Source organism: Cupriavidus sp. GW821-FHT07C08 (assembly GCF_059419025.1).
In genome coordinates, this window is sequence record NZ_JBWKQZ010000002.1 from 113,817 (window position 1) to 344,502 (window position 230,686).

201 protein-coding genes, 1 tRNA gene and 10 pseudogenes (2 of these 212 only partly in view) are annotated in these 230,686 nt (G+C 61.1%); 100 read left to right on the plus strand and 112 right to left on the minus strand.

The features are described from left to right. The 4 genes from AC07UK_RS03700 to AC07UK_RS03715 form a co-directional block, all read left to right on the plus strand. Positions 1-153, plus strand: the 3' portion of a protein-coding gene (locus AC07UK_RS03700; protein ID WP_058697570.1) for a LysR family transcriptional regulator. Its footprint begins 777 nt before the window's first position; only the last 153 of its 930 coding nucleotides appear in the window; its start codon lies beyond the left edge, outside the window; it ends in the stop codon at positions 151-153. Positions 154-306: 153 nt separating this feature from the next. Next, positions 307-1,329 carry an LLM class oxidoreductase gene (locus AC07UK_RS03705; protein ID WP_058697569.1) on the plus strand — a complete coding sequence of 341 codons (1,023 nt, stop codon included), beginning with the start codon at positions 307-309 and terminating at the stop codon, positions 1,327-1,329. Between the two features lie 50 nt (positions 1,330-1,379). Then, positions 1,380-2,513, plus strand: a complete 1,134-nt coding sequence (locus AC07UK_RS03710) for an alkene reductase (RefSeq protein ID WP_058697568.1) — start codon at positions 1,380-1,382, stop codon at positions 2,511-2,513. A gap of 96 nt (positions 2,514-2,609) precedes the next feature. Continuing rightward, positions 2,610-3,596, plus strand: coding sequence for an LLM class flavin-dependent oxidoreductase (locus AC07UK_RS03715; RefSeq protein ID WP_058697567.1), 987 nt, complete (start codon positions 2,610-2,612; stop codon positions 3,594-3,596). 367 nt (positions 3,597-3,963) lie between these two features. Here AC07UK_RS03715 and AC07UK_RS03720 read toward each other — a convergent pair whose 3' ends face one another. Together AC07UK_RS03720 and AC07UK_RS03725 are read right to left on the minus strand one after the other, a co-directional pair. Further along, a complete protein-coding gene (locus tag AC07UK_RS03720; protein ID WP_199414554.1) occupies positions 3,964-4,449 on the minus strand; it encodes an ankyrin repeat domain-containing protein in 486 nt (161 codons plus the stop codon). A 95-nt stretch (positions 4,450-4,544) separates the two neighbouring features. Further along, on the minus strand, positions 4,545-5,993 hold the full coding sequence (locus AC07UK_RS03725; protein ID WP_058697566.1) for a catalase: 1,449 nt from the start codon (positions 5,991-5,993) through the stop codon (positions 4,545-4,547). 799 nt (positions 5,994-6,792) lie between these two features. Here AC07UK_RS03725 and AC07UK_RS03730 point away from each other — a divergent pair. Next, positions 6,793-7,866 (plus strand): zinc-binding dehydrogenase, encoded by a 1,074-nt coding sequence (locus tag AC07UK_RS03730; RefSeq protein WP_058697565.1) that lies wholly within the window; start codon positions 6,793-6,795, stop codon positions 7,864-7,866. Between the two features lie 92 nt (positions 7,867-7,958). Here AC07UK_RS03730 and AC07UK_RS03735 read toward each other — a convergent pair whose 3' ends face one another. The 6 genes from AC07UK_RS03735 to AC07UK_RS03760 form a co-directional block, all read right to left on the minus strand. Beyond that, positions 7,959-8,336, minus strand: coding sequence for a cupin domain-containing protein (locus tag AC07UK_RS03735; RefSeq protein WP_058697564.1), 378 nt, complete (start codon positions 8,334-8,336; stop codon positions 7,959-7,961). Positions 8,337-8,380: 44 nt separating this feature from the next. Then, positions 8,381-9,508, minus strand: coding sequence for an alkene reductase (locus AC07UK_RS03740; RefSeq protein ID WP_058697563.1), 1,128 nt, complete (start codon positions 9,506-9,508; stop codon positions 8,381-8,383). Positions 9,509-9,893: 385 nt separating this feature from the next. Beyond that, positions 9,894-11,348 (minus strand): MFS transporter, encoded by a 1,455-nt coding sequence (locus AC07UK_RS03745; RefSeq protein WP_070940824.1) that lies wholly within the window; start codon positions 11,346-11,348, stop codon positions 9,894-9,896. Between the two features lie 154 nt (positions 11,349-11,502). Beyond that, positions 11,503-12,297: a class II aldolase/adducin family protein gene (locus AC07UK_RS03750; RefSeq protein ID WP_256333795.1), complete on the minus strand. Its 795-nt coding sequence runs from the start codon at positions 12,295-12,297 to the stop codon at positions 11,503-11,505. 411 nt (positions 12,298-12,708) lie between these two features. Next, complete coding sequence (locus AC07UK_RS03755) at positions 12,709-13,632, minus strand: LysR family transcriptional regulator (protein WP_058697561.1); 924 nt, start codon at positions 13,630-13,632, stop codon at positions 12,709-12,711. A 27-nt stretch (positions 13,633-13,659) separates the two neighbouring features. Further along, positions 13,660-14,241, minus strand: a complete 582-nt coding sequence (locus AC07UK_RS03760) for a TetR/AcrR family transcriptional regulator (protein WP_058697560.1) — start codon at positions 14,239-14,241, stop codon at positions 13,660-13,662. Positions 14,242-14,686: 445 nt separating this feature from the next. Between AC07UK_RS03760 and AC07UK_RS03765 the strand changes: the two genes are divergently transcribed. After that, positions 14,687-15,454 (plus strand): AzlC family ABC transporter permease, encoded by a 768-nt coding sequence (locus AC07UK_RS03765; RefSeq protein ID WP_058697559.1) that lies wholly within the window; start codon positions 14,687-14,689, stop codon positions 15,452-15,454. After that, a complete protein-coding gene (locus tag AC07UK_RS03770; RefSeq protein WP_256333794.1) occupies positions 15,451-15,747 on the plus strand; it encodes an AzlD family protein in 297 nt (98 codons plus the stop codon). The genes AC07UK_RS03765 and AC07UK_RS03770 overlap by 4 nt, the downstream gene beginning before the upstream one ends. Positions 15,748-15,774: 27 nt before the next feature. Here AC07UK_RS03770 and AC07UK_RS03775 read toward each other — a convergent pair whose 3' ends face one another. The 6 genes from AC07UK_RS03775 to AC07UK_RS03800 form a co-directional block, all read right to left on the minus strand. Further along, positions 15,775-17,046 carry an NAD(P)/FAD-dependent oxidoreductase gene (locus tag AC07UK_RS03775; RefSeq protein ID WP_058697558.1) on the minus strand — a complete coding sequence of 424 codons (1,272 nt, stop codon included), beginning with the start codon at positions 17,044-17,046 and terminating at the stop codon, positions 15,775-15,777. A 28-nt stretch (positions 17,047-17,074) separates the two neighbouring features. Then, positions 17,075-17,779, minus strand: a complete 705-nt coding sequence (locus AC07UK_RS03780) for an ABC transporter ATP-binding protein (RefSeq protein ID WP_058697557.1) — start codon at positions 17,777-17,779, stop codon at positions 17,075-17,077. A 9-nt stretch (positions 17,780-17,788) separates the two neighbouring features. Then, positions 17,789-18,541, minus strand: a complete 753-nt coding sequence (locus AC07UK_RS03785) for an ABC transporter ATP-binding protein (protein ID WP_058697556.1) — start codon at positions 18,539-18,541, stop codon at positions 17,789-17,791. Further along, positions 18,531-19,535: a branched-chain amino acid ABC transporter permease gene (locus AC07UK_RS03790; RefSeq protein WP_058697555.1), complete on the minus strand. Its 1,005-nt coding sequence runs from the start codon at positions 19,533-19,535 to the stop codon at positions 18,531-18,533. The genes AC07UK_RS03785 and AC07UK_RS03790 overlap by 11 nt, the downstream gene beginning before the upstream one ends. Further along, the gene (locus tag AC07UK_RS03795; protein ID WP_058697554.1) at positions 19,532-20,413 is read right to left on the minus strand and encodes a branched-chain amino acid ABC transporter permease; all 882 of its coding nucleotides are present in this window, start codon (positions 20,411-20,413) and stop codon (positions 19,532-19,534) included. Before AC07UK_RS03795 ends, AC07UK_RS03790 begins: the two co-directional genes overlap by 4 nt. Positions 20,414-20,569: 156 nt before the next feature. Further along, entirely contained in the window at positions 20,570-21,790 is a 1,221-nt protein-coding gene (locus AC07UK_RS03800; RefSeq protein ID WP_233528042.1) for an ABC transporter substrate-binding protein, read from the minus strand. A 407-nt stretch (positions 21,791-22,197) separates the two neighbouring features. Between AC07UK_RS03800 and AC07UK_RS03805 the strand changes: the two genes are divergently transcribed. From AC07UK_RS03805 to AC07UK_RS03825, 5 genes are all read left to right on the plus strand, one after another. Further along, complete coding sequence (locus AC07UK_RS03805) at positions 22,198-22,677, plus strand: VOC family protein (protein ID WP_058697552.1); 480 nt, start codon at positions 22,198-22,200, stop codon at positions 22,675-22,677. Beyond that, the gene (locus AC07UK_RS03810; protein ID WP_058697551.1) at positions 22,674-23,897 is read left to right on the plus strand and encodes an FAD binding domain-containing protein; all 1,224 of its coding nucleotides are present in this window, start codon (positions 22,674-22,676) and stop codon (positions 23,895-23,897) included. Before AC07UK_RS03805 ends, AC07UK_RS03810 begins: the two co-directional genes overlap by 4 nt. A 36-nt stretch (positions 23,898-23,933) precedes the next feature. Next, a complete protein-coding gene (locus AC07UK_RS03815) occupies positions 23,934-24,293 on the plus strand; it encodes a DUF485 domain-containing protein (RefSeq protein ID WP_058697550.1) in 360 nt (119 codons plus the stop codon). Then, positions 24,290-25,933: a cation acetate symporter gene (locus AC07UK_RS03820; protein ID WP_058697549.1), complete on the plus strand. Its 1,644-nt coding sequence runs from the start codon at positions 24,290-24,292 to the stop codon at positions 25,931-25,933. The genes AC07UK_RS03815 and AC07UK_RS03820 overlap by 4 nt, the downstream gene beginning before the upstream one ends. 110 nt (positions 25,934-26,043) lie before the next feature. Next, positions 26,044-26,718: a TetR/AcrR family transcriptional regulator gene (locus AC07UK_RS03825; RefSeq protein ID WP_081050226.1), complete on the plus strand. Its 675-nt coding sequence runs from the start codon at positions 26,044-26,046 to the stop codon at positions 26,716-26,718. Positions 26,719-26,836: 118 nt separating this feature from the next. Here AC07UK_RS03825 and AC07UK_RS03830 read toward each other — a convergent pair whose 3' ends face one another. Further along, a complete protein-coding gene (locus tag AC07UK_RS03830; protein ID WP_058697548.1) occupies positions 26,837-27,295 on the minus strand; it encodes an Lrp/AsnC family transcriptional regulator in 459 nt (152 codons plus the stop codon). 337 nt (positions 27,296-27,632) lie between these two features. On the opposite strand from AC07UK_RS03830, the gene AC07UK_RS03835 reads away from it, so the two are divergent. The 6 genes from AC07UK_RS03835 to AC07UK_RS03860 all read left to right on the plus strand — a co-directional run bounded on the left by AC07UK_RS03835 (position 27,633) and on the right by AC07UK_RS03860 (position 33,167). Then, positions 27,633-28,655 carry an aldo/keto reductase gene (locus AC07UK_RS03835; RefSeq protein ID WP_058697547.1) on the plus strand — a complete coding sequence of 341 codons (1,023 nt, stop codon included), beginning with the start codon at positions 27,633-27,635 and terminating at the stop codon, positions 28,653-28,655. 298 nt (positions 28,656-28,953) lie between these two features. After that, complete coding sequence (locus AC07UK_RS03840; protein ID WP_081050225.1) at positions 28,954-30,312, plus strand: MFS transporter; 1,359 nt, start codon at positions 28,954-28,956, stop codon at positions 30,310-30,312. Beyond that, complete coding sequence (locus AC07UK_RS03845) at positions 30,309-30,941, plus strand: DUF4286 family protein (protein ID WP_058697545.1); 633 nt, start codon at positions 30,309-30,311, stop codon at positions 30,939-30,941. Before AC07UK_RS03840 ends, AC07UK_RS03845 begins: the two co-directional genes overlap by 4 nt. Beyond that, positions 30,941-31,384 (plus strand): type II 3-dehydroquinate dehydratase, encoded by a 444-nt coding sequence (locus AC07UK_RS03850; RefSeq protein WP_058697544.1) that lies wholly within the window; start codon positions 30,941-30,943, stop codon positions 31,382-31,384. The genes AC07UK_RS03845 and AC07UK_RS03850 overlap by 1 nt, the downstream gene beginning before the upstream one ends. Next, positions 31,377-32,093: an SDR family NAD(P)-dependent oxidoreductase gene (locus AC07UK_RS03855; RefSeq protein ID WP_058697543.1), complete on the plus strand. Its 717-nt coding sequence runs from the start codon at positions 31,377-31,379 to the stop codon at positions 32,091-32,093. Before AC07UK_RS03850 ends, AC07UK_RS03855 begins: the two co-directional genes overlap by 8 nt. A gap of 15 nt (positions 32,094-32,108) precedes the next feature. Then, positions 32,109-33,167 carry an SDR family oxidoreductase gene (locus tag AC07UK_RS03860; protein WP_058697542.1) on the plus strand — a complete coding sequence of 353 codons (1,059 nt, stop codon included), beginning with the start codon at positions 32,109-32,111 and terminating at the stop codon, positions 33,165-33,167. 42 nt (positions 33,168-33,209) lie between these two features. On the opposite strand, the gene AC07UK_RS03865 is transcribed toward AC07UK_RS03860, so the two are convergent. After that, positions 33,210-34,892: a sigma-54 interaction domain-containing protein gene (locus AC07UK_RS03865; protein WP_058697541.1), complete on the minus strand. Its 1,683-nt coding sequence runs from the start codon at positions 34,890-34,892 to the stop codon at positions 33,210-33,212. 268 nt (positions 34,893-35,160) lie between these two features. On the opposite strand from AC07UK_RS03865, the gene AC07UK_RS03870 reads away from it, so the two are divergent. The 12 genes from AC07UK_RS03870 to AC07UK_RS03925 all read left to right on the plus strand — a co-directional run bounded on the left by AC07UK_RS03870 (position 35,161) and on the right by AC07UK_RS03925 (position 47,728). Further along, entirely contained in the window at positions 35,161-36,390 is a 1,230-nt protein-coding gene (locus AC07UK_RS03870) for a CaiB/BaiF CoA transferase family protein (protein WP_058697540.1), read from the plus strand. Between the two features lie 12 nt (positions 36,391-36,402). Beyond that, positions 36,403-37,182 (plus strand): enoyl-CoA hydratase-related protein, encoded by a 780-nt coding sequence (locus tag AC07UK_RS03875; protein WP_058697539.1) that lies wholly within the window; start codon positions 36,403-36,405, stop codon positions 37,180-37,182. A 16-nt stretch (positions 37,183-37,198) separates the two neighbouring features. Further along, entirely contained in the window at positions 37,199-38,881 is a 1,683-nt protein-coding gene (locus tag AC07UK_RS03880) for a class I adenylate-forming enzyme family protein (protein WP_058697671.1), read from the plus strand. 2 nt (positions 38,882-38,883) lie between these two features. Next, on the plus strand, positions 38,884-39,654 hold the full coding sequence (locus AC07UK_RS03885) for an enoyl-CoA hydratase/isomerase family protein (RefSeq protein ID WP_058697538.1): 771 nt from the start codon (positions 38,884-38,886) through the stop codon (positions 39,652-39,654). Then, positions 39,647-40,402, plus strand: coding sequence for an SDR family NAD(P)-dependent oxidoreductase (locus tag AC07UK_RS03890; protein ID WP_058697537.1), 756 nt, complete (start codon positions 39,647-39,649; stop codon positions 40,400-40,402). Before AC07UK_RS03885 ends, AC07UK_RS03890 begins: the two co-directional genes overlap by 8 nt. Before the next feature lie 202 nt (positions 40,403-40,604). After that, entirely contained in the window at positions 40,605-41,771 is a 1,167-nt protein-coding gene (locus tag AC07UK_RS03895; RefSeq protein ID WP_058697536.1) for an acyl-CoA dehydrogenase family protein, read from the plus strand. Between the two features lie 9 nt (positions 41,772-41,780). After that, positions 41,781-42,656 (plus strand): 3-hydroxyacyl-CoA dehydrogenase family protein, encoded by an 876-nt coding sequence (locus AC07UK_RS03900; RefSeq protein WP_081050224.1) that lies wholly within the window; start codon positions 41,781-41,783, stop codon positions 42,654-42,656. A 1-nt stretch (position 42,657) separates the two neighbouring features. Continuing rightward, positions 42,658-43,323, plus strand: coding sequence for a 3-hydroxyacyl-CoA dehydrogenase family protein (locus AC07UK_RS03905; RefSeq protein WP_058697535.1), 666 nt, complete (start codon positions 42,658-42,660; stop codon positions 43,321-43,323). 5 nt (positions 43,324-43,328) lie between these two features. Next, on the plus strand, positions 43,329-44,441 hold the full coding sequence (locus AC07UK_RS03910) for a CaiB/BaiF CoA transferase family protein (protein WP_058697669.1): 1,113 nt from the start codon (positions 43,329-43,331) through the stop codon (positions 44,439-44,441). A 12-nt stretch (positions 44,442-44,453) separates the two neighbouring features. After that, entirely contained in the window at positions 44,454-45,443 is a 990-nt protein-coding gene (locus AC07UK_RS03915; RefSeq protein ID WP_058697534.1) for an NADPH:quinone oxidoreductase family protein, read from the plus strand. Positions 45,444-45,554: 111 nt separating this feature from the next. Continuing rightward, on the plus strand, positions 45,555-47,099 hold the full coding sequence (locus AC07UK_RS03920; protein ID WP_058697533.1) for a 3-hydroxyacyl-CoA dehydrogenase: 1,545 nt from the start codon (positions 45,555-45,557) through the stop codon (positions 47,097-47,099). Next, positions 47,096-47,728, plus strand: a complete 633-nt coding sequence (locus AC07UK_RS03925; RefSeq protein WP_143010700.1) for a hypothetical protein — start codon at positions 47,096-47,098, stop codon at positions 47,726-47,728. Before AC07UK_RS03920 ends, AC07UK_RS03925 begins: the two co-directional genes overlap by 4 nt. A gap of 82 nt (positions 47,729-47,810) precedes the next feature. Here the strand turns inward: AC07UK_RS03925 and AC07UK_RS03930 are convergent, their stop codons facing one another. From AC07UK_RS03930 to AC07UK_RS03955, 6 genes and pseudogenes are all read right to left on the minus strand, one after another. Continuing rightward, positions 47,811-48,845 (minus strand): branched-chain amino acid ABC transporter permease, encoded by a 1,035-nt coding sequence (locus tag AC07UK_RS03930; RefSeq protein ID WP_081050223.1) that lies wholly within the window; start codon positions 48,843-48,845, stop codon positions 47,811-47,813. Continuing rightward, positions 48,845-49,732: a branched-chain amino acid ABC transporter permease gene (locus AC07UK_RS03935; RefSeq protein WP_058697531.1), complete on the minus strand. Its 888-nt coding sequence runs from the start codon at positions 49,730-49,732 to the stop codon at positions 48,845-48,847. Before AC07UK_RS03935 ends, AC07UK_RS03930 begins: the two co-directional genes overlap by 1 nt. Before the next feature lie 14 nt (positions 49,733-49,746). Then, complete coding sequence (locus AC07UK_RS03940; RefSeq protein WP_058697530.1) at positions 49,747-50,472, minus strand: ABC transporter ATP-binding protein; 726 nt, start codon at positions 50,470-50,472, stop codon at positions 49,747-49,749. A 13-nt stretch (positions 50,473-50,485) separates the two neighbouring features. Next, positions 50,486-51,256: an ABC transporter ATP-binding protein gene (locus AC07UK_RS03945; RefSeq protein WP_058697529.1), complete on the minus strand. Its 771-nt coding sequence runs from the start codon at positions 51,254-51,256 to the stop codon at positions 50,486-50,488. A gap of 136 nt (positions 51,257-51,392) precedes the next feature. After that, positions 51,393-52,592 carry an ABC transporter substrate-binding protein gene (locus AC07UK_RS03950; protein ID WP_058697528.1) on the minus strand — a complete coding sequence of 400 codons (1,200 nt, stop codon included), beginning with the start codon at positions 52,590-52,592 and terminating at the stop codon, positions 51,393-51,395. Between the two features lie 288 nt (positions 52,593-52,880). Further along, positions 52,881-53,061 (minus strand): annotated as a pseudogene (locus AC07UK_RS03955) (electron transfer flavoprotein-ubiquinone oxidoreductase); the annotation flags it as partial. Here AC07UK_RS03955 and AC07UK_RS03960 point away from each other — a divergent pair. After that, positions 53,055-53,474 (plus strand): tripartite tricarboxylate transporter substrate-binding protein, encoded by a 420-nt coding sequence (locus AC07UK_RS03960; RefSeq protein ID WP_412459398.1) that lies wholly within the window; start codon positions 53,055-53,057, stop codon positions 53,472-53,474. The pseudogene AC07UK_RS03955 and the gene AC07UK_RS03960 overlap by 7 nt on opposite strands. A 297-nt stretch (positions 53,475-53,771) precedes the next feature. Here AC07UK_RS03960 and AC07UK_RS03965 read toward each other — a convergent pair whose 3' ends face one another. From AC07UK_RS03965 to AC07UK_RS03975, 3 genes are all read right to left on the minus strand, one after another. Beyond that, positions 53,772-55,433, minus strand: a complete 1,662-nt coding sequence (locus AC07UK_RS03965; RefSeq protein ID WP_143010699.1) for a thiamine pyrophosphate-binding protein — start codon at positions 55,431-55,433, stop codon at positions 53,772-53,774. Between the two features lie 388 nt (positions 55,434-55,821). Continuing rightward, on the minus strand, positions 55,822-56,940 hold the full coding sequence (locus AC07UK_RS03970) for a branched-chain amino acid ABC transporter substrate-binding protein (protein WP_058697525.1): 1,119 nt from the start codon (positions 56,938-56,940) through the stop codon (positions 55,822-55,824). 236 nt (positions 56,941-57,176) lie between these two features. After that, positions 57,177-58,415, minus strand: coding sequence for an aminotransferase-like domain-containing protein (locus AC07UK_RS03975; RefSeq protein WP_058697524.1), 1,239 nt, complete (start codon positions 58,413-58,415; stop codon positions 57,177-57,179). Between the two features lie 687 nt (positions 58,416-59,102). Here AC07UK_RS03975 and AC07UK_RS03980 point away from each other — a divergent pair. Beyond that, the gene (locus tag AC07UK_RS03980) at positions 59,103-60,002 is read left to right on the plus strand and encodes a helix-turn-helix domain-containing protein (RefSeq protein ID WP_058697523.1); all 900 of its coding nucleotides are present in this window, start codon (positions 59,103-59,105) and stop codon (positions 60,000-60,002) included. A gap of 118 nt (positions 60,003-60,120) precedes the next feature. On the opposite strand, the gene pntB is transcribed toward AC07UK_RS03980, so the two are convergent. The 11 genes from pntB to AC07UK_RS04035 all read right to left on the minus strand — a co-directional run bounded on the left by pntB (position 60,121) and on the right by AC07UK_RS04035 (position 75,153). Further along, positions 60,121-61,578 (minus strand): Re/Si-specific NAD(P)(+) transhydrogenase subunit beta, encoded by a 1,458-nt coding sequence (gene pntB, locus AC07UK_RS03985; protein WP_058697522.1) that lies wholly within the window; start codon positions 61,576-61,578, stop codon positions 60,121-60,123. A 24-nt stretch (positions 61,579-61,602) separates the two neighbouring features. Further along, positions 61,603-63,225, minus strand: a complete 1,623-nt coding sequence (locus AC07UK_RS03990; protein WP_058697521.1) for a Re/Si-specific NAD(P)(+) transhydrogenase subunit alpha — start codon at positions 63,223-63,225, stop codon at positions 61,603-61,605. Between the two features lie 434 nt (positions 63,226-63,659). Continuing rightward, complete coding sequence (locus AC07UK_RS03995) at positions 63,660-65,453, minus strand: acyl-CoA dehydrogenase (RefSeq protein WP_058697520.1); 1,794 nt, start codon at positions 65,451-65,453, stop codon at positions 63,660-63,662. Positions 65,454-65,600: 147 nt separating this feature from the next. Continuing rightward, the gene (locus AC07UK_RS04000) at positions 65,601-66,395 is read right to left on the minus strand and encodes an enoyl-CoA hydratase-related protein (RefSeq protein WP_058697519.1); all 795 of its coding nucleotides are present in this window, start codon (positions 66,393-66,395) and stop codon (positions 65,601-65,603) included. 29 nt (positions 66,396-66,424) lie between these two features. Next, on the minus strand, positions 66,425-67,300 hold the full coding sequence (locus AC07UK_RS04005; protein WP_058697518.1) for a DMT family transporter: 876 nt from the start codon (positions 67,298-67,300) through the stop codon (positions 66,425-66,427). Positions 67,301-67,380: 80 nt separating this feature from the next. Next, positions 67,381-68,154: an enoyl-CoA hydratase/isomerase family protein gene (locus AC07UK_RS04010; RefSeq protein WP_058697517.1), complete on the minus strand. Its 774-nt coding sequence runs from the start codon at positions 68,152-68,154 to the stop codon at positions 67,381-67,383. Further along, positions 68,151-68,951 (minus strand): 2-ketocyclohexanecarboxyl-CoA hydrolase, encoded by an 801-nt coding sequence (gene badI, locus AC07UK_RS04015; RefSeq protein ID WP_058697516.1) that lies wholly within the window; start codon positions 68,949-68,951, stop codon positions 68,151-68,153. Before badI ends, AC07UK_RS04010 begins: the two co-directional genes overlap by 4 nt. Positions 68,952-68,969: 18 nt before the next feature. Further along, positions 68,970-69,737 (minus strand): glucose 1-dehydrogenase, encoded by a 768-nt coding sequence (locus AC07UK_RS04020; RefSeq protein ID WP_058697515.1) that lies wholly within the window; start codon positions 69,735-69,737, stop codon positions 68,970-68,972. A gap of 27 nt (positions 69,738-69,764) precedes the next feature. Then, entirely contained in the window at positions 69,765-71,414 is a 1,650-nt protein-coding gene (locus AC07UK_RS04025) for an AMP-binding protein (protein ID WP_058697514.1), read from the minus strand. Between the two features lie 28 nt (positions 71,415-71,442). Beyond that, positions 71,443-73,473: an NADPH-dependent 2,4-dienoyl-CoA reductase gene (locus AC07UK_RS04030; RefSeq protein WP_058697513.1), complete on the minus strand. Its 2,031-nt coding sequence runs from the start codon at positions 73,471-73,473 to the stop codon at positions 71,443-71,445. 339 nt (positions 73,474-73,812) lie between these two features. Further along, complete coding sequence (locus AC07UK_RS04035; RefSeq protein WP_058697512.1) at positions 73,813-75,153, minus strand: MFS transporter; 1,341 nt, start codon at positions 75,151-75,153, stop codon at positions 73,813-73,815. A gap of 345 nt (positions 75,154-75,498) precedes the next feature. Here AC07UK_RS04035 and AC07UK_RS04040 point away from each other — a divergent pair, with 345 nt between their 5' ends. The 3 genes from AC07UK_RS04040 (at position 75,499) to AC07UK_RS04050 (ending at position 78,111) form a co-directional block, all read left to right on the plus strand. Next, positions 75,499-76,491 (plus strand): NADPH:quinone oxidoreductase family protein, encoded by a 993-nt coding sequence (locus AC07UK_RS04040; RefSeq protein WP_058697511.1) that lies wholly within the window; start codon positions 75,499-75,501, stop codon positions 76,489-76,491. Positions 76,492-76,569: 78 nt separating this feature from the next. Beyond that, on the plus strand, positions 76,570-76,980 hold the full coding sequence (locus AC07UK_RS04045; RefSeq protein WP_058697510.1) for an HIT family protein: 411 nt from the start codon (positions 76,570-76,572) through the stop codon (positions 76,978-76,980). Positions 76,981-77,187: 207 nt separating this feature from the next. Then, a complete protein-coding gene (locus AC07UK_RS04050) occupies positions 77,188-78,111 on the plus strand; it encodes a LysR family transcriptional regulator (RefSeq protein WP_058697509.1) in 924 nt (307 codons plus the stop codon). 59 nt (positions 78,112-78,170) lie between these two features. Here AC07UK_RS04050 and AC07UK_RS04055 read toward each other — a convergent pair whose 3' ends face one another. From AC07UK_RS04055 to AC07UK_RS04095, 9 genes are all read right to left on the minus strand, one after another. Beyond that, on the minus strand, positions 78,171-79,268 hold the full coding sequence (locus AC07UK_RS04055; protein WP_058697508.1) for a branched-chain amino acid aminotransferase: 1,098 nt from the start codon (positions 79,266-79,268) through the stop codon (positions 78,171-78,173). A 172-nt stretch (positions 79,269-79,440) separates the two neighbouring features. Further along, complete coding sequence (locus AC07UK_RS04060) at positions 79,441-80,142, minus strand: ABC transporter ATP-binding protein (RefSeq protein ID WP_058697507.1); 702 nt, start codon at positions 80,140-80,142, stop codon at positions 79,441-79,443. Continuing rightward, on the minus strand, positions 80,142-80,921 hold the full coding sequence (livG, locus tag AC07UK_RS04065; RefSeq protein WP_058697506.1) for a high-affinity branched-chain amino acid ABC transporter ATP-binding protein LivG: 780 nt from the start codon (positions 80,919-80,921) through the stop codon (positions 80,142-80,144). Before livG ends, AC07UK_RS04060 begins: the two co-directional genes overlap by 1 nt. Beyond that, on the minus strand, positions 80,918-82,177 hold the full coding sequence (locus AC07UK_RS04070) for a high-affinity branched-chain amino acid ABC transporter permease LivM (protein WP_058697505.1): 1,260 nt from the start codon (positions 82,175-82,177) through the stop codon (positions 80,918-80,920). The genes livG and AC07UK_RS04070 overlap by 4 nt, the downstream gene beginning before the upstream one ends. 7 nt (positions 82,178-82,184) lie before the next feature. Continuing rightward, positions 82,185-83,111, minus strand: coding sequence for a high-affinity branched-chain amino acid ABC transporter permease LivH (gene livH / locus AC07UK_RS04075; RefSeq protein WP_058697504.1), 927 nt, complete (start codon positions 83,109-83,111; stop codon positions 82,185-82,187). Positions 83,112-83,196: 85 nt separating this feature from the next. Beyond that, on the minus strand, positions 83,197-84,315 hold the full coding sequence (locus AC07UK_RS04080) for a branched-chain amino acid ABC transporter substrate-binding protein (RefSeq protein WP_058697503.1): 1,119 nt from the start codon (positions 84,313-84,315) through the stop codon (positions 83,197-83,199). 88 nt (positions 84,316-84,403) lie between these two features. Next, complete coding sequence (locus tag AC07UK_RS04085; protein WP_058697502.1) at positions 84,404-85,522, minus strand: branched-chain amino acid ABC transporter substrate-binding protein; 1,119 nt, start codon at positions 85,520-85,522, stop codon at positions 84,404-84,406. A 149-nt stretch (positions 85,523-85,671) separates the two neighbouring features. Continuing rightward, entirely contained in the window at positions 85,672-89,241 is a 3,570-nt protein-coding gene (locus AC07UK_RS04090; RefSeq protein ID WP_058697501.1) for an indolepyruvate ferredoxin oxidoreductase family protein, read from the minus strand. A 25-nt stretch (positions 89,242-89,266) separates the two neighbouring features. Then, complete coding sequence (locus AC07UK_RS04095) at positions 89,267-90,058, minus strand: SDR family oxidoreductase (RefSeq protein WP_081050222.1); 792 nt, start codon at positions 90,056-90,058, stop codon at positions 89,267-89,269. Positions 90,059-90,270: 212 nt separating this feature from the next. Here AC07UK_RS04095 and AC07UK_RS04100 point away from each other — a divergent pair, with 212 nt between their 5' ends. Both AC07UK_RS04100 and AC07UK_RS04105 read left to right on the plus strand, forming a co-directional pair. Next, the gene (locus tag AC07UK_RS04100) at positions 90,271-90,570 is read left to right on the plus strand and encodes a DUF1330 domain-containing protein (protein WP_058697499.1); all 300 of its coding nucleotides are present in this window, start codon (positions 90,271-90,273) and stop codon (positions 90,568-90,570) included. 66 nt (positions 90,571-90,636) lie between these two features. Continuing rightward, the gene (locus AC07UK_RS04105) at positions 90,637-91,140 is read left to right on the plus strand and encodes an Lrp/AsnC family transcriptional regulator (protein ID WP_058697498.1); all 504 of its coding nucleotides are present in this window, start codon (positions 90,637-90,639) and stop codon (positions 91,138-91,140) included. 65 nt (positions 91,141-91,205) lie between these two features. Here the strand turns inward: AC07UK_RS04105 and AC07UK_RS04110 are convergent, their stop codons facing one another. After that, positions 91,206-91,709: a MarR family winged helix-turn-helix transcriptional regulator gene (locus AC07UK_RS04110; RefSeq protein WP_058697497.1), complete on the minus strand. Its 504-nt coding sequence runs from the start codon at positions 91,707-91,709 to the stop codon at positions 91,206-91,208. A 386-nt stretch (positions 91,710-92,095) separates the two neighbouring features. On the opposite strand from AC07UK_RS04110, the pseudogene AC07UK_RS04115 reads away from it, so the two are divergent. Further along, positions 92,096-92,910: pseudogene (locus AC07UK_RS04115) on the plus strand (electron transfer flavoprotein subunit alpha/FixB family protein); the annotation flags it as partial. An 88-nt stretch (positions 92,911-92,998) separates the two neighbouring features. Here the strand turns inward: AC07UK_RS04115 and AC07UK_RS04120 are convergent. The 4 genes from AC07UK_RS04120 to AC07UK_RS04135 form a co-directional block, all read right to left on the minus strand. Beyond that, on the minus strand, positions 92,999-94,681 hold the full coding sequence (locus tag AC07UK_RS04120) for an electron transfer flavoprotein-ubiquinone oxidoreductase (RefSeq protein ID WP_058697496.1): 1,683 nt from the start codon (positions 94,679-94,681) through the stop codon (positions 92,999-93,001). 99 nt (positions 94,682-94,780) lie between these two features. Continuing rightward, entirely contained in the window at positions 94,781-95,989 is a 1,209-nt protein-coding gene (gene pcaF / locus AC07UK_RS04125) for a 3-oxoadipyl-CoA thiolase (protein WP_058697495.1), read from the minus strand. 13 nt (positions 95,990-96,002) lie between these two features. After that, a complete protein-coding gene (locus tag AC07UK_RS04130; protein ID WP_058697667.1) occupies positions 96,003-98,051 on the minus strand; it encodes a 3-hydroxyacyl-CoA dehydrogenase NAD-binding domain-containing protein in 2,049 nt (682 codons plus the stop codon). Positions 98,052-98,059: 8 nt separating this feature from the next. Then, on the minus strand, positions 98,060-99,220 hold the full coding sequence (locus AC07UK_RS04135) for an acyl-CoA dehydrogenase family protein (protein WP_058697494.1): 1,161 nt from the start codon (positions 99,218-99,220) through the stop codon (positions 98,060-98,062). A gap of 94 nt (positions 99,221-99,314) precedes the next feature. Between AC07UK_RS04135 and AC07UK_RS04140 the strand changes: the two are divergent. Continuing rightward, positions 99,315-99,959: pseudogene (locus AC07UK_RS04140) on the plus strand (LysR family transcriptional regulator); the annotation flags it as partial. Positions 99,960-100,831: 872 nt separating this feature from the next. Here AC07UK_RS04140 and AC07UK_RS04145 read toward each other — a convergent pair. Both AC07UK_RS04145 and AC07UK_RS04150 read right to left on the minus strand, forming a co-directional pair. Beyond that, the gene (locus AC07UK_RS04145; protein WP_058697493.1) at positions 100,832-101,815 is read right to left on the minus strand and encodes an AAA family ATPase; all 984 of its coding nucleotides are present in this window, start codon (positions 101,813-101,815) and stop codon (positions 100,832-100,834) included. 154 nt (positions 101,816-101,969) lie between these two features. After that, positions 101,970-102,983 (minus strand): annotated as a pseudogene (locus AC07UK_RS04150) (integrase core domain-containing protein); the annotation flags it as partial. Positions 102,984-103,065: 82 nt separating this feature from the next. On the opposite strand from AC07UK_RS04150, the gene AC07UK_RS04155 reads away from it, so the two are divergent. Genes AC07UK_RS04155 through AC07UK_RS04170 form a run of 4 tightly spaced genes read left to right on the plus strand, consistent with a single transcriptional unit; the run spans position 103,066 to position 108,630 of the window. Then, complete coding sequence (locus AC07UK_RS04155) at positions 103,066-104,514, plus strand: site-specific integrase (protein WP_058697492.1); 1,449 nt, start codon at positions 103,066-103,068, stop codon at positions 104,512-104,514. 23 nt (positions 104,515-104,537) lie between these two features. Next, positions 104,538-106,391: a hypothetical protein gene (locus AC07UK_RS04160; protein ID WP_058697491.1), complete on the plus strand. Its 1,854-nt coding sequence runs from the start codon at positions 104,538-104,540 to the stop codon at positions 106,389-106,391. Continuing rightward, positions 106,388-108,271, plus strand: coding sequence for an integrase (locus AC07UK_RS04165; protein ID WP_116318642.1), 1,884 nt, complete (start codon positions 106,388-106,390; stop codon positions 108,269-108,271). Before AC07UK_RS04160 ends, AC07UK_RS04165 begins: the two co-directional genes overlap by 4 nt. Continuing rightward, positions 108,268-108,630, plus strand: a complete 363-nt coding sequence (locus AC07UK_RS04170; RefSeq protein WP_058698246.1) for a hypothetical protein — start codon at positions 108,268-108,270, stop codon at positions 108,628-108,630. Before AC07UK_RS04165 ends, AC07UK_RS04170 begins: the two co-directional genes overlap by 4 nt. On the opposite strand, the gene AC07UK_RS04175 is transcribed toward AC07UK_RS04170, so the two are convergent. Then, a complete protein-coding gene (locus AC07UK_RS04175) occupies positions 108,566-109,675 on the minus strand; it encodes a helix-turn-helix domain-containing protein (protein WP_327077467.1) in 1,110 nt (369 codons plus the stop codon). The two genes, AC07UK_RS04170 and AC07UK_RS04175, sit on opposite strands and share 65 nt — an antisense overlap. Next, on the minus strand, positions 109,642-110,268 hold the full coding sequence (locus AC07UK_RS04180; RefSeq protein ID WP_058698244.1) for a hypothetical protein: 627 nt from the start codon (positions 110,266-110,268) through the stop codon (positions 109,642-109,644). Before AC07UK_RS04180 ends, AC07UK_RS04175 begins: the two co-directional genes overlap by 34 nt. Positions 110,269-110,652: 384 nt before the next feature. Between AC07UK_RS04180 and AC07UK_RS04185 the strand changes: the two are divergent. From AC07UK_RS04185 to tnpC, 6 genes and pseudogenes are all read left to right on the plus strand, one after another. Next, positions 110,653-111,726: pseudogene (locus AC07UK_RS04185) on the plus strand (tyrosine-type recombinase/integrase); the annotation flags it as partial. Between the two features lie 166 nt (positions 111,727-111,892). Beyond that, positions 111,893-112,693, plus strand: a complete 801-nt coding sequence (locus AC07UK_RS04190; RefSeq protein WP_058698243.1) for an SDR family oxidoreductase — start codon at positions 111,893-111,895, stop codon at positions 112,691-112,693. A 27-nt stretch (positions 112,694-112,720) separates the two neighbouring features. After that, positions 112,721-112,919: pseudogene (locus AC07UK_RS04195) on the plus strand (tyrosine-type recombinase/integrase); the annotation flags it as partial. Between the two features lie 207 nt (positions 112,920-113,126). After that, on the plus strand, positions 113,127-113,387 hold the full coding sequence (gene tnpA / locus AC07UK_RS04200) for an IS66-like element accessory protein TnpA (protein ID WP_233528040.1): 261 nt from the start codon (positions 113,127-113,129) through the stop codon (positions 113,385-113,387). Between the two features lie 140 nt (positions 113,388-113,527). Further along, positions 113,528-113,866 (plus strand): IS66 family insertion sequence element accessory protein TnpB, encoded by a 339-nt coding sequence (gene tnpB / locus AC07UK_RS04205; RefSeq protein WP_058698242.1) that lies wholly within the window; start codon positions 113,528-113,530, stop codon positions 113,864-113,866. 70 nt (positions 113,867-113,936) lie between these two features. Then, positions 113,937-115,535, plus strand: a complete 1,599-nt coding sequence (tnpC, locus tag AC07UK_RS04210; RefSeq protein ID WP_058698262.1) for an IS66 family transposase — start codon at positions 113,937-113,939, stop codon at positions 115,533-115,535. Between the two features lie 502 nt (positions 115,536-116,037). Here tnpC and AC07UK_RS04215 read toward each other — a convergent pair. Both AC07UK_RS04215 and AC07UK_RS04220 read right to left on the minus strand, forming a co-directional pair. Beyond that, complete coding sequence (locus tag AC07UK_RS04215) at positions 116,038-116,445, minus strand: DUF4345 domain-containing protein (RefSeq protein WP_058698241.1); 408 nt, start codon at positions 116,443-116,445, stop codon at positions 116,038-116,040. A gap of 10 nt (positions 116,446-116,455) precedes the next feature. Beyond that, positions 116,456-117,520 (minus strand): sterol desaturase family protein, encoded by a 1,065-nt coding sequence (locus AC07UK_RS04220; RefSeq protein ID WP_327077466.1) that lies wholly within the window; start codon positions 117,518-117,520, stop codon positions 116,456-116,458. A 16-nt stretch (positions 117,521-117,536) separates the two neighbouring features. Between AC07UK_RS04220 and AC07UK_RS04225 the strand changes: the two genes are divergently transcribed. Then, positions 117,537-118,535 (plus strand): AraC family transcriptional regulator, encoded by a 999-nt coding sequence (locus AC07UK_RS04225; RefSeq protein ID WP_116318641.1) that lies wholly within the window; start codon positions 117,537-117,539, stop codon positions 118,533-118,535. Between the two features lie 230 nt (positions 118,536-118,765). On the opposite strand, the gene AC07UK_RS04230 is transcribed toward AC07UK_RS04225, so the two are convergent. The 3 genes from AC07UK_RS04230 to AC07UK_RS04240 form a co-directional block, all read right to left on the minus strand. Next, positions 118,766-119,104: an EthD domain-containing protein gene (locus AC07UK_RS04230; protein WP_052495067.1), complete on the minus strand. Its 339-nt coding sequence runs from the start codon at positions 119,102-119,104 to the stop codon at positions 118,766-118,768. A gap of 327 nt (positions 119,105-119,431) precedes the next feature. Then, positions 119,432-121,039: a GMC family oxidoreductase gene (locus tag AC07UK_RS04235; RefSeq protein ID WP_058698260.1), complete on the minus strand. Its 1,608-nt coding sequence runs from the start codon at positions 121,037-121,039 to the stop codon at positions 119,432-119,434. Between the two features lie 10 nt (positions 121,040-121,049). Then, positions 121,050-122,426 carry an MFS transporter gene (locus AC07UK_RS04240; RefSeq protein ID WP_070940839.1) on the minus strand — a complete coding sequence of 459 codons (1,377 nt, stop codon included), beginning with the start codon at positions 122,424-122,426 and terminating at the stop codon, positions 121,050-121,052. Positions 122,427-123,461: 1,035 nt separating this feature from the next. Between AC07UK_RS04240 and AC07UK_RS04245 the strand changes: the two genes are divergently transcribed. The 5 genes from AC07UK_RS04245 to AC07UK_RS04265 all read left to right on the plus strand — a co-directional run bounded on the left by AC07UK_RS04245 (position 123,462) and on the right by AC07UK_RS04265 (position 128,658). Next, a complete protein-coding gene (locus AC07UK_RS04245) occupies positions 123,462-124,751 on the plus strand; it encodes a cytochrome P450 (protein ID WP_196765234.1) in 1,290 nt (429 codons plus the stop codon). A 23-nt stretch (positions 124,752-124,774) separates the two neighbouring features. Next, a complete protein-coding gene (locus tag AC07UK_RS04250) occupies positions 124,775-124,972 on the plus strand; it encodes a ferredoxin (protein ID WP_043355325.1) in 198 nt (65 codons plus the stop codon). Further along, positions 124,972-126,168 (plus strand): NAD(P)/FAD-dependent oxidoreductase, encoded by a 1,197-nt coding sequence (locus AC07UK_RS04255; protein ID WP_058698238.1) that lies wholly within the window; start codon positions 124,972-124,974, stop codon positions 126,166-126,168. The genes AC07UK_RS04250 and AC07UK_RS04255 overlap by 1 nt, the downstream gene beginning before the upstream one ends. Positions 126,169-126,199: 31 nt before the next feature. Next, positions 126,200-127,168, plus strand: a complete 969-nt coding sequence (locus AC07UK_RS04260) for a Bug family tripartite tricarboxylate transporter substrate binding protein (protein ID WP_043355327.1) — start codon at positions 126,200-126,202, stop codon at positions 127,166-127,168. A 62-nt stretch (positions 127,169-127,230) separates the two neighbouring features. Then, positions 127,231-128,658 (plus strand): NAD-dependent succinate-semialdehyde dehydrogenase, encoded by a 1,428-nt coding sequence (locus AC07UK_RS04265; protein ID WP_058698237.1) that lies wholly within the window; start codon positions 127,231-127,233, stop codon positions 128,656-128,658. Between the two features lie 257 nt (positions 128,659-128,915). Here AC07UK_RS04265 and AC07UK_RS04270 read toward each other — a convergent pair whose 3' ends face one another. The 6 genes from AC07UK_RS04270 to AC07UK_RS04295 all read right to left on the minus strand — a co-directional run bounded on the left by AC07UK_RS04270 (position 128,916) and on the right by AC07UK_RS04295 (position 135,391). Beyond that, complete coding sequence (locus tag AC07UK_RS04270; RefSeq protein WP_081050314.1) at positions 128,916-129,362, minus strand: MarR family winged helix-turn-helix transcriptional regulator; 447 nt, start codon at positions 129,360-129,362, stop codon at positions 128,916-128,918. 306 nt (positions 129,363-129,668) lie between these two features. Further along, the gene (locus tag AC07UK_RS04275) at positions 129,669-130,193 is read right to left on the minus strand and encodes a gamma carbonic anhydrase family protein (RefSeq protein WP_058698235.1); all 525 of its coding nucleotides are present in this window, start codon (positions 130,191-130,193) and stop codon (positions 129,669-129,671) included. Between the two features lie 127 nt (positions 130,194-130,320). Continuing rightward, complete coding sequence (gene glcF, locus AC07UK_RS04280) at positions 130,321-131,580, minus strand: glycolate oxidase subunit GlcF (protein WP_043358198.1); 1,260 nt, start codon at positions 131,578-131,580, stop codon at positions 130,321-130,323. A gap of 10 nt (positions 131,581-131,590) precedes the next feature. Beyond that, the gene (glcE, locus tag AC07UK_RS04285) at positions 131,591-132,664 is read right to left on the minus strand and encodes a glycolate oxidase subunit GlcE (RefSeq protein WP_058698234.1); all 1,074 of its coding nucleotides are present in this window, start codon (positions 132,662-132,664) and stop codon (positions 131,591-131,593) included. 1 nt (position 132,665) lies between these two features. After that, positions 132,666-134,177, minus strand: coding sequence for an FAD-linked oxidase C-terminal domain-containing protein (locus AC07UK_RS04290; protein ID WP_043355338.1), 1,512 nt, complete (start codon positions 134,175-134,177; stop codon positions 132,666-132,668). A 332-nt stretch (positions 134,178-134,509) separates the two neighbouring features. Next, the gene (locus AC07UK_RS04295) at positions 134,510-135,391 is read right to left on the minus strand and encodes a LysR substrate-binding domain-containing protein (protein WP_058698233.1); all 882 of its coding nucleotides are present in this window, start codon (positions 135,389-135,391) and stop codon (positions 134,510-134,512) included. A 472-nt stretch (positions 135,392-135,863) separates the two neighbouring features. Between AC07UK_RS04295 and AC07UK_RS04300 the strand changes: the two genes are divergently transcribed. The 4 genes from AC07UK_RS04300 (at position 135,864) to AC07UK_RS04315 (ending at position 140,920) form a co-directional block, all read left to right on the plus strand. Next, on the plus strand, positions 135,864-137,468 hold the full coding sequence (locus AC07UK_RS04300) for an FAD-binding oxidoreductase (protein WP_043355342.1): 1,605 nt from the start codon (positions 135,864-135,866) through the stop codon (positions 137,466-137,468). A 34-nt stretch (positions 137,469-137,502) separates the two neighbouring features. Continuing rightward, on the plus strand, positions 137,503-138,726 hold the full coding sequence (locus AC07UK_RS04305; RefSeq protein ID WP_058698232.1) for a CaiB/BaiF CoA transferase family protein: 1,224 nt from the start codon (positions 137,503-137,505) through the stop codon (positions 138,724-138,726). Between the two features lie 58 nt (positions 138,727-138,784). Beyond that, the gene (locus AC07UK_RS04310) at positions 138,785-139,771 is read left to right on the plus strand and encodes a Bug family tripartite tricarboxylate transporter substrate binding protein (protein WP_043355346.1); all 987 of its coding nucleotides are present in this window, start codon (positions 138,785-138,787) and stop codon (positions 139,769-139,771) included. A gap of 129 nt (positions 139,772-139,900) precedes the next feature. Beyond that, positions 139,901-140,920: a LacI family DNA-binding transcriptional regulator gene (locus tag AC07UK_RS04315; protein WP_058698231.1), complete on the plus strand. Its 1,020-nt coding sequence runs from the start codon at positions 139,901-139,903 to the stop codon at positions 140,918-140,920. A 357-nt stretch (positions 140,921-141,277) separates the two neighbouring features. On the opposite strand, the gene AC07UK_RS04320 is transcribed toward AC07UK_RS04315, so the two are convergent. Next, complete coding sequence (locus tag AC07UK_RS04320; protein WP_043355349.1) at positions 141,278-141,721, minus strand: MarR family winged helix-turn-helix transcriptional regulator; 444 nt, start codon at positions 141,719-141,721, stop codon at positions 141,278-141,280. Positions 141,722-141,872: 151 nt separating this feature from the next. On the opposite strand from AC07UK_RS04320, the pseudogene aceE reads away from it, so the two are divergent. The 3 genes and pseudogenes from aceE to AC07UK_RS04335 form a co-directional block, all read left to right on the plus strand. Continuing rightward, positions 141,873-142,235: pseudogene (gene aceE, locus AC07UK_RS04325) on the plus strand (pyruvate dehydrogenase (acetyl-transferring), homodimeric type); the annotation flags it as partial. Between the two features lie 108 nt (positions 142,236-142,343). After that, entirely contained in the window at positions 142,344-143,660 is a 1,317-nt protein-coding gene (locus tag AC07UK_RS04330; RefSeq protein WP_081050313.1) for a cytochrome P450, read from the plus strand. Between the two features lie 20 nt (positions 143,661-143,680). Further along, on the plus strand, positions 143,681-143,902 hold the full coding sequence (locus AC07UK_RS04335) for a ferredoxin (protein ID WP_199414552.1): 222 nt from the start codon (positions 143,681-143,683) through the stop codon (positions 143,900-143,902). Between the two features lie 135 nt (positions 143,903-144,037). Here AC07UK_RS04335 and AC07UK_RS04340 read toward each other — a convergent pair whose 3' ends face one another. After that, complete coding sequence (locus AC07UK_RS04340; RefSeq protein ID WP_058698229.1) at positions 144,038-145,138, minus strand: IS5 family transposase; 1,101 nt, start codon at positions 145,136-145,138, stop codon at positions 144,038-144,040. A gap of 62 nt (positions 145,139-145,200) precedes the next feature. On the opposite strand from AC07UK_RS04340, the gene AC07UK_RS04345 reads away from it, so the two are divergent. Next, positions 145,201-145,401 (plus strand): FAD-dependent oxidoreductase, encoded by a 201-nt coding sequence (locus tag AC07UK_RS04345; RefSeq protein ID WP_369597129.1) that lies wholly within the window; start codon positions 145,201-145,203, stop codon positions 145,399-145,401. Between the two features lie 9 nt (positions 145,402-145,410). Here AC07UK_RS04345 and AC07UK_RS04350 read toward each other — a convergent pair whose 3' ends face one another. From AC07UK_RS04350 to AC07UK_RS04390, 9 genes are all read right to left on the minus strand, one after another. Continuing rightward, positions 145,411-146,013: a helix-turn-helix transcriptional regulator gene (locus tag AC07UK_RS04350; protein ID WP_143010733.1), complete on the minus strand. Its 603-nt coding sequence runs from the start codon at positions 146,011-146,013 to the stop codon at positions 145,411-145,413. Between the two features lie 121 nt (positions 146,014-146,134). Then, a complete protein-coding gene (locus tag AC07UK_RS04355; protein WP_058698228.1) occupies positions 146,135-147,250 on the minus strand; it encodes an acyl-CoA dehydrogenase family protein in 1,116 nt (371 codons plus the stop codon). 11 nt (positions 147,251-147,261) lie between these two features. Next, positions 147,262-148,443, minus strand: a complete 1,182-nt coding sequence (locus tag AC07UK_RS04360) for an acyl-CoA dehydrogenase family protein (protein WP_058698227.1) — start codon at positions 148,441-148,443, stop codon at positions 147,262-147,264. A 29-nt stretch (positions 148,444-148,472) separates the two neighbouring features. Continuing rightward, positions 148,473-149,210, minus strand: coding sequence for an enoyl-CoA hydratase/isomerase family protein (locus tag AC07UK_RS04365; protein ID WP_058698226.1), 738 nt, complete (start codon positions 149,208-149,210; stop codon positions 148,473-148,475). Between the two features lie 7 nt (positions 149,211-149,217). Further along, positions 149,218-149,958: an enoyl-CoA hydratase/isomerase family protein gene (locus AC07UK_RS04370; protein WP_043355358.1), complete on the minus strand. Its 741-nt coding sequence runs from the start codon at positions 149,956-149,958 to the stop codon at positions 149,218-149,220. Beyond that, positions 149,955-151,223, minus strand: a complete 1,269-nt coding sequence (locus AC07UK_RS04375; protein WP_058698225.1) for a CaiB/BaiF CoA transferase family protein — start codon at positions 151,221-151,223, stop codon at positions 149,955-149,957. The genes AC07UK_RS04370 and AC07UK_RS04375 overlap by 4 nt, the downstream gene beginning before the upstream one ends. Before the next feature lie 13 nt (positions 151,224-151,236). Beyond that, positions 151,237-152,652, minus strand: coding sequence for an aldehyde dehydrogenase family protein (locus AC07UK_RS04380; RefSeq protein ID WP_043355360.1), 1,416 nt, complete (start codon positions 152,650-152,652; stop codon positions 151,237-151,239). Beyond that, complete coding sequence (locus AC07UK_RS04385; protein WP_052495072.1) at positions 152,652-153,521, minus strand: VOC family protein; 870 nt, start codon at positions 153,519-153,521, stop codon at positions 152,652-152,654. Before AC07UK_RS04385 ends, AC07UK_RS04380 begins: the two co-directional genes overlap by 1 nt. A gap of 24 nt (positions 153,522-153,545) precedes the next feature. After that, the gene (locus AC07UK_RS04390) at positions 153,546-154,529 is read right to left on the minus strand and encodes a Bug family tripartite tricarboxylate transporter substrate binding protein (protein WP_058698224.1); all 984 of its coding nucleotides are present in this window, start codon (positions 154,527-154,529) and stop codon (positions 153,546-153,548) included. Positions 154,530-154,623: 94 nt separating this feature from the next. Between AC07UK_RS04390 and AC07UK_RS04395 the strand changes: the two genes are divergently transcribed. Together AC07UK_RS04395 and AC07UK_RS04400 are read left to right on the plus strand one after the other, a co-directional pair. Further along, positions 154,624-155,271: an IclR family transcriptional regulator gene (locus AC07UK_RS04395; RefSeq protein ID WP_043355366.1), complete on the plus strand. Its 648-nt coding sequence runs from the start codon at positions 154,624-154,626 to the stop codon at positions 155,269-155,271. Between the two features lie 259 nt (positions 155,272-155,530). Further along, positions 155,531-155,869, plus strand: a complete 339-nt coding sequence (locus AC07UK_RS04400; protein ID WP_377747427.1) for a DUF5615 family PIN-like protein — start codon at positions 155,531-155,533, stop codon at positions 155,867-155,869. Positions 155,870-156,451: 582 nt separating this feature from the next. Here AC07UK_RS04400 and AC07UK_RS04405 read toward each other — a convergent pair. Continuing rightward, positions 156,452-157,462 (minus strand): annotated as a pseudogene (locus AC07UK_RS04405) (IS110 family RNA-guided transposase). A gap of 215 nt (positions 157,463-157,677) precedes the next feature. On the opposite strand from AC07UK_RS04405, the gene AC07UK_RS04410 reads away from it, so the two are divergent. From AC07UK_RS04410 to AC07UK_RS04420, 3 genes are all read left to right on the plus strand, one after another. Next, a protein-coding gene (locus AC07UK_RS04410) for an IS5 family transposase (RefSeq protein ID WP_412459421.1) occupies positions 157,678-158,663 on the plus strand; the annotation gives its coding sequence in 2 pieces (ribosomal slippage) (positions 157,678-158,275 and positions 158,275-158,663; 987 coding nt in all). Between the two features lie 121 nt (positions 158,664-158,784). Next, positions 158,785-159,417 (plus strand): tripartite tricarboxylate transporter substrate-binding protein, encoded by a 633-nt coding sequence (locus AC07UK_RS04415; RefSeq protein ID WP_233528039.1) that lies wholly within the window; start codon positions 158,785-158,787, stop codon positions 159,415-159,417. 124 nt (positions 159,418-159,541) lie between these two features. Next, positions 159,542-160,561 (plus strand): LacI family DNA-binding transcriptional regulator, encoded by a 1,020-nt coding sequence (locus AC07UK_RS04420; protein ID WP_058698223.1) that lies wholly within the window; start codon positions 159,542-159,544, stop codon positions 160,559-160,561. 586 nt (positions 160,562-161,147) lie between these two features. Here the strand turns inward: AC07UK_RS04420 and bsrA are convergent. Then, positions 161,148-162,062 (minus strand): LysR family transcriptional regulator BsrA, encoded by a 915-nt coding sequence (bsrA, locus tag AC07UK_RS04425; protein WP_058698222.1) that lies wholly within the window; start codon positions 162,060-162,062, stop codon positions 161,148-161,150. A 165-nt stretch (positions 162,063-162,227) separates the two neighbouring features. On the opposite strand from bsrA, the gene AC07UK_RS04430 reads away from it, so the two are divergent. After that, positions 162,228-163,373: a sterol desaturase/SRPBCC family protein gene (locus tag AC07UK_RS04430; protein ID WP_058698221.1), complete on the plus strand. Its 1,146-nt coding sequence runs from the start codon at positions 162,228-162,230 to the stop codon at positions 163,371-163,373. Positions 163,374-163,790: 417 nt separating this feature from the next. Here AC07UK_RS04430 and AC07UK_RS04435 read toward each other — a convergent pair whose 3' ends face one another. The 4 genes and pseudogenes from AC07UK_RS04435 to AC07UK_RS04450 all read right to left on the minus strand — a co-directional run bounded on the left by AC07UK_RS04435 (position 163,791) and on the right by AC07UK_RS04450 (position 165,339). Next, the gene (locus AC07UK_RS04435; protein WP_081050312.1) at positions 163,791-164,390 is read right to left on the minus strand and encodes a TniB family NTP-binding protein; all 600 of its coding nucleotides are present in this window, start codon (positions 164,388-164,390) and stop codon (positions 163,791-163,793) included. A gap of 23 nt (positions 164,391-164,413) precedes the next feature. Beyond that, positions 164,414-164,479: pseudogene (locus AC07UK_RS04440) on the minus strand (zinc-ribbon domain-containing protein); the annotation flags it as partial. A gap of 243 nt (positions 164,480-164,722) precedes the next feature. Further along, a complete protein-coding gene (locus AC07UK_RS04445; protein ID WP_058698219.1) occupies positions 164,723-165,085 on the minus strand; it encodes a type II toxin-antitoxin system PemK/MazF family toxin in 363 nt (120 codons plus the stop codon). Continuing rightward, positions 165,085-165,339 (minus strand): AbrB/MazE/SpoVT family DNA-binding domain-containing protein, encoded by a 255-nt coding sequence (locus AC07UK_RS04450; protein ID WP_058698259.1) that lies wholly within the window; start codon positions 165,337-165,339, stop codon positions 165,085-165,087. Before AC07UK_RS04450 ends, AC07UK_RS04445 begins: the two co-directional genes overlap by 1 nt. Positions 165,340-165,771: 432 nt before the next feature. Here AC07UK_RS04450 and AC07UK_RS04455 point away from each other — a divergent pair, with 432 nt between their 5' ends. The 3 genes from AC07UK_RS04455 to AC07UK_RS04465 all read left to right on the plus strand — a co-directional run bounded on the left by AC07UK_RS04455 (position 165,772) and on the right by AC07UK_RS04465 (position 169,019). Then, positions 165,772-167,325 carry a phage integrase family protein gene (locus AC07UK_RS04455; RefSeq protein WP_058698218.1) on the plus strand — a complete coding sequence of 518 codons (1,554 nt, stop codon included), beginning with the start codon at positions 165,772-165,774 and terminating at the stop codon, positions 167,323-167,325. A 553-nt stretch (positions 167,326-167,878) separates the two neighbouring features. Beyond that, complete coding sequence (locus AC07UK_RS04460) at positions 167,879-168,127, plus strand: site-specific integrase (RefSeq protein WP_058698217.1); 249 nt, start codon at positions 167,879-167,881, stop codon at positions 168,125-168,127. A gap of 637 nt (positions 168,128-168,764) precedes the next feature. Continuing rightward, positions 168,765-169,019: a tyrosine-type recombinase/integrase gene (locus AC07UK_RS04465; RefSeq protein WP_233528064.1), complete on the plus strand. Its 255-nt coding sequence runs from the start codon at positions 168,765-168,767 to the stop codon at positions 169,017-169,019. Between the two features lie 1,717 nt (positions 169,020-170,736). Here the strand turns inward: AC07UK_RS04465 and AC07UK_RS04470 are convergent. Continuing rightward, entirely contained in the window at positions 170,737-171,705 is a 969-nt protein-coding gene (locus AC07UK_RS04470) for a ParB/RepB/Spo0J family partition protein (RefSeq protein ID WP_058698216.1), read from the minus strand. Further along, on the minus strand, positions 171,702-172,907 hold the full coding sequence (locus tag AC07UK_RS04475; protein WP_171514465.1) for a ParA family protein: 1,206 nt from the start codon (positions 172,905-172,907) through the stop codon (positions 171,702-171,704). The genes AC07UK_RS04470 and AC07UK_RS04475 overlap by 4 nt, the downstream gene beginning before the upstream one ends. Before the next feature lie 1,231 nt (positions 172,908-174,138). Here AC07UK_RS04475 and AC07UK_RS04480 point away from each other — a divergent pair. Together AC07UK_RS04480 and AC07UK_RS04485 are read left to right on the plus strand one after the other, a co-directional pair. Beyond that, a complete protein-coding gene (locus tag AC07UK_RS04480) occupies positions 174,139-175,656 on the plus strand; it encodes a replication initiation protein (RefSeq protein ID WP_058698215.1) in 1,518 nt (505 codons plus the stop codon). 173 nt (positions 175,657-175,829) lie between these two features. After that, positions 175,830-175,917 (plus strand) — tRNA-Ile (locus AC07UK_RS04485). A gap of 1,539 nt (positions 175,918-177,456) precedes the next feature. On the opposite strand, the gene AC07UK_RS04490 is transcribed toward AC07UK_RS04485, so the two are convergent. The 13 genes from AC07UK_RS04490 to AC07UK_RS04550 all read right to left on the minus strand — a co-directional run bounded on the left by AC07UK_RS04490 (position 177,457) and on the right by AC07UK_RS04550 (position 190,851). Next, positions 177,457-179,184 carry an ATP-dependent helicase gene (locus tag AC07UK_RS04490; protein ID WP_058698213.1) on the minus strand — a complete coding sequence of 576 codons (1,728 nt, stop codon included), beginning with the start codon at positions 179,182-179,184 and terminating at the stop codon, positions 177,457-177,459. A 255-nt stretch (positions 179,185-179,439) separates the two neighbouring features. Beyond that, positions 179,440-180,285, minus strand: coding sequence for a hypothetical protein (locus AC07UK_RS04495; RefSeq protein WP_058698212.1), 846 nt, complete (start codon positions 180,283-180,285; stop codon positions 179,440-179,442). Between the two features lie 57 nt (positions 180,286-180,342). Beyond that, entirely contained in the window at positions 180,343-180,960 is a 618-nt protein-coding gene (locus tag AC07UK_RS04500; RefSeq protein ID WP_058698211.1) for an IncC plasmid conjugative DNA transfer DtrJ family protein, read from the minus strand. Positions 180,961-180,963: 3 nt separating this feature from the next. Then, positions 180,964-181,257 carry a hypothetical protein gene (locus AC07UK_RS04505; protein ID WP_233528063.1) on the minus strand — a complete coding sequence of 98 codons (294 nt, stop codon included), beginning with the start codon at positions 181,255-181,257 and terminating at the stop codon, positions 180,964-180,966. After that, positions 181,232-181,738: a hypothetical protein gene (locus tag AC07UK_RS04510; RefSeq protein ID WP_058698210.1), complete on the minus strand. Its 507-nt coding sequence runs from the start codon at positions 181,736-181,738 to the stop codon at positions 181,232-181,234. Before AC07UK_RS04510 ends, AC07UK_RS04505 begins: the two co-directional genes overlap by 26 nt. 7 nt (positions 181,739-181,745) lie before the next feature. Next, entirely contained in the window at positions 181,746-183,602 is a 1,857-nt protein-coding gene (gene traD / locus AC07UK_RS04515; protein WP_058698209.1) for a conjugative transfer system coupling protein TraD, read from the minus strand. Then, positions 183,602-184,861 (minus strand): TraI domain-containing protein, encoded by a 1,260-nt coding sequence (locus tag AC07UK_RS04520; protein ID WP_058698256.1) that lies wholly within the window; start codon positions 184,859-184,861, stop codon positions 183,602-183,604. The genes traD and AC07UK_RS04520 overlap by 1 nt, the downstream gene beginning before the upstream one ends. Then, positions 184,861-185,910: a type IV secretion system protein gene (locus AC07UK_RS04525; RefSeq protein WP_058698208.1), complete on the minus strand. Its 1,050-nt coding sequence runs from the start codon at positions 185,908-185,910 to the stop codon at positions 184,861-184,863. The genes AC07UK_RS04520 and AC07UK_RS04525 overlap by 1 nt, the downstream gene beginning before the upstream one ends. Then, the gene (locus AC07UK_RS04530; protein WP_070940838.1) at positions 185,907-186,644 is read right to left on the minus strand and encodes a TrbJ/VirB5 family protein; all 738 of its coding nucleotides are present in this window, start codon (positions 186,642-186,644) and stop codon (positions 185,907-185,909) included. Before AC07UK_RS04530 ends, AC07UK_RS04525 begins: the two co-directional genes overlap by 4 nt. Before the next feature lie 11 nt (positions 186,645-186,655). After that, the gene (locus tag AC07UK_RS04535) at positions 186,656-189,109 is read right to left on the minus strand and encodes a VirB4 family type IV secretion system protein (RefSeq protein ID WP_058698206.1); all 2,454 of its coding nucleotides are present in this window, start codon (positions 189,107-189,109) and stop codon (positions 186,656-186,658) included. Then, positions 189,103-189,432 carry a VirB3 family type IV secretion system protein gene (locus AC07UK_RS04540; RefSeq protein ID WP_058698205.1) on the minus strand — a complete coding sequence of 110 codons (330 nt, stop codon included), beginning with the start codon at positions 189,430-189,432 and terminating at the stop codon, positions 189,103-189,105. Before AC07UK_RS04540 ends, AC07UK_RS04535 begins: the two co-directional genes overlap by 7 nt. Position 189,433: 1 nt before the next feature. Continuing rightward, positions 189,434-189,781: a TrbC/VirB2 family protein gene (locus AC07UK_RS04545; RefSeq protein WP_058698204.1), complete on the minus strand. Its 348-nt coding sequence runs from the start codon at positions 189,779-189,781 to the stop codon at positions 189,434-189,436. 17 nt (positions 189,782-189,798) lie between these two features. Next, positions 189,799-190,851: a TadA family conjugal transfer-associated ATPase gene (locus tag AC07UK_RS04550; protein WP_058698203.1), complete on the minus strand. Its 1,053-nt coding sequence runs from the start codon at positions 190,849-190,851 to the stop codon at positions 189,799-189,801. A 442-nt stretch (positions 190,852-191,293) separates the two neighbouring features. Here AC07UK_RS04550 and AC07UK_RS04555 point away from each other — a divergent pair, with 442 nt between their 5' ends. The 16 genes from AC07UK_RS04555 (at position 191,294) to pilV (ending at position 206,465) form a co-directional block, all read left to right on the plus strand. After that, complete coding sequence (locus tag AC07UK_RS04555; protein WP_058698202.1) at positions 191,294-192,001, plus strand: VirB8/TrbF family protein; 708 nt, start codon at positions 191,294-191,296, stop codon at positions 191,999-192,001. A 16-nt stretch (positions 192,002-192,017) separates the two neighbouring features. Then, entirely contained in the window at positions 192,018-192,917 is a 900-nt protein-coding gene (locus AC07UK_RS04560) for a TrbG/VirB9 family P-type conjugative transfer protein (protein ID WP_058698201.1), read from the plus strand. Beyond that, on the plus strand, positions 192,917-194,146 hold the full coding sequence (locus AC07UK_RS04565) for a TraB/TrbI/VirB10 family type IV secretion system protein (RefSeq protein WP_058698200.1): 1,230 nt from the start codon (positions 192,917-192,919) through the stop codon (positions 194,144-194,146). Before AC07UK_RS04560 ends, AC07UK_RS04565 begins: the two co-directional genes overlap by 1 nt. 4 nt (positions 194,147-194,150) lie before the next feature. Next, a complete protein-coding gene (locus tag AC07UK_RS04570) occupies positions 194,151-194,933 on the plus strand; it encodes a lysozyme family protein (RefSeq protein ID WP_058698199.1) in 783 nt (260 codons plus the stop codon). Next, positions 194,930-196,195, plus strand: a complete 1,266-nt coding sequence (locus AC07UK_RS04575) for a TrbG/VirB9 family P-type conjugative transfer protein (protein ID WP_058698198.1) — start codon at positions 194,930-194,932, stop codon at positions 196,193-196,195. Before AC07UK_RS04570 ends, AC07UK_RS04575 begins: the two co-directional genes overlap by 4 nt. Beyond that, a complete protein-coding gene (locus AC07UK_RS04580; RefSeq protein ID WP_058698197.1) occupies positions 196,195-196,629 on the plus strand; it encodes a lytic transglycosylase domain-containing protein in 435 nt (144 codons plus the stop codon). Before AC07UK_RS04575 ends, AC07UK_RS04580 begins: the two co-directional genes overlap by 1 nt. Positions 196,630-196,657: 28 nt before the next feature. Next, positions 196,658-197,200 (plus strand): toxin co-regulated pilus biosynthesis Q family protein, encoded by a 543-nt coding sequence (locus AC07UK_RS04585; RefSeq protein WP_058698196.1) that lies wholly within the window; start codon positions 196,658-196,660, stop codon positions 197,198-197,200. Beyond that, positions 197,197-198,858 (plus strand): type II secretion system protein GspD, encoded by a 1,662-nt coding sequence (locus AC07UK_RS04590; RefSeq protein WP_058698195.1) that lies wholly within the window; start codon positions 197,197-197,199, stop codon positions 198,856-198,858. Before AC07UK_RS04585 ends, AC07UK_RS04590 begins: the two co-directional genes overlap by 4 nt. Positions 198,859-198,873: 15 nt before the next feature. Then, positions 198,874-199,542 (plus strand): type IV pilus biogenesis protein PilP, encoded by a 669-nt coding sequence (pilP, locus tag AC07UK_RS04595; RefSeq protein WP_081050309.1) that lies wholly within the window; start codon positions 198,874-198,876, stop codon positions 199,540-199,542. A gap of 3 nt (positions 199,543-199,545) precedes the next feature. After that, complete coding sequence (gene pilO2 / locus AC07UK_RS04600; RefSeq protein WP_058698194.1) at positions 199,546-200,808, plus strand: type 4b pilus protein PilO2; 1,263 nt, start codon at positions 199,546-199,548, stop codon at positions 200,806-200,808. Next, positions 200,805-202,607: a GspE/PulE family protein gene (locus tag AC07UK_RS04605; RefSeq protein ID WP_058698193.1), complete on the plus strand. Its 1,803-nt coding sequence runs from the start codon at positions 200,805-200,807 to the stop codon at positions 202,605-202,607. The genes pilO2 and AC07UK_RS04605 overlap by 4 nt, the downstream gene beginning before the upstream one ends. Next, complete coding sequence (locus AC07UK_RS04610; RefSeq protein ID WP_058698192.1) at positions 202,604-203,644, plus strand: type II secretion system F family protein; 1,041 nt, start codon at positions 202,604-202,606, stop codon at positions 203,642-203,644. Before AC07UK_RS04605 ends, AC07UK_RS04610 begins: the two co-directional genes overlap by 4 nt. A gap of 36 nt (positions 203,645-203,680) precedes the next feature. After that, positions 203,681-204,181, plus strand: a complete 501-nt coding sequence (locus AC07UK_RS04615; protein ID WP_058698191.1) for a prepilin type IV pili — start codon at positions 203,681-203,683, stop codon at positions 204,179-204,181. Positions 204,182-204,387: 206 nt separating this feature from the next. Further along, complete coding sequence (locus tag AC07UK_RS04620) at positions 204,388-204,561, plus strand: hypothetical protein (RefSeq protein ID WP_234788237.1); 174 nt, start codon at positions 204,388-204,390, stop codon at positions 204,559-204,561. Between the two features lie 169 nt (positions 204,562-204,730). Next, complete coding sequence (locus AC07UK_RS04625) at positions 204,731-205,210, plus strand: hypothetical protein (RefSeq protein ID WP_058698190.1); 480 nt, start codon at positions 204,731-204,733, stop codon at positions 205,208-205,210. Positions 205,211-205,217: 7 nt separating this feature from the next. Continuing rightward, positions 205,218-206,465 carry a shufflon system plasmid conjugative transfer pilus tip adhesin PilV gene (pilV, locus tag AC07UK_RS04630; protein WP_058698189.1) on the plus strand — a complete coding sequence of 416 codons (1,248 nt, stop codon included), beginning with the start codon at positions 205,218-205,220 and terminating at the stop codon, positions 206,463-206,465. Positions 206,466-207,166: 701 nt separating this feature from the next. On the opposite strand, the gene AC07UK_RS04635 is transcribed toward pilV, so the two are convergent. From AC07UK_RS04635 to AC07UK_RS04645, 3 genes are all read right to left on the minus strand, one after another. Continuing rightward, positions 207,167-208,180 (minus strand): CAP domain-containing protein, encoded by a 1,014-nt coding sequence (locus AC07UK_RS04635; protein ID WP_058698188.1) that lies wholly within the window; start codon positions 208,178-208,180, stop codon positions 207,167-207,169. Positions 208,181-208,710: 530 nt separating this feature from the next. Further along, positions 208,711-209,886 carry a FlhC family transcriptional regulator gene (locus AC07UK_RS04640; protein ID WP_058698187.1) on the minus strand — a complete coding sequence of 392 codons (1,176 nt, stop codon included), beginning with the start codon at positions 209,884-209,886 and terminating at the stop codon, positions 208,711-208,713. Between the two features lie 12 nt (positions 209,887-209,898). Further along, positions 209,899-211,107 (minus strand): coiled-coil domain-containing protein, encoded by a 1,209-nt coding sequence (locus tag AC07UK_RS04645; RefSeq protein ID WP_058698186.1) that lies wholly within the window; start codon positions 211,105-211,107, stop codon positions 209,899-209,901. Between the two features lie 597 nt (positions 211,108-211,704). On the opposite strand from AC07UK_RS04645, the gene AC07UK_RS04650 reads away from it, so the two are divergent. The 8 genes from AC07UK_RS04650 to AC07UK_RS04685 all read left to right on the plus strand — a co-directional run bounded on the left by AC07UK_RS04650 (position 211,705) and on the right by AC07UK_RS04685 (position 218,239). Next, positions 211,705-212,013 carry a hypothetical protein gene (locus tag AC07UK_RS04650; protein WP_058698185.1) on the plus strand — a complete coding sequence of 103 codons (309 nt, stop codon included), beginning with the start codon at positions 211,705-211,707 and terminating at the stop codon, positions 212,011-212,013. A 96-nt stretch (positions 212,014-212,109) separates the two neighbouring features. After that, positions 212,110-212,538: a hypothetical protein gene (locus AC07UK_RS04655; RefSeq protein WP_058698184.1), complete on the plus strand. Its 429-nt coding sequence runs from the start codon at positions 212,110-212,112 to the stop codon at positions 212,536-212,538. 3 nt (positions 212,539-212,541) lie between these two features. After that, a complete protein-coding gene (locus tag AC07UK_RS04660; protein WP_058698183.1) occupies positions 212,542-213,342 on the plus strand; it encodes a hypothetical protein in 801 nt (266 codons plus the stop codon). Between the two features lie 12 nt (positions 213,343-213,354). Further along, the gene (locus tag AC07UK_RS04665) at positions 213,355-213,924 is read left to right on the plus strand and encodes a single-stranded DNA-binding protein (protein ID WP_058698182.1); all 570 of its coding nucleotides are present in this window, start codon (positions 213,355-213,357) and stop codon (positions 213,922-213,924) included. 212 nt (positions 213,925-214,136) lie between these two features. Beyond that, the gene (locus AC07UK_RS04670; RefSeq protein ID WP_058698181.1) at positions 214,137-215,213 is read left to right on the plus strand and encodes a primase-helicase zinc-binding domain-containing protein; all 1,077 of its coding nucleotides are present in this window, start codon (positions 214,137-214,139) and stop codon (positions 215,211-215,213) included. A gap of 103 nt (positions 215,214-215,316) precedes the next feature. Continuing rightward, complete coding sequence (locus AC07UK_RS04675; RefSeq protein ID WP_058698180.1) at positions 215,317-215,526, plus strand: hypothetical protein; 210 nt, start codon at positions 215,317-215,319, stop codon at positions 215,524-215,526. Between the two features lie 153 nt (positions 215,527-215,679). Then, positions 215,680-216,903 carry an ISL3 family transposase gene (locus AC07UK_RS04680; RefSeq protein WP_116318649.1) on the plus strand — a complete coding sequence of 408 codons (1,224 nt, stop codon included), beginning with the start codon at positions 215,680-215,682 and terminating at the stop codon, positions 216,901-216,903. 1,000 nt (positions 216,904-217,903) lie between these two features. Next, the gene (locus AC07UK_RS04685; protein ID WP_176844252.1) at positions 217,904-218,239 is read left to right on the plus strand and encodes a reverse transcriptase family protein; all 336 of its coding nucleotides are present in this window, start codon (positions 217,904-217,906) and stop codon (positions 218,237-218,239) included. Positions 218,240-218,247: 8 nt separating this feature from the next. On the opposite strand, the gene AC07UK_RS04690 is transcribed toward AC07UK_RS04685, so the two are convergent. The 3 genes from AC07UK_RS04690 to AC07UK_RS04700 all read right to left on the minus strand — a co-directional run bounded on the left by AC07UK_RS04690 (position 218,248) and on the right by AC07UK_RS04700 (position 221,129). Then, the gene (locus AC07UK_RS04690) at positions 218,248-220,320 is read right to left on the minus strand and encodes a recombinase family protein (RefSeq protein WP_058698177.1); all 2,073 of its coding nucleotides are present in this window, start codon (positions 220,318-220,320) and stop codon (positions 218,248-218,250) included. A 136-nt stretch (positions 220,321-220,456) separates the two neighbouring features. Continuing rightward, complete coding sequence (locus tag AC07UK_RS04695) at positions 220,457-220,789, minus strand: DUF6788 family protein (protein WP_058698176.1); 333 nt, start codon at positions 220,787-220,789, stop codon at positions 220,457-220,459. A 52-nt stretch (positions 220,790-220,841) separates the two neighbouring features. Beyond that, on the minus strand, positions 220,842-221,129 hold the full coding sequence (locus AC07UK_RS04700; RefSeq protein ID WP_058698175.1) for a DUF5372 family protein: 288 nt from the start codon (positions 221,127-221,129) through the stop codon (positions 220,842-220,844). A gap of 17 nt (positions 221,130-221,146) precedes the next feature. Here AC07UK_RS04700 and ltrA point away from each other — a divergent pair, with 17 nt between their 5' ends. After that, a complete protein-coding gene (ltrA, locus tag AC07UK_RS04705) occupies positions 221,147-222,181 on the plus strand; it encodes a group II intron reverse transcriptase/maturase (protein WP_081050307.1) in 1,035 nt (344 codons plus the stop codon). A gap of 83 nt (positions 222,182-222,264) precedes the next feature. Here ltrA and AC07UK_RS04710 read toward each other — a convergent pair whose 3' ends face one another. The 3 genes from AC07UK_RS04710 to AC07UK_RS04720 all read right to left on the minus strand — a co-directional run bounded on the left by AC07UK_RS04710 (position 222,265) and on the right by AC07UK_RS04720 (position 223,976). Further along, a complete protein-coding gene (locus AC07UK_RS04710) occupies positions 222,265-222,390 on the minus strand; it encodes a hypothetical protein (protein WP_256333827.1) in 126 nt (41 codons plus the stop codon). Between the two features lie 90 nt (positions 222,391-222,480). Then, a complete protein-coding gene (locus tag AC07UK_RS04715) occupies positions 222,481-222,963 on the minus strand; it encodes a hypothetical protein (protein ID WP_143010732.1) in 483 nt (160 codons plus the stop codon). An 11-nt stretch (positions 222,964-222,974) separates the two neighbouring features. Next, a complete protein-coding gene (locus AC07UK_RS04720; RefSeq protein WP_058698174.1) occupies positions 222,975-223,976 on the minus strand; it encodes a PRTRC system protein D in 1,002 nt (333 codons plus the stop codon). 1,112 nt (positions 223,977-225,088) lie between these two features. Here AC07UK_RS04720 and AC07UK_RS04725 point away from each other — a divergent pair. Further along, positions 225,089-226,240 (plus strand): integrase domain-containing protein, encoded by a 1,152-nt coding sequence (locus tag AC07UK_RS04725; RefSeq protein WP_058698173.1) that lies wholly within the window; start codon positions 225,089-225,091, stop codon positions 226,238-226,240. Positions 226,241-227,368: 1,128 nt separating this feature from the next. Here AC07UK_RS04725 and AC07UK_RS04730 read toward each other — a convergent pair. The 6 genes and pseudogenes from AC07UK_RS04730 to AC07UK_RS04755 all read right to left on the minus strand — a co-directional run. Next, positions 227,369-227,521 (minus strand): hypothetical protein, encoded by a 153-nt coding sequence (locus AC07UK_RS04730; RefSeq protein WP_158577659.1) that lies wholly within the window; start codon positions 227,519-227,521, stop codon positions 227,369-227,371. 52 nt (positions 227,522-227,573) lie between these two features. Next, complete coding sequence (locus tag AC07UK_RS04735) at positions 227,574-228,164, minus strand: hypothetical protein (protein ID WP_058698171.1); 591 nt, start codon at positions 228,162-228,164, stop codon at positions 227,574-227,576. A 54-nt stretch (positions 228,165-228,218) separates the two neighbouring features. Beyond that, a complete protein-coding gene (locus AC07UK_RS04740; protein WP_058698170.1) occupies positions 228,219-228,491 on the minus strand; it encodes a hypothetical protein in 273 nt (90 codons plus the stop codon). A gap of 485 nt (positions 228,492-228,976) precedes the next feature. After that, a pseudogene (locus AC07UK_RS04745) lies at positions 228,977-229,090 on the minus strand (DUF5131 family protein); the annotation flags it as partial. A 593-nt stretch (positions 229,091-229,683) separates the two neighbouring features. Then, entirely contained in the window at positions 229,684-230,127 is a 444-nt protein-coding gene (locus AC07UK_RS04750) for a DNA translocase FtsK (protein ID WP_058698168.1), read from the minus strand. Next, positions 230,117-230,686, minus strand: the 3' portion of a protein-coding gene (locus tag AC07UK_RS04755) for a DUF1173 family protein (protein ID WP_081050304.1). 48 nt of this gene lie beyond the right edge of the window; 570 of the gene's 618 nt are visible here — the last part of the coding sequence; its start codon lies beyond the right edge, outside the window; the stop codon is at positions 230,117-230,119. Before AC07UK_RS04755 ends, AC07UK_RS04750 begins: the two co-directional genes overlap by 11 nt.

Here is a 230,686-nt window from a genome sequence, read left to right on the forward strand (position 1 = left end):
CTTGGCGCGTATCGCACAACGCCTGACCCCATCCGGGTCGTTTATCCCAGCAAGCGCCACCTGTCGCCGCGCATCCGGGCGTTCATCGACCTGCTGGTGGCACGGTGGGAAGCTGGTGTGCCATGGGAGCCTGGTACACAGGCCAATACCTGACTCGCGCCACTTTGCTGAACAGCGGGCTGCAGGAGAGTGTTGGGGGGTGGGATTGGGGCCCATGAGGACCGAGTGCCGGTCTCGCAAAGCGGTTTATCTCCACACGGGATTCAATGAGACTTACGACATCCCAATCCCCAGTGGTCCTCTGCCATGACTGTCCCAGCCTCTGCCACCCCAAAGGCGTTGCCTGCCGAGCTGCCGAGCCCGCACCCGGCCCTGCAACAGCATCCGGGCTTCCAGCGCCTGTTCCAGCCAGGTGCCCTGACCATCGGGCTGATCCTCCCGCTCGAAACCCATCCGGGACGGCCCGCGCCGACCATGCGCGGCCACGTGCAGATGGCCCAGCGCGCCGAGCAGCTGGGTTTCGGCGCACTTTGGATGCGCGACGTACCCTTCTTCGATCCGAATTACGGCGATGTGGCACAGATTTTCGAGCCAATGGTCTACATCTCGTACCTGGCTGCTGCGACCGAACGAATTGCCCTGGGTACCACTGGCATCGTGCTTCCAACGCGCGAGCCGATGAACCTGGCCAAGCAGGCGACGTCGCTGGACCAACTCAGTGGTGGCAGGCTGGTGCTCGGGCTGTCCTCAGGCGACCGCTATAGCGATTACCCGATGTTCGGCATCGACTACGAGAGCCGCGGCGAGCGCTATCGCGACGCCTATGGCGTCTTCCGGACGCTGTCTGAAGAAAGCTTTCCGAGCTTTCAGTCTGCACGCTTCGGAGGATCGCCTGGCGCCCTCGACCTGGTTCCCAAGGCGCCGTTCGGGCGAGTTCCCGCCATCGCCGTGGGCCAGGCACAGCAAAGCATGGAATGGCTGGCGCATAACCTGGACGGATTCCTGGGAGGAGCGCCCGCTCCGTACGGGCTGGCACAGCTCGGCGAAGAGTGGCGCAAGCACGTGCACGCTGCGGCGGGTGAGCAAGCCTTCAAGCCTTTGGGGCTGGGAGGCTACCTCGACCTGGCCGAAGACCCGGATGTGCCGTTCCAGCGCTTCCCTGGCGGTTTCCGCGCCGGACGCAACGGGCTGCGTGACTATCTGGAACTGGCTCAGGCAGCCGGCATTTCCCACGTTGCCCTCAATCCGAAGGTCAGCCGCCAGCCCTATGGCGAGATCCTGGACGAACTGGCGGAGTACGTGTTGCCACACTTCCCTTCGCATCCGTGAACCGGCAGCACGCACGCCAATACTCGCACCTGCTACCCGGAGCCCTTGCCATGACATCCCTCTTCGATCCTTATGACCTTGCCGGCCTGCAGTTGCCAAATCGCGTCGTCATGGCGCCGATGACACGCGCCCGGGCAGTCGACACCGTCCCGCCGACGGATATGGCCACGTATTACGCCCAGCGTGCCAGCGCCGGCCTGATCATCACCGAAAGCGCCCAGGTCTCGGCTCAGGGCCGCGGCTACCTGTACACGCCAGGGATCCACACGCCCCAGCAAATCGCAGGATGGCAGCGCACCACCGACGCAGTGCATCGCGCCGGCGGCCGGATCTTCATCCAGCTCTGGCATGTCGGGCGGGTCTCGCATGTTTCGCTACAAGCGGACGGCAATGCACCGGTCTCTTCGGTGGCGGTAACGGCAGCCGATACCCAGGTACTCGCCTACGACACCAACGGTCAGCCGGCCCAGGTGCAGGTCAGCGCGCCGGCGGCCCTGGACCTGGCCGGCATCCGCGGCGTGATCGAGGACTTTCGCAACGCCGCACGCAACGCCATGGCCGCTGGCTTTGACGGCGTCGAAATCCATGCGGGTAACGGGTTCCTGTTCGAGCAGTTCATCAATGCCGGCCTGAACACCCGCACCGACCAATATGGGGGCGCGTCCATCGACAACCGGCTGCGCCTCCTGCTGGAGACCGTCGATGCGGTCGCCGGTGAGATTGGCAATGCGCGCGTGGGCGTGCGCGTGTCGCCGCAGGCCCGGCTTAACGACCTGCATGCGTTCGAAGAAGAGGAAGCGACCTGGCTCGCTTTGGCCGAGGCATTGTCCCGCCGCAGCCTGGCTTACATGCACGCGAGTCACCTCGAATCGCCCGCATTCCAGCAGGCTTTCCGCAAGGCCTACCAGGGCACGCTAATGCTGGCAGGCGGTTTCAATTCGGAAAGCGCCCGAGAGGCCCTGGACGCAGGGCAGGCCGATGTGATTGTGTTCGGCCGGCCGTTTATCTCGAATCCGGACCTGGTGGAGCGCTTGCGCAACGATTGGCCATTGGCGGAAGCCGGGCGTGAGGCCTTCTATGGTGGCGGCGCCCGTGGGTACATCGACTACCCGGCTTACGATCCGGCCAGAGCACCGGCAAACGAGCCGACCCATGAAAGACAGGCCAGCCACCGCCAGGCATGACAGGCGGACAAGGCATAGCGCCGCCTCAGACTTGCTCACCAAAACCAGGGGCGTGGGCCGCTGCCCTGCCCCTTGCAACCTCTCAATGGAGTTCCTATGACCGCCCTGTCCGTCCTGGATCTGGTAATGATCGGACAAGACAAGAGTCTTGCCGAGGCCGTGGATGAGTCGCGCCAGCTGGCCCGGCATGTCGAGCAGCATGGCTTCCGTCGCTACTGGGTCGCGGAGCATCACAATATGCCAGGCATTGGCTCGGCCGCCACCTCGCTGATCATCAGCGATATCGCCTCGGCCACGTCGTCCATCCGTGTCGGGTCCGGTGGCGTCATGCTGCCCAACCATGCACCGCTGGTTGTCGCCGAGCAGTTCGGCACCCTGGAAGCGCTATATCCAGGTCGAATCGATCTTGGCCTCGGACGCGCGCCAGGCAGCGGCGGCCCGACGGTTCAGGCGTTGCGACGCGGCGCCAGGGAACGCGACTTTGCGCAGGATGTCGTCGAGTTGATGGACTATCTGGCCGACAACGGCAAGCAGCCGGTGCGCGCGGTTCCGGAACGGCATGACGTACCGCTCTGGATTCTCGGCTCCAGCATGTACGGTGCCGATCTTGCGGCAAAGCTCGGCCTGCCCTATGCATTTGCTTCGCACTTCGCGCCGCGTTACCTGCACCAGGCGATCACCCACTACCGCAACAACTTCCGGCCCTCGCAGCAACTCGCCACGCCGTACGTCATGGTCGGCGTGAATATATTCGCGGCTGAGACAAACGAGGAAGCGGAGTACCTGGCGAGTTCGCACCAACAATGGATGCTGAACCTGCACATGGGGCGCCTTGGCCTGTTGCCCAAGCCCGTGGAGGACTACGTGCGGCGCTTGCCCGATCACGAGCGCGAAGTCCTGGACCAGGTCATGGCCTGCACCGTGGCCGGCGACAAGCCGACCGTCGGCGCGTGGATTGAGAAGATCGTTGACCAGACCGGTGCCGACGAGCTGATGATCGACTGCCGCATCTACGACCCGCAGGCGCGGATGCGCTCGCACCAGTATGCCGCGGAGTCCATGGGCGACCTCCTCAGCCGCTAGTCCATGGGCGACCTCCTCAGCCGCGTAGGACCTGACGCTTTGCAACTTGCCAAGCTGCAAAGAGCGGATGCCAGTAGCGGAGAGGGAACAGCGCAAACCCATCGGATTGGATCGTCCCGCACTTCCTTCGCAGAGACTGCACAATGCACACAAGGCGTCAGAGGGTGACTTGTAAAGGGAACCTGTAGCGTGGCTACCCGCCATTGTCCCCCTGTAGACCTCGGTGGGTGGCATGACGGTAAATTTTCCGATCTCCTGAATCAGAGACTGCTCGAACTCTCGAATCGTCAATACCACTTTAGCGTCGGTATTGGGGTAAATTGGCTCACGTTCAGCGGCATCGCTAAGAGGCGACGCGGCCAGCGTATCAATGACCGCGGTGCCGGCCTCCCATGAAGGCGGCTGCATCGGCGGCGGTCATGCCCCAATTGTCGCGCGCGCCGAGGTTGGCGCCGCTTGAGACTAGTAGATCTACGATTTCAGTCCTGTCGAACATCGCGGCGACCATTAGCGCAGTGCGGCCGTCTGGCGACGCGCCTTCGACGTCGGCGCCATACGCCAGCAGTACTTCAATTACGTCCTTGAAGCCCTTGTAGGCCGCTCCGGCAATTGGTGTCTGGCCAGCCGCGTTACACATGTCAGGCGAGGCTCCGGCATCAAGCAAAGTGCGCAGGGTGTCCACCTGTCCGTGGTAGGCGGCCAGCATCACAAGGCTGTCGCCCTTCTCGTTGCGCAGGTCCGGCGACAAGCCGCGCGCAATCAGGGCAGCAAGCGAACCCGCATCCCCTTGGCGCACCAGGTTGAAAACCTCGGCCAGCGCGGCGACCACGCGAGCCTCTTCCTCAGGCGTCATGTTCCGTTTCCAGTCTGATATAGCTTGGGTCATTATCCTTGTTCTCTCCCCCGCAAGGCGGGAGAGAGCTGTACAGGTCAGACGCAGGGCCGTTCTTACCTTTGGCTTTCGATACGTTCAATCGCCGCAGCTACGCCGGCACCGTAGGCCGGGTCGGCGGCCGTGCAGTGGTCGATGTGGCGTTGCTGAATGTGCTTCGATACACCCTTGATCGAACGAGACGTGTTGTCGAACAGTGACTGCTGCTGCGCTGGCGACATCAGGCGGAACAGCGCCCCCGGCTGAGAGAAGTAGTCGTCGTCCGCGCGATGGTTCCAGTGGTCGGCCGCGCCTTCCAGCGTCAGCGGCGGCTCGAGGAAGTCGGGCTGGTCAGCCCACTCGCCCTTCGTATTTGGCTCATACGCGATGGTGCCACCCTGGTTGTTGTCCGTGCGCATCCGGCCATCCCGGTGATAGCTGTTGACATACTTCGCGGCCTTCGGCGAATTCACCGGGATCAGATGGTGGTTGACACCCAGACGATAGCGCGCGGCGTCGCCATACGAGAACAGACGGCCCTGCAGCATCTTGTCCGGAGAGAAGCCGATGCCAGGAACAATTGTCGACGGTGCAAACGATGCTTGCTCGACTTCGGCGAAGTGGTTGTCCGGATTGCGATTGAGCTCCAGCATGCCAACTTCGATCAGCGGATAGTCCTTCTTCGGCCAGATCTTGGTCAAGTCGAATGGGTTGTACGGCACCTTGCTGGCATCGGCCTCGGGCATGATCTGCACGCAGAGCTTCCAGCGCGGGAAATCGCCACGGTCGATGGCTTCGTACAGGTCACGCTGGTGATACTCGCGATCCTGCCCCGTGACTTCGGCAGCCTCGGCGTCGGTCAGGTTCTGGATGCCCTGCTGGGTCACGAAGTGAAACTTTACCCAGTAGCGCTGCATGTCCTGACTAATGAAGCTGTACGTGTGGCTGCCGAAGACGTGCATATGACGCCAACTGCGCGGGATGCCGCGGTCGCTCATGACAATGGTGATCTGGTGCAGCGCTTCGGGCAGGCTGGTCCAGAAGTCCCAGTTGTTCTCGGCGCTTCGCAAGCCGGTACGCGGGTCGCGCTTCACGGCGTGGTTCAGATCGGGGAACTTGAGCGGATCGCGGAGGAAGAACACTGGCGTGTTGTTGCCCACCAGGTCCCAGTTGCCTTCTTCCGTGTAGAACTTGATCGCAAAGCCGCGGATGTCCCGCTCGGCATCGGCCGCACCACGCTCGCCGGCCACTGACGAGAAGCGCACAAACACTTCCGTCTTCTTGCCGATTTCCGAGAACAGGTCGGCACGCGTGTACTTGGCGATGTCTTTCGTAACCGTGAATGTGCCGTAGGCGCCGGAGCCTTTTGCGTGCATGCGGCGCTCGGGGATGACCTCGCGGTCGAAGTGCGCCAGTTTCTCCAAGAGCCAGACATCCTGTAGCAGTGCAGGTCCGCGCGCACCGGCAGTCTGGATATTTTGATTGTCGGCGACAGGAGCGCCAAATGCGGTCGTGAGCTTCTTCATGTTGGGGTTCCTTTGGTGCATGGCGCGACCTCATTGGCTCGCGCCGGATGTTTGTGGGCGTGCTGAATGCGGGCAGAGTGCTCCCTATTTAGTCGAACCGCAGCCACAAGAACTCCTCCGCCTGAAAATCAGTACGTTAGACGCTAACGGTACAGTGATACCGCCCGAAGCGCTGATAGCAATGTATGAGCGGCCGTGACTAGAATAGTCCAACTCCATCGAGCGCGGTATCAATGTTGATGGCACGAGATAAAAGATGCGATACGGACGAGGAGCGTCCGCGCATAGCTTTTGAGCTCTCCGTGTTGTCACGATCTCGGTGTATTCGTTGTGGACAAACTGTAGTAGCCGACGACATGTATTGCACGGCTCCAGTTTTCAATCCTGGAGTGCATCCGCATGATCGGTGGCACGGTGCAGCCCCCTAAGATCGTCGAAGTACTGTAGGTACCAACGCCATGATTACGCCGACCCAAAGGGGTAAACCACTAGCCCACAGAGCTACCCTGCCTCGAAAGCGCATTCTACAATTTATCCATCGATCACCATCTTGCATTGGCGAGAGCCGCTGAACGGGACCTGCCCGGACAGCACCATGATCATTCCCCACCTGAAACCATTGCTGGCAAGAACGAACCAGGAACCAGGATGGTTGGCGCTCGCTCGATAAGTGGTCGATCGATAACTATCAAGCGTCATTGACTCAGAGGCATGCTGATTGCCGCTGGAGACGCCGATCGTACGACGGGCTGCCCTGGCCCGTAGTGCGATCAGAATGCCCCGCCAACAGGAGACCCGCATGGCAACCATGAAAGCAACTGTGTTCGTAGAGCCTGGCCGTATCGCACTGGAGGACAAACCCATTCCCGACGTCGGTCCGACCGATGCGCTGATCCGCATTACCACTACAACCATTTGTGGTACCGACATCCATATCCTGAAAGGCGAGTATCCCGTCGAGAAGGGCCTGACGCTGGGGCACGAGCCGATCGGAATCATCGAGAAACTCGGCTCGCAAGTGAAGGGCTATCATGAGGGCCAGCGCGTGCTGTGCGCGGCGGTCACCCCGTGTGGCCAGTGCTCGTCATGCCTGATGGGGTTCCATTCCCAGTGCGGCAGCAATTCCGCCAGCGGCTGGAAAGTCGCGGGGGGCTGGAAGATCGGCAACTACCTCGATGGCTGCCAGGCGGAATACTTTGTTGTACCGGACGCGCAAGCCAACCTGACCGTGATCCCCGACAACCTCACCGACGAGGACGTGCTACTGGTGCCGGATATCGTCAGTACCGGCTTTTCCGCTGCCGAATCTGCCGGTGTCAAGATCGGCGACGTTGTGGTCGTGGTGGCGCAAGGGCCTATCGGACTGTGCGCGACAAGCGGTGCGCGGCTGATGGGCGCCGGCCTGATCATCGCAGTCGATCCGGTCGAGGACCGCCTGCAGAAGGCCAAGACAATGGGTGCAGATGTCCTGCTCAATCCAACGAAGTGCGATGTCGTCGAGGAAGTGATGAAGCTTACGCAAGGCGTGGGCGCGGATGTCGCGCTCGAATGCCTGGGCAGGGATGAGACGATCGCTACCTGCGTCAACGTGACACGCCCGGGCGGAACGATCTCAAGCGTCGGCATCTATTCCAAGAGCATCCCCATCCCGCTCGACGGGTTCGGGGCCGGCCTTGCGAACAAACGCATTGTGACTTCCACCTGCCCAGGCGGCAAGGAACGCATGCGGCGGCTGCTGAATGTGGTATCGAGTCAGCGTATCAAGCTCGATCATCTCGTCACGCACACCTACTCGCTCGATGACGTCGTTGCGGCATACGAACTATTCGGTCATCAGCGCGATGGAGTCGTGAAACTAGCACTGAAGCCCTGACGGGCAAGGCCCCTTCCAGCAAGTGCCACGCAAGAATGAGAAACCCGCCGGCTGGCGGGTTTCTCATTGGCGAGAAGCACTACTATGCTGAACTACCCGGCTCTGGCGCCTTCGATATGTTCGTAGTGGATATCGAAAGCCTTGTTGGTAATGAACAGGAACGTCACGTCATTGTCCTCGGTCGCTCCATGGAACATGGTGGTGCCCTCCTGGAACCACACAAAGCTCCCCGGGCCGAACTCTCCGGCATGCGTCTTCAGGATCCCGTCCAGAACGTAGATACCATGAGAGCAATTGTGCCAGTGAGACCGATTAATGAAGCCTGCCTTGTAGCAGATCTTGGAAATGGAGACGCCGGTTTCATCGTCGACATGGCAGGTCTTGACCGGCAGCTTTGCGCCTAACTCAGGAATTTCAAGGAACTCCCAGGGCACTCTGTTGGTGTCCACTGATTTGATTGGCATGTTCATATGTCAGCTATTTATTGGGTCGTGTACCGGAAAGGCAGGGGTATTCACGCCGCCTGACTTTGGTCCAGTTCGGGATAATCCACGTAGCCCTCCGCGCCGCCACCGAAGAAAGCGGCAGGGTCGGGCGTATTCAGCGGATGGTCGCCACGCAGCCGTTCAGGCAGGTCGGGGTTGCCGATGAACGGACGACCGAACGCAATGATGTCGGCACGGCCATCCGCGACGGCTCGTTCGGCGCTCTCACCGTCATAGCCGCCCGCCAGCATCAACACCCCCTGATAGGTCTTGCGCAACTGTCGGATGATGGCGTCCCAGCGAGGATCAACCTGCTCATCCCGCACAGTGCCGACGATGGCGGGCTCCACGAGGTGCAGGTAGGCGAGCGGCCAGTCGTTGAGGCGCCCGACGATGTAGCCGAAGGTGTCCTCCGGCGTCGCATCGCCCATGCCCATGAAGCGACCCATTGGCGTCAGGCGTACGGCCACGCGCTCGGCACCAATCTCCGCACTGACCGCGTCAACCACCTCGAGCAGGAAGCGCGCGCGGTTCTCGATGCTGCCGCCATAGTTGTCCTGCCGATGGTTACTGGCGGAATTGATGAACTGGTCGAGCAAGTAGCCGTTGCCTGCATGGATTTCCACGCCGTCCATCCCCGCAGATATGGCATTGCGTGCAGCCTGGCGGTAGTCCGCCACGATGTCTGCAATCCCCGCCGCCGTCAGGGCTTGCGGCACCGGTATTTCGGCCCAGATGCCATTGCCGTCCGCATCGGTTACGAAGGTCTTGCCAGGAACAGGCAAGGCGCTGGGGGCGACCGGCAACGCGTTGCCGGGCTGGAACATGGGGTGCGAAACCCGGCCCACGTGCCACAGCTGCAGGAACATCCTGCCCCCTTCAGCGTGAACGGCATCGGCCACGGCCCGCCAGCCATCGATCTGCGCCTCGGTATGGATACCGGGTGTCCAGGCGTAGCCCTGACCTTGCGGCGAAATCTGGGTCGCTTCCGAGATGATCAACGCCGCCGATGCACGCTGCCGGTAGTACGTCGTGTTCATGTCGGTCGGTATGTTGCCGGGCTGGCCCGCACGCGAACGGGTAAGTGGCGCCATCGCCACGCGATGCGGCAGGGACAGCGGACCGACCGAGATCGGACGGAAGAGATGAGTAGTCATGGATGGACTTCCTGATGCGTGGAGAAGTGCTTTCGATCCTGTTGCGCCGCGAGCTCCCGGTGATGGTGAGGCGGCGAACGATACGCGCGGAGCTTCGATGTCCTGCGAGCAATTGGCCCGACAGGGCTCCGGTGCCTTGAAGCGTAGGCAAGCCGCCCTTCGCTGAGAATGGGTTCGTAGCGCAAGTCTGCGTTGCGCGCGGCGCAACGTCTGGCTCAAGTCAGCCCGGGCGGCACACATGCCCCACCCTGTTCTCCCGCAAAGACGTGCCGCCAGGCTCAGAAAACCCTGTCCGCGGCACGCCTGGAGAATGGGCAGCGCGCGCAAGATGGGCTGGTGGCCGCTGCTTCCTTACGCGTAGCGCCGCGGAGCGCGCCCCGATGGATCATGAAGCAGCATGTGAATCCGCTTCCCCTCTTTCCTTTACATGCGTCGACGAACGGCCCCTGCCGAAGGAGGAGGCGGGCCCGCCATAGGCTGCGCTAGCGCGGCTTCCTGTGGTTACGAAGTCCGTATGACTCCCGCAACCTGTCGGTTGTCGCTGTGGTGTCAGGGAGAGACTGTTCCCCGGTCGGCCAGACAGCTTCCGGGTCAATACCATCAACACGATGAAGCCACAGGCACCGACCACCGAGATGAGAATCAGGCCATATGTGTAGCTTCCCGTCTTATCCCTGATGACTCCCATAAGCAGCGAGTGCGCGAAGCCGGAGATGTTGCCAAGCGAATTGATCATCGCAATGCCTCCCGCCCCGATCGAGGCGCCGAACAGCAGTGGCGGCAACGTCCAGAACACCGGCAGTGCCGCCATGACCCCGAAGGCCGAAACGCTGATGAGGACGATCTTGAGCCAGGGAGACGGCGCCATCGTGGACGCAGCAAGACCCACCACGGCAATCATCAACGGGATGAGGACATGCTGCCGGCGTTCCCCCAACCGATCGGAGCGCCTGCCCCAGACCACCATGCCAATGGCTCCGACGGCAAACGGCAACGCCGTAGCCACGCCGGTCTGCATCACGGACAGATTTGCATCTTTCAAGATCAGGGGCAGGAAGAAGGCCATGCCATAAGAAAATCCCGTGATGCCGAAGTAGACAAAGGCGAGCAACCAGACCCGTGGATTCTTCAGGATATCGACCAGCGTCTCCTTCTGCCCTCCACTCGCCTGCTGCCGTTCTGCGGCCAGTGCCTGCTGCAACCACCGCTTCTCTTCGGGATCCAGCCATTCAGCTTGGTCCGGCGTGTCACGCAACACCCTTAGCACAACGAAGGCGAGGAAGATCGCGGGCACGGCTTCGATCAGGAACATCGTCTGCCAGCTTTTCAGCCCCCAGAGTCCAGGGCTGTTGATCAGAAAGGCGGAGACCGGCGCACCGACCACGCTTGCCAGCGGAATCGCCACCATAAAGCTGCCGACGAAGGTTGCCCGCCATTTGCCCGGCACCCATAGCGTCAGAAAAATGAGGATGCCTGGGAAAAACCCGGCTTCCGCCGCACCAAGCAGCAGGCGGACCACGTAGAAGCCCGTCTCGCCCTGCACGAATGCCGTGGCACCGGACAGCAGTCCCCAGGTGAGCATGATGCGGGCAATCCAGCGTCTCGCGCCGAACCGCTCCAGGGCCAGGTTGGACGGAATCTCGAAAGCAAAGTACGTAATGAAGAACAGGCCCGCACCCAGCCCGAAGGCCGCCGTCGTCAAGCCGATATCGTGGTTCATCGTCAATGCCGCGTAGCCGACATTGACGCGATCCAGGTGCGCAACCACATAGCAGATCAGCAACAAGGGGAGGAACCGGATGAGGATCTTGCGCATACAGCGCTGATCGACTGGGGTCATGTCTCTTCCATCCTTATATAGTTATGCGTTGTACCAGGCGAGCAGGCGTGCGCGGTTGACCGCCTGCCTTGCTCGCTTTCGCAATTCGGGGCGATACACCTTTCGTACAGACTTTCGGAAGCCGGAGAGGCCCGGCGCTGCGCGACGCCAGGCGTCAGCTGTCGTATCTCGGAGCGTCGTCCTTGATCAATCTGATCGCTGCGTCAAAGCCGACCTGATGGTAGCTTTGCAGGCCACCGGTATCGATGGCGAGGTTGTCGGCAATATCGAGTTCTGCAAACTGCTGCGCGGTGTGCTGCCTCACCGCGACAGGCGGATATGTCAGCCTGGAGCCGCCGGCAAGTGCCGCCACTTGCGCCTGACATGCACGCTCCAGATAGTAGATGACAATAAACGCCTCCGCGACCGTGGTTCCCGCCGCCAGCAGTCCATGGTTGCGCAGGACCATTGCCTTGTTGTTTCCAAGGTCAGCTACCAGCCTGGCCCGCTCCGCTTCGTCTGACGCGATTCCTTCATACTCATGGTAAGAGATTCGCTCGTAGAACTTGAGCGCGTGCTGACTAATGGGCAACAACCCCTGTTCCTGTGCGGATACTGCGATACCTGCGGCGGTATGGGTATGCACGACACAGGAAATATCATGGCGGGCCATGTGGACTGCGGAATGAATCATGAAGCCCGCGGTATTCACCCGCTGCGGTCCCTTGCTTCCGCTCTCCAGGATCCGGCCATGCATATCGATCTTGACCAGACTGGAAGCCGTGATTTCATGGAACATCAGGCCATACGGATTGATCAGGAAATGATGTTCATCCGTGCCGGGCACCCGCGCGCTGATGTGCGTATAGATGTGATCCGTCATTCTGTGATGGGCTAGGATTCGATAGAGCGCTGCGAGTTCGCAGCGCGTCTTCCACTCGGCATCGCTGTAGTTCGAACGCATGGGTATCTCCTGTCTGTTGTTGTTGGCCTATCGGGCCCGAGCCAATCAGCAAGGCCTATGCCAGCAGCAGAACAACGGACCCCGATGCCACGGCGCAATTAAGCGTTTGCATAAGACCAACTGGAACAGCCGTTGGCAGCGCGCAGCGAAATGCCCGCGCGAGAGACACTTTGTCTTCGACATGTTCGTCGCGACGACACGGCATACGCCCGCAGCACCCTCGGCCTCATTCACTTATCAGAAGCGAATCGGATACGCCGTGTAGGAAATCTCGAGTTGCAGGAATGTTGTCGTAAAGCACAGCGCGGACTTGGCCACGCCTCTGGGGGACATCCTCCTGGAGGAGGAGGCATCAGGATCGCAAGCCTGGAGAATCAGCTTGAATGTAACCCGCAATGCGAGGTACACAACGGGCAATTAAGCCGCGGCCCTGTCCCTGTGAGTCGGGCCAGGTATCTCGCCCAGAAAGTCGAGGAAGGCCGCAATACGGCGGGAGCCGCGCTGGTTAGGCAGATACAGCGCTGTAATTGCCGAGCTGGCACGATTGGGATTGACCGTCCAGTCATCGAACAATGACGTCAGCTTGCCAGCCTGCACGTCCTCATCGACCATCCAATCCGGCAAAAGGCCGACGCCGCCGTCGGCGAGCGCCAGCTCGCGCAGCACCTCGGCATTGTTGCTGCGGAATCGCCCTGAGACAGGCACCTGAACCTCCTCGCCCTCGCGATGGAATGTCCAGACTTGAGGATGGGCCCCGTAGTTGAAGCGCAGACACGAATGGTTTGCCAGTTCGATCGGCGATGCCGGGATTTCACGCTCAAGCAGGTATGCCGGGCTGGCAACGACCCTTCGCCGGAATACGCCAACCTGGCGCGCCACGACATCGTCGTACGATGCCGCGCTGCCGAGCCGGATCGACACGTCGATGCGCTCGCCGATCAGATCGACGATCTCGTCGGTCATTGTCACCTCAAGTTCCAGCTGGGGATACTTGGCCATCAGGCCGCCGAGGAACGGGGCAATGCAGCGACGTCCAAATGCGACGGGCAAAGATACGCGCAACTGACCGACCGGCGTATCGCCCCGGTCAGCAATCAGTGAATCCGCCTCAGCCACGGCTTCAAGGATCTTGCGCGCCCGCTGGTAGTAGGCTGCACCGGCTTCGGAGACTGTTACCTGCCGCGTCGAACGGTTCAGGAGCACGGCGCCGAGCTCCTCCTCAAGTCCATCGATGGTGCGCGTGACCGACGAGGTGGCCAGGTTCAGCCGCCTGGCCGCTGCCGAAAATCCCTTGGCATCCACGGCCTCGACAAACATCTTCAGTGCCAGCAGCTTATCCATGCCATGCGTCTCCGAGCTTGCGCCTGCTCAGGTGCGCGCCTGCCGCAGCTTGCGCATGGCTGCCGGCGCGCCGTTAAGGAACATATCAACCTGCTGCCGCACGGCCGCATCAATATCCACCGGTACCTTCAGACCATACACCCACCTGCGCAACCCGAGATAGAAGATCGACGCATGCAGACTCCAGATCATCTCGATTTCCGCCTCCAGCTCCGCCGCATTGCGCGGCTCGCCGATGCCGAACTCGGCCCGCACCTCGGCCAGCACCGGGAGGAAGACTCGGTTGCGCAATTTGCTGAGATACTTGTTGTTGATCCCTTCCCGCGTCAGGCCGGCGAAAATAAAGATCCGGATCCACTCCTCGCGCAAGATCACCGACGCGTAGTCGACATAAAAGGCAGGCAGGCGCTCGACGAGCGGCACGGACCGATCGGCAATCTGCCGCTCCCACTCCCGGCGCCACTGGAATACCTCGTTGTAGACGCGGTCGATCAGCGCTTCCTTGTTTTCGAAGTAGCGGTACAGCAGCGGCTGGGTCACACCGATCTGCTTGGCCAGTTCACGCGTGCTGCCGGAGAAGCCATTGCGCGTGAAGTGCTCGATGGCCATGCGGACAATCTGCTCTTCCCGCTCCTCTGGTGGAAGCCGTCTACCGGTCTTCTCGGGCGCTTCCCCCCTCGCCCCTGTTTCCCCTCGCTCCATGCATCCCCCTGGCACCAGACAATGGCGTGTTACGCCTCCATTCTACCAATCAGGCGATAAATTGTAAGGCAAAGGCAGGGGCGAACCATTGGCCCTCCGATTGCGAAGAAGATCTCACGTTCCACTTCTGACGAGGCCCCGCGAAACCTATCAAGTCCCCGGCGAATGTATCACGCGGCACCAAGAAACCTACCTGGCATTGACTGCCAACGTTTCTGACATTTCTGGCATCAGACACCAAGCAACCAATCAATTTACCACAACAAAACAAGCAAATTGCTACCAAAAGCGCATACAATGCTTTCTTTGAATTGTGGCCTGACAAATCCGGCCAACGAAGGACTGTAGTGAGATGGAAGCAGTAGAGGGCCAGAACGTTGGAAGACGCCCGGCACAGGTTCAGCAACTTGCGGAGTTGAAGCGGGGAGCTAGGGACAGCGTGCCCATGCTGGTTGGCTTTGTTCCCTTTGGCCTCGTACTCGGCGCACAGGCGGCTCGCCACGGCCTGAACCCTGCGGAAGTCTCCCTGATGACCGGCCTGAACTTTGCCGGCGGCTCGGAATTTGCCGCAATCGCCTTGTGGGCGTCCCCGCCCAGCGTTCTTCTGATTGTTGCGATCACCTTGCTGGTCAATAGCCGCCATCTCCTGATGGGCGCAGTGCTCGCACCATTGCTTCACCACCTGCCTCGGCGCAAGGCACTAGCTGCGCTGTTCGTGATGTGCGACGAAAGCTGGGCGTTCGGGCTGGCAGATGCAAAACAACGCGCCCAACGCCAGCGAACGCCCGTGTTGCCCGTGTTGAGCCTGCCGTATTACTGGGGCGTCGCAGCCCCGTTCTATCTGACATGGGTCGGGTGCACTGCCATCGGCGCGGCAGTTGGACCGATACTTGGTGATGTTGAGGCCTACGGCTTCCACATGGCTTTCCCTGCCGTGTTTCTGGTGCTGATGCGTGGCATGTGGAAAGACCTTCGCACAGCCAGGCCATGGCTTGTCAGCCTGGCCGTCGCGGCGATTACACATCTTCTGGTGCCTGGCGCCTGGTATGTGTTGGCCGGTGCCTTGTCCGGCGTCACCGCCGCATACTGGATGGCTGATCGCAAGGAGGCGAAGCAGTGACATTCCTTACACTTGCCACGATCTTCGCTATGGCCTCGGTCACTTATCTGACGCGTATCGGAGGGTACCTCCTGCTGCACAACAGGAAACTGAGTCCGCGCGCTGCCGCCACGCTGGAAGTCGCACCGGGATGCGTACTGATTTCAGTCATTGCGCCATATTTTGTATCGGATCGCCCCGCCGACCTCGCAGCCCTCGCACTGACTTTAGCGGCCGCCACGCGGCTCTCGATCCTTCCTACCGTCGTGATCGGCATCGCTTCTGCGGGGACACTGCGATATTTGCTCGGCTAATTGACGCACGACGCAAGTAACGGCGCCTCACCCCTGATGGGCCAGGTGCTGATGAACGAACGACACCGCCATGGCGCCCTCGCCCACAGCCGACGCAACCCGCTTGATCGAGTTGTGCCGAACGTCGCCTGCTGCAAACGAGCCTGGCACGCTCGTCTCGAGATAAAACGGCGCTCTTTGCAGCGGCCACGACTCGGGGGCACGTCCATCCCGCAACAAATCAGGCCCCGTGACCAGATACCCGGCGGCGTCCCGCACGATGTCGGTATTGCGAGCCCATTCGGTATGTGGTGCCCCGCCGATACACACGAAGATGCGCGTGGCGGCAAGTGTTTCCGTCCCGCCGTTCACGCGATCGCGAACCGTTACCTCTCGCAAGCGATGGTCCCCGTCGACAGCAACCACTTCGCAGTTGCTGACGACACGCACGACACTCGATCGCTCGATCTTCTTCACGAGATAGTCCGAGAGCGTTGCGGCCAGCGACGGGCCTCGCACAAGCATCACAACCTCGTCGGCGTACTCGGACAGGTGCATGGCCGCCTGACCGGCGGAGTTACCTCCGCCTACCACATAAACCGTTTCACCTTTGCATATGGGTGCTTCGCTTGCGCCCGCCCCGTAGAACAACCCCGCGTGCAAAAAGCGGCTCTCGTTCGGCAGGTTCAACCTTCGCCATTCGATGCCCGTCGCGCAGATGTTGGTCTTTGCCCTGAGCTTCGAGCCATCGGCCATGTCGACGATGATTTGACCATTCTCGAACGTAGCATTGACACCCTCGCGCATCTGGAGAATCTCGGCACCAAATCGAACGGCTTGCTGGCGGGCGCGTTCCGCCAGCTCGGCACCACTGATGCCTTGCGGAAAACCCATGTAGTTCTCGATCAGCGATGAGCAGCCCGCCTGTCCACCTACCGCGTGACGTTCGATAAGAACGGTCTTGAGCCCCTCGCTTGCAGCGTAAACGGCCGCACTCAATCCGGCTGGGCCCGCACCGTAGATGGAAACGTCGTATTCTCGCAGCCGCGGTACCTGCACCCATCCCAGTCGCGCGGCGACCTCCTTGACGCTCGGATCAAACAAGCGCGTTCCGTCCGGAAACTCACAAACGGGCAAACGTGTATCGTCCAATCCACGGATGCCGGGTATCGTCCTGGCGTCCTCATCCGACTGCAAAGGCCTCCAGTCGAACGCGACAACACTACGGTTCAGGAAGTCCCTCAACTCGAAGGCCTTCTTGCTGTCCGTCGCGCCGGTAAGGACAACTCTCGCACGCCGTTCGGTGTCATCAGTCTTCATGGCTTCTGGCCCTCCGTCACTCGTCTGATCAGACCGAGCAATACCGCTCCTGGATTTCCTCGTCGCCCAGCATTGCTTGCGCCGTACCGCTGTAGACTACCTCGCCCTGATCCAGAATATAGGCGCGGTCGGCAATTCTCAAGGCCAGGCCCACGTTCTGTTCGATGAGGAGAATCGTGACTCCGGCGCGCTTCAATGCCGCGAAATACTCGAACATTTCATCCACGAGAACTGGCATGATCCCTTCGGACGGCTCGTCGAGCAGCACCATCTTCGGCTTCGATGCCACTGCCCGCGCAATGGCAAGCATTTGCTGCTCACCGCCAGACATTGTCACTGCCTGCTGGTCGAGCCGCTCCTTCAGTCGAGGAAAAGTCTCGGCAATTTCATCAATGACATCCGACTCTCGTGTACGGTGCGGCGACGCGAGCAGTCCGAGTCGAATGTTTTCCCGAACAGTGAGACCAGGTACGATGCGACGCTCCTCCGGGACGTAGGCGAGTTGCCGCAAGTATCTCTTATGCGCAGGCTGCCCCAGGAGTTCAACGCCTTCAAACTTTACCGACCCGGTGACCTTGGACATGAGACCAGCGATGGACTTCACGGTAGTGGTCTTACCTGCCCCATTGCGGCCGATAAGACAGACCAGCTCGCCCTCACCAACCTTGAGGTCGACACCTTGCAATACGTGACTCGACCCGTACCAGGCGTTGAGATTCGCAACTTCCAGCATGATGTGCCCTCAATGGTTGCCTTGTCCAAGGTACACGCGCTTCACCAAATCATTGGCCCGGATATCATCCGGCGTACCTTCCGCGATCAGTTCACCGTGATGCAGGACTACGACACGCTCGCTGATCCCCATGACAAGCTTCATCTTGTGCTCGACAAGCACGACCGTCCGCTGTTCCACGAGTCGGCGGATAAGTCCCATCATCACCTTTGTTTCCTCCGGGCTCATTCCCGCGGTCGGCTCATCCATCAGTAGCAACTTCGGTTGAGCAGCAAGAGCGACGGCGATCTCGAGGCACCGTTGCTGCCCATGCGCGAGTTCCCTGGCGAAGCTCTTTGCGCGGCCAGAAAGTCCCACTGTCTCCAGCAGGACGCTGGCTTGCTCCGTCAGCCCCGACAAGGCTGAGCGTCGGCGCCACATACCGTAGCGCGAAACGTGCGCTTGCAAAGCAATCCGTACGTTTTCGAGCACGGTGAAGTTCGGAAAAAGGCTGGTGATCTGAAACGACTTGGCGATCCCGATATGCGCGAACTCGTGTTGCCGCATGCCGGTGATATCCCTGCCCATGAACAGAATCCGACCTTCACTAGGCGCGAACGCACCGGACAGCAGGTTGAAGTAGGTACTCTTTCCAGCGCCGTTAGGGCCGATGATAGACGTCAGCATTCCGGGGCGAATGCTCACGCTCACATCAGTGAGCGCCTTGAAGTCACCGAAGCGCTTGCTGACCCCTCTGGTTTCAATAATGGCGTCAGCGCTCATGGTGCACCTTCTCCAGAAACGTGCCCCAGACGCCCTTTGGGAAGAAGAGCACGAAGACCACGAAGACCGCCCCGACAATCAGCTGCCAGTGCTCAGTCCAGCCTGAAGCAAAATCCTGAATAAGCAGGAACAGCGCCGCGCCGACGAACGGACCGAAATAAGTGCCCATGCCTCCGAGCAGGCACAACATTACAACCATCCCGGACGTCGAGTAATGGAGTGTTTCAATGGGAACACTTCCGAGATGGATAGCGTTGAGCGCTCCGGCAAGGGCGCAGAAGGCGGCGGAAAGGACGAATGCCAACAGCTTCGTGCGTTCAATATCGAAACCACAGGCACGGGCGCGAGCTTCGTTCTCGCGGACGGCTTCGATAACGCCACCCAGAGGAGATGCGAGGATGCGAGAGAGCACCCAAAGAGAGACCGAGACGAGCGCGAAGATGAAGTAGTACTTCTGCAACGGATCGAGCAGGTCCAGACGGAATCCAAAGAGATCCAGCTCGGCAATGTTCACGCCTCGCAATCCGTTCTCCCCCCCGGAGCTTGGCATCTGATAAACCAGGAAGTAAACACATTGGGACAGCGCCAGCGTCACCATCGCAAAGTAGATGCCCCTGGTCCGAATGGCCAGGAGTCCCATCACGAGGGCTACCATGCAGCCAGCGACCATGGCCGCGGGAATCGCCGCCCACCATGCCAATTGGTACTGTGCGATAAGAATGCCCGCCGAATATGCACCGACCCCGAGGAATGCGGCATGGCCAAACGAAAGGAGACCGGTGTATCCGAACAGCAGGTTGAAGCCGACTGCAAACAGTCCATAGATCAGAACGTTGATGGCCAATGAGTGGTAGGGCACCAGCCATGGAAATGCCGCGAAGAAGACGACAGTCGCCAGGACGCGGTGCATCGCGACAACCCTGCACATCTGGCTTGCAAGTCCGGTAGCTTCATTCCTTAGGCGAATGGCGCCATGAACATGGAAGTTCTTCATGTCATCAATCCTGTTCGGCCGAAGAGTCCTTGCGGCCGGATGAGAAGCACTGCGGCCATGATCACGAACATGGACACCTTCGCTGCCTCAGGGAAGAAGAGTACGGCCATGCTCTCCACAACGCCGACAAGCAAGCCCGCCACGACGGCACCCATCAAGGACCCCATCCCGCCCACAACGGTAACAACGAAAGCTACAGTGAGAACGGACGTCCCCATTTCCGGCGATACGCCTTGCAACGGCGCCGACAGGACGCCAGCCAGCGCCGCAATGCCAGTACCCATCCCGAACACGATCAGCCAGACACGTGAGACGTCGATGCCAAGTACGCGAACAATGACCGGGTCACGGGCTCCTGCCCGGACAATCAGGCCGAATGGCGTCCGCTCGATCAGCAACCACAAGGCGAGCAGCAGAAGCGAAACGACGCCGATCACAAACAATCGGTAGGTAGGAAAATCGGCAAAGCCAAGATTAGTAGCCCCTTGCAGGACTTCCGGGGTGTCGAACGGCAGCCCGGCCTTTCCGAACCAGATACGTATGGCCTCGACCATGATGTATGACAAGCCGAAGGTGAGCAGAAGCGGGTAGTCGATACCGCGACCATACAAGGGGCGAATCAGCCATCGCTCGCATAGCATGCCAATGGCCGCAACGGTCAACGGAGCAACTACGAGCGCAGCCCAGAAGCTTCCTGTCTTTTCGACAGCCAGCAGCCCAACATAGGCGCCTATCATGTAGAAGGCGCCGTGCGCAAAATTGACAACTGTCAGCATCCCGAAGATAAGGGACAGGCCGACCGCCAGCAGCACGTAAATTGCACCTAGCGCCAGCCCTGTAAAGAGCTGCAGTGCCAGTAGATCTAATGAGATTTCCATCGCTTTCCCGCCTCTCGCCGTGCGCCCGCTACGACAGCCCTAAAACTTCCTCTGGCGACGCTGCAGGTGCAAGGCGCTAGCCACGATCAGTGACATCATGCTCCGTAGGGACGACCAGCGTTGTAACGGATCGCCCCATACCGACCTGCCGATAGCTCAGCCCTTGAAGCCGAGTTCGGTGCACGGACGCAACAGCTTCTCGCTGGCTGGTTCGACGTGCAAAACCTTGAACACGTCGTCGGGATTGGCCGCTTCCTTGGAGTTCGACTGGATCACAAGTACCGACTGAACGGATTGCTGGTCACAGGGTCTGTAGTACTGCTGCCCCTTGTAGGTGTCATATTTCAGGTTGCGCAGCGCCGTCGCGACCTTTTCCGTCTCGCTGCTACCGGCGGACTTGACCGCCAGGAGCAATGACTTGACGGCCGAGTATGCCATCGCGCCATAGTCAGACGGGTAGCGTCCCTCGTTCTTGGCCCGGAAAGCCGCATTGAAGGCTTTCGCGGATGACGTTGTCGCTTCCATCTCCCAGAAGTACTGCGTCCCGCCAATGACACCTTCATATGTGTTAGCCCCGCCTGCGACGCGAGAGGTGTAAGTCATCACGGGGGTGACGAACTTTATGGACTTCTTCATGCCGTAGTCCGAGGCCTGCTTGATGGAGATCTGGTTATCGCGGCCGAAGTTGTTGAATATCAGCACATCCGGCTTGAGTGCCATCAGCCGTGGCAGAAAGGTGGAGTAGTCCTGTTGCCCAAGCGGATGCCGCACTTCGCCAACCACCTCGGCGCCAAGGTCTTTGGCCACTCGCGTGAAGCCGCGCGTCATCTCGTGGCCATAGGCGTAGTCAGCGGTCAGGAAGGCAATACGCATCCCCTTCTTGAAGACATAGCGGCCCACGGCCTGCGTCGTCATGTGGGGATTCATTGCCTCATGAAACGTGTAAGGGCTCGCATCGGTCGCCTCATTAATGACGTCGGACTGACTGATCGAGATATAGATGACCTTGCGCTGCTTGGTAACGTTGTTGATGGATAGCTGCGTCGCGGCAGAAAGACCACCTACGATGAACTGCGCACCGTCCTTCTCGAGCAATTCCAGGGTCCGCGTGGCTGCCTCACCGGGATTGAGCTTGTCGTCACGCACCAGCAACTCGGCCTTGCGGCCGTTCAGACCGCCGGCATCATTGAATTCCTTGACGGCCAGCTCGGCATTTCGCACCTGGTCCTTTGCCTCCGCGCCGTAGGGACCGGTAAGCGGTACAGGAAGCCCAATCTTGATCGTCTGTGCTTGCGCACCCACGGCGAGCAAGCCAGCGAACACCCCAATACAGAAGCGACGAGCGGTGCGCTGCGCACCCATGACTGCATGTCCCATGAAGGTCTCCTGTTAGGCCGCAGCTATTCGATGCAGCCCGGTTCTTTGTTTAGCTATCGATAACTTTGATATACGTCAAATTGCTTGTCAAATGATAAATACGAAGGGAAAACCCGGAGAAGTACACCTGGTCTGAGGACGCCTTGGGCAAGGCTGCCGCTGTGATTGTGACCTCCCGTCTACCCTGCCAACGGATCGCTTTTCAGTTTGCGCAGCAGCAATCAGACTGACGAACTCGCCGGCTTCCACGCTTCGGCGTCTAAAGGTGCACCCCAGGTCATTTATCGGCCGAAAATAATCAGGAAGTTAGGGTATGTCCCACCCTAGAGGTTCTTGGCCTCCAACAGCTTCCGCCCTACTATTTATCCATCGATCACTGATCGGTTGATAATTTACAGGAGGCTTCGATGGCACTGGCCAAACTAGCACACTATTCGATACGCACCACGGACCTGGAGCGGTCCTGCGCGTTCTACGAACGCGTCCTGGGGTTCCGGCGCGGCTATCGACCACCCTTCGACTTTCCCGGCGCATGGCTCTATATGGGTGACGACGAGAGCGACTACGGGACGGTTCACATCATTGGCGTGGATCCGGACAACCCTTCCGGCCTGTCCGCCTATCTGGGCGACAAATCCCTGCCCGCGTCTGGCACCGGCACGCTGGACCACATCGCCTTCCTGGCCACGGGCGTCGAGCAGATGTGGGCGACCCTGCGTGCTGAAGGCATCTCCTGGCGTGATCGCACGGTACCAAGCCTCGGCCTGCATCAGGTTTTCCTCGAGGATCCTTCCGGCGTCACGATCGAACTCAACTACCCCGCTGCCGAAGTGGCAGGACTGGCACTGCCCGACAGTGCACAAGCAAAGACTGGAGCACTGGCATGAATACCGTATTGCACAACAAGCCGAAGGCGATTGTCGTAGGTGGATCGCTGGGCGGGCTGTTTGCGGCCAACATGCTCAGCCGCAATGGCTGGAATGTAGAGATCTTCGAGCGCACGCCCGAAGCGCTGACTGGGCGCGGCGCCGGCATCGTCACGCACCCGGAATTGTTCGACGCGCTGGCATCGGCGGGCGTGGTGGTCGATGAAAGCATTGGCGTGCACGTCAATACCCGAATCACGCTCTCCCGGGAGGGTGTGTCGCTTGCCGATCGGGACATGCCTCAGACGCTGACCGCCTGGGGCAAGATGTATGACGTGCTCGGCAAGGCTTTCACGGGCACCTATCGGACGGGCGCGTTCGTGACGTCCGTCGATACGTACCGGGACCACGCTACGGTGACGCTGCAGGACGGTTCGACCCACCGGGCCGATCTGGTTATCGCCGCCGACGGCTTCCGTTCCAGCGTGCGCGAACAGCTCTTGCCTTCGGCCGGCCTGGAATACGCCGGATACATTGCGTGGCGCGGCCTGGTCGACGAGTCACAGCTTTCGCCCGACACTCACGCGGCGATCTTTGACAAGTTCGCCTTCTGCCTGCCTCCGCGCGAGCAAATCCTCGGGTATCCGGTGGCGGGTGAAGCCAACAGCACCGAACCTGGGCAGCGTCGCTACAACTTCGTCTGGTATCGCGCGACGCGCGAGGACGACGAATTGCCCGATCTGCTGACTGACGCCAGCGGCAAGCGCTGGCCCAACGGCATCCCGCCGGGCCTGATTCGCCCCGACGTGATCGCCGACATGGAAGATGCGGCGACATCCTTGCTCGCCCCGCAGTTTGCCGAGGTCGTCACCAAGACAGCCCAACCACTGTTCCAGCCGATCTTCGATCTGACGGTGCCGCGCATGGCTTTCGGCAGGATTGCCTTGCTCGGTGACGCCGCTTTTGTCGCCCGCCCTCACTGCGGCATGGGCGTCACCAAGGCTGCGGGAGATGCGATGGCAATCGTGCGCGCCCTCAGCGAACATTCGACCGTCGAGACGGCCCTCGACGCGTACAGTACCGAGCGCGTCCAGTTCGGACATGCGATTGTCGAGCACGCGCGCCACCTCGGCGCCTACATGCAGGCCCAGCTCAAGAGCGATCAGGACCGCGAAATGGCCGAACGTTATCGCACACCGGAGGCGGTCATGCGCGAGACAGCAGTATCCCGTCAGTTCTGACGCAGATCCAGACAACAGGCATATGGAGACAATGTCATGACCCACACCGCCCCCTTTCCTTCGGCGCCAGGACTAGCCCGCATCGACGGCTCGGTGGACCCGCACCCGATGCTGAGGCAACCGCGCTTCGAGCGCTTGCACCGCGCGCGTCGCGCCTTCTCCTGGACGCTCACCGCTGTCATGCTGCTGGTCTACTTCGGTTTCATTCTCACGCTGGCCTTCCGCCCGGACTTGCTTGCCGTGCCGCTGACGCCGGGACAGCCGATGACGGTGGGCATTCCCATCGGCTTTGGCATGTTTGCCTTCACGTTCGCGATGGTGGCAGTCTACGTGTACCGCAGCAACACCGTCTACGACAAGATGATCGACGAGATCCGCCAGGGAGAGCCGTCATGAAACGCGTACTGACTGCAGCCGCTGCCCTCACGGCTGCCACTCCCGTGCTGGCAGCCACCCCGCCGGTTGGCCAGGGCCTGAACCTGATCGCCATTGCCATGTTCCTGGTGTTCGTAGCCGCGACGCTTGTCGTGACGCGGTGGGCGGCAAAGCGCAATAACAGCGTCGCCGACCACTACGCCGCGGGCGGCAAGATCACCGCCATGCAGAACGGCTGGGCCATTGCCGGCGACTATATGTCCGCCGCATCGCTCCTCGGCATTTCGGCGCTCGTCTTCACCAGCGGCTATGACGGCCTGATCTATTCGATCGGCTTCCTGGCAAGCTGGCCGATCATCCTGTTCCTGATCGCGGAGCCGTTGCGCAACCTGGGCCGCTATACGCTCGCCGATGTGCTCTCGTACCGGCTCAAGCAGCGACCCATCCGGGCGTTCTCGGCGTCGAGCTCGATCGTGATCGTCCTGCTCTATCTGGTGTCGCAGATGGTGGGCGCGGGCAAGCTGGTGGAGTTGCTGTTTGGTTTCAGCTACACCTCGGCCGTGGTGCTGGTCGGCGTGCTGATGGTCGTGTACGTGTTCTTTGGCGGCATGCTGGCCACCACCTGGATCCAGATCATCAAGGCCGTCCTGCTGCTTGCCGGTTGCGCCTTCATGGCCTTCATGGTGATGAGCCGCTTTGGCTTCAACCTGAACAGCCTGTTCGAGCATGCCGTCACCACGCATGGCAAGCATGACGCCATCATGCGTCCAGGCGGTCTGGTGTCCGACCCGGTGTCGGCCGTGTCGCTCGGCCTGGCGCTGATCTTCGGCACCGCAGGCCTGCCGCACATCCTGATGCGCTTCTTCACCGTCAGCAATGTCAAGGCCGCGCGCAAGAGCGTGCTCTATGCCACCGGCATCGTCGGCACTGGCTACGCCATGATCATCGTGATCGGCTTCGGCACGATCGCACTGGTCGCCGGCGATCCGCTGTACCACAATGGCACAGGTGCCGTGATCGGTGGCGTCAACATGGTGGCCGTGCACCTGGCCCATGCGGTCGGCGGCAACGTGTTCCTCGGCTTCATCTGCGCCGTGGCGTTCTCGACTATCCTTGCCGTCGTTGCCGGGCTCGCCCTGGCTGGCTCTTCCGCCATCTCGCATGACCTCTATGCAACGGTCATTCGCCAAGGCAAGGCATCTGAGAAGGATGAGATGCGGGTCTCGCGTACCACTACGCTGGTGCTGGGTGTGCTGTCGATCCTGCTCGGCATCCTGTTCGAGAAGCAGACCATCGCCTTCATCGTCAGCCTGACGTTCTCGATTGCCGCCAGCTCCAACTTCCCGGTGCTGCTGCTGTCGATCTACTGGCGGGGACTGACTACGCGTGGCGCCGTAATCGGCGGGACGCTGGGACTCGTCACGGCTGTGGTTCTCACGATCCTGAGCCCAACGGTCTGGGTGCAGGTACTGGGCCATGCCTCGGCAATCTACCCGTACGAGTATCCGGCACTGTTCTCCATGCTGGTCGCGTTCGCCGGCATCTACGCCTTCTCGGTGACGGACCGTTCGGCAAGAGGCGCGTGGGAGCGTGCGGCGTATCAGAATCAGCGCGTGGCTTGTGAATTGGGGATGGGGACCAAGGGGACGGCCGAGGCGTAAGGGCATGACTTCTACCCTCTCCCACCTGGGAGAGGGGCCCTTAACCGGAGCATCCGCGGCATGGTCGGGTTCCCACGGGCGCGATCCGCGGCAAAGTCGGGCCATACATCATGGAAACAAGCAAAGTAGCGGATTGGGATAGCGCCTCCGACAAAGTTGCCCGTCGGCTCCTGCCCGCGGAACGGCAACAGCAGATTGTCGAAAAGGCGATCGAACACTTTACCCGGAGCGGCTTCGGAGGCAGTACGCGCGATCTCGCCAGGCAGATCGGGATCACCCAGCCGCTGCTCTATCGGTACTTCGAGAACAAGGAGGCCCTCATCGAGCGCGTGTACAACGAGGTCTTCCAGTGGCGTCCCGAATGGGAACAGCAGATCGCCGACTGTTCGCTCCCACTGATCGAGCGGCTCTATGCCTTCTATATCGACTACTCGTCAGTGATCCTGCGCGAAGAATGGATCCGGCTGTTCATCTTTTCCGGCCTGACCCACGAGGGCATCAACGACAGGTACATGGACATGCTGCGCAGCAAGGTCTTCCTGCCGGTCCTGGCTGAGATACGCGAAGCGTTCGGCATTGCCGCGCCGCGCAATGCCGCGGAAAACGATGCCGCGATCGAGATGGTCTGGAGCCTGCACGCGGCAATCTTCTATCTGGGCGTGCGCAAGTGGGTGTATGGACTCAGTGTGCCGGACGACATGGAAGCGGTCATCCGACAAAAGGTCGACATATTCTTGTGCGGTGCCCCGGCTACCTTGCGCAAAATCCAAGGCGCCACGATTTAGCGCAACGCTGGAACTTCCCTGCCGCGGGCTGACTCGAGCATGTGGCCACCTCGGCGGTCACATGCAGCCTCGACGGCTTTGATACGGCGAGATCTGCATCGCGCCACGCAATGCAGCTTCAAAGGAGGATCGTGGACGTCTGCTTGATCCGCTGCATCGGGATTTCGCTCTTGACGTTCTGGACGGCCTTCAACCGGGCAAGATGGGTCATCTGAAACTGCCGGTACGCGTCCAGATCCTGGCTCACGACGCGCAAGAGAAAGTCGCAGTCGCCCGCCATCAGGTGACACTCCGTCACCTCGGGCATGTCCTTGATGGCTGCCACGAAGCTGTTGACCGTCTCCTCGTCCTGCCCCTTGAGCCAAACTCGCACGAAGACCGTCAGGCCCACGCCCACCTTCGCCGGGTTCACAACCGCAACGTAGCGCTCGATAACTCCCGCCTCCTCCAGCAATCTGACGCGCCGCAAACAGGGCGAAGGAGACAGCCCCACCCGCTTGGCCAGATCCACGTTCTGCAAACGTCCATCCTCCTGCAAGGCGTTCAGAATCCGGCGATCGATGTTGTCGAGCTTCATGTTCTCACGGCGGGCAGGATGGGCCTGCTTGAGTGTTCGTGTGGCACGCCATGCTAGCACATCGATTCGTTGCACTTAGTCGCCGTGAATGACTGGTCTCGCAGGCTAAGGCGCCCAACTGTCTTCCGCGTGCACAACCGCGGACAGTCATTGTCCTCTGCGCGTACATGCCAACGCCACAAAAGCGCCTCTGCACACGCCGCCTGAACGTAGAGAGGACGATCCCAGGCTGGCATGCATAGTGCTCAGCCAATCGCTCGACCCGACAGACGGTGCGGAAGCAATGCCTTCCGCTCCGATCCTCGGAGCGTCATGCATACAACCTGGAGACATACGCATGGAATACGTCCGCCTCGGCACGACCGGCCTGAAGGTTTCGCGAATCTGCCTCGGCATGCTGACATTCGGGAGCCCTGAGTGGCGTCCCTGGGTCATGGATGAAGACGCATCCCGGCCGCTGGTCAAACGCGCGGTCGACCTTGGCATCAATTTCTTCGACACCGGCGACACCTATTCGGGCGGCATGTCGGAGGTCCTGACCGGCAAGTTCCTCAAAGAGATGTTTCCGGGGAGCCGACGCGAAGAAGCCGTGGTCGCTACCAAGGTCTACGAGCCGGTCGATATTGCCTACGAGGGCGTCAAGATGGCCTCGTTCGTGCGCCGGCCGAACAGGGATGGCTTGAGCCGTAAACGCATTTTCCATGCGGTCGACGCTTCGTTGCAGCGCCTGGGTACCGACTACATAGACCTGTACCAGATCCACCGTTACGACACGCAGACGCCGATCGAGGAAACGATGGAGGCCTTGCATGATGTGGTCAAGGCCGGCAAGGTCCGCTATCTCGGCGCCAGCAGCATGTGGGCGTGGCAATTTGCGAAGGCCCAGCAGGTGGCGAAGGAAAATGGCTGGACCCGGTTCGTCAGCATGCAGAACCACTACAACCTCTTGTACCGGGAAGAAGAGCGCGAAATGAATCCCTTGTGCAAGGACTCCGGTGTAGCCCTGCTGCCGTGGAGCCCGCTCGCCCGCGGCTTCCTCGCGGGCAACCGCAAGCGTGAGGGGTTCGGAGACACCGAGCGCGCAAAGACCGATCATCTGGCCAAGAAATTCTATTTTCGGGAATCGGATTTCAATGTCGTCGACAACCTCACCCGGATGGCCGGCCAGAAGGGCATCAGCAACGCGGAACTGGCCTATGCCTGGCTACTGCACAAGGGCGTGACGGCTCCCGTCATCGGCATCAGCAAGGCGGCCCAACTGGACCAGGCGGTGGCCGCGCTGGAAGTGAGGCTCACACCCGAAGAAGTTCGGCACCTCGAGGAAGGATATGAACCGCATCCGGTGCTGGGACACGTTTAGGACCTGGCACTGACAGCCCGACGCCGCCGCGACCGGCCGGCCTGATGCCGGCCGTTCTTTCCAGCCTTTTTTGAGTGGCGCGCGCCGCGCGCCAGGACCGATGTCCTCGCGGCAAACATGTACGTGGACACAATTGTCATCCTGACAACGCTCCGACCCCAGAAGGCACGCCTGTTTGCCCTTCAGTTGCGTCGTCGCGGACATGGCATCGATGTTGCGAGGCTTCCCCGGCGGAGGGATTTCCGGTGAGCTTCTTCCGTCCTAACTATCCAACATCCACTCCAACAATGGAGGAGACATGACGACATCGCTTCAGTCCATTCCCGGGGCACTTAGTCCCGATGCGGTTGATGAGAGCATCGCAGAACAGCAGCGCATCGTATCGAAAGTCATCCGAAAGATCATGCCTCTGGCATTGATCGGGATCTTCGTGTCCTATGTCGACCGCACCAACCTCTCCGTTGCCGGCCCCGACATGCAAGCCGCGCTCGGCCTGACGCCGGCAATGTTCGGTCTGGCCTCGGGACTCTTCTTTATCGGTTATGTGCTGTTCGAGATCCCATCGAACATTGCTCTGCAACGTTACGGCGCCAAGCTTTGGATCGCCCGGATCATGGTCACGTGGGGCCTGATCTGCATGGGCACATCCCTGGTCACCGGTGCCACGTCGCTCTATATCTTCCGCCTGTTGCTTGGGGTCGGCGAAGCCGGCTTTTACCCCGGCATTCTCTTCTATCTCAGTCTGTTCGTGCCGATCCGCTATCTGACCAGGGCATTTGCGGTATTCCAGATCGGCATTCCCATTTCACTGGCGCTGGGCAGCGCCATGACCGCCGCCCTATTGACCATGGACGGGATCCTTGGCGTTTCCGGCTGGCAGTGGGTCCTGATCATCGAGGGCGCCCTGGCCGTGGTGGTGGGCATCATCACCTGTTTCGCCATGGCCAGCACCCCTGAGAAGGCGCGATGGCTGACGGCCCGCGAGAAGCAGACGCTCATCGCGGCGATCCGCAGCGACCGGAACAGCGGGGCCGATGACAGTCACGGCCTGAGCGCCATCGCCTCGGTCATGAAGACCCGCGCGGCGTGGTACTACTGCTTCCAGTACACGTCCATGCTCATCGGCTTCTACGCCGTCACCTACTGGCTGCCGCAGATCATCAAGCTGCGCTTCTCGGTCAGCGCGGTCCAGGCCGGACTGCTCTCGGCGGTGCCCTGGGTGTTCTGCGCCATGGCGCTCTTCACGCTGTCGCGCATTCCGCCGCGCGAAAAGAATCGCGCCGGCGTGCTCAGCGCCATCCTGATGCTGGCGGCGATCGGATTGACCATGTCCGCATTCGCGCAGAGCGCTATCCTGGCGTTCGCCGGGCTATGCATGGCTGCCTGCATGCAGGCAGCCGTGCCCCTGTTCTACAGCTTTCCGTCACAGCACTTTGCCGGCGCACGGGCGGCCGTTGCTCTGGCGCTCGTGAATTCCGTCGGCAATATCGGCGGCTTCTTCGGCCCATACATCCTCGGCGTGTTCCGCCAGACCTTCCACACCGACACCGTTGGCCTGGTGTTCCTGGCAGGAACGTTCGTGATCGCCGCGTGCATGGCATTGGGGCTGCCCCGGCAACTCAGGTCGGCCGAAGCGCAAGCCGGAGCACGCGCATGAGCGGGATCCTGGCTATCTGGAATGACTGCAATGCGTCGCGCGCAGCAGCCTACGAATCCTGGTATCAGGAGGAACACCTGCCGGAGCGGCTTGGCATCGCCGGCTTCCTGACGGGTCGCCGGTTCGAAGCCATCTGCGCTTCGCGGCAGTTCCTGACCACCTACGAGGTGGTCCATCCCGAGGTGCTGAGGTCGGCGGCATATCGCGAACGGCTCGCCCACCCCACCGCGCGCACCATCTCCATGATGCAGGACGGCTTCACCAACATGTCCCGCACGGTCTGCGAGCGGCGCGATCTCCGCGGGGCGAGTCGCGGCAGCGTGGTGCTGACCGTTGCGCTGAATGCAGCCGATGCCTACCCGCGGCTGCGCGACGCCGTTGGCATGCTGGAGGTCGACGCGGCGCACACGCATTCCGAGATGTGGATCTCGGCGGAGCCCGACACGAAGGAGATCTCCGCAGAAGAAGCACTGCGCGGCGGTGACGTGAAGATCAACGCCTGCCTGGTGTTGGAATACCTGCGGCCCGAAGTGGCAAATCGCGTGGCGAACACGCTGCGCCGGCAGTTCCCGGACGCCTACGTCGGCACCTATCGTCTGCTGTGCTCACTGAACCAGGAGGACTTGTAATGCGAATTCTGCTGATCCAGGGTGCCAACATGGAGTATCTGGGTTTTCGCCAGCCGGAAATCTATGGCACCACCACCGCCGCCGAACTGGACGACATCCTGCGCGCGGACGCCGTGGGGCTCGGCATGCAACTCGACATCCTCTACACCAACGTCGAAGGTGAAGCCATCAGCGCCATTTATCGCGCCACACGCGAGCAAGTAGACGGTCTTGTCATGAATCCCGCGGGCTTTCTCTATGCGGGTCATGCCTTGCGCGATTGCCTGAAAGCGGTGCCGCTGCCCTACATCGAAGTGCATATGAGCAATATCGACGCCCGCGGCATGCATTCTGTTACCGCTTCCGAGAGCGCAGGCATGGTGACAGGGCTTGGTGTCGACTCCTACCGGCTTGCGCTGGTTGCCATCCAGAAGGTCATTCACAAGAGGAACAAACATGCCTGAAGCGAAACCAAGAACGGCGCTGGTTACCGGGGCGGCCGTTGGCATTGGCCTTGCCATTGCCGAACGCTTCGAACGGGACGGCTGGACCGTATACCGATTTGACCGCATGCCGCAGGATCGCGAGCGCGCCGTAAGCGGTGATGTCCGCTCCGAAGCGGACTGGCAAAGGCTGGCAGATCGTATCGGTACCGAAGTCGGGCAACTCGACGTGCTGGTGAACAATGCCGGCATCCTGCGCGAGGCGCCATTGGAGGACACCAGCCTGGCGGACTGGAACGAAGTCATCGGCGTCAACCTGACCGGCGCCTTCCTTGGCTGCCGGACCATGCTGACGCTGCTGAAGCGCAGCGACTCGCCGTGCATCCTCAATGTGGCCTCCATCGACGCGCTGCGCGGCAGCCTGCGTCACAGCGCTTACGCCGCCAGCAAGGGCGGCGTGGATTCCCTGACCCGCGCCCTGGCACTGGAACTGGCCAACGACGGCATTCGCGTCAACGCGATCTGCCCCGGCACCGTCGATACCCCGATGTTCCGCAACATTCATGGCAACACCGCGGATCGGGCCCAGGAGCGGCTGGCGTTGCATCCCCTGAAGCGAATCTCGACCGCGGAAGACCAGGCAGCGGCGGCGGCCTTCCTGTGCAGCGCGGAAGCCGCCTTCATCACCGGAGCGTCCCTGAGCGTCGACGGCGGCCGGGCCATTCGATAACCAGCAAAAGACACCATGACACAACCAAGGAAGACCGCACTGATTGCCGGCGCCACCGGCGTGGTAGGACGGAACCTGCTGCGGCTGCTTGCCGCCGACCCGGAATGGGATGTGATCGCCGTTTCGCGTCGCGAGCCAGATATCACCGGCGAGTACCGCCACATCCCGGCCGACCTGCTTGACGCCGGCGATACGAAGGCCAAGCTCGGCGGGCTGCGGGAGGTCACCCATATCTTCTTCTCTGCCTACATCGAGAAGGCCGGCTGGGCCGAAATGGTGGCGCCGAACATGGCATTGCTCGCGAACCTGATGGATGCCATCGAGCCGGTGGCGGACCGGCTCCAGCACGTCAACCTGATGCACGGCACCAAGTGGTATGGCAATCATCTCGGACCGTTCAAGACGCCCGCAAAGGAAACCGACCCGGGTCACATGCCGCCCAACTTCTACTATGACCAGCAGGCATTCATCGCCCAGCGCCAGAAAGGCAAGGCGTGGACGTGGTCTGCCGCGCGCCCCCACGGCATCTGCGGCTTTGCCATCGGCAACCCGATGAATCTCGTCATGGTCCTCGCCGTGTACGCCACTATCTCCAAGGCACTGGGGCTGCCGTTGCGCCATCCGGGCTCCGAGGCCAACGCGCGCGCGCTGTACAACGTGACCGACAGCGGCTTGCTGGCACGCGCCTGCAAGTGGATGGCAACCGATCCGGCCGCTGCCAACGAGCCGTTCAACATCACCAACGGCGACATTTTCCGGTGGCAGGACTTGTGGCCCGCCATCGCGCGCTACTTCGACATGGAAACCGCTGCGGCCCAGAAGATCGATCTGGTCCACATGATGGCCGACAAGGGACCGCTCTGGGAGCGACTGGTCAGGGAGCACGACCTGCGGCCGATCCCGTACGAGCAACTGGTGGGCTGGAAGTACGGAAACTTCGTCTTCACCCCGGAGTTCGACGTCATTTCGTCCACCACCAAGGCTCGCCAGCATGGCTTCAGCGAAGCCGTGGATTCGGAGCAAATGTTCCTGCGCCAGTTCGACGAACTGCGCGCAAACCGGATCATTCCGTAGGCGGGCACTAGCGACGCTTGCACCGCCGGCCCGCGCAACCGCCTAGCGCGGCGCCGGCACCTCGCTCTTTTCTTCCTCCATCATGCTCAGGCGCTTGTAGAGGTACGAACGCGAGATCCCAAGTTCTTCGGCGACGCGCTTCTTGTTACCACCGGTACGGCGCATGGCTTCCAAAATCAACGCCGATTCCAGCCGTTCCTTCGCTTCACGGATATCGGGCTGCCGCGACTTTTCCGCGGCGCCCGCCGGGGCTCCGCTCTGGCGCCACGCCAGCGTCTGCTCAGCGCCTTCCATACTGCCGAACTCTGCGACCGACAAGACCGGTCCGTCGCAGAAGATTGCCGCGCGCTCGATCGCATGTTGCAGTTGCCGGATATTTCCCGGCCAGGCGCGCGACTGGAGGAAGCGGATCGCGGATTCGGCAATCGACTTCTTCGGCGCGCCGTGCCGGATCGCAAACGCCTCCAGGAAGGTATCGGCCAGCTCCGGAATGTCCTCCAGACGGTCGCGCAATGCCGGCAGCCGCAGCGTCACCGCGCTGATCCGATAGAACAGGTCCAGCCGGAAGCTCGAGTTGGCGATCATCGCCTTGAAGTCCCGATTGCTGGCCGATATCAGGCGGAAATCCGAATGCCGGGCGCGATCGCCCCCGACACGCTCGAACTGGCCATCCTGCAGCACGCGAAGCAGCTTGACCTGCATGTCGATCGGCATGTCGCCGATTTCATCGAGAAACAGCGTGCCGGTATCGGCGGCCTCGAACTTGCCCTTGCGGCCTTTTCGGTCCGCGCCGGTGAAAGCGCCGGGCTCATAGCCAAACAGTTCGCTCTCGACCAGGTTGGGCGGCATCGCCGCCGAGTTCACCAGCACTAACGGCTTGTCGCTGCGCGGGCTTAGCATATGGATCGCGTGCGCCACCATCTCCTTGCCGGTCCCGCTCTCGCCCGCCAGCAATACCGGCACATCCAATGGCGCCACGCGCAGGATGTCCTCCTTCAGCCGTCGCACGGCATCGCTGCTGCCCACGATCTGATCCAGGCCGTAGCTCCGGTTGCGGATCCCGGACAACTCCCGGCGATAGAAATCGAGTTCCTGCTTGACCTTGGCAAGCTCCACGGTGAGTTCGCGCATGGCCTCGGGCCCCTTGAACATCACCTGCCCGATGGCTGCCACGACGCGCTTGTTGCGATCGAAGATCGGCAGCCGCGACACCACGCGCGTCACGCCGTTCATCTCCTGCAACTGGGCCACCTGCCCCTTGCCGGTCGCTACCACCTCCTGCAGCTTCGTGTTCTCGATCACCGATGTCACATCCCGCCCGATCGCCTCGCCATGCTTGAGGCCGAAAAAGCGCTCATGGACCGGGCTCATGTAAGTGATGCGCGCCGACGTATCCACCACGACCATCGCCTTGTAGGGATCGGTAATGAAATGCCTGAGGATGTCCGGCGCCGCATCCACGCTTGCCAGGAACTCGCTCAGCTCATCGCCTTCCTGCACGGCAAAGATCAGGAAGCACACTGAATCGCGCGTCGGGATCGCCGCGACCGTCAGTGGGCGCTCCAGGTCGGCCATGGCCGACATCCGCCTGAGCGGCACGCGGTCGCGGTTCTGCCAGAGCCGGCCCAGCGACTTGGCGACCAGCGAATCCCTGCCGAGTCCGCTGGCGAATGTTGTGTTGCCCTCGGCATCGAGTACGAGGACGCCCTCTGATTCTCGTTTCATGTCTCCACCACGGTTCGTCTGTTTTACGGAACGCTGTGTATTCGGCGACTACACAATTGCCTTCTCGATGGCAGGCAAGGACACTGCAAAGACAGTCTCATTCTAAGCAGTTTCCCCCCGGTTCGTCGGCCTTCCGATCCGCCCGCAAGGCCGCTAACGCAGGCAGTGCCTAAGCCCCCAGGCAATCACTCGCGTAGCCGCAAATTTCGCGCCATGTGTTGGCACACGCTTTGCAGTATGTCGGTCACTTGCGTAGATCCGACCTGAAATGGACACACTGAAGACACTCCCGTTCCAGACACCCGGCGCAGGCCTTTCCTGCCTGCGGGGTATTCGCGTGCTCGACTTCACCACCTCGGTGGCTGGCCCTTATGGCACGCTCCTGCTCGCCGACCTGGGGGCCGAGGTCGTCAAGGTGGAAAAGCGCCATGGCGGCGACGATACACGCAGCTGGGGGCCGCCGTTCCTGGACGGTGAGTCCCTGTGGTTCCTGAGCATGAACCGCAACAAGCAGAGCATGACCATCGACCTCACACGCCCGGAGGGCCAGCGGGTGGCGCATGAACTGGTGCGCCATGCCGACGTCGTCGTCCTCAACACCGCCCAGCGTGTGCAGGAAAAGCTCGGCCTCGATTACACGACGCTCAAGGCCATCAACGGCAGGCTGATCCATGTGTCCGTGACCGGGTTCGGGCTCGAGGGCGAACGCGCCGACCTGCCATGCTACGACCTCATCGCAGAGGGCTACTCAGGAGTCATGCACCTGACCGGCGAGGCGGATCGCCCGCCCCAGAAGGTCGGCACCCCTGCCGCCGATCTGCTGTCCGGCCAGGACATTGCCATGGCCACGCTGGCCGCGCTGTTCGAACGGGAACGCACGGGGGCCGGAAAGCAGATCGATGTGTCGATGGTGGCGACGATGGCGCGGTTCATGGCGCCGCGGATCGTGCCCTATCTGGGTTCCGGCGAGGCGCCGAACCGCTCGGGCGGGACTGATTCCGTGATCGCGATCTATCAGGTCTTCGATACCGCGGATTCCCCCATCACGCTGGGACTCGGCAACGACGCCATCTGGCAGCGCTTCTGGACGGCGGTCGGGCGTCCGGACTACGCGCGGCAACCGGGATTCGAGACCAACGCCCGCCGGCGCGAGGCGCGCCAGGCGATCGTGCAGGCCATTGCCGAACTCCTTGCGACGCAACCACGCCAGCACTGGCTTGCGCTGTTTGCGCAACACCGCATCCCGTCCGGCCCCATCAACAGCATTGACCAACTGGCCGACGACATCCCGCTGCGCGAGAGCGGCATGTTCTTCGCCACCCAGGGCATTACCGGCCTGGTGCCGCAGGTTGGCCTGGGCATCCGCTTCGACGGCGCCAGTGCCGTGCTCCGCAACCCGCCGCCGGCGCTGGGCGAGCACACCGAACGCATTCTCAGGGAAGAACTTTCCATGTCCGCGACATGCATCGCGGGCCTCATCGACTCAGAAATCGTCTAAACAGGAGACACGATGTCCTATACCGAAATTCTCTACAAGGAAGACGGCCCCATCGGCACGATCACGCTGAACCGTCCCCACGACGGCAACATGTTCACCGAGACCATGTGCCACGAGATCCGTGACTGCATCAACGCGATCCGCCGCGAAACCCGCACCCGCGTCATCGTGATCACCGGCGCGGGCGACAAGTTCTTCTGCACTGGCGGGCGCAAGGACGGCATGCAGGACACCACGCTCTACGCGGGCGTGCTGCCGACGCTGGAGATGTACGAAAGCATCGACCGCCTGCAGAAGCCGGTCATCGCCTCGGTGAACGGCTTTGCCGTCGGCGGCGGCAACGTGCTGCAGGTGGTCTGCGACCTGACCATTGCCAAGGAGTCGGCCATCTTTCGCCAGGTCGGTCCGATGGTCGGCAGCTTCGATGCGGGCTATGGCACCTGGTATCTGGAAGACCTGGTGGGAAAGAAGCGCGCCAAGGACATCTGGTATCGCAATCCCAAGATGACGGCACGCGAAGCCATGGAAATCGGGCTGATCAATCGCGTCGTCCCGGATGAGCAACTGGCCGAAGCCACGCGCGAATATGCGCTGGAGGTGGCCGAGCGCGGCGCGTTTGCGCTCGCCTCGCTGAAGAGCGCGTTCAACGCGCGTCATGGCGGTGTCAGCGGGCTGTCCCGCATGGCGCATGACCTGCTGCTGCGCGGTTATCTCGACACCAGCGAACACGACGAACTGGCGGCGGCGTTTGCCGAACGCCGCAAGCCGGATGCTTCCAAATTTGGCCATTGATGCCCGGGTGAAGATCATGCAAAACATCCTGACGCTGCACAATCCGCAGAATGCACGGGACTACTACCTGTCGGGGATCTGGCAGCAGGAGACCCTTTACACGCTCGCCCGTCGCCATTCGCGGGAACGCCCCACGTCGGCCGCCCTGCGCGACGCGGATGTCCGGTTGACCTGGCGCGAAGTGGTCGACTGGGTCGATAGCGTAGCCGAGGCGCTGCACAGGCAGGGCCTGAAACCTGGTGACCGGGTCGGCATCTGGCTGCCCAACGTGGTACAGGCAACCATCGTGTTCCTGGCCTGCTCGCGCAATGGCTACGTCTGTTGCCCGTCACTGCACCAGAACTACACCGTCGACGAGATCTGCACGCTGCTGAACCGCATCCAGTGCCGGGCCCTGTTCGCAATGCCCGGCTACGGCGCCGATTCGGACCACAACTCGATCTTCGGCCGCGCCGCCGACATTCCGACGCTCGCCGCCATGTTTGCCATGCCCGGCCAGGCCAATGGCGACTTCACCCTGCCCGCCGACGCCCATCCATTCCCGGATCAGCTGCCGCCCTCCGCACTGTCGACGCCGGACCTGAACCCGGACAAGATCGTGTATCTGGCCTTCACGTCTGGCACCACAGGCCTCCCCAAGGGTGTGATGCACAGCGACAACACGCTGCTGGCCAACGGACGCGCACTGGTCAACGACTGGGGTCACTCGGCCGATACCACGGTTCTGACGCTGAGCCCGATGAGCCACCACATTGCCACCGTGGCCCTGGAACAAGTGCTGGTGGCAGGCGCGGAGCTGGTCATGACCAACCTGCGTGCCGGCAAGCATGCTCTCGATTGGATCCTGGAAACCGGCGCCACGTATGTGATGGGGGTGCCGACCCACGCCATGGACATTCTGCAGGCCGTGCGCGACCGCAAGCTGACGTCCCTCGGCGAAGTCCGCACCTTCTACATGGCGGGCGCGGCAATCCCGCGTGATGTGGCGCAGAAGTTCCTGACGCTCGGCGTGACGCCGCAGAACGTCTACGGCATGACCGAGAACGGTTCGCACAACTACACCATCCCGTCCGATACCGCGGACACCATTGTGTCGACATGCGGGCGCGCGTGCCGCGGATATGAGGTCCGCCTGTGGAAGCAGGACAACTGGGACGTCGAGGCCGAAGTGGGCGAGATCGGTGAGATCGGCGGGCGCGGCGGCTTGCTGATGCTGGGCTACTTCAGCAACCAGGTCGCCACGGAAACGTCGTTCAACATCCATGGCTGGTTCATGAGCGGCGACCTCGGGATCATCGACGAGAACGGCTGCATCGTGATCGTCGGGCGCAAGAAGGACCTGATCATCCGCGGCGGCCACAATATCCACCCCGCCCGTATCGAGGAACTGGCCATGCGGCATCCCCTGGTGGAGCGCGCAGCGGCCTATCCCGTGCAGGACGAACGACTCGGCGAGAAGGTCTGCCTGTCGGTTGTGCTCCGCGCGGGTCAAACGCTGGAACCGGCTGACATGCTCGCCCACCTGGCGAGCTGCGGCCTGTCGAAGTACGACATGCCGGAGTACTTCCTGGGCCTGGACCAGTTCCCGCTGACACCCAGCGGCAAGATCCTGAAACGCGATCTGGTCGAGATGACCATGCGTGGCGAACTCAAGCCGCAGGCGGTGCGCTACAAGGCCAGCGCTACAGCAGGAGCATGACCATGTCCATCGATATCAAGTTTGACGGCCCGTACGCGATCCTCACGCTCAACCGGCCCGAAGCCCGCAACGCCTTGCAGTTCACGATGATCGAAGCACTGTCGTACACGCTCGATCAGGTGGCAGCCTCCGGCGCTCGCGCGCTCATTGTGACTGGGGCCGGGCCGAAGGCGTTCTGCGCCGGCGCCGACATCAAGGAACTGATGGACCGCAGCCTGATGGCACAACGCCAGGGCGCACAGCTGGGTCAACGTATCTTCGACAAGCTGGCCAGCCTGCCGATTCCGTCGGTCGCCGTATTGCATGGCTATGCCTTTGGCGGCGGGCTGGAGCTGGCCATGGCCTGTACCTTCCGTATCGCGACGGTACATGGCCGAATGGGTCTGCCGGAGATCAAGCTCGGTCTGATCCCTGGCTACGGTGGCACGCAACGTTTGCCACGCCTCGTTGGCGAAGGCCGTGCGCTGGAGATGGTGATGTCCGGACGAACAGTCGACGCGATCGAAGCCGAGCGCATCGGATTGGTGAACCGTGTGGTGGCCGCCGGCGACCCGGCCGAACTTGGCAAGGCTTTCATGTCCGAGTTCATCGGCTATAGCCGTTGCGCCTCTCAGTTCGCAAGAGAGGCAGTGGTACGCGGCATGGAGACCACGCTCGACGCCGGACTCGAGATCGAGGCCGACCTGTCCACGCTGGCCTACCAGACGGATGACTCCGTCGAAGGCATGCGCGCCTTTATCGAGAAACGCACACCGGAGTTCAAGGATGCCTGATCTCACCCAGGGCGCCGTCATCGTGACCGGCGGGAGCCGCGGCATCGGTGCCTCCATTTCCGTGGAGCTGGCACGCGCCGGCCTGCACGTTGCCTGCCTTTCGCGTTCGGGCGAACTTCCTGACGCCGGCTCGCTCGATGCCGATGCACAGAAGCGGCTGGCGGCAATACACTGCGATATCACCGATGCCGCTTCTGTCGACGCGGCATTCGCCGAGGTGCCCACTCTGTTCGGCAAGCCGATCGTCGGCCTGGTCAACAACGCGGGCATCCACCTGCAGGGGCCGTCCGCATCGTTCCCGATCGCCGACTTCGAGCGCGTGATGCAAACCAACGCCTCGTCGGTCCTGCTCGCCAGCCAGGTGGCCTACCCCTACCTGCGCGAGGCCGGCTCGGCGCTGATCGTCAACATTGGCTCGTTCTACGACAAGCTCGGCGTGCGCGGCAATGCCGCCTATTGCGCATCCAAGGCTGCCGTCGGCGCGATCTCGCGCTGCCTGGCCGTCGAATGGGCGCGCGATGGCATACAGGTCGTCAATATCGCGCCTGGCTATATCGAGACCGATCTGAACCGCGACGAGTTGAACGAAGGTGCGCTCCAGGCATTCCTCAAGAAGCGCATTCCCGTCGGAGGCCCCGGGCAGTCCGACGATATCGGACGGCTTGCCGCCATGCTGTTCCGGCTGCCCGGCCGCTTCCTGACCGGCGAGACGCTCTATGTCGATGGCGGCCAGGGCATGGCGCTGTAGCACTAGTCCACTGAATCATTGAAATGGGAGGCGAAGGACATGTCAGGCGGGATGCAGCGCAGGCGCAAAGCGCAGCAATAGCACGGCTATTGCGAGCATTTGCAACGACGCGATGCGCCCGCATGACATGGCAGGCGCCGACCAATTTCAGTGATTCAGTGGACTGATCCGGGCGGTTCACAGCCCACCAACGGAGGAAGACATGAACATGCTGGACCGGATGGACGCGCGGCTGCCGCTATCGTCCGAGGAACGCATGCTCCTCGACAGCGTCAAGGAGCTTTGCAACACCCAGATCGCGCCACGGGCGGCCGAGTACGACCGCACCGGGGTGTTTCCCTGGGAGAACGTGAAAGCCATCAATGAACTGGGCCTGAACGCCATGTTCATCCCTGACAACTATGGCGGCGCGCAACTGTCCTTCCTGAGCTATCTCGCTTGCGTGCGGGAGATTTCGAAGGCTTGTGCCTCCACCGGTATTGTCTGGGCCACGAACTTCCACGCCATTAAGCCGCTGATCCAGTACGGGAGCGAAGAACAGAAGAGTCGTCTGCTGCCGCGCATTGCCGAAGGCGGCCTGGCGTCGCTGGCAATCACCGAGCCCTCTGCGGGATCGGATGCCACTGGCATGCGCACCACCTTTACCCCCGACGGTGACGACATCGTCATCAATGGCGGCAAGACCTTCATTACCAACGGCGACGTGGCCGACCTGTATCTGGTGTTCGGCAAATGGTCCGAGATCAGCGATCCGAAGGCCGCCATCTCCGTGCTGATTCTGGAAAAGGGCACGGAGGGTCTGCGCGTGCTCGGCACCGAGCACAAGATGGGCACCCGTGCGTCCAGCACGGCCAGCCTGGCCTTCGACGGCTGCCGCGTGCCACGCGCCAACCTTATCGGCGCTCCCGGCGAGGGCCTGCAGATCCTGTTCGGCTCGCTGAACCGCTCGCGCCCCAGCGTTGCCGCGCATGCCCTGGGCATTGCGCGCGCGGCGTTCGAGGATGCGGTCGACTACATCAACGAGCGGCGCCAGTCCGGCAAGCGGATCCTCGAGTTCCAGGGCATCCAGTTCATGCTGGCAGACCTGGCCACGGAGCTGGCCTTGTGTGAATCGTGGCTCTGGCGCGTGGCCGAGATGGTCGATGCCGGCGACCAGGATTTCGGCATCGAAGCCTCGATGCTCAAGCAACGCGCCACCGACGCGGCCATGCGCATCACGACCGATGCCGTGCAACTGTTCGGCGGCTATGGCTACTGCAACGACTACCGGGTCGAGCGGCTGATGCGCGACGCCAAGATTACCCAGATCTGGGAAGGAACCAACCAGGTGCACCGGCAGCTGATCGGGCGCAGCTTCCTGAAGAAATAGGAGACGAACGTGACAACCATTCAAACCGTCGGCGTCGCGGGCGCCGGCACCATGGGCGCGGGCATCGCCATCGTTGCGGCCCGCGCGGGCTTCAAGACCATCGTATTCGATGCCCGGCAGGATGCGCTGGACCGCGCCCGCGGCCAGACCGAAGCGTTCCTGAAGAAATCCGAGGAGCGCGGCAAGCTGCCGGCCGGCGCCGCCGCTGAGGCGTTGTCCCGCTGGGAGGGCACTACCTCACTGAGCGACCTGGCCAAATGCGACATCATCATTGAAGCCATCTTCGAGGATCTTGCAGTCAAGCATCAGTTGTTCGGCCAGCTCAATGAGGTCTGCCCGCCGGCTACCCTCTTCGCATCCAATACGTCCACGATCTCTATCACCGAAATCGCCGGCGGTTCCGGCCGGCCGGACCGCTTCGTCGGCATGCATTTCTGCCTGCCTGCGCAGCTGATGAAGCTGATCGAGATGTCGCCAGGCCTGGCCACTTCGGATGAGACCTTCCAGAAAGCGTGGGCCTTTGCCGAGGCAATGGGACAGAAGCCGGTGGCCACACAGGATACGCCGGGCTTCATCCTCAACTACTTCCTGATCCCGTTCAATAACGATGCGATCCGGCTGGTGGAACAAGGCGTCGCCGAGCCGGCCGACATCGACACCGCCATCAAGACTGCGCTGGGCTATCCGATGGGCCCGCTCGAGCTGCTGGACCTGGTCGGCATGGACACCCAGAAGCTGCTGTGCGAAGCCATGCATGGCCTGACCCACGAGCCGCGCGCCGCCTGCCCGCCGCTGGTGCGCCGCATGATCGCCGCCAGGCGCCTGGGCAAGAAGACCGGCAAAGGCTTCCATACCTACGGCGACACCAAGATGTTTGGAGCCTGATATGCGCTACGAAATCATACAAGCTGGCGAGAGCCGTTCCTTTCCCGAATCCCATCCCTTCCTCGAACAGGCAGCGGCGCAAGGCGACGGGCTGGTCTACCTCGGTTCGCAAGCCGGTCGCGCCTACAGCGTAGGCAAAGGACACGAAGCGCGCACCTTTGTCGCCATCGAGCTGGGCACCGAATGCCTGGGCATCCACACAGGCGAGAGCCGCGGCGTCGAAGGCTCCAATGTGGTTGGATTCGCCCGCTTTCGTCTCGGCGACGCCGACCCGAGCCCGCTGGTGGAACTCGTCAGGCAACCGGGCACGACCCCTGGCGCGATCGAAGCCGCCAAGGTGGTGTTCCAGGCTGCGGGGCTGGTTGTCGCGGTATGTCATGACTTTCCGGGTCGCATCGTCGACCGGCTGATCCGCCCGTACTTCAATGCGGCGCTGCGCCGCCTGGACGAGAAACTGGCCAGCGCCGATGACCTGGACAAGACCTTGTGCCTGGGCCTCGGCTACCCGGAGGGTCCGATCTCGCTGCTGGAACGGACTGGCCTGGCGCACCATTTCCGTGTCACTCAAGCCTTGCATGAAGCTCTCGGGCAGGAGCCTTATGCCCCGGCGCGGCGCGCGCGCGTCGCAGCGGAGCGCGAGGAACGCGAAGAGCGGGTAAAGCGATGATTGCCATGAGCCAACCCCTGACCGGTGTGAAGGTGCTGGATTTCAGCACCCTCCTGCCCGGACCGCTGTGCTCGCTGCTGCTGGCCGAGGCGGGAGCCGAAGTCATCAAGTTCGAGCGCCCCGGCCGTGGCGACGAAATGCGCGCGTATGAGCCGAAGGTCGATGACGACAGCGCGAATTTCGTGCTGCTCAACCGCGGCAAGCAATCTGTCGCGATCGACCTGAAGGCGCCTGAGACGCTGAGCCAGTTGACGCCGTTGATCCGCGATGCCGATGTCCTGATCGAGCAGTTCCGTCCCGGCGTCATGGATCGTCTGGGCCTCGGCTATGCAGCGCTTTCGGAAATCAACCCACGGCTGGTCTACTGCTCGATCACCGGCTTCGGACAGTACGGCCCGCGCGCATCAGAAGCCGCGCATGACCTGAACTATGTGGCGGCATCCGGCACGCTGTCGCTGACTGCCGGCAACGATGGTGCGCCGGTCCTGCCGCCTGCCCTCATTGCCGACATTGCTGGCGGCACCTATCCGGCCATGATCAATATCCTGCTCGCCTTGCGTCAGCGCGACCAGACCGGCAGGGGCGTTCACCTGGATGTGGCCATGGCCGACAACCTCTTTACGTTCCAGTACTGGGGGCTTGGCAACGGCGCGCTGGGATCGTGGCCCGCACCGGCGTCGGAGCTGGTCACGGGAGGCACGCCGCGCTACCAGATCTACCGTACCGCCGATGGTGCCTTCCTGGCGGCCGCGCCACTGGAAGACAAGTTCTGGGACAACTTCGTCGCACTGGTCGGGCTGGATGCGGACGCGCTGGCGCGGATGTCACCGGACCAGGCCATCGGTGCCGTTGCGGCGGCCATTTCCCGGCACCCGGTTGCCTATTGGGAAGACCGCTTCGCCGGGCAAGACGTCTGCACCAGCCGTGTGGTCAGTCTGGAAGAAGCCCGGCACGATCCGCATTTCCGGGAACGCGGCCTGTTTGACCGCACCGCTACCACTGCGGCGAACGGGAGCATGCCGGCATTGCCGGTGCCCATCGATGCCGCCTTTCGCAGCCAGGATCGCTCCGCCGCGTCCCCGGCCCTGGGAGCACACAACCAACTTCTGAATCGCTGAGGTCCAGCCGACATGAAAGCCATCGTCATCCAGGAATTCAATGCACCAGACGCCGTCACCATCGGCGACCTTCCCGACCCGCAGGTTGGCGACGGCGACGTGCTCGTCGAAGTCCGAGCCGCCGCGGTCAACTATCCCGACGTGCTGGTGGTGCAGGGCAAGTATCAGATCCTGCCGCAACGCCCGTTCGCACCGGGCAAGGATGCCGCCGGCGTGGTACGCGCCGTCGGTGCCAATGTCACCCATGTCCAACCTGGCGATCGCGTGGTGGCGCAACTGGAATATGGCGCGTTCGCCGAGCTCGTCAGCGTGCCTGCCGATTCATGCTTCCGCATCCCCGATGCCATGCCGTTCGAAGACGCTGCCGCGATGGGGCTGGCATATCAGACCGCCTACTTCGCCCTGGTGGAACGTGGCGGATTCCGTGCCGGCGAGACTGTGCTTGTCACCGGGGCTGCCGGCGGCGTCGGCTCGGCGGCCATCCAGATCGTCAAGGGTCTCGGCGGCATCGCGCTGGCCGGCGTCAGCGGTGCCGAGCACGCGCAGGCGGCACGGGAACTGGGAGCCGACGCAGTGATCGATCTTTCCGCCCCTGACCTGCGCGAATCGCTGCGCGAGCAGGTGCGCAATGCCACCTCGGGCCATGGCGCCGATGTGGTGCTTGACACCCTGGGCGGCGATGTCTTCGATGCCGCACTGCGTGCGATCGCATGGTGCGGCCGCGCGGTGGTCATTGGCTTCGCGGCCGGCCGCATCCCCGAGATCAAGGCCAACTATCTGCTGCTCAAGAACATTGGCGTCAGTGGCCTGCAGTGGAGCGACTATCGCGATCGCCAGCCGGAAAAGGTGCTGGCCGTACAGCAAGAGATCTTCAAGCTGTATCAGCAAGGTGCGCTCAGGCCGAAGATCGCCGGTGCCCTGCCCCTTTCCCGTGCCGGTGAAGCGCTGGCGCAGCTCGCCTCCGGGCAGGTGTCCGGCAAGTACGTGCTGACGCTGAACTGAGGCTTACCGAACAACCCTGGGCGAATGCCATGCCCGTCTGCAGCCGTGGGTTCCTCCTCACGGCTGCAGTGCTTTGCGGCGTCGCCCACCATCTCCTGCGATCCGGACATCATGAACACAACCTCTCCTTCGATCACCGCTATCCAGACACTGGGCATCGTCGGCACCGGCGCCATGGGCCGCGGCATCGCCCAGATCGCCGCGCAGGCAGGCCTGACCGTCAACCTGTACGACGCCAACCCGCAAGCGGTGGAAGCGGCACGCAAGTACCTGCAGGATACGCTCGGCAAGCTGGCCGAAAAGGGCAAGATCTCGGCGGCTGACGCCCAGGCCACGCTGGGCCGCGTGAAGCCGTGCGGCGCGCTGGAAGACCTGGCCGGCTGCGACATGGTGGTGGAAGCCATCGTCGAGAAGCTCGAAGTGAAGCGAGATCTCGTGGCGAAGCTGGAAGCCGTGCTGCGTCCTGACGTGGTCATCGCCTCGAACACCTCGTCGCTGTCGATCACCGCGATCGCCGTGGGCGCAAAGGAACCGGGCCGCGTGGTCGGCTACCACTTCTTCAACCCGGTGCCGCTGATGAAGGTGGTCGAGGTCATCGACGGCCTGTCCGGCAACCCGGCCGTGGGCGATGCGCTGATGGCGCTGTCGCGCCGCATGGGCCATACGCCGGTGCGCTGCAAGGACATGCCGGGCTTTATCGTCAACCATGCCGGCCGCGGCATGAATATCGAAGGCATCAAGGTCGCGCAGGAAGGCGTGGCGGAGTTCGCCGACATCGACAACATCATGCGCGAGCAGGCCGGCTTCCGCATGGGGCCGTTCGAGCTGATGGACCTGACCGGGCTGGACGTGTCGCACCCGGTGATGGAATCGATCTACAACCAGTTCTACCAGGAGCCGCGCTACCGCCCGTCGCCGATCACGGCGATCCGCTCGGTTGGCGGGCTGGTCGGCCGAAAGGCCGGCGCCGGCTTCTACCGCTACGTGGATGGCCAGAAGCAGGTCCCGGCCACGGCCGCGGCCGCGGTCCCGTCGGCCCGTCCGGCCAGCGTGTGGGTCAGCCGCGCCAGCGAACGCGGCCATGCCATGGTGACGAAGCTGCTCGGCGCGCTCGGTATCACGCCTGAAAGTGGCGACCAGCCTTCCGCCGAGGCACTGATCGTCGTCACGCCGCTGGGCCTGGACGCGACCACCACCGCGCTCCAGCAGGGCCTGGACGCCTCGCGCACGGTGGCCATCGACACCCTCCTGCCGTTCGAGGCCACCAAGCGCCGCACGCTGATGACCACGCCGGCCACTGGCGCCGCCGCGCGCGACGCCGCGCACGGCCTGTTCGCGAGCGACGGCGTGCCGGTCACGGTGATCCGCGACTCGGCCGGCTTCGTGGCCCAGCGCGTGCTCTGCTGCATCATCAACATCGCCAGCGATATCGCGCAGCAGCGCATTGCCTCGCCCGCGGACATCGACCTGGCCGTGAACCTGGGCCTGGGCTACCCGAAGGGCCCGCTGGCCCTGGGCGACGCCGTCGGCCCGCAACTGGTGCTGGAGACGCTGCGCAACATGGAAGCCCTGACCGGCGACATGCGCTACCGCCCGAGCCCGTGGCTGTGGCGCCGCGCCGGCCTGGGCCTGTCGCTGCTGACGGACGAGGCTTGATCGCCCCCCGACCATCAAAGACCGCAGTGCAGCCAGAGGTCGCTCCCCTTTCGCTCATTCTCCAATCGCCAGCGTATGCGCGTGTCCATCTGCGCGGGCTGCGTTTCCCGTTCCCCGTGATTGCAGAGGTCATCGAAGGTGATTGTGAGCTCAACGTGCCGGGTCAGATGCGTGCAACCCACGACGGTGGATGGCACGCGATCCGCCCGCTCGAGTCGCCACACCTTGTGCTGGCAGAGCGCGCCCGCGTAGCGTTCCGGCAGCTGCCGTGGTCCGGTCAGCGGATACGGGTAGAAGAGCGATCGCACAAGCCAATTGCGAGTAGCCTGGCTATGGCGGTGTTCCAGGCACCGCAAAAGCCGTGGCGGCTCGCATCGGCGTCGCGAGAGCTCCGCATCGATCAGGCGGGTCAATTGTCCCGAACCTTGTTGAGTGAAGGCGAGAGCTTTGTCGATCTGGTGGCGACGCAGCGCCTGATGCGCGCGCTGTTTGACCTCGCCGGCGCCGACCGGGAAGCTGCAAGGGTCGGATCCTATGGCTTCCCGGATCGCGCTCGCTTCGAAGATGCGATCTTCGATCGATTCGGGGTGAACGCTTCACTGCTGCATCGTCTGCTGAATGGCCGCTAGCAAGGGCGAACAACCTGCCCGCGGCGCCCCGTAGCGATGACTTAGCCGGCCGACCGCGTGCTGCCGGCCGTCTTTCTAGCAATCATCGTCCGGACGGAAGCCGGCCAAGGACCGCCCCAACCAGTCCTTTCCGGAACAACAGAACGCACAGAATGAAAATGACACCGGTCACGAGCGTCACTGACTCGCCAAGGGATGCGAACCAGTCGATCCCGGTGACATTGGCAAGTCCGGCACCTATCTCGCCCAGCTTGTTCTCCAGGATCACAATGACGAGCGCACCGGCGACTGGCCCGCTCAACGTCCCCATCCCGCCCACCAGCGTCATCAGGATGACTGCCCCCGACATGGTCCAATGGACGTCGGCCAGCGTCGCAAAGCCAAGCACCAGCGCTTTCATCGCTCCCGCCAGTCCCGCCAGCGCGGCCGACAGCACGAAGGCCATCAGCTTGAAGCGGTCTGTACTGTAGCCCAGCGAGATGGCGCGACTCTCGTTCTCCTTGACCGCCTGGAGGAGCTGGCCAAACGGGGAACTGACTATGCGGGCAATCAGCACCATCGCTGCGACAAAGACGGCGACAACGACATAGTAGAAGCTGACATCCGATGACAGGTCGATCACCCCGAACAACGCGCCGCGCGGAACGCCTTGCAAGCCGTCCTCGCCGCCCGTTTGCGGTGTCTGCAGGCAAATGAAAAAGAACATCTGTGCCAGCGCGAGCGTGATCATGGCGAAGTAGATGCCCTGGCGGCGGATTGCCAGCACGCCCATCAGAAATCCAATCGCTACGGCGGTTGCCACGCCGATCAGCAGGCTGACCTCCGTCGTGACATGCCAGTTCTTGATCGCATACCCGGCTATGTAGCCCGCGCCGCCGAACAAGGCGGCATGGCCGAACGACAGCAAGCCGGTGTAGCCGAGCAGCAGGTTGAATGCCGCGGCAAACAGCGCAAAGCACAGGATCTTCATCACGAAGACCGGATAGAAGCCAAGATGGGGCGCCAGCAACAGCAGTGCAACCAGCACGATGGAGATGTATGCCGGCGCCCGGCTTCGCACCAACGCGTCCCCACCGGCCGCCGAGGTCACCGTTGAAGGGAGAGAGAATTCGGTCATCACTTTTCCTTGCCAAACAGCCCCGCCGGACGAAGCAGCAGGACAATCACCATTACAACAAAGACCACCGTTGACGACGCTTCCGGGTAGACCACCTTGGTCAGCCCCTCGATCACGCCCAGGCCCAGACCGGTGACGATGGCGCCGAGGATCGAGCCCATTCCACCGATCACTACAACTGCAAACACCACGATGATCAGGTTCTGTCCCATCAGCGGCGACACCTGGATCACCGGCGCGGCCAGCACCCCGGCGAACGCAGCCAGTGCCACGCCGAAGCCGTAGGTCAGGGTGACCATCAGCGGCACATTGACGCCGAACGCCTCGACGACCTTGGGGTTCTCGGTGCCCGCACGCAGGTAGGCGCCCAGCTTGGTCTTCTCGATCACGAACCACGTGCCCAGGCAGACCGTGATGGAAGCCACCACGACCCAGGCGCGATAGTTCGGCAGGTGCATAAAGCCAACGTCGGTAGCGCCCTGCAGCAGCTCGGGCGCGGAGTAAGGCTGGCCCGAGACGCCGTAGATTGACCGGAACACGCCTTCGATCACCAGCGTAATACCCAGCGTGAGCAGCAGACCGTAAATATGGTCTAGCTTGTAGATCCAGCGCAGCATCGTCTTTTCGATCAGCACGCCCAACAAGCCGATGACCAGGGGCGACAGCAGCAGCATTGCCCAGTAGCTCAGCCCGACGTACTCCATGCCGGCCCACGCCAGCAGAGCGCCCAGCATGAACAGCGCACCGTGCGCGAAGTTGATCACGTTGAGCAATCCAAAGATCACCGCCAACCCCAAGCTTAGCATTGCGTAGAACGCGCCATTCGCCAGGCCGAGCAGCAACTGCGACATCAAAGCCGGCAGGGGAATTCCAAAATCAAGGTTCATTGCACTTCCCCTCGTTACACGCCGAGCAGCTCATTGAGCACCGGCATCTTGTCCTGCAGCTCGTCGGCGGCAAAGCGCTCGACGATCGCGCCGTGCTCCATCAGGTAGAAGCGGTCGGCCAGCGGCGCGGCGAATCGGAAATTCTGCTCCACCATTACCACCGTGTAGCCCTTCTTCTTGAGCATCAAGATCATGCGCGCCAGGGCCTGCACAATCACAGGCGCCAGCCCTTCCGAGATCTCGTCAAGCAGGAGCAGGTTCGCCCCGGTACGCAAGATCCGGCCCACGGCAAGCATCTGCTGTTCACCGCCGGAGAGGCGCGTGCCCTGGCTCTGCTTGCGCTCCATCAGGTTCGGGAACATGTCGTAGATCTCGGCCTTGCTCATGCCTTTTCCCGCATTGGCGCTCTTGAGTTCCGGCGGCAGCAGCAGGTTCTCTTCGCAGGACAGGCTTGAGAAGATCGCCCGCTCTTCGGGACAGTAGCCAATGCCGTAGTGCGCGATCTTGTGTGTCGGCAGGCCGATGGTTTCGTGGCCGTTGACCTTGATCGATCCCTTGCGCGTACCGGTGAGTCCCATGATCGCGCGCAGCGTTGTCGTGCGCCCGGCACCATTGCGCCCAAGCAGCGTGACCACTTCGCCACGATTGACGGTCAGGTCCACACCATGCAGGATGTGCGACTCGCCGTACCAGGCATGCAGGTCCCTGATCTCGAGGGCCGGGGTGTTGTCGTTTGCCATTACTTTTTCCCCCTCAATGCGCGCCTTGCAGCTCGGCGTCGGCCGTACCCATGTAGGCTTCCATGACGCGCGAATCCTTCGAGACTTCGGCGTAAGGGCCCTCGGCCAGAATCGCACCGCGTTGCAGTACGGTGATCTTGTCGGCAATCGACGACACGACATTCATGTTGTGCTCGACCATCAGGATCGTGCGGCCGGCAGAAACCTGCTTGATCAGCTGGGTCACGCGATCCACGTCCTCATGGCCCATGCCCTGCGTCGGCTCATCGAGCAGCATCAGTTCCGGCTCCATCGCGAGGGTGGTCGCGATCTCGAGCGCACGCTTGCGGCCGTAAGGCAGGTTGACAGTGATGGTCTCGGCGAACTCGGTCAGCCCGACTTGTTCGAGCAAATCCATCGCGCGGGCATTTAGCACGTCGAGCGAACGCTTGCTGCGCCAGAACTGGTAGGCAGTACCCAGTTGACGCTGCAGGCCGATGCGTACGTTCTCGCGTACGGTCAGGTGCGGGAACACCGCGGAAATCTGAAACGAGCGGATCACGCCCCGCCGCGCAATCTGCGCTGGCTTTTCGCGCGTGATGTCGATGCCGTTGAACAGAATGGTGCCGGCGGTCGGCTCCAGGAACTTGGTCAGCAGGTTGAAGCAGGTGGTCTTGCCCGCGCCGTTCGGCCCGATCAAGGCGTGGATCGAGCCGCGGCGTACATTCAGGTCGACTTCACTGACGGCAGTAAAGCCTCTGAATGACTTGGACAACCGCTGCGTCTGCAGAATGAAATCCGGCATAACAGGAGCAAAGCCAATCTGGAGAAAAAGGAAGCGTCTTCCGCGCGGCCGGGGCGACGCAGCGGCCGTGGAAAGACGCCCGGAGAGTGCGTAGAAGCGTGGCCAGCTGCCTGGCCACCTCAAGTTCCCTAGTGCGTCAGCCCTTGAGCGGACAGGCGCTCTTTTCCAGTGGCTCGAAGGCCTTGTCCTTGGGGATGATCTTGCGGATCTTCAGCAGGTCCCATTCGCCCTTGGACTCAGACGGCTTCTTGGCTTCAGCCAGGTACATGTCATGCGCCATCAGCCCGTTTGCCAGAATGCGGCCGTCCTTGGCAAAGAAGTCATTGACCGGCGTCGCGCGCATCTTCGCCATGACCTTGTCGGGGTCCGCGCTACCTGCCGCCTGTACCGCCTTCAGGTAGTGCGTCACCGCGGAGTACATACCGGCCTGAACCATGGTCGGCATCATCTTGGTCTGTGCGAAGAACTTCTTGCCAAAAGCGCGGGTCTCGTCGTTGTAGTCCCAGTAGAATGCCGTGGTGAACTGCAGTCCCTGCGCCGCCTTCAGGCCCATGCCTTTCAGGTCGCTATCGAAAATCAGCAGCGGCGCCACCACCTGCTTGCCAGTCCCGAGTCCGAACTCCGAAGCCTGGCGAACCGCATTCTGTGTATCGCGTCCCGCGTTGGCCAATGCAATCACCTGCGCATTTGACGCCTGTGCCTGCAGCAGGAACGATGCGAAGTCCGATGCCGCAAGCGGATGGCGGACCTTGCCGGCAACCTTCCCGCCCAGCTGCTCCACCACATTGATGGCATTCGACTCGAGCGAATGGCCGAATGCATAGTCGGCGGTGATGAAGAACCAGTCCTTCTTGCCTTCTTCCAGGATTGCGCGTGCCGTGCCGTTTGCCAGCGCGTAGGTGTTGTACACGTAGTGAATACCGTAAGGCGAGCACTGCTTGCCCGTCAGTTCCGTAGTGGCGGAACCCGCGAAGATCGTGATCTTCTTTTTGCTCTCGCCAAGTTTCTGCAGCGCCAGCGCCGAGGCCGAGTCGGTGGACTCGATGATCATTTCGACGTTGTTCCGGTCATACCACTCCCGGGCACGGGTGGAAGCAATATCGACCTTGTTCTGGTAGTCGGCACCCAACACCTCGATGGGCCGGTCCAGAACCTTACCGCCGAAGTCCTGAACCGCCATCTTGACGGCTGCGATACCGCCAGGACCGCCGATGCCGGAATAGACCCCGGACATATCTACCAAGGCGCCGATGCGGAATGGCTCCGCGGCGGAAGCCAACTGGCAAATCGCCGTCAGTGCGGCGAGTGCGCCGAAGCGCAGTGCGGGTGCATTCATGGATGTCTCCAATCGTTCGTTATCATGACGGACAGCGTTTTCCTCGAACACATTCACCGTCCATACCCGCTATCTGCAACTTCGGTGCCAGGTCCAATTACGTCCGTTTTAGCCATAAATATGCCCTTGGAGGTGTATTCGCCCCCCGCTGAGTACACTCGTGCCTGCGAACATGTATTTACCGAAGACAGTCCCAAGGCAGGCCATCGGCTACAAGTCCGGCATGCAAACCTTCTGCAAGCGCACAGCAGCGAACTCTCCTTGAAGCAGTTCTTGAAATTTTGATAGATCCGTGCAGCCAGGTTCCCTCGAAGCTCTCTGAGAAGCCTGTGAGTTCATCGTACTGGCAGCCGGCGGCGATCGCGTCGGAAGCCGCCTCGGCGCACAGCATGCCGCTCTTGATGGCGGCGTGACTGCCCTTGAGGCGCGCCGCATTCAGAAAGCCGGCGTCGCAACCGACGAGTGCGCCGTACGATCCTTTCAAGGACTTCGCCTACCTCACCGTTGCCGTGCAGGCGCCCAACGTCCTTTCGGTGCCAGCAAACTCCCGCTTCAAGACCATTCAGGACAACATCGTTTCCTACGAGAAGGCCAATCCCTGAGACGAAGACGTCCGCATCTGCCGGAAACGGGACAAGCGACCATCTCACCGCGGATCTGTTCTGGCAGAAAGGATCTGTTCTGGCAGAAAACCGGCACAACCGGGATCCACATACGTACATGGGCGGCGCCCCGGCGAAGAACGACCTGCCTGGCGGACAGGTCGACGCCACCTTCATGAATCTCAATACAGCGGTCCCGCACATCAAGGCAGGCAAGCTGCGCGCTCGCCTATCCTGCCCGACGTGCCGACCATGGAAGAGTCCGTCGTCAAGGGCGTGACGGTCTACTCCTGGCAAGCGGTTGCTATGTTCCGTTGACTAACTCGAGCATGAAGATGCTCGGCACTACATCGCAGTTGCATCGCCTGACGGCCGGAAAAGGCTGTATCGCTCAGTGAATCGCTCTGCTCAGCTAGTATCTACATCTGAGCTTCTTTGTGATGCGCCGCCCACTTGCCGGCGGCCGATGGGTTCCCGGCGCGCAGGGGCACCGTCGGAGGCTGCAGCCCGCCCGACGCGGAAAACGAACGCGCAGACCTGCCGCCACAGGAAGAAGGTCCGGCGGCGTGGCGCCGACCTATTTGTCATCGAAGAGCCAACCCACGGGAATCGCCCCGTTGATCTTGACGTCGAGGAGCACAGGCCCCTCGGGGTTCCTGAGCATCGGCGCTGCCTGTTCCAGGTCCTGCATGCTGCGAATGGTGGCCGTCTGGAAGCCCAAGGCCTCGGCAATCGGCGCAAAGTCGATATCCAGGAAAACCGTCTTTGCGGTCGGCATGTTCTGCAGCTTGAGGAAGTGGACTTCCGCGCCATAGGCACAGTCGTTCATCAGGATCACGACGAGCGGAATATCTTCCCGAACCACGGTCTCCAGCTCACCGAGCGTCATCAGCAGGCCACCGTCACCGATCACTAGTACAGTGGTGGCATCGGGTTCGCCGCGCGCGTAACCCAGTGCCGCGCCGATGCCCAGGCCGATCGAGGCGAAGTCTGTGGCCTGGCGGATGCTGCGTGGATCGGGAACGCTCAAGTAGGGCAACGCCTGCAGGAAATTGCCGGCGTCGTACACGACGTTACGGTTGCGCGGCAGGATGTTGTCCAGCGCGAGCGCGGCCGCGCGTGCATCGACGGTTCGGGGGGTGTGCTGCGGCGTGAAGTCCTTGTCCAGCGTGAAGCTGTCGAGCCAGCTCCGGTAGGACTCGCCGTGGAATTCCTTGATCTCCGGGCGGCGAGCGGGAACCGACTCAAGCAGCGCCTGGGCCGCGAGCTTTGCATCGGCCACCATGGCCACGTCGGCATCCAGCCAGCGTCCGATGTTGGCGCGGGTGCTGTCGACGTGAATCACGGGCACCTCGGTCGGTATAGCCGTTCCCATGGAGGTGGTCCGGCCGTTCAGACCGGCGCCGAACGCAAGAATGCAGTCCGCCTGCTCGATCAGCCGGCGTCCGCCGGCATGGGAATAGGAGCCCACCAGCCCGCAGTCCATCGGGTGGCCTTGGAATAGATCCTTGGCCTTGAGCGTCGTGCTGAGTGCCGCCCCCAGGTGTTCGGCCAGGGCGATCAGGTCTTCTCGCGCTCCGGCCTCGTAGGCCCCCCAGCCAGCGATGATCAGGGGGCGCTTGCTCGCGGCCAGCAGTGTGGACGCGGCCGCGAGCGCCGTCTTGCGCGGAGGACGCCTGATTATGGTCGGGGGCGGCGCGAGCGTCGGGGTGGTGGCCGAGAGGTCGACGCTGGCCCGCTGTACGTCGGTTGGCAGCAGCAGTGCCGCCGCGCCGGCATGGGCGGCACTGACCGCCTGCGCGAGCACCTGGCGGGCGCTATGGGCGTCCCTCGCGACGAAGGGCTCGAGTCCGGCTGAACGCAGCGCGCCCACGGCGTCGAAGGCCTTCAGGTCGGGGCCACAGCTGTGAGCGGGCGGCCGAAGCGCCGCGTCACCGAAGATCATCAACACCCCCGAACGGCTGCGTTGCGCATAGGTGGCCGCGTGCATGGAGTTCGCGGCGGCGGGGCCCCGTCCCAGCACCGCGACGCCCAGCTTGCCGGTGGCAGCCGCATAACCGTCGGCCATGGCGATCGCGGTGTTCTCATGTCGGCTGCCATGGAACTGAATGCCTATGGAGTCCAGGGTTGCGACGAAGAGTGCCGTATCGTCGCTAATCAAGCCGAACGCGACCTCCACGCCCATCGTCTTGATGTCCTGAGCCAATGCCTCATACACGGGCACGAGTTTCTGAGTCAATTTATCTACCTCCAACGATTGCCACACACTGCTGCCTGGGCCAGAAGGCCGTGGGTTTCAGTATCGAATGCTTGGTACAGCAACTTGCGTGTGCCACGCGATGACCACGGTGAATCTGTTGGACACTCTTTGCATCCCAGCCTATGGCGTGCGAGGCAGTGTATTCCGTGAACACAACCTGTCCATGTCGCGGACATGAAGTCGCCATGCGTGTCGCTGCCGCTTCAGGTCATCAGCACACGGCCCGAGCTGATCGATGCTCGCGCTTCCGGTGCGAGCGCGTGCGCCCGATCCATGAGGCTCTTGATCAAGCCCCCATCCCGCATGCTCGATACCAAACGCCCCGCTCGCCGAATGAGTAGCGGGGCGTTTCGGCAAAGGCGCTGGCTCAGTTGACAGCTGTCTTCGTGGCATCCTTATGCCAGGTGAAGACCACGAACTGGAACGACTTCAGGTCGCCCTGGGCATCGTATTCGACCTTGCCGATCGGGGTCTGGAAGGTCTTCTGGTGCATGAAGGCCGCAACCTTGGCGGGATCGGTGCTCTTGGTTTCACTGATCGCATCGGCGATGATCTTCACGCCCGCGTATGCGGACATCTGGAACGGACCATTGACGTCACGCTTCTTGTCGGCAAAGGCCTTGACAAGCGCAGCATTGGCCGGATCGGCCGAGAAATTGGCCGGCAGCGTCACCAGCATACCCTCGGAGGCCGCTCCGCCAATCGATGTCACATCCTTGTTGCCCACGCCCTCCGGTCCCATGAAGGTTGCCTTCACGCTCTGCTCCCGCGCCTGGCGCAGCAGCAGCCCCATTTCGGGGTGGTAGCCGCCGAAGTAGACGAAGTCCACACCCTGCGACTTGAGCTTGGTGATGATGGCCGAGTAGTCGGTATCACCTGCATTGAGGCCCTCGAACAGAACCACCGGTACCTTGGCAGCATCCAGCTCTTTTTTCACCGCAGCAGCAATGCCCTGACCATAGGACTGCTTGTCGTGCAGCACGGCCACCTTCTTGGGCTTGACCTTGGCGATGATGTACTGGGCGGCGACAGGCGCCTGCTGGTCGTCACGGCCGATGGTGCGGAAGATGAGCTTGCGCTTCTTGCCCTCGGTGATTTGCGGCGCAGTGGCAGTCGGAGTCACCATCACAACGCCTTCGTTCTCGTAGATCTCGGAAGTCGGGATAGTCGAGCCGGAGCAGACATGTCCGATGACGAACTTGATGCCCTGGCTCACGATCTTGTTCGCCACTGCTACGGCCTGCTTCGGTTCGCAGGCATCGTCCATGATGACAGGTTCGAGCTTGTTCCCACCGGCTCCGCCAGCGGCATTGATCAGTTCGATAGCGGTCAGGGCTCCGGCTTTGATCATGTCGCCGTTCTGGGCCATGGGACCGTTCATGGGGCCGGCAATGGCAATTTTGACCGTCTGGGCCTGTGCCGACAGGCCAAGGAAGGTCAACACAACTGCCGTCCCGATCGAGCGAAGGTTCTTTGTGGATTTCATGGATGTCTCCTGGGTTGAAAAAGTCAAGGGTGCTCGACTGGTGTGCGGCTTTCATTGCGCCGCTTCCAAGGTGTACCCTGAAGCGAAGGCACGCGCTCAGGTCAGAGCATCAGCACGAGGCAGCCGGCCGTGTGGCGGCGTTCTAGCGCGCGACCACCAGGGGTGTGGATGCTGACTACTTGAGCCATTGATGTTCTCCTAGTGGCTCTTGTTGCGGACACTGTCCGGGCTTGAGGTCACACGCCCGCAGACTTCAGTTTTCGAACTGCCTGGGCCAGACGGCGCACCCCTTCGGCGAGCCGCTCAGGAGAATTGGCGGTGAAGTTCAGTCGAAGCGCGTTGCGGCTTTTCACCCAAGGATCAAATGCGCTACCCGGCCCTGCAAGGACACCGACTTCGGTGCCGACGGACACAAGGCGATCAGTGTCCATCGAAGGATCCCGCGCGGTGGCCCACACGAACATTCCACCAACAGGCACCTCCCACACAAACCATTCGGCAAGGTGTTCCGCCATGGCAGCGCAGAGTGCGTCGCGCCGCTCCCGATACAATTCGACCATCCGAGGGCTCAGCCGCTCCATCAGACCGCTGTCAATGGCGGCCAGGGCAATCCGCTGATTGAGGCCGCTCGAGCAGAGATCCGCACCTTGCTTTGCCGCGGACAGCATCTGGATCATCTGGGGGGCTGCGATGATCCAGCCAACACGAAGCCCCGGCGCCAACTCCTTCGAGACGCTGCCCAGATGGATGATGGGACCTTCGTACCCTCCCTTCCCCAAGCGCTCAGCCGAGAGTTCGATCATCCGAGGCAAAGGCACTCCCTCGTATTGGAGGGCGCAGTAGGGATCGTCCTCGACTAGCCACACTCCCGTCCGGTGGGCGGCATCGACCATCGCATTGCGGACCGAGACGCCAACCAACCTGCCTGTAGGGTTGGAGAAGTTCGGCACCGAGTAGACGAACTGCGCACCCTCGAAGGAGGACAGGGGGTCGAACGCGTCGTCTTCCAGCACAAGATTGCGATACCGAGGTGCCCGTGGCCTCCAGGCGTCCATAGCGCCGACATAGCTGGGGAACTGGGCAGCAATGACGTCCCCCTGCTCGATCAGCACCTTCCCAATGAGATCCAGACTCTGGGTGCCGCTGGCGGTAAGCAGGACGTTTTCACGCCGCAACCGCAGCACAGGCGAGCTGTAGCGCGTGGCAATCGCATCGCGCAGCTCCGGAAGACCATCGGTGGGAGCATACCCGAGGCAATCCTGCGGATGCTTCAAGATCACCTCCCGAGCGTAAGTGGCCAACTCCTCAGTCGGAAAAACTGTCGGCTCGGGCAATCCCCCGGCAAGATTGATCAAACCCGGAATACGCCCGGCGGCGACAAAGCGAGCCGTCAGGTCGTTCCTTGTCGCCAGCCACGCGGCGTAGCGGGGTCCCTTGACAGCGACCACGAGGGATTGGTGCGCCAGTTTAGTCATCCTGGAAGCCTTTCTCGGGCGCCATGGACGCTTCGACAGGGTCCGTGGCGAATACGAACTCACACTCACCCCAACCGTCGGGGGGCGGCCGGTGCCAACAACCATCCTGCCACCTCTTCAAGCGGGGTCTCTCTGTCTTCGAAAACGCATGATCCAAGCGGAACTGTCCGCGTCGAATACACATGGGTGACAGTACCGACAACAGTACCGCTGGCTAACACCATCCGTATTGCTCTGATTTGCGGAGCCGTTGCACCACCTTGGGAATATTTCGGGCGCCGGACAACCCATCCAAATCGCTCAGGCCACTTGATGTCAGCCTTGACAGGGCACACAAAATGGCCTGCCCGATTGTTTTGCGATACGGCATCACCATGGGCCGGGCGACGTTGCCTGTCAGATCAGATCTGAGAGTCCCGACCGACGAAATGACTGCCCGACAGGGATCCCGTACGATACTGTTTCTCAACGCCAAGATCGGGCGCCAATGCACGACAACGGCAAGGCCGAAGCGGCACATCTTTTGCATGTGACTGGCTGACCGTGAGCCTCCCTGCGTCCCAACAAACCGCCCTTGAGTCCGTAAATGACAGAGCAGCCAACGCACCGATGTATCAAAATGCCTTTACAGACTCCCGATGGATGGGCTCAACCGTGCGATGCCCGAGTAAACTAGGGGTGAAAAAAATGGAGACTTCCGCGATCCATGTGAGCGAGGTCCTTTCTCAGACCAGCGCTCGTCTTTGGCGCAAGGGAACGGCCGCGTGCGGCCTTGCCTTTGCGGAATGGGAGTGGCGGGACGCTGAAGGTTGGGCGAACTACGACCAGCCGGATCACCATACGCTGAGCGTGTATCTTGACGGTGGAGACAAGATCGTCCGTGCGGACAGGCAACTGCTTGGAGGAGGTCCCGACAAGTTTTGTTTGATGCCTGCGGGACATGCAAGCCGGTGGCACGTCGGGGGACCGATTCGAATGTTCCATCTCTACATCGATCCGGCTGTTCTCGCCTACCAGGCCCATGCAGCATTCGACATCACCCCGCGCCGGATCGATCTGCAGGATCTCACGTTCGTTGATGACCCGGCGCTCGCAATGATCGTGAGAGGAGCCGTCCTTCCCCTCGACTGGTCCGATCTCGCCGATCGAATGGCGCTCGAATCAGCCTGCCATTTGCTTCTTCATCGCCTGCTGCGCCACCACACCAACCGAGCAACAACAGAGGTCATAAAAGGCCGCTTGGCTCCCGCTGTCCAGAGAAACATTATCGAGTACATCGAAGCGAATCTGAGCTCTGCCCTCAAGCTCGAAGAGTTGGCTTGCCGAGCCAAGCTCAGCACCTTTCACTTTGCAAAGATGTTCCGTGCAAGCGTGGGATTGCCCCCCCACGCTTATGTCGCAAAGCGGCGTGTCGATCGGGCAAAGTCTCTTCTTCACGACGGCAAGTTGGAGCTCGCGCAAATCGCCCTGGCCTGTGGCTACGCTTCGCAGAGCCATTTCACGAGAGCCTTCAAAGGGGAAGCAGGCATGACCCCCGGTGCGTGGCGACGCGTCCAGGAGGTGAGACTCAGGGGCCTGGGGGATTGAATTCCGAGTTGGCGCCCGGGCGGGAGGAAGTCTATGGCGTCCGCGGGAATTCACCCGCCCCAACGCGCCGTCATCGAACAGCTCAAGGACGAGGTCTCCATTCGGATCAAATACGAGCCTATCCAGCCGATGGATCAATCCAAGGAGCCGACTTCTGCATTCGGCCTCCTTTGAGCGCGGCCAGCCCTTCGTCCAGCATCTTCTTGGCGTCGCCGAACAGCATTCGGTTGTTCTCCTTGTAGAACAGCGGGTTATCCACGCCGGCGTATCCCGAAGCCATGGAGCGTTTCATGACGATCGAGTGCTTGGCCTTCCAGACCTCCAGCACCGGCATGCCCGCGATCGGGCTGGTCGGATCGTCCTGCGCCGCCGGGTTCACGATGTCGTTGGCGCCGATGACCATCGCCACGTCGGTGTCCGGGAAGTCCTCGTTGATCTCGTCCATCTCCATCACGATGTCGTAGGGCACCTTGGCCTCGGCCAGCAGCACGTTCATGTGGCCCGGCATGCGGCCGGCCACCGGGTGGATGGCGAAGCGCACATCCACGCCCTTCTCGCGCAGCGCCTTGGTGATCTCGTTGACCGTGTGCTGGGCCTGCGCGACGGCCATGCCGTAGCCCGGCACGATGACCACGCTCTTTGCCTCGCGCAGCATCTCGGCGGTTTCGGCGGCGCTAATGGGCGTGACCTCGCCTTGTGGCGAGGCGGCTTCGCCCTTCTTGGCCGACTTGCCCGCGCCGGAGCCGAAGCCGCCGGCGATCACGCTGATGAAGTTGCGGTTCATCGCGTTGCACATGATGTAGCTCAGGCTCGCGCCCGACGAGCCCACCAGCGCGCCTGTGACGATCAGCAGGTCGTTGTTCAGCATGAAACCGGTGGCGGCCGCGGCCCAGCCCGAGTAGCTGTTGAGCATGGACACCACCACCGGCATGTCAGCGCCGCCGATGGCCATCACCATGTGCACACCGAATAGCAACGCGATCACGGTCATCACGACCAGGGCCGTCATGCCGGCGCCGCTTTCGTGGGTGCCCAGGAACTGCTTGCCGAACCAGATCACCACCAGCAGCGCAACGAGGTTGAGCCAGTGGCGCGCGGGCAGCAGCAGTGGCTTGCCGCCGATCTTGCCGTTGAGCTTGCCGAAGGCGATCAGCGAGCCCGAGAAGGTGACGGCGCCGATCAGGATGCCGACGTAGATCTCCACCTCATGGATGGCCTTCTCGGCGCCGCTGAACTGCACCGAGGTATCGACATAGCTGGCAAAACCCACCAGGCAGGCCGCCAGGCCCACCAGGCTGTGCATGAGCGCGACCAGTTCGGGCATCTGGGTCATCTTTACGATCTTCGCGGCGTAGAAGCCGATGCCGCCGCCGATGACCAGCGCGATGACGATCCAGGCAATGCCGCCCGAGCTCACACGCGGGCCGAACACCGTGGCCAGCACGGCCAGCGCCATGCCGACCATGCCCAGCAGGTTGCCGCGGCGCGAGGTTTCGGGGTTCGAGAGCCCGCCCAGGCTCAGGATGAAAAGTATGGCGGCGCCCAGGTAGGCCACCGTCGACAAGCTGTGGGACATGTTCCGTTCTCCTCGTCGTTCTGGTTATTTGCGAAACATGGCCAGCATGCGGCGCGTGACGGCAAAGCCGCCGAACATGTTGACGGCCGTGAGCACCAGCGCAGCAAAGGCCAGCCAGCGGATCAGCTCGTCCGGCCGCCCGCCGCCCACGCCGTCGGGCGGCGCGATCTGCACCAGCGCGCCGATGGCGATGATGCTGGAGATGGCGTTGGTCACGCTCATCAACGGCGTGTGCAGCGCGGGCGTGACGTTCCACACCACCATGTAGCCGATGAAGCAGGCCAGCGCGAACACCGTGAAGTGGCTCAGGAAGGCCGCGGGCGCATAGGCGCCGATACACCAGAACAGCACGGCCGCCACGCAGAAGATGAGGGTCAGCGCCTTGGCGGACATGGGCGCGCCGGCGCCATGGCCGTGGCCGTTCTTCTTCTCGGCGACGGGGACCGCCGCCGCCTTGGGCGCCGGCACGGGCGCAGCCTTGAGCGGCGGGGCCGGCCAGGTGATAGCGCCATCCTTGATGAGGGTCAGGCCGCGGATCGCGTCGTCCTCCATGTTGACCACGGCCACGCCGTCCTTGGCCTTGCACAGTTCCTCGGTCAGGCGCAGCAGGTTGGTGGCGTACAGCGTGGACGATTGCTTGGCCAAGCGCGACGCGAGGTCCGTGTAGCCGATGATGGTCACGCCATGGCGCACCACGGCCTCGCCGGGCACCGTGAGTTCGCAGTTGCCGCCCTGCTCGGCGGCCATATCCACGATCACGCTGCCGGGGTTCATGCTCTGCACCATCTCGGCGGTGATGAGCTTGGGTGCGGGCTTGCCGGGGATCAGCGCGGTGGTGATGATGATGTCCGCGTCCTGGGCCTGCTGGGCGTACATCTGGCGCTGCGCGGCCTGGAAGCCTTCGCTCATGACCTTGGCGTAGCCGCCGCCGCCGGAGCCGTCTTCCTCGTAGTCCACCTTGACGAACTCGCCGCCCAGCGACTTGACCTGGTCGGCCACCTCGGCACGCGTGTCGTTGGCCCGCACGATGGCGCCCAGATTGGCCGCCGTGCCGATGGCGGCGAGGCCCGCCACGCCGGCACCGGCGATGAACACCTTGGCAGGCGGTACTTTGCCCGCCGCCGTGATCTGGCCATTGAAGTAGCGGCCGAAGGCATGGGCCGCCTCGATGACGGCGCGGTAACCGGAGACGCCAGCCGTAGAGGTCAGCGCATCCATCTTCTGGGCGCGCGAAAGTGTGCGCGGCAGGCAGTCGATGGCGAGGACCGTGGCCTTCCTGGCGGCGAGCTGCTGCATCAGCTCGGGGTTCTGCGCCGGCCAGATGAAGTCGATCAGTGTGCCGCCTTGGCGCATCAGGCCCACTTCCTCGGGGCAGGGCGGGCGCACCTTGAAGACAATGTCCGAGGCGGCCCACAGCGCCGCGGCATCCGGCAGCACTTCGGCCCCGGCGGCGCGATAGGCTTCGTCGCTGAAGTTGGCGGCCTCGCCCGCGCCCGATTCGATGGCGACCGAAAAGCCCAGCTTGATGAGTTTTTCCACCACGTCGGGCACGGTGGCTACACGTTTTTCGCCGGGGAAAGTTTCGCGGGGGACGCCGATGCGCTGGGTGTCACTGCGCTGCGCTGCCAAGCTTGGGTCTGTCTGCATGAAAGATCCTCTCCTGATATTTGGTAATCCTTCTGGTATGGCCCTATGCCCGTTGGGCTGGGGATCCGAGCGAAACCTCGCCGAGTGACCGCTTGCAACGGCAAGCGGCCCCAAAGAAGCCAGGAGCCGACTGAGATATGGCGCCGCACCAGCCCTCGAAGGAACGTTTGAAGACACTACCCCGTAATACCTTCTCTTTCATGAAGATCCGCCGACCCAAATCGCCACGGTGCACGGACGAGTATTCGGAACTAACACCTACAGCAGCGTGAAAAATAGGCAGCGTGGTTTTCGCATACGACCTTCCTCGCCGGAAGCCTTGCCAAGGCTTCCCGTAGAGTCAGGCCACTCGACCACGCGATCACAACGCTCGCGCATTTACAGCACAAAACACTAACTGTGTTCGCGCAATGGCATTGCAAGTCGTCGCCTCTTCAAAACGCCGCTTCAGGGAACGCCAGCGTGGCGCCAGCGCCAGAAACGATGGTATGACGCAGCCCCGCCGACTTGGAAAGAACGTGGTCAACGTAGAAGCGGCAACTCAGTATCTTGCTGCTCAAAAATTCCGAACCTGGATCCGATTCAAGGAGCCGGTTCGCAGCCAATGCGGCGCGACCCATCTGCCACCCACCCGCCACGATACCCAAGAGCTCCAGGAACGGCCCAGATCCCGCCAGAGCAGGCTTGGGGCCGCCTGCCCACGACTTCACGAGCGATTCGACTGCCGCCTCGAGATCGCCGATGCCCTTGTTCAGCTGAGCCCCGATAGCGCGCAGTTCGGCATGCGCGTGGGATGCCAGGTCGGCCTGCACCTGCCGCATGCGCACGATCACCGCGCCGATCGCGTGTCCGCCATCGCGACCGATCTTGCGTCCAACCAGATCCATCGCCTGGATGCCCGTGGTACCTTCATAGATCGTCGTGATGCGAGCGTCGCGCAGATACTGGGCCGCCCCGGTTTCCTCAATAAAGCCCACGCCGCCGTGAACCTGGATGCCCATGGAGGCAACATCCAGCCCGGTTTCCGTGAACCATCCCTTGGCGATAGGCATCATCAGTTCGACGAAAGCCTGGTGGGCATCCCGGACTTCCGCATCCGGATTGAGCGCCGCCTGGTCCATGCTTCCCGCCATCACCGCCGCCAGCGCGCGCATGGCCTCGATCCGGGATTTCATGCTCAACAGCATGCGGCGCACATCAGGGTGGCGGATGATCGGAACCTTGGCGCCAGTCTCGCCGCCCTGCTCCACACCTTGAACCCGCTCCCGTGCATAATCCCTGGCTTTCTGGTACGCGCGTTCGGCCAAGCCGATGCCCTCCAGACCCACGGCGAAACGCGCCGAGTTCATCATGATGAACATGTATTCCAGCCCGCGGTTCTCCTCGCCGACCAGATGGGCCACCGCTCCCGCCCCATCGCCAAAGGCCATGACGCAAGTGGGCGTGGCGTGCAGGCCAAGCTTGCGCTCGATCGACACCGCCCGGACGTCGTTGTGCTCGCCCAGCGAACCATCGTCGTTGACCAGGACCTTGGGCACCGCGAACAGCGAGATCCCCTTGGTTCCGGCCGGGGCGCCTTCGACCCTGGCAAGCACCAGATGCACCACGTTAGGGACGAGATCATGGTCCCCATAGGTGATGAAGATCTTGGTGCCGTGCAGCCGATAAGCGCCATCGGCTGCGCGGGTAGCGCGGGTACGCACAGCGGACAGGTCGGAGCCTGCCTGGGGCTCGGTTAGCACCATCGTGCCGGTCCATTCGCCGCTGATCATGCGCGGCAAGTACCGCTGCTGCAGTTCGGGCGAGCCCGCGTGCCGCAATACGTTCACCGCCCCCCGTGACAGCAGGCTCAGCAGGCCGAACGCCACGCTCCCGCTGTTCCACATTTCTTCGACCGCAGCGGCCAGCACACCGGGAAGGTTCTGTCCGCCCAGTTCTTCGGGGGCGGCCAGTGCCGGCCAGCCAGCTTCGACAAAGCGCGCATAGGCCTGCGCCCATCCGGCAGGCATGCGCGGGAGGCCGTCTTCCAGGCGAACACCTTCGACGTCGCCCGAATGATTCAGAGGCGCGATGACCTCGGAGGCAAAAACCCCAGCCTCTTCCAGCACGGCTCGAGCGACATCTGGAGTGGCCTCGCCATAGCCGGGCAGCGCCGCAATTTCGTGCAGGTCCGCCAGTTCATTCAGCACGAACTGCATGTCCTGCATGGGTGGTGTGTAGTGACTCATAGGGCCTCCTATGGCGAAGCGTTTGCGTCCATCAATGCAAACAGGTGGAAAAATTTCTTGTTCGTCTCCCCAACTGGGTTGGGTGCCTGGTTCCGGCAGAGCCAGCGCCTGAGACATTGGCAGGGACTGGCTGCGACAACATGCCGGTCACTCGCCGGTGAAGTTCGGAGCCCGCTTTTCTGTAAATGCCTGCAAGCCTTCGCGATAGTCGGCACTCCATCCCATTTCGCGAATGAAGCTGGCCTCCATGAACAGTTGCTGCTCCAAGGTATGGCCGGTGGCCGCATGCATCAGTTGCCGAGTGCGTACCAGCGCCTTCGTCGGCATCCGGGCGATCCGTGCTGCCAGAGCGTCGATGGCGCTTGCGAATTCCGAGTCGTCGACCACCTGCCAGATGAGTCCCCATTCGGCCGCCTTGGTGGCCGGCAGCTTCTCGGCGAGCATTGCCAGACCGAGCGCACGCACAGTGCCAACGGATCGCGTGAGGAACCACGTACTCCCGGTATCCGGCGTCAGCCCGATCCTGGAGAAGGCCTGCAGGAAATACGCGGATTGCGCTGCGACCACCAGATCGCAGGCCAGGGCAATGGAGGCACCGCCTCCGGCAGCCAACCCTTGAACCGCCGCGACCGTGGGGACATGCAGGTTCTGCAAGCGCATCACCAGCGGCTTGAAATACCGCTCCACGAGATTGCCGATGTCCGGCAACTTGCCATCGACGGCCTGCATGGCGGGATCGGCGAGATCCTGTCCCGCGCAGAAGGCGCGCCCCGCCCCGCCGAGCACCAGAACCCGCAACTGGCGATCGGCTTCAATGCGGGACATGGCCTCATGGATCTCAACCATGGTCGCCGCGTCGAGGCTGTTGAGTTTTTCCGGCCGGTTCAGGACGATGCGAGCCACACCGCTTTCGACCGTGAACAGAATGTTCTTGAATGTCATGGTCCTTCTCCTTCGGGAAGTGATCGAACTTAGTTCTGCTTACGCACGACGATTCCCACGCCGATTGCAGTGGCCACCGTACCGGCGACCGTCAGGCCCGTGATCGGCTCACCAAAAAGCATCCACGCCATCACCGCTGTGGTCGGAGGCACGAGGTAGAAAAGACTGGTGACGGAGGTTGCGGCGCCACGCTGGATCAGCAGGTACAGCAGAGAACTGCCCCCCAACGTCAGCCCCAGCACCGACCAGGCCATGGCCCCTGCCAATTCGGAATTCAGTCCTCCTGCGGCATCGACCCACTGCATCGGCTCCGTTTCCAGCAACGCCAGGGGCGTGGTGACCGCAAACGCCGCCAGCAGTTGGATGAAGCTGGCAGTGCGGACATCGCAGGGCGTCACGAACCGCTTTTGGTAAAGCGTTCCCGCCGTGATGCCCAGCAGGGCCAGCAGCGCACCACCCAAGCTGGCAGGGCCGACCTCTCCGAAGCCCAGCTTCGCCCACACCACCAGCAGCAAGCCCAGCAGTCCGAGAAAAAGGCCAACCCATTGCGCCCCTGTCACTCGGCCGCCTCGGCGGGAGAGCCAGATCGCTGTCAGAACCGGCTGCAACCCGACGAGCAGTGCAGTCAGACCCGCGCCCATCCCCAGCTTCACCGCGCTCCAGACGCCGCCAAGGTAGATGGCGTGCATCAGCATCCCGGTGACGCTCAGGTGCAGCCAACCCCGCGCGCCCTGCGGCCAGGTCGCCCGCGCGGCAAGCGCCCAGACGCCAAAGCAGCCGACCGACAAGGCATAGCGCGCCGCCAGGAATTTCATCGGCGGTGCATGCGGCATGCCGTATCGGGCAACCACAAAGCCCGTGGCCCAGATGACCACAAACACAAAGGGCATCGAGCGCACCAGCATCGGACTCGCCGCCGCATGCACCGGCTCCGGGAGATGAAGGTCGCTGGAAATAAGGGACTCCTGGTCTGAAGGCGACGCGCTCAATGTCCGGCGAACTGAGGCTTGCGCTTGCCCAGGAAGGCGGTGACGCCTTCATCGGCATCCCAGGTCTGGGTCGCCGCCGAGAAGCACTCTGCCTCCTCCTGCAGCCCATCCTCCAGGCGCATGGACTGCGAATGCCGGATGGCCTCGAGTGCATGGCCCAGCGATGCCGGAAACGGCTCTCCGAGGCTTTTCAGGTAAGCGGCTCCCGCATCGACCGGGTCTTCGGCTTCGACGATGCGATGGATGAGACCGATGCGTTCAGCTTCCTGGGCATCGATCGCACGGCCGCTGGCAATCAGCTCGACGGCTCGCCCAACGCCAACCAAGCGGGGCAGACGCTGCGTGCCTCCGTAGCCGGGAATCAGGCCCAGCTTGATTTCGGGGAGCCCGAGGCGCGACGTGGGCGTCGCGATGCGAAAGGTGCAGGCCATCGCCAGTTCGAGCCCGCCCCCGAACGCCACCCCGGTAATAACGGCGACCGAGGGGATGCGCAGCCTGTCCAGCTTGGCAAACACCAACTGACCACGCCGTGCGGTTTTGCGCTGCTGGTCGGCATTCTTGCCCTGCAGTTCGCCCACGTCGGCGCCGGCGCAAAAGGCCTTGCCACCGCCTGCGCCAACGATGAGCAGCGCCCGAGCCTTCGACACAGCAACCTCGTCAAGGCGCTCCGCGATCTCGCCCACCATTTCGGCGTTCAAGGCATTCAATGCCTTCGGACGGTTCAGCGTCAGTACCGCGACATCCTCACGGTAGGTCAGTTCGGCACTCATGCCTGGCTGCCTTCGTCAGGCTGGGGACGGAAGCGGGGCTTGCGCTTTTCCATGAAGGCCTTGACGCCCTCGTGCGACTCCTCGGTGCCGTAGTACAGCGCCAGCGCCTGCATGCCCAGGCCGCCGATACCGCGGATCGAATCCGAGTCGGCATTGAAGGAGCGCTTGGCGATGGCGATAGCCGTGGGGCTCAGCGCCAGGATTTCATCGCACCACTTCTGCACTTCGGCATCGAGCTGGTCGGCGGGCACCACGGCATTGACCAGGCCCATGGCCAGCGCATCCTGCGCCTTGTAGCGACGGCACAGGTACCAGATCTCACGGGCCTTCTTCTCACCGACCACGCGGGCCAGGAACGCCGTGCCGAAGCCGGGATCCACCGAGCCGACCTTGGGGCCGACCTGGCCGAACTGCGCCGTCTCGGAAGCAATCGCCAGATCACAGCAGGTCACCAGCACGTTGCCGCCGCCGATCGCATAGCCGTTGACGCGGGCGATCACGGGCTTTGGCACCTCGCGGATCAAGCCCTGCAGCTCCTCGACCGGCAGGCCGACCAGACCACGGCCGTCGTAACCACCGTCATGCGCGGACTGGTCGCCGCCGGTGCAGAACGCCTTGTCGCCCACGCCGGTCAGCACGATGACGCCAACAGCCTTGTTCCAGCCGGCGCGGTGCAGCGCGTCGATCAGCTCATCGCAGGTCTTGCCACGGAAGGCGTTGTACTTCTCGGGGCGGTTGATCGTGATGCGGGCAACGCCGCCCTTTTCTTCGTAGAGAATGTCGGTGTAGTCGCTCATGTTCGTCTCCTGATGGGGTTAGCCGTGCATGGTCAGGCCACCGGACACCGACATGACCTGGCCGGTGATGAAGTTGGCATCGTCACTCGAGAGGAACGCCACGGCGCCGGGAATGTCCTCGGGCTGGCCGAGGCGTTTGAGGGGGATGGCACGCTTCAGGCCGTCGTAGATCTTCTGGCCGAACTCACCGCCACCCGTGAAGGACTGCAGCAGCGCGGTGTCGGTCGGACCGGGACACACCACGTTGACGCGCACGTTGTTGCGCGCGGTCTCGCGTGCCAGCGTCTTGCTGAAGGCGATGATGCCGCCCTTGCAAGCAGCGTAGACCGATTCTCCCGACGAGCCGACGCGGCCCGCATCGGAGGCGATGTTGACGATCTTGCCGCCACCAGCCTCCACCATGAGAGGAACCACGGCGTGCTGCAGGCTCAGCGGCCCCTTGAGGTTGATCGCGATCAGCTTGTCCCACAGATCGGGAGTGGTCTCGACGAACTGCATGGCCACGTCCCAGCCAGCGTTGTTGACCAGGATGTCGATCTGCTTGAGGTCGGCATGGATCCTCTGCACGGCCTTGGCAACCGCATCGTGATCCGTGATGTCCAGCTGAACCGTGGCCAGTTGACCCGCGTACTGCTGGAACTGGCCCTTGAGTTCATCGAGGCCGGCCTGGTTCAGATCCAGGGCGGCAACGCGCGCGCCCTCTTCCAGGAAGCGTTGCACCAGGCTGCGCCCGATGCCGCCGGCTGCGCCAGTGATGATGGCGACTTTGTCTTTGAGTCCACGCATAGGAATGCTCTCCTGTAGTAAAACGAGTCAGTAGTTGCGGTTGGCGATGACCTGAGCGACATGGTCGCGCAGCTTGAATTTCTGGAGCTTGCCGGTCGCGGTGCGCACGATCGGCTCGAAGATCACGTGCTTGGGTGTCTTGAAGCCCGGAAGCCTGGAGCGGCAGAACTGGATGACCTCCTCCTGCGTCAGCGTGCCTACGTACTGCGGATGCAGTTCCAGCACAGCACAGGGCACTTCACCCCACTTCGCATCAGGCACAGCGACCACTGCGACCTGGAACACCGCCGGATGCGTGAACAGCACTTCTTCGACCTCGATGGACGAGACGTTCTCGCCACCGGAGATGATGATGTCCTTGGAGCGGTCCTTGATCTCGATGTAGCCGTCCTCGTGCACCACGGCCAGGTCACCGCTGTGCATCCAGCCGCCCTGGAAGGCCTCGCGTGTGGCCTCGGGATTCTTGAGGTAGCCCTTCATGCCCAGGTTCCCGCGGAACAACACCTCGCCAATCGTCTTGCCGTCCCGCGACACCGGCTGGAGGGTATGGGGATTGGCCACGATCATGTCTCCCGCCACGGCCGTGCGCACGCCCTGGCGGCCCATGTGGCGCGACCTCTCCTCCGGCGCCATGGCGGCCCAGGAATCCTGGGTCACGCACACCGTGTTGACGCCGTGCTGTTCGGTCATGCCATATACATGCAGCACCTCGAAACCCAGCGCCTCGGTTTGCGCGATCACTGACACCGGCGGCGAGGCACCGGCGCAAGCAACCAGAATGGGTGAGCTTGGATTGCTCCAGTTCTGCGGCTTGCCAGCCACCAGCGAACTCAGCACCGCCGGCGCACCACAGAAATGCGTCACGCCATGTCGGCCGATGGCTTCGTAGATGTCTTCGGCGACAACCTTGCGCAAGCACACGTTCGTGCCGCCCACGGCTGCCATGGCCCAGGCATAGCACCAGCCGTTGCAATGGAACAAGGGCAAGGTCCACAGATAGACCGGCGTTCCGATGTTCAGCCGCGCATAGATGGCGGTGCCCAGGGCATTGAGATAGGCCGCGCGGTGGTGGTAGACCACCCCCTTCGGATTGCCCGTGGTTCCCGAGGTGTAGTTCAACGCGACGGCATCCCACTCGTCCTCGGGGTACCGCAGCTGCGCATCAGCCGGCGCATTAGCCAAGAAGCTCTCGTAGTCGATCACGCCGACCGGCTCGGCATCGGGGACGTCGCTGCCACGGATGTCCACGACATCCATCTGCATGCCGGAAAGCTTCACCGCCGCACGCGCCACATCTGCAAACTGCTGATCCACCAACAGCAAACGGGTCTCCGAGTGCTGCAGGATGAAGGCGATCGCTGCCGCATCCAGGCGGATATTGATGGAGTTGACGACCGCGCCCGCCATCGGCACGCCAAATTGCGCCTCCAGCATCTCCGGGATATTGGCCGCGAGGATGGCGACCGTGTCGCCGCGCTCAATGCCCGCACCGATCAGGGCACGCGCCAGGCTGCGGCAGCGCTCGGCATACGCGGCCCAGGTATAGCGCCGCTCGCCGTGGATGACGGCGATGCGGTCTGGATAGACATCCGCCGCACGGTCGAGAAACCCCAGCGGGGTCAGCGGCCGGTAGTTGCCGGGATTCTTATCGAGGTCTTGCTTGAACTTGTTCGTCATGCTTTTCTCCGGGTGGGACTGGTGAAGATCAGAACGAAACCGCCAAGCGCGTTGCCTGGTCGATGGCGCGCAATGCGTCCAACTCAGCCGCGACATCCGCTCCGCCGATCACGTGGGCCTTGACACCCCGCTTGGCCAAGCCATCGAACAGCGCCCGGTTCGACAGCTGTCCCGCGCAGAGAATGACGGTGTCCGCGTCCAAGACGCGAGCCTCGCCATTCACGCTGTAGTGCAGGCCCTGATCGTCGACCGCCCGGTAGCTCGCACCGGCAGTCATGGCCACATCGGCCTTGCGCAGCTTGGCCTTGAGAATCCAGCCCGTGGACTTGCCCAGGTTCTTGCCCAGTGATTCGGGCTTGCGCTGGAACATGTGGATGACGCGCTCAGTCGCGTGCTGCGCAGGCGCCTTGAGGCCTCCCGCGCTGCGGATACCCGTATCCACCCCCCAGGCATCCATGAACACCTGTGGCTTGAGCGACTCCTCGGCATTGCCGACCAGGTACTCGGCCACGTCAAAGCCAATGCCGCCCGCGCCGATGATGGCTACCTTGTTGCCCACCGGCGCGCCGTTGGCCAGCACATCCAGGTAGCTGACCACCTTCGAGTGATCGAGCCCGCGGATATCGGGCTCCCTCGGCACCACGCCGGTCGCAATCACCACCTCGTCGAACTCTCCCGAGCGCACACGCCCGGCCAGATCTCCGGCCTCGACACGCGTTTGCAGATGCACGGCCACCTGCAAGCGTTCCAGCGTGACCCGGAAGTACCGCAACATCTCGTTGAACTCGTTCTTGCCGGGCACCTTGCGGGCCATGTTCAGTTGGCCGCCCAACTGGTCGCCCGCCTCGAACAGCGTGACCCGATGTCCGCGCTGGGCGGCGTTGATCGCGAACGCCATGCCCGCGGGCCCACCGCCGACAACGGCGAAATGCTTGGGAGTGGCGGTCTTGCTGTTGTCGAACTCGATCTCGCGCCCCGCTCTGGGGTTGACCAGGCAAGTCGCCACGCGGTCAGTGAAGATGCGATCCAGACAGGCCTGGTTGCAGGCAATGCAGGTGTTGATTTCGTCGGCACGGTCTTCGCGCGTCTTGCGGGCGAACTCAGGGTCGGCCAGCAACGGGCGGGCCATCGAAACCAGATCCGCCGCGCCGGAGGCAATGATCTCCTCGGCCACATCGGGCGCGTTGATGCGGTTGGACGCCATGACCGGAATGCCAACCGCGCGCTTGACGTTGCGGATCGCGTCGATCCAGGCAGCACGCGGCACCGGGGCCGCCATCGTCGGCACGGACGACTCATGCCAGCCAATGCCGGTGTTGATCATGTCCGCGCCCGCAGCCTCGACACGGCGGGCAAATTCGGCAACTTCCTCGCCGGTCATGCCCCCGTCCATCAGGTCGATGGACGAGATGCGATAGATGACCATGAACTGCGGGGAGACCCGCGCCCGCACGGCCTTGACGATTTCGAGCGGGAAGCGGATCCGACGCTCGAAGTCCCCGCCGAACTCGTCGTCGCGCTGGTTGGTCAACGCTGCCGTGAACTCATTGATCAGGTAGCCCTCGGAACCCATGATCTCGATGCCTGCATATCCGGCCTGCTCCGCCAGCGCCGATGTGTGAGCAAAGCTCTCGACGGTTGTCCAGACCTCCGCGGTCGTCAGCGGACGCGGTGGATGAACGTTGATCCGCGCCTTGCCGGCCGAAGGTGCGACGCAGGTGGGCACCTTGGCATAGCGGCCCGCGTGAAGAATCTGCAGGACGATGTGGCCACCGGCCTCGTTCACCGCCGATGTGATGACGCGGTGCTCGTCCAGCTGCTCGGGCTTGTCCAGCACCAAACCGCCTTCGTCCATCACCCCTTCGGGCACGGGAGAGTAGCCACCGGTGAGGATGAGGCCGATCTCACCCGCGGCGCGGGCTGCGTAGAAGGCAGCCAGTCTTTCGTGGGGACGATCCAGCGTTTCCAGGCGCGTATGCATCGCGCCCATCACCATGCGGTTCGGCAGATCTACCCCAGCGACGCGCAGGGGGCTGAGGAGGTGTGGATAAGCGGGCATGCTTGTCTCTCGTGGTGGGCCTAGGGTGGTCTCAATGATCTCGGGTTCGCCCATTTACGTCAAGATCATGATGTATATTATTTCAATGATCTGGGGTTTATACCTACTTTTGCGGTCATTAGTCATCACAAAAGATCAATATCACTACACAAATAGGTGTGCGAGTGAGATCTCCAGCGGCAGCGCCGGCGCTGCGCGGCATCCGGGACATGCGGGGTTCGCAAGGGATCCCTTGCCCCCCCGGCTGTGCCGTTCGGGATCCGGCTCAGGGCAAGGCGGGACTCGAAGCGCAATAGCGCAGCCAACGGCTGGGCCGCCAAGGCCCAGCCGTTGGCGCACTCACACGGCGGTACCCGTTTTGAGGGTCAGTTCTGACGCCGATCGGCCATGGTTGATGCATGCGAGCGCAGCGGCTCCCAGGACGCCTGCGGCACCAATGACCAGGAAGTTCTGCTCAAGCGGAAGTTGCAGCGACACGATCAGCCCGATCAGCAAGGGAGCCGCGATCGCGCCAAGGCGCCCGATGCCCGACGCCATGCCGATCCCGGTCGAGCGGATGTCCGACGGGTAGTACTGGCCGCTGTAGGCATAGACGACGATTTGCGCGCCCGTGGAGCAGGCACCGACGGCAGCGATGATGAAATAGAGCACCTCGGTCGAGGTCTTGAGCGTCATCATGTACAGGAAAACGCCCCCAAGCGCGTACATGCAGACGACCACCCACTTGATGTGGAACCGGTCCGCGAGCCAGCCGCCGCCGATCGAGCCAATCACCGCCCCCACATTGAGTGCGATGACGAAACTCAACGCGGAACCCAGGCTGTAGCCCGACATGGCCATCAGCTTCGTCAGCCAGGTACTGAGCGCGTAGATCATGAACAAGCCGGTGAAGAAGGCCACCCAGAACATCACCGTGCTCAGCCCCCGGCCATCCTGAAACAGCTGCGCCACCGTCACGCCCGATTCCGAATGAGCCGCCTGAGGCGGGCGGAACGTGTCGTTCGTGCCGACCTTGAACGCCGGGTCGATGGACTGGACAAGCTGACGCAGCTGCCCGCTGTCGCGCCGGGACACCAGAAACGACAGCGATTCCGGCATCGACTTCAGGATGAAGGGAATCAACAGCACCGGAGCGCCGGCAGCGAAAAAGACAATCTGCCAGCCGAACTGCGCGATGAACTGCTTGCCCAGCACTGCGGCCAGGATTCCGCCGATGGCGTAGCCGGAGAACATGACGGTCGTCAGGAAGCTGCGGATCCGCTTCGGGGCGTACTCCGTCATCTGTGCGGTGATGTTCGGCATCACACCGCCAATGCCCAGCCCGGCGATGAAGCGCGCAATGCTGAACGTGACAGGGTCCTTGGTCAAGCCCGCTGCCGCAGTGAACACGCTGAAGAGAAAGACGCACAGCGAGATCGTCCAGCGACGCCCGATCTTGTCGGCCAATGCGCCCAGGAAGATGGCGCCGAACATCATCCCAAACAGCGCCGAGCTGGCCATAAATCCGGCGGTCGCAGCCTGCACGCCCATCTCTTTCATGATGGCTGGAAGCGCCGCTCCAGCGACCGCCAAGTCGTAGCCGTCAAGGATGATGACCAGAAAGCACCAGGCCAGCACCTTGGCGTGGAAGCGGTTGAACTTGGCCTTGTCGGCTAGTTCGTGAACGTTGATCTCTCGCATCGGTCTCGTCTCCTTCATTTCGGTATGAATGCATCGGAACCACGGCCAGGGACCCACTGCGCAGGCACTCTCATGCGAGACACAAGCGGCCTGAACAGACCTGCACGCGGCCCATCGTTTTCACGACGGCGGCATCTTCGCAGAACTTATCATATACATCAATATCTTGATGTATATGCAGCGACAAAACAGGGGTTTACACTAGTTTTTTGGAAATATTGTTATGAGATATGCAATGATGCATACATAATGACGTAGACGCGCGCCCCATTGTCAGCGGAACGGGGTAGCTACAACCGTTGGGTTTGAAGCGCGCACCCGCCACCCCTACCTCGTCCGATCAGCATGAAAGCCGTAGTCATCCGTCAATTCAGCGAAGACCCTCGCATCCATCGCGTCGAAGAGGTGACCGACCCAGTTGTCGGCCCCGACGACGTCCTGATCAGCGTCAAGGCCGCGTCGATCAACTTCCCCGATCTCCTGGTGATGAGCGGGAAATACCAAGTCCTGCCTGAGCCGCCCTTCATCCCTGGGAAGGATGCGGCGGGGATCGTGGAGGCGGTCGGTGCGAACGTGAGCTCACTCAAGAGCGGGGACCACGTCGTGGCGCAGGTGGAAAACGGCTGCTTTGCAAGTCGTCTGTCCGTTCCGCAGGCGAGCGCGCACAAGATTCCGACCGAAATGCCCTTCGTCGATGCGGCTGCGATGGGCCTCGTGTACCAGACGGCGTTCTTTGCGCTCACTGATCGCGGCGGCTTCCGCAAAGGCGAGACCGTACTGATCAGTGGCGCCGCCGGAGGCGTCGGCCTGGCCGCCGTGCAGATCGCCAAGGGGCTTGGTGCCAAAGTCCTCGCAGGCGTGACTTCGGAAGCCCAGGCGGAAGCGGTGCGCCAATCCGGAGCCGACGAGGTGATCGACCTGTCCGTCCCCAACCTTCCCGAGTCCGTTCGCGCACAAGTGCATCGCGCTACAGACGGCAAAGGTGCCGACGTATTTCTGGACCCCGTGGGTGGCGACGTGTTCGATGCGTGCATTCGACAGCTCGCTCGGCGCGGCCGGGCCGTGATCATCGGATTTGCCGCCGGCAAGATTCCGGTGATCAAGGGCTCCTACCTGCTGCTCAAGAACATCTCCGTCGCCGGCATGCAGTGGACGGACTATCCGATGCACTCGCCCGAGCTCGTCGCAGAGGCCCAGGCGAAGCTCAACCAACTCTACCAGCAGGGGTTCGTGCGCCCGCGCGTCATGCAAACGTTCCCTCTCGAATCCTTCGCTGACGCAGCGGCCCGGCTCGCGTCAAGAGGGGTGATCGGGAAGCTCGTCCTCACCATCCGATAGGACGGTTCCCCTCAAAGCAAGCCGGACACACGGCCCTCGCCGACAGCCGTCTGGCACAACATTCATGCAGGAACATATATGGGTGCCACGATTTTTACCCGCATCATTCAGCGCGAGATTCCCGCTGCCATCGTCTATGAAGACGATTTAACGATCGCTTTCATGGACGCAGGCCAGGTCAACCCCGGCCATGTGATTGTGGCCACCAAGGCGCAGGTCGAGACAATTCTCGATCTCGACGACGAGACAGCTGGCGCGCTGTTCCGGACGGCAACACGCATCGCCCGCGCCGTCGAAGCTGCCTTCCATCCGGACGGCATCACCGTGCTGCAGACGAACAAGCCAGCAGGTTGGCAGACGGTTCCGCATGTGCATCTGCACGTGCTGCCGCGCCAGCACGGTGATGGCGTGACATTGGGATGGCCACGCAAGGAGCCGTCGTTGACAGAACTGCAGTCATTGGCCTCCCGGCTGACTGGCTTTGTATAGCGCCAAGCAGCCGCAAACCCCATCGCGGATGTTCCGACGCAAGGCAAGTCGAACACCGTGAGCCATGCCGCACCGAGGATGATTTTTGAATTGATCGCCTATGCCGTCATCGGAAACCACCTTTGTTGATGCCTCGGCCAGGTTTCGGCAAGGCATTCTTGGCCGCTGCCGGTTGAGCCGGGCAAGACCAAAGCCAGCGAGGACAACATGGCCGTAGCGGATCCATCGAGCCCCTACAACTGGTCGCTGGGTGAGTTGCATGCTTTCTGCCTCATCTGCGAGTCCCGAAATCTGAGCCAGGTCGCCCTGCGGCTGGACATGAGCCAGTCCGCCGTTTCACTCATGGTGCGGCGCTGGCGCGACGTGGTGGGAGACCCGCTTTTCGTGCGGTCTCGCTATGGGGTGGCCCCGACCGATACAGCCCTCGCCCTGTACAAAAGGATCCAGCCGCTTCTTGAAGGCCTGAGACAGGCGCTCGTCCAGCCGACGGGTTTCGACCCCGCAAGATCGACGCGGGTCTTCAAGCTCCATATGTCCGACATCGGCCAACTGGTGTTTCTCCCGGAACTCCACGGGCACCTCAATCGCAAGGCACCGGGTGTTCGCCTTGCCATTCAGTCGCTTCGGTGGGAGGAAGTCGAGAACGGACTGGCCTCGGGAGCTGTCGACATCGCCATGGGTTCACTACCCATGATCAAGGGCAGAGTGCATGCCCGCACCGTGCGCAAGGACCGGTTCTTCACCATCATGCGCCGCGAGCACCACATGGCGCAGCGCAAGCTTGATCTGGCCAAGTTCGCCGAGGCAGAGCACCTGGTCATCGATGCGGCGAGCAGCGGGCATGCCCTGGTGGAGGGCGTGCTCCGCTCCAAAGGGGTGTTCCGCCGTATCGGATTGAGTGTGCCGCACTACCTGGCAGCCGAAAGCCTGCTGACCAAGAGCGACTACTTGCTGACGCTGCCCGAAGGCGGCCTGTCCATCATTCAACACCTCGACAGATTCCACGTGACCCCTACACCGCTCCAACTGCCCACCTTCGACATCCGCGTTCACTGGCATGAGAGAAGCCGCAGCGATGCAGGAATCCAATGGCTGCGCGATTCGATCATGGAGCTCTTTTCCAAGGGCTAGCCGCAAGGATGAAGACAGGAAGAAGCCCGCGGGTTTGGCAGACCTGCGGGCGGAGTGCTTCAGCCGATCCGTTCCATCCAGCCATGCGTGTCGGGAGCACGCCCCTGCTGGATATCGAGCAGGGCCGATTTCAAGCGGCTCGCCACCGGCCCCACATCACCGTCGCCAACCGTGAAGTTGTGCTGGCGTCCTTTCACGGTGCCGATCGGCGTCACCACGGCAGCCGTGCCGCAGGCAAACGCTTCGGTCAGGCGGCCGCTTTGGGCATCTGCCTGCCACTGGTCAATGGCATAGGGCTCTTCACGCACGGTCATTCCCATGTCGCCCGCCAGCACCATCAAGGACTCGCGCGTGATGCCGGGCAGGATCGTGCCGGTCAGGGGCGGAGTCTGGATCGATCCGTCGTTGAAGACAAAGAAGATATTCATCGCGCCCAGCTCCTCCACCCAGCACCGATCGACGGCATCGAGGAACACCACCTGGTCGCAGCCCTGGCGGGCCGCTTCCGCCTGCGCGGCCAGGCTCGCGGCATAGTTGCCGCCGCATTTGGCATCGCCGGTTCCGCCGGGCCCGGCACGGGTGAAGTCCTCGGAAACCCATACCGTCACGGCAGATGAGCCCGCCTTGAAGTAGGAGCCCACAGGCGACGCGATGGCGCAATACAGATACTCGGCCGAAGGCTTCATGCCCACCAACACCTCGGTGGCGATCATGAAAGGCCGCAGATAGAGTGCCGCGCCATCCGCCGCCGGGATCCAGTCGCGGTCGATACGCACCAGTTCCCGCACGGACTCCAGGAACAGGGATTCCGGCAGCGGCGCCATCGCCAGCCGGTTCGCGGAATTGCGAAAGCGGCGGGCATTGGCGTCGGGGCGGAACAGCGCCACGCTACCGTCTGGCTGGCGATAGGCCTTCATGCCCTCGAAGATTTCCTGAGCGTAGTGAAAGACCAGCGACGCCGGATCGAAGTTGAAGCCACCGCGCGGCTCAATCTTGGCGTCGTGCCAGCCGCGTTCCGCCGAGTACCGAGCGGTCGCCATGTGATCGCTGAACTGGCGCCCGAACGCCGGATTCTCCAGCAGCTTCGCGCGCACCTCTGGCGCAGTCGGCGACAGACTTCTCTCGATCGAAACCTTCAAATCGGCATCGTTGCCCATTTTTTACTCCTTGTGTAAACCCCAAACTCAACGGTCAGAAAATCCTGACCAACTCTTCGTGGCACTGGATGGCGAAGTGGCAAGCCGAGGCCGCGGCCATTGGCATTGGAGGACGCCCATTCGGCCTTTCAGAGAATCCCGTGCCAAAGCATTGCCACCCAGGGTGCCGCCCCTATCCACCCAGATAGGCTTGCTTAATGCGGTCATTGGTGAGCAGATTCCTGCCGGTGTCAGCGAGAACGACGCGCCCGGTTTCCAGCACGTAGCCCCGATCGGCCACTTGCAGTGCCTTGTTGGCGTTCTGCTCGACCAGAAAGACCGTGACCCCTTCTTCCCGGATCGTGCGGATGATGTCGAAGATCTGCGCAATGACCAGCGGCGCCAGACCCAACGTGGGTTCGTCCAGCAGCAGCAGACGTGGACGGCTCATCAGGGCGCGGCCGATCGCCAGCATCTGCTGCTCGCCGCCTGACATCGTTCCGGCGCGCTGAGCCGAACGCTCGCGCAGCCGCGGAAAGAGCTTGAACACATGCTCGATCCCGGCCTCGATTTCATGGCGATCGGCGAAGAAGCCGCCCATCTTCAGGTTGTCCACCACGGTCAGACTGGGAAACACCCGCCTGCCCTCCGGCGAGATCGCCATGCCCATGCGCATGATGTCGTGGGTGTTGCGGTTGGTAATGTCCCGCCCCTCGAACAGCACGCGCCCGCTGCTGGCGCGCGGGGAACCGCACACCGTCATCATCAGCGTCGTCTTGCCCGCGCCATTGCTGCCGATCAGGGTGACGATCTCCCCCTTCTTGACCTCGATCGATACCCCGGAAAGTGCCTCGATGGCGCCATAGTGGGTGTGGATTTTCTCCAGCTTTAGCATCACTCCTCCCCCAGGTAGGCCTTGATCACGCGCGGGTCGTTCCGCACCTCTTCGGGCCTGGCTGTGACGATTGGCCGCCCGTGCTCCATCACGAGAATGCGGTCGGAGACGCCCATGACCAGCCCCATGTCGTGTTCGATCAGCAGCACGGAGATCCCGAACTCGTGGCGCAGCCGCTTGATCAGGTGCTGGAGCTCGAGCTTTTCCTGCGGGTTCAGGCCCGCCGCGGGCTCGTCCAGCAACAGCAGCCGGGGTTTGGTGATCATGCAGCGGGCGATTTCCAGGCGGCGCTGGTGGCCGTAGGAGAGCGTCCCGGCCTCGCGATTGGCGACCTCGGTCAACTCCATCCGATCCAGCCATTGCGCGGCACGCACCAGCGCCTCCCGCTCGGCGCGGCGGTATGCGGGCGTCGCCAGCAACCCATGCAGCAGCCCCGTCTTGACCTGCAGATGCTGCGCGACCATCAGGTTTTCCACGACCGTCAGACGCTTGAACAGGCGGATGTTCTGGAAGGTGCGCACCAGGCCCTTGCGTGCCACGAGGTGGCTGGGCAGCCCTGCGATGCGGTGGCCATCCAGGATCACGTCCCCGCCGGTCGGCTTGTAGAACCCGCCGACGCAGTTGAACACCGTGGTCTTGCCCGCACCGTTCGGCCCGATGATGGCGAAGACCTCGTTGCGGCGGACCTGGAAGTCGATGCCGTTGACCGCCATCAGGCCACCAAAGCGCATCTGCAAGCCGGAGACTGTGAGCAATTCGGAAGATGCAATGGCAGTCATCGCGGCAACTCCAGATGGGGGCGGCTGGTGGGCAGCAGCCCTTGGGGGCGCCAGATCATCATCAGGATCATCACCAGGCCAAAGATCAGCATGCGGTACTCCGCAAACTCGCGCGTGAGTTCCGGCAGCACCGTCAGCAGAATGGCCGCCAGCGCCACGCCGAGCTGCGAGCCCATGCCGCCGAGCACAACGACCGCGAGGATCAACGCCGACTCGATGAAGGTGAAGGACTCGGGATTGACCAGCCCTTGGCGTGCCGCGAAGAAGGCGCCGCCGATGCCCGCGAAGGAAGCGCCCAGCGTGAAGGCCGACAGCTTCACGCGGGTCGGGCTCAGGCCCAGCGAGCGGCAGGCGATCTCATCCTCGCGCAGCGCCTCCCAGGCCCGGCCCATCGGCATGCGGATCAACCGGCTGGTGACGAAGAGCGTGAAGCCCACCAGCAACAGCGCCAGCAAGTACAGGAAGAGCACCATGTGGTCCCCTCTGTAGGTCAGGCCCAGCAGTTCATGGAAGGTCTGCGCGCCTGCCGTCTTAGCGGCGCGCGCAATCTCGAACCCGAAGGCCGTCGGCTTGGGGATGCCCGAGATGCCATCGGGACCGCCTGTCACGCTGGTGAGATTATTCAGCAACAGCCGGATGATCTCGCCAAAGCCCAAGGTGACGATGGCCAGATAGTCGCCGCGCAGGCGCAGCACCGGAAATCCGAGCAGGAAGCCGAATGTGGCCGACATCGCCGCCGCGATCGGGAGGCACTCCCAGAAACTCAATCCGAAATACTGGTTGAGCAACGCATAGGTGTATCCGCCGACGGCGTAGAAGCCCACGTAGCCCAGATCGAGCAGCCCGGCGAAGCCCACCACGATGTTCAGGCCCAGGCCCAAGATCACGTAGATCAGCGCCAGCGTGGCGATGTCGAGCGCCCCGCGCGAGCCGAAGAACGACCACGCGAACCCCGCCAGCAGCAAGAACCAGATCGCCACGCGCTGCTGATGCGGCCCCGGCATCGGAATGGCTGGCAGCCGCACGACGCCGCGCGCGCCTGCCAGCATCGGCTTGCACAACTGGAACAGGAACACCACGATCACGGCAATCCACACGGGACGCCAGTGCGGCTCCAGGACCATCTTGTACCCGTCGAGCTTGAGTTGGAGCCCAAGCGCCGGGATGGTCAACACCGCGGTCAACAGGGCCGCGATCGCCGCGTCCTTGAGGACGGCGGGGAACGGCGACGCTTTCATTGCAATGGCTTGTGTCATGTCGTCCTCACACTTTCTCCACATCCGGCTTGCCCAGCAGGCCGGTCGGCCGGAACAGCAATACGAGAACGAGCAGGCTGAATGCCACCACGTCCTTGTATTCCGCAGGCATGTAGCCGGTCGCGAACGTTTCCGCCAACCCCAGCACAATGCCGCCCAGCATGGCACCGGGAATGCTGCCGATACCGCCCAGCACCGCGGCCGTGAAGGCCTTGATGCCAGCGATGAAACCGATGAAGGGGTTGAGCTTGCCGATGGTCAGCCCGATCAGCACCCCGCCCACGGCGGCGAGAATGGCCCCGAGCACGAAGGTGAAAGAGATCACCTTGTTGGTGTCGATGCCCAGCAGATTGGCCATGCGCATATCCTCGGCGCAGGCACGGCAGGCGCGCCCCGTGCGCGAACGCGCGATGAACAGCGTCAGCAGGATCATCAGCGCCACGGTCACGCCCACGATGAGCAAGCGTGCGTAGGGCACGGTGACGGTGAAGTCCCCGCCCATGTCCAGCTCCAGTGCGCCAGACACCAGCACAGGCACGGAAACGTCCCGCGCGCCTTGCGCGATCTGCATGTAGTTCTGCAGGAAGATGGACATGCCAATCGCCGAGATCAGCGGCACCAGCCTCGGCCCGCCCCGCAAGGGGCGGTAAGCCACGCGCTCGACGACAAAGCCGTACGTGCCGGTGACCACCACCGACACCAGCAGCGCTGCGCCGAGCACCAGCGGCAGCGGATAGCCCGCCTGCGTCCCGATGGCGGTGAGCGTGACCAGACCGAGATACGCACCGATCATGTAGATCTCGCCGTGGGCGAAGTTGATCATGCCGATGATCCCGTACACCATGGTGTAGCCGATGGCGATCAGCGCATAGATAGAGCCCAGCGTCAGGCCATTGACCAGTTGCTGGGTGAATTGGGGAAGGAAGTCGCTCATCCAGGATGCCTCGCAACAAGAGCGTTCAAAGCAGGCCGGCAGCATCCGATCCTTGAACCGGACGCCGGCCTAGCCACGTGCTGCATCAGTTGGCAGCGGTCTTGGTGGCATCCTTGTGCCAGGTGTAGACCACGAACTTGAACGACTTGAGGTCTCCCTGGGCGTCGTACTGGACCGTGCCGATCGGGGTCTGGAAAGTGTTCTGGTGCATGAAGGCAGCGACCTTTTCCGGGTCCGTGCTCTTGGAGCCGGACATCGCATCGGCGATGATCTTGACCGCAGCGTAGGCCGGCATCTGGAACGCGCCGCCCGCGTCACGCTTTTTCTCGGCAAAGGCCTTCACGAGCCCGGCGTTCGCGGGGTCTGCAGAGAAATCAACAGGCAGCGTGAGCAGCATGCCCTCGGAAGCCGCGCCCGCGATGGCCGTCACCTCCTTGCTGCTCACAGCCTCCGGCCCCATGAAGACCGCTTTCACGCCCTGCTCCCGCGACTGGCGCATGAGGAGCCCGATCTCCGGGTGGTAGCCGCCGAAGTAGACGAAGTCGATGCCCTGGGACTTCAGCTTCGTGATGACGGCGGAATAGTCGGGCTCGCCGGCATTGATGCCCTCGTAGAACACCACCGGCACCTTGGCGGCATCCAGCTCCTTCTTGACCGTGGCGGCAATGCCTTGGCCGTAGGACTGCTTGTCGTGCAGCACCGCCACCTTTTTCGGCTTGACCGTATTGATGATGTAGCCTGCGGCCACGGGCCCCTGCTGATCGTCCCGGCCGATCGTTCGGAAGATGAGCTTGCGCTTCTTGCTCTCGGTCAGCTGCGGCGCCGTGGCCGTCGGCGTCACCATGAGCACGCCTTCGTTCTCGTAGATCTCCGAAGCGGGAATGGTCGATCCGGAGCACACATGGCCGATGACGTACTTGATGCCCTGGCTGACGATCTTGTTGGCGACTGCCACGGCCTGCTTGGGCTCACAGGCGTCGTCCATGATGACGGGCTCCAATTTCTTCCCATTCACCCCACCTGCGGCATTGACCTGCTCGATGGCGGTCAGGGCGCCTGCCTTCATCATGTCGCCGTACTGGGCCACCGAACCCGTCATGGCGCCAGCAATGGCGATCTTGACGGTCTGGGCTTGCGCGGACAGCCCCAGGACGGCGAGGACGGCAGCCGCAGCAAGCCGATGAGGACGAATCGTGGATTTCATGGCAGTCTCCATTGTTGAAATAGGTAGGGATGGGCAAAGCACCGAGGCCCGCCCCGCCCTCCCGGAGCGTGACGGACCCAGCGGAAAATCAGTTGGCGGGCGTCTTGGTGGCGTCCTTGTGCCAGGTGAAGACGGTGAACCGGAAAGACTTCAAGTCACCCTGGGCGTCGTACTCGACCTTGCCAATGGGCGTCTGGAAACTGTTCTGGTGCATGAACGCAGCCACTTTGGCGGGGTCGGTGCTCTTGGCGCCGGCAATGGCATCCGCAAGCACCTTGACGCCGGCATAGGACGGCAGCTGGAACGGACCATTGATGTCACGCTTCTTGTCTGCAAAGGCTTTCACCACGGCCGCATTGGCGGGGTCGGTCGAAAAATCCGCAGGCAGCGTGACCAGCATCCCCTCGGAAGCCGCACCGGCAATCGCGGTCACGTCCTTGTTGCCAACGCCTTCCGGCCCCATGAAGACGGCCTTGATGCCTTGCTCGCGCGCCTGACGCAGCAGCAGTCCCATTTCCGGGTGGTAGCCGCCGTAATAGACAAAGTCGATCTTCTGCGACTTGAGCTTGGTGATGATGGCCGAGTAGTCGGTATCGCCCGCGTTGATGCCTTCAAACAATGCGACGGGAACCTTGGCCGCATCGAGGTTCTTTTTCACAGTGGCGGCAATGCCCTGGCCGTAGGATTGCTTGTCGTGCAGGACGGCCACCGCCTTGATGCCTTTCTGGGCAATGACGTACCGGGCCGCCGCAGGGCCCTGCTGGTCGTCGCGACCGATGGTGCGGAAGATGAACTTGCGCTTCTTGCCCTCGGTCAGCTGCGGCGCGGTCGCGGAAGGCGTCACCATCACCACGCCCTCGTTCTCGTAGATCTCCGAGGCGGGAATCGTCGATCCCGAACAGAGGTGGCCGATCACGAACCGGATCCCCTGGCTGACGATCTTGTTGGCGACCGCCACGGCCTGCTTGGGTTCGCAGGCATCGTCCATCATGACGACCTCAAGCTTGCGCCCGCCGGTGCCGCCTGCAGCATTGATCTGCTCGACCGCCGTCAACACACCGGCCTTTGCCATGTCTCCGTACTGCGCGACGGGGCCGCTCACGGGGCCAGCCAAAGCGATCTTCACCGTTTCCGCGTGCGCGGACGGGCCAAAGCATGCAAGCACGGCCGCAGCCGGAATCGCAAGGAATGAGCGAGTTGTTTTCATGGTTGCTATGCCGGTGTTGTCCGGAATCGATCTGAATTTCGAGGAAAGAACTACGCAGGTCGGTCTGGCCTGCGTGGCCTGACCGGAGAAACCGGCGATGACGCAATGCCCGGTGTTTCGGGCACCGCGTCATGCCGAAGGCTGGTGAATCAGGCGACCTCCTTCGCCACGGTCCCGTTGCGCCACTGGTGGCGAAGGGCCGCCCACTTCTCGCGTGCCGCCGCAAGATGGCGCTCCTTCACGTGGCCATACCCCCGGATCTCTTCGGGAATGCGGGCGATTTCCACGGCGAGGGAGAGCTTCTCCGGCGACAGCATGGGAAGCAGCTCCTCGACGCTGGCGCGATAGTCCTGGATCAGGGCGCGCTCCGTCCTGCGTTCCTCGGTCCGGCCAAAGGGATCGAGCGCCGTGCCGCGCAGGCTCTTCATCTTGGCGAGGATTCCGAAAGCGCGGCGCATCCAGGGGCCGAAGGGTTGCTTGACCAGTTCACCCTTGTCGTTGCGTTTGGCAAACGTCGGGGGCGCGAGGTGGTGCACTACCTTGAAGTCGCCTTCAAACATGTCGGCCAGCTTCTGCGTGAATGCCGCATCGGTGTGCAGCCGCGCCACTTCGTACTCGTCCTTGTAGGCCATCAGCTTGAACAGGTAGCGCGCCACCGCCTCGGTCAGGCGAGTGCTCTTTAGGCGTGTTTCAGACGAGCGAACCTTCTCAACGAAGGACTGGTAGTCGGCCGCATAGGCTGCGTTCTGATACGCCGTCAGGAACTCGACGCGCTTGCGGATGACCTGGTCGAGCGACGGCTTGCGCACGATCTCGATCACGGCCGCGGCCTGGTACAAGGCCTGCACCGCCTTGAGGTCATGGGCGCACCGGCGTCCCCACTCGAAGGCCGCCTTGTTGTTCTCGATCTGCACCCCATTGAGTTCCATGGCACGCATCAAGGCAGCGTGCGAGAGCGGCACCTTGCCCATCTGCCACGCATAGCCCAGCATCAGCGGATTGGTGTAGATCGAATCGCCCAGCAACTGCACCGCAGCCTGCTCCGCGTCGAAGCTGGACACCATCTGCGCACCCGCCGCGGCGGCCAGCACCGCTTCGCAGTTGCCGCCGGGGAACTGCCAGTCGGGGTTCTGCGTGAAGGCAGCGGTCGGTGTGCCATGCGTGTTCAGCGCAACGAACGTGCGCCCTTCGCGGATCAGCCCCGTTGCGTACTTGTTCGCACCGACGATGGCGTCGCACGCGATCAGGAGGTCCGCGTTGGCCGTATCGATCTTGGTTGTGTGGATGGCTTCCGGCCGGTTGGCAATCTGGACATGGCTCCAGGTCGATCCGCCCTTCTGCGCCAGGCCCGCCGCGTCCTGCGTGACAATGCCCTTGCCCTCAAGGTGCGCGGCCATGCCCAGCACTTGCCCGATGGTGATCACGCCGGTTCCGCCAACGCCTGCGACGAGAATGCCCCAGGCCTCCTCGGCGACCGGCAGCACGGGCTCGGGAATGCGGGGCAGCGCGGCGAGGTCCCCCTTCTTCTCTTTCTTGGGCTTCTTGAGCTCGCCACCCTCGATGGTGACGAAGCTCGGGCAGAAGCCCTTGACGCAGCTGTAGTCCTTGTTGCAGGAGTTCTGGTTGATGCGGCGCTTGCGGCCGAACTCGGTTTCCAGGGGCTCGACCGACAGGCAGTTGGACTGCACCGAGCAGTCGCCGCAACCCTCGCAGACCAACTCGTTGATGACCACGGTCTTGGCCGGCGTGGCGAGCTTGCCGCGCTTGCGGCGGCGGCGCTTTTCGGTGGCACAGGTCTGGTCGTAGATGATCGCCGTGCAGCCCGCGATCTCGCGCAGCTCGCGCTGGATCTTGTCGAGGTCATCGCGGTGATGCACGGTGACCCCCGCCTCCAGCGTCACGCCGTCGTATTTCTGCGGCTCATCGGTGACGATGACCAGCTTCTTCACGCCTTCCGCGACCAGGCTCTTCTGGATCTGCAGCACGCTGTGGCCTTCGGGGCGCTCGCCCACCTGCTGGCCGCCGGTCATGGCCACCGCATCGTTGTAGAGCACCTTGTAGGTGATGTTCACCCCGGCCGCGATCGATTGGCGAATGGCCAGCAGGCCGCTGTGGAAGTAGGTGCCGTCACCCACGTTGGCGAACACGTGCTTGTCGGTCGTGAACGGGGCCTGCCCCACCCAAGCCACGCCCTCGCCGCCCATCTGGCTGAAGGTGCTGGTGCTGCGGTCCATCCACTGCGACATGTAATGGCAGCCGATGCCCGCCAGCGCGCGCGAGCCTTCCGGCACGCGGGTGCTGGTGTTGTGCGGGCAGCCGCTGCAGAACCACGGCATGCGATCCCCGGTGTCGATCTTCATCTCCGCCATGGCTCGCTCGCGCTGATCGATCACGGCCAGTCGCGCATCCATGCGCGCGGCGATGTCGCTGCCTTCCGGCGCCATGCCGATCTTGCGCAAGCGCTTGGCGATCGCCTTCGCGATGATGGCCGGCGTGAGGTCGGCCTTGGCACGCAGCAGCCAGTTCTCGCTGGGGTTGGGCATGGACCACTCGCCGCCGGTGTGGTCACCTTCCTGCTCGTCGAACTTGCCGAGCACATTCGGCCGCACGTCGGGACGCCAGTTGTAGAGCGCCTCCTTGATCTGGTACTCGATGACCTGGCGCTTTTCCTCCACCACCAGCACCTCCTGCAAGCCCATCGCGAACTCGCGGGTGGCGGTCGCCTCCAGCGGCCAGACGACGTTGACCTTGTGCAGGCGAATGCCCAGGCGGCGGCAGGTATCGTCGTCCAGGCCCAGATCGACCAGGGCCTGCCGGGTATCGTTGTACGCCTTGCCGCTGGCGATGATGCCGAAGCGATCCTGAGGGCCCTCGATCACATTGCGATTGAGGCGGTTGGCGCGCATGTACGCGAGCGCGGCATACCATTTGTAGTCCATCAGCCGGGCTTCCTGCTCCAGCGGCGGATCCGGCCAGCGGATGTGAACGCCGCCGGGGGGCATGGCGAAATCCTCCGGCAGAGCGATCTGCACCCGATCCGGATCGACGCTGACCGAGGTCGTGGACTCGACCACTTCCTGAATCGTCTTCATGCCCATCCACACGCCGGAGAAGCGGCTCATGGCAAAGGCGTGCAGGCCGAGATCAAGGATCTCCTGCACGCTCGAGGGAAAGAAGACCGGCATCCCGCAGGCCTTGAAGATGTGGTCGCTCTGGTGCGCCGCCGTGCTGCTCTTGGATGCGTGGTCGTCGCCCGCGATGGCGATCACGCCGCCGTGCTTCGCGGTTCCGGCCATGTTGGCATGCTTGAAGACGTCCGAGCAGCGATCCACCCCCGGCCCCTTGCCATACCAGAGACCGAAGACCCCGTCGTACTTCTTGGTCTGGGGATACAGATCCAGTTGCTGCGACCCCCACAGCGCGGTGGCGGCCAGTTCCTCGTTCAGCCCCGGCTGGAAGACCACGTGGTTCGCCTGCAGGTGCTTCTTCGCGGCCCAGAGTGCCTGGTCGTAGCCGCCCAGCGGGCTGCCGCGGTAGCCGCTGATGAAGCCGCTGGTATTCAAGCCAGCGGCAAGGTCGCGCTGGCGCTGCAACATCGGCAGGCGAACCAGCGCCTGTACGCCGCTCATGAATGCCCGGCCGCGATCCAGGCTGTATTTGTCGTCGAGCGTGACTTTTTCGAGAGACTTGCGGATCGCCTCGGGAAGTGGACTGTTCATGTGATTTCCTCTGTCCTAAACGGCGTCAATGCCCTGCTCCGGTCGCCGGGCGAGGCCCGCCGTGCCCATGGCCCCATCCCCCGTCGCACAGGAGAACCTGGCCTGTCACGTACCCGGCAGACTCCGATGCGAGAAAGGCCGCGCCGGCACCAAACTCCGCTGTCGTCCCCAACCGCCCCACCGGTATCTGGCCCAGGATCGATTGCGGCACGCCGAGTTGACGCATCCGGTCGGTCTCGTGGTAACCCGGTGCAATCGCGTTCACCGTCACGCCGCTTCCCGCGTACTCGGCGCTCAGCGTTTGGACGAGGCCGTGTAACCCGGCCCGCAAAGAGGTGGAGATCGCCATCTCAGGGACGTAGTGCATGCATGCGACCGACGTCACCCAGACGACGCGCCCCCAGCCGCGCTCCTCCATCGATGGCAGCAGCGTGCGAACCAACGTCAAGGGTGCGGCCCAGAGCGTTTCAAATGCCTCAAACCACGCGCTCTCAGGTACCTCGGCAGTACGCCCCTTGGCCGGGCCTGGCCCATTCAGCACCAGAATGTCCGGGCGGATCCCAGCTCGCTCCAGTGCCTGAACACATCCCGCAATCGAGCGTCTGTCCGTGAAGTCGAGATGGGCTACGCCATCGACCACACCGGCGGCGGGATTCGCTCGCGAGCTGGTGGCGACCACGCGCACACCTTGATCCCGCAAAGCCTGCGCGACGCCGCCGCCAAGCCCTCCTGTCCCACCGCATACGAGTGCTGTTCTTGTCTCCATGGCATGTGCCCCTAGTTCAATTGCATTGCGGCAAATGGTAGGAAGGCGCATGGGCCAGTGCGAGTCGGGGGTGCTTCTATCAGATATGAGCGCCCCTTATAACTGAACGCGACGACTGCGACGCCCCTCGGTGTTCTCGGGCACCCCGCGCTGCATCGCGCCAGATATTGATTTCAGAAAAGTCCGGTATGTCCCCATCTGAAGGACAACCGGGCCCGCGCCTCCTAGAGTGATGCACTCCAAAACACACTTCGGAGACCCGGATGAAAGCCTATGTGCTCGCATTCATTGACGTGGAAGACCCGTCAAGCTATGCCCCCTATGCAGCAGGCGCTCCCGCAACGATCGCGGCCCATGGCGGCAAGTACCTCATCCGCAATGGCGCCAAGGAACTGCGCGAAGGCACACTTCCGGCCGACCGCCTCGTCGTGCTGGAGTTCCCATCCGTGGCGCAAGCCCGCGCCTGGTACGAGTCACCCGAATACCAGGCGCTGGTACCGATTCGCCAAGGCGCCTCGAAAGGTTCGCTGGTGATCGTGGAGGGCTTTGGCGAAGCGCCGTGACATCGGCTTGACGATCCTCAGGTTCACGTCCACGCCCGTACCACGCGAAGAAGGATTCCTGCGTCCATGCCGGTCCTTGACACCATAGATCGGCGCATCCTCGCTGCCTTGCAGCGTGATGGGCGGATCTCGAACAACGATTTGGCCTTGGAAGTGGGGCTGTCTCCTTCTCCCTGCCTGCGCCGGCTGCGCATGCTGGAGGACACAGGAGTGATCCGCCGCTACACTGCCGTGCTGGCTCCATCCGAAGTGGGCTTGCCTCACACCTTCTTCGCACGGATCTCGCTGCGAGCGCAAGACGGGGACACCACCCAGCAGTTCGCCGCTGCGATGTCGGAACTGCCCCAGGTGCTGGAGTGCTATCTGATGTTCGGCGACTGCGATGCGCTGTTGCGGGTCGTCGCCAGCGATCTCGAAGACTATCGACGATTCCTGGCCCAACACCTGACCCCTGCCAACGGAGTTCGGCGCGTCCAGACCGAAATTCCCTGCACGGTGGTCAAGCAAACGCTTGAACTACCGTTGCATTGGCACGGAGCCCCTTCAGGCGAGGGGGGCCGGCAGCCATGATTTCCTACCAGCCCGCGACGTTCAACGCAACTCACGAAGGCTTGCCTTCGAACCTCGCCCTGGCTCTAGCCTTCCATCTCTCCAGGTTTGGCGCCAGCCCCAAGGTCAACCTTCGACATGCCATCATTGAGCAGGTTGATGTGGTGCAGCAGGGCGATCTTGTCGTCGAAGCGAAAGCTTGCAACCGCCTGGCGATAGAACTCGTAGATTCTTGGCTGGATATCGCTCCAGAACGCTCGCCCCGAGGGCAGCAACACCACTTTTTTGGCACGCCTGTCGGCGGGATCGACGACGCGCTCCACGTGCCCCTCACGCTCGAGACGCTTGAGAACCCCATCCAGACTTTGACGGCTCACGACCAGATAGTCCGCGAGATCGGAAAACGACATTCCGTCCTTCACCTGCGGGCGCGACAGAGCCCCCAGCGTAGCCCACTGAACTGTCGTGATGCCAAGCTCCTTGACGGACTGGCGATCCAAGGTATTGCCAGCCTGGAACAGGCGAAAAAACAATCGGTTGTGAACCGCGGAGACCGATTGATCGTAGTTGTCGTTATCGGATATGGGCATGTATGTATTCAGACAGTTTCAAAGACTCTGACAGGTAGGGCCAACGTCAGCTTTATCCGTCTGCGTGGAAACCTCAGTTTCTAGATCCTGAACACCTGGAATCCGAGTCAGATGCTCGATCTGGAACTGCCGACACTTCCCAAAAGCGGCGGCCCCCACTCGGAGCATGAAAGTTCAGGCCTCAGCCATCAGGTAACAGATCGCCGCACGCGGACGACGGATGGCCACCGTGCCGCGATTCATCGAGGCGCGTCTCGCCTATGCCCTGCGAGCATCGACAGCCCCTCGCTCATCTTAGCGGCATTACGCGAGGATATTGACATAATTTTTGACGCATTTGAAGGCCACGCCCTAAGCCCCGCCAGGTGCTCGCCCAGCCATTCAGCGCTGCTCATGCCGCCGCGGCGGCAGCCCAGATCGCCGGCGTTGCCAAGGTGATCCACGCCGACGGCGCCAGCCTCAAGGACGGCCTGGCCGAAAACCTGGCCGCCCAGGTGCTCGCCATCGCCAGCGGCTACAGCCATGTCCTGTTCCCCGCCACCGCCTGCGGCAAGAACGTGGCCCCCCGCGTCGCCGCCAAGCAGACGTGGCGCAGATCAGCGACATCACCAAGGTCGACAGCGCCGACACCTTCGAGCGCCCCATCTACGCAGGCAACGCCATCGCCACCGTGCGGAGCAGCGACGCCGTGAAAGTCATCACGGTGCGCACCACGGGCTTTGACGCCGCGGTCCCCACGGGCGGCAGCGCCGCCGTCGAAACCGTCGCAGCGGCCGCCGACAGCGGCAAGAGCAGCTTCGTGGGCCGCGAAGTGACCAAGAGCGACCGCCCCGAACTCACCGCCGCCAAGATCATCGTCTCGGGTGGCCGGGCCCTCGGCAGCGCCGAAAAGTTCACGGAAGTCATGACCCCGCTGGCCGACAAGCTGGGCGCGGCCATCGGCGCGAGCCGCGCGGCCGTGGACGCGGGCTACGCCCCGAACGACCTGCAGGTGGGCCAGACGGGCAAGATCGTTGCGCCGCAGCTCTACATCGCTGCCGGCATCTCGGGTACGATCCAGCACTTGGCGGGCATGAAGGACTCCAAGGTGATCGTGGCGATCAACAAGGACCCCGAGGCGCCGACCTTCTCGGTGGCCGACTACAGCCTGGAAGCGGATCTCTTCGAGGCCGTTCCAGAGCTCGTCAAGCAGTTGGGGTAGCGTACGATGGGCCGCCTGGCCTGCGCGACAGGCGGCAGTAGTCCTTGCATCCGAGCCGAGACTCCCTCGGCCAGTACTCGGGCGGGAGCTACATCCCCGCGTAGTTCGGCCCGCCACCGCCCTCGGGTGAGACCCAGACGATGTTCTGGGTCGGATCCTTGATGTCGCAGGTCTTGCAGTGCACGCAGTTCTGCGCGTTGATCACCAACTGGTCGGCTCCGTCCTTGTTGACGAACTCGTACACGCCGGCCGGACAGTAGCGGCTTTCGGGGCCGCCGAACTTGGCCAGGTTGACGCTGACCGGCACGCCGGCATCCTTGAGCGTCAGGTGCGCGGGCTGGTCCTCGGCGTGGTTGGTGTTGCTGATAAACACGCTGGAGAGCCGGTCGAAGGTCAGCACCCCGTCGGGCTTGGGATAGCTAATCTTGGGGCAATCGGCCGCCGGCTTGAGGTACAGGTGGTCGGCCTGCGTGCGGTGGATGGTCCAGGGCGGGGTACTCACGCCGACCTTGGGCAGGAACCACTGCTCGATGCCGGTCATCAGCGCGCCGATGGTGCTGCCCTTCTTGAACCACTGCTTGAAGTTGCGCGACTGGTGCAACTCGGTGCGCAGCCAACTCTGCTCGAAGGCCGCCGGGTAGGCTGCCAGTTCGTCACCGGCGCGGCCCACCGTCACAGCCTCGAAGGCCGCCTCGGCGCACAGCATACCGGTCTTGATGGCCGCGTGGCTGCCCTTGATGCGCGCTGCGTTCAGAAAGCCCGCGTCACAGCCGACCAGCGCGCCGCCCGGGAACACGGTCTTGGGCAGGCTCAGCAACCCGCCGGCAGTGATGGCGCGCGCGCCGTAGCCCACGCGCTTGCCGCCCTCGATGTGCGCCTTGATCGCCGAGTGCCTCTTCCAGCGCTGCATCTCCTCAAACGGCGAGAGCCAGGGGTTCTTGTAGTCCAGCCCGGTCACGAAGCCCAGCGTGACCTTGTTGCCTTCGAGGTGGTAGAGGAAGCCGCCGCCATAGGTGTCGTTGCCCATCGGCCAGCCGGCGGTGTGCACCACCAACCCGGGCTTGGCTTTGTCGGCTGGGATCTCCCACAGCTCCTTGATGCCAATGGCGTAGCTTTGCGGGTCCTTGCCCTCGTCGAGCTTGAAGCGGGCAATGATCTGCTTGCCCAGATGGCCTCGCGCGCCCTCGGCGAAAACCGTGTACTTGGCATGCAGCTCCATGCCGAGTTGGAAGTTCTCGGTCGGCTCGCCGTCCTTGCCGATGCCCATATTGCCGGTGGCCACCCCCTTGACGGAGCCGTCTTCGTTGTAGAGTACCTCGGCGGCCGCGAAGCCGGGGAAGATCTCCACGCCCAGGCCCTCGGCCTGCTGGCCCAGCCATTGCGTGACGGCCCCCAGATTGACGACATAGTTGCCATCATTGTGGAAGTTGCGCGGCACCAGGGCGTCAGGCGTGCGCTTGTGGCCGGTCTCGGAGAGGAATAGCACGTCGTCGCCGGTGACAGGCTGGTTCAGCGGCGCACCCTGTTCCTTCCAGGCCGGAAAAAGCTCGGTGATGGCCTTGGGGTCCATCACGGCGCCACTGAGAATGTGCGCGCCCGGTTCGGAGCCTTTTTCCAGCACGCACACGTTGATTTCGCCGCCCTTGTCGGCGGCCAGCTGCTTCAGGCGGATCGCGGCCGATAGGCCTGCCGGGCCCGCGCCGACGATGACCACGTCGTATTCCATCGCTTCACGCGGGCCGTAGGTGCTCAGAATGTCTTCAGGGCTCATTGGTGGGTAGTCTCCAGCGATTGTTCTTGTGCTGCTGTTCGGAACTCGGAAAAGCGACACGCAGCACAGGACGGTGCGGCGATCGGTCAGCTTGGGGCGTCAGATTTTTTCGAGAATCACGGCAATGCCCTGGCCCACGCCAATGCACATGGTGCACAGCGCATAGTGGCCCCCCAGCGTGTGCAGTTGGTTCACGGCGGTGGTGGCCAGGCGTGCGCCCGAGGCGCCCAGCGGATGGCCCAGCGCAATGGCGCCGCCCCACTGGTTGACGCGCTTGTCGTCGTCGGCGATGTCGAGGTCGCGCAGCACGGCCAGGCCCTGGGCGGCAAAGGCTTCGTTGAGCTCGATCACGTCCATCTGGTCGAGCGTCAGGCCGGTGAGCTGCAGCACCTTGCGCACGGCCGGCGCGGGGCCGAAGCCCATGATGCGCGGCGCCACGCCGGCCGTGGCCATGCCGACCACGCGGGCGCGGGGCACCAGGCCGTATTGCTTGGCGGCTTCCTCATTCGCCAGCAGAAGCGCGCAGGCGCCGTCGTTCACGCCGCTGGCGTTGCCGGCCGTGACCGTGCCATCGGGGCGCACCACGCCCTTGAGTATGGCCAGCGCCTCCAGCGTGGTGGCGCGGGGGTGCTCGTCCTGGCTCACGGCGATGGGGTCGCCCTTCTTCTGGGCAATGGACACGGGCACGATCTCCTGGGCCAGGTAGCCAGCGGCAATGGCAGCGGCAGCGTTCTGCTGGCTGGCCAGGGCCATTCGGTCCTGCGCCTCGCGCTCGATCTTGAAGTCATCGGCCACGTTCTCGGCGGTCTCAGGCATGGAGTCCACGCCAAACTTCGCCTTCATCAGCTTGTTGACGAAGCGCCAGCCGATGGTGGTGTCGTACACCGCGTTGCTGCGACTGAAGGCGCTCTCGGCCTTGGGCATGACGAAGGGCGCGCGGCTCATGCTTTCCACGCCGCCGGCGATCATCAATCGGGCCTCGCCGGCCTTGATGGCGCGCGCGGCCGAGCCCACGGCATCCAGGCCCGAGCCGCACAGGCGGTTGATGGTGGCGCCGGGCACGTCGATGGGCAGGCCGGCCAGCAGCGACGACATGCGTGCCACGTTGCGGTTGTCCTCGCCGGCCTGGTTGGCGCAGCCGTAGAGCACGTCGGCCACGGCGGTCCAGTCCACATTCGGGTTGCGTTCCATCAACGCCTTGATGGGCACAGCACCGAGGTCGTCGGTGCGCACGCCAGCAAGAGCGCCGCCGTAGCGGCCGAAGGGGGTGCGCACGGCGTCGCAGATGAAGGCTTGGGAAGTGTTCATGATGATTTTTGAATCAGGTTGAAAGCAGCGGATCGAGATCGCCCAACGAGAAGCCGTGACCGGCCTCTTCTGCCAAGTGCTTGAGGTCGGCTTCAAGCCGGGCTCGCTCCTGCTGGCGAGCCCAGAACACCGGGCCGCCCTCCCAGCGCGGAAAGCCATAGCCCTGCACCAGCACCACGTCGATGTCGCTGGGGCGGCTTGCCACGCCTTCGGCAAACAGCAAGGCGGCCTCGTTGACCATGGCGAGCAAGGCGCGGCGCTGGATCCCTTCGGGTGCAAGCGTGCGCCGGTTGATGCCGCGCTGCGCGCTCGCCTGCAGGATCACGTCGCGCACAGCCGCATCGGTGGTTTTCACCTGCTTGCCGTCCACGTAGGCGTAGTAGCCCGCGCCAGTCTTGCGCCCCAGGCGCCCGGCCTCGCATAGCCGGTCGAGAATGGCCACGTAGCGCTCGCGCGGATCGCGCGTCGCCGCCTGCGCCTTGCGCATGCGCCAAGCGATGTCAAGGCCGGAAAGATCGGCGACCGCGAATGGCCCCATCGCAAAACCCAGCCCAGTGAGCGCATTGTCCACGTCCTCAGGCCACGCGCCGTCTTCGAGCATGAACTCGCACTGGCGGCGATAGGCATTGTAGATGCGGTTGCCGATGAACCCGAATGCGTTGCCGGTCAGCACCGGCATCTTCTTGAGGGTCGCGCCAAGCGCCATGCCGGTGGCCAGCACATCGGGGGCGGTCTTTGCGCCGCGAACCACCTCCAGCAACTTCATCACGTTGGCCGGACTGAAGAAATGCAGCCCCAGCACGTCCTGCGGGCGTGAAGTCGCCGCGGCAATCGGATCGATATCGAGGTAGGACGTGTTCGTCGCCAGCACCGCGCCCGCCCGCGCATGGGTATCGAACTTGCGGAATACCTCCTGCTTGACGGCCATGTCTTCGAAGACAGCCTCGATCACCAGATCGGCCTGCTGCAGGCGTTCCCATTCGAGGCTGGTCTGCAGGCGTGCCTCATTGGACGACGCGGCCTCGGCGGAGAGCTTGCCCGCCGCCACGCGCTCACGGTAGTGATCGCCAATGTGCTGCCTCCCGCTTTCGAGCGCGGCCTCATCCTGCTCCAGCAGCAGTACGGACAAGCCGGCATCGAGCGCCGAGATGGCAATGCCTGAGCCCATCGTTCCGGCCCCGATCACAGCGATGGAGCGCACCTCGCGCGCGGGTGCCTGGAGCGCCGGCGGCAGCTTCGTAGCTTCCCGTTCAACCTTGAACTGGTAGCGCAGCGCTTGGGCCACCGTCGTGGGCACGAGGGCCAGAAACAGCTCGCGCTCCTTCTGCATGCCTTCGTCGAACGGCAGCGCGGATGCGGCCAGCGCGTCGAGCAGCGCGCCGTATGCTGGCTGCAGCTTTTGGCGGGCCGTGAGCTTTGCGCGTTGCGCGGCCACCGTTGCCTGGACTTCGGTGGCGTCGACCTCGCCATCCAGCGCCCGTGGGTAAGGAAGCCCCTTTTCAGCGAGCATCGTCGCGAGAGCGGCGGCTGCGCCAACCGTGTCCCCAGCCACGACGTCGTCGAACAGGCCCGACTTGGCGAGTTGGCGGGCGCTCTGGGGCTGCCCGCCGGACATCAGCGCATGGGCGGCAGCAATGCCCACCAGCCGGGGCAGCCGCTGGGTTGCACCCGAGCCGGGAATCAGGCCCAGGGTGATCTCCGGCAGACCGATCCGGGCCTTTTCCTGCGCGACGCGCCCATGGCAGCCCAGAGCGAGTTCAAGGCCACCGCCCAGGGCGACACCGGTGATGGCCGCCACGACGGGCTTGCTGCTCGCCTCGATGCGGGTGATGACCGTGCGCAAAATGGGGTCCTGCAGCTGGCGCGGCGTGCCGAACTCGGTGGCGTCCGCACCGGCGGAGAATGTCTTCTCATTGCCGGTCAGCACGATGCCGCGCACTGCGGAATCAGCCAACGCGGCATCGAGTTGCTGCACGATGCGTTCGCGCAGCGCGTGGCCCAGGCTGTTGACGGGCGGGTGGACCAGCGTGATGACGGCGATGCCGTTGCGGATGTCAAGCATGGTCAACCTCACGCGGCCTTCATCAGATGCTTGCCGACGACGAGCTGCTGGATCTGCGTGGTGCCCTCATACAGGCGCAGCAGGCGCACGTCGCGGTAGAAGCGCTCGACTGGGAACTCGTTGATGTAGCCCGAGCCGCCGTGGATCTGCACGCCGCGATCGGCCACGCGACCCACCATCTCGGTCGTGAACAGCTTGGTGCAGGAGGCTTGCATACTCACCTCCGGATCGCTGACGCCGGATGGCTTGGCGTCATAGCGGCGCGCAGTCCCCTGCACCAGCGCCCAGCCTGCCAGCAGCTCGGCCTGGCTGTCGGCCAGCATGGCCTGCACCAGTTGGAAGTCGCCAATGCGCTGGCCGAACTGCTTGCGCTGCTGCGCATAGGCCACGCTCTCTTGCAGAATGCGCTGCGCCATGCCGCACGCCAGGGCCGAGATATGCAGGCGGCCGCGGTCGAGCACCTTCATCGCCGTCTTGAAACCCTTGCCCGCCTCGCCACCGATGATGTTGGCGGCGGGAACGCGCACGCTGTCGAGGTTGACATCGCAGGTCCGCGTGCCTTTCTGCCCCATCTTCTTGTCGGGCTTGCCGAGCGTCAGGCCCGGCAGACCGGCCGGGACGATGAAGGCCGAGATGCCGCCCGCCCCCGCGCCGCCGGTGCGCGCCATCAGCGTGAAGGCGCCGGCGCGCGGCGCATTGGTGATGAAGCGCTTGGTGCCGCTGATGAGGTAATCGCTGCCGTCGGCCACGGCCTTCGTCTTCAGCGACGCCGCGTCCGATCCGGCGTCGGGTTCGGTCAACGCGAACGAGATGATCAACTCGCCACTGGCGATGCGCGGCAGGTATTCGGCCTTCTGTTCGGACGTGCCATCCATCAGGATGCCCTGCGAGCCGATGCCGATGTTCGTGCCCGCCACCGAGCGGAACGCGAGCGCCGTCTGGCCGAGTTCGTAGGCCACCTCGCACTCCTGGGCCATCGACAGCCCGATACCGCCGTACTCCTCGGGAATCGAGATACCGAACAGGCCGAGCTCCTTCATGTCGGCCACGATGTCGGCCGGCACTTCGTCGTGCTCCTCCAAATGGTTTTCGGCGGGCACCAGCCGCTCCCGGACGAAGCGTTGGACGCTGTCCTTGAGCAGTTGGAAAGTTTCCTGATCAAGCGCCATGGGAATCTCCTTTGAATGGGAGGGATTGTTTAATGATCGAATGAATTTGACAATTAGAAAGAGAGTGAACACTCTGTTCAATATTTTTTGACAGATCAACGGCAGCGCACTCACACTCTTCGTCGACATCGTGGAAGCGGGGAATCTCAGCCTGGCCGCGCGGAACATGAAGATGAGCCGGGCCAATATCAGCTATCACCTGACCCAGCTTGAAAAATCGGTCGGCATGCAGCTGATGCGGCGCACGACACGGCGGGTCGAGCTCACGGAGGTCGGCCAACGCCTCTACCACCATGGGTGTGTCATTCGCAATGAAGTGTTGGCGGCCAAGGAGTCGGTGGCCATGTTCGGCAAAGGCCTGTACGGCTCGGTCCGGCTCAGCCTGCCAACCGGCTTTGGGCACATAGTGATGTCCGGCTGGCTGATCGAGTTCAAGCGCCTATATCCCGACATCGCTCTCGATCTGCTGTTCGACAACCGTGTCGACGACCTCTTGCGCGAGGAAGTGGACGTGGCGATTCGGGTGATGTCCGACCCCCCGCAACAGATGGTGGCAATCGAGCTAGCGCAGGTGCGCTGCGTCACCTGTGCGTCGGTCGAGTACGCCTGCGGGCACGCCATGCCGTCGCGGCTGGAGGAACTTGGCGGTGTCCCTCTGATCACGTCGGCCGTGGCTGGACGCAATCTGAGGGTCTCGGCATACTTGGGCGAGGAACGGCGCGAACTGACCCTGCATCCGTAGAACAAAGGAAGAGTGTCACCGTTTCCGAAGGAATGTCGTCAATTCGCGCGGCAACGGCGCGGCAACCGGGCGTACCATCAAAAGAATCAAGGACTTACGCCCAGCGAACTAATATTGTCACCGGCTGAGGGTCGCGAAGTGTCAATCGAAGGCGTGCAAATGCCTGCACGGACCCGGAATGCTACGCCGGCTCCATCTGGCGAGCCGACATCGGAGAGCCGAAAGAGGTAAAGGTCCCTCTACCCATGGCTCCTGCATCCCAGGCCTTGCTCAAAGTACGAGCGCGCGAACGCTTTGCGTTGGTCCGGCCTCATGGGCCGTGGTCGGTCGGGTCGCCAGGCCCCGTTGCCATAGAATGCATGACAATGCGCGCAACGGTGTGGTGCCTCGAGAAGCTGCACATTCAGGCAATACGGCGCTTGATGTCCGCACTGCCTACATGCCGACTCCACAGGGCAACGATGCGCAGGACATCGACTCGCTGTCTCTAGTTGGTGCAAGAGGGAGTGGTACCCACGCACCATACAGAAATGGCAGTAGCGAAACACTTCGCTATAGCGTCGCTGATTGGTTTGCTCGATGAGTGCCATGTGCAGCGATTTGGTTGGCAAGCCCAGCGCTTCGTTCAGCCGAACGACATCGATGAATCCTCTCTGCGGCGGAAGGCTCTCGTAGGGATCGATGTCCAACCTTACCAACCGCATCACAGCGACGCCTGACAAGGCATTCGCCACTTTGAGTTTCCAGAGGATCGAGACGAGCGATTCCCGTGGATCGATCCACTTCTTGTCGAACACGTAGCCCAGCGCCGGAGTGAGCTTCGCCTCGTCGAGCGTGAGGATAGGGAAGCGGGCCACCTTAGAATGCCCTCACAAGGCAGCGGAGACGAGCACACGACCGATTGCATGGCGTGACTGGACGTAACCGGAATGCCGTACCGCGTGCGCCCATAGCGCTGGCTCGGGACAGTAGCCCGGGCAATCCCTGAGCTCGCTATCCTTTAGCAGGATCTCTACGGCACGGACAAACGACTCCATTGGGATCTCGAGAGCCCCAGGCAAGCTGGCCTTGTGGTGCGCCGTCTCGAACGCGTCCCACAGCGCGTCGGCATCGCTGACCAGTCGATAGCCAGCATCAAAGGCTTGCGGAACGTAAAATCGGGTAAAGCTCCATTCGCTACGCTCGGGATAAGCCGTCTCGTCATAGCCGCTCAAACACGTTGCCACGTCCTTCGCATTTCGTATGCCGTAGAAGGCCAATTCCTCGACCATCAGCCGCGCGACAATCTGAGTTTTCCCAGCCAACTGCATGGCCGTTTTCTGAGCGAGCAATTCCTGTTGCCCGACGAGGAAGGTGAACAACTTGATCTGCTGTCGATCCAGCGCATCGTGAACATCACGCAGCCATTCGTATTCATTGTCGTTGTAGCGCTGCGCCTCATCACAGAAAAGCAGAACCGTCCCACTTCCTGCCCGAGCGGCGGCCTCACGAATCCTCAGTGCGAGGCGCATACGTTTGGCCGGGTTGGCGCCAGCGTTAGGATCCGGGTCGCCAACCGCTTCAAGCAGGTTGGCGAAGAATGGTCCCTCGGCATGCCTCGGCTTGTGTTCGCATCGTGCGTGGTAGCTGGTCATCCGTGGGTGTTCGCGTGCCAACAGCAATCGCACGTACTCGATCGCCCGTGTCTTACCGATGCGCGACGGGCCGTAGATCAGGGCGCCCATAATTCTGTAGCGCAGACATCGAGTGACCAGTTCGTAGAGCTCTTCGATGGCCGGCGTGGCGATACGATAGTTGCCGGTGACCAAGGGGTGCAGCGATGGATCGATCGGACGCGGTATCTGAAGCGACATGATGACTCCCTCGCGGAGGACAGGGTTAAAAGACTTGGCCGGTACCGATAGACAGCTTCTTCGGTCGAGTCGGTGTTTTTTTCTGCTCGGAAGCCTTGTCTACTTTCTGCTCTGACGCGGCGTTCGTTGCGGTCTGCGCGGCGGATGCTCCCCGCCCCATCGCAGTTCGCGCCGTCGGCGCGGATGACAGAATCCGCTTTGCTTCCGCCAGTTCGGATGCCGCCTTCCGTGACTTCTTTGCCTGCGCCATCTTTCCGTCGACGTAGTCTCCGATGGGATCCGCATCAACGGGCCCACGCGACCGCTTCTTGTCTTTCTTCTCCTGATTGATTTGCTGGCGTAGTTTCAGGTTATGCCGTATCACGCCCCAAGCCCCTTGCGCCTCCAAGACCCCAAACTCAGCGCCGTCTGGTTGGAACGCGCGGACACAGCGAAGATCATCGGCATTCAGGTAAATAAGCAAGCTCTTGCCGATCAAATCCGTGCTGCACGCAAGGACGTTGCTTGTGTAGCGCACACCATACAAGTTGATGTGCGGTCGAACGCCCTGCTGGAGATATGCTCGTACGGTGCAACGCTTGGCCGATTGCATTAGACAAAGGGTACGGCGACGATGCTCGGGCAGCCATGTCACCAACTGTTCCTTGCCGCGAATGAAATACTCCATCGCTTCAAGCGGCGTGACATTGTTCAGGCCGGCATGCGGCGTGCCGTTGTAGCTCGCAATAGCGTATTCGACCAACTCCTCTAACTCGTCAAACGACACATACAAGCGTAGCTTTCCCTTCGGATCGGCCAGCGCGCGCCGCAAATCACGGGGATGCGAACCCGTGTAGCCAGGCAATCTGGAAGACAGCCTGCTCGCAATAGTCCCGAAGAAGCGTTCGATGTAGGGGCGATCATCGGGACTGTACTTCGGTCCTGTGTCTGCGCAACAGCCAACGAACTCACACAACGCGTCGAGCGTCTCCTTGGCGAGATTCGCCTTCGCGTTGTCCAGCTTCATCCATTCCCAGGTTGTATACGCCAGCTCTGGGAGGCGCTGTGAGGGAAAGCCGTCGTGCGGACCGTAGGCCAAGCCAGGAATCGTGAAGTCGCGCAGTCGATGCGGCTCCAAGGCCGACTCGATGGTCTTGATGACGTCGTAGCGGCTATACTCGCGGCCAATATGCGCAAGCCAAGAACGATCTGCTGATACTCGCAGGCTGTGTTAAAGCAGACACCTCCAAACACATAAGAGGATCTGGGCGATGATCGCAAGAAGAACCACCATCCGGCAACTACCGCTTACCGAGGTCGTTGACCGCGACACTCCCGGCGCGACGCCGGTTAGCATCACCACACCCGAGGGTGGCACCGTCTATCACACGGTCCCGCTCGCAGACCCCGCCACCGGCAAGCGGCGCGACGCACGACCGCAGTGGATCCCAAGCACCTTCCCTCTCTTTCCCGTTGTCCGACTTGCTGACGGCGCGCCGTGGGCTGAAGCGAACATCTGGCTCATCGATATGCTGGAGTCGAAGTCCTCGCCCAATATGCTGACGTTCGCCAGCATCGCTGACGATCTGGTGGCGTTCCGTCGTTACCTGGACGACGAGGATATCGACTGGCTAACGTTCCCCGCAAACAAGCGACAACGGCCGACCTACCGCTATAGCGCATCGATCAGGCTGGCCGTGCAGGCGGGCGAACTGTCTGCGGGTGTCGCGAAGCGTCGTATGGGTGCTATAGCCCGCTTCTATCGCTGGCTCATAACCGAAGCCGGCTTCAGGCCCGCGAACGCGCCGTGGGTTGAATCTGATCGCTTCATTGAGGTCAAGGACCAGAAGGGATTCAGCGGCGTGATCGAGGTCAAGACCACTGACCTGTCGATCCGCTGTCGCCGCGCGGAAGACCCGTGGGACGATCGCATTCAGGACGGCGGGCGCCTGCGCCCGCTCTCCTCTTCCGAGCAGTCGGTGTTGCTTGAATCGTTAGCCGCTCTCGGCAACATCGAGATGACGCTCGTTCATCTGTTCGCTTTGTTGACGGGCGCTCGCATCCAGACGGTATTGACCGTGCGCGCGAAACACGTAATGCGCAAGCCAGGCGAGTTTCACGGCGACGACATCCGTCTCGCCTGCGGGCCGGGTACGGGCATCGACACGAAGGGCGGTGTCAAGGGCGTGTTGCACCTGCCCCGGGGTTTCTACGAGCGGCTGTACATCTACGTGCACAGCGATCGTGCGCGCAAGCGTCGCCAACTGGCAGACGGCGGAGATGACCACGACCAGCCGCTCTTTCTGAGCCATCGCGGTGCGCCGCTCTACGATGATCTCGCATCGCGCGGCCCGGTCAGCACTGGCCCAAAGGTGCGCCGTCACGTCAAGACTGGACAGGCCGTGCGCCAGTTCATCAAGGACGAACTATTGCCCATGATGCGCGAGCGGCTCGGCAACCTCAGGTACGAGTTTAGCTTCCACGACCTGCGTGCAACCTTTGGGCTGAACATGGTCGACGCGATGACCGCGAATGAGACCAGGTACACACGGGCGCTCGATCAGTTGCGGCAGCTGATGTGGCACGCACGACTGTCCACCACCGAGGGCTACCTCAGCTACCGCGAGAACCGCAAGCTGTTCGACGCTGTGCAGGACAGCTGGGGCACACACCTGTCGACGCTGGTCACGCGCGCCCTAGACACCGGGGTGGCAGTATGAGCCGGGTGTACGAGGAAGTTCGCATGCCACTCGCGGTGGGCACGACGCTGCTGCATCCCGAGCGCGCGCTGCTAAAGTGGGAAGGAATTCGCACCCGTTCCGATATCGGGCAGATCTGCTACCTGACGCGTGACACGTCGAACACGCGGCACGCGCGGCACACGTTCGATCCCAGAAGCTTTAGCAGCGAACGCACTAAGGTTGTACGCCTGCTGGTGACGCAGCTTTCCGAGCGTTTGACCCTTGGCGCCTTGCGTCCGGAGACTATCTACGGTGCTCTGCGCGGCGTGCTTGACTTCGCCAACTGGGCCGACAGGCTGGGATTGCATCAGGTTCTCTGTGACGAGAATGCTACGGCGGAGGCAGTTCATCGCTTCTTTCGCGAAAAGCGTGAACAGGTCTCACTAGGCAAGCTGAACCACAATACCGTCGCGGGCATTCAGCCTAATCTGTTGTCGATGCTTCGTGAGTTCTTCAGAAACGACGACTTCTGCGCCGATGCGAGGGTGCTGCGCCAGCAATGGTATGCTAATGGAACGACAGTTGTGCCCGACGCCGAGGCACAAGCCGCCTTGCTCGCGTGGGCTGACGCGCTCTTCAGCAGCATCAGCACGCTGGTGCTCGACTTCAAGCCTTATCCGTTGCGCGTGACCACGGCGCGAGGTGAGAATCTTTGCCTCGTTCCGCACACACATGGCCGCAGAAAAGGGCACGACTCGTACGGCTTGCTTGGCTGGAATCTGGAGACGGGACAGCTGCGCACCCGGGAAGAGATCACGAGGCGCTTGGCCGAGGCTGGAGCTAACAATCCTCGCCATCGTTCGTGGGGCATCGCGTGGTTAACTGCCAAACATCTCGTGGCGGCCAACGAAGACGCACAGTCACCGATCCGTCGCTCGCACGCTTCGTTGGCGGCCTTTTGCTTCGCCACGCTGTTTCTGGCTGAAACGGGCGTCAGCCTCGCGCAGCTGCTGGCAATGAAATGGAGCCCGGAGCTCGCCGCGACCCTGCAGGATGCATCTGTTGTACGTCAGAAGTTTCGCGAGGTTAAGTACCGTGCAGGTGGAAGGGAAGTTGCGTTCACCGTCTCGCTGGCCTTCATGCCAAAGCTCAAGGCGTATCTGGCATTGCGCAGGTATCTTGTGCAGGACGAAGACTGTGACGCGTTGTTCGTCGTACTCGGGCATCATGCGCAGCTACGGCGGCTAACGGCTCTCTCAGCCCAGTTCCTTGATCGGCTTTATAGTCGGCTCGAGACGCTCGGGATTGTGCTGCCGCGCATCAGCGCTCGTCAGTGGCGTGCGGCGAAGCAGGATTGGGCGGTGAGCAATCACGGTCCTGTCGTTGCAGCCAGGCTGATGGGCCACTCCTTGGCCACGGCGCTGCGCTCGTACTCGAACGGCACGGACACCGCGCACAAGGCTGAGATGGGTGCATTCCTCGCTTCAGTCGAGAAGACGGTGCTGAAGGCTGGCAACGACCCGGCGGGCTCCATCAAGAGCGCGGTGGGCGTCTGCATCGAGTTCCACAAGCCCGCGCCGATCGCGGCTTCGGTCACCGTACTGCCTGACTGCCGCTCGACCGAAGGGTGTATCTTTTGCGATCAGTACCGCGTGCACGCTGACGCCGCCGACATCCGCAAGCTGCTGAGCTGCCGTCACTGCGTCAGGCTCGTAAGCGGGCGTGCTGACTCGTTCGAGCAGTACGAGAGCTCGTTCGGCGCGGTGCTGCGAAGGGTCGACTTCCTCCTGAATGAAATACGGAAGCGCGACGCCGCGCTGGTCGGTCAGATCGAGCACGACGTTGATATTGATGGAAACCTGGACGCTTTCTGGTCGACCAAGCTTGATCAGCTTTACGAATTGGGAGTGGCATGAACAATACGCTGATCGCGGCGCTCGCCGAGCGCCCAGACTGGTATCGGATCGAAGACGATGCGGTCGTGACACCCGACAAGGCCGGGAAAGCTGCTTCGCTGTTTGGTGACGACGCCTGGGACATCCGTGCATATACGATTGGATCGCGCCGCACCAGTATCCACTTTAGGGGTCATCCGCTTAACGACGCAGGCCGCACCCTTTCAGACGCGACTACACGTCAGTGGAAGCAGGTCATGTACTTTCTGATGCACGAAGCGAGCGAGACGGTACCTGCGTCCAGTACTCTTCAAGGTTGCTCAGTTTACCTGAAGGACTTTGCTTACTTTGCCGCCGAACGCCAGCTTACTCTTTATGAGGGGCTATCCAGCGTCGCCGTTGTTCTGGACTATGCGGCACAAGCCGGGATGGACATGAAGGCCCAACGCCTTCATTCGATTCTGGCGAAACTTTACCGAGTGGGCGCCGAGGCCACAGGGCTGCGCGTGCCATTGGCCCAACTGCATAAGCCCCTGCTCGAACGCTCCGCGCAACACGCCGGAAACTCCCAATACGCGGTCATCCCGACGCGGATTTACCAGCACTTCCTGTCGACCTGCGAGCATGATCTCGGGATCGCCGAGAGCGTCGCGAACGCGCTATCGGACTACCTCGCGCGCGCATACGCTGGCGAACGCCCTGACGTCTGTGCCTCACTGAAGACGGCTGCTGTCCACTTCGGGTGCACGGACTCCCCTTACGTCGTGATGTCGCTTGTGGCCTCGATCAGCGCGTTATGCCAGCTGGTCATCCTGTCGTTCACCGGCATGCGCGCGATGGAAGCAGAGAACCTGCCGTACGACTGTCTGAGGGAGACCCGGCTGGATGGTGTGATGCACTACGCCATCGAGGGCGTGACGACCAAGCTGTCCGGCGGGCGTCCCAAACGCGCATGCTGGGTGACGAGCCCGCTCGGTGCTCGCGCCGTCAGGCTCGCGCAACGGCTGTCGGGCGAAGCGCATCGTGCGCACGGCGCACCAGGCTACGCCGAATCGAAGGACGGTTCCCACCTGCTGTTCTGTCGGATGGGTCTGCATCTCAAGTACGTGGCAAACCGGGCGCCCACTACCATATATATCGAAGTCGAAGCTTTTCGTGAGCGCGTCTTCCCGACGATCACGGCCGAGGACATCGCTGAACTGAAGCGTGTCGACATGCACCGCGCATGGGAAGACGAACCGAAGTACGCGGTCGGGCAGCAGTGGCCGTTCACGCGTCATCAGCTTCGCCGCTCGCTCGCGCTGTATGCGCAACGCAGCGGCCTCGTCACGCTACCGACGCTCAAACGTCAGTTGCAGCACATCACGCAGGAAATGAGCATGTACTACGCTCGCGGCTCGGCGTTTGCGCAGGGCTTCATTGACACCGACAAGGCTCACTTCGCGAAAGAATGGGCCGAGGCACAGGGCCTGTCCGAGTACCTTGCGTACGCTGAGCAGGTGCTGTTCTCTGACGAGCGGCTGTTCGGGGGGCACGCAGCATGGACACAGAGCCGTGCCGTGCAGGCGTCGCCTGTGTCGGTCTACTCACGCGAGCAGACGGTGAGGATGTTCGGGAAGGGCGAACTGGCGTACCGTGAGACGGTGCTTGGCGGGTGCGCCAGCGTCGAGCCGTGCAAGTCGACGCCGCTCGATTGGATGCGTCTGGATTGCCTTGAATCGAACTGCCGTAACCTCGTGATCGTGCCGTCGAAGCTTCAGCGCGTGATCAAGGCACAGCGCACCACAGTCGAGAAGCTGCGCGCTGTCGATGAGGCGAGCGTCGAATGCCGCATCGAGGCACAGACGCTGCAACGACTTCTTGACGCGCAAGAGAAACTGATGAAACCGGAGGCCGCATGAGCGATGCCATGACCGACTACTACGCCGCCCTTGAGCGGCTGAAGAAGCGCAAGGGTGCGCGTATCAACAACGATACCGTGGCGATCGAGGCGGGCCGCAAGAAAGGCAGCATCAAGAAGTCGCGTCCTCAGTTTGCCGAGCTGATCGCAGCAATCGATGCGGCCAACGCCGTAACCGAGCGGCCAAAGCTCGAACTGACCGAACGTCTGAACCGAGCGAAGGGCAACGCGAAGGATCTGCAGGCACAGCTTGACGAGTCGCTGGCTCGCGAACTCGCCCTGCTGCGCCAGGTATTCAGCCTGCGCAAGGAGCTGGCCGCGCTGCGTGGCGGTAGTGTCCTGCCCTTGCAGTCGCGCTAGATCTCGAAATACGATATAGCAAACTTGTGGAGGAAGATGGACACGCGACGGACGTTGTGTCCACTTTTTCTCCCAATCTAATGGACGTCTCGCGGTCTGCCGATTCCAGTAATTTCAAGGCTCGGCCTGATGTCCATCTTTTTTCTCTTGCGCGTAGGCCAAGCCCAAGGTGAAAGCCCAGCACCGCACGCGTGCAGACGTCGATGATCGCAAGTAACCAAACGCGTTCGATCTCGAATTCATGCTCAAAGCCCAATGCATCGCGTACGACCACCTTGAGACGGATATCGAGTCGGTGACCGTCGAATTCTACGACCTGGTAGGGGCGCATGGCCGGCCGACTTTCCGCCTGATCGTAGTGCGGAAGCCCCTTCAGGTGCGTGGCGCCTGCCGCCCGTGCCGCGGTGCGGAAACTGCGCGACAACTCGTCTTTAAGGCGCGCGGATAGCGACCGAATGGCACCGCCTTCCGTATTGAAGGGGTAATCCACCGCCGTCAGGCCGAGGGACCGGCATTGCAACAGAAACTCCCCGTGCAGGGCATGCAGGCCGACCAAGCGCGTATGAAGTCGTCCATTGGTATGCACCTGTTTGAGCAACACGCGGCGCTGTTTTATTTTTAGGAGCAGCCATCCTGCCAGCGCCGGATAGCTTTCTAAGAAGAGCGCGAACGCGCCTGCTTTACCCCGTCCATCTTCGCTGGGCCGACCATTGACGGGACTTATGCGGACGTACTCATTGACCCGCACGTACCTCAGCAAGGCGCGGAATCCAAAGATGCGTCCGTCAGGATGCAGCGCCAAGCCTCGCTCGAGCCACCGATAGAGCTGTCGACGGTCCACGCCGGTTGCCTTCTCAATTTCCTTGACACTTTCGCCGCTCGCATAACGCTCGATGGCCTGCACTCTTACCTTCGTGACCTCTCGCACTTCGGCGTCAAGCTCCGTCCACGCTATGCTAGGCCACGCGTTCAAATCGAGGGATTGGAACTCAGGCTTTCGGCGCGGCATCATCAGGACTCCCTGACTGCAAACTTCGTCATCCACGACAATGCGTCGGTTCGCAGTTCCTCAGCATGCACGCGACCGGTATGCAGCAGATTGAAGATGGCGGCCCGCACGAGCACGGGGTCACCTTTCGAGAACTCTCGCTCGATGGCTGAAAGCGTCTTTCGACTGGCGACAAAGCGCTCGACCGCATCAAGCAAGGACACCGACACGAGACCTTGCGTGGCTATGATACTCGGCAGCATACGCAGCCAGTTTTCTATCCAGACGCGTGAAGCGGCGTGTTCGGCCGCGTCGACCAACCGGACATTGACCGTATCAGCGTTCAACTCGAGGCCCTCCTTCGCTTCTTCATCGATCACTGGATCCGGCAGGAGGATCAACTCTTGACGATCGGAGTACGAGACCAGGAAGTCTGCTAAGTGCCGCCTCTCTCGAAACTGAATGAATCCGGGGCGCTCACAAAAGTGGCCGATTGCCGGATCGGATTCGATCAAGACCCATTGATCGAGCGCACAGCGTCGGTAGAAAGTCAGCCGCCGCTTCAGCTTTGGACTGAATGCTTCGAAGCGGTGCGCACCGCGCGGGCGGACGAGCGCAACCGGCTCCGCTATATGCAGAGAATCTTCCATGAGATCAATGCCTTACGAGCGGGATTCGAAGTCTAGGACGCCAATTGACGAAATTAATCCGGACTAATGCGAATTGACGATTTTGCTTCGTGGGGAGTGCAAGCAATAGTGTCAATTCACCGGCCGGATTTCTATATTCGACGCGGGTTCCAGCTGGATTCCGGAGTGACAGACTTGCTCCGTTCTACGATGGAGGAACCTCGCCATCGAGGAGCCAAAGAGTGCGGACCACGAGCGGTTCGTGAAGGCGCTGTGCAAGATCGAACCCGTGGTGGGCGAGGTCCGCAGTCTCGCGCGGGAGTTTCTCGGACTCATGCACCGGCGAAGTGTGCTGCATTTCGATCGATGGTTGAAACGTTTGTCGTGCTGCGACGCTGAGGAAATGCCGCGGTGACCGCCTGGCTTGCCCGCTACGCAGACAGCACCGCGACGCTCACCACGTATCGCCGCGAGGTGGAGCGGCTGATCCTGTGGGCCGTGCTTCAGTTGGGCAAGCCCTTGTCCTCGCTGACCCATGAAGACCTGCTTGCCTACGAGCGCTTCCTCGCCGATCCGCAACCGGCCGCGCGCTGGGTGCTGACCGGGACCAAGAAGCTCGCGCGCAATCATCCGGACTGGCGCCCGTTTGCGGGGCCGCTGTCGCCCGGCAGCGTGCGCCAGGCGCTGGTGATCCTGAACGCCTTGTTCGCCTGGCTGACCGAGGCGGGCTACCTGGCCGGCAACCCGCTCGCCCTCGCCCGCCGCCGCCGCGCCCCCGCCCAGGCGCGCATCACCCGCTATCTGAGCCACGACCTGTGGGAGGTGGTCAAAAACACGGTCGCAGCAATGCCGGCCGAGACGGCGCGGGAACGCCTGCACGCGGCCCGTTGCCGCTGGGTGCTGACGGTGCTTTATCTGGGCGGCTTGCGCGCCGCCGAGCTGACGGCCACCCCCATGGGCGCGTTCTTCTGCCGGCGCGATGCCCAGGGCATCGAGCGCTGGTGGCTGGAGGTCACCGGCAAGGGCAACAAGACCCGGCTGGTGCCGGCGACCGACGAGTTGATTGCCGAGTTGGCGCGCTACCGCCGCGCCCACGAATTGCCGCCTACCCCGCAGTTCGGGGAGACGCGTCCGCTGGTGCTGCCGGTGATTGGAAAAGCGGGCAGCGAGAAACCGCTGTCACGCGGCGCGCTGCACCTGATCCTGAAAGAGGTGTTCGGCATGGCCGCGGCGCGCCTGCGTGCGCGCGGGCCGGAATGGGAGGCGCAAGCCGCGGTGCTGGCCAGTGCCTCGGCGCACTGGCTGCGCCACACCGCCGGCTCGCACATGACCGACCAACAGGTCGACCTGCGCTTTGTGCGCGACAACTTCGGGCACAGCTCGCTGTCGACGACGAGCGGCTATCTGCACAGCGAGGAGGATGCTCGCCATCAAGCCACGCAGGAGCGGCATCGGATCGGCTGGGGCAGCAAGAGGTAGACGCCCGTGGAAATTATTTCACCATCATGAAACTATAGTGGGCACCAACAGGCGCGCTATGATCACCCCCTATCATCTCACCGGCGTTGCAACCGGCCCGCCACACATGGGGATGCGCCATTTGTCGAACGACGCCCGCACTCCCCACCAGCCAAGGCACACCATCATGGATCTCGAACTCCGCAATCAACGGGTGCTCATCACCGGCGGCAGCCGCGGCATCGGCCTCGCTTGCGCGGTCGGCTTTCTGCGTGAGGGCGCGCGCGTGGCCATCGTTTCGCGCAGCGCAGAAAACTTGGCGAAGGCCTGCGCCAAGCTGGCCGAAGGCCAGGGCGAATTTGCCAAGGACGTGGTCGCGGTATCCGCCGATCTGACCCATATCGCCGAGGCCGCACGCGCGGTGGAAGAAGCGGTGGCAGGACTTGGCGGCATCGACATTCTGGTGACCTCGGCCGGCGCGGCCAAGCGCCGGCCGCCGGACGAGCTGACCCCACAACTGTGGCAGGAAGCCATGACCGCCAAGTACTTCAGCTACATCAATGTGATTGACCCGGTGGTCAAGCGCATGGCGCAGCAAGGGCGCGGCGCCATCGTCAACATCGTGGGCATGGGTGGCAAGATGGCCAACCCCGCCCACCTGGCGGGTGGCGCAGCTAACGCTGCATTGATGCTGGCCAGCGCCGGACTGGCCAATGCCTACGGCAAGCAGGGTGTGCGCGTCAACGCGGTCAATCCGTCGGCTACGCATACCGAGCGCTTGCAGCAGGGCATGGAAGTGGATGCGCGCATCGGCGGCATGACAGTGGAGCAGGCGCTGGCGCGCGCCAACGCGCGCACCGGCCTGGGCCGCCTGGCCACGCCGGAAGAGGTGGCGGACGCTGTGCTGTTCCTCGCCTCGCCACGGGCCAGCTATATTTCGGGCTCCATCCTGTCGATCGATGGCGCTACCACGCCGATGGTAGTCTGAGGTTGCCAGCCTATCGCGTAGGGGCGCATGGCCGCGCAGCGCGTGCGGGGGCGCGCGCCGGGATGGGAACCGCAAGCCGCGGTGCTGGCCAGCGCCTCAGCGCACTGGCTGCGCGCGACAACTTTGGGCACAGCCGACGACGAGCGGCTACTTGCACAGCGAAGAGGATGCGCGGCATGAAGCTACTCAGGAGCGGCATCGGATCGGCTGGGGCAGCAAGAAATAGCAGCCTGCGCCGAACCTTCACCATCGTGAAATTTCGGCGCCATCCCATTGATACAAGCTTCCGTTCAAGTTTTTGGTCGCATCAAGGCGATTAATTGCATTTTATAAGAGCTGCTTACGGAACATGAGGGGTAAGCGTCCAGTTCTTCCGCCTTGAATCGATCCACGGGATCCTGCATCGTCCCCACGATGGAGGATCGTGGGGACGATGGATCGAGTGTCGACAACTATCGAGCGGCCGCGCCGCAGAGAGTACAGCGCCGAGTTCAAGGCGACGGTACTGGAGCAAGCTCGCCAGCCTGGGGCATCGGTAGCCGGCGTGGCGCTCAGCCATGGGCTGCACCCGAACATGGTGCACAGATGGGTCAGAGAGGAACGTGAACGCCAGATGCGGGCAACGCAGCGCGAGGGCCGTGCGTTTATTCCACTGCATGTTCAGCCTTTGACACCAACCATGCAGCCGGCCTAGGCGGTCCCATGCGAGACGCCAGCTCCGGTAGCTCCCGACGCCATCCGCATCGAGATCCAGCGCCCAGGCGGCACGCTGGTTGTGCACTGGCCTCTGTCAGCGGCACAGCAATGTGCCCAACTGCTTCGGGACTGGCTGCGATGATCCGCATCGACGCGCTGTGGTTGGCCGTCGAGCCCATCGACATGCGTGCCGGCACCGAGCGGCTGCTGGCGCGCGTGGTACAGGTCTTCGGCGCAGCCCAGTCTCATCACGCCTACCTGTTTGCGAACGCCCGCCACACCCGCGTCAAGCTATTGATACATGACGGCTTTGGCGTGTGGTGCGCCGCTCGCCGCCTCAACCAGGGACGATTTGTCTGGCCTGCGGTACAGGCCGGCGCCACCGGCGCACAACTGACGCAGGCGCAGTTCGACGCCCTGGTCCTCGGCCTGCCTTGGCAGCGCCTGGAGGACCTGCGCGCCATTACGCGGATATGAGGATGATCACGGCGCGTTGACAGCATAAATCCGGATGGTGGTAGTGCCCGGTGGCTGGCACGATGGCTCCATGCTGAACCTGCGCCAACTACAAGATCAAGGCCTTCAGGACCTCGCGCCCGAGGACGTGCTGGCATTGGCGCAGCAGATGCTCGCACACATTCAGCAGCAGGAACGCGAGATCAAGCTCAAGGACGTCAAGATCGAGAAGATCACCTTCGAGCTGGCGCGACTCAAGGCCTGGAAGTTCGGGGCCAAGACCGAGGCGATGAGCGCTGAGCAGCGCCGGCTGTTCGAGGAGTCCCTGGCCGAGGACGAGGCCAGTCTGCAAGCGCAGTTACAGCAGGCCAAGGGCGAGCCCTCTGTTGAAGACAACACCAGGTCCACGCGCAAGCCCCGTCGCCAGCCACTGCCGGCCCACCTGCGCCGAGTCGAGCATCACCACGAACCCGAGGATACTCACTGCCCAACACCGGGCTGTGGACGGACCATGGTACGCGTGGGTGAGGACGTCAGCGAGAAGCTGGATATCGTGCCGGCGGAGTTCTTCGTGCACCGCCACATCTATGGCAAGTGGGCCTGCCGCTGCTGCCAACGCCTGGTGCAGGAACCCGTCGAACCCCAGATCATCGACGGTGGGCTGCCTGCAGCCGGGCTGGTGGCGCACACGCTGATCAGCCGCTTCGTCGACCATCGGCCTTACTACCGGCAGGAGACGATCAACGCCCGTTCGGGCGTACACACGCCGCGCTCAACACTGGCTGCCTGGTCCGGGCGTGCTGGTGCGGCGCTTGAACCGCTCTATGAAGCGCACAAGCGCTTCGTACTTGCAGCAAGGGGGCTGCACGCCGACGAGACGCCGGTGGCATTGCTCGACCCGGGAGCCGGCAAGACCAAGCGAGCGTACGTCTGGGCCTACTCGCGCGGCGCCTTCGATCCACTGCCTGGCGTGATCTACGACTTCTGTATTGGCCGAGGCGCGCAGTACCCGATTGCCTTCCTGGGAGGTGCTAGCGAAGACCGCAACGAGCGATGTTGGCAAGGTACCTTGGTGCGCGACGAATACGCTGCCTATGACAGCGTGTTGCAAGCCAGCCCCGGTCGCGTAGCGGCGGGATGTCTTGCTCATGCCCGACGTCGGTACGACGAACTGCTGCGGAACCAGGGCAACAGCACGGTCGCCCCAGAGGCGCTGCGTCGCATCGCGCAGATCTACCGTCTTGAGCGCGAGCTCGCCACGCTGAGCAGCGAGCAACGTCAGGCCAGGAGGCACAGCGACGCCAAGCCGCTGTGGGAGCAACTGCATGCCTGGCTGCAACTGGAGCGGTCACGTGTGCCTGAGGGCAGCATCACAGCCAAGGCGCTCGACTACAGCCTCAAGAACTGGCCGACGCTGACGCACCACCTCCTCGATGGAGAGGTCAGTGTGGACAACAACAGCCTAGAAAATCTGATCCGCCCCTGGGCCCTAGGAAGGCGCTCGTGGTTGTTCGCTGGCAGCGAACTGGCCGGTCAGCGCGCCGCGGTCGTGATGAGCCTGGTGCAATCAGCCAGGCTGCAAGGGCACGATCCATGGGCCTACATCACCGATGTGCTGACCCGCCTGCCCACCCATCTGAACAGCCGCATCGACGAGCTGCTTCCCCACAACTGGCGTCCCGCACGCTGAGCGCGTCTGCTCAATCACGCGACAAGTGCGGATCTGACCCAATAGGACTGGGGTCATAGAGTCGCTTTTACAGCAGGTACTCCAGCGCCCGGATGCCGGCGCCCGCTTGTCATTGCGATTCGTCTCGATTTGCCTCGACCAGCCCACGCGTGTAAGGACCGCCGGGCAGCCGTCAAAAAAGCGCTGTGCAGACACGGCATCGAAAGACTCCAGAAGAGACCGAACACTACGGTCCTGGACGCGACCTCCGTAGTCTCTACTGGGGCCAGGCCCCAACACCTTGACTGCTCTCGGGAGAGCTAGCGTTCTCTTCGCTGCGTCGGACCCGTCGCGATGAAAGGATGCTTAGAAAGCGGTGAAGCCCGTCAATGCGGATATCTCGCGCGTTGTCCGCAAGACCGGTATCAGGACAGGTGGAGGTTGATCGGTGCGAGTTTAACTTGATAGGACTGGGTGAACGATGACCTCATGTCCACGCGTCGCGGGCGCTCAAAGTGAGCGCTCATCTCATGGAAGAGCGCGCATCATGTTTGTTGAGGAAGCACAACAGCGCTAGGCCGGTCAATGCCGCTGCTGCTTCGATTCCAAGCAACATTCGAACGAGATCATTTGGCCAACCGTCAGCGGAAATGCTGACCAGCCGCCCGAGCACCAGGCCGCTGGTGAACACGACGTTGATCCACATCGCGGGCTTTCGCCACGCCTTCGAGAGTAGACCCAGGGCCAGCAACAGACTGATACCGAGATGCATGCCACCGTAGTTGGCACGGATCTCATTGAAGGCATTCACCGAATGGGGTTGCATATCGAGGCCCGCCATTGCCGTAACGGGGTCGTGAAACGTATGCAAGCCAATTAGCAGGAAAGCCAGTGCCGAAACGGCCAGGTATATTTGAGAGAGGCGATGCATGAGTTGGCTCTCAGGTAGCGGATGTTGACGGAGTGGGTGTCGACTCACTGCCGGTCGGCTCGTTCCTGTCCACCGTCCATGTGTGGATGGGTTCATGACCACGGCGCACCCATTCCGGCGGCCGCCACAGGTGTTGCAGTCGCTGCCACACGGGCCCCGGTGACATCACGTCACGCCACATGTCGACAAACTCGTGGAGATTCAGCACCAGGATATTGTAGGACTTAATCTGTTGGGTGATGCCGTATTGCACCGTCTCCCGTTCTTCTTCGAAAGTGCCAAACATGCGATCGAAAATGATCAACATGCCACCGTAGTTCTTGTCGATATATTGGTCGTTTCGGCCATGATGGGCACGGTGATGGGACGGTGTATTGAAGATGTACTCAATCCAGCCAGGAAGGCGGCGGATCAGTTCGGTATGAATGAAATACTGATAGGACAGATTCACGGCCAGGATGAGTGCGACTGCGGCCGGCGGCACACCGAGGAGCACGGGAGGAAGGAAAAAGATGAAACTCCCAGCGACCACATTGAGCATCGATTGTCGTGCCGCCGTAGTGAAGTTCATGCTCTCGCCGGTATGATGAACGACGTGCGCCGCCCAAAACCAGCGGATTCGATGGCTGGCGCGATGAAACCAGTAGTAGCAGAACTCGACCGACAGAATGATTGGGAGAATGGTCCAACCGTCCACCGGGATATCAAACAAACGTTTTGAATATACCCACGCATAGATGGATCCTGTCACAAGAGCCACTCCCAGGGGCTCCATGATCTGGTAAGTGGTGCCCAATGCGATGTTCGCCCACACCTCCTTCCAGTTCAGTGTCGATTCGGCTCTACGCCTTCGATTGATCAGGGTCTCGAGACTGAATGCAATGATGAAGAGAGGAACCATGCTGAGCATGAACGCCTGCTTCCAATCCACGGACTTCCCAAATATGGAATGCAGCCAGTTCATCATATCGGACGGCAATTTAGACTCCTGTTCGCTTGGCTTGCCGACAGTTTGATCAAACTGGTGACCCTCCGCATTGACAGTCCTCGACACTTTCTTGACACTTCGCGACATTGTTCATTGTCATCCCATGTCCGCGCCCACCGCTTACTACGCCAGCACCTACGTGAACCTGCTTTTCGACTACTTGCAGGACCAAGGGCTGGATGCCGTGCATGTGCTGGGGGAATCCAGCCCTAATTGCCAGGAAGTGCGACTCTACGCGCTCGATCACTGGCGGCGTTTGCTTGAGCGTGCCGCCGAGGTTTGCAATGATCCGCTCCTCGGATTGCACGTTGGCCAGCGCATTGCGCCTGCGCATCTCGGCGTGCTTGGATACGCACTTGGGGCTTGCCCTGACGTCGGGGCTGTCTTGCAACGCTGGCAACAGTACGACCGTGTGGTTGCAAACGTAACGCCGGCGGAGCTAAGAACCGAAGGTAAGTCCGTCGTGATGACGTGGCCCCGTTCGACGGAACCAACGGGGCCGCTCGTTGACGAAACGGCCTTGGCTGCGATGACCCGTTTCACGCGAGCCATGACAGATGGTGATGTGAGGCTGGAGGAGGTGTGCTTTGTTAACGCAACACCTCAAGACACCACCCCTTATCTTGCATACTTCGGCTGCCCGGTGAAGTTCGACCAACCGGAGACGAGTCTGCGCTTCCCCGCCGACCTTTTGCAGGCGCCTCTGCGTCAACCTGATGAAGCGCTACTGCGAATCATGGAGCTTCAGGTACAGGCTGTGTTGGGTGCCATGCCGAAGATGGATGACATGGAACATGCCATCAGGCAAGCGGTAGCCGGGCTCGCGCGTCAAGGCGAAGTGAGCCTTGAAACAGTGGCTTCCTCCATGCACATGACCCCCCGCACGTTGCAGCGGCGACTCGACAAACTGGGTCTGAAATTTCGCGAGCTACGTGACGACACGAGACGCCGGATTGCAGAGAATTACCTAAAAGATCCACGGCTTTCGCTCGCTGAGGTGGCCTGGATACTTGGGTACTCGGAGCACAGTGCATTTACTCGCGCATTCCGGAGATGGACATCGCAGAGCCCGCAAGCCTGGCGCCGCGAAATGGATGCGTGATCCGCTACGGGCAACAACGCAGTCGCCCATGTGATTGCAGCGCTGAAGGTTTTAGGCTGGCCTCCTGGGCCCAAGTCCCAAGCTCTCGCACCGGGTTGCATGGCCTTCCATCGCCGCTACGGCGGAGTAAGCGACCCGCCCTGGCCCGTCGCCTCACGTGGCGGAGAAGCTGTTGAGCTTCTACCCGACTCATCTTTGAGACGACGGGAAAGCAGGTACTTCCATGCCGTCTACTTACTGCGAATCACCTCGGTGATTGGCTCGAAATAGCAACCATATTTGACATCGCCTACCGTGTCACTCATTTGCATCTCCGCTGTGTTGACGCGAGCCTGGATCCCATCTGTGACGACCTGCGGGTCAGCGGCTTCGCAGTTATAGAGTGCCAGGTACTGCCACGGATGAGGCCCCGCTTTTCGCTGCTGCTCCGTGCGACTGAAGCGCTGTGCACTCACCACGCCCGGTACACGCAACACGTCTGGAAGGTGCTGCTCGGTATACCAGCGATTGAACTCTTCTTCACGCCCCGGAACCGCGTTCGTGAGTACCAAATAGGTGAACTTGACCATTCTTATCTCCTTAAGGTTATTGAAGTACAGGGAATGTCCAGCGGCCGATGCCCTGTGACGCGCCCGTGATGGGTATGTGTTGACTGGCGAGTCCCTTGTTCACGTGGTCCTCTTTGCTGGAACCCGCGCTTTGGCATTCCGGCGGTTTCGGCGCTTGAGAGAAAGGGTGTGGCCCAACGCTTCCATCAAACGACGCAAGCCCGTAGACGTTCCCGTTCGATGCTGGGAAATCTATGCTGCAACCTTTCGTCCCCGTGTAAGGGGACAACCGGGAAGAAGGCGACGGAGCAAGCTCCAATCGCCAGTGAACAGAGTTCTCCGAAAACTTCAACGAGCGGATGTGCGTGAATTTCGTATCAAGTCTGCGGCCTTCTCTGCCATGGCCATAATGGGAAGGTTCGTGTTCCCACTGATGATCGTGGGCATCACAGATCCATCAATTACTCTCAAATTCTCAACCCCGCGAACTTTCAACTCCTCATCAACAACAGCGTTGTCGTCGACTCCCATGCGACACGTGCCAACCGGGTGATAGATGGTTTCCGCATGCGAGCGTATCCATGCCTTACGGGCTGCACCGGTGGAGAAAGCATCGATGTCGAGCCTTCGTTTGATGTACTTCCGGAGCGCCGGCTGGTCGACAATCTCGCACGTGCGTTCCACGCCGCGCACCAAACTCTCCAGGTCAGACTCGTCTGAGAGGAAGCGAGGGTCGATTCGGGGAGAAGCGGACGGATCTGAGGAACGCAGTCGCAGCACGCCTCTACTTTTTGGACGCAGCTGGCATACGCGGACTGCAAATCCGTGGGGAACTTTTTCGTTCGGCGGTGGATTACGCATCGCAATGATCAGATGGGCCTGCCACTCAGGCAGATCCGGATTTCCGCCGGAGCTGTAGAATGCTCCTGCCTCAACGCCTTGAGAGGAAGCCGGCCCGCCTCCTGAAAGAAGATAGCGAGCTCCTGCCATTCCGCCTCTTACCAGGCCGATATAGGGCGTAAGCGTATTGGGCTGCGACGCTTCTAAGCGAATCGCGCAATCAAGATGGTCCTGAAGGTTCTCACCGACGCCTTGCAGATCGACCACGGGAGCGATACCAATCGACTGCAGATGTTTGGCCGGTCCGATCCCCGACAGCATCAGGAGTTGCGGTGAGGCAATGGCTCCTGCTGTCAGAATCACTTCCCGGTCCGCGCGAAGCTCCACCTCCTCCCATCCATCCTCAATCACTACGCCTTGCGCTCGCTTTCCAGCAAGGAGAATCCTGCGGACTTTACAGTTCGCCATTAATGTCAGATTGGATCGGTTACCTGCTCGATCCAGGTAACGATAAGCGCCGGATCGCTTTCCCTCGGCAATCGTAAGCTCGTAGAATCCTGCGCCTACCTGCGACGCGCCATTGAATCCGTTGTTCTCGGGCATACCGGCAGATACTGCGCTCTCTATGAACGAAGTCGATATGGCGTTTTGCTGCGTGCCGTATGACAGGCGAATCGGACCCGCGTACCCGCGATCGTCATTCCTCGCCTTCGTTACCAGTGATGCATCCTCAATCTTTCGAAAATAAGGACGAAGGGATTCATAGTCCCAGCCCGACAGGCCCTGAGATGCCCAGTTGTCGTAATCGGATCGGTTCCCCCGGATAGCAATCATGGAATTGATCGAGGATGAACCGCCCACCACCTTGCCCCGGGGTATATAAATATTCCGATTGTCCAGCTGTGTCTGGGGCTCCGTCCAATAGCGCCAGTTGAATTTTTGACTCTTATAGAGAACCCGGATCCCTGCCGGCATCTGAACAAAGATGGATGACGCGGGAGCGCCCGCCTCTATCAGCAGTACCTTGACGCTGGGATCTTCACTCAGCCGAGAAGCGAGAACACACCCTGCCGAGCCGGCGCCGATAACAATGTAGTCGTATGTAGCGGTTTTCATAATCAGGAGATCACTCAACGCGAGCCGATGCCTTGAGCGCCATGCGCACGCGGCGAATGTGCTCGTCCGACTGTCCGAGCTCGTCAATCGGTACTCGTGACGTTTCAGGAGACGCCAAGATGGCAAAAATAGACAACACCGCGCCTCCCATCATGAAATAGGCGGGTGATGAAGGGTTTCCGGTCAGCTTCGTCAGAGAAGCGCTGATTAAAGGAGCGGTGCCGCCAAATAGCACCATGGCCATGTTGTAGCCTATCGACATGGCGCTGTAGCGTGTGCGTGTCGGAAACAGCTCCGTCATCATGCAGAACGGCGCGCTGCCATACATCCCTATCAGTACACCGACGCTAGCCATCGTGGCAATTACCACCTCTGGTGTCGAGCCCACGACGATCCGGAACAAAGGAAGCGCAACGACGAGGTATGCCAATGCCGCCGTAAAGGCGACGGGTCGTCGACCCACGCGGTCGGATAGCGCTGCAGCGAATGGGATCACAATCACTGAACCCAGAAAGGCCAGGCCGGACGCCGCTAGAGCTTGCCCGCTACTCAACCGACCAGTTGACACGAGATATGACGGGAGATACGCCAGGATCAAGTAGTAAGGGATGCCGTGTGAGATCGCTACGCCAAGACATTTGACAATGCTTCGCCAGTCGTCACGAAGGGCCTCCCGCAATGGTGCTTGTGCCGCGCCCTCGCGTTCCAAGTGCAACCGGAATGCCGGTGTTTCCTCGATGCGCAGCCGCAGCCAGAACGCACCCAACCCAATCGGGCCAGCGATCAGGAAGGGCAATCGCCAGGCCCATGCCTCAACTGCCGTCTGACCAAAAATGCTGGTGATCGCCAGAACAAGACCGGATCCGCTCAACGCACCAATTCCAGCCGACATACCAAAGAACCCGATCACAACGCCACGCCGGCGTGTCGGGGCGTACTCGGCAAGGAATGCGAGTGCTCCACCTGCTTCGCCTCCCGCGGAAAATCCCTGAATCATGCGTAGGGCTACCAGCAGCAAAGGAGCGGCGATGCCAATCGCCTCGTATCCCGGTAGGACACCGACCAACACCGTCGAAACGCTGATCAAACCAACGACAATCGCGAGCGTATCGCGCCGTCCAAGCCGGTCTCCCAGCGATCCAAAAAACAGAGCGCCGAGTGGTCGGGTAACGAATGCGACGGAGAATGCCGCGAAAGCCGCTATCAGGCTAACGATCGGGTCGCTGCTTGGGAAGAACACCTTCGCCAGGGTGGCGGATAGATAGCCATACAACGAGTAGTCAAACCACTCCAGCATGTTTCCCACGGCGGCACCGGAGATCGGCTTGAGAACATCCCGGACCCGCTGGGGGGTGGGGGTCGAACCTCTTCGGGGATGATGTTGCATTGATTTTGTCTCCACTTCTATAAGCAATGTTTGAAAAACCGAAGCGCGCTTACTCTTATTTGTCGTAAATATTAGGTAGCCTACCTATTACAATCAAATAGGCGTTTACCCTCCCATCAACGAAGTCAGGTGGCTGATTTTGAGCCGCAAATGGCACTTTTACACTTTATCTTGACAGACCATCGTGGCGACCTATGCTCCATGTAATCGATTGCATCGTGGAATGGGCTATGCGCCGATGCGAACGAGTGTTGAAAGACCTGCTTTTTTCTTGCGGTGGCCCCCCTAACTAAAGTCGATCACCCCGGAGGTAGCTATGTCACTGATGGCAGCGGTACGCGAGGCGTTCAATCAATGGGAGCGCTTTCGATTCATGTCGATGTTCGAGTACCTCAGTGCCGAGTTAGGGGAGAGCTGGAGCCTATTTATTTGATTTGTAGGCTGCCAAAGCGAGGTCGCTTCGGCTTTCTCGCTTGCCTTCTTGCACCGGCTTCACTGTCCCCCCGCGCCTCTTTAACAACGCGTCGTGAGGCTGCCCCCTTGGTCAGCGAGTGGTGGCGATCGCACACTTCTAACCCCACGTCCATGCGGGTGTTTTTTCACGCCTATGCATAGGTAAGAACCGAAGCCCTGCGATCCCGACCTCACGGAAGGTCCCGGCGTCAAAGGTGGCCTCCAGCAGGTCCCAAGCGGGCCTCCGGCCGCGCCTCACTCGGTACCGACCTCTGTCGTCAGCCAGCCCGGCCGGACCGCATATCTACCCTGGGACGAGCTATAACAACCAGAAGGCAAACAGTCCTCGCGCATACCCAGTGGGTCACCGGCGGCATATCTTGACCACTGAAATCGGCGGTCGCCCGCCTTCAGGCCAACTGGGCTCCCCCAGTCTAGCCACGCCCTCCTCTCCCACCCCTGGTCCCGCTCGAGATTTGTGACGCGAGGTCAATCCTCTGCACCGATTAGGGTAAACCCCTTTTGCACATAGTAGGTAGGCTACCTAATATGTACTCACAATTTCCCATCGGAGACATATTCATGACCGCCCCCCAAACCCCCACGCAGTCGACTGGCTGCCCGTTTCACGCGGCCTCACCTGCGCAGTCCACGTGTCCGATGCACGCTGGCGGGGACAGCGGCATCCCCGACTTTCCGCCCGAACGGGTCGATCCTTTGTCGCCGCCGCCGGTGTACTTCCAGATGCAGCAAGGAAGCGGCTTGGGGCAAGCTAGGCTCTGGGACGGAAAGATCGCCTGGCTGATTACGCGCTATGACGACGTCCGCTCGGTCCTGTCTGACCCTCGCTTTAGTTCTGACATTACGAATCCCGGCTATCCCACTGTCAGTGCTGCAATGAAAGTTGCCCGGGGTAGTAACCGGACCTTCATCACCATGGATGCACCCAAGCATGCAGAGCATCGGCGCATGCTGACAGGTGAATTCTCGATCCGCAAAATCGAGGCCCTTCGCCCGCGGATTCAGGCGATCGTAGACAAGCTGCTGGACGACTTCGCAACAAAGCCTCAACCCTCCGACCTGGTTAGCGCCTTTACGTTGGCTACGCCGGCATTGGCGATCTCAGAGTTGCTTGGCGTTCCGTACGAAGACCATGACTTCTTTCAGGAACTGGCGATGGTCCTGACGTCGAGTAGTGCGACGCTTGAGGAGGCCATCGCCGCAAATCATGAGTTGTGCGAGGTGTACCTGAAGGGCCTGGTGGCGAAGAGATCGGAGAACCCCGGGGAAGATATCCTCAGCCGCCTCATCGTCAATCACGTACGAAAGGGCGATATCACCGAAACGGACGTTGTTTCCCTTGCAAGGCTCTTGCTGATTGCCGGCCACGAGACCACGGCGAATACGACCGCAATGGGAGTGCTTTTCCTCCTGCAACGACCGGATATCTGGAATGAGCTTCGACAAGACACAAGCCTCGTTCCAAATGCGGTGGAAGAAATTCTGCGCTATCTGGATGTCACACATTCAGGAAAGCGTCGTGTCGCGACCGAGGACATTGTCGTGAACGGACAAATGATCCAGGCGGGCGACCCCGTTGTAGTGCTGAGTGTCTCGGCCAATCGCGACAGCTCGAAATTTGAAGATCCGAATGTGTTCGACCTTCGCCGAGATTCAAGGACGCAGGTCTCGTTCGGATACGGCCCGCATCAGTGCATCGGTCAACCCCTCGCACGGCTCGAAATGCAGATCATGTTCACCGCCTTGCTGGAGCGGTTTCCGAACCTCGAGCTTGCTGTTCCCGTGGAAAGCCTTGAGTTCAAGGGCGATTCACTCATGTATGGCGTCAAGGAACTCCCTGTTCGCTGGTAATCCCGACTTAAATGAGAAGCATCATGAAAATCACAATCTACCCCGAAAAGTGCTGCGGTTCTGGTCAATGTGTCGTCAACGCGCCGGATCTGTTCGACCAAAAGGACAATGGCATCGTCATTCTCTTGAACGCAGAGCCGTCGGCTGACCAATTCGAATCAGCACGCCTGGCGGCTGGCATCTGCCCAGCGCTCGCCATCGAGATTCACGAGGATCAGTGATGAACTCCCCCGAGCACATCGTCGTTGCCGGCGCCTCGGCCGCCGGCATCACGGCAGCACGAGCGCTGCGCGCACAGGGCTGGGGAGGGCGGCTCACGCTGATTGGAAAGGAAGGCGGCATGCCCTATGACCGCCCTCCTCTTTCAAAGCGGCTGATGGCAGGAGAATGTCCGGTAGAGGCGCTCAACCTTGTGTCCGAAGACGGCATGAAGGCGCTGAACCTGCACTACCTGGACGGGACATCGGCCACCGGCCTCGATACGGACGCCAGTTCACTGCAACTCAGCAACGGCTCCACACTTCAATATGATCGCTTGCTGATCGCCACGGGCGCGGACGCTCGAGTGATTCCCAACCTCAGCCAGGCGGCGAACTGCTACAGCCTGCGCAACTTAAACGACGCGCTGGCGATTCGGGAACATCTGACTGCCGGAAAGCGGGTACTAGTAGTCGGCGCGGGCTTCATCGGCACAGAGTTAGCGGCGATTGCAAAGACCAGCGGCTGTGAGGTGACCGTCATCGACAAGTCGAAAGTTCCTCTCGGGGCGCGAGTCGGGGATATCGTTGGGAAGCGGATCGAAAAACTCCATGAAGCCAACGGCGTGGTTTTCCACAACGACTGCGAACTCAGGGAGGTGAAATGGCGTGACCGCACCATTACCGAAGTCCGCTTGGACACTGGGGTTGTGATTGCTTGCGACGTAATTGTTGTGGCTATCGGCGCAGTTCCCAGCGTGCAGTGGTGCAGCGGATTAAACATCCGCAGCGGCGTAGTCTGCAATGAATACTGTGAAGCAGCCCCGAACGTATATGCCGCCGGCGATGCTGCAGAGTGGTTTCACAAAGGCTACGGCGAGCACATGCGTATTGAACACCGGACGAATGCAAGCGAACAGGCGATGGCCGCGGCAAAGAACATGCTCGGCTCTCGCGTTGAATACGCTCCGCTGCCGTTCTTCTGGTCGGATCAGTACCAGGTCCAAATCCACAGCTACGGACGCATCGGCCCTCAATACACCGTTGAAGTTGTCGAAGGGGATCAACTGAAAGACGACTCCTGCATCTTTCGCTACTACCAGGGAGACGTTTTGATGGGCGTTCTTAGTTGGAACGCCAGTAGAAAAGCGCGTGAGCACATCAAGCCGTTGAAGGAGGAGTGGACGAAGAGCCACGCTCCAGCTGCGGTAGCAGGTTAAGGCTGTATTTCATAATAAAAGAGGAGACAACATGACAAAACCCGCTTCGGCTATCCGCAGAGCAGTCCTACTCTGCTCCCTGGCCCTGCCCTCCATCCTGTACGCCCAGCAATCTGGCCCGTTGCCGGTCCGGCTCTTTGTTGGCTACGGACCGGGCGGTGGCACCGACGTAGTTGCACGCGCAGTTGGCGAAGAGCTGGCAAAAATCTGGAATCGGCCCGTAATCGTCGAAAATCGGCCAGGCGCAAACGGGGCGATCGCCAGCAAGGCTGTCGCGCGAGCTGAACCGGACGGTTCGATCCTTCTGGTCATGCCCCCGTCCACGTTGATCATCGACGCAAACTTGCGCCCCACTGTTGCTGTCGATCCCACCAAGGAACTCACCCTTGTGAGCGGGCTAGCCGCAACCCCACTCGTTGTGGTGACCCCGGCTTCCGCGCCATACAACAACCTCGCTGACCTCATTAAGGCAGCTCGTGCGGCCAACGGGAAGTTCACGTACGGATGGGCCAACTTGGGCATGCGTGTCGGTATGGAGGAGTTCGCGCAAAAGACCGGGGTAAAGATGACCCCAGTCGGCTACAAGAGTGCTGGGCAAAGTGTCCCCGCTATCGTTTCAGGCGAGATCGATATGCTCATGATCGATATGGCACCGATCGCGCAACTCGTTAAGGCTGGAAAAGTGAAGGCCTTTGCCGTGTCGACGCCAGAACGCTCGCCTATGCTGCCAAACGTCCCTACATTCAAGGAAGCGGGGATTGACGTCCAGCTTACGGGAACCATCGCCCTGTATGCGCCTGCCAAGATGCCCCAGAACGCAATCAAAAAAATGCAGAGCGATGTCGCTACGATTTTGAAGAACGGCGAGCTTCGCACGCGGATGCAAGGCACTGGAATGGAAGTCATTACGCAGTCCCCGGAGGATTTCGAGGGCTACCTTAAGCAGCGCAAGAAGAGCATTGATGCAGTAATTAAGGTCGGTGATTTTAAGCTCGAATAGATCGACCTCCGTCACAAGCACAGAATTTCGTAGCTAACCTCTTAGTCATTGGAGTACACGCTGTGTATCCAGAATTATCCCTTTACATCAATGGCGAATTTCTCGGCATTGAAGGCCGGCGACACCAGGACGTAGTCAACCCTGCGACGGAGGAGGTCGTTGGGCGACTGCCGCTCGCCACCCGCGAGGACCTCGACACCGCCGTCGAGGCGGCTCATCGAGCTTTCCTGACGTGGCGCGACTCATCGCCTTTGGAACGCAGTGCAATCTTGCGTAAAGTTGCGGAGCTCGCCCGTCAAAGGGCGCCGGAAATCGGCCGCAACATGACCATTGACCAGGGGAAGCCTCTGCACGAAGCCGTGGGCGAAGTAACGGTTTGTGCAGAGCATGCGGACTGGCATGCAGAAGAGGCTCGGCGGATCTACGGCCGCGTGATCCCCAGCCGCAACCCTAACGTCCGCCAGCTCGTGCTACGTCAGCCGGTCGGAGTCTGCGCAGCCTTCACCCCTTGGAATTTTCCCTTCAATCAGGCGATCCGGAAAATCTCTGCCGCGCTTGGCGCAGGCTGTACGATCATTCTGAAGGGACCAGAAGAGACGCCGAGTGCCGTGCTGGCGATCGCTCAACTGTTCCATGATGCGGGCCTTCCTCCTGGTTGCTTAAACATTGTATTTGGCGTCCCGGCGGAGGTGTCAGCACACCTCATTGCATCTCCGCTGGTCCAGAAGATCTCCTTTACGGGGTCCACTGCTGTTGGCAAACAACTAGCAGCTCTCGCAGGATTCCATATGAAGCGAATCACTATGGAGCTTGGTGGTCACTCCCCTGCAATCGTCTTCGACGATGCGGATGTCGATACCGCCGCCGAGATGCTTGCAAACTACAAGCTGCGAAACGCTGGTCAGGTATGCGTCTCGCCCTCCCGCTTCTTCGTCCAGCGCGGGGCTTACGATAGGTTCCTCAGGCGTTTTACGGACGTCATTGGCGCAGTGCGGGTCGGCAACGGTATAGACAGCTCGACACAGATGGGACCGCTCGCAAACCAACGCCGTGTTGCTGCAATGGAAGGGTTGATTGCCGACTCCAAAGCGCGCGGCGGAAAGGTTGTCGTGGGAGGGACCAGGTGCAGCGACACAGGACATTTCTTCGCGCCCAGCGTCGTTATAGACATTTCAGACGACTCCATGCTCATGACTTGCGAGCCATTCGGCCCTGTCGCCCCGGTTGTAGCATTCGACGATCTGGATGAGGTGCTGGCACGGGCGAACAAACTGACTTACGGCCTGTCGTCTTACGTGTTTACCGAGTCAGCGAAGACAGCGCATGCTGTCTCTACCCGCCTTGAGGCCGGCATGGTCAACATCAACCACTTTGGAAGCGCTCTCGCCGAAACACCGTTTGGAGGCATTAAAGATAGCGGTATCGGGAGTGAGGGTGGGACCGAGACGTTCGACGGCTATCTCGTCACGAAATTTGTAACTCAAGTGTAGATCGGGGGCCGCAAAGGGCGATACGTCGCCCTTTCCCCCGAAGCTACGTTCCCAGTCAGGTTTTGGCGCCTAAGTGAGTGTTAGGCGCCTTTTTTATTAGCGTATAGGTCGCGGCAGTGCGGCCCATATTGGGCGATGCGGTTGCTCTCGGCGACTCTGACAACTCCCTGCATGGCTCCGCAGTTGCAGCGCAAGCGCGGCCGGCTAGCGATAAGCCTTCTCGAATCGTGTCGTCTTCCAGGAAGATTTCGTTGGTATTACTCGTGGTCCAGCCACGGTTCTCTTTTGAACATCTTATCGATGATGGGGAACATCGCGATCACCGTCTGCAACTCCTCGGGCGTCAATCCCTCCATGCGCTTGCCCAGTGCCGCCGTCCGCTGTGCGGCCAATTTGCCGGCCACAGCCCGGCCTTCATCAGTAATCTGAATCATGTTGTTGTACGAGCCGACGGGTGCGGAGCGCGCGATTAACTCGGCGTCGACCATCCGCCCGACAATCTGCGTCATCGTAGGCAATCTGACGCCTTCATTCCTGGCCAGATCGCTAACTCGCATCGGCCCTCTTACGAGCAATGCACTAAGAACAGCGCTCTGCGCGGGGGGCACGTGCGCCGCTCTCATTTCCCGCCGCAGCGCTACAACGATCCGCATCAAGCGGGGTCTAAGTTCGTCCGCAAGCATTTCAACCGTAGGTTCTGTCATGTCTACAAAAAGGGGGCAATCACTGAGCAGATGATATAACGATTCAGTGAAGAATGATCGCGCGAAGTACCTGGAGGCACCGAGTCGATATGGTCCGACTGGTGAGGGTAGCGACCACGCAGACAGCGGCGGCGCGTGAAGGGGTTCTGTGCCTGTGGCCGGGTAGCAACTCAAGGCCGGGCCTTGTCGCGTTCGTTCGCGATGGCCGGAGCACCAATCTTGATGGAGAGGGATGACGAGACGAGGCGCTGGCTGGCGCTCTCGTCTCAAGGCGTCGACGCTTGATCCGCCGACGCGCGGAGCTTGCTAACTCAGCTTGACCAGGTCCTTCTTGTACGTCTTCGCCTTGTTAATGTAGTCGTCAGCGTTCTTCTCGATCGCAGCTTTGACTTCCTCCGTTAGTTCACGTACCTGCTTTGCAGGTGTGCCCATGACCAAGCTTCCTGCCGGGAAGTTCTTGCGCTCGCCGATCAAGGATCCGGCCCCCACGAGGCATTGTTGTCCGAGTTCGGATCCATTCAGGATCACAGCCTGAATGCCGACCAGACTACGTGCTCCGACCTTGCAACCGTGAAGCATCGCCTGGTGTCCAATGGAGACCATCTCGCCTACCTCGACGGGAAAGCCAGGATCGGTGTGCAACACAGCCCCCTCCTGGACGTTCACGCCTCGCCTAATCGTGATCTTTTCATTGTCGCCGCGGATCACAGCGCCGGGCCAGATGGACACGTCTTCGGCGATTTCCACGTCGCCGATGATTACCGCATGCTCGGATACATACGAGCTCGGATGAATTGTCGGTTCTTTCTCTCCAATTCGATAGATCGCCACAAAATGCTCCTCTTATCTTGATGTGACTAACTTTTCGCCGACCGCGTTACTTGCAGGAGGCGAAACACTACTGCATGGGCCGCTCTCGCAGCCCGTGCCGACTTCGACGCCGTTTCTTGCCCTGCCGCTAGATAAATACTTGTTCCTCTGGTTGGACTGCCGGCTCGATTGCATCATCCAGTACCTCGATCCAGTGCTTTACTGGCGTGGGCGTTCCACTTTGCAAATGCTGGATGCAACCGATGTTCGCGGACACGATGCAGTCAGGTTGCTTCTCGCTCAGATGCTCGATCTTGCGGTCTCTGAGCTGGAGTGAAATTTCGGGCTGCAGAACGGAGTAGGTGCCGGCTGAGCCGCAACAAAGGTGACTCTCCACGCTGGCACGATGAACGGAAAAGCCCAACTGTCCCAGATGCTCCTCCACCACTCCCCGCAGCTTCTGGCCGTGTTGCAGCGTGCACGGCGGATGGAACGCCAAGGCCGGCTTGTCGCACGCTTTGACTTTGCCGCGCAGTCTTGGCAGAAGTTCAGGAAGCAATTCGCTCAGGTCGCGGGTCAACTCGCTAACCCGAGCTGCCTTCTCGGCGTACTCCGCGTCATGCTTTAGCAAGTCGGCGTAGTCCTTCACGGTCGCGCCGCAGCCGGACGCGTTCATGACAATTGCCTCGACTTCACCGCTGGAAATCGCCGGCCACCAGGCGTCGATGTTTCTGCGCATATCATCGAGGCCGCCCTTGTGATCTCCGGTGTGCAGCCGGATCGCGCCACAGCAACCGGCTCGAGGAACACTTACAACCTGAAAGTCGGCTGCATCGAGTACCCGCGCGGTCGCAGAATTGATGTTCGGCATCATCGCCGGCTGCACACAACCTTCGAGCATGAGCACTTTCCTGGCGTGGCGGCGCGTTGGGCGCTGACCCGCAGGTCTGCTCGGCGTAAGCTTGTTGGCGAGCTTGGAAGGAAGTAGCGGCCGAACCATTCGGCCAATCTTCATGGCCGGCAAGAACAATGGCGAAGTTAGCCCCTCACGCAGCAGCCAACGCACCGCGCGGTCTTTTGGCGGACGAGGAATTCGCTCATCGACTAGCTTCCGCCCAATGTGAACTAGCTTGCCGTACTCGACACCGCTGGGACAGGTGCTTTCACAGTTCCGGCACGTCAAGCAGCGGTCTAGATTCTGTTGGGTGCTTGCTGTGACCTCTTCCCCCTCAAGCAACTGCTTCATCAAGTAGATGCGTCCCCGGGGTCCGTTACGTTCATCGCCCAGAAGCAGGTAAGTCGGACACGTTGCCGTACAAAAGCCGCAATGCACGCACTTGCGCAGAATCTCTTCGGCCTCCGCCCCTTCTGGAGTGTTGGCAAACTCATGACTTAGTTTTGTCTGCATATGGAGCCCCTTACAGGCCGGGGTAGAGCCGACCAACATTGAAGATGCCATCGGGATCAAACGCTTGCTTGAGATTGCGATGAATCTCGAAGAGCGCATCGCTCGGTGGCGTGAACACGCCGCTCCTATGATGCGGATCCCTGAACAGCGTGGCGTGACCACCAAGCGATGACGCCATTTCCCGAACGTCCTCGATGGGATCGTCGGTGTATAGCCATCTCAATGCACCACCCCATTCAATAAGCTGATTCGCGGCCAAGAAGGGTTGGGAGACTGCCGGAACGGAAACACGCCAGAGAGGCGCGTCGCTCTGTGAAAAGAAGTCGTGGCGGTGGTCGCGGACGGCATCCCACCAGGACAACGCTTCGTCTGGTTCCAGCTCAGTCCCGCCCAAACGCTTTCTGGCTTCCGTGACAGCAGAGGCTGCACCACTCAGTCGGAGGAACAGCTTTCCGTCGTGCCAGGCACTCGCATTGACTGGCAATGCTTGCCGAGTCAGCCCGTTTAAGAGAGACAACGCCCCTGCTTCGTCGCGTTCGATGACCAGGGTGATCCTCGATGAATGAATGGGCAGAACCTTCAGCGAGACCTCACAGATAACACCGAGTATTCCCATTGAGCCGGCCAGGAGACGCGAAACGTCATAACCGGCAACGTTCTTCATCACTTGCCCGCCGAATGTCAGAAGCTCGCCTTTGCCGTTAATCATGGTCGCGCCGAGAACGAAGTCCCGAATGGACCCTACCCCGACGCGTGCTGGCCCGCTCAGACCTGCCGCGACCGCTCCTCCGACAGTACTTCCTTTAGCAAAGCGTGGCGGCTCAAAGGCAAGGTACTGATTGTGCTCGGCCAGCACGGCCTCAAGTTCTTCTAGCGGTGTGCCTGCACGAGCGGTGACAACCAGCTCAGACGGTTCATAGCTGCAAATTCCGCTGAGGCGCCGGACATCACACGGTTCACCCGACGGCTCTTCACCGTAGAAGCATTTCGTACCGCCGCCAACGATGTTGAGAGAGGTCTTCGTTTTTCTTGCATGCAGGACTGTCTCAATCAGATGAGACACTTCCGTGGGGATCGTCGTCATTCTAGAACCTCGGGATTTCTGGATGCGGCAGCATCCCACGCCGAACAGTCATGCGACCATATTCGGCACATCGATGCAGCGTCGGAATTACCTTCCCAGGATTCAAGAGCGATTGCGGATCGAATGCACGTTTCAGCGCAAACATTTGTTCTCGCTCTGCGCCTGAGAACTGAACGCACATTGAGTTCAGCTTCTCCACGCCCACACCGTGCTCTCCGGTCACCGTCCCGCCAAGCGTGACGCTTGTTTCCAGAATCTCTGCGCCGAATTGCTCCGCCTGGTGCAGTTCTTCGGGATTGTTGGCGTCGAAAAGGATCAGCGGATGTAGATTCCCGTCGCCGGCGTGGAACACGTTCACGCAGCGAAGCCCATAGCGCACCTCCATCTCGCTGATTGCTCGAAGGATCGCAGCGAGACTCTTGCGAGGAATCGTGGAATCCATGCACAGGTAATCCGGGCTCATGCGCCCCGTCGCGGGAAATGCATTCTTTCGCCCGCTCCAGAAACGAAGACGCTGCGCCTCGTCCTGACTTGCTTCAAGACGAGTGGCCCCGCTGGCGGTGAGGACGGCATTCATCTTCACAATCTCGTCCTCGACCTCCAACGCCGTCCCATCACTCTCGCACAATAGGATTGCGGCCGCGTCCAGGTCATAGCCAGCATGCACGAAGTCCTCTACGGCGGCGGTCATCGGCTTGTCCATCAGTTCCAGGCCGGCTGGGATGATGCCGGCCGCGATGACGTTGGCTACGGCGTCACCAGCGGCTTCGACGGTGTCGAAGCTTGCAACGATGCATCGCGCAAGTTCTGGCTTAGGAATTAACTTGACGGTGACTTCCAATGTCACTGCGAGCATCCCTTCACTGCCTACAACGACGCCGAGCAAATCGAGCCCAGGGACATCAAGGGCTTCCGATCCAAACTCTATCGCCTCGCCCTGAATGGTGTATCCCCGTACTTTCATTACGTTCTGCAACGTGAGTCCGTACTTGAGGCAATGGACGCCTCCGGAATTCTCGGCCACGTTTCCACCGATCGTGCAGGCAATCTGGCTGGACGGATCGGGGGCGTAGTACAGCCCATACGTAGCGGCTGCCTCACTGATTGCGGCGTTGCGTACACCGCATTGGACCACTGCGGTACAACTCACAGGATCTACCCTGACGATCCGGTTAAAACGAGCGAGCGAAAGGAGCACGCCCATCTCATGTGGGAGCGCACCGCCTGACAATCCCGTGCCTGCGCCCCGAGCCACGACGGGCGCACCGAGCGTCTTGCACGTTCGCAGAATGGCAACAACCTGCTCTTCTGTTTCGGGAAGCACCACGACGAGCGGCTGCGCCCGATAGGCCGTAAGGCCATCGCATTCAAATGGCTGGGTGTCCTCGCGCTGCGACAGGATAAGGTCCCTAGGCAGCACGCCTTCTAGCGCGGAAACCACTTCCGCACGCCGGGCTTCCCTCCGCTCAGCGTCAGTAGGATGTGCCAACCAGCCGTCACGCGTCGCATTCATGACTTTGCCCTCCTGGTGCGATGAAGCTGCGTCGTGCTGTGCCGGTCTATTGGATAATCAGTGCGGAGCGACGGCGCGACCGTAGCGAGCCGGCGAACCGCGCAATCAGCCTGGACGGATGCTGCAGCTCCAAGGCGGAGCGTTGCTTCCGGGCGCTGAGGCTCAAACGTTGAGCGATGAATGCGATGCATTGTGTGGGGAGGTTCTAATACACTTCTGTCAAAGGCGTCGACGAGACGCCATGACTTGACTGTAGACAATCACGCGATATAGCAGGTTGAGAGTTATTTGCGGTTGAGTTGCAGAAAACTTGATTGCCGTGTTTGGGCCGCTCAACTTAGCGAGTCGGTGAGCCACTCCATAAAGGCGGCGCACTCCCATCTCTCCAGGGCCCCAGGTTCCCAGCATAAGTAGTGCGCCATCTGTGAAGGCACGGATCGATCCGATATGCGGATGAGTCGCCCCCCCTCTAGCCATGACTGCGCCATACGGGTCCTCACTAGTGCCACGCCGAACCCGCACGCGGCTGCGTCATAGAGAAGCCCTAGATCGTTGAATTGAGCGCCCACATGCGGCTCCGTTCTCGTCAATCCACATGCGGAGAACCATGTCGTCCAAGGCTCAAGCGGGCTACGTATCAGACGCGCCTGGTCGATTTCACCCGCCATTTCGAAGCCTTCGAAGGGGCCGAACTCGTTGAGATAGGTAGGGCTGCAAGCCGGCGCCACCTCCTCCGAGAGAACGACGCGATGATCGACGTCCGCATATCCGCCCGCGCCGTACCGGATTTCCAAATCGGATGGCTCGGCTGTGACGTCCAGGAATGGGATGGAGACCTGCAAGATAAGGTCGATGTCCGGATACTTGTTGCGGAACAGTTCCAGTTTGGGCATCAGGAACTGCCTGGAGAAAGTTGGGGTCACCGCGACCCGCAGTCGCGTGGAAGAGGCTTTTCCATTTTTGACCGGCATCTGCTGTAGCGCAGCGAGGCCGCTTCGGACATTCGCCAGGTACGCTGCACCATGTGCAGAAAGCGTGAAGTCACTCCGCCCGAAGAGTTCAACACCGAGGTGAGATTCAAGCTGGCGGATTCGATGACTCACGGCGCTGGTTGTTACACACAACTCGTCGGCGGCACGTGTGGCGCTCCGAAGCCTTGCAACCGTCTCGAAGGTGACAAGACATTGAATGGGCGGGATGTGTTGCAGGGCCATATCTTCTCTCCGTTTGGTGGGCTACCCAGGGCGGATATGCCGCATGTCATCGCTTGAGGCCTAGGGAGCGGCCACACTTCTTGCTGCTCTGTCGCTCGAGCACCATGCCAACGCTGCAACGAGCAAGCGCCCCCAGATTGCTTGCTCAGGATCGACTCACTGGGTCCTCAGGCAAGGACGTACCTGACGCCCTGCAAGGGAAGACCACCAAGTAAGTCGCTCTCCAACCCACAGTGACCTCGCCGCGGGAAGGTCTCTTAGCGATCCGACCTCTTCGTCGACTCCTGCTCCAACCCATGGCCGCGACTGCGTTAACTGCTTGACATTATGCCGCACCAATCTAAACTTATGTAATCGATTGCACGCAGTGCTGTTTTCGCCTCATCACCGTACTGGCATTGGTTATTTACAGTCTCTGACGCAGGTTACCGTAACGTATGTAATCGATTACCACATCACACAGGAGGCAACAATGCAGGAACGTCGTCGTAAGTTTTACGGGTGGGGCTATGAGGGTGACACCGTCACGCCGGACGAAATCCGGGAGTTCGAGGCAGCGTGGACACGCTTGCTGGGTGTCGAGCACTTCGAAGCGACACCTTTTCCGACGCCCGAAGAAATTTCGCTGCGCAAACCTCGCGTACAGCTGCCCGCGTCGCTTCGCGAAATCTGCACAAGCGATCATTACGACCGCCTGTATCACACCTACGGCGCGGGCACCATGGATGTTGCGCGCGCAATGCGCCGGGAATTTTCCAACCCGCCGGACGTCATCGCCTACCCGCGCACTGAGCAGGACATCGTGGACCTGTTCGACTGGTGCGGGCGCCAGAACGTTGCTGCAGTTCCGTACGGCGGCGGCACCAGCGTCGTGGCCGGCGTGAATCCGCCCGAGCACGATCGTTACCGTGGCGTGGTGTCCATCGACATGAAGCACTTCAACAAAGTGCTGGAGGTAGACCAAACATCGCAGGCCGCGCGCATTCAAGCGGGCGTCCTTGGCCCGGAGCTGGAACGACAGCTCAAGCCCACCGGCCTGACCATGCGATTCTTCCTGCAAGCGTGGGAGTTCTCGTCACTGGGGGGTTGGATCGCAACGCGAGCAGCAGGCCACTTTGCGACCGCGTTCACTCAGATCGACGACCACGTCGAGAGCATGCGAGTGGTAACGCCCCAGGGTGCCATTGAATCCCGACGTTTCCCGGTATCGGGTTCGGGACCCAATCCGGATCGACTTTTCCTCGGCTCCGAAGGCGCACTGGGCATCATTACCGAGGCGTGGGTCAAGCTTCACCGCCGGCCGGTCTTCCGCAAGCAGGTGACCGTACGTTTCCGTGACTATGCGCGCGCTGTCGAGGCCACACGGGTACTGTCTCAATCTGGACTGAACCCTGCCAATGCCCGCCTTGTGGAACGCGAAGAAGCCTTGTACACGGGTTCGAGCGACGGCAGCTATGACATTCTCGTGCTGGGATTCGAGTCCGCCGACCACCCGGTCGAGGCACGCCTGAAGCGAGCACTGGAAATTTGCGCGGAGTGCGGCGGCGAATGGGACGATGATCCGGTCAGCGGAAACCAAGGTGGTGCGGACGCTGCGACATCGAGCTGGCGAAACAAGTTCCTGCGCGGCCCATACCTGCGCGAGTACGCCATTGCTCGCGGCGTCATGCGCGAGACCATGGAAACCGCGTGCACGTGGGACAAGTTCGCCGCTCTTCACGCGCACGTCAAGGCAGAAACGCATCGGGCCATTCGCGAAGTTACCGGCCGCCCGGGTTCGGTGACTTGCCGCTTTACCCACCTCTACCCTGATGGCCCTGCGCCATATTTCACGTGGTTTGCCTATGGCGATAAGGCTCGATTGCCCGAGCAGTTCCAAGCGATCAAACGCATTGGAGAGCAAGCCATGGTGGACGCAGGCGGTACGGTGACCCACCACCATGCGCTTGGTCGGGACCATCGCCCTTGGTACGACAAGGAACGGCCGGAGCTGTTCTGCACCGCGCTAAAGGCCGCCAAGCAGGCCTTTGATCCGCACCAGGTCTTGAACCCTGGCGTGCTGTTCGACCCGAGCTAATTAGTTAGAAACTCAAAAAAGAGGAGTAGGAGATATGGCAGGCCCCCTTGCAGGTATCAAGGTCCTAGACTTGAGCCGGATCCTTGCTGGACCCTGGAGCACGCAACTATTGTCCGACCTGGGCGCTGACGTGATGAAGGTTGAGCGTCCCGGCACCGGCGATGACACGCGAGCTTGGGGCCCGCCTTTCCTTACTCGTGAGGATGGCACGACGACGGAAGAGTCGGCGTACTTCCTTTGCGCCAATCGCGGGAAGCGTTCGATCACTCTGGATGTCAGCAGCAAGGTCGGTCAGGATTTGCTGCACGAGCTAGTCAAAGATTGCGACGTCTTCGTTGAGAACTACAAGTTCGGCGATATGCAACGTTACGGGTTGGACTTCAAGACCCTGAGTGAGATCAATCCTCGGCTCGTCTACTGCTCCATCACCGGCTTCGGGCAGACGGGCCCATACCGCAAGCGGGCTGGATACGATTTCGTGGTGCAAGCCATGGGCGGGCTGATGAGCATCACAGGCGAGCGCGACGGCGTCCCCGGTGGCGGCCCGCAAAAATGCGGGGTGCCCATATCGGACTTGATGACTGGCATGTATGCAAGCGTTGCAATTGTCAGCGCGCTATTTGAGCGAGTCGGCAGTGGCCGCGGGCAGTACGTCGATATGAGCCTGCTGGATACGCAGGTGGCGTGGCTGGCAAACCAGGCCTCGAACTATTTGGTGGGCGGGAGCCACCCGCGTCGTTGGGGCAACGCGCACCCCAATCTCGCACCCTATCAGTCATTCCCTGCAAGCGATGGCTCTCTGATCGTAGCAGTCGGTAATGACCGGCAGTTCCGAGCCATGTGCGAAGCGCTGGGTTTAATCAATCTTCCGGATGATGACCGCTATCGACGCAATGCGGATCGTCTAAAGAACCGTGAAAGTCTTGTGGAGGTGCTCTCGGCTCGCTTTGAAGAAGAAGAGAGAGACACGTGGCTCAAACTGCTGGAATCGGTCGGCGTACCTTGTGGCCCGATCCAGAGCATTCCAGAAGCACTGGAGGATCCCCATATCCGGGCGCGTGAAATGGTTTTCTCTTTGCCCCACAGCAGCGGTGCAAGCGCGCCCCAGGTTGCGAACCCTATCAAGTTCTCTCGCAGCAGTATCGACTACCTTCGCGCGCCCCCAGCGCTGGGCGAACACACTGAAACCATCCTGAAAAATGAGCTCGGGAAGTCTGTGGAGCAAATTGAGGCAATGCGCCGCGATGGGACGATCTGACGTGTAATCCGCCCGACCACAGTGATCACCATAAAGATCACGTTCAAAGGAGACAGACATGCATCGATTGCTACGAATTGCGGGGGCATTAGCCGTTTGCGGAGTGACACTGACCATCGGTCTGGCCGCCGCCCACGCTAAGGAATGGCCGGTCCAGCCGATTCGGGTCGTTCTTCCCTATCCCCCTGGCGGCGCCTCAGACGTGACCGCCAGGCTCCTAAGCGCTAAGCTTAGCCAGGCATGGGGAGAGTCTGTTGTTGTGGAGAACCGGCCTGGCGCAAACGGCATCATCGCTAATGAAGCCGTTGCGAAGGCGCAGCCTGACGGCTACACCGTGCTGATGGCCAACCTTGGGCCGAATGCCATCAACCCGGCCGTATACGGGAGACTTCCTTATGACACGCTGAAAGACTTTACGCCAGTTGTCTTGGTGACAAAGGTGCCGCTCATTATCGTCACGGCAGCAAATTCGCCGGTGAAGGACCTGCGCCAACTGGTCTCATTAGCAAAGGCCAAGCCAGGACAGATTACCTTTGGATCTGCAGGCAACGGTTCGGGCAGCCATCTGGCCGGGGAACTCCTTAGTACCATGGCTGGCGTCAAGATGAACCACGTTCCCTATAAGGGAGACGCGCCTTCGCTCACAGACGTGCTCGGTCAGCAGATCAATGTTGCCCTTCCCACCGCGCTTGCTGGAATGCCACATGTCAAGAGTGGAAAACTCAGGGCTCTTGCGGTCACGAGCAAGACTCGATTGCCGGCACTGCCCGATGTGCCGACGGTAGATGAAGCGCTCGGGATAAGCGGATACGAAGCCGTTTCTTGGGGTGGATTTATGGTGCCGACCGGGACCTCACCAGCCATCGTTGCTAAGATGAACAGCCAGTTCAACAAAGCCCTTCAGGATCCGGAGGTCCGCGACAAGCTGATGGCTCAAGGCGCGCAGATCGCAGGCGGCACCCCGGAAGCATTCGATGCGTTTCTGCGCACCGAAGTTACGAAATGGAAGCGCGTGGCTGATTCAGCAAAGGTCCGGCTCGACTAGCCCTCACCGGGAATGCCGGTCCGTCGTCGGGATACCCCCCGACGACGGAAACTGCCTGTGGACTACCAAGGTCGTTACAATGACGGCAGTCGGCCGATATCCCAGGCTGAAGATAACCGCTGATCCGATATGGTGAATGTCAAGCAAGTCGCCCTCCTCGCCGGCGTTTCCTCGGCAACAGTCTCCCGTGCACTGACATCGCCGGATCGGCTGCGACCTGACACGCTGGAGCGCGTGCAGAACGCCATCGCAAGCCTCAACTACGTCCCGTCTTCCTCGGCTCGGGACCTGCGTCAAGGGCGCACGCGATCGGTCGGCATCATTGCGCCGACACTGATGAACGAGCTTTACGCGAAAGCGGTCGATACCTTAGAGGCGCAGCTCGATCGGCTCGGATACACCGTTTTATTGACGTGCCACCGGGACGACAGTGAGACAGAACTACGCTGCGCGCGCGCGCTTTTGGAGCGCAGAGTCGACGGAATCGCCATTATCGGGTCACAGCATCACCCTGACGTCTTCTCGCTAATCCACAAGCATGCCATTCCGTATGTCCTAATGTGGGCCGTCGATCGTGAGGGTATGCATCCCACGGTGGGATATGACAATCGCTTGGCGATGCGCAGGTTGACGAGCTATTTGGTCAAACAGGGACATCGAAAGTTTGCCGTCCTCCCAGGGCCACTAGAGACTCAATTTCTCTCCTCTCAACGACTTCTGGGCATCCAAGACGTCCTCAGTGAGAACGGCATTTCGATACCCGACGACCGCATTCTCCCGACACCGTACGAAGCATCTGCCGTCCGGCAAGCGGTTCGGACCTGTCTCGAGCGTAATGACTCGCTGCCGCATCAGGAACAGCCGACTGCCCTGATATGCATCAATGACTTCGTTGCTGTGGCAGCGATCGCGGAGTGCCGCACATTGGGACTATCGGTTCCGAGCGACATCTCAGTTTCAGGCTTCGGCGACTGGCAGATGGCGGAACTGATGACGCCCGCACTCACGACCGTACACTCGAATCCCGTTCTGATTGGCGAACTTACTTCTCGTAACCTGGTTGATCAGATTGAAGGCGGGTCCAAACGCAATCAGACCGAGTTCGAGCCTGACCTTGTAGTTCGCGAAAGTACGGCGCCGCCCCGATAGTTGGTGAGCCAAACTACGTTTTGTCGCTACGGACGGAACTCAGCCGTCGCTCTAGCTAGGCCCTCACCGGGCACAAAGCGGTCGAAGCATACGTTGTCCAGCTATTAAATGAAGCGCTGCAGACAACGTTCTGAGGGAATTCTTCAGTCATGCGGGGCGCCTAATGGATATCAGTCTCTGCTCCATCCTGATGTCCGCTTAGGGTGGGTCGGTAAGCGCCGGTCATGCCACTGACCTTTGATTGAGGCGTCAGGGTACCGCCGTTGCCAACTAAGTCGAACGTGTCCCAAAAAGCGGACACATTCGTCCCCTCCGGCGCGAGCCAGAAGCGTCACCGCACGAAAAGGGAGTTCGAACCTATTTCGGCCACCCCGCTTTGGCTGCCGCCGCATCCAGCGCACGAGAAAATCGCCCGATGTCTTCCGGCCGGAACTCGGCCAGAAACAGTTCTTTGACCGCCGCCTCGTAGATGCCCCACATCTTCTTGCGCAAGGCCTTACCTTGCCGTGTGACGGACACGAACGCGGCGCGGCCGTCTTCCTCTGACCGGATACGGGTCACCAGTTCTTCACGCTCCAGCCGGTCAATCAGGCGAGTCAGGTTGTACCGCTCGATGGCAAGCACATCGGCCAGCTCATGCATCCGGCGGCTTTCCTCCGGCCCGCTTTCAATCCCCCACAGCACGTCGTACCACGCGTAGACTGGCAGTCCAGCCTCGGCAAGACGCCGATCCACCTCACGTATCAAGGCCCGGTGCGACCGTACAAACGAAAACCACAAATCCGGCTTCTCAGTCGACATGGTATCTCCAATAGTTGCAGTTGCAATTATGCCGCAGAGCGCTCACAATGCCCAGACGATTGCAACTGCAATTCATTTGAAGCGCAATGGCCACGCCTATCCGACCGGGCCTGATGCGAACCGAAGCCCCGTCAATCCCATGGAGACAGAGATGAATGCCCCGGTGTTGCCGCTACACGTATTGCCGCTGGATGTGGACCCGCAGGAAACCCAGGAATGGATTGAGGCCCTGGCCGCCGTGACCGAAGTGGAAGGCCGCGAACGCGCCCACTACCTGATCGGCCGCCTGCATGAATCGGACGCGGCCCGACACGGGGATTTCCATGGCGCAATCACGACGCCCTACGTCAATACGATTGCCGAATCGGGCGAGCAGCCGTACCCAGGCGACACCTCGATCGAGCGCCGACTGGCCGCCATGGCGCGCTGGAATGCCATGGCGATGGTGTTGCGGGCGGGCAAGCACTCCAACGTCGGCGGGCATATCGCCACATATGGGTTCTCCGCTTTCTTCTGATGTCTACGGGTCGACCTTCGATTCTGTTGTTGAGGGTAAACCCCCTTTGCGCCACATAGGTAGGCTACCTAACATTAGCCACCAATCGCCCTCGGAGATATTTCCATGACGGAGTCGCCTGCTCCCACCCCTTCCTCCAACCCATCTTCCGCGGTAGAAGGGCGCTGTCCTTTTGATGCGGCTGCGAACGAGCCGAAATCAGCGTGTCCTTTTCACGCTGAGGGCGACAGCGGCGGAATCCCAGATTTCCCCCCTAAGCGCGTAGATCCCTTGGCGCCGCCGCCGGTGTTCTTCCAGATGCAACAGAAGGGCGAATTGGCACAAGGTAAGCTTTGGGACGGAAAGATCGCTTGGCTTGTCACGCGTTATGACGATGTTCGCGCTGTCTTGTCGGACTCTCGCTTTAGCTCCGACGTCTCACATCCGGGATTTCCCTCTTCCAGCGCCGCAGTAAAGGTTGTTCGGAGTAGTAACCGGACCTTCATTACCCTGGATGAACCCAAGCATTCAGAGCAACGGCGGATGCTGACCGGCGAATTCACGATCCGAAAGATCGAGAATCTGCGGCCGCGACTTCAGGCCATCGTGGACAAGCTCTTGGAAGATTTTGCGATGGGGCCGCAGCCTTCTGACCTGGTTAGCGCCTTTACATTGGCGACACCAGCATTGGCTATCTCAGAGTTGCTTGGTGTTCCATACGACGATCACGACTTCTTCCAAGAACAGGCGATGATCATGACGTCGAGCACCGCGACGAGGGAAGAGGCTAGCGCCGCGAATCAAGCGTTGTGCGAATACCTGCGTGAACTGGTGGCGAAGAGATCCGAAAGCCCCGGGGAGGACATCCTCAGTCGCCTTATCGTTAATCATGTACGGAAGGGCGATATCACTGAAACAGACGTGGTCTCGCTTGGAAGGCTTCTGCTGATTGCCGGGCACGAGACGACGGCAAATACGACGTCGATGGGGGTGCTCTTCCTACTTCAGAGGCCGGACATCTGGGAAGAGCTTCGCCAGAATCCAAGCCTCGTTCCAAACGCGGTGGAGGAGATGCTACGCTTCCTGGATGTCATACAGTCCGGGACGCGACGTGTCGCACTGGAGGACGTTGTCGTGAATGGGCAATTGATCCGAGCCGGTGATCCCGTTGTCGTGCTTAGTATTTCCGCAAATCGCGACCAGGAGCAGTTCAAAGATCCCCACGTCTTTGACCTCCGCCGTGATGCCCGGACACAGATCGCATTCGGATACGGCCCGCATCAGTGCATGGGACAAGTTCTCGCCAGAGTCGAAATGCAGATCATGTTCACCGCCCTACTGAAGCGCCTGCCGAATCTTCGGCTGGCCGTGCCCATCGAGAGCCTCGCGTTCAAGAGCGATTCGCTCATGTATGGTGTTAGGGCACTGCCCGTTAGCTGGTAAATCCACTACGGCGAATCACGATGAAAATCACAATCTATCCCGAAAAATGCTGCGGTTCCGGCCAATGCGTCGTCAATGCGCCGGATCTGTTCGACCAAAAGGATGACGGAATCGTCATTCTTTTGAATGCCGATCCGTCGGCCGATCAATACAAAATCTGCACGCTTGGCTGCTGGGATCTGTCCGGCGTTGGCAATCGAGATTCACGAGGCTCTCTGATGATTCCCCTAACAGGCTGCTGAAGTACTCATCGCGCAAGCGATGAGTACTTCGCCTCAAGGCTGGTAGGTTCGCTATTTCTCACAATCCGGAAGTCGGACCTCCCTGCATCGACTTTTCCTGCGTTTTGACGCCCATTTCCGGCCTCATTACCGCGATTACTGCAACTGCGGACGGATTTGTCCCAGCGAGCGCATGCGCACGAGGTTGTAGGCGGCCATGCTCAGCACAAACATCTGGTCGACCTTCTTCAGGCCGCGCACCATCACCTGACGCATGCGCCCCACGGTCTTGACCCAGCCAAAGCCCTGTTCGATCAGCTTGCGCTTCTGTTGCGAGACCGCATAACCGGCGCTGCTGGCAATGGCATCAGGAACGGCCGAGCGCCGCCCCGAGGTGTTCTGCGCCACGTGGGGCGTCACCTTCATTTCCAGGCAGGCCTGAATGAACTCCTGCGCGTCGTATCCCTTGTCCGCGCCGACGGTTACTTCCACGTTCAGGTCCTCAACCACCTGCCTGGCATCGTTGAGCATTACCTTTGCGGCCTCGCGCTCGGCGTGTCCGTCCGCATTGGTCACCATGGCGCTCACCACCAGGCCGTGGCGGTTGTCGCTCAGGGTATGACCCATGTAGCGCAGCTCGCTGGCTGTCTTGCCCTTGCGGTACAGCTTGGCATCGGGATCGGTCTTGGACTCGTGCGTCTCGTTGCTGCGCTTGCGCCCCTTGAAGTTGCCGCCGTCGTTATCGTCTTGGTCGCCGCCATCCTTGCGCACGAAACTCTTGTGGCCTGCCCACGCCTGAACCAACGTGCCGTCTACGCTGAAGTGCTCACCCGACAGCCAGTTCTTCTTCTGCGCGATGGCCAACACCTCGTTGAAGAACTGGATCACTGCATCATGTTTGATCAGCCGTTCGCGGTTCTTGGTGAAGACCGTGGGCACCCAAACTGGGTCGTCCATCGACAGCCCGATGAACCAGCGAAACAGCAGGTTGTACTGCGTCTGCTCCATGAGTTGGCGCTCGGAGCGAATGCTGTACAGCACCTGCAGCAGCATGGCCCGCAGCAACTTCTCCGGCGCGATGCTTGGCCGGCCGCCCTTGATATCGGCCTCGTACATCTGCGCGAACAACCGGTCCATCTTCACCAGCGCCTGATTGGCCATGGTGCGGATCGAGCGCAGCGGATGGGACTTCGGCACGAAATCCTCCAGCCTCCGCATCGTGAACAAACTCTCGGTGAAGGTGTCTGCGCCGCGCATGAATGTGGGGTTGGATGGGGTCCTCAAACCAACGCTTCAGCCAGTCCTCGCGCTGACTTCCGTTGGAGGTATTTCAGCGGCCTGCTAAGCAAATCGTAGTCATCGGGGCAACGGCCGCCGGCATCACGGCGGCACGAGCAGCCTGCGCGCGCGAGGCTGGGGCGGATGGTACTTCCATCGCAAAAGAGGGCGGCCTGCCCAACGGCCGCCCATCTCTTTCGAAGCGGTTGATGGCTGGCAAACGTTCAGTAGAGCTCCTCTAAATAGATCGCCTAGCGGGCATAAAATTTCATTCCGCAAATAACATCTGCCGAAACTTTAAATCTATTATAGAAAGATGACTCAAAGTCATAGGATTGGCTCCACCCAATTCTGTTCGAAATATCCGGTATAGATCTTTCCAGTCCTGCCAATTCGAACAGCGAACGCATAAGCCGCTGCGTGTTACATATTTCCGTGAAGCAATTGCCCTGGCTGAAGAGGGTCCGCCTGACTCTCGAGGATGTTGTCTGCAAACTATCCGCTATATCTGCAATATTCCAAGCTTCCTTTGGATTCATAAACACCGACAATGAAATTGCCTCCCAAAGCGGCCTGGAATCCCACAGATCGTGCATTGGTTGATCACGCACCACAGAATAACTAGTTACATCCAGATCGAAGCTGCAATGCGAGCTCTTAAAAATAGAGCCGCCCAAGAACAGACTCGCAGGAGAAAAAGCGGGGAGCTTCACGAACTTCCCCTCTTTAATTACGCGTGAATAGCCTTGTCGGCTGATTATCTGCTCGCCACTCAACGAAGTCACTTTCATTGGAATTGGAAGAAAAATATCATGGATCCCGACTTGGCTTCGTGACTGAAGTTGCGTCTGCATCAATTACGCTACTATCCCGGTCCGATACTATGAGCAGCGCGAGGATGTACCACCGCGCTGCCGGAAACGATGAGGGTCACCCGCCATCGCAATTCATCGAGCACTTACTCTTCGCGGCGCCTTAGGCAGCCTTGTCAAGCTCGGGATGCATGGAGTCCGACATCTGCGCCAGATGATGCAGCGTATCTCCGAACACCGATTCCATTTGGGTAAGGCGTCTAAAATAGTGGCTGACGATATACTCATCCGTCATTCCAATCCCACCGTGCAATTGCACGGCCTGCTGGCCGACGAATCGCATCGACCCGCCCAACTGATATTTCGCTTGTGCCATGGCGCGACGTCTCTGGTTCGCCGGCGCGTTGACGTTGAGCGAGGCGTAGTAGCTCATAGACCTCGCGAGCTCTAGACTCATCTTCATATCTGCGACGCGGTGACGCAACGCTTGGAAGCTCGCGATAGCGACGCCGAACTGCTTGCGCGTCTTCATGTACTCCACCAGAGCCTCCAGGGTTACGTCCATCACGCCCACGGCCTCTGCACACGTCATTGCAATGCCAAGATCCACGGCATACGACAGGCAATCCTGGCCTTCGCGGGTGACTAGCGTGCCCGGCGCCTTCGACAACGTCAGCTCCGCGGCGCGCGAGCCGTCGACAGTTTGATAAGGGTGTACCAATACACCTGGGGCGGAGCGCTCCACAAGGAACGCTCCGAGAGTGTCAGCAATCATGGCGGGTACAATGTACGCAGCAGCATGATCGCCAACCGGCACGAGGCTCTTACTCCCAGTAAGCTCCCAACCTTCCGCCGTCTCGACTGCTCGCGTCTCGCACGTATCGATGCGATAACGATTCGCGCGCTCCTGCTGGGCCAGTACGACCAGACTTTCTCCAGAAGCAATCGTAGGCAGCCACGCCGCGCGTACGCTTGCTTCGGCGTAGTTCGACAGCACTGCACCCGCAAGTAGAACTTGCGCCAGCGGTTCGAGTACGATGCCCCGCCCCAGTTCCTCCATAACCACCATAACGTCGACCGGCCCCATACCGACGCCGCCATACTCTTCTGGGACGTAAAGTCCAGTCAGCCCAAGCTCCGCAAGCTCCGAATACGCGTCCGCGGAAAATCCGCCGCTGCTCTCGGAACTGCGACGGTGCTCAAACGTATAGCTACGCTTTACCCACTTTCTTACTGCATCTCGCAGTTGGTCCTGGTCGTCAGTGAATTCGAAATCCATGCTCTACTCCTTTATCCGAGGACCACTTGCGAAACAATGTTACGCTGCACTTCATTGGAGCCACCGTAGATAGTGGTTTTCCGCAGATTAAAATATGTCGCGGCAAGCGGAGCGTTCCGTCGCTCTCCACCTGGGAACTCGCCATCCCACTCCGTCAACATAGCGTCTTGAATAAATGGGAGGCTATAGGGACCTGCAGCCAGCATCATCAATTCACTGTAGCGCTGTTGAATCTCACTGCCTCGGATTTTCAGTAGGCCTGCGATATCCAATGGATTCTTCCCGGATTTTTCTGCCGAGATAACGCGAAGAACCAGCATTTCGAGCGCGATAATATCTACCTCGAGCTTCGAAACCTCGTCTTTGAAACGAGGGTCGTCCATCATGCCTTCTGCAGCCGCGATTCGCTTCAGGCGTCGGAGCTCACGCTTGGCACGCCCGACTTCTGCAATGTTCGAGCGTTCGTGACTGAGAAGGTGTTTGGCATAGGTCCAGCCCTTATTTTCTTCGCCAATCAGGTTCTCAACGGGGACCTCAACATTGTCGAACCAGACCTCATTGACCTCGCACTCGCCGTCCAGCAGCTTAATGGGCCGAACCGTGACGCCAGGCGAACGCATGTCAATGAGCAGGAAACTGATCCCTGCCTGCGGCTTCCCTTCTGTATTGGTCCGGACGAGACAGAAAATCCACTCCCCGTACTGAGCCAACGTGGTCCAGATCTTTTGACCATTGACTATGTACTTGTCTCCCTTTCGCTCCGCTCGTGTCTTGAGCGAAGCCAGGTCGGAACCCGATCCCGGCTCGCTGTAACCCTGGCTCCACCAAACATCGCCCGTCGCAATGCCGGGCAAGAAGCGCGCCTGTTGCTCAGCGTTACCAAATGCCATGATGACTGGTGCCACCATGACAGGCCCATAGGGCACGAGTCGCGGTGCTCCTGCCAACGCGCACTCTTCCTCGAATATGTGCCGCTGCACTGGTGTCCAGCCCGTGCCGCCGAACTCGACTGGCCACTTATACGTCAGCCAACCCTTTTTCCCCAGAATTTGGTGCCAACGCTGCATATCGGTGCGGGATAGCTGCAGTCCGTTGTGCACCTTGTGCGAGATCTCCTTCGGCAAATGGGCGTCGATCCACGCATGTACCTCTTTTCTAAATTCCTGCTCTTCTTCTGTGAAATTCAGATCCATTTCTCAGTCCCCTACTGTGTTAGTTAGTCCTAGCGGCCCACGAAAACGGGAGCGCGACGCTCCTTGGCCGCCAACGCCCCTTCCCGGGCGTCTTCACTCCTGGCCAGCATCTGAGCTTGGTACTGGGCGCTATAGCCTGCCTCAACCAGTCCTACCGGAATCGAGTGTCTCGCCGCCTGTTTGAGGAAACGCAGTACCAGCGGCGCTGCGCTCGCAATCTGACGCGCTGTCACTAGAGCTGCCTCTGTTTCGCTTCCTGGTTCACAGAGTTCGTTTACGAATCCGACTTCATAGGCCCGTTGGGCGGATACCGGGCGCCCGGTCAACATGAGCTCCATCGCGATCTTGTGGGGAATCCGACCGACCAGCGAGCTAATCAAGCCGGCTGCCATGCCTAGGCGACCTTCGGGATAGACGAAGGTCGTTGCCGAAGTCGCTACACAAAGATCGCAGAATGCAAGCATCGATACGCCCGCCGCTATCACGGGGCCATTAACCGCTGCAATAACCGGCTTTCCAATGTCAAATGCGACATTGGGAATGGCATGCCAAAAGGAATCCGGTGGATCGTCCGTGTCGAGGCCTGCCGTAAACACCGACCCCTCTGCACGTAGCAGGGCAACGCGATCCTCTGAGCCCGCGAAGTCTTGCCACGCGTCGTGCAACGCGTCGCACATTTCCGAGTTCAGCGCGTTTCTCTTATCCGGCCGATTCATCGTAATGACCCGGACGAAATTTTCTGATTCGATTTTTATCAACTCGGCCATGGCGTTCTTAACGCTTCTTGTTCAGGAAGGATTTGAAGATTTCCTGAGTGGCTTCGGTATTCAAGAGTTCGGCGAACATCTTCACTTCCAGGTCGAGCGCAGAACCCACAGCGGCACGATTCTCGTGGTTCAACATCCGCTTTGTCGCGCGTACCGAAGCCTTGGGAAGCTTTGCCAGTTCGGCAGCCGTTTCGCGCGCCCGTGCAAGGGCTTCCCCGTCCTGCGTCAGCGACGTCAGAAGCCCGGCATCGAAAGCTTCTTCTGCATCAAAGAACTTTCCAAGCATCAACCACTCACGTGCCTTCCGGACACCTACCAGCGATTCGAGCAGGTAGCTGGATGCGCCCTCGGGGCACAGACCCAGCGATACGAACGGCATGCGGAAGCGCGCATCTTGGGATGCGTAGGCAAAATCGACGTGTTGCAGCATCGTGGCGCCGATTCCAATCGCCAGTCCCTCGACTGCTGCGATTAGCGGCACATCGATCGCGGCCATCTTCCGGAGAAGCGTGACAGCAGGGGAATCTTCATTACCCCGCCGGGTCTGGAAATCATTGATATCGGCACCGACAGTGAAGTGTCCGCCCGCACCATGCACGATGACTGCGGCACATTCCTTGTCCGCGTTGGCCTCATCCAGAAGACGGGTCAGTTCCTGGTACATCGCGGCGCTGATCGCATTGCGCTTTTCTGGACGCGCAATGCAAATCTCCAGGACGTTTCCGACATTATTAGCTTGGATGCTCATGATTGCTCCTGAAGTGTCTTTTTTGACGTTTGGCAACTAATCACCCCACGTTCTTCGAGACCGGCGATGTGGTCCGCGGAAAGTTCTAGCAAGTCGGAAAGCACGTCTTCTGTGTGCTGACCGAGTTTCGCGGGCGCCCGAACGTAGTGCACCGGCGTTTTACTGAATTTGATGGGATTGGCGATGCCCCGTACCGAGCCGATACCTTTGTCAACCGGCACGTCGATCGTCATCTGACGGTGGATGACCTGTGGGTGAGCAAAGGCTTCCTTGTAGGTATTGATACGACCGTGCGGGATATCCGCTGCGGAGAACGCGGCAAGCCAATGCTCGGTTTGGCGCGCCGCAAGAACCGACGACACCTGCGCAATTAGCGCCTCTCGATTCCGAATGCGTCCGGATGCGGAATAGAACGTCGAATCCCGGGCCAGTTCTTTGGCGTCGATCGCTTGGCAAAAGCGTTGCCACTGGGAATCGTTCCCCACAGCAACTACCACCTTACCGTCTGCCGTATCAAAGACTTGATACGGTACGAGAGACGGATGCGCGTTCCCCCACCGGTGCGGTTCGGCGCCATTGATCAGGCACGACAATCCCTGATTCGACGACAAGCCAACCAGACAATCGAGCAGTGCCAAATCGATGTGCTGACCTTCTCCCGTGACATTCCTGTGGTTCAACGCGGCGAGGATCGCGACCGTCGCATACAGTCCCGTCGTCAGATCAGCAATGGCGATCCCGACCTTCTGTGGCCCACCACCAGGCTCGTCATCACGCTCGCCCGTTATGCTCATCAGCCCGCTTTCCCCCTGGAAAACGAAGTCGTAGCCGGGGCGGTCAGCGTACGGCCCGGATTGGCCGTACCCGGTGATAGAGCAATAGATCAGGCGCGGATTGATCTTTTTCAGACTGTCGTAGTCAAGCCCTCGACGAGCCAGATCACCAACCTTAAAGTTCTCTACAAAGATGTCGCACTCAAGAACGAGCTTACGGATCAGATCCGCACCGTCTGGGTTGGCGATGTCCACGCCAACCGATCGTTTGTTCCGATTTGCGGAAGCGAAGTAGGTGGAATCCTCAAGCACTTCCGCTTCACTCGTCATCGCATACGGCGGCCCCCACTGCCGCGTATCATCCCCTCGCGATGGGTGCTCAATCTTGATGACATCGGCTCCCATGTCGCCCAGCATCTGGGTACACCATGGCCCTGCGAGCACTCGCGTCATATCCAATACGCGAATGTTCCCTAGAGCTTGTTTCTGCATAAGAGACATTCCGTCATCCCTCGTTCATTTGGATAGATTTGTACTCGAGGAACTCATCCAAACCGACGTGACCCGCCTCCCGGCCAACACCGCTTTGTTTGAAGCCGCCGAAGGGCGCTACGGGGTTGAATCGGGCGCCGTTAATATCGACCTGTCCTGCACGAATCTTCTTAGCGGCGTCGAGTGCGAGGTCAGGATCGCCCCAAACGGCCGCCGCCAGGCCATACACCGTTGCGTTGGCGATGCGGATGCCGTCGTCGATTTCGTCGTAGGGAATCACGCAGAGCACGGGGCCAAACACCTCTTCCTTGGCCAGATAGTTATGTTGATCTGTGAGAAACACCTTCGGGCTGACGAAGAATCCTGCAGGCGGAACATCCTGGCCTGACGCGATGAGCGTGGCGCCCTCCGCTACCCCTTTTTCCGCTAGTTCCTGCACGCGGTCACGCTGCTTGCCAGAAATGAGCGGGCCGATCCGATGGCCTTCGACGAGGCTGGATCCGACAGAGAACTTGGCGAGTTCTTGCTTCACCAGGGCTTCGACGGCCGACACATCACGCGAGTGAACAATCAACCTGGTCAGCGCGCTGCAAGTCTGACCGTTGTTGAGGAAGCAGGAAGCGAGCGTTCCCTTGACGGCCACAGTCAGGTCCGCACCCGGCAATACCAAGGAAGGCGACTTGCCGCCCAATTCCAGCGTCACCTTCTTAATGGTCGACGCGGCCAAGCAAGACACTGCACGACCCGCTTCCGTGGATCCTGTGAAGCTAACCATGTCCACGCCGTCAGCTCGCGCCAACGCTGCGCCCACTACCGCACCCAAGCCGTTCACAACGTTCACCACGCCCGAAGGAAAGCCTGCGTCATTGATGGCATCGCAGATAAGGCGCGTTGTTCGGGGCGTCAATTCACTTGGTTTGAGCACGACTGTGTTCCCGGCCAGAAGCGCGGGCACCACCTTCAGAATGATCTGATGAAGCGGGAAATTCCATGGCGTGATACATGCCACGACGCCGAATGGCTCCCGGACGATGACAGATGGGCCCGTTCGCGATTGCCATGGAAATCCTTCCGCCAGCTTTACGAAGTTCCCAATGTTCCGAATGGGCGAGTCGACTTGAACGATGCGTGAGATCTTCAAGGGCGTGCCAACCTCAGCCGCGATAGCATCGGCCAACGACTCCTGCCGATTTGTGAGTTGGTCTTTTAGGCGATTAAGAATTGCGCATTTGTCCGACACGGATGTTGCGGACCAGCTGGCCAATGCGTTCTGCGCGGCACCCAAGGCGAGACCGACGTCCTCCTCGGTACCTGGAAGAATTTGGGCCGATACCAGGCCAGTATTCGGGTCCTCTACGTCGATGAGCTGTGTGCCAGAAGCACGGCGCCACGATCCCCCGATGTATTGCTGATCGAAGATCTCCGGCATCACGACTGCACCTCTGAAATCTCTTCGACTTTCTCGGGGCTACCGGACCATCCCCACGCCAACGAGGTTCGGGATACACCAAGTAGGACGCCATTCAGCGCGCTCGGATGGATCCAGAGGCCGTCCTGCTCGGGCTTGCCCGTGTCGGTCCTTCGGGTCCACTTTGCGTTGCGCGATTCGAGTCGCCTGATTACGTCCGCCAAATCATGCGTTTCGATGTAGCACATGTAAAGTGCGTCACCTCGCTTGCCCGAAAACCTGCCCATGGCAAAGGCGGGATCATGCGCTTCAGCCAATTCGATGCGATCGAGACGATCCGGCGCGAACATCAGCAGCGTGCCTTCATAGCCAAATCGCGCGAACGTGATGTCTACTGCCTTGTCGCGCTGCAGGCCCAGTTTTCGCGCGTAGCAATCCGCGACTTCTCGCCAGTCGGTGCTGAGAACCATGGTGAGCTCGTACAGAAACGACACAGGACCATTCGCTCGAACCCGCGCTGCCGCTTCGCTGACAACGAGTGGCATGCCATAGAGGCCGCCCGCGTTCAAATAGAGACGGCCGTCGGCTTCAGCAAATCGGATACCTTGCTCGGCAAGGAACCTCTGGCATTCAGCCAGGCTAGCTGTCGAGACCCCTCCAAAGAAGAGGCCTTCCCCGAAGCTATCAAGATGATCACTTACGACCCCTGCTCCCCGCGGGGTCCAAAGTTCGACCGTGCTTTCGCCGATTACCAGGCTACGGCCACGGGCATTCAGATGGTCGCTTGCAAGCTCATCAAGATACTGCGCCCCAAGTACTTCCCTGTAGTTCTGCTCTGCTTGATCGAGGTCGCGCACCGCAACGAGGATTCTGTCAACCGAGTTCAACATTGCTTCTTCCTTAAAGTAACTGACCTACTGCACGGTGATGTGCGCGGTACGAATGAGCTTTTGCCATTTCGCCGACTCCTGCTGGATGAATCGGCCGAACTCATCTCGTCCTGCGCCAGAGATGATTCCGCCGATGTCGCCAATCTTGCTGCGGACGTCAGGCATCTTGAGTACAGCTTGAATTTCGGCATCCAAACGGGTGACGATCGGCTTCGGCGTTGCGGCAGGTACCAAGACGCCGAACCAACCAGTGATCTGATAGTTGCTCAGACCAGCTTCAGTCATCGTTGGGACGTCCGGCAGCAACGGGGAACGGACAGCACTCGTGATGGCGAGTGCGCGAACCTTTCCGCCTTTTACGAGATTCAATGCCGAAGGCATGTTGTCAAACATGATCGGTACATGGCCTGCCATCGTGTCGTTCAGGCCGGGGCCGCTACCGCGGTATGGCACATGAACCATGCGCAGGCCCGCTGTCGAAGCGAACAGTTCACCCGCCAAGTGCAAAGATGTTCCGTTGCCAGGCGTTGCGTACGACAAGGGATTGGGCTGTTGCTTCGCGTACTGAACGAGTTCCTTCACCGATTTGACCGGCAGTTGCGGGTTGACCACCAGCAGGTTGGGAACCTCCGCCAGGAGCGTCACCGGCGCGAGATCTCGCGTGGGAGAAAAGCGAGCGTCGGGAGTAAGCGTGGGGTTGATGGCAATAGGACCAATATTGCCCATAACGATGGTGTATCCATCAGCGGGCTGTTTCGCAACATAGGCCGTGCCAACATCGCCCCCAGCGCCTGGCTTGTTCTCGATCACCACGGGCTGCCCGAGTCGTTCAGAGAGCTTGGCACCGACGATACGTGCCAGCATGTCAGTGGTGCCGCCCGGCGGATACGGCACGACCCACTTGATCGGGCGACTCGGCCAGGACTCGCTGGCGTTCGCAACAGATTGACCGGTCGCTGCCCAGCACCCCACCACAGCGGCGCTCAAGCCCAATATCCATCGTTTCATTCGTTGTCTCCTGACCTCAAGAAGCAGGTTGCATCTCAAGGGCACCTGGCTTATGATGTTCACTAGGTGAACTAGCGGTACACAGGGTGTACGAATGAAGAATAATAGATCGATCCAACGCTGTCTAGCGGTGCTGCGCGCTTTCCGAGAGAACGGGCGACCTACGTTGGCGGAGTTGTCGCGTGCCGTAGACCTGCCGCACCCGACCGTTCTGCGCTTTCTATTGACTTTGGAGGAGGAGGGATATGTCGCGCGCGAGGGCAACCAATGGCGCTTGACTACCCGAGTCTTCGAAATCGGCTTTGCTGCTTTGGAAAGTTTGGGAGTGACAGACTCGGTTCAGCAGATGCTCCAGCAACTGGCTGACACGTACGCAGGAACATCCAACCTGGGTGAAGCGAACCCCGACGGGGTGATCATTATTGGAAGGGCGATGGCACTCGCGGAACGCCGTCGCCTCGTGGTGATGAATCTCCGGGTTGGAAGCATCCTGCCTCCAAGTAGCGCGCTCACACAGGCGTTGACCCTCGGGGTCGGTGAATGGGCGATGGTCGAGTATCCAGAGAGCAATCAGATCTCAGTTGCAGTCCCGCTTGCTCGGGTTGGCAACCGCCAGCTGGCTATCGGGATTTCCACATCGCCAGCCGAGGCGACACCCGAAAGGATCGAGAATGAAATCATTCCAACACTTCAGAATGCCGCAGCGATGGTCTCAAGGCTTGTTGGGATGGGGCCAGCGTAGGGAGTTCGCTCATCGCCCCGGGTGCGGAACCGTCGACTGATCAACACGAATCTGCCCGCTTGGCCGCTGGGATCTGTCCGGCGCTTGCAATCGAGGTTCACGAGGATCTCTGATGATTTCCCGTGAGCACATCGTAGTCGTCGGGGCACCCGCCGCCGGCATCACGGCATCACGGCATCACGGCGGCACGAGCGCTGCGGGCGCAAGGGCTGGCCCGGACGCCTTACGCTCATCGGAAAAGTAGGCGGCTTACCCTAGCATGGCGCTCATTGGACACGCCGACGAGGCCAGTTTCGCGACGGCTTGTGAAACGCGACGCATCATACTGACGCACGATTCTGATTTCTTGGATGATCAGCGCTTCCCATTTCACCGTAACCCAGGCGTGGTCGTTCTACTAGCTGCAACTGGCAATGGGACGCTGGAAATCGCATTAGCAGATCACTTGCGCATACTAACGCCCCGTACGGCAACGCCCATGTTGGCGCCAATATCTTCGCAACAGACGATCGAGAATGGACCGTCCGCAGGCATACTCGCGCCGAAGGAAGGCACGTTGAAACCCGCATCAAGCTGCATCCAGGAGATGACGCCCTAATTTGGGAGTAGCGGAGGCGTACCTAGCTACGCAGACGATTCTGCGACATGAAAGTTGCCGGGCAGGATCAATCTTCGAAGCTGTTCTGATGCGTGGTGTCTGCGACACTGCCGCTTTGGCTGGCGGTCAACGTAAAGGCATTGAGATCTGGGGCCGCTCAGTAGCCAGTACTTTGAGCCCGCATCCGATACTCCAGATCAATGCGGCCACCTTGGTTGTCAGCGTGCTCGTACTGATGATGGCGCGACAACCCGGTGTTCTGGCGATGCACAACTGTCATAGTTGCTGCGGCGCGATCCGTCACTAGGGAATCGCCTTATGTGGACGCCTCCCGGATTGCAAGCCGATTGACATGGTGGTCGACAGGTGAAGGCAGCACGCCTATGTCCGGCCCTTTTGTGCAGGCCGCTCAGCCTGCTGGCCCATATGGAATTCGCTGGCGAGGTCCTCATCTGATCATCGAGCGTTGCTGCTCACATTCCCTATCGGGTTTTCCTCGCCCCGGTCCAACCTGTTAGCCATCATGCGATCAATGCTTGCGCTCCTTGAGAAGAAGTCAGTTCAGGCGGGCCACGCACCTGGCTATGCAGCCATGGCGGGTGCCGTGTATCTCGTATCCCTTGCTAGCACCGCCCAGATGGTCCGGGCGAGTTTGTTGGCTACGGCAGCCACCACTACATTGAAAGGACGTCGCTGAAGCAATCCGTCGAGCCAGGCGGTTCATGCGCCTTTGATGATCACCGATCTGGCGCCGTGTATGAGTAGGGTGCGCAGGTAGGTGTCACCTCGCTTGCTAATGCCAAGCTGGCGCACGTGACCACCGGTGCCCGTTTGTTTCGGTACCAAGCCTAACCAGGCAGCGAACTCACGCCCGGAGCGAAACGTTTTGGCATCGCCGATCGCAGCCACCGCAGCCGTGGCGGTTAGCAGCCCCACGCCAGGAATTTCAGCGATCTTCTGGCATTCCTGATTGTCGCAAAGCGCAACCTTGAGCCGACGTTCCAGCACAGCGATTTCCTTGTCGGTTGCCTGCACGCGTGCCCATTGCTCTCGTAGGCTGTCGATCAGTATGGCTGGCAAGCGATTCGCGATCTTGGCAAGCGCACCAGAAATTTTTTCGGCAAATTCCCGATATCCTTCCGGAAGGACTTCACCAAACTCATAGAGTAAGCCGCGCAATGCGTTCGTCTGCATGATCCGGAACTTCATCAGTTGAGCCCGGATGCGGTGCAGCGCCAGAATGGTCTGTTGCTGCTCGCTCTTGATCGCAACAAACCGCGCCTCGGGCTGCTGGACTGCTGTCCAGATAGCTCTGGCATCGGCAGCGTCGGTTTTATTACGCAACACAAAGGGACGAACCGATCGCACAGAGATGAGCTTCACTTCGTGGCCGAGCTTCTGCAGTTCTCGTGCCCAATGGTGGGCGCTGCCGCAAGCTTCGATGGCAATGAGTGAACGCTCCCGCTGAGCAAGGAAGTCGGTGACCTGGCTCCGCTTCAACTTGATGCGCTCGATTTCACCAGTGTTGGCATTCACCGCATGAAGTTGGAAGACATGCTTGGCAATATCCATGCCGATGACGGTAAGCTTCATTTTGGATCGTCCCGATCAGGGTCGTTTGCAATCGACACCTCCACTTTGGCATAGGGATGCCATGGCAGCGAGGACCCTTACAGTTACTCTTGCAGGTAAGCGGCGCCCCGTTGCCGGGGGGAGGCGTCCATACCGTCTGATTAAATCAGTGCGCGAGTCATCGAGGCATTGGGTGAGCGCGTTGTCATGAGCGTGTCCATGATTCAGGTCCTGTGATGAAGCGACAGATCAGTTTTGCGGAAGCGGAAAGTCACGGCAAGAAGCGTGTGACGCGCCGCCAGCGCTTCCTGTCGGAGATGGAGAGCGTGGTGCCGTGGGCGCGCCTGATTGCGGCGGTCGAGCCGTACTACCCCAAGGGCAAACGTGGCCGGCCGCCGATCGGCCTTGAGCGGATGCTGCGCATTTACTTCCTCCAGCAGTGGTACGGGCTGTCGGACGAGGCACTGGAAGACGCGCTGTACGACAGCATGGCGATGCGGGCGTTTGCCGGGATCGACCTGGCAGTCGAGGCGGTGCCAGACGCGACCACGCTGCTGAAGTTTCGCCGCCTGCTCGTCGAGCATGAACTGACGCGAAAGCTGTTCGACGAGATCGGCATCATGCTGTGCGAGCGGGGACTGATGATGAAGGAAGGCACGATTGTGGATGCCACCATCATCGAGGCGCCACCGTCGACCAAGAACAAAAAGAAGAGCCGCGACCCGGAGATGCACCAGGCCAAGAAAGGCAATGCTTGGCACTTTGGGATGAAAGCCCATGTCGGCGTGGATGCGGCCTCTGGGCTGGTGCATAGCGTGGTGGGCACTGCGGCCAAGAGTCGGACGTGTCGCAGGCCCATGCCTTGCTGCATGGCCACGAGGAGCATGCGTTTGGCGACGCGGGCTACACGGGCGTGGACAAGCGCGAGGAGATGCAAGGCAAGACCGTGAAGTGGCAGGTGGCCGTCAAGCGCGGCAAGATCAAGGCGATGTGTGACGGAGCCGTCAAGGACTTGCTGATCGCCGTCGAGCGGGTCAAGGCACAGATTCGGTCGCGGGTTGAGCATCCGTTCCACGTTATCAAGAATCTGTTTGATCATCGCAAGGTTCGCTACAAGGGCCTGTTCAAGAACACGGCGCAGTTGTTCAGCCTGTTTGGTTTGGCGAATCTGGTGTTCGCCAGGAGGCTGTTGTTGTCCTCAGAGGGGAGCAATCCGTCCTGAGCGCGCAAAAGCGCGACCAGGAAAGGTGCGAAACGCGAGAAAGACGGCTTGAATCGGCCCATCTCTCCCGGATTGCGAAAGCTGAAGTCCTTGGCTTGTGCAACATCAAGCGCAAACCTCATTGATCAGCAATTCCTTAGTGACAACGGTGCCGCTCATTATCGTCACAGCAGCAAATTCGCCAATAAAGGACCTGCGCCAATTAGTCTCGATGGCAAAGGCTAGGCCAGGGCAGATCACCTTTGGATCCGCCGGCAATGGTTCGGGCAGCCATCTGGCCGGGGAACTCCTTAGTACCATGGCTGGCGTCAAGATGAACCACGTTCCCTATAAGGGAGACGCGCCTTCGCTCACAGACGTGCTCGGTCAGCAGATCAATGTTGCCCTTCCCACCTCGCTCGCGGGAATGCCGCAAGTCAAGAGTGGAAAGCTCAGGGCGCTCGCGGTCACGAGCAAGACTCGATTACCGTCACTGCCCGATGTGCCCACGGTAGATGAAGCGCTCGGGATAAACGGCTACGAAGCCGTTTCCTGGGGCGGGTTCATGGTCCCGAGCGGGACATCACAGGCCATCATTGCTAAGATGAACAGCGAGTTCAACAAAGCCCTTCAGGATCCGGAGTTCCGCGACAAGCTGATGGCTCAAGGAGCGCAGATCGCAGGCGGCACGCCTGAGGCGTTCAATGCGTTTCTTCGCGCCGAAGTTTCGAAGTGGAAGCGAGTGGCAGATTCAGCAAAGGTCCGGCTCGACTAGCCTCACCAGGGATGTCGATCCGTCGTCGGGAACCCCCCGACGACGGAAACTGCTTTCGACTACCAATCGTTACAATGGATGGCAGACGGCCGACATTCCGGCTGAAGATAACATCTGACCCGATATGGTGAATGTCAAGCAAGTCGCCCTCCTCGCCGGCGTTTCCTCGGCAACAGTCTCCCGTGCACTGACATCGCCGGATAGGCTGCGACCTGACACGCTGGAGCGCGTGCAGAACGCTATTGCAAGCCTCAACTACGTTCCCTTCTCGGCGGCTCGCGAACTACGTCAGGGGCGCACGCGATCGGTCGGCATAATTGCGCCGACACTGATGAATGAACTTTACGCCAAAGCAGTAGATACCTTGGAGGCCCAGCTCGACCGGCTTGGATATACCGTTCTGTTGACTTGCCATCGGGACGACAGTGAGACCGAATTGCGCTGTGCGCGCGCCCTATTGGAGCGTAGAGTCGACGGGATCGCAATAATCGGTTCACAACATCATCCCGAAGTCTTCTCGCTGATACACAAGCACGCTATTCCGTATGTACTAATGTGGGCCGTGGACCGCGAAGGAATGCATCCGACGGTGGGGTATGACAACCGCTTGGCTATGCGCAGGCTAACCACCTACTTAGTCAAACAAGGACACCGGCAGTTTGCAGTGCTCCCAGGTCCTCTCGAAACTCAGTTTCTATCGTCTCAACGGCTTCTGGGGATCCGAGACGTCCTCAGCGAGAACGACATTTCCTTACCCGATAACCGCATTTTTCCGACCCCTTACGATGCATCTGCTGTGCGACAAGCGGTGCGCGTCTGCCTGCAGCGCAAGGACTTGCTGTTGCATCGGGAACAGCCGACCGCCCTGATATGCATCAATGACTTCATTGCTGTGGCGGCGATCGCGGAGTGCCGCACATTGGGACTTTCGGTTCCGAGCGACATCTCTGTCACAGGCTTCGGCGACTGGCAGATGGCGGAACTGGTAACACCCGCGCTAACGACAGTGCACTCGAATCCCGTTCTGATTGGCGAGCTTACTTCGCGCAACTTGATTGAGCAGATCGAAGGAGGAGCCAAAAACATCCAGACCGAGTTCGAGCCTGACCTAGTAATTCGCGAAAGTACTGCGCCACCTCGATAATAGATGGCGGCCTCAAATCAAAAGTGCAACACCTTGCCATCATGCATTACTGTCCTGATCGTCCCAAGACTTCCCATAGCCGCATGATTTCGCGAGCCTTGGTCTGACGGTCGATGACGTCCGCTTTTCCATCGAGGCCCATCGCCTCACGAGGGAATTCCGCACATCCTGCCGGTGCAAGTTGGACGATCGAGATGCCCTTTCAAAACGGCATAAAGCTGCCTTGCGGCAGCGACGCGTTCTTGTGGCGTTGTTGCTTGTGACACGATCCCGTTCCCCTTTGATGCAGTGGGTAGGATTTTATCGCGCGAGACCTATGTGCCACACGGGCAAATGGGGCACGAAGCAACTGTAGGCGCAGGCAGGACATGGTTCCAGATGGATCGCGGCGATCCAATCGGGTTACATGGCGGTTACATAGACCGCAAAATGCACAAGGGTTTACAGGAAAACCCCTGTAAACCCTTGATTTTATTGGTGCGGCTGCAGGGCTCGAACGCGCCGCCCGATTTCCCGACACAGCGCCGGCAGCGCCACTATGGATTCAAAGATCCATCGCGCAGGCAGCCCAATGAGGCCCGCCACATCAGCTCGATTCGGTCTGTGCAACTTGCGCAATTTGCTCCTTCAGCCATTGCAGACCAGACATGTGTTGTTGTTGACGGTGCCATATCAAGCTGACCTGCACCGCAGGCGTTTCGAAAGGAAGATCCGCGAGCTGCAAGCCATAGTTGTGCACGAAATGCCTGGCCAAGTGCCAGGGCACGGTACCCAGCAAATCGGTGCTGGCGACGATGGCTGGAATGGTCAGGTAGTGCGGAACTTGCAACTGCACATGGCGCTGCACTTTGGCCGAGCCCAGGACGATCTCGAGCGGACTGCCGCGGCCGGCCCGCGGCAGGAGCGAGACGTGCTGTGCGGCCAGATACGCCGTCTTGTCGAGGCCTTCCTTGAATGCAGGGTGGCCCGGTCGGCCGATAACTGCGAGGCGCTCTTCGTGAATCGGTTGGTAGAGCAAATCGGCGTCGTCGAAGTACAGGTAATCAATCGCCAAGTCCAGATCTCCGCTGGCCAGCCGCTGCGGGATCAGGGCACCTTCGTCCGACAGTACCTGCAGCTTCACCTGCGGCGCCAGCGCCATCAGCCGGGTCATCAGGCTCGGTAACAGCCGTAGCTGCCCATAGTCATTCATCGACAGTCGGAAGGTTCGCTCCGTGTCCGGCTGAAAACTCTCTTGAACGGCAAGCCCTGCCTGCAGCAAGCGCAGGGCTTGCCGTACCGGCACGTGCAGCGTCATCGCCCCGGCAGTGGGCTCGAGTCCCTTAGCGGTACGGCGGAAAAGAGGTTGCCCCAGTTGCTCGCGCAGACGACTGAGAGCATTGCTCACCGCCGGCTGGCTCTTGTGCAGTCGCTCGGCCGCGCGTGACAGGTTGCGCTCCTGCATCAGCATGTCGAACACGAAGAGGAGATTGAGATCAATCTGCTGCAAATTCTGATTCATCAATAATTCTCATCATCAATATCCATTGGAATGAAAATGATCGCACCAATAGACTACAACACCAAGCGACCTACTGGCGCCAGACGTCAGAAAGGTCCGCGGGGGCTTGGCGGAACTGGCCACGTATCGCGAGCCCGACAGCGCAACAGTCTTTGAGAGCCGATCATGTCTTTTGATACCCAAACCTTCCGGAAGAAATACCGGGCGAACATTTCGCCTTACTACAACCCCTGGCTGCATGCTGGCTTCGTTCTTGTTTTCGGCGTGACCTTGATCCTCTTCTTGCTGAACAAGTTGGACCACGTCAGCGCGGTGGAGTGGCTAACTGTGCCGGCGACCTTAATTTTCTACAGCAGGGGCGAGTACCGCACCCATAAGGGTCTCGGGCACAACAAGAAGCGATTCGCGAAGGCGTTCTACCAGCGCCACACGGGCGACCATCATAGTTTTTTCGCAGATGACCAGATGCGCTACGAGTTCGCCAAGGACTGGCGGGTGATTCTGTTCCCGGCATGGCTGATCGTTGTCTACAGCATTGGCGCGCTGCTCGCTTGGTCGATCATCGGCCTGGTCAATGCGAACGTCGCTGCGCTGTTTGCCGCCACGCTACTGGGCGGTTATCTCAGCTACGAGATCTTTCATGCCTGCGAGCACCTCCCGCCGCAGAATCCGATCTGTCGCCTGCCGTGGATTCGCCACATGCGGCGGTTGCATGAATTGCATCACCGCCGTGACCTGATGCAGACCAAGAACTTCGCCGTAGTGTTTCCACTGTGGGACTGGATCTATGGAACCCTTCATTGGGAGCCCGAAGAAGCAAGCGAGAGCCTGGTCCCCACCGTCAAGATGCAGCATTCCATTGATATCGCCCGGACGCCAAGCCAGGTACTGGCCTACGTGAGTACTCCGCTTCGTTGGCATGAGTGGCATCCTTACCACGTAGCGGTCACCGGGCAGGGAGGGTCGCTGCCGGTTGGGAGCCACTTTGCGTACGTCGGCGGCCGTGCAGGCAAGTTGCAGTGGGAAGTCGTGGAAAGTCTTCCGGATCGGCTCTGGCGAACCCGGGCCCGTGGCAACCGGGGTCTTGAGATGTTCGTCACGTATGAGTGCATCGGCACAGCCACTGGCACGCGCTTCGTGCGGACGCTGGAGTATCGGTTTTCCAGTGTGGTGGCCCGCATGGCTGATCGGCTGGTTTTGCGTAAGCGAATCGAGCGCGACTCTGTTGCCTTGCTTCACAAGCTGCGCAGCGTCTCCGAGAGCGTTCTTCCCGCGGCAGAAATGGATTGTGCTTCCAAACAGGCGACATGAAGGGCATGGGGGCATGCAGGCTCCACCGCGCGTGTCGGCCTGAATCGCCCCGGCTTTCGAGGAGGCCAGTTGGTTTGAGTTGAGGCTGCCACAGCTGCGTCGACGGGATTCAGAACCAGGCAGTCGAAGCAGTATGGGAGCTGATCTCGGTCTGACACCCACGCCATAGGTGTTTGAAGTGCCTCGAGCCTTGGCATACCAATATGAGTCAGCATCGCAAGGCGGCACAGTGCCTGCTCGTCCATCGGGGGAAATAGCAGCCAGCCAGAATTGGTCAACGCCGGAAACGCACCAAGGTCGCCAATCTGCCACAACTGGTCAACACTGATCTGATACCTTGCGGCCAGGCGACCGAGCCAACCGCCAAACGCTTCGTCATCGAATGGACGCGGAGCAACGGGCCAAGGCCTGACACCCTCAGGAGAGCAGGGTTCGCGCTGCATTCTCTATGTGACCCAGGTCGATGGCCTCCTTCCCATCCCGGATCGCGAGTTCTGCGGAAACAGTCAAGACACGCGACACTTCCCCGGTTAGCCCTCCACTTGCAGTCAGAATGGCATGTACGATCTCTCGCCGTGCGAGATTCGACGGACGTCGAAGCGGCAAAATCATCTCGAAGGCTGCGAGAAGAGAACGAAATGCCTCCGTCTCCTGCCATCTCGGCACCTCGAAACGGGCGAATCGACTGACCATCTGAGGATCCGTTTGGAGCGCCAAGACGGCGTCTTGAGTGCCAACGAGGACAACCGCGATTTTCAAGTCATTGGCGAGGAACTTCAGCAGATTCAGGGATGCACGCTGCTCCCGATAGCCTGCCAACAAGTGATGAACCTCGTCAACGATCAGCATGCGCGCCGAAACTTTTCGAAGCAGTTCGCGACTCAGTTTCTCGAGTGCTGATAGCCTTGCCGCGGCGTTGAAGGGAGCGCCCAGCTCGAAGAGCAATGAGGAATAGCGCCGCCGTGTCCGCCAACAACGCGCCGCACGCTCGCGGTGGGGCTGGATGCGCTGCCGCATTGCGGGCAGATCTGCGCAAGCCGTTGCCCACACTCCTCGCAGAACCTGGCTCCCGCGGGGTTTTCGAACTGGCAATTCGTGCAGCGCATCTCGCCTCCCGACTGCCTGTGCCTGCCACGCAGCCATTACAGGCGCAATCCGGGCAGTTGGCAAGGCGGCGCTGTGGCAACCGATGACTTCTGCCAAGCTTGGGGCGGCACCGCGCGTATTATCAGGCTTGAATTTGTTCGGTGGTCGGGAAAATCATGGATCTTCTGTTGCCCCCAGTCCGGGCGCGGAGGTCACGTGACCATCCACACTCACACCGTGGCAGTCGGCAAATCCCTTTGAGGTCACTCTGCGATCGCAATGATCTGATTCAATTGCTCGCAGGCGGCAGCAAAGACCTCCAAAGGCGCCTGCTTCCAGGGGTGGGCCTTTGCGTTGCGGGCTCGCCAGTCAAATGACTTGGGCTGATGGGCCAGAACGTAGCTGTCCTTCCCCTTCGGTCCCTGAAACCTGATCGCAAACGGATTGGTGTCGTTGTAGGCCGCCGTGGTCATCGGCAAGCCAATCACGATACTGGTCCGCTCATTGAACGGCCGCGGAGAAAGCACAAGCATCGGATGCATATCCTTCATCTCACGGCCGGCTTGCGGATTGCAGTCGATCCAAATGATGTCGCGTCGCTCAGGTGCCCATACCTTGCCCGCCATCAGATAGCCTCCGCGCCGACACGCTGCGTGGCCATGGCTTCACCCCCATGCTTGATAGGATCAAACAGAGCCAACTTCTCCGCGAGCGTGAGGGCACGACGTCCAACGGGCCGTACCGTGACACCAATCTCTTCGACCGAGACCTCGACTTCCTGACCCTCAGCGAAATGGGCCGAGCGGGCCACTGCGGTCGGAATCCGGACGGCCAAGCTGTTCCCCCACTTTTGGATCGTCAGAGTTGCACTTTTTCGCATGATCAAAGCCTTCCAAGAACGTTGATACAAGTCTAAACAAAACCACTAGAAGTTTCAACGCGTATAGACGTTCTACCTCGAACCGCACCCACAGCTTGCCCGGCGGCGTACGACGGGCGATTGATGCTGTCAGAAACCGGCGCTAGTTCCCCTTCTGTCGTAGCGCCCGAGGCCGGGATCTGGCGCGGCGTCGCGTCCGCAGGCGACCACATCGTTTTGACGGCAGAGGCGTAAGCGATCTGGCCCGGAGCGGTGGCCGCCCTGCCCTCGGGACATTCGCACGGCACGGTCATGGGCGTGGCGTACAGTCCTGGGTGAGGCCTAGCCGCCGGCACAAAAATAATTTACATTGCGCTTTAGTCAGCATTTCGGCCCGGCTCCGGATGGCTCCTGCTGAATATTGTTATAGTTCAAGCACTTACCGCTGCCTCCATGGTTCTGGATCCCAGCCTCAACGCCGTCACCAAGCTCACCCGCACCGAGTTTGCCGTGGTCCGTGCCTATGCGCAGGGCATGCGGCCGGTGGACATCGCCAACCGCTACTTGCTGGACCCGGATGAGGACGAGCACCTGAGCGAGGCCCAGGCGATCCAGCGGATCCTGGCCTTGCGCGACCGGCTGGTGCAGTTCGCCTTGCAGCATGGCCGGCCCGAGATTGCCGGCATGTTCGAGGCGCTGCGCGCGCGTTCAGGGGTGGGCATGTCGCGGCGGGTAGACGCCGTGTCGGCGCTTGAGCAGCTTGGACAAGGCTACCCCCAGCCCCAGCACGAGGTGTCGCTCTGGTTCAAGCCGAGCCTGGCACGCCGACTGATGGCCGCCGAGATCCGGCGGATCGAGGACCTGACGTCCTTGGCAAATCGGCGCGGCAGCAGCTGGTGGCGTGCCGTGCCACGCATTGGCGCGCAGTCGGCCGAGGTCATCACGCACTGGCTGGTGCGCCAGCGCTCGGCCATGGGCGCCGCGGCGGTCAAGGCCTATGTGCTGCCGCCTGCCGCCCACGCCCACCGCGACGCGCTGGTGCCCTTGGCCTTGGCCCCCGGTATGCCATATCCCGTGCCACTCGAGCACATGCTGGTGCCAGCCTCAAATACCGCGACAGGGCCGGGGCTTGCCGCCGATCTGGCGTTCGTACGCGGCTGGCTACAGGATCGTGCGCCACATACCCGCAACAGCTACCGGCGCGAGGCCGAGAGGCTGCTGTTGTGGAATGCAGCGCGCAAGAAGGGGCTTCAGGCGTTGGAGGCCTGCGATCTGGAGGCGTATGCGGAATTTTTAGCGGACCCTCAGCCGGCGGCGTTCTGGTGCGGCCCGAGCGGGGCGCGCGACAGGATGCACTGGCGGCCGTTCGAAGGCCCACTGGGGACCAGTTCGGTGGCGGCCGCGTTACGGGTGGTTCGGGCGCTGCTACGCGCAATGGTCAAGGCCGGGCATCTGGCGGGCACCCCGCTCATCCCAAGGCAAGCCGCCGCCGCTGCGCCCACGGCGCTGCGCGCGCCGTCCGTCCAACCCGACGCGGAGGCGTTCCTGGTCTGGCTGGGGGAGGCGCGCCAGGGCCCGAGGCATCGGGCTGCGCTGGCTGCCATACATCTGATGCGCGACGCAGGCTTGCCACTGAGCGAGCTGGCCGCACTGCGCTGCGCCAGTCTGCAGTCGAGTGCCGAGGGCACCTTCCTGCGACGCCCGGGTGCGCGGCAGCAGCTGGTGGCCCTTGACACGGCCGTCCGACAGGCCTTGCAGGCGCATTGGGTCGATCGTGGCTGGCCAAGCATGATGCCGCCGGCGCAGGCAGCCCTGTTGGCGCCCACGATACAGCCTGCCACCGCGCGCGGGCGCAACAAGCGGCTTGCGGGCGTGGCGGGCGGGTACTCGGCCACCGGCCTGGATCAATTGCTGCGTAGTCTGTGGCGGCGCTTCAGCGAGCAGCGCGGGGTCCCATCGGAAGGGTTCACGCCCGGCCAGCTTCGCACGCGCGCCAGCCGGGCCTGAGCTGCTAGCGCCTGGATGCCAAGGCCAACCGAAGCGCCGGAGGCGAAATCCCTCCCCCCACCGCGGGTCCATACAACACAAGCAGCTCACAGAAGTCTACTGGCCGACAATCCCGACTGGAGTGCTCGTAGACCTCGGCCTGCCTTGTCACTTGGCTTATCATTATCCGAATTTTGGAAAGTGAGTGTACACTTTGTATGGGTTACGCGGCATTGCCGGCCTGACCGGCCTAATGTAGGGAGGCGCCAACCGGTCGCTTGCTGCATCCTAGTCCGCCATGCCCCCCCGGCAGCTTTTCACTGGCAGGAGGGGTGCTGCGGCCCATCCTCCGAACGTGCGGCGGGGCTGCGTGTGCGGCGATCGGTTCGACCGTCAGCTAGTACGAATCTGGCACTACATCAAAGCTGCTATAGGGGAATAGCCGCGCGTGCATCCCCTGCCCGGTTCCACCACCTGCGTTGGCATGCCATGCGTTCGGCCGATTACTTGGCACTTGGAAGGCTGCCGATGCCAGCGGCATGGCCAGGGGTTCTTGCCGGACGGACTCTATCGGATGCTGACAACGACGCTGCTTCGCCTCGCGGTAGACAGTACCCTGCCGCTTGACGAGGCCGAGCGCCGTTTGCTGCGCAGGGCCGCACCCAATGCGCTGCGACCCACCTTCGCCATTCAGGCAGTGGCCAACGATATCCCGCCCGACGTCGTCCAAAGGCTGCTTGGCCAGGCATCGCTGCAGACGAGTTCGCTGCCTGTCCGCTGGGGAGAGGAAGCGCAACTTACAAAGCATCGCGAGCGGTCGTGAACCTCACAGGTCGTCGCCGACGGATCCAGCCATTCTCATTTCCAGCGGGGCGAGAATATATCAATGGGGTTACGTGGGCGCCGACGATTGCGATCGCTACAAGAATTTCCTAGCGCAGCCGGATGCGCTCTGGATCGGCCCCAAGACTTCGCTAACTGCAGCGTGCTGACGCCCGTTCGCCGGACCGCTAAAGGGGGAATCCCAGCGCTATGCGGTGCGCGCGGATTTGTTTCTGGTTGGCCGGCGTGCGCTATTTGGGGCGGCAACCCCTGGCTGACAGCGAAAGAGCCAGTTGCAGCACGGCGCGAGATCCCCTTTGCAGTCGACAAGGCGTTGTCTGGAGAGTCGTGGGAAGCCCTCGCGAGGCGAGACGGTATCCTTGGCTATGGCAGGGCACTCCTCGGCAAGCGAAGCAAATGGCGCACGGTGCGCCTGCCCACGCGCGTCATTGACGCATTGCGAGCGGGTTGGGTTGATGGCGTACGTTATTTTGAGAATCCGGGAGACCAGGAGCTCTCCCTGCTCTCCCCTGTGGTGAATGCCTTCTACGCCCGCAGCACAGTCAATCCACATTAAGCTAAGCGCGGAGATACCAGCACTGACGGGGCCATGGTTTTCCCCGGATGGGCTCTACCGAATGCTGTCAACGGGCGTTGCAGCGCATCGCAGGGGATACGACGTTACTTCTTCATCAGGTGGAGCGGCAGCTGCTACGCCCCATCCATTGCGGAACACCTTCCTCGCCACCCATGCGGTAGCCAATGATGTCCCGACAGATGTCCTTCAAAGGCTGCTGGACCATGCCTCATTGCAAACGACTTCGCTGTATGTGCCCTCGGAGAGAAAGCGCACCTTACATGAAATCGCCAAGCTTTTTGAGAGCCATACGTGACAACAAGGGAAGAGTGCAATCCCAAGCGAACAGGATGATCGCTGCCATAGCGTCAACAGGGACGAGCCAACCCGCGTAGGGTCGGGCTGACCAAAACGCTCTAGTTGTTACACGAGCCGGTAATCAAGCTAGAGGCCAGCGGGGTACCAGCCGGCTACTGCGCCGCGGTTCACCAGAATGATCTCATTGGGAACGTGCCCCAGCTGCAGCACACTTCCTCCCCACTAAGACAAATGTCCGTCATCCGACAGGTGGGATTCAGCAGAGGCCCACGGCTTCATAAGCGACGGGATACTTGGCACCGGCCCATCCGACCTAGCGCGCATGGCGCCAAACCGGCAACGGCCGAGTTTTCGCACCAGAGTCGAATGCGATGACTGGCGAGGCGTGTGAGCTCCTTTAGCATTGGGCGCGTAGCCTGTCCGGCGTCTTGGCCCTGCACCGTGGCCAAAGTTGCAGCGAGGCCGCCCTCAGCCGACAAGCCCGCCGACCGCGCGGTTGTCTGTTCCGGCGTCGAGATCTGCGATGGCAGTGAGGAGCATCCTCATGCTTCTATATCCGGCCTTCGTGGCCCTTTCTCACTGCGGCAAGAACACCAAGATTGTGGGTCGCGGCGGGTAGCTTCTTGTAAGGTCACCAAATTGTAGTGTTTCGAGACTTTTACAAACGCAAAATCACCGTCTGTCCGGTTGCGACGTCGTGTGCCGCTAAGCATAGCTACGCACAGTGCGGCTTGCGCACAAGAGGACGGAGGTTCCGGAGTGTGCCTAATAGGCACACGTTCTTGGCGCCGTCACAACGGGCATAACCACAGGATGACTAGCCTATACACCATTGTTAGGCTGCGGGAGCGGAGCTCGTCTCGGCCTCCAGATGACCTTGTCATTCGAACAATGGGAAGGTGGGCCCTCACTGTGCCTAATAGGCGCGCTCAGCGAACGGCGCCAGGAGTGCGCCTATTAGACACACCGACGGTAGGCTGCGGTCGAGGGCGAGTGGGCCCGGCTCTAGCGGCGCCGTCAGCAGACTGGGACGCGTCCACGGTTGCGCGTGCCACAACCTCAGGCGGACCCACCGTCCTCTGGGAATTGGGTAACTTAAAGAGATACCTTTCCTCTAACACGGTAGTGGACGCCATTCTGTTGCGTTGGGACGGCCGGGTTACGACTTCAACTCATCATTGAGTTCGTTCGCGCTTCTATCCCCTGTAGGGATTTCGGACACGCCATGGGCCCACGGGTAAGCATTTCAGCCCGACTGAGACGACAAACACACTGGCCGGTAACGGCTTTTCGCCGGACAGTACTTGTTAGGTTCAAACGGGGTTGACGACCAGAGTACCGACTTGCCCGGCAAGCGTGTGGCGCGGCGCGCTTGTAGGTTCCATTCGTCTGTCACCTTTCCCACGCAGCCAGCCGCAAAGCTGATGCCCATTGACGTCCTGCAGCGCCTCCTCATATACGCTCCCAACAGACGACTTCATCCACGTCCAGGCAGAGCGCGCACGCGGCACAGACGAAGTGACGAAATATCTCAGCAACTGAAGTCACGCGATACAAGTTGTGCCTAATAGGCACACCTCGCGCCACCGCCGATTATGCCTAGAAGCACAGTTCTGGCGGCCGTAGGCACCCTCGCTCTGAGTCGGCCTTTTAGGCACACTTAAGCCGTAAAAAAACCCGCCATTGGCGGGCTTCTGATGTGACTAAACTGCGCATCAATTTGGAGTGCCACTGAATAGTTCGCTGATGAACTGGCGAATCCGCGTCTCCTGGGAGTCGGATAGAACTCCGGTTTTGATTTTTACTGTAAAGTTCTTTATATCCTTTGTGATGCTGCCCGCGTGGTTCTGACCAGCAAAGAACTTTTCGATGGAGCGCTCGCGAGCCGCTGAGCCCGACACTTTTTTAGTAGCCAATGCGGTTACGGCCGCGGCGAGCTTGCCCTGATCAAGATGGCCCCCGACGACATCGGTCCATAGTTCTCTAGTTGCCGACACACCCGCCTCTCCGTGTTTCTTCAGGCAAGACGCCAGTGCATCTGCGGCGTTACTCCCAAGAAGACTTGGCTGCAGGTCCAAGTCATGCTTCACGAAATCGGGCAAATCATAGAAAGCCATGAACTTGTAAAGCCCTCGCCTGGACAAGCCTACCGCCTCCGCAAGTCGTGTACGGTTCGGGAACTCCTTTTCCGAACGTTGAATAGACAAGGCGATCTCGTAGTCGGAAAGGTCGTCTCGGCCGATGTTTTCGACCAAGGCCAACACAATCATGTCCGCGTCGCTGCAGTCGACGACGACAGCCTTGATGTTCTCGAGCCCCAACATCTTATGTGCACGCCACCGGCGCTCACCGGCCACAAGTTGGAAACCTGGCTCAACGCGACGTACTACGATAGGCTGCAGTAACCCAACCTCGCGAATCGATTCAGCAAGCTCTGTCAGCTTGAGTTCATTGAAGGTGCGCCGCGGCTGCCAGGGGTTGGGAACAATATCCGCAACCGGCAGTTCCGAAGGCAACCCCGTCGCCTCTAACTCTTGAACCCTCAATTGCGCGGCAGCCAATGCGCCCGCCATACCTGGCGCTGTCTCAGTCCGATTTGCTCGACGAGTGGCATCCGGCTTACGGTCCGCCGTTGAGCGGATGTTCGCCGTCTTGGCGAGCATTTGTTCGCGAATGTTGCTCATTGTGCAGGCCTCCACTGTTTCACAAACATGTCGTCAACCCAACGGCAGTAATCCACCAGCGGCTGCCGAACACGCTGAAGCGACTTGGCTTGGCTGTGTGAGCTGCTGATGTCAAACACCGTGGTAAATGCCAGTGCGCCGGAGCTCATCACTGAGCTGGCAGGCACTTCAAAAGGGGCGAGCCAATGCCGATATGCACCTTGAGCCCAAGTTCGCACCACAGGAGCTGCCGATGTGGGCCCATAGTTAACTCGCGTCAAGAGCACTGACACGAAGTCGTACTTCTTATCGGCTTCGAATCTCATGAATGACTTTGCGACATCCGAAAAGAGTCGCCAGAACGACAAGGAGCTAAAGAAGTCCAGGTTTTCCGGCACCATGGGCATGACCATGGCATCGGCCGCCATCAATGCGTTCAAGTTGAGGTAGGACAGCGACGGCGAAGTATCCAGAATAATGTAGTCATACTTCTTTCGCAGTGGCTGGAGACCATCACGGAGTACCTGCCAGAATTTGAATCCTGGCACCTTCATCTGCATAGCAGGGAGGTGGTACTCCGCACCCACTAGTTCCGTGTGAGCCGGAATAACGTCCAGGCCATCCCAGTATGTCGATTGCAACTTCGCTTCCAAGCCACCTTCGACATCCTGGTTGTAAATGAAAGGCAGAATTGAGTCATCGGCGAATACCTCCTTCTCCGCGTACAAGCCGCACAACTCAGAAAGGGACGCCTGGGGGTCCAAATCGACGACCAGCACCTTACGGCCACGCAAGCTAAGGCCTTGCGCTAAGCACATAGTCGTAGTCGTTTTTGCGGACCCACCCTTCAATTGCGAAGTGATAATAATCTTGCCTTCGAAATCGCTAGGTCCAGCAACCAGCGGGGTCTGGTAGATGTCCGATACTTGTTGGACCCAATTTCTTGCCTCAGCCAAAGTAAACGTTCGGCCGCGACCAACGGTCTGCCCTTCAGGCAGCACACCGTCGCTATTCTTCGCCATGTGCAAGACCTGCTGACGGCTCAAACCACACAGCTCTGCAATTTCTGAAGTACTAAACATCGGTGCCGTCTTACGTGGCCGCGGCGCAAGAATCTGGTCACGTAACTCGACTGCGTAGTCGGTCACCACATCTGCAAAATCGCTAATCTCAGCTAGGGTGACCGTCGGGTCTATGGGCATCGGTTGACTGATATTCGCCATCGCAGCTCTTTTTCCGAAATTTGGACAAGCGCAGAATACAGCAATTGAGCAAACGCGTCCGCATATTTTGTGTAATCCGCGACACAGCGAAATCACTAAAGTTTACGAAACTAAGCTACAAGCCTTTGATTTACAACGTTTTCGGAAGATATGGGAAGAGGTGGCGCAAACGACTCAAAGAACTTTTGGAAGTCGCCAAGGAGCCATAAAAGGTGAGAGCCAAGTCCTCTCACCTCTCACCTTAGCCGTGTTCTTTGGTACAAAATCTCTCACCCAATCCCGCATCCATCGCCAGCGATGTGCTGTTCGATCCACACTTCAAAGCTCAAGATGAAACCTAAGGTGAGAGTTTTTGTAAGCCACGCGACGCCTACGCACAGCATCAACAGAACTCCGAACAAAATCTCTCACCCGATCGACTGGTCCGCAGAGTTAGAAGCCACTTCCTAGAACCAGGGGGCTGTAAAAGTGAGAGATTTTGTGCTCTGCCAAGCCAATCAAGAAGCCTACGCGCGCTGAGGTGGCCACAAGCAGACCACCAGCGAACTCTCAAAACGAGCCTAGGTACAAAATCTCTCACCTTTTGAAGGCTTCATCGCTGTTCAAAAACTCAAGTGCGATCGCAGGTTACAAAATCTCTCACCTTCGGATAACACCTTGACTTCAGCGCCCGAACAGCTGCGGCACAAAATCTCTCACCTTCAATGGATCTCGCGTGGGACTCAGTCACCTGCAGCTCCCACCCATGGCGACCGAATTTTGACTGGCGTCTGTTTGTTTGTTTGTTTGTGTTGTAAACAAAGAAAAACCAACAAACCTACAAACAGAGCAGGGTGATCCTCATAAAAATCAAAAACTTATCAGCCAAAAGTGAGGGATACGCCTACCGCAAGGTGAGAAACTTTGTTCCCTCAGGTGGTAGTTGTATACGTCTAAAGGGAGAGATCGCGGAGCCGAAGGTGAGAAAAGAGACCAGATAGGTAGTTCAGGTGAGAGATTTTGATTCACTCCTGTGGACATCTCTCGTATACGCTTGTTTTATAAAAGCAATTTCAACCAGCCGACGATCGTGAGGTGAGAGATTGTGTACCAAGGTGAGAGATCATGTACCTCGGCCGACACGAGGCACCTATTCCAGGTGAGATGAGTCCACATTGACATCTCACCATCACCTGACTAAAGTCTCGTGCAATTCATAACGTAAACAAGCTGCCCTCTCAGGAATCCCGGCATGGCAAGCAGCGTAGCAAAGCGGGTGACACCACTACAGTACGCGCTCGACTTATTCGTCGAGATGGCGCCCGCACAGACAGCCATACATGAGGTCGCCACCGACAAGGATATTGGCTACCACAAAAACAAGGTCTTCGCTCGCATTGTCGGACTGGGGATGTCCGCTCGCCGGTTTGTCGACGCTGCGTACTTTATCGTGGCGCAGGAACCCGAGGTCAAGGAAGGCTACGAAGTCTCGCTAAGCTTTTTCAAATGGCTGATGCGCTATGACAGCAAGAACAGGAAACACTTTTCGAGCGTTATTCGCAGCGTGAAGTCGTCGATGCTCGAAGTGACCAGCGCACCCGTTGTGTCGGTGGACGCGAGCGGCCGTCTCCTTGAAAGCCCCGGTGCGGCACATGACGGCGACGAGACTGACAGCGATGCCCGCAATCCTGATGTCGATACCGTGCGGGTCTCAGACGAAGAGGGCGACTGGCTCGAATTGATCGGTCGGGTCAGTGTGAGGGACGGACGGATTCGATTCCGTGTCCCTGTAGAGCTTCAACGGCTCATCAAAGACCCGGAGAATTCGTATTGGACGAGCCTTCTGGTCACGTCGAAGTTCACGCTCATCTACGCTCGCGCCATCTATGACCACATCCTGCCCAACGTATCGGACGAGCGGACGGACTGGTTGCCCCTCGATGTTGTGCGGAATCTACCGGGCAAGTCATGGGCCAATAACGCGGAGTTCAAGTACTTCAAGCGTGACTACCTTGACAAAGCAGTAAGCCAAATCAACGAGCTTTCCGACATTGAACTGTCCTATGAGACCCGTGCGGGGACACCCCGGTCTAGGAAGAAAGACCAGATTCGTTTCCAGATGAAGCGAAAGGATGCCGCCCTGGCGTCCAAAGCGGCCATGCTTAATTCGGTGGCGCTCTTCCAGGCATTGGAGAAGGAGTTTGCACTGACTGACTCTCAGTTCGAGCGAATCGCGGATAACCGCAGCGTCTGGACGGATGAGAGGATTCAGCAGGCTATCGAATACGTTCGATGGCGTATCCGTTCCGGTGACAAGGTCAAGCGAGCATCAGGCTATTTGTTGGATGCAATCGCAAACGACTATCGCGTTTCCGAAGCAGACAAGGAAGTTGAGAGAGTTCAAGCCAAGCTCGCAGACAAGGCTAAGGAGGAAGTCGAATCGAAGTCTGCTGCGCAGACCGCGGTCGCGGCGAGCGTTGCAGCGGCAGACGCCGCCGCAGAGCGTCGCAGGCTGGAGGAAGTCCGCGCGGCTCGAGACTATTTTGAGAGCGCCGAGATGACGACCCGTGAAGACCTAGTCCGTAAGTTCGTCACGACGAAGACGATTGGGACGCGAACGATCGAGCGTCAAGGTCTCAAACCTGCGGACATAAACGCAAAGAACATTATGGAGCGACCAAATATTGCCACTTCATTCTGTTCATTTGTGGCCGGTGAGCTGAGGAAGGCTGCCCGCAGCCGTGCGAATAGTCAGGACAACGTTCTTTAGTGACGGAAAGCCGGCCTAACGCCGCGCAGCGTGGACCGCGCTCACCGGCATCAAGCGGTATCGCGTGACAAATTAGGCCACGGCGGCGTCCGCTCTATTGCGGGCCGGCCCCCACCAACCTCGGCTGCACGCATACAATCGCCGCACCTGGAAGTGCAGGTGCGCAATACTCAGGGCCGGACGCCGTGCTGGTTGCAGGCAGCGGACTCATAATCCGCCTCCGAGAGGACACCGTGGGTTCAAATCCCACCCGGCCCACCAAATGCGCAACGCCGATGCCCTCATTAAGCAGGCCGACTGAACATGTTGGAAGGAGGTCTGCCACCGAGGATGCCGCGAACTTGCTCAATAGCGGCCTGTGCCATGGCCGACGATGACCGTTTCGCTGACGACGGCTGGGCTAGGGCACGCGAGAGCCCAGTCGCAGCTCTGTCCATCTCGATCAGCCAGGCACGCGCTTGCTCATGCCCTAATGAATTACGGCGACCGTTGGCCTCGGTGATCACAATCGACGCCGAGTCGACCTCATAGATCCGACCGTCGGGTGCAGACACCCGTCGCCCACGGTATCGCTCAATGAGTTGGGCAACCTCCAGCCGGTCTTGTGCCGCCTGCGCGGCGGTTGCGCGCCTCTCGTCTTCTTGGGCCTTCCGAGTTTGGACGACATGCCTATAGTCTATGGGCCTTCCGAGGAGAGACTTGAGGTAGGCGAACAGCTCTCGTCCCCGGAGTGGACCAAGAAAGTGACCCGCTGCCGAAACAACGTCCGACAGTCGGTGGCCGGCCTCCCTCGCGAGCCGCATCAAAAGGAAGAGGGCGGACGTCGTCAGCTCTTGGTCACGCACGAGAGGCGCTAGATCAATGGGCACGGCCCGATCATCAATTTGCACAAACTCTCTCGGCCCCGAATGTTTCTTCGTAGAAGACTGGTTGGGGTTGTTTACGCCACTCACCGGTGCGAGACATGCGGAGCTGGACCGCGACTCATCGGAGCCCGTTCGAGGTTCTGGGTGCCCAAGCTCCCGGCTAGCGATCCCGATGCACTGTAGCAACTTTGCGGTGAACCCGATGCGCCCGACAACCTCGAGTTGCGTCCTCGTGCGTTGCTGCCTTTCACGCTCAATAAGCCCGGCGTCTTCAAGTGCGCCAAGCGCCCGATAGACAGTGGCCTCGCTAATCGCGAGGTGCTGCGCAATCGTTGCCTTCTTTATGAAGGCGAGCGAGGTGGGATCCTTCTGGTTCAGGGCGAAGCGGATGAGCGTTGCCAAGACTTGGCGATTGGTGATGTGCAAAGCGCGGAGCCCATCGGACTCGTAGACCAACGCGATCGCTCTGAGAATCCGCTCCGGCAGCCGGCCGGCATCGCACCTGGCTGGCTTGGCTTGCGAACCGTGGCTTTCGACAGGGGCCGGAGAGTGCGGCGCACCGCCACACGTTGTTGTTCTTCGGGCAATAGGAAGCCCGTCGAAGCGATATCTCATCTTCTTCGATCAATGCGCAAACTTGTGGGGAGCATTGACAACGAAGGGTGGGCTTCATAAACTCAGACTGTCTTGTTGTTGGACGAGTCAAGAGGGTTTTGAAGCCCGCTACGCCTTTTGTCAATGCCGATTAAAAGCCTGGAGCATGCGGACTCCAGGCTTTTTTCGCTTATGAGGATGCCTACGGGCTCAACAACCCCTCCTTGAAATCCGAGTGCCACCGCTACGCACAAAAATGAAGTGCCGGACGGCTATGGCACGCGCGATGGCAGGGAGCTCGCAACCATCAGACGCCACGAACGATCGGTTGCTTAATAAATCAAGTTAGCCCGGCTTCAACAACGAACCGGGACGTGGGGTTCTTCTTTGCCGTAGAAATCTGCAGCCAGTCGCGGGCGCGCGTGAGGGCAACGTAGAAAAGTCGCCGCTCCTCACTCTCCGGACTGGCTTCGTCCGGAACGATGGTTTCCTCGGCCCGGATCACAACAACAGCCGACCATTCGCGCCCCTTGGAGGCATGCATGGTCGTCAGCACCAAGGCGTCGTCGGCCGGCTCGTTATTCTTTTGGCGCAGAAACAGCACGCGTTCCGAGAATGGACCGTTCAGCCGCGTCAGGACGTCATATGCGGTATTGATAGCGCGCTTGCCCGGCTCGTCCGCCACAAACTTGAGCATCCATTCGCGCACGCCATCGAGAACGAGGGAAAGGAACTCGCGTTCACAGAGCGCTTGCCATTCCGCCAGCTTCTTCAGGAAATCGCGATACTTGTCGACTGTTGGTTCTGCGATCCCGGCCTGCACCAGGTCCTTTTTTCGCGGAATCGATCCCTCCGGCTTCGCCGTAGTCTGCGTGTGTAGCAGCTGCAGCTCATGCGAGCTGATTCCGGCGAAACCTAGCAGGGCATCGATGCCAGAGCTCTTGGACTTCTGAATCAGTTCCAGCAGGTCCCCCATCAACGCTGCCTCCGGGCGATCGAGGATAGAGCGGCCGGTTGCCCGGTAGTACTTGATACCGTGCGAGCGGCAGACGGCCTCCAATGGATCGAGAATGCGGTTCGTCCGCGCCAGCACGGCCGCCGTTTTGCCAGCCCGCAAAACCGGTGTCAGCGCCTCAACGGCTGAAACGGCTTCCTTGTACTCGTCCTCAAATCGCTTGAACTCGATAGCGCCGCCAGGCCCGCGATGGGCTACCAGCTCCTTCAGGATACGGTCCTTGTTGTTTCGAATGACACGATCCGCGATGTCCAGGATCTCAGTGTGTGAGCGGTAGTTCTTCCCGAGGATGACGGACCGTGCGTCGAACTCTTTGATGAATACCTCCATGCCCCGAAATCCGAGCGCACTTCGAAATCCGTAGATCGATTGATCATCGTCCCCGACCACCGTCACTATCGAACCGGCCTCCGCGTGCAGCGCCGTCCAGCGTGATTGCAAGCTGTCGCAATCCTGGTACTCATCGACCAGCAGGTACGTCATACGGTAGGGCGCAATGGTTCCGCTTTGCATCCCAGCTACAGCCAACCGCAGCATGTCCTGAAAGTCGATCTTGCCGTTCCGGGCCAGGGCGCTCTGATAGGCCTCATACAATTGAGCCTCCACAGTTCCTGAAGGCGGGTCGGCCAGTTGCATCTTGGCGCGCTCAATCGCAGCGATCGCATCCTCGACCTTCCCATCAAATCCCCCTTCCTGCAGGATCTGCCCGACGATAGCGAATCGAACGCCGTCGTGGACGATATCGGTGAGCTTGCCGGTTCCCTTCCCGAGTTGCTTATAGGCCAGCGAATGGAAGGTGCCCGCGAGCAGTCGCTTCTTGGCATCGGCCCCGGCTAGCGCCAGGATACGGTCACGCAATTCGACCGCAGCGTCCTTGCTGAACGTTACCGCGCCCACCGTCACGTCTGGGTTGGCGAGCAGCACGGCTGCCTTCGCCGCAATCGTCGCCGTCTTTCCGGCGCCTGGCACGGCCACGGCGACGCAGTGCTGACGCAGGTCGACCACCTCGCGCTGGGCGGGGTTCAGTCCTTCCAATACCTTTTCGAGCGACATGGCGATCGCAGTGTGGCAGTAAGTGGCACTTGGTGCCGGTTCAAAACAGCAAGTACCCCGAAGTGGTACCTCGGGGCAGATGTCGACGTCTGTTGATACGTTCGAAAGTGAGATCATGTCTCACGTGGTCCCACTAGCCATCACCAAGTGGCACTGCGTCCCACAGAGTGCCAATCCTCTTACTTCTAAACGGAGGGTAGAAACTAGGGCTTGGTGGGACTTGGTGTGACTGAGCGGGACCGTGCAGGCGGACAGTCAGACGCCGCGAACGGTGGTCATCAGCTTCAGGTGTGTCGTATAGCAGCGGAGGCCGAGCGGCTGGAACTTTCGCAGGAACCTCGTGACCTCGTCATTGACGTCCGTCATGTCGCGGATCCCGTTCCAGACCATGAAATCGAACTGGTCCATGGTTTGGTCGAACTTGATGAGGACCTGAAGCGCTCGGACGGCAAAGCGAGAGTAGGCCTGGACCTCCAGCTCGACGGACGGCCGCGTAATCGTCGGTTCGAAAACGATGTCGTCCTTGGCCCGCATCTCCTGCTCGCGTTGCTGGCGGTAGGCGGTTGCGACGCGCAGCTGCTCGTCGACATAGTCCTCGAGCTTTGCCAACTCACGCTCCAGGAACGTTTCGATGGTCGATAATTCGCTGCGCGAGAAGGTCGACTGACCGAAGCGCTGCAGGTTGAGCGACATGCGGTTCATGTACGGCCACCATTGCTCGAACAGCGGCCGCAGTCGGGTGTGATTCAACTTCAGTCCGACGGCCACGACAGCCGCGCCAGCGAGCTCGCGCTCGAGAATTTGACGACCCAGTTCGCGACGCCGGCGAACGATGGCTTGGCGGTCTGCCGGCGAGAGTTCGCGGAACAGCTTGCGGGTGCGCTCGACCTCTGCCTTCTTCTTCTCCAGGTCAGCCGTTGAAATGATGCCTTCCTTCCGCAGGGCGTCGGCAGACGCCTCCATCTCAAGCAGCTCCGACTCGACGTCATCGGGCCGATCCGCGGTGCCGGCAACGTCGACCGCAACAGCGGCCAGTGGCTGATCAAGCAGTTCGCTGACCGTAGCGGGCAGCTCGGCAGGGATTAGATCGGTAGTGGTCATAATTTCTCCTTGGATGGCCAGCCACTTGGCCTTTGGCATTCAGAAAGATGGTGTCGACTACTTGCCGACATGAAATGACGCCGCAAGGCGCCAGCTGAGCAAGCCGACCAGGCAGACGCCTAAGGTCCACCAGTAGGCCAGCAGGGAAATCGGAAGCAGCAGGGCGGATGCACCGAAGCCGAAGCACAGCAGCAAGCCATGTGCGGCGACATGGAACGTCACCGGGTTCGCGAACCCAGCGCCGGCGGCTCGGATCCTTCTCGACACGGCGCCGTCGTTGAGCAGCGCAGCAAGCAGCACCATGCCGCCAAACAGCCAGTAATGCGCAACCGCCGACCGATAGACCGCTCGATAGATGGTCAACCAGAAGTGCCGCATCCAACCACGCCCAAATTCGGATGCGCCGGCATCGGGTAGCGCCGTGTTCGCATCCGAGCCGGAGAACGATGCGCGCAACGCACCAGACCGGACAAACCATCGATCAAAGCGGTCGTTAGCCAACATCGTTGCCTTGTCCGCCTTGGGCTGTCCGAGCACATGTTCAACCGAACCCTGTTCCGCTTCACTCACTTCGAATACGGCATCGTCCTGTATGAACGGAGCGATGGCACATATCATCAGCGGCGCGGCTAGCATCCACATCCGAACATGGGAGACGAATCGACTGTTGGCCATGGCTCAGATCCAGTGCAGAGCGAGCAGAACAGGCAGCGCAGGGATCGCAGCGAGCGCGCCCCAGAACAATGCCGGCTTACGCGCCGCAATGCCAATCAGCGCGAAGCACGGGGCCGCGTTGCCGAGCAGGAATGCGCTTGGTATCGGGGTATCCGCATTCCCTGCGGAAATCCACGCCTGCATTTCGAACGCGAGTGCCTCGTCGACGCGAAAGAGCCGTGCGGCGATCCGCGGCTGGGTCTTGCGCAGCGAAGCGAGCGATTGCCTCGCCTTAGTATGCAAAGTCTCGAGCGACATCGTAGTTCTCGAAGTAGCGGGTAAAGCTGTACCCGGTCAGCACGCGTGCGGCCAACTGGAATGCTGCGCATCGCTGCGTCACATTCCCGGGAACTGGTTCGTCTACCACCTGGCAGACGTAGCCGATGGGCTGGCGTTGCTCGAAAGAGGGGATCGACTCGTGATAGGGATACCAAACGTTGTACTTCTCGCCCTTGAATGCGGCGTAGCGCTTGGCGTAGAGATCGTGGGCACGGCCGAACAGACCTTTCATGAAGGCCGCGTTGGCGTCACCATGCTTTCGAGCGGCGCGCCAGGCGGCGATAGCGTCTGTTAGCATCTCCTTGACCAACGGGTCTTCACGCACGCGGAAGTTCACGCCGATGTATTCGACTACCCGCGTGCATACGTCGTCCAGGTCTGGCGAGACGATGAAAACGGGCGAGAGCTTCGCGGAGAGTTTGTATTCCTTGGCGATTTGTCGGAACAGGCTGGTGCGCATTGACCTTTTAACCTTGGATAATTGGAATTCGACCCTGGTAGACGGAGCCACCGGAGATACGCAGGAAGTACTGCAGGTTGGGCAACTGCATGATCAACTCATGCGGAATCAATGGCGCTTTCTCAAGCTGGGTCGAACGTGACACGGAACCGCTGAACTCCCCGACATGCGCCTCGGTGCCAGTGCTTGTGCTGCTCGACACCACGACATTCCGGATGGCCGTGGTGCCAGCCTTCTCGCAGAACCACTCGGCCGTGTCGATATCTTCCAATCGTAAGACGAGCTGGTTGTTCAGATTGCCTAAAACCTGCTGCATCTTCGCCACGTTTCCCAGTTTGGCGGTGAAGTCCGAGCGTGTCTGGTAGGCGACGAATGCCTTGAAGCCTGCGCCACGGCCCTTGTTCAGGATCTGCAGCATCTGCTCGTTGATCGCCTCGGCTGCCTCGTCGACGATCAGGACGATCTCTGGAGGCTTCTTGTAGAAGTTGTAAATGGAACCGGCGACGGAAGCGATGTCGGCTAGCAGCATCGACATGACAGCCTGGGCCACCATAGAGTTGGAGAGCGAATCCGCACCGACATAGAGCACCGCCTTCTGCTTGATGACCTTATCGATGTCCCAGATCTCACGGTCATCGTCGAAGTCGTCTGCCTTTGGCGCCAGCATGAGGCCCGTCTCGCCGGTGGCCAGCATCTGGAGCAACGGCAGGGCAGAGGCGATGATGCGGCCGTAGTGGTCCCGATCGTGCTGGAACGTGGCGATGAGGCCATCGATAGCCTCGTGGCCATTCCCCTTGTCGGAGAAGCGCTCGATGTAGAGCCGGGCCATCCCGTCCAAGCGCGTGCCGCCTGGGCGCTGGCCGGCCTGTTGCATGTAGCCCATCACCTCCTCTTCCCAATCCGGCTTGCCGGCTTCAGGGAAGAAGCGCTGCAGGGCCCGATCCAGAAGATTGTTAATGCCGTTCTGGGCGTATTGAAGGATTGACCGCAGGTTCGGCTTGTCGCCGACGTAGAGTTCGCCCTTTACCGCGCGGTCGATGAACAAGAATGCGAACTGGCGGAAGGGTCCTTCCTCCATCAGCTGGGCGATGCGAGTTGGGATTTCCGAGGGTTGAGACCAATTTTCTAACGGGTTCAGGCGGATGGACTGCGAGGGAGCGGCCTGCTTCCAGTAGAGAAATTTGCGCCCAGTGCGCTCACACTCGCGCTTGACACGTGCGACCCACTCGCCGTCATTTTTCGGGTCGATGACGATTAAAACGTCGTTGGGATTGTGGATGACCTGGGTCGAAATGACCTCGTAGGTCCGGGTCTTGCCTGAGCCGGTCGTCCCGCTTACCGATGTATGGCCGGGCATCGCCTTGTAGTGAAAGGGCACCTGGATCTTCTTCGGCTCCATGCCGTGTATCCATGATTTGCCCTGGGGCGAATGGTCGGCAATGCTGCCCGCAGGCGCGAGCAGTTTCTCGACGCGCTCCACTATAGGCTGCGGCAGCCACCGCGGCAAGCCGGGAATATCGCTTGACGGCATGCGAAGGATGTCGTGCGCGATCTGGCAATGCTTCTGTGTCCACTCAAAGCCAGTGCCAAGATACATGGCATCGTCGGTCTTTCGTATGCGAGCGCTCAGCGCGAGGAGCGCCTCGATCGGAAGGACCGCAAGCCACTTGGTGGAGATGGCCAGCCGAAACTTCAGCGCGCGCCAAACCTGTGTAGACCGGAACAGCAGCATGCCAACGCAGAACAGGGAAAAATACCCGGCGCTCGGCATATCGCTTAGCAACATCAAAGCTGCGGCAAGAAGCCACCCGATCGCGGCCCGGAATTCATAAATGGGCCGAAAGTGATTGATGTAGTGGTGCATCACTCGCTGCTCTCTGGGGATTGCGGAGGGGACGCAATGAGGTTCGCCACCTTGTCAACCAGAAGGATGTCTTGGCCGACGATCTTGTAGAGCAGCTGGAACTTGCGAAGGTTGTCGATGAGCGTCTCGGACGCGATGCCGTAATTGCCGAGCATGCGCTTGCTAATTGCCAGCTTGTTATCGACCCACGATACTTTCACCTTTCCCGCTGACACGTCCTGTGCTAGCGCCCTGAAGAACTCGCGCATCAGGTTGGACGCACCCTCCAAGGCTTCCTTGAAGGGGTCGGCAGCCTGATCGGGGCGCAGCGACTTGGTGCCGTCGAGTTGTACGATGCTTCGCGCTACCTCGCGTTGCGTGCCTTCGGCTGTCTCGGCTTGAGACTGGGCTTCGCCAGTTCCAGGGCCTGCTTCCTTCTCCATCTGCGACACCACCACGGTGCTCGCGTTCTCCGGGCCGGGTGTCGAATCGGCTTGCGCCGGTGCTGGTGGGGCGGGTGCCTTGATCTGGGTCGAATCTACCGCGGCGGCTAGCGCTTCGACACTCGGTGCAGGCGTCCTGTCGGGCGCAAAGGCGGCGCGGCGGGCTTTGATCTCGAACTGTGTCACTGTGTCGATGGCCTGCCGGACAACCTTTTGAAGCAAGGTCTCGAGTCCGGTCGGTCGAGGCTCGGGGTTGATGGCGCCAAAAAGATCAGCGAGGACCTGGCCGTCGAACTGTGCGAGCCGGTCCGCACCAAGAATCTCGCGCGCCAGCAACGCGGTGCGCATGCGCTCCAGTGGGAGCACCGCATCGCGACGGGTGACGCGATACGTGTCATCGCTTAGCCACGGACCGAAAGCTCCATGCACGGCGGGGATCCACTCCGCCCCATCCCTATCCCGAAAGAATTTGAAGTGTCGGCATGACTCATCAAGGCGGGAGCAGCAGGCGGCGAGAAACAGCGCATACAGGTATTGCGGTTCCAACTGCCTGCGCCGTTCGGACGTCTGATTGGCCGCGAACTTTTGTGCGCCAGACAGGCGCATGGCGAAGTAGGCCGCCTCAACCGTTGCCCGGAACGCACCACCGGCCTCGGCGTGCTCGTTGTGGCGCAGCGGCATGCTGGAGAACCACGTCGCACAACGCTCCAGCACATCAAGCCACTTGCTGTTGAAGTCCGCGCCATCCGCTTCGTTGGCGTACTGTCGGATGAGCGCGACGCGGTCTGCCTGGGAGGAAAGGAGATCGGAAGCGGAAAGGTGAATGTGAGGGGTCATCATTTCCCTGCCAACTTCCTGCCGAGGTTCCAGGCTCCGCGCCCAAACATCTTCATGCCACCGGTGCCACTCACCCCGCCACCAGTTCCGAAGAGAGATCCGGCGATCTTCGGAATCTCCAGCGCGACAAAGCCCAATAGGATGGCAATACTGAGTGCGTAGCTTGCAGCAAGAAGCGTGTCCGTGCCGATGTTGCCAACGTCTGAGACGATGCTGAGCAGTGTGGCGCTCACCAGCTGAGAGATGATGGCGGCGACCACCATATACATCGATCCTGTAACCATGTAGTCCAGCCACGCTGTGAAGTATTTTCGGGAGACGTCCGCCATGCCAAATGCGACGGCTAGTGGGCCCACCACGATGCCTACGGCTACCTGCAGGTGACCCACCAGAATGAACCACGAGTAGATCAAGGCCGCAATCAGCACCGCAATGAATGCCAAGCCGAACAGAATCGCTGAGACGACGGCATCAATCAGTTTGAGTGGGTTGGCGAACCCCGCGAGTAGTGTCCTCAGCACGGAGTCGTAGAAGCTACCTCCGGTCCTTGCCAACGAGATTGGGACGTTGTAGATGTCTACCCCCCCGTTGATAGCTTGGGCGAGATCGTTGAACCAAACAAACAGCCCGGGCGCAAAGCTGGTGTAGCTGGCGTAGAGAGACGCGAAGATGCCAACTACCAGAAAGGTCTCAAAGAGATCCGTCCACGCGGATACTGCGTCGCTCGTTGCCGCGAATCGTAGGCCGGCGAAGACGAGGGTGATTACCCCGAGTCCGAATGCGATCTTGTTGGCGTCAGGTCGCGTCCGCTCGCTGAGCCAAACTGCAGCCTGGATGAGCCCGCTTCGCAGGCCGTTCATCTTGTCCAGCGCCTTCTTGATGCCTTGACCGACCTCACCAGGTGCGCCAGCACTTGCAGCCGTGGCGCTATCCCCACTGCTGATCGCTTCCTGCGCGACGGCAACGCAGGAAAAGAGGGTGAGGAAGCTGAAGACGAGCGCGGTGAGCATCGCACAGAGGCTGTGTCGGATCAGCGAGGCGTGGCTCATTTCAGGTTCAGGATGCGCTGACGTTGCTGTTCGCGTTCTGCCTGCAGCCGGCGCGCGACGTCTACCGACTCGGCCTCGACGGCCAGTGCCTTTTGATCCTTGTCGGCGTCTGACTGCGTCTTGGCGCTCATGATCTGCAGCAGATCGGAGTTCTGGTTTGCGAGGACATCCAGCATCTCATTCGTCGCTTCGGCAGCAGCTTGTGCCGTTCCAGTCAGCTTCATTTCCTTCTGGATCTTCTGGCGTCGCTTCGCCTGGGTCTGCACGTTCTTGACGACGCTGTTGCCCAGGTTGAACAGGTTCTTCGCGGTCTTGTCGCCGTTGGTGAGAAGCGTGCGCTGATCTTCAAGCCACTGACCGCTGGATTTGCCGGATGCGGCCACCATGCTCTGAACCTTGCTCAGGTAGTCGGCATTCTCGGAAACCGTGCCATAGAGATCCTTCAGCGTCACGCCGTAGACGTCGTATTTGCCGATGTCGTCCTTGATGGCGTCCAGCTGTTCAGCCAGGTGCACGGGGTCCATGCCGGTGGCCTGCAGCAGCTGGTTGGCCATCATCCGGTATTGATAGGCAATGTTTGTGTTCTCGTAGATCTCCGTTTTCAGCGATTGCAGGGCGGTCCGCGTCGTCTGGACCAGATTGGCCACATCGATAACGGGAAGCCCGCTGGCGTGGGCCACCGACGAAACAAGAAGGGATGCCGCGACCGCGGCCTTGATGAACCACTTGTTCACTGGAACTTTCCTTAGACGGATCGCGCGAGCATTTCGCGCACGTAGCTTTGCTGCCAGTCGGGTGCACCCGACGCGTAATGACGATCAAGAATCGATTGCGCGACACCATCCGAGCGCAACATCGCCACCATCTCGTCGGAGAACGGGCTTTGCAGCATCCGGGTCTGGGAGCGCGTGATCCACAGATAGTCGCGATTCGGTACTGCATCGTTGACCATCTGGATCTGGTCATCGGTCAGGCCGAACTTCTCCTTGTAAAGGTCCTTGCTGGTGTTCGCCTGGCTGTTCGGTAGGTAGATGAAGTTGCCGACGTTCTCTTTCAGGATCTCGAAGTCGGCAACCCGGGCCAGTTGTTTGAGCGATTGCGTCGCACCCCAGAGCGCCGCATTGAGCTTGCGGATGGTCACGATCCACATTTCGAACCGCTCGTAGAACCGTTTGTTGGTGAAGAAGAAGCCCAGCTCTTCCACCTCGATGATCGTGTATCGCGTGCCGAGGCTCTGGCTGATGCGATAAAACGCATAGTCCATGAACAGCGCGCCCGCCCGCGGATAGTTCAGGAACAGATCCCCCATCTCGATGGACAGGTTGTCGCTGATCTCGAACGCGTCTTCGGCATGGTCGAAGAAATGCCCGTACTGTCCGCCTTGCAGCCAGATTTGCAGACGTTCCCGCAAGCTGTCGTGCAGCAGCGTTGCGAGCCGGCCCAGGGTCCAGCTCTCTCGCCCATATCCGGCAAGGATTTTCACTGCCTCGAAGATATCCTGGCGTTGCTGGGGTGAAAGCGTGAAGGAGTCGTCCTCAATGGCCAGCGTCACCCACTCGGAGACGTAGGTGAAGTTCATAGGATCGGCCAACAACGACAGCGGATTGACCCGAGTCGCCGCTTCGAACTTGCCGGTGATGTCGATGAACTTCCCGCCACTCAGGAGCGCCGTGATGCGAGTGGATCTGTCCTTGTCGAATCGGATGCGGCGAGCTTCGTGCCTGCCAGCCTGGGAAACCAGGAAGTTCAGGAACACGGACTTACCCGCACCGATTGGGCCAATGACGATCAGGTGGGCATTTCCACCGGGCTGGTGCAGGTCGACACGCTGCGCGGTGCGATGGCGGGTGGGCAGGCAGGTCAGCGGTGGCACTTCCTTGCCTGCCTTGTCCGAGAGCCAGTCGTTGCGCGAGGGGCCGGGCATGACCGATCGGACCGGGGCGAGGTCGGAAACCGCGGGCGTCTCGACGAACTGCAGTCGGCGCTGCTTGTCCCAGCGGCCGGGCAGGGTAGAGTTCCAGGCGGCCATCAGATTGGCTTTCTCGCGGATTGCCCCGAAGCCAGCGTTGGTGAGCGCCCCAACCACCTCGCTGACCGAGTCCTCGACGGCCGCCTCGGAATCACCGTAGACGATGATGGAGATGTTGGCAAAGCCGTGCTGCGTGTTCTTGGCCGTTAGCCGCTGGAGCGCTTTGCCAGCTTCCTTGGCCAGTTCCTCGCGGCCCTCGTCGTTCTCGGCCTCTTCCTTGGCGAAGTACTGCTTCAGGATGGAGCGGATGTTGAGCGCTGCCATCTTGTAGAAGCGCCTCACCTTTTCGATGTAGGCCGCAGCGCGAGCCGTGTCGAGGAATCGATACATGATGCAGACATCGAGCTCGGCGTCGAGCTGCATCAGGCTGTCCAGTGCCGCTTCCTGAAAGCTCATCCATTCCTTAACGGCGACGATTGCCGCGTACCGCTTGCCATGGGCGGACTCGAACAACAGGCGCTCGGCGCCGACGGTCACTTCGGATTCGGTCAGGTGGGTGTCGAGCAGCGTCACCGGGTAGCGAATGCGCCTCGGCGGAACGCTCGGATTGGCAGCCTGGTGCAGGGCGGCGTAGCTTTCCTGCATGACAAGGCGGCGCGTGCGCAGACGCGGCACGCCGCCGGTGAAGGCGTCGAGCATCGACTCGAAGCGACGCGCATCGGTCGAGATCTTCTCCAGATCAAAGGCAAAGGCGCTGCGCGCGAAGAGCGTGTCCTTCGTCGCCTCGAAGATCGCCGCGTAGATGGACTTGCCACCGACCGTCATGTGGAAACCGGCCTTGTCGAAGAACTTCGCGATGCCGCTCTCCGGCGTGTAAGCGAGTGCCAGCGAGTGGGCATTGTGGAAGTACTTGCCGGTCGTCATGTGCGCCCGGTTAAGGGCGTCCAGACGCTCGTCGGCCTGCGAGGCGAACTCTCCTTCAACGTAGTCGCGAGCGCGCCGATGGCTGATCTTCCACCACGCGGTAATCCGGTTGTCGAACGTACGGCATGCCTGGTCCAGCTGATTGCGCGCAGACGTGATGTCATTGCTGTCGGGGCTGTCGGCGTCCACACCCTGAAACGCGTAGGAAGCGAGTAGCGACCCATCCTTGTTGAGGACGAGTTCCGGCGTAATCGATGTCAGCCACGGCACCAACTCATAGAGGGGACGGCGCTTTAACTTCAGCATGGCAGGTCGCTGTCAAAGCCGTAGGGACGGCGAAAGAGGGTATGCAGCTTGCCGTGCCACGGGGTGGACTCGTACAGATCGCCGTAATGGTTATAGACGTTCAGAATTTGGTTCCACCATGGATCCCGGGTCGTGAGCCAGCGCAAGAGCGCATGAAACGCCATGCCCATCAGCACCACCGCGACGGGGATCTTCCAGCCGCTGCGGAACGTCACGTACACCAGCAGAGCGACCACCGTGCCGTTGGCGATGGCCAGTCCGCGCACGGCCCCGCCGATTTGGCGAGGGCGGGATAGCCCAATGCTGACGTGGTGTTCGCGCATATCAGAATCCGGAGCACTGGGCAGCAACGCCGAGCGTCTTCATGATCGCCGGGGCTGCAGCGGCAAGACCGATACCGATACAGATCACCGAGACGAACTTCATGATGGTCGACTCGGAGTTGGCGATACCGATAGCGCCCAGGACGATCAGGATCAGACCGGCGACAAAGAGGTACTTCGTGTTGATGAACGTGGCGATGCCGCAGATGAATTCGCCGAGGTTGCCGAGGAACCCGTAGTCGGCCGCGACGGCGGATGTGGCCACGCTCAGCATGCCGACCAGGACCAGCATCGACGGGGCGTACTTGCGCGCCGTCTTGGCGGCACATTGAACAAACGGGGAAGACATTGGAGAGACTCCTTGGTTTAGAAAACGCGTTCGATGTCGTAGTCGTTGTTGCGGAAGCCCTTGATCTCGATGATTTCCGAGACGTGCCGCATTTCGCCGGTGCGGCGCATATGCACCACGTAGTTAAAGCACTCAGCGATGAGCTTGCGCATGTCATCCAGTTCCCAACGAGAGCCTGGCGGGATGCCAAGCATCGCCAGGCTTTCCATGCGGGAGAGGGCCGAGCGGGCGTTGTTCGCGTGTAGCGACGCCATGCCGCCGTCGTGACCCGTGTTCAGCGCTTGCAGCAGGTCGAACGCCTCCCCGCCGCGGACTTCGCCAACGAGGATGCGGTCGGGGCGGAATCGCAGGGCGAGCGCGACCAGCTGTTGGGTGGTCACGTTCTTGTCGGTGTTGGAGAGCAGGCGGACCGTATTGGGTACCCGCGTTTTGAGTTCCATCGTGTCCTCGATGGTCAGGACACGCTCGCCGTCGGGAATGTTCTCGACCAGTGCGTTCAAGAATGTGGTCTTGCCGGAAGATGTGCCGCCGGCGACTAGGATGTTCTTCCGCTGCAGGACAAGCTCAATGAGGGCATCCTTGAGCGCTTCATCTTCGACAGAGCCCGTGAATATGGGCTGATCGGTGTGTTTGCTGCAGGCGTGCCGGGACGAGAAGGCCCCCGCCTTCACATAGTCGCTAAGAGAGAGATTGGTCTCGCGGTGCCGGCGGATGCTCAGCGCATGGCCGTCAATGGCTGTGGGCTGCATGACGGCGGCGATCCGAAGCCCTTTGTGGCCCGCATTGATGATGCCTTGTGCGGTGCCCCGCACCGCAGACTTCTGCACCGAGGAAGCCAGGGAGCGAACAGCACCTTCCAACTTTGCGGGCTCGATCCTCACGTCCAATCGCGTCATCTCGCCGCGCCGCTCCACCCAGATGCTGTCGTGCCTGTTGACCATGACCTCGGCCACATCGGACGCATCGATGTAGGCGCGTATTGGCGCGAGCGATTCAAAGAACATCGCGACCGCGCTTTCTTCGAGCTGGCTGAGTTGCAATATGGGGTGGTTGGAGACTGAGGATTCCATGCCCGCTATTGTTGGCGGGCGATGTATCGTGTGGCGCGTTGAAAGATATACGACTTTTGCCAGCTTTCTACGGTTCTTCGGCACGGCTCTGATCTGAGCCAACGCCTTGGTGTGGTGCGAAGAGGAAAGTCTGAGCATGCTCATGCTGTTTTCGCGGAAAGGGATACCAAAACCATCGGCTTTCCGGGTAATCCTCCTTCGGGGCAGTTGGATATAGGGTGCGACGGGAGAGGCAGCATCAAACGACGCCTCTAGCCGGCTCCCAAAGCCCGTCGCAGGATCCAGGCGTCGCTACAGCGTCCGGAGGTCTCTCAAGTGTCCTGCGTGATCTGGCGAGATCGCGGAGATTCTCGGAAAGCCGCGCAAAATCGCATGGCTTTCTGCGACCTGAAGGGGTGACTTCACTGCTTAAATTGGCGGCATCCCAAAGGACTGCCGCAGCATGCGCTTCTTCCGCAAAGATTCCGACAATGCCAAGCCCCTCGCCGTTGCGCCAGGGATGTATGGCAATGAAAGCCCCGAGCAGCTGATCTTCGATCGCACCACAAGAATCTCCGTGGAGCGCAACCATTGGAAGGTCGCAACCCTCGGCCTGGGCTGCATTGCGTTGGCGGCGATCATGACGCGTGAACCGCCGCCTTCGGTCGTGAAGGCTGTAGGCGTGTCGGCGGATGCGAGCGGCAAGCCGATCGTGCGAGAGCTTGAGGCGTTCCAGCCGGAAGGCATTCAGTTGCAATGGGCCCTCAAGGATCTCGTGACGCGCTGGTTCACCATCGAACCGATCCTGACAACCCAGGTCGAGGACTCACGGATGGCGCGCAACCTGCGTTCTGTCCGCGAACAGATGATCGGATCCTCTCGCAAGCAGTTCGAGGATTGGGTGGCAGAGGATGAACCGTTTCGGCAAGTCGGTGCGTCGGCAACCCTTGTCCGCGAAGTCAAGGTAACCAATGTGGCCGTCCTGCCCGACAGTACCGTCGCGGTGGAATTCATTACCACCACGACGGAGGACGGCTACAAGCCGCGCAAGATGCGGTACGCGATGACGTTCCGCTACCAGGTAAAACCGCCGACGAGCGACGCCGTGCTTGGCACGAATCCATTCGGTGTCCATCCCGTTTTCTTCAGCCTCCAGAAATCGCCGGCATGAAGCCGGGTCTACGCTCATGGATATCCGCAAGTCATCCCCGCTGAGTTCCCTGGTTGCCGCCGCTGTGATGGCGCTGACTCTTGCCATACCGGACGCGCACGCCGCCGATAAGCCGGTGCGCCGGGTCGGCGCCAGTGTCGCGGGCCTCGGCATCGGCGACATTAGCGACGCCATGAACCCGGCCAACCCCTTTAACGGCGGCGTAGAGCCGATCGCGCTGCCGGGTGACTCCCGCCTCGTCGTCTTTACCTACAACCGCGACCAGATCTTTCGTGTGCTGAGCGCGCCGCTGAAGATGACCACGATCGAGTTCCCCGAGGACGAGCAGATCGTTGGCGAGCCGGCGTGGGGTGAGAGCGTTCGTTGGGACTACGAAACCGATGGCCTGAACCATCTGTACGTGAAGCCCCAAGCGGCGGGTCTGGTGAATACCCTTTCAGTGAACACCAACAAGCGCAGCTACGAGTTCACGCTCGTATCGTCGCCGTTGGGCGGCATCTTCTACCAGAAAGTGCGCTTTCGTATCCCCACGACGTTTGCGGCCAAGGCCAAGGCGCGTAGTGATGCGAGAGGCGAGCGGGGCGAGGGGAGAGCTGATCTGGAGGGCGTTCGCAATCCGGATGCCCTTGCCGTAGGGCCTGAGCAGCTCAATTTCGAGTATTCCATCTCGGGCAGCGCCAGCTTCAAGCCGGAGGCAGCCTTTGATGATGGCAAGGCGGTGTGGCTGCGGATACCGAAGGGCGCGGACTGGCCGGTGCCGCTGGCCAAGGACGGCAGCGACTATGTGGTCGTGAACTTCATACGCCGTGGCGACTTTCTGGTCGTACAGCGGCTGGCGGAAGCCATCGCCCTGCGCTCCGGGAGCGAGGAGGTCAAGGTCGAGCGCGGTCGCCGGCGCATCCTGGGGCTGTTCTGATGCGCGATCGCACATCGTCCACCGGTGTCTCCGATGTGACGGATGCGCAGGAGCGCACCGTCAAGGGAAAGCTGCCGCGCAACATCGTCATGGCGCTGGGCGTGATCGCCGCCTTGCTGGTGGGCGGGCTCGGCTACTACTTCCAGTCGGTCAGCGAAGAGCAGTCCGATGCCAAGGCCGAGCAGGATCGGGCGGAGCAGCTGCGCCAACGGGCCAGCAGCGGCGACAACGGGCAGACGCTCGAGGCCACGATTCGTGATCAGGCGGCCAAGGCGCGTGCTGAAGCGGAGCGCCAACGCGCACTGGCAGTGAAGCCGGACACAGGCAGCGCGCCAGTGATGACGGCGAAGGATCTTGCCGCCCCGGCCAAAGCTGCAGCATCCGATGCGAAGAAGAACGAAGAAGACGATATCTTCACGGCCTCGATCTTCAAGAAGGGCATGCGCAAGTCCCAACTCGGGCAGGCCAAGGTGCCGGCCGGGCTTGCTGATCTGACCGATCCCGCGCAGATGCGGGCGCTGCAGCAAGCCGCCGTGGCCCGTGCCAGCACTGCCAACGGGGCGCCGGAAGCGCCGGAACTGGCCGTCTCGCCGGACAAGCAGTTTCTCCGCGAAGCAGGTGCCATGACGACCTTGCGCACCGGCTTCGACGGCAAGCTCCCGAAGTGCACGCTGAGCCGAGGCTTCGTCATCCCGGCAACGTTCGCGGGCGGCCTCAATTCGGACAAGCCGGGCGAATTCCGCGCGACCGTCTCGCAGGACGTCTACGACACGGTGAATGGGCGGTGCAAGGTGATCCCAGCCGGCAGCACCCTGGTAGGTGCCTACAGCGCCGAGGTCACGATCGGCCAGGAGCGCATCCTCGCCGCGTTCGTCCGTATGCAGTTGCCCAATGGGAAGACGGTGCCCCTCATGGGTATGCAAGGGGCGGACCCAAACGGGCACTCCGGCATCAGTGGAGACGTCAACAACCATTTCTGGAAGATCTTCAGTGGCGCCCTGGTTATCGGTGTCCTTCAGCAACGCTTTAATGACAGCAACACAGCCACAACCGTGGGACCGTCTGGCCTGACGACGTACGGCAATGCTGCCGGCCAGATTGCAGCGCAAACCGCATCCACCATCCTGAACCGCAACCAGAGCATCCGTCCGACGATCACGACCGAGCCGGGCCAGAAGATGATGGTGCAAGTCAAGCACGACATGGTGCTGGAGGCATATCGTGACTAAGACCATGCTCGCCCTGACCACGCTGGTACTCGCCGGCGCGGCACAGGCCGCAATGATTCAGGCTGTGATCAGCCCGAACGCCTTGGTAGTGCATGCCGATGGAAAAGACCGGCTGCACACCATCGCCGGAAAACCGGTCCTGTATTGCGGCCTCGACGCGTTTCTAGGCTGGTCGGCCAGGCTGGTTGGCGCATTGATCGAGCCCGGGGCCGAGGAAGGTCCAGTCGTCCAACTCGGCGGGAAGGCCGTGCCGATCGCTGTCCTCCTCGCACGCGAAGGCTGGCTGCGGCCGCCCATCCTCACCGAAGCAGCCCAAGAAGCGCTCGCGGAGCGCCGTGGCGGGTGGGGTTGCGCGCCGAAGACCGAGCCGTTTTCTCAGATGGGCCAACGAGTCGATCCCAAGATTACGGCTGGCATCGCGATGAATGAATCGGCATACCGCGGCCGCCCTTGGCCGTGGACCTTGAACGTCGCGGGGCGCGGCATGTTCTTCGCCACGCGCGAGGAAGCGTACGCGGCGGTCAACCGCCTGCTGGCCAGCCAGCGCTGCGATTTTGATGTCGGTCTTATGCAGGTGAACTGGTGCTATCACGGCAAGCGCTTCTCGTCGCCTTGGGAAGCGCTCGCACCGGCGACCAATATCCGCGTAGCGGAGGACATCCTGGCCGAAAACCTGCGGCGCAGCGGCTCCCCGATGAAGGCCGTGGCCTGGTACCACAGCGCCAATCCGGAGCGCGGCGGGCCGTACTTCGCTCGTTTCATGAACCACGTCGCCCAATTCCGATGATCAGGTCGCTTCTTCTCTCCGCGCTGGTGTTGATGGCGAGCGCTCACGCAGCGACCGACACCGAGCCGCTGGACTTCGATTACCAGGTCGTTGCGCGGGCTGCGGATCGGCCTGCCCTGATCTTCAATGACGGGCTCTCGACGTATATCCAACCGCGGCCGGGCCAAGTGGTGCAGGCTGACGGTGCCGCGCAGAACGGCCCGTACTGGGTGGTCGATGGTGTTCCCGATGTGGTGCGCTATTCGGCCAACGGCCAGGCGGTCGTGGCGCGTTGGAAGCGAGCCAACGGCTTTACGTCCGAGCCGGCCAATCCGCTGGGCGATCTGCCGCGCGCGGCGATCTCGGGCAGGCTGGCTTTGATCGGCAGCTATACGGGCTTGCCACTGGTGCGCGCGGGACGGTCGTCCCTGCCATTGGCGCAAATGGTCAAGTCTATTGCGCCTGCCGGTTGGACCGGCACGGCGCAGAAGGACATTCCGCTGACGGATGACGTCTCGATTGAGCTGCAGGGTGGCGAGAACTGGCTCCAGGCGCTCGCGCGGGTCCTCGATCGCCGCGATCTTTACGCCGAAGTGGATTTCACTCGCCGCAACATCGCACTGCGCGTTGCGCCTCCGAAGAGCTTCTCGGTGATGGGTGAAGCGTCGGCCGCGGGGACGGGTGGGCTGGTGCAAGCTTCTGCGACAGCAGCCCATATGGAGCCGGGCGGCCCAACAGAAGCCGCAGCGTCGGTGCCGGTGGCCGGAACGCCTTTGCCGGAGGGCCCGACCCTGGCATCGGCCTTCGGTGCCGTCGCAATCCGCGACAACAAGCAGGGTCGCATCGAGATTCGGCTCGAGCAGGAGCCCAGGGACCTGGTGTTGCGCGACGAGACCGATAGCAAGATCTGGACGAAGTGGGATGAGGCCCAGCGCGTGCTGTCCTTTGCCACCGTCGACCGGTTTACGGCGATAGCGGACGGAAAGTCCGTGAGTGTGCAGCGCGTGCCGGAGATTGACTACGTCTTCCCGCGAGAGAACGGCGCCGGGTTGGAAATGGCTTTCGAAAAGGACGGCACGACCTACCTGAGCTTCGCCAAATCGATGGTCAGCGTGTCGGTCTTCGGCGATGACCACCAGCGCAACGGTGAGCAAAAGGACCGCTACTACAAATTCAACGGCATTGCGGCGCGATTGACGGTGATCGCCGACGGAAACGTGGTCTACGTGGATCGCGTGCCGCAAGTGCGGTTCAAAGAGCAACCCGGGAAGGTGGCGCTGTGATGATTCGCAGGATCGGAGCGCTGATCGTCACCTCACTGCTGGCTGGGACTGCCTATGCCGACTGCCTGGACGATGCCGCCGTATTCCACGGTGTCAGCCCGCCGCTGCTGCGGAGCATCGCCATCCAAGAGTCCGGCATGAGGCCGTGGGTGACTAACCGAAATACGAACGGCTCAGAGGATATTGGGCTCTTGCAAATCAACTCGATTCACTTGCCGCGGCTGAGCAAGTACGGCATTACGCGGGCCCACCTCTTCGATGGCTGCGTGAATGCCTACGTCGGCGCCTGGATTCTGCGCGAGAACATCCAGCGCTTCGGCCCGACATGGAAGGCGGTTGGCGCATACAACGCCGCGTCGCCCGACAAGCAGTTGCGGTACGCCAACCAGATCCATGCCCGGTGGCAGGCGCTGCAACGTGCCGCATTGCGGTAGTCCATTCCGTTCATTCGAAAGCATAGCTATGCGCCAATCCAACCGAACCATCCGCATCGCCGGGGCTATTGCCTCGCTGGTCACCAGTCTGTGCGTCACGCCGGCCGCCAACGCTTCCAAGGCACCCAGCGCGCATCCAGCACAACAACTGTCGAGCGATGGGTGGCAGTCGTTGCAGCCCGAGCGCACCAGCAAGGCCGCCGGCGGGGAGGCACTGCTGGCCGCTGTGTCGCCCATGAGGACCACTGTAACAGGCAGCGCCGTGTTGGGCTCCGGTGACACCTCGCCCGCTGCGGCGGCCGTCGCGCCGGTGGCTCATGAGTTCAGACTCCTCAAAGGGGAGCCCCTCCAACAACAGCTTCAAGGCTGGGCTACCCGGGCTGGCTGGACAGTGGCATGGAACGTCCCGGACGGTTGGATCGTCCCCGGCGACAAAGCTTACGGCAGTGACTTCGAAACGGCCGTCAAGCGTGTCGTCGAAGAGCTCGCGAGCAATGGTGCGGACGTGGTCGGCGATAGCTGGCGCGGCAACCGCACGGTGATCATCAGCCAAAACGGAATAGTGCAATGAGTATGCGAAGGAAACGCTTTACGGCGGCTGCCGTGGCGGCCGCCACGTTGATGTCCGGCTGCGGCGTGATCGAAACACGCAATGTACAAACTGCGATCGGCAGTGAGGCCAACGCGCACTATGCCGATGCGCCGCGCAGCCGGCCGGTGTTCCGTGTGCATGAGGGCGCATGGCTGATGGGAGAGAAGGTTCGCGCAAGCAAGCCACAACCGGACATTTACAGCAAGCATGTGGTGTTCAAAGGCAGCATCGGCTCGCTGACCGAGGCCGCCAACTGGATCGCGCAAAGCGTCGGTGTGCGCGCCACCGTGGACGCGTCGGCGCTGCCAGTCATCCCGGCTCAAGTACAACCGGCATCCGGGCCACGACCAAGTGGGCCTATCCCGATGGGTGGGGCTCCGCGTGTGGTGGACCTGGGTGCTCCGCTGGCCGGCGGAGCCTCGGTATCGGCGAATGGCGCAAGCATGGCGCCGGCATTGCCGTTGACCCTGCGCTATGAAGGCAATTTCAAAGGATTTCTGGAGGTGCTTGAGGCGCATTTTGTCGCGTGGTCTCGCTATAACGACGGCACCGTGACGTTCTTCAGGACCGAGACGCGTACCTACATGCTTCCGAGCCTTGCGGACTCCTCATCCATGGCCGGATCGATCACCACCTCGGACAGCAGTTCCGGCGGCATGTCCGGTGCCAGCAGCAATGGCAGCGGTGCTGGCGGGACCGGCGCGGGTAGGAGCGGTCAGTCGACGAACATGTCGGTCGAGATGAAGCCCTGGGAAACACTCCAGCACACGGCAAAGGCGGTTGCCGGCGCCAGTGCTGAGGTCGTTGTTGACAAGAACTTGGGCACTTTGACGGTCACTGGCGACCCCGTACAGTGCGATCGCGTCGAGCAGTTCGTGAAGAGCCTGGCTGCCATGTATGGCAAGCAGGTTGCCATCGATGTGCAGGTCTATGAAGTCCGCGTAACGCGCGAGGACAACTACGGCCTGAACCTGTCGCTCGCTTACCAAAGCTCGAGCGGCCACACCGGCGTCTCCTTCAGCTCGCCCAGCACGCCGACTATCTCCGGCAGCGCCTCGCCCATGAACCTGGGCGCAACGATCATGAGCGGCCCCCTGGCAGGAAGCAAGGCCGTGGTCCAGGCGCTCTCCAGCCTCGGCAACGTGTCGCAGGTGGTGTCGCGCTCAGGCGTCACCCAGAACGGCAAGGTGCTCGCCCTGCAGACGGCAACCCTGCAGGACTACGTGCCGCAGTCGCAGACGACGTTGGCAGCGAATGTCGGCTCGACCAGTTCCATCCAGACAGGCACCGTGACCTATGGCTTTACCAGCGCGTTCCTGCCCAAGGTCGTCGATGGCCGGATCCTGATGAACTTCGATATGACGTTGTCGGACCTGCTTCCGCTGCAGCGGTTCAACGCAGGCGGCGACGCGAATCAGACCAGCGTGCAGCTGCGCACCATGCCGACCAATCGCTTCGCGCAGTCGGTAAGCCTCAAGCCGGGCGAATCCCTGGTGCTGACAGGCCTGCGCAATCAGAAGGCAGCGACGACCAACAACGGCGTCGGTGAGCCATGGATGGCTGCTCTTGGTGGCGGTGTCGGCGCCACCAGGGGAGACACGGTCATCGCAATCGTGATCTCGGCTCGCCTCCTGTAACACAGAGACAACACTATGCAGAAACGCGCATTGAATCTTCGTTGGGCTGCGGCTGCCTTGACCATCGCCGTTGCTTGTCTGTCGGCGACCGCCACGACCACTGCGGCTCTCGCGTCGCCCAATCCGGCTGCTGCCGCAGTTGCCTCAGTTGGGGCTGCCCACGTGACCTCGCCCCCGGCTTCCAGTCCGACGGCGAAATCGGTCACGGATCCTACCGCAGCGATCGCTGCAGCGAGTGCGACTGCAGGCACCACTGCAGGCGCTCCGGTCGAAGCCACCCAGCCGTCTCGGAACACGGATGCGCCGGAGCTGGCCACCCTGCAGTCGCAGCTCGCGCTGTGGAAGGCCCGTGCGGAGATCGCCAAGTACAAGGCGGAAGTGAAGCGCGCGGAGGACTCGATCACGGCCGCACCTGCGGGGGCGCCGCAGCCAGGCGGGGCACCTTCAATTTCGCTGACCGGTCCGATGCCGACGGGTGGGGCCAGCCCAAGGCTGTCAGATGGGACACGCCTCGTGTCGCTACGCGCCTTCGACGGCCACTACAACGCCATTCTCGATGTCGACGGGCGTACCGTGCCGGTTCAAGCCGGTGACACGCTGGATGGCGGCTGGAAGGTGGTGAGCATCGATGACGCCGGCGTGAGGCTTGCCAACGGCAAGCGCGTGCGCACGCTGAGGCCCTGAGCCATGGCCGAGATCCTGTCATTCCCCGGGCTGAAGGGCGGCTTTGCTATTGGGTTGTCCTGGCTGCACGAGGAGGCACAGCCTACCAATAGCGCCTTGCGTGCAAGCGCTCTGGAGCTTGGCCGCAATGTTCGTTGGGGCGTGGTCCATGAAAGCGCCGAAGGTGCGGTCCAAAGTGGCTTCTGCGAACCCATGGCCGGCGCGAAGCCTGCTGGGCTAAAGCCGCTCGCCGCCATCGTGGCGAGCCAGCATCGTCAGCCATGGATGGGCCTCTTTCACCTGCAAGGCAGCCGCTGCTGGTATGTGGCGGTCAGACAAGGCCATGCCGTCATTACCGGTGGAGATCAAGTCGGCACTCTGGAAGAGTTGACTGCAGTCCGCGCGCAGCATCGGGCGCTTGGCGAATGGACGGAGGTTGAGGGGACGCTGCGCGACCTGGCGGCGATGGCGCGTGCGTCGAAGGGCGTGTCGGCCATGCGGGACGTCCTGACGGGGCCATGGAAGTCGACCGCTTACGTCGCGGCGGCGATCGCGGGGACAGCCGCGCTCGCCGGGGGCGGGTGGTATTGGTATGACCAACAGCAAAAGGCGGAGCGCGAAGCCCAGCTGATGCGTCAACGCGCAATCGCCGCCGCGCAGCGTGCCAATGAGGCCGCGCAGCAACGGGTGTTGCCTTGGGTGGAAGAGGCCGCGCCGGCGGCCTTCCTTCAGGCATGCCGCCGTGCGTGGGACAACCAGGCGCTCGCTGAGGCTGGGTGGACGCTCGCCGGATGGCACTGCAAGCGAGCCACCTCGACGACCATGACGATCGAAACGAACTGGAAGCGGGATGGCGGGATCGCCGCCAATGCGCCGGGTGTGCTCACGTCGGACGGCAATCAGGCGAATGCCTCGTCAAATGTCCCGGCTGCCTTTCTGCCTTCGGCGTCGGCTGTTCATTCCGTTGCGGATGCACAGCGGTCAATGTGGACCTACGCGCACGGCAGTGGCGTGGGCTTGCAGTTGACCATGCCGCCCGCGCTGCCTCCGTCAAATGGCAATCCACCGGTTGATCCCTGGCTTTCCATGACAGCAGATATCTCGTTCGGCGCACCGCCTTGGCTCGGCACGGGCGGAGGTCTTGATGCCGTGCCTGGCTTGCGGCTCACGGAAGTCAGCTACGACGCAGCCACTCAGGCATGGAAGGGAACCGGGAAGCTATACGCACTGCGGGACGGTGCATCGCCGCCGGTAGCGGCCAATCACAACGTCGGAAAACCACGATGATCGGGACCATTTCGCGCCTGTGGCGCAATCCGAGCCGAGATCCTGCCCGTTTCACGGCAATTGCCTTGCGGGCCGAGCCGTCGGTGAAATCCGACGTGCTGACCTTGCCGCCGCCACCGGATGTGTTGGCGCCCCATATCCTCTATCCGAAGACCATTCCGGCAACCTTCGACCGCGTTGCCTGCAACATGAACCGCCTGACGGCTGAGCAAGCGGCGGCTCTGCGTCAGCGCGCGTCCGAGAGCGGACTCTATGTCGAGAATCTCGTCGAGGAGTTCGGCCTCACCAATGATGAAGTGCAGCAGGTGCTGGCGGTGCACGGTTGCGAAATCTACGTGGACGCGCGGCACTTTGGTACGCCTCGCTTCCTTACCTGGGAAGCGAAGCTGCGGCGCAGCGGTGCGGCGCCACAAGTGCGCAAGGTGTCCGCGCAGGAACTCTCGGTATTGCGGCAGCAGCGCGGTACAGGCCTGTTGCAGGATGCAGACCTGCATACGTTGAGCCTGGCGCGCCGGCTGATTGCCGATTGCGCCGTGCTGGTCGCCTCGGATATCCACATCCTGGTCCGTGAGCACCATACCGAGATCCAGGTGCGGGTCAAAGGGGACCTGCGCACGGTCGCCGCCCTGTCCATGCGCAGGGAAGAGGGGGAGCGACTGATCCGGGCAATGTACACGGGCTTGGCCACCGTGAAGGCCGCTACCTACAATCCGCTGGACGTCCAGGATGCGCAGATTGCCGGCGACGCGCTGCCCGGCACGGGCCTTTCCAGTGTGCGGATCGTCCGCGGGCCGGCCTATCCGGTGGAGAGCGGCGGTGGCTTTCTCGTGGCGCGCCTGCAATACCGGGAACATCACCAGGGAGCCAAGAAGTCCGAAGCGCTCGAGGCGGCGAAGCGATTGGACCTTCGGATGCCAGAGAGTCCGATGGGCGATTTCAAGCTCGGCGAGATGGGATACACGCCCTTACAGGTGGAACTGATCTCGCAGTTACTTCGTCGGCCCATGGGGGTGATCGTCGTGACGGGCCCAACCGGCAGCGGCAAGACGACGACGCTCTTCGAGTGCACCCGCCACCAGGCCCGTCTATTCCCCCAGAAGCGGCTGGTCACGATCGAGAACCCGACCGAGTACCCGATGGACTGGGCGATCCAGCTTGTCACGGAAAGCGAACGCTTTCCGGAGATGCTGCGCATGACACTGCGGATGGACCCGGATGCCGTACTGCTGGGCGAAATCCGTGGTGTTGAAGAGGCGATCGCAACGCTGCAGGCCGCGGCCACTGGTCACCTGGTACTGACCACCCTGCACGTGACCGATCCGTTCGAAACCTTCTTGCGGCTCGTCATGCTCGACCACGTGCGTCTGGCGATGGACGTGATCTGCAATCACAACCAGGTCATCGGTCTGATTGCGCAACGGATCGTCCCGTTGCTTTGCTCGGAATGCTGCGTGCCAATTGAAAGCGCGGCAGAACCGCTGCCGGACTACATGATGCGTGCGATGCGCTCTTGGGGGGATCTGTTTGGCGTGCGCGTTCGCGGCGCAGGGTGCGAACACTGCCATGGCGAAGGCATTGTCGGTCAGCAGGCAGTGGCAGAGGTCGTAGTGACCAACGAGGCGCTGATGCAAGACTGCATCAACGACGGGGTGTTGGCGGCGAGGCGCAACCACAGGGCGCGGCCCGGCTCCGACAAGCCGATGATCGCTCACGCCATGGACCTGGTCCTGGCCGGCCGGCTCGATCCGGTTGACGCCGAGCGAAATGTCGATGCCATTCCGATGCGGGAGCAAGTGTGAACGGATTGTCCTGGGGAATGCGGCGGCGCCTGTATCAGCAGGCATCCAGCCAGTTGGAGAATGGGCTGACTCTCGCGCAGGTTCTGGAGGATTTCCGCGAACGGCAAGCTCGGCGCGGCAGAAAGCGCGCGGCCGAGGCGGCGAACGAGGTGGGTCGCCAGGTACGCGACGGCAAGACACTGATGGCGGCAATGGGCGCAAGCCTTAGCGATCTCGAGCGCAGCGTGCTGGACGCGGGTGAGAGGGCGGGGCAATTGCCGGAAGCGATGCGGCTCGTGCTGGACGTTCGGGACCTGACGACACGCCTTCGTCAGAAGCTACAGGCGAGCTTCTTCGCGCCAACGGTGTATCTCGTGACGCTCTACGTGGTCTTGCTGCTGATCGGGGGATACATCGTCCCGCAGTTCCTCGATGTACTGCCGCTCCAAAGATGGACGGACTGGGCCTATGCGATGTACTGGATGGGGCAGTTGGCGGTGGGGTGGCCAGCGCCAGTGATTTTCGGCGGGATCGGTGCATATGCCGGCTGGAGTTGGTGGGCGCTGTCTCGATGGACGGGGCCGGGCAGGCGAGTCTGTGACCGGCACGTGTTCCCGTTCACGGCGTACCGAGAGATTACTGGCTTCACCTGGCTGATGTCCTTCGTCGCACTGTTGCGGGCGAACGTACCTGACACCGTTGCGCTGGAGGGACAGATCAGCTCGGCGTCGCCCTGGCTGGCGTCACGGCTGCGGCCGATCCGTCTTGGGCTTGCTGATGGTCTGGACCTGGCGGAGGCCATGCGTCAGGCCGGCAATGGATTCCCGTCCTTGGATCTAATCGACGAAATCGGCGCATATGCGGGCTTCGATGACTTCACCGAAAAGATCACGGTGGCCGTGCGCCAAAACGCTGAGGTCATCGAGCGGCAGTTGCTCGCCAAAGGGATGGTCATGTCCGCGATCTTCACCGGGTTGATGTTCCTGGCCTTCGTGGTGCTGCAGCTCGGCTCCAACTCTCTCTCATCGATCCTCACGTCCTCGATGGGACAGTTCTAACAAACGGCTTATTTCAAACTCAAAAAGGGGTATCGAATGGATGGAATTCTCGGGCGCATCGTCGCCATTGTCTTGGGCCTGCTCGCACTGGTTGGCATTGCCTACGCGGGTTACAACGGCTTTCAGACCCATAAAGCCGGTGTAGTCGCGACCAACCTCACGCAGCTGATTACGAACGCTCGTGCCGGATTCTCGCAAGGGAACAACGGGTATACCAACTTCACGACGGCGAACATCGCGGCCATGGTTACTGGCGGCATGTTTCCGACGGACATGGTGCGCGGTACGACGCTGGTCGATCCGTGGGGCAATGCAGTGACGCTTTCGTCCGCCAACAATGGCTCGCAGGGCGTGATCACCTTCGGCGGCGGCAACGCACAGACCGCAAAGCAATGCGTAAGCGCAGCCGTGGGTCTCAAGGACTATGTGACGCTGACAGTCGGCTCGACGACGTTCAACCAGGCCAACCTTCCCGACCAGGCGACCGCCGGCGCGGCCTGTAGCGCCACGGCGACCTTCGCTCTGACATTCCAGTGAGTAAGGCGAGCGTGCGGCTACAGCGACCGCTTCTGCATCGGTATCACATCCACGATGGAAGGCAACGTAATCGAGCATGGCACTTTAGGGGTATGACGTGGATGGGATTCTTGGTCGGATCATCGCGATTGTTCTGGGCCAGTTGGCACTCATTGGTAGTTTCCTACGCGGGGTACAACCGCATCCAGAGCCACAAGGCCGGGGCAGTGGCAACCAACATTGCACAGCTGAGCACGATTGCCCGCGCAGGGTTCTCGCAGGGCTACGACGGCTCCACCGAACTTCACGACGGCGATCGTTCCGTCGATGATTACCGGCGGGTGTTCCCGACGGACATGGTTCGCAGCACCACGCTGCTCGATTCCTGGGGCATGCCATGACGCTGTCTTCTGCCAACGGTGGCTCGCAAGGGGTAATTCAGTTTGGTGAAGGCGGCGGTCGGACCGCAAAGCAGGGCGTGAGCGCGGCCCTGCTTCTCAAGGACTGCCGCCTTTACGCTCACCTTCCAGTGAGGTCGAGGGCCCGTGCTGGTTCCTCAGGAGAAATGTCATGGGTTACCTGATCATGCCCATCGCCACGGTCCTGTTTTGTCTTGGATTCGTGGCGCAGCTCGCGCAGTTGTCGCAAGCGGCGCCCGGTGCCGGTGTGCCCGGTCGCATGGAATCGGTGGCAACCATCACCGCACAGCAGGCGCAGGCCTACGGCGCAGCCTGCGTAGCTACGGCCGGCGCGACGCCCGGCCTGGTCGGAGCAAGTGTCACGCCGGTGCTGCCGGCGGGCATGGTGACTCCTGCCGGCGCGGGCTGCATGGCCGTGGCCAACCCAGCTGGGGGGCGGGACGTGTACGGCTATGTGCGCGTGTCCTCAGGGGCGGGCGCGTCGCTGCTCGGCACCACCCAAGGCAGCCTGGCGTGGTTCCGCGTCCGAAGTCAGGGCACGGGCGTCAATCTTGCAACCGGCATGGCGTACAGCGTGCCGGCGAACATTCCCGTTGGGGCGCTGGTCCACTGGGTCCAGCTGAACACCTGAGAAACGCATGGAAGCGATACTCGGATATCTCATCGCGCTGATGCTCTCGATGCTGAGCCTTGCCGGCTTCGCGACGTGGGCGAAAGCCGGCGTCACGAACGTGCAGACCGCAGCCGCGGCGAGCCAGATGCTGGTTTTCGATAAGGCCGCCCTGCAGTTCGTGCAGGACGAAGCCGCAACGCTGGTCGCCCAGGCCACGGCGAGTGTGCCGGTGTCGGTCACGCCGGCGATGCTAGTCAATGGTGGCTATCTGCCCGCTGGTTTCTCAGTGACGAACGTGTTCGGGCAGACGTGGTTGCTCCAGGTCATGCAGCCAACGCCAAACAACCTGCAGGCGCTTGTCACATCGCAGGGCGGCCGTGCCATCACAGACACGCGCCAGCTGGTGCAGATCGCTGCGCAAGCCGGTGCGCAGGGCGGCTTCGTACCATACGCAGGGCAGAACGGAGACCCGACGATGGTGCCAACCAGGGCCTATGGGGCGTACGGCGCGTGGCAGGTGCCGCTGGCGAACTACACCAACCCGGGGAGTGGCCGGCTGGCTTCGTTGTTGGCCTTCACCGGAGCGCAGGCCAATAACGGGTATCTGTACCGGGTCCAGGTACCGGGGCATCCCGAGCTGAACCAGATGCAGACATCGCTCGACCTGGGCGGCAATGACGTCAACAACGCAAGGCGGGTGTCGGCAAACACATCCCTCACAAGCAACGGTGAGACATACCTGACCAGCACCGGAAGCCCAGGCAGCGCATGCGGTGTCGACAAATCGATCCGGACGAGCACAACGGGAACGGGGCTCGTGATTTGCTTCGGCGGCATTTGGCAGCCGATCGGCACGGCCGTCACGAATGTGACCGACGGTACGTGGTGCGGAAACAATGGCCAGCTTGCCACGAGCGGTACAAACGTCGGCTACATCTGCAAAGGGAACCGGTATGTCGCGTTGACCAACGGGTTGGGGAACTTGTCGATCACGCGGAAATTCGAGAACGTATCGGATGGAATGACGTTCTCTAAGGACAACTGCCCTGGCGGCACCGCTTGGGCGATGTACACACCAAGGCAGGAAATGGTGAATATCACTGGAACCGTAATGCCGCCCATTCAAGGAACGTACTTCTCAGTGAACGACTATGGCACCTACTGGTACGCGCAGGCAAGCGCCATGTCGCCAGCGGCTTGGTATAGCGGCAACGATACCGGGGCTCTTGGAGGGCAACTGCTGGGCACCGTCACGACAGGCTGCATGTACTAGAAGCAAGATCGATCTATGAAGCGCATTCTTTTGGCGAGCGTTCTCGCTGCCGAATTCTCAACAGCGGCCGCACAGTTGTACACGTTTCCGGCGTCACCAATGACAGTGGCAGACTGTCCTGCCGGGAAGATCTGGCTCGTCCAGAATGGTCTGGCCACTTGCGGCGCTCCGGCACCGCCCCCGCCGCCACCACCTCCACCACCGCCTCCACCACCGCCAAACACGGTGACGTTTGTGCTTGTTGCTGGCGGCTTTGCGGCGGGTGGCGGCGTGCCGGTTCCAGCGGCTACCCCGTACGCATACTCGTACACATCCCGGCAAGGTTTCGGGGGCAGTAATGTAGAGTATGTGCTGTTCGGCAGTGTCCCCTACGATCAGTTGAAAGCTTCTGGCGGATACGCAGCATTGACGTCTGCGCTGGTCACCGTGAGAAATCCGGGGGCGTCGACGGTCGTGAACGGGTGGGTCATCACTCATGGCACACCGTCAATGCAGTTTCAAGCCGTTACTGGGCCTGGGTTCGACTCGGCCTTGACCGGCGGCGGCAGCAACGGCCCAGGGACGTGCTTCACTTGGACATACCTGGCGCCGGCCAGTGTTTGTAATAACGGCGCTACAGTGCAGTGAGACTAGCCCGCGGAAGAAGAGAAAATGGCCCGCATCGATGCGGGCCATTTCCAATTTTGCAGCTTGGCGCTACGTCAGTATACCGTGAAGCTCCAAGACTTGCTGATGGCTACGCCGTTGCGAGCGCCCGCGAAAGTTGCGGTGTAAGTGCCAGCCGAGAGCGGTTGGGTAGGGAGAAGGAAGGCCACTCCACTGTAGACGTAGGGATCCGAGATAGCCGAAGCGACTGAGCTCGGCTTCGCGGCGCTGGCAACCAGAACTCTGGCGGGAACTGCGTTACCCGCTGGGCCCGTGAGGATAAAGTTTGAGACCGTCAGCACGTCACTTGCATTGGGAGCTGGAACCCTGAACATGACAGGGTGGCCTGCGCTCGGCAGATCTGGTGCCGGGCTTGGCGACTCGGCGGTGGCGGTGAATGTTCCTGGGACGCTTTCGGCGTCGATTGGAGAATAAGCAAAGGCGTTCGTCGCCATTTGCTGTCCACCCCACTGCGGGAGGCCATATCCGCTGCCGTTTGCACCGGTCTTTACGCCAAAATTCATAACGCAATAACCGTCACGAATGGAAAGGCCGATCGTCTCCTGGTTGCTGGTGATGCCCTGCAGGTGATACACCGAGTTCCTAAAGTCCGCCAGGCAGCCGATGGAACCATCTGCCGCTTGGCTGATCCACTGGTCCTTCGAGGCACCCGCGGCTACGCCCTGTTCGTAAGGAGTTGCACCGGTAAAGCCGGGCTTGCCGGCAGTTTCGTCGTGGCCAACCGCAGAATTTGCTTTCAGGTACGCGACGTGGTTGTCCGCGGCAACATCGAGGGCTGTATCTTGCTTCAGGGCACCGACGCCCATCTTGATCCGATAGTCGCTCAGGGCATTGAACGCTGCCAGACGCAGGTCGCCACTGGGGTACGAAGGGGCGGAGACCGTTGTCGCCGGCGGCACCGACGTCGGAGCCTGCGGAACCGTTGGCGTGGTTGGTGTACTCGGCTCCTGCTTGGAGCCACCGTCGTCGCCACCACCACCGCCACATGCGGCCAAAGTGAGCGCCGTGGCCGTGGCCAGGACCGAGAAAGCGAATTTGGAGTTTTGCATTTTTCTTCTCTGATTTTGAATCGGCCGGGGATCGGTCCGTTATTTTTAGCTTAACGTCCGGGGCGCAAAGTCAAGTCCGCGCCCAGCCTTCGGCCGGCGTGAGCATACACGAAGGGGAACACCATCTAGACGACAAACTAAAGCCAACTTTGACCCCCTGAAGGTGGGGCTTCAGCATCAGTGGTGTAAGGGGTCCGGCCGCAGTGGTTGCAAATATGGTGCTGCCGCATGGAGAGGAACCGTTGTTCGCGCCACAGGCGGATGCTGCGCGATCCGCAATAGCAGGCCATGCCAATATTCGTTGCGCATTCGGGATGCTTCTCGCAGTACTGCTGAAGCTTTGGGGTCTCCCTTGACGGCAGCAGATACAGCAGGAAGAGGCCGATGTAATGCGTGCAGAAGCAGATCAACGCCCACTTCCAGCCGCTTCATCCCCATTGCCGCGCGAGCATGTATGCCAGGACCGGGGGCACTACAAAGACGAGAACGAATAGAATAGCGGTACTCATCATCCTTCAGTCCTCTTTGATCTATTTGTGCCGGCGCGCCGCGCCATTTGGACCGCCAAGTAGCCCACTGCAGCCGGGGCAGGAGAATGCGTGGCTGAGTTCAATACGGGGCGCCGCGTTTGCAATGAGATAGGGGGTCCGACATACCCTGCAAGGTGCCAATTCCAATTGCGCATCGGTGGACATGGTTCGGCAAATGTGACATGCCCGATCGGCAGAGATCTTGGACGAAGTTCCGAAGAATTTTTCAAAAAGATCGTAGGCTGCGATGAATGCCTCCGGAACATTGGCGCCGAACGCCAATGCAATGCGATACAGCGTGACGATGGTCGTCGCCTGAAGGCGATGGGTAGGATGTTCGAAGTACCAGGCGGTCGACGTCGGTAGCTGACCGGAGGGAGAGGATTTTCCGTGGATCAGGTGGAACAGCTTGCGGGTACGTGTCGAGGTTATGCCCAGCAGCGATGTGATAGTCGAGGCGCGGCAGTAGCTTCGGACCATCATTTCGCTGTAGACCTTCTTCTGGAATGGCTCCAACCGGAGGTTCGTCCAGCTGTTCTTCGTCGCCAAGCGATCGGCGCGCAGCGGGGTGGAGGTCAGGAAGTGATGCCCTTTCGAATCGGTCCCCAGCCGACTGGAATCAAAGTCGATCCAGAAAGTCTTGCTATGCAGGCGCCAACGGAAAATCGGGAAGTCCACCCGCGCAATGGCCGTGTCAAGGACGTGCTGCGGGAGCGAACGCAGATACTCTGCTAGCTCCTTGGTGATCCCGAGAAGCGGCGCGGCCAGAATGCTGACGTGGAGCAACTCGACCATCAGCCAAATGTAATGGCGATTGTTGTAGAACAAGCGAAGCTTGTCGTCGTTGGTCCAGCCAGGTAACTGAGAACGCAGTGTGTCGACGGCCAGTGTGGTCGTTGTGTTTTCACTCAAGCAACGCCAGTCCTGTACCTCGGAGAGCGTCGGCACGACAACGAGGAACGGGGTGCCCATCAAATCGCGTTGCGTGGCCTCCGCCTTGCGGACCTTGTCGACGCCACCTTTGCCAATATGCAGCATCTGCTCAAGCTCAGGGTGCGCGCCGAGCAGTTCCGCAAGGTGATCGGTGAGGTGATAGTTTGCCGACCGAATCCGATCGCATGTCATCCTGGTGAGTCGCAAACGCTCAAACTCGGCGGTGGGGGAGTGCTGTAGCATAGCTCTTTGCTCTCATCGGGCATTCAGGGCCGAGCGAATGTCGGCGTGGAGACGTGAGACGATGCTGTCGAGCACCGTCAAGGCCGGGCGGAATTCGGAAACGTCTCCGGCCATCTGTACGGCGAGCTGCACCGACGCGAATGTCGAAACGACTTGCTCGAATTCCGTCACCAGTTTGGCGAGTTCATCACGGGCGCGCGCACGCTTATCCAGGACGGACGAGCGTTCTGCGATTTCGTCCTCAATCTGCTGGCGCCGCGACTGGATATCGGCCAGCTCTGCCTTTGCCGCGGAGAGTTCGTCATTCTTGGCGGCCAGGGCGTCTTCCAGGGAGGCGTAGCCTAGCGGAACCACTTGCACTTCAACGGTTTCCGGGCGGGTATTGGCCTTCGAGAACGCCATGCGGTCCTGCAGCTCTCGCTTCTCGCGCTCCAGATCATCGATCTGCATCCGGATAGCGCTGTAGCTCAAGTTTTGCCGGGTCATCTCCTCCCGTACGTGACTCAGCGCTTCCCGATCCGCGTCGCGTTCTGACGCCAATCGTCCGAGCTCAGTGTTGAGGCGCCTAATCTCAAAATCCTTGTCGGCATTCTCGGAAACCGTACTTGCAAGTTCCGCTGTCGCGATGTCCAACTTGGTTTGGACGTCGATAACCTCCTCCTCCTGCTTACGAAGCCGCTCGACGAACTTGCGAATGTCCTTGCGATGGTAGGCCGGGTCGTTCTCCTTGAATTCGATGACCGCGTCAATTTCCTCCGCGGAGTAGTCACGCCGGCGTAGAACCATAAGTTCACCAATATTGAGCTTCGAAAGCGCGCCGTTGTGCTGAAGAAAGCGATGGTAGAGACTCAGGTATAGCTGTGCCTGGCTACGAGTGAGGTCGAGTGCGTCCTCAGCGATGGTGAAGAACATCTCCCGCGCGCGTGACCGTGCCGCTCGGGTGTCGCCATACTCAGCAGCGACGATTTCCGTCGTTGATTCATGCATGAGCTGAAGGTCCGCCCCAAGGTCCTGGAGCAGACGAGAGATCTTGTCCTTCGTGCGCTGAATGTTTCGGACACATTGAAGAAGACGGCTGAATGCGTCCTCGTTGACTGGGACAGTCCCGAGCGCATTGCGTAAGGCTATCTCCGCTCGGGAGACCTCAGGTTGCACAGGGAAATTCACGATGTCTGCCCGCACGGCAGGAACGTCTTCAGTTTTGATTTTTTTCTGCGGCATTTTTCGCTCACTTGGAAGGAACCTGACAACCAGCGTTACGGCCCAGAAGCGTTGTCAAGTCCTCATGGAGAGTACGGAACGTGCGACGCCTTTTGGTCAGCAAAAGCTCTTCATTTAGGGGTGTCATTTGCCGGGACAGGTGCAAAGCTGGTTGCTTATGCTTCGCTTATCGGTACCGTTTGCCCGGGAATTTAGGGGTTTACCCCTAACGTTAGGGGTCGATATTAGACATTCGAAAAACAGAAATAAACAAACCTTAATTTGCGGACGCGACCTCAAACCATGAGCATGCTCATGCGTTTTTCCCGGAAAGCCACCGTGTTTTGGTTAGCTTTCTGCCTACCTTCCTTGATCCTCTGTCGTTAGGATCGTGACAAACCTGCGTTCAGACGCATCGACCTAGTGCGCGCCGAATGGCGGCAGCGCTCAATCTCATAGTCCCCCGCCCACGCCAGCGTGCTTTCGCCATGCGCTACTGCATGCCGCAAGCGCGTTGAAGCGCAGCTGTTCCTCCAGAGATTCCTTGCTCCCTCGGAGCATCGAACCATCGCCTGGCATCTGCCAGGAAATCCCTTGCAACGTTTCTGGAGAGAAACTATGGAATCCTTTGTCACGAATCTCATCAAGCGTCCATTCAAATTCTTCATGCTCTGCATGGTGTTGTACATGGCGTCGCAGTCGTTCATCGTCGGTGCCTTTGTGACCGTCGTTGGACTGTCATTCCTGTATCACCGGGCCATGGTCTGGAACAAGGCCGTGCCCGCAGCGCCGAAGGTTTCGATGCCGGATACCCAATCCAAATCGAAGCACGAATCGCATCAAGTGGGAGATCCGCTCGAGCAACCGTATGAACGCTCGGCTGTGGTGACGCCGCTTCGTCGAGCGGGAACGCACGACCGTTCCTGATCCGTTGCCGCCTCTCTGAGGCGGCGCTTTCCACCTGTCGCGGGTACCCGTTATCCGCCGGCTGGCGGGTCTCCGGGTGCCTGTCCGGAGACCATCATGGAAACGACAACAGCGGGATGGCAGCTCGACTTCTTCGGTGAGGCGGCCGCCATCGTAGTGCCCCCTCCCAAGCTCGACCCGTTGCCCGACCCTTCTCTCTGGAGCAAGGCGGTGCGCGAGAAAATGGTCGACGCTCTCATCAGCCTCGCCTGCGATAGCCGGCGCGGCGACAACATGCCGGAGTCCCTCATCGACTGTGCCGAGATGCTGCGTGCCCGCATGCGCAATCGGCCTCTCGATCTGGAGGAATACTCGATGACGCTCGGCTGGATCTTTGGCTACTGGAATGGCGCGTTGCCATATAGCTACGTCTGCGCAGTATCCGGGGTCGACCCTGAGACCCTGCAAGACGTGATTCTCAATCATGCCAGGCTGCGTTGCGACCTCGATGTGGTCCGACGTTTGTGCTGTGGCTCCCTTCTTTAGACCATGACTTGGCTCAATCTCATCAAGCGTGTGGCCGGTGTTCTGAGCGCGGAACACAGAGGGTCATCCTCTCCCAGCACGATCCCGGTCGGCACGGGCGCCGCCAACGAGCGGCAGTTCTATGTTCACGGCGTCCCCCATCTGCTTCGGGACGAAGGTGATCGCGTGATCCACTTCGTTGGGGGCTTTCATCATCGGCTGCAAAGCACGCCGTATGGCGACAAGCTGCTGCCGGAGGTGATCCCTCGTTGGAAACAGGTCAGCGTGCATCCAGGCGAAGCGCTGGAGAAGGTCGCGGCTGACGTCATTTTTCAAGCCGAGCGCGAACTCACGCCGGACGTGCCGACAAGTAGTGACGCGCCAGCAGGAGGGCGCCGCTTTCAGCCAACGCGTAGCTTGGATGGCGCCCAGCCATCGCGCAGCAAACGCGAAGACGGCGAGCGGGAAGGGGGCGGAAGCGCCTCCTCTGAAAAGGGTTCCTCTTCCGCCTACACCGTGGGCAAGCTCATCGAGTGGGGCGAAATGGAGTTCCCCAACCGTAAGTCTGGCGGGCCTCGTACCTACACTTCGTTTGCCGTCAAGCTGTACACGAGTGCCGGCGAGAAGACCCTGCAGGGCGAAGGTCTGAAGGACGCTCTCGCAGAAGCCGGTTGCAAGCTGGGTGACCGTGTTGCGGTCAAACGCCTGCGCAAGGAAAAGGTGCCAGCCTTCGATAAGAAGACTGGCGATCCCATTAAGGACCCAAGGACCGGAGAGCAGAAGCTCTGGGACAGGTGGGTCTGGAACATCAATCTCGTTCATTGAATAGGAAGCACCATGGCATCCGTCAACAAAGTCATCCTCCTGGGCAACCTCGGGGCAGATCCTGAAACTCGTTACATGCCCAGTGGCGACGCGGTGACAAACATCCGTATTGCGACCACCGATCGCTACAAGGACAAGCAGTCCGGCGAAATGAAGGAAGCCACCGAATGGCATCGCATTTCGTTCTTCGGCAAGCTGGCAGAAATTGCTGGTCAGTACCTGCGCAAGGGTTCGCCGGTCTACATCGAAGGCCGCATTCGTACGCGCAAGTGGCAGGATCAGTCCGGCCAGGACAAGTACAGTACCGAGATCGTCGCCGATCAAATGCAGATGCTCAGTGGTCGCGCGGGTGTCAACGATGACGACGGCGATGCCGGCGCAGAGCGAGCGGATTCGCAGCAGCGTCGTGGGAGCGAGCAGCGCTCGGCTCCGCCAACGCAACGCTCGGGCGCGGCGCGTCAGCAGCCTGCGCAACCGCCGTCGGGTGGATTCGGCGGATTCGACGACAATGAGATTCCCTTCGCGCGACCTGCAGTGCTCGATGGCATTCCCTTCCGCAACGATGGCGCGCCGATGTACTGACGCGCTCCTCCAAGAAGTGCCTCTTTGAACTAACTGCTACCGGCTTGCCCGGTAGCAGCGGTGCCTTTCTCGGCCGCTCGGCCAAATCCCCATATTCCCCTCAGCTAAACGCAATGCTGAAAAGACCTTCTGGCCTCGGCCGGGATGTCTTTTGAGCAAGCGTTCCTTCGCCTGTCTCAGGCATCGACCAACCCTCCACCTGGAGCCATCCCATGAAAGAACTGAGTGATATCGTAAAAAGCTGGACGCCCGCTCAATGGGACGCTCTGGTGAGGCAGTACGTGCCAGCGGAAGTCCTGACGGACAACTTCTGGCGAGGACGCCCAGGTCCGTGCCCCCTCTGTGGTGGCCATGACCGCTTTACCTATGACAACAAACGCGGCCGCGGCGATTGGGTCTGCCGGAAGTGCAATGCAGGGAATCCGAAAGCCGGCGACGGCCTCGAGCTCGTGCGTTGCTACACCGGCATGACCTACTCGGAACTGTGGCGGGACTTGAATGGCGAGCGGGCTGTGCCGATCGACCCCCCCTTTACGAGGCCAAATTCAGCTCGCCGGGGGAAAGCAGTAGATCCCGCCACCAAGATGCGGCGTATTGCGAAGCAGTGGGAAGCTGCTGCCGGGCTGGTGCCTGGCGATCACGCCATGCGCTATCTTGCTGCCCGGGTTCCTGGCCTGCGCGCGCCGCGGCCAACGGCCTTGCGCCTGGCGGTGCAGGACTATTGGTATGAAGGCCAGCTTGTTGGCCGCTACCCGACCATCGTTGCGCAATTCACACGGCCAGATGGGCGCATGGCCACGGTGCATCGCACGTCGCTCGACCCGCGACAGCCCGCCAAGGCGACGATAATCACTGCGGATGGGGAGATCCTCCCGGCCAAGCGCAATGGTGTGTCTGCGTTGCCGCTGACCGGTGGTGCAGTGCGTCTGATGCAACCGCGCGATGGTGAAGTTGGTGTCGCGGAAGGGCTGGAGAGCGCCTATGCGGCGTACATGCTCTTCGGCGTGCCGGCATGGAATTGCCTCAACCGGGTACTGCTGAGTCAGTTTGTGGTGCCGCCGGACCTGGGCATCCGCACGGTCCACATCTTCGCGGATTTTGACAGGATCGACCCGAAGACCCGAAAGTCCCCAGGCATGGCCGACGCGCTCGCGTTGGAAAAGCGGTTGCGCGCCGAAGGGCTGCACACCGTCATGCATCGACCAAAGGTTCGTGGAACCGACTTCTGCGATCAATGGCGCACCGAGTACCAGTTGCGCCTGATGTCTCAACAGGCTGTTACCGCCTGATCAGTTCGCCACCAGCCGGTGGCGCCTTACCTAACCTCTGCCCTGTGGGTCCTTCCCACAGGGAAGGAGTCCCCCCTTGGCAGGCTCTCCGAGGAGAAAAGCAATGCCGCAAAAGGGTTTCACAGCAATCATCAATAAACTGCATATCCAAGCTATGCGTGCGACCGCCGCTACGGAAGTTCAGGCCGGACAATCGGAAGCGCAATTCTTCGATGTGTACCGCCGAGAGCCGTCCGGTGGCTTCACGTTCCTAGACCGGAAGTTCTCGTTCGATTCCGCCCTCGACTACTGTTTGGCGCCGACTCTTCACTGAGAGGCCATCCCATTCACAAAAAAGCCCAGCAAACTGCTGGGCTTTTTTTTGGTTCTTCGCCGATCTGCGTGACCGTTTAGAAACAAAAAGGGCCAACACGCCCACCACTGTTATCTTGGAGTTGCGACACAACAAGAATCAGGAAGGTGGAGGTTGGCCCCACGCGATTGTATGGCCCAGCTCGGCTGCTGGGAAGGCTATCGCATGCGCGATAGTTGGGAAGAGACCCGCAATGGGCAGCGTATTTGCATCATCCGGCTGGAACCTAAGGGGCGCCGTAGGCGGTGCTGCGATGGCTGTGGTCGGGGCGTTAGCAGTATCCATGATCGGGTAGAGCGGCGCGTGCGGGATCTGCCTGTGTTCGAGATTCCGGTGGAGCTGATCGTGCCGCGACTTCGTCTGGCTTGCCGGCGATGTGGCCCGAAGCTGGAGCGCCTGGACTGGCTCGCGCCCTATGCGCGGGTTACGACGCGGCTTGCGGCCAGCGTAGCGCAACTGTGCAAGGTCATGTCGTTGCGCCATGTCGCGGCCTTCTACCGGTTGGCCTGGACCACGGTCAAGCGCATCGATCTGCGCCATCTTGAGCGGGAATTGGGACCGGTCGATCTGAGCGGGGTCACGGTGATCGCGATGGACGAGTTTGCGATCCAGAAGGGCCATCGCTATGCCACAGTCATCGTCGAGCCGTCGAGCAAGCGGGTACTCTGGGTCGGGCGCGGTCGCTCCCGAGAGGAAATCCGGCCCTTCTTCAAGCTGCTTGGCCCTGAAGGCTGTGCCCGGCTTCGCGCCGCGGTGATGGACATGAATACCGCCTACGACCTGGAAGTGCGGATGCACTGCCCGCAAGCGGAGGTTGTCTATGACCTGTTCCACGTGGTGGCCAAGTACGGTCGTGAGGTCATCGACCGCGTCAGGGTGGATGAGGCTAATCGGCTGCGCGGCGACAAGACCGCTCGTCAGGTGGTGAAGTCTTCTCGTTGGTTACTGCTGCGCAATCGGGAGAACGTCACGCGTGAGGCCGATCAGATCCGGCTTGATGAAATACTGGCTGCCAACCAAGCGCTGATGACCGTCTACGTGCTCAAGGACGATCTCAAGACGCTCTGGACATATCGGCATCCCGGCTACGCCCGGCGCTTCTGGCAAGGGTGGTACGAGCGCGCAATGGCCAGCGGCATCGCACCTCTGTGCCTGTTCGCCAAACGCCTCAAGCCATATTTACCCGGCATCCTGGCTCACAGCCGCTGGCCGTTGGGAACCAATCTGGTGGAAGGCATCAATAACCGGATCAAGGTCATCAAACGGATGGCCTATGGCTTCCGCGATGACCATTACTTCTTCCTGAAGATCCGGGCGGCCTTCCCCGGAAATCGGTGAAGAACCTTTTTTTTTTGGTGCGCCCGGCAGGGCGCACTCACTTGAGGGTGCAAGTCCCTTACACACCCGGCAAGGGGAAGTGTTAGCCAGAGACAAGGGTTTCCCGGGCGACTGGGAGTCTGAAGGAAGTCCGAGGCAAAGCGCTGGCCTGACGAACAGGAAGCGGATGAGGCGTCGTATCGGGGTGAGGTAGCCAAAATTGCCAAAGCCCAGTACTTGCACGGAACGGTGCGGCGTATATCCGACAGGCATAAGCGTGAAGGTGGGTGCGTCATACCCGGGGAGATCTGCACCGCTGCCATGGTGCTACCGACGTCGAGAGGCGTCGGGATGGCGGTGTAGAAGTCAGCAGAGGCCATATTGTGCGCTGAGCAGCGCGTTGTTCGGGAGGGTTCAAGTCCCTCTGACGCTCAGATGAGGGGCGTCATATCCAAAAGCGGGGGTAATGCCTCGCTGGCCGGAGAGAGAAGGCAGGTATGGAGATGCCTAACCGGGCACGAAGGCGAAAGCCGGAGACAGCCAAGGCAGACCTGGAGCCACCTTCCCGTAGGTCTCCGGAGGGCAGGGTGTCCACCGCGAGGTGGAATCCGAAGGGCATGAGGAGAAGTACCGGGCCGTAGTCGATGGGGGCTGCCCCGATGACGAACCGGTCGGCCAAAGGTGGGGCAAGGTCGAGCCCGCAGTATGGGGGCGAAGGCGTTCTCATTCACCCACCGCACCAAGGTGTTTGCGGACGGCACGGTACGGAAGAACAGCGTGTGACCTCAGGAGGACTGGCACAGTCTGCGGGTGGCACCGCGGGAAGTGAGCCTATAAGCGAGGAGCGAAGTGGCGAGCGGTGCTGTGCCAGTAGTCGGACGGCTGAGTAGTACCTGAAGCGTGGCCAAAACCACGTGACCGAGCGATCGGCGACAGAAGTGGGTCGGGGAAGGCAGCCGGCGAAGATGATTGGGAAGAGCCCGGACGACAGTGAGTAAGGACACGGAGGAGGATCAGTTCCATGAGTGAAATACCCGTACATCCGCGCCCGAGGAGACTGTCTGACTGGATCAACCCGATGGAAGCAAGGAAGGTCCACTCATTAATTGACAAGGTTTTTCAACGGAAGAATCTGGAAGTCGCCTGGGAGCGAGTCCGGGCCAACCGGGGCAGTGGCGGTGTCGATGGAATCAGCGTGGCAGACTTTGCCGAACAGGCGGACCAGCATCTGGACCGTCTGCAGGCAGAACTGCGTGCGCGGACCTATCAGCCGCAACCGGTCCGGCAGGTCTCGATCCCGAAAGTCGGCAAACCGGGGGAGTTCCGCAATCTCGGCATACCGACGGTGATCTCATAATGCACCTCTCACAGTTGAGTGTGGGAATGTTGCCCCCGAAGATGCCCTGAAGTGCGCACCCAGTCCCGCAGTTGCTGTTCCTTGACGGGATCCAGCGTGATCCACCATGGGCCCCGCCCGTCGAGCTTACGAGCGTGGACGACTTGGCGCTCAATCCAGTAATACACGACGTGTGGACTGATGCCCAGTCGGTGAGCGAGTTGCTGAACCGTGAGTTCGTCAGGCCGCATGAAGTTGGTCGCCGCAATCCCGTACCGGAAGCGGATCCATTTGACCATGGAGAGCGTGAACGATTTGCCAGTTGAACTGCGCAGGCCTTCCTGATTGAGGTGCGCAGCGATTTGCGGGTCGGACAAATGTTGCGACAGTTTGCGCACGTGCTCGACGGTTGCAGTGGGATAGCGCATCGCGTCGGCGACCGGCTTGGGCAAAGTCACGGTGGTGTCGGTACAGGTGCCGCCCTGCCAACGCACGTGTAGGACCACCTGTCTGGTTGCGGGAAGTTTCTCGACCGTAATGTCCCGGATGAGCAGTCGCAGCATGCGCTTGCGATCCTTCGCCGGGGTCGCCGGAGCACGCCAGAGGCGCGGCAGATTGCGCGCCAGTGCGAGGATCTGGGCCTTCTGTTCGGGTGTGGCAACGCGCGCCTTCTGGCTCTGGAACTGGGCGGCTTCCGTCTTGATCGCTGCGAGGCGAAGCATCGCGTCATTCCAGCGCCGCTCGAGGGTGCCCGTGACCAGACGGTTGGCGGGATCGCATTCCTGATAGCGACGCTCGGCAAGAGCGACTTCATACTCGGCGCGTTCGATGCGCATATGCCACTGACGCATGATGGCCTGATCCCGCTGCTCGAGTTCGTTCAGGGCGGTCACGGCGAGTTCGAGTTCGGCTGGCCGCAGGGCCGCGAGCATCGCTTCGCCGATCGCGTTGTCGAGCAGGTCGCTGCGCACGCTCATGCAATCTCTGGTCGCTAAACCCTGGCGGCGCTGCGCATTGCACAAGTACATTGGGTAGATGCCACCGTTACCCTGGTAGCGCACGGTCAGCGCCCGACCACAGCAGCCACAGATCAGCATCCCCTGAAGCAGCGCCAATCCTTCACGCGCCGGACCGCTGAGCACGGTGCCTTCACCGTTGGTCCGGTTGCCCGCCAGGCGTGCCTGGTTCCGCTCAAACTCCTCCGGGCTGATGTATCCCTCGTGATGGTCGGGTAGATGGACGCGCCAGTCTGCCTTGGGTACCGGCTGCACGCGCTTATGCACCTCCCCCTGTGGCGTGATGCGCTGGCGGTACTGGTACCGTCCAAAGACATAAATGCCCGCATACGAAGGATTCTTGATCAGGCCGATCACGCGCTCATGGCTCAGGCGCCCCCAGATGAGCCGGCCCGCCCAGGCGCCGCCATAGGCGCGCTTCGGAAAGCGCAGGCCATCTTCGGCAAAGCGCTTGACGACCGCGTATGCGCTGCCGGTCTCTCGAAAGAGACGAAACACCAACTGCACGGCGCCGCGCACCTCGTCATCGGGATCCAGGACGATGTGGCCTTCGTCGTCATAGCACAACCCAACCGGGAGCGGAAAGCGCAGCTCACCCTTCTGCGCCTTGTTGAGCTTGCCGCCTTGGAGGCGCCCGCGCAAAAAGTGCAGTTCCGCCTGTGCCATTGTGCCTTTGAGACCGAGCAGCAGGCCGTCGTTGAAGTCGCCTGGGTCGTAACAGCCATCGGCGTCGATTACCAGGGTATGGGTGAGGGCGCACAACTCGAGCAGGCGATGCCAGTCCAGATTCGAGCGCGCCAGGCGCGAGACCTCCAGCGCAAACACGGCGCCCACGTGCCCCATCGAGACATCTGCCACCAGCGTCTTGAAATCCTCGCGGCCCGTCATCTGCGCGCCTGACTGACCGAGGTCCCGATCCAGGATCCGGATCGACGTTTGTGGCCAGCCCAATGCCAGCGCTTTGTCGCGCAACGCATACTGGCGCTCGGTGCTCTCCTGATGGTGTCGCACCTGGGCCAGCGTCGATTGGCGGATATAGATGTACGCCGGCTTGCTCTGATGTTGGGGGGTGATCTTGGTGTTCATCGACGGCCTCCTCGGTCAACTCCAGCGCGGGCTCTGCGGTGAGCCAGGCTTCGAGCATGTTGGCGATGAGTACGCCGGCCGATTGCAGGTCGATGGAGTTGGTGAGCGACAGCGGCGACTGGCTCACCGACGCCCCTTATAGCGCCTCGCGGCGGCGTAATAGTTCGCGATTGATCTCGCAGATCTCCTCGATGATCTCGCGGACCCGGTGATAGTTCGCCAGGTGTTCGGTGACGTCGGCGTAATCGGCCTGTGGCACGTAGTCCATTTGTGGTCGGCGCCCGGGAAAACTCACCGACAAGTAGTACTTGGGGCCATGACCTGGGCCATCGGCGCACTTGCAGCCAGGCTTGCCACAGCGCTTGTAGCGTTCGATGAGCGAGCCCCGCAAGAGCGTGTCCAACGCCGGCATTTGCTTGAGCAATTGCGCGCGACGCCTGCGTAATGTTGACGACGGAATATCTTCCATTGGCGGACCACGTTAAAAACTGGTCTGATAGTAGGGCAATGAAATGCATTGATCAAGCTCCTTTGGTTGATGACTTCTTGGAGGACGAAGCGGCAAGCTGGTCGATCAACGCGATCAGCTCCAGCAGCATGCCCAGATCGAAGCGAGACACAGGGATCTCGCAATCGTCTTCGACGGCAGGCGCGCCCCAGTCGGTCCATTCGCGGGCAATGCTGAAGCTGCCGCGCTCGACATGACCCAGTAGCAATGTGTCGACGCCTGTCACCCGGCGCGTCTTCAGGACCGGAAAACGCTGGCCCCGGAGCGGATGAAACGGATGGCGGATCTCAGCCCATCCCAAATGCTCGTTGAGCGCTTGTGCAGTTCGCGCTGACCGTCCCCTCTGCGCTCGACAGGTTCGTCCAGCAGGCAGTGTTGCAGGTGCTGCAAAGGCAGTGGGACCCGACGTTCTCGGACTCCAGTTACGGCTTCCGTCCGGGACGCTCGGCGCATCAGGCCGTGGAGCGCGCACAGGGCTACATCCAGGCAGGGCATCGCTGGGTTGTAGACCTCGACCTCGAGAAATTTTTCGATCGCGTGAACCACGATATCCTGATGAGCCGGGTGGCGAAGCGGGTCAGCGACAGGCGCGTCCTGAAGCTGATCCGCTCCTTCCTGACGGCAGGTGTGCTGGAGAACGGGCTGGTTGGTGCAACGGACGAGGGCACGCCCCAGGGCGGTCCGCTGTCACCGTTGTTATCCAATCTGTTGCTCGACGATCTAGACCGCGAGCTTGAGCGACGCGGACTGCGCTTCGTGAGGTACGCAGACGACTGTAACGTCTACGTGCGCAGCGAACGCGCGGGCCAACGGGTGATGGGTGGGCTGAAAGCCTTCCTCACCAGCAAGCTGAAGTTGAAGGTCAACGAGGCGAAGAGCGCGGTCGCCCGGCCACACACTCGGAAGTTTCTGGGCTTCACCTTCTTGGGGCGGGAGCAGGTCAGAAGGCGCATCGCGCCCAAGGCCCTGGCTCGCTTCAAGGATCGGGTCCGGGAACTGACGCAACGCTCGCGCGGGATCAGCGTCGACCAGTTGATCGGCACGCTGAAACGATATCTGACGGGCTGGCGTGGCTACTTTGGTTTCTGTGAAACGCCCAGCGTGCTCAAGCAACTGGATGAATGGACCCGACGCCGCCTACGCTGCTTCTTCTGGACGCAGTGGAAGCGTGGCCGGACCCGATTCCGGGAGCTAGTTGCGCGAGGCGTGGACCGCAACCTTGCCGCACAAACGGCGGGTTCGCCCCACGGTGTCTGGCGCCTAAGCCACAGCCCGGCACTGAACAAGGCGCTGTCGAATCGTTACTTCCGCTCGTTGGGCCTTCCGTCGCTGGGACCATCGCCGATCAACTGATCCGAACCGCCGTGTACGGACCCGTATGCACGGTGGTGTGGGAGGAGGCAGGCCGCGAGGCCTGCCCCTATCCCGATCGAAGATCAGCCGCGCTTTCGGTTTTTGACGCCGTTGTAGACGACCAGGACGGCCTCCAGAAGACACCACCCAATCAGGACAGTGAAGACGAAGCGGTTAATGCCTTGAGTCGTGGACAGGTATTCAAACATGGCTCGGTATCCTCCTGTTTTCTCTGAATGCTATTAGGTTGCCACATGAAGAGGCGGAGTCAAGCGCCGCCGTGCGCCGCAGATTCTCGCTTAGCCGAATCGCGCCATTGCGTCATTGAGCGCACCGAGATCCAGTCCCGCAAGCGGATCAGGACCGTCCGCGGCAGGCTCAGATGCGGGCGCCGGTGTAGCCCGTGGCCGCTCCTGTGCATGGGCTGAGGCAACCTGCGGTCGATCCGCAGCAAGCCGGCCTGCCGCAGCCGGCGACAATGGCAGGATCGCGGCTACTGTAGCGTATGGTGCGGCGGTCTCCCGCTCCCTCGCTCCTGAGGGTTCGGGGTGAGCCAGCAGCGGTGGAGGCGGTACCGGTGCTGCAACGGTCGGCGTCGTTGCAGCAGTGGGAGGACGCAGCAGCGTGTCGGGACCAGCGCTGAGCACAAGCTGCAGCCCCCGTTGCGCGAGCAGTTTAAGCATGAACGCCCGCTCCCGAGCTCCCGGGAACTGCCGCAGATACGCGAGCAGATCAGGAGCCGAGTCGGCGGACAGCGTCACGGTCATCTGGAGCTTGTCCATGGCGGGCGTCCTCAGGCGGCCTTGGCGACTTGCCGTGCGGAACCGATGGTATAGAAGCCGCGAACGTTGGCGAAGCAGGGCGCGTCCATGATGTGGATCACGTTGTGCGGGAAGGCAGCACGAATTGTCGGGGCGTAGAGCTGGGCCCCGCCACCAGTCAGGATGATTGCCCGGATATCGTCGGTGCGGCCGACGCGTGCCTGGATTTCCTTGACCGGCTGATGGGTGACGGCCATGGCCTCTGCCAGGTAGGGCGAAACGTCCAGATCCTGACCGAAAAACACCATTGGCTTGGCGTCGCGGATGGCCTTGTCGATGCGTTCGATGCTGTCGGTGGGATGCCCACGGTCAGCCGAGATGAGGCTTGCCACCTGTTGGTAGATGCGCGCGACGCCTCCAGGCACCCCGCCGCTTCGCGTGTCGTCCATGGTGTAGCCACGCGCCACCACCCAATCGGTTGTGAAGTAGCCGACATCGATCACCAGGTATGCGTTCTCAGGGTCGTACTTCTTGCCGTTTTGCTGGATGTACGTAATCAGCGTGCCCAGCGGCTGCGGCAGCGGGAGCACGCTGTTGATGTGAACGTCGCCCCACCCAAAGTTATGGGTGCCGGTGAAACGGTCCTTGAGGTAGGCAGCGTACTTCAGCGTATTGTGCACCGGCAGGCCCAGGACGAGCCGATCAACTTCCATGGCATTGGCATAGTGCAGCGAGCCGGCGAGCAGGGCAGCGTAGTTGGGTGTCGTTACATAATCCTCAGACAGGGAGCGACCGGTATGGACATGAGCGGCGCTCAGCGAAACATCGGGTCCGACCTCGTATCGCGCACCATCGACCTCCACATTCACTACGTTTCGAGCCCGGAAGATGCCGCCGGTATGCGCGGTGAGAGAGGACGTTGCGGCAATGGGTGCCAGCGAGGGGAACATGTTGGTTGCGATGTCCGAGCCAAGCGGAAAGGCGGACTTGGTGTTGCCGTAGCCAACATCGATTGCGACGGTCGAGATTCTCATTTGTGCTCCTTGGCGATTCATTGAAGTGGATGGCTCCGATGTGTCGAATGTCCTTCGTGTTCCGAGCAAGTGGGACTTTGTACCTCCGAGCCCCATTCACTCGCCTCAGGTCGGTGGGAGCATCTGGGACTTGGTCGGACTTTGTCGGTCTTGCTTTGAGAGCGTCGGATTAGATGGCACATCGACATAGCCCACTCTACCGTCGGAAAATCGAAGTCAAGTCGCCGAAAGCTCGCGATTTTGCAGTGGCAAACGTTGCCGTTTGGCCCATGCCTGGTATATGCTTCGAGCACTTACCGCGTCCCCGACGCATCGACCTCGCCGCCAGTTGCGCGGCAAATCCAGCACGCAAAACCCCGACATTCGGGCCTTGCGATCGCCAGTTGTTCACGCCGGAAATTGAAACGGCATTTTTTTCAATTAAATCAAATGGACCGTGTCGGATAGTGAGGACACCGGACACCGCGATACCAAGCCGATTGGCGGTCTGTTCGTGAAAATAGACCGCAGTGTGGACAATTCCGAAGCCGGACACCGGACAGGTGCTCTGTGGAATTTCCACGAATGCCCGACGCCCTTTCAGCCGCTTGGCTGGGCGCGGATCACGAAGCCCGACACACCGCAGCAGGGATGATCCGGCTTTGGGGCGGGGAGCTGTTTGCGTACCGAACGAGCGGTGGACGCAGGCTTCTGAGCAATATCGACCCGGGGGGCGCTACCGGTACCAGAACGGCGCAACAAGTAATCACTCATCACGGCATCGGCCGGCTGCACCAGGACGAAATCCCTGGCGCCGTCAGGCTGGCATCCATTGATGCACCGGATAGGGTGGCCGCGCAGCGGCGTGCAAGGCGAAGGCCTGCGCCCGCACTGCGGACAGTCACGACGCATTGCTTCCATGCTCAGGGCTGATCGGTTTGGCATCGCTAAAGGACAGGAAGGTAGTGGCAAGACCGGCTGGGTGGGCTGGAAAGCTGGGGGTGGTACCCCGGAGCACCGAGGGGACAAAGCCGGATCGGGGGTCGGCGCTGTCCAGCAGCGAGCTGCGAGGTCCCATGGCGGACACTCGCCCGTGGCCGCACGCGCGAAGCGCAAAAGTTCGAGAACGCCGTATGACTAAGACTATCAACCTGCGCCCCATCATTAACCAATACAACCTGCCGGAGAGATTCAAGGCTGAGTTCGCAGTACTGGCTGCGGAACACTTGCACCTGCCGCATAGCGGGACGCGAGTTAGCGGCAGATCGCTGTCGCAGATGTCACAGCGACAGCGCGTGCAGGCACTTCTCGCCATGTTCGTGGAGCTGCGCAGCATTGGTGGCATGGCCGTAACCTCGCCCTACAGCATTCGGCAGAAGCACATCCGCTGGCTGGTCCAGTATTGGGTGGAGGAGCGCAAGCTGAACGTGGGAACGGTGGAGCTACGCCTCACCCACCTGCGTGCGCTGATGTCATGGATGGGGAAGACCAACGTGGTCGGCCGAATCGAAGACTATGTGCAGCGACCGGCCGGATACGAGCGCAGCTATGTTGCGCGCGAAGACCGTTCGTGGGATGGCAAGGGCATTGATGCGGCGGCGAAGATCGCCGAGATCGCGGTCACGGACGCCCACGTCGCACTGCAGCTCAAGCTGGAAGCTGGCTTTGGCCTGCGAGCAAAGGAAAGCTGGCGATTGCGGCCTGCTTTGGACGTCCTGCCATCGGGAATGCTGCTCGTGCATGACGGCACAAAAGGCGGGCGCGCCCGCCGGGTCCCGATAGAGTTCGGCTGGCAGTACGAGTTGCTCGGGCAAGCGGCAACACTTGCATACGTCACGAATCCGGAGCGAGGCACGCTGATGCCTGCTTCCTTCTCCCAGACTCGGTGGCGCCGACGCTTCTATACCGTTCTGGAGAAGCACGGAATCACCAAAGACGGCGACGGTGTGACGGCGCACGGGCTGCGTCACCAATACCTGCAGCAGATGTATAAGCGGGAGAGCGGCCAGCCGGCGGCTGTGAAGGGGAGCGGGCCAGTTGTTGATGTGGAGGCACACCGCGAAGCGATGCGCAAGGTGGTGGAGGCCGCTGGCCACAGCCGGGCGACCAAAGCGAATGCCTATCTTTCTACCTATTCCACCCAGTTGAGCTTGGGTAAGAAGGAACCCACTCTGAATGAGGTCAAGGCCGCTATCTTGGCCGCCGATGGCAACAAAGCAGTGGCTGCGCGGCAGCTTGGGATTTCAAGGACCAAGCTTTATCGAATTCTCGCGAAGGAGGGCTGAGGCCGGGACTGCTCTTCGGAAGCGGGCTCTTATCCGACGCTGGTCGGCCGGCCTTCCGGCCAGTATCGGCAAACGCTCGATCGCGAAGGTATGAGCATGCTCATACTGTTTTCCCAGAATGCTCGCAGGAGAAGGGTCGCTTTTACCGAAAAGCCGCGTCGCTCCATCGAGCAAAATCTAGCGAGGGCTCGATCCAGCGCTGCCGCGAGCGGCACGTTGCCATTTCTGTTGCGGCAACTGGGGGGTCTTTGAGCTAGCAAAGCTATCTGGACTGGGGCTGGCTGGTTCTTTCCATACTCGTACTCACGGCGGTCCTTGCGATCCCTTTTGCAGGAACTGGTAGCGCCATGGCCTGCACTTGGGTCGTTTCGTCCGGTATCGCTTTGCCTTATCGAACCGCGACAATCGACTGCGTGCAAAGCCAGCGTACGGCCGCAAGAGCTCATCCAACAACCGTGAAGGTCGGTGCGCTGTGGAACGCGAGTTGGGGACGATCGTGCGTAGGCTGCCGCCAGCGCGACCAAGGAGCCGGCCGCGCGGACAAGCTCCTGTACAGCGTCTGGAGCCGGCACCGCCTTTGCCGAGTCGGCGCTGGCCAGCCAGGCGAATGAAACGCGCCCGCGCTGGCCGCTCGCCCGGATGCCGGCATGGGCGGTGGCAAGTCCATCGGGGACATTCGCATCGACTTTGGCAGCGATGGGAAGGGATCCACGCCGGCAAAGTGAACCAGTTCTGCGATGCTCACTACACTGTATGCAGGTGCCGCATCATTGCGCGCGATGTAGGCTGCGGCTGGTGCGCAAAAGTCGGCATTCATCCGCGACGCTGGCGCGCTGCGGGGGCGAATCCGCTTCCCTGATTTCGTCCGGAAGGCCTGCCAGCCTAAAGCTCTCGGCCTGCGACGCCTTGTCGCCAAAGTCGGCGCTGGATGCCAGGTGCCACGGTCGAGCCCAGCGCCACGTCCATAGTCGCGCAAGCTGCCTCGCTCACCGGCAGGCAACCGCTCTTCCTCGTAGAAGTCGCTGTCCCGCGGCAGCGCGCGAGCGGCATCAGCCGCCCCCCGAGTGAGGTGTTCGCAGACCAGAGCGCCGTTCGCGTCTGGGCGGAGTGCATGACCGCATATGCGCATTAGCACAGAATTCGGGTGTGGCTGGCCTTGGTGATGACCGGCTGCTGGCCATGAGCGAATACGTAAGCACAGGCTGGTGCCGGTAAGTCCTTGGCGCCGACCTTGGTCGGTGCGAGGAAGAAGAGGATCGAGAGGGCGGGCGGCCGCAGCATTTGGATTTCCAGATCAAAGTAGCGCTTCCAGCTTGCCGCAGGCCGGGCGAAGTCAAGGTTCGGTGCTATCCGGAAGGCTGTCCACGGCTCGGGCGACGAACTCTTCTAGAATTGGGAACGGCCATTCGTCGTTCTCCTTCGCCTCTTCAGCGATGATCGCAGTCAGGGCGGGTACGTGTTCGAACCGGACCATTGGGGCACCATCGATATAGATAACCTTGGATCGCCGAACAACCTTACGATAGCGGCCGGCATCCTCGATGACGGTCTCCGGCGGCGAGACGTGCTTGAACTGAAAACCCGGCTGCGCCAACGCTGCGGCCATGGCTGCGAATTTCGGCCCGTTCGTTGCCCAATCGGTGGTAGTCGATGCGAGCAGGTTCAGGAAATAGGGGATGTCGGACGAGGTCAGCTCACGCCGGGCGAGCATGGAAATCGTCTGCTGGTCTGCCGGCCGGTGTTCCACCCGGGAGTTCCAGATCGCGCGCAACTGCGCAGAAGCGGTGTCCGTGTCGGTGGATTCCAGGCGGACTGGCGACGTTGAGATACCGCATTCCTCACAGACGACGACAGCCTGCAGACGGCCGGCGATGAAGAGGGGGGCGCCATCGCAGTGGGCGCAGTTGAGCAGGCCGGTTGGCATGGCAAGGTCCGGGTGGAGAAGCCGGAATTATGCCTTGCACCGGCCGGCTGCCCGTTAAGATCGCTCGTCGGGCTGTTCGAATACCGGCTCGTTGATGGCGAGGTATCGCGTCGAAGTGCTGAGCAGGCCGCGGCGCGCCGTGCCCTGGAAGCCCTGCAGCATTTCGCTGTGGTCGCGAAGCGTCCGGCCGATCTGCCAGAACTCGTTGAGCCAGTGACCCTCAGGCCCCATCGAACCGCCGTGGCGGCCGGTTGCGATCGCGCCGCGGATGGCTAGGACGGTCTCAGGCTTCGGGTATTCGGATTGGTCGTTTTCGAACTGCTGCATTGCTACCTTGGTTGATTGGCCCAGTGCAGGGCCGGGTGGAGGTGGAACCCGGCGGCCTCTCGAAACAACTCGGCGGCACGGCGGATATATTGAAGAATCCATTCTGAGACGAGCCTGCGTCGGCCAATACGTCCAGCGCCGAGGCCAGTTCGAACCGTGCCGCGGAACGGTTCGATGACCCGGTCGCCTGGTTCGGTGAGAAAGCGGACAAAGAACTCAGGAATTGCCGTCGGCTGCATGGTGCCATGAAGTGGCAACCCGAGCGCTACGGCTTCCTGCCGTACTGCACCGCTGGCCCCGCTCGAGCACATTTCGCGATAGTCGGCCCGGTGTGGGCTCGCCAAAGGACCGGGGCCGGATTCGGTAGGCGCCATCACCATAGACGGTGGTTCTGCGCTCCCCGCCGGCGTCCATCAGGCGCTGGTGACATGCCGTGTGCGCCTCCAGCACACGCAGGTTGTTGGCGCGGACGCTGGCCGGGTCGTTCGTGAGCCAGAGTACTCGGCATAGCAGTTGTCGCAGCCCGGGCCCACTTTCGGGCACCCCTGCCACGGTTTCCAGCTGTGGTCTGCCCACTCGATACGGGTGTTCTCACTCATGCTGGCACATCCTCGAACATGTCGATGGTACGGCGTGTCGCGTTCGGGCTGGCCGTCCTCGGCGAGCAGTATTTGACCGATATAGGCCGATCCGAGACCACAGTAAGGGTAATCGGTCTCGGTCCAGCCATCTTCGAAGTCCGCAGGAGTCCGATAGGGGCCGACCAGCTCGTAGCGCGGCTCCGCGCAGTCGCCCTCGATGTCCCGGCGCTCACGTTTGGTGGCGACGAGCGCGGCCTCGGCGTCATCGGCTTGAATGACGGCGCGGTAGACGATCTCAGTGTTGTAGAGCGGCATTGGTGAATCCTCCTTGCCTACCAGGCTTTCGTGGATGGTGAATGCTTTAGTGGACCGCCTGAACTATCGTGAACCTAGCGTAGCGCGCGCGACCCGAAGTCACGCAAGGAGTGAACCATGTGGACTTGCACGAAGTGCCGTCTCTCGGTGATGTTTAACACGGCAGACCCACAGCTGGACGAACGCGGTTTCTTTTTCACCTGCCTTGGGTGTGAACATAGAAATCCGCTCGCCCGGGTTGGACCAACGCACAGGGGCGACGATGATCCCCTGTATCTCGCTCAAGTCGTGGATGCCTAAGGCTCACCAGAGTCCAGCGCCGCCCCGCTTGCCCTGAAGCATCGGACCGGGAACTCGAAGAGCGTCGCGCAGGCGCACTGGTCGCCGCAACGAGCCGAGACGGTTGTCTCTTCAGCCAGGCCATAGCGAATGGCAGAGGCCCGAAGGTGGGCCGCGTCGATGCAATCTTCGGTAAGCGCGGCCAACACCTCCTGCGCAAAGCCGTTCAGGCGCGCAAGTTCCGCGCCGATAGGGCCGTGGATGTAGAGGTAAAGGCCGTTCTGCATCTTGCGAACGGCCATCGTTTCGGCGGCCATGCGGGCCAACAGTGCTTCCGCAGCCTCCCAGCCAATGCGCAGATGGCGCTGGATTAGCGCCACCGACGCGGCGCGGTGTTGGTGGACCAGTTCCATTGCCCTATGGAACAATTCTCCATCCATCGCTGCGTGTTCAGCCTGCATGGGTGGCCTCCGAGGCTGTCCCGACAGGGGACGGCAGCCGAACCGCGGAAAGCGGTTGCGCGGGAGCGTTCCATTCGACGAACGGCACGCTGGCGGCGCGGTAGTGCTGGCGCTTTGCCGCCATTCGGGTGACGTACTCCGGGTTGCCAGCCATTCCCAGCACTTCGATTACCACCTCCGGCGATGTGTCGGTCAGCACGAAATCGGGATGAACCGGCGCGTTGACGATGTGCCGGAGCGGTTTGCGGAAGGCGCGCCGCTGTGCCACCAGGTGGTCCGCCATCGCCACCTCGTGCGCCGAGTCGCAAGGCAGAAACTGCGCGTTGGTGAGCATCGCGGCCGCGTCCGCGATCGTCAGGTAGTTCGACTTGGATCGTTCGAACAGCAGGATCGCCACACAACGCTGATCAGGTTGACCCGCCCCCGCGAGCGCCGTGCCATGGGAGCGCCGCCAGCGGGCGAGCAGGAAAATATCTCGGTGGCGCCGTATCACTAGCGTCGGGCGGAGCGTGGAGGTCTTGCCCGCGCCGGCGTAAGCCTTGACCTTGAGGGCGTCGCC

Bases quoted from the DNA above. Each gene is read 5' to 3' on its own strand.
- AC07UK_RS03705 (WP_058697569.1), top strand. From the start codon at position 307: ATGACTGTCCCAGCCTCTGCCACCCCAAAGGCGTTGCCTGCCGAGCTG.
- AC07UK_RS03710 (WP_058697568.1), top strand. From the start codon at position 1,380: ATGACATCCCTCTTCGATCCTTATGACCTTGCCGGCCTGCAGTTGCCA.
- AC07UK_RS03715 (WP_058697567.1), top strand. From the start codon at position 2,610: ATGACCGCCCTGTCCGTCCTGGATCTGGTAATGATCGGACAAGACAAG.
- AC07UK_RS03720 (WP_199414554.1), bottom strand. From the start codon at position 4,449: ATGACGCCTGAGGAAGAGGCTCGCGTGGTCGCCGCGCTGGCCGAGGTT.
- AC07UK_RS03725 (WP_058697566.1), bottom strand. From the start codon at position 5,993: ATGAAGAAGCTCACGACCGCATTTGGCGCTCCTGTCGCCGACAATCAA.
- AC07UK_RS03730 (WP_058697565.1), top strand. From the start codon at position 6,793: ATGGCAACCATGAAAGCAACTGTGTTCGTAGAGCCTGGCCGTATCGCA.
- AC07UK_RS03735 (WP_058697564.1), bottom strand. From the start codon at position 8,336: ATGAACATGCCAATCAAATCAGTGGACACCAACAGAGTGCCCTGGGAG.
- AC07UK_RS03740 (WP_058697563.1), bottom strand. From the start codon at position 9,508: ATGACTACTCATCTCTTCCGTCCGATCTCGGTCGGTCCGCTGTCCCTG.
- AC07UK_RS03745 (WP_070940824.1), bottom strand. From the start codon at position 11,348: ATGACCCCAGTCGATCAGCGCTGTATGCGCAAGATCCTCATCCGGTTC.
- AC07UK_RS03755 (WP_058697561.1), bottom strand. From the start codon at position 13,632: ATGGATAAGCTGCTGGCACTGAAGATGTTTGTCGAGGCCGTGGATGCC.
- AC07UK_RS03760 (WP_058697560.1), bottom strand. From the start codon at position 14,241: ATGGCCATCGAGCACTTCACGCGCAATGGCTTCTCCGGCAGCACGCGT.
- AC07UK_RS03765 (WP_058697559.1), top strand. From the start codon at position 14,687: ATGGAAGCAGTAGAGGGCCAGAACGTTGGAAGACGCCCGGCACAGGTT.
- AC07UK_RS03775 (WP_058697558.1), bottom strand. From the start codon at position 17,046: ATGAAGACTGATGACACCGAACGGCGTGCGAGAGTTGTCCTTACCGGC.
- AC07UK_RS03780 (WP_058697557.1), bottom strand. From the start codon at position 17,779: ATGCTGGAAGTTGCGAATCTCAACGCCTGGTACGGGTCGAGTCACGTA.
- AC07UK_RS03785 (WP_058697556.1), bottom strand. From the start codon at position 18,541: ATGAGCGCTGACGCCATTATTGAAACCAGAGGGGTCAGCAAGCGCTTC.
- AC07UK_RS03790 (WP_058697555.1), bottom strand. From the start codon at position 19,535: ATGAAGAACTTCCATGTTCATGGCGCCATTCGCCTAAGGAATGAAGCT.
- AC07UK_RS03795 (WP_058697554.1), bottom strand. From the start codon at position 20,413: ATGGAAATCTCATTAGATCTACTGGCACTGCAGCTCTTTACAGGGCTG.
- AC07UK_RS03800 (WP_233528042.1), bottom strand. From the start codon at position 21,790: ATGGGACATGCAGTCATGGGTGCGCAGCGCACCGCTCGTCGCTTCTGT.
- AC07UK_RS03805 (WP_058697552.1), top strand. From the start codon at position 22,198: ATGGCACTGGCCAAACTAGCACACTATTCGATACGCACCACGGACCTG.
- AC07UK_RS03810 (WP_058697551.1), top strand. From the start codon at position 22,674: ATGAATACCGTATTGCACAACAAGCCGAAGGCGATTGTCGTAGGTGGA.
- AC07UK_RS03815 (WP_058697550.1), top strand. From the start codon at position 23,934: ATGACCCACACCGCCCCCTTTCCTTCGGCGCCAGGACTAGCCCGCATC.
- AC07UK_RS03820 (WP_058697549.1), top strand. From the start codon at position 24,290: ATGAAACGCGTACTGACTGCAGCCGCTGCCCTCACGGCTGCCACTCCC.
- AC07UK_RS03825 (WP_081050226.1), top strand. From the start codon at position 26,044: ATGGAAACAAGCAAAGTAGCGGATTGGGATAGCGCCTCCGACAAAGTT.
- AC07UK_RS03830 (WP_058697548.1), bottom strand. From the start codon at position 27,295: ATGAAGCTCGACAACATCGATCGCCGGATTCTGAACGCCTTGCAGGAG.
- AC07UK_RS03835 (WP_058697547.1), top strand. From the start codon at position 27,633: ATGGAATACGTCCGCCTCGGCACGACCGGCCTGAAGGTTTCGCGAATC.
- AC07UK_RS03840 (WP_081050225.1), top strand. From the start codon at position 28,954: ATGACGACATCGCTTCAGTCCATTCCCGGGGCACTTAGTCCCGATGCG.
- AC07UK_RS03845 (WP_058697545.1), top strand. From the start codon at position 30,309: ATGAGCGGGATCCTGGCTATCTGGAATGACTGCAATGCGTCGCGCGCA.
- AC07UK_RS03850 (WP_058697544.1), top strand. From the start codon at position 30,941: ATGCGAATTCTGCTGATCCAGGGTGCCAACATGGAGTATCTGGGTTTT.
- AC07UK_RS03855 (WP_058697543.1), top strand. From the start codon at position 31,377: ATGCCTGAAGCGAAACCAAGAACGGCGCTGGTTACCGGGGCGGCCGTT.
- AC07UK_RS03860 (WP_058697542.1), top strand. From the start codon at position 32,109: ATGACACAACCAAGGAAGACCGCACTGATTGCCGGCGCCACCGGCGTG.
- AC07UK_RS03865 (WP_058697541.1), bottom strand. From the start codon at position 34,892: ATGAAACGAGAATCAGAGGGCGTCCTCGTACTCGATGCCGAGGGCAAC.
- AC07UK_RS03870 (WP_058697540.1), top strand. From the start codon at position 35,161: ATGGACACACTGAAGACACTCCCGTTCCAGACACCCGGCGCAGGCCTT.
- AC07UK_RS03875 (WP_058697539.1), top strand. From the start codon at position 36,403: ATGTCCTATACCGAAATTCTCTACAAGGAAGACGGCCCCATCGGCACG.
- AC07UK_RS03880 (WP_058697671.1), top strand. From the start codon at position 37,199: ATGCAAAACATCCTGACGCTGCACAATCCGCAGAATGCACGGGACTAC.
- AC07UK_RS03885 (WP_058697538.1), top strand. From the start codon at position 38,884: ATGTCCATCGATATCAAGTTTGACGGCCCGTACGCGATCCTCACGCTC.
- AC07UK_RS03890 (WP_058697537.1), top strand. From the start codon at position 39,647: ATGCCTGATCTCACCCAGGGCGCCGTCATCGTGACCGGCGGGAGCCGC.
- AC07UK_RS03895 (WP_058697536.1), top strand. From the start codon at position 40,605: ATGAACATGCTGGACCGGATGGACGCGCGGCTGCCGCTATCGTCCGAG.
- AC07UK_RS03905 (WP_058697535.1), top strand. From the start codon at position 42,658: ATGCGCTACGAAATCATACAAGCTGGCGAGAGCCGTTCCTTTCCCGAA.
- AC07UK_RS03910 (WP_058697669.1), top strand. From the start codon at position 43,329: ATGAGCCAACCCCTGACCGGTGTGAAGGTGCTGGATTTCAGCACCCTC.
- AC07UK_RS03915 (WP_058697534.1), top strand. From the start codon at position 44,454: ATGAAAGCCATCGTCATCCAGGAATTCAATGCACCAGACGCCGTCACC.
- AC07UK_RS03920 (WP_058697533.1), top strand. From the start codon at position 45,555: ATGAACACAACCTCTCCTTCGATCACCGCTATCCAGACACTGGGCATC.
- AC07UK_RS03930 (WP_081050223.1), bottom strand. From the start codon at position 48,845: ATGACCGAATTCTCTCTCCCTTCAACGGTGACCTCGGCGGCCGGTGGG.
- AC07UK_RS03935 (WP_058697531.1), bottom strand. From the start codon at position 49,732: ATGAACCTTGATTTTGGAATTCCCCTGCCGGCTTTGATGTCGCAGTTG.
- AC07UK_RS03940 (WP_058697530.1), bottom strand. From the start codon at position 50,472: ATGGCAAACGACAACACCCCGGCCCTCGAGATCAGGGACCTGCATGCC.
- AC07UK_RS03945 (WP_058697529.1), bottom strand. From the start codon at position 51,256: ATGCCGGATTTCATTCTGCAGACGCAGCGGTTGTCCAAGTCATTCAGA.
- AC07UK_RS03950 (WP_058697528.1), bottom strand. From the start codon at position 52,592: ATGAATGCACCCGCACTGCGCTTCGGCGCACTCGCCGCACTGACGGCG.
- AC07UK_RS03970 (WP_058697525.1), bottom strand. From the start codon at position 56,940: ATGAAATCCACAAAGAACCTTCGCTCGATCGGGACGGCAGTTGTGTTG.
- AC07UK_RS03975 (WP_058697524.1), bottom strand. From the start codon at position 58,415: ATGACTAAACTGGCGCACCAATCCCTCGTGGTCGCTGTCAAGGGACCC.
- AC07UK_RS03980 (WP_058697523.1), top strand. From the start codon at position 59,103: ATGGAGACTTCCGCGATCCATGTGAGCGAGGTCCTTTCTCAGACCAGC.
- pntB (WP_058697522.1), bottom strand. From the start codon at position 61,578: ATGTCCCACAGCTTGTCGACGGTGGCCTACCTGGGCGCCGCCATACTT.
- AC07UK_RS03990 (WP_058697521.1), bottom strand. From the start codon at position 63,225: ATGCAGACAGACCCAAGCTTGGCAGCGCAGCGCAGTGACACCCAGCGC.
- AC07UK_RS03995 (WP_058697520.1), bottom strand. From the start codon at position 65,453: ATGAGTCACTACACACCACCCATGCAGGACATGCAGTTCGTGCTGAAT.
- AC07UK_RS04000 (WP_058697519.1), bottom strand. From the start codon at position 66,395: ATGACATTCAAGAACATTCTGTTCACGGTCGAAAGCGGTGTGGCTCGC.
- AC07UK_RS04005 (WP_058697518.1), bottom strand. From the start codon at position 67,300: ATGCTGGTGCGCTCGATGCCCTTTGTGTTTGTGGTCATCTGGGCCACG.
- AC07UK_RS04010 (WP_058697517.1), bottom strand. From the start codon at position 68,154: ATGAGTGCCGAACTGACCTACCGTGAGGATGTCGCGGTACTGACGCTG.
- badI (WP_058697516.1), bottom strand. From the start codon at position 68,951: ATGAGCGACTACACCGACATTCTCTACGAAGAAAAGGGCGGCGTTGCC.
- AC07UK_RS04020 (WP_058697515.1), bottom strand. From the start codon at position 69,737: ATGCGTGGACTCAAAGACAAAGTCGCCATCATCACTGGCGCAGCCGGC.
- AC07UK_RS04025 (WP_058697514.1), bottom strand. From the start codon at position 71,414: ATGACGAACAAGTTCAAGCAAGACCTCGATAAGAATCCCGGCAACTAC.
- AC07UK_RS04030 (WP_058697513.1), bottom strand. From the start codon at position 73,473: ATGCCCGCTTATCCACACCTCCTCAGCCCCCTGCGCGTCGCTGGGGTA.
- AC07UK_RS04035 (WP_058697512.1), bottom strand. From the start codon at position 75,153: ATGCGAGAGATCAACGTTCACGAACTAGCCGACAAGGCCAAGTTCAAC.
- AC07UK_RS04040 (WP_058697511.1), top strand. From the start codon at position 75,499: ATGAAAGCCGTAGTCATCCGTCAATTCAGCGAAGACCCTCGCATCCAT.
- AC07UK_RS04045 (WP_058697510.1), top strand. From the start codon at position 76,570: ATGGGTGCCACGATTTTTACCCGCATCATTCAGCGCGAGATTCCCGCT.
- AC07UK_RS04050 (WP_058697509.1), top strand. From the start codon at position 77,188: ATGGCCGTAGCGGATCCATCGAGCCCCTACAACTGGTCGCTGGGTGAG.
- AC07UK_RS04055 (WP_058697508.1), bottom strand. From the start codon at position 79,268: ATGGGCAACGATGCCGATTTGAAGGTTTCGATCGAGAGAAGTCTGTCG.
- AC07UK_RS04060 (WP_058697507.1), bottom strand. From the start codon at position 80,142: ATGCTAAAGCTGGAGAAAATCCACACCCACTATGGCGCCATCGAGGCA.
- livG (WP_058697506.1), bottom strand. From the start codon at position 80,921: ATGACTGCCATTGCATCTTCCGAATTGCTCACAGTCTCCGGCTTGCAG.
- AC07UK_RS04070 (WP_058697505.1), bottom strand. From the start codon at position 82,177: ATGACACAAGCCATTGCAATGAAAGCGTCGCCGTTCCCCGCCGTCCTC.
- livH (WP_058697504.1), bottom strand. From the start codon at position 83,111: ATGAGCGACTTCCTTCCCCAATTCACCCAGCAACTGGTCAATGGCCTG.
- AC07UK_RS04080 (WP_058697503.1), bottom strand. From the start codon at position 84,315: ATGAAATCCACGATTCGTCCTCATCGGCTTGCTGCGGCTGCCGTCCTC.
- AC07UK_RS04085 (WP_058697502.1), bottom strand. From the start codon at position 85,522: ATGAAAACAACTCGCTCATTCCTTGCGATTCCGGCTGCGGCCGTGCTT.
- AC07UK_RS04090 (WP_058697501.1), bottom strand. From the start codon at position 89,241: ATGAACAGTCCACTTCCCGAGGCGATCCGCAAGTCTCTCGAAAAAGTC.
- AC07UK_RS04095 (WP_081050222.1), bottom strand. From the start codon at position 90,058: ATGCGCCTTCCTACCATTTGCCGCAATGCAATTGAACTAGGGGCACAT.
- AC07UK_RS04100 (WP_058697499.1), top strand. From the start codon at position 90,271: ATGAAAGCCTATGTGCTCGCATTCATTGACGTGGAAGACCCGTCAAGC.
- AC07UK_RS04105 (WP_058697498.1), top strand. From the start codon at position 90,637: ATGCCGGTCCTTGACACCATAGATCGGCGCATCCTCGCTGCCTTGCAG.
- AC07UK_RS04110 (WP_058697497.1), bottom strand. From the start codon at position 91,709: ATGCCCATATCCGATAACGACAACTACGATCAATCGGTCTCCGCGGTT.
- AC07UK_RS04120 (WP_058697496.1), bottom strand. From the start codon at position 94,681: ATGAGCCCTGAAGACATTCTGAGCACCTACGGCCCGCGTGAAGCGATG.
- pcaF (WP_058697495.1), bottom strand. From the start codon at position 95,989: ATGAACACTTCCCAAGCCTTCATCTGCGACGCCGTGCGCACCCCCTTC.
- AC07UK_RS04130 (WP_058697667.1), bottom strand. From the start codon at position 98,051: ATGCTTGACATCCGCAACGGCATCGCCGTCATCACGCTGGTCCACCCG.
- AC07UK_RS04135 (WP_058697494.1), bottom strand. From the start codon at position 99,220: ATGGCGCTTGATCAGGAAACTTTCCAACTGCTCAAGGACAGCGTCCAA.
- AC07UK_RS04145 (WP_058697493.1), bottom strand. From the start codon at position 101,815: ATGTCGCTTCAGATACCGCGTCCGATCGATCCATCGCTGCACCCCTTG.
- AC07UK_RS04155 (WP_058697492.1), top strand. From the start codon at position 103,066: ATGATCGCAAGAAGAACCACCATCCGGCAACTACCGCTTACCGAGGTC.
- AC07UK_RS04160 (WP_058697491.1), top strand. From the start codon at position 104,538: ATGCCACTCGCGGTGGGCACGACGCTGCTGCATCCCGAGCGCGCGCTG.
- AC07UK_RS04165 (WP_116318642.1), top strand. From the start codon at position 106,388: ATGAACAATACGCTGATCGCGGCGCTCGCCGAGCGCCCAGACTGGTAT.
- AC07UK_RS04170 (WP_058698246.1), top strand. From the start codon at position 108,268: ATGAGCGATGCCATGACCGACTACTACGCCGCCCTTGAGCGGCTGAAG.
- AC07UK_RS04180 (WP_058698244.1), bottom strand. From the start codon at position 110,268: ATGGAAGATTCTCTGCATATAGCGGAGCCGGTTGCGCTCGTCCGCCCG.
- AC07UK_RS04190 (WP_058698243.1), top strand. From the start codon at position 111,893: ATGGATCTCGAACTCCGCAATCAACGGGTGCTCATCACCGGCGGCAGC.
- tnpA (WP_233528040.1), top strand. From the start codon at position 113,127: ATGGATCGAGTGTCGACAACTATCGAGCGGCCGCGCCGCAGAGAGTAC.
- tnpB (WP_058698242.1), top strand. From the start codon at position 113,528: ATGATCCGCATCGACGCGCTGTGGTTGGCCGTCGAGCCCATCGACATG.
- tnpC (WP_058698262.1), top strand. From the start codon at position 113,937: ATGCTGAACCTGCGCCAACTACAAGATCAAGGCCTTCAGGACCTCGCG.
- AC07UK_RS04215 (WP_058698241.1), bottom strand. From the start codon at position 116,445: ATGCATCGCCTCTCTCAAATATACCTGGCCGTTTCGGCACTGGCTTTC.
- AC07UK_RS04220 (WP_327077466.1), bottom strand. From the start codon at position 117,520: ATGTCGCGAAGTGTCAAGAAAGTGTCGAGGACTGTCAATGCGGAGGGT.
- AC07UK_RS04225 (WP_116318641.1), top strand. From the start codon at position 117,537: ATGTCCGCGCCCACCGCTTACTACGCCAGCACCTACGTGAACCTGCTT.
- AC07UK_RS04230 (WP_052495067.1), bottom strand. From the start codon at position 119,104: ATGGTCAAGTTCACCTATTTGGTACTCACGAACGCGGTTCCGGGGCGT.
- AC07UK_RS04235 (WP_058698260.1), bottom strand. From the start codon at position 121,039: ATGAAAACCGCTACATACGACTACATTGTTATCGGCGCCGGCTCGGCA.
- AC07UK_RS04240 (WP_070940839.1), bottom strand. From the start codon at position 122,426: ATGCAACATCATCCCCGAAGAGGTTCGACCCCCACCCCCCAGCGGGTC.
- AC07UK_RS04245 (WP_196765234.1), top strand. From the start codon at position 123,462: ATGACCGCCCCCCAAACCCCCACGCAGTCGACTGGCTGCCCGTTTCAC.
- AC07UK_RS04250 (WP_043355325.1), top strand. From the start codon at position 124,775: ATGAAAATCACAATCTACCCCGAAAAGTGCTGCGGTTCTGGTCAATGT.
- AC07UK_RS04255 (WP_058698238.1), top strand. From the start codon at position 124,972: ATGAACTCCCCCGAGCACATCGTCGTTGCCGGCGCCTCGGCCGCCGGC.
- AC07UK_RS04260 (WP_043355327.1), top strand. From the start codon at position 126,200: ATGACAAAACCCGCTTCGGCTATCCGCAGAGCAGTCCTACTCTGCTCC.
- AC07UK_RS04270 (WP_081050314.1), bottom strand. From the start codon at position 129,362: ATGACAGAACCTACGGTTGAAATGCTTGCGGACGAACTTAGACCCCGC.
- glcF (WP_043358198.1), bottom strand. From the start codon at position 131,580: ATGCAGACAAAACTAAGTCATGAGTTTGCCAACACTCCAGAAGGGGCG.
- glcE (WP_058698234.1), bottom strand. From the start codon at position 132,664: ATGACGACGATCCCCACGGAAGTGTCTCATCTGATTGAGACAGTCCTG.
- AC07UK_RS04290 (WP_043355338.1), bottom strand. From the start codon at position 134,177: ATGAATGCGACGCGTGACGGCTGGTTGGCACATCCTACTGACGCTGAG.
- AC07UK_RS04295 (WP_058698233.1), bottom strand. From the start codon at position 135,391: ATGGCCCTGCAACACATCCCGCCCATTCAATGTCTTGTCACCTTCGAG.
- AC07UK_RS04300 (WP_043355342.1), top strand. From the start codon at position 135,864: ATGCAGGAACGTCGTCGTAAGTTTTACGGGTGGGGCTATGAGGGTGAC.
- AC07UK_RS04305 (WP_058698232.1), top strand. From the start codon at position 137,503: ATGGCAGGCCCCCTTGCAGGTATCAAGGTCCTAGACTTGAGCCGGATC.
- AC07UK_RS04310 (WP_043355346.1), top strand. From the start codon at position 138,785: ATGCATCGATTGCTACGAATTGCGGGGGCATTAGCCGTTTGCGGAGTG.
- AC07UK_RS04315 (WP_058698231.1), top strand. From the start codon at position 139,901: ATGGTGAATGTCAAGCAAGTCGCCCTCCTCGCCGGCGTTTCCTCGGCA.
- AC07UK_RS04320 (WP_043355349.1), bottom strand. From the start codon at position 141,721: ATGTCGACTGAGAAGCCGGATTTGTGGTTTTCGTTTGTACGGTCGCAC.
- AC07UK_RS04330 (WP_081050313.1), top strand. From the start codon at position 142,344: ATGACGGAGTCGCCTGCTCCCACCCCTTCCTCCAACCCATCTTCCGCG.
- AC07UK_RS04335 (WP_199414552.1), top strand. From the start codon at position 143,681: ATGAAAATCACAATCTATCCCGAAAAATGCTGCGGTTCCGGCCAATGC.
- AC07UK_RS04340 (WP_058698229.1), bottom strand. From the start codon at position 145,138: ATGCGCGGCGCAGACACCTTCACCGAGAGTTTGTTCACGATGCGGAGG.
- AC07UK_RS04350 (WP_143010733.1), bottom strand. From the start codon at position 146,013: ATGCAGACGCAACTTCAGTCACGAAGCCAAGTCGGGATCCATGATATT.
- AC07UK_RS04355 (WP_058698228.1), bottom strand. From the start codon at position 147,250: ATGGATTTCGAATTCACTGACGACCAGGACCAACTGCGAGATGCAGTA.
- AC07UK_RS04360 (WP_058698227.1), bottom strand. From the start codon at position 148,443: ATGGATCTGAATTTCACAGAAGAAGAGCAGGAATTTAGAAAAGAGGTA.
- AC07UK_RS04365 (WP_058698226.1), bottom strand. From the start codon at position 149,210: ATGGCCGAGTTGATAAAAATCGAATCAGAAAATTTCGTCCGGGTCATT.
- AC07UK_RS04370 (WP_043355358.1), bottom strand. From the start codon at position 149,958: ATGAGCATCCAAGCTAATAATGTCGGAAACGTCCTGGAGATTTGCATT.
- AC07UK_RS04375 (WP_058698225.1), bottom strand. From the start codon at position 151,223: ATGCAGAAACAAGCTCTAGGGAACATTCGCGTATTGGATATGACGCGA.
- AC07UK_RS04380 (WP_043355360.1), bottom strand. From the start codon at position 152,652: ATGCCGGAGATCTTCGATCAGCAATACATCGGGGGATCGTGGCGCCGT.
- AC07UK_RS04385 (WP_052495072.1), bottom strand. From the start codon at position 153,521: ATGTTGAACTCGGTTGACAGAATCCTCGTTGCGGTGCGCGACCTCGAT.
- AC07UK_RS04390 (WP_058698224.1), bottom strand. From the start codon at position 154,529: ATGAAACGATGGATATTGGGCTTGAGCGCCGCTGTGGTGGGGTGCTGG.
- AC07UK_RS04395 (WP_043355366.1), top strand. From the start codon at position 154,624: ATGAAGAATAATAGATCGATCCAACGCTGTCTAGCGGTGCTGCGCGCT.
- AC07UK_RS04400 (WP_377747427.1), top strand. From the start codon at position 155,531: ATGGCGCTCATTGGACACGCCGACGAGGCCAGTTTCGCGACGGCTTGT.
- AC07UK_RS04420 (WP_058698223.1), top strand. From the start codon at position 159,542: ATGGTGAATGTCAAGCAAGTCGCCCTCCTCGCCGGCGTTTCCTCGGCA.
- bsrA (WP_058698222.1), bottom strand. From the start codon at position 162,062: ATGAATCAGAATTTGCAGCAGATTGATCTCAATCTCCTCTTCGTGTTC.
- AC07UK_RS04430 (WP_058698221.1), top strand. From the start codon at position 162,228: ATGTCTTTTGATACCCAAACCTTCCGGAAGAAATACCGGGCGAACATT.
- AC07UK_RS04435 (WP_081050312.1), bottom strand. From the start codon at position 164,390: ATGCGGCAGCGCATCCAGCCCCACCGCGAGCGTGCGGCGCGTTGTTGG.
- AC07UK_RS04445 (WP_058698219.1), bottom strand. From the start codon at position 165,085: ATGGCGGGCAAGGTATGGGCACCTGAGCGACGCGACATCATTTGGATC.
- AC07UK_RS04450 (WP_058698259.1), bottom strand. From the start codon at position 165,339: ATGCGAAAAAGTGCAACTCTGACGATCCAAAAGTGGGGGAACAGCTTG.
- AC07UK_RS04455 (WP_058698218.1), top strand. From the start codon at position 165,772: ATGGTTCTGGATCCCAGCCTCAACGCCGTCACCAAGCTCACCCGCACC.
- AC07UK_RS04460 (WP_058698217.1), top strand. From the start codon at position 167,879: ATGCTGACAACGACGCTGCTTCGCCTCGCGGTAGACAGTACCCTGCCG.
- AC07UK_RS04465 (WP_233528064.1), top strand. From the start codon at position 168,765: ATGCTGTCAACGGGCGTTGCAGCGCATCGCAGGGGATACGACGTTACT.
- AC07UK_RS04470 (WP_058698216.1), bottom strand. From the start codon at position 171,705: ATGAGCAACATTCGCGAACAAATGCTCGCCAAGACGGCGAACATCCGC.
- AC07UK_RS04475 (WP_171514465.1), bottom strand. From the start codon at position 172,907: ATGGCGAATATCAGTCAACCGATGCCCATAGACCCGACGGTCACCCTA.
- AC07UK_RS04480 (WP_058698215.1), top strand. From the start codon at position 174,139: ATGGCAAGCAGCGTAGCAAAGCGGGTGACACCACTACAGTACGCGCTC.
- AC07UK_RS04490 (WP_058698213.1), bottom strand. From the start codon at position 179,184: ATGTCGCTCGAAAAGGTATTGGAAGGACTGAACCCCGCCCAGCGCGAG.
- AC07UK_RS04495 (WP_058698212.1), bottom strand. From the start codon at position 180,285: ATGACCACTACCGATCTAATCCCTGCCGAGCTGCCCGCTACGGTCAGC.
- AC07UK_RS04500 (WP_058698211.1), bottom strand. From the start codon at position 180,960: ATGGCCAACAGTCGATTCGTCTCCCATGTTCGGATGTGGATGCTAGCC.
- AC07UK_RS04505 (WP_233528063.1), bottom strand. From the start codon at position 181,257: ATGTCGCTCGAGACTTTGCATACTAAGGCGAGGCAATCGCTCGCTTCG.
- AC07UK_RS04510 (WP_058698210.1), bottom strand. From the start codon at position 181,738: ATGCGCACCAGCCTGTTCCGACAAATCGCCAAGGAATACAAACTCTCC.
- traD (WP_058698209.1), bottom strand. From the start codon at position 183,602: ATGCACCACTACATCAATCACTTTCGGCCCATTTATGAATTCCGGGCC.
- AC07UK_RS04520 (WP_058698256.1), bottom strand. From the start codon at position 184,861: ATGACCCCTCACATTCACCTTTCCGCTTCCGATCTCCTTTCCTCCCAG.
- AC07UK_RS04525 (WP_058698208.1), bottom strand. From the start codon at position 185,910: ATGAGCCACGCCTCGCTGATCCGACACAGCCTCTGTGCGATGCTCACC.
- AC07UK_RS04535 (WP_058698206.1), bottom strand. From the start codon at position 189,109: ATGCTGAAGTTAAAGCGCCGTCCCCTCTATGAGTTGGTGCCGTGGCTG.
- AC07UK_RS04540 (WP_058698205.1), bottom strand. From the start codon at position 189,432: ATGCGCGAACACCACGTCAGCATTGGGCTATCCCGCCCTCGCCAAATC.
- AC07UK_RS04545 (WP_058698204.1), bottom strand. From the start codon at position 189,781: ATGTCTTCCCCGTTTGTTCAATGTGCCGCCAAGACGGCGCGCAAGTAC.
- AC07UK_RS04550 (WP_058698203.1), bottom strand. From the start codon at position 190,851: ATGGAATCCTCAGTCTCCAACCACCCCATATTGCAACTCAGCCAGCTC.
- AC07UK_RS04555 (WP_058698202.1), top strand. From the start codon at position 191,294: ATGCGCTTCTTCCGCAAAGATTCCGACAATGCCAAGCCCCTCGCCGTT.
- AC07UK_RS04560 (WP_058698201.1), top strand. From the start codon at position 192,018: ATGGATATCCGCAAGTCATCCCCGCTGAGTTCCCTGGTTGCCGCCGCT.
- AC07UK_RS04565 (WP_058698200.1), top strand. From the start codon at position 192,917: ATGCGCGATCGCACATCGTCCACCGGTGTCTCCGATGTGACGGATGCG.
- AC07UK_RS04570 (WP_058698199.1), top strand. From the start codon at position 194,151: ATGCTCGCCCTGACCACGCTGGTACTCGCCGGCGCGGCACAGGCCGCA.
- AC07UK_RS04575 (WP_058698198.1), top strand. From the start codon at position 194,930: ATGATCAGGTCGCTTCTTCTCTCCGCGCTGGTGTTGATGGCGAGCGCT.
- AC07UK_RS04580 (WP_058698197.1), top strand. From the start codon at position 196,195: ATGATTCGCAGGATCGGAGCGCTGATCGTCACCTCACTGCTGGCTGGG.
- AC07UK_RS04585 (WP_058698196.1), top strand. From the start codon at position 196,658: ATGCGCCAATCCAACCGAACCATCCGCATCGCCGGGGCTATTGCCTCG.
- AC07UK_RS04590 (WP_058698195.1), top strand. From the start codon at position 197,197: ATGAGTATGCGAAGGAAACGCTTTACGGCGGCTGCCGTGGCGGCCGCC.
- pilP (WP_081050309.1), top strand. From the start codon at position 198,874: ATGCAGAAACGCGCATTGAATCTTCGTTGGGCTGCGGCTGCCTTGACC.
- pilO2 (WP_058698194.1), top strand. From the start codon at position 199,546: ATGGCCGAGATCCTGTCATTCCCCGGGCTGAAGGGCGGCTTTGCTATT.
- AC07UK_RS04605 (WP_058698193.1), top strand. From the start codon at position 200,805: ATGATCGGGACCATTTCGCGCCTGTGGCGCAATCCGAGCCGAGATCCT.
- AC07UK_RS04615 (WP_058698191.1), top strand. From the start codon at position 203,681: ATGGATGGAATTCTCGGGCGCATCGTCGCCATTGTCTTGGGCCTGCTC.
- AC07UK_RS04625 (WP_058698190.1), top strand. From the start codon at position 204,731: ATGGGTTACCTGATCATGCCCATCGCCACGGTCCTGTTTTGTCTTGGA.
- pilV (WP_058698189.1), top strand. From the start codon at position 205,218: ATGGAAGCGATACTCGGATATCTCATCGCGCTGATGCTCTCGATGCTG.
- AC07UK_RS04635 (WP_058698188.1), bottom strand. From the start codon at position 208,180: ATGCAAAACTCCAAATTCGCTTTCTCGGTCCTGGCCACGGCCACGGCG.
- AC07UK_RS04640 (WP_058698187.1), bottom strand. From the start codon at position 209,886: ATGCTACAGCACTCCCCCACCGCCGAGTTTGAGCGTTTGCGACTCACC.
- AC07UK_RS04645 (WP_058698186.1), bottom strand. From the start codon at position 211,107: ATGCCGCAGAAAAAAATCAAAACTGAAGACGTTCCTGCCGTGCGGGCA.
- AC07UK_RS04650 (WP_058698185.1), top strand. From the start codon at position 211,705: ATGGAATCCTTTGTCACGAATCTCATCAAGCGTCCATTCAAATTCTTC.
- AC07UK_RS04655 (WP_058698184.1), top strand. From the start codon at position 212,110: ATGGAAACGACAACAGCGGGATGGCAGCTCGACTTCTTCGGTGAGGCG.
- AC07UK_RS04660 (WP_058698183.1), top strand. From the start codon at position 212,542: ATGACTTGGCTCAATCTCATCAAGCGTGTGGCCGGTGTTCTGAGCGCG.
- AC07UK_RS04665 (WP_058698182.1), top strand. From the start codon at position 213,355: ATGGCATCCGTCAACAAAGTCATCCTCCTGGGCAACCTCGGGGCAGAT.
- AC07UK_RS04670 (WP_058698181.1), top strand. From the start codon at position 214,137: ATGAAAGAACTGAGTGATATCGTAAAAAGCTGGACGCCCGCTCAATGG.
- AC07UK_RS04675 (WP_058698180.1), top strand. From the start codon at position 215,317: ATGCCGCAAAAGGGTTTCACAGCAATCATCAATAAACTGCATATCCAA.
- AC07UK_RS04685 (WP_176844252.1), top strand. From the start codon at position 217,904: ATGAGTGAAATACCCGTACATCCGCGCCCGAGGAGACTGTCTGACTGG.
- AC07UK_RS04690 (WP_058698177.1), bottom strand. From the start codon at position 220,320: ATGAACACCAAGATCACCCCCCAACATCAGAGCAAGCCGGCGTACATC.
- AC07UK_RS04695 (WP_058698176.1), bottom strand. From the start codon at position 220,789: ATGGAAGATATTCCGTCGTCAACATTACGCAGGCGTCGCGCGCAATTG.
- AC07UK_RS04710 (WP_256333827.1), bottom strand. From the start codon at position 222,390: ATGTTTGAATACCTGTCCACGACTCAAGGCATTAACCGCTTCGTCTTC.
- AC07UK_RS04715 (WP_143010732.1), bottom strand. From the start codon at position 222,963: ATGGACAAGCTCCAGATGACCGTGACGCTGTCCGCCGACTCGGCTCCT.
- AC07UK_RS04720 (WP_058698174.1), bottom strand. From the start codon at position 223,976: ATGAGAATCTCGACCGTCGCAATCGATGTTGGCTACGGCAACACCAAG.
- AC07UK_RS04725 (WP_058698173.1), top strand. From the start codon at position 225,089: ATGACTAAGACTATCAACCTGCGCCCCATCATTAACCAATACAACCTG.
- AC07UK_RS04730 (WP_158577659.1), bottom strand. From the start codon at position 227,521: ATGCTGCGGCCGCCCGCCCTCTCGATCCTCTTCTTCCTCGCACCGACC.
- AC07UK_RS04735 (WP_058698171.1), bottom strand. From the start codon at position 228,164: ATGCCAACCGGCCTGCTCAACTGCGCCCACTGCGATGGCGCCCCCCTC.
- AC07UK_RS04740 (WP_058698170.1), bottom strand. From the start codon at position 228,491: ATGCAGCAGTTCGAAAACGACCAATCCGAATACCCGAAGCCTGAGACC.
- AC07UK_RS04750 (WP_058698168.1), bottom strand. From the start codon at position 230,127: ATGCAGGCTGAACACGCAGCGATGGATGGAGAATTGTTCCATAGGGCA.